This window comes from Pimelobacter simplex (assembly GCF_900114845.1).
In the GTDB taxonomy this organism is placed as follows: Bacteria; Actinomycetota; Actinomycetes; order Propionibacteriales; family Nocardioidaceae; genus Nocardioides; species Nocardioides simplex.
The window spans coordinates 504096-677770 of record NZ_FOUK01000004.1; the positions used below are offsets into that span (position 1 = coordinate 504096).

General features: G+C 72.9%; 184 protein-coding genes, 1 tRNA gene and 1 pseudogene (1 of these 186 only partly in view). 130 read left to right on the forward strand and 56 right to left on the reverse strand.

The annotated features are described in order from the left end of the window. Positions 1 to 51 carry the 5' portion of a molybdopterin-dependent oxidoreductase gene (locus BM223_RS19225; protein WP_038676021.1) on the reverse strand. 1470 nt of this gene lie to the left of the window's left edge, so the window shows 51 of its 1521 coding nt (coding positions 1-51); it begins with the start codon at positions 49 to 51; its stop codon lies off the left edge, out of view. A gap of 114 nt (positions 52 to 165) precedes the next feature. On the opposite strand from BM223_RS19225, the gene BM223_RS19230 reads away from it, so the two are divergent. Next, a complete protein-coding gene (locus BM223_RS19230) occupies positions 166 to 2229 on the forward strand; it encodes a serine/threonine-protein kinase (protein WP_052138100.1) in 2064 nt (687 codons plus the stop codon). A gap of 16 nt (positions 2230 to 2245) precedes the next feature. Here BM223_RS19230 and BM223_RS19235 read toward each other — a convergent pair whose 3' ends face one another. Together BM223_RS19235 and BM223_RS19240 are read right to left on the reverse strand one after the other, a co-directional pair. Next, the gene (locus BM223_RS19235; RefSeq protein ID WP_038683103.1) at positions 2246 to 3208 is read right to left on the reverse strand and encodes a succinylglutamate desuccinylase/aspartoacylase family protein; all 963 of its coding nucleotides are present in this window, start codon (positions 3206 to 3208) and stop codon (positions 2246 to 2248) included. Beyond that, the gene (locus BM223_RS19240; protein WP_235319097.1) at positions 3195 to 3680 is read right to left on the reverse strand and encodes an ATP-dependent zinc protease family protein; all 486 of its coding nucleotides are present in this window, start codon (positions 3678 to 3680) and stop codon (positions 3195 to 3197) included. The genes BM223_RS19235 and BM223_RS19240 overlap by 14 nt, the downstream gene beginning before the upstream one ends. Before the next feature lie 53 nt (positions 3681 to 3733). Between BM223_RS19240 and BM223_RS19245 the strand changes: the two genes are divergently transcribed. Beyond that, positions 3734 to 4924 carry a RimK family alpha-L-glutamate ligase gene (locus BM223_RS19245; RefSeq protein ID WP_038676022.1) on the forward strand — a complete coding sequence of 397 codons (1191 nt, stop codon included), beginning with the start codon at positions 3734 to 3736 and terminating at the stop codon, positions 4922 to 4924. A 7-nt stretch (positions 4925 to 4931) separates the two neighbouring features. Here the strand turns inward: BM223_RS19245 and BM223_RS19250 are convergent, their stop codons facing one another. Together BM223_RS19250 and BM223_RS19255 are read right to left on the reverse strand one after the other, a co-directional pair. After that, positions 4932 to 5852, reverse strand: coding sequence for a hypothetical protein (locus BM223_RS19250; RefSeq protein WP_038676023.1), 921 nt, complete (start codon positions 5850 to 5852; stop codon positions 4932 to 4934). A 65-nt stretch (positions 5853 to 5917) separates the two neighbouring features. Then, positions 5918 to 6478, reverse strand: coding sequence for a TetR/AcrR family transcriptional regulator (locus tag BM223_RS19255; RefSeq protein ID WP_038676024.1), 561 nt, complete (start codon positions 6476 to 6478; stop codon positions 5918 to 5920). Positions 6479 to 6565: 87 nt separating this feature from the next. Here BM223_RS19255 and kstD point away from each other — a divergent pair, with 87 nt between their 5' ends. Genes kstD through BM223_RS19275 form a run of 4 tightly spaced genes read left to right on the forward strand, consistent with a single transcriptional unit; the run spans position 6566 to position 10522 of the window. Further along, a complete protein-coding gene (gene kstD / locus BM223_RS19260) occupies positions 6566 to 8245 on the forward strand; it encodes a 3-oxosteroid 1-dehydrogenase (protein ID WP_200887050.1) in 1680 nt (559 codons plus the stop codon). Beyond that, complete coding sequence (locus BM223_RS19265; protein ID WP_141267662.1) at positions 8238 to 8999, forward strand: enoyl-CoA hydratase-related protein; 762 nt, start codon at positions 8238 to 8240, stop codon at positions 8997 to 8999. Before kstD ends, BM223_RS19265 begins: the two co-directional genes overlap by 8 nt. 49 nt (positions 9000 to 9048) lie before the next feature. Next, the gene (locus tag BM223_RS19270) at positions 9049 to 9933 is read left to right on the forward strand and encodes a TIGR03619 family F420-dependent LLM class oxidoreductase (protein WP_038676030.1); all 885 of its coding nucleotides are present in this window, start codon (positions 9049 to 9051) and stop codon (positions 9931 to 9933) included. A gap of 58 nt (positions 9934 to 9991) precedes the next feature. Continuing rightward, on the forward strand, positions 9992 to 10522 hold the full coding sequence (locus tag BM223_RS19275) for a hypothetical protein (protein WP_038676032.1): 531 nt from the start codon (positions 9992 to 9994) through the stop codon (positions 10520 to 10522). A 183-nt stretch (positions 10523 to 10705) separates the two neighbouring features. On the opposite strand, the gene BM223_RS19280 is transcribed toward BM223_RS19275, so the two are convergent. Then, complete coding sequence (locus tag BM223_RS19280) at positions 10706 to 11284, reverse strand: TetR/AcrR family transcriptional regulator (protein WP_082003492.1); 579 nt, start codon at positions 11282 to 11284, stop codon at positions 10706 to 10708. Positions 11285 to 11486: 202 nt separating this feature from the next. Between BM223_RS19280 and BM223_RS19285 the strand changes: the two genes are divergently transcribed. The 6 genes from BM223_RS19285 to BM223_RS19310 all read left to right on the forward strand — a co-directional run bounded on the left by BM223_RS19285 (position 11487) and on the right by BM223_RS19310 (position 17452). Then, the gene (locus BM223_RS19285) at positions 11487 to 13712 is read left to right on the forward strand and encodes a HelD family protein (protein WP_038676037.1); all 2226 of its coding nucleotides are present in this window, start codon (positions 11487 to 11489) and stop codon (positions 13710 to 13712) included. Between the two features lie 44 nt (positions 13713 to 13756). Beyond that, positions 13757 to 13999, forward strand: a complete 243-nt coding sequence (locus BM223_RS19290) for a hypothetical protein (RefSeq protein ID WP_052138101.1) — start codon at positions 13757 to 13759, stop codon at positions 13997 to 13999. Positions 14000 to 14344: 345 nt separating this feature from the next. Continuing rightward, complete coding sequence (locus BM223_RS19295) at positions 14345 to 15031, forward strand: response regulator (protein ID WP_158510150.1); 687 nt, start codon at positions 14345 to 14347, stop codon at positions 15029 to 15031. A 174-nt stretch (positions 15032 to 15205) separates the two neighbouring features. Continuing rightward, positions 15206 to 15640 carry a helix-turn-helix domain-containing protein gene (locus BM223_RS19300; protein WP_158510151.1) on the forward strand — a complete coding sequence of 145 codons (435 nt, stop codon included), beginning with the start codon at positions 15206 to 15208 and terminating at the stop codon, positions 15638 to 15640. A gap of 160 nt (positions 15641 to 15800) precedes the next feature. Further along, positions 15801 to 17258 carry a fatty acid desaturase gene (locus BM223_RS30105; protein WP_038676042.1) on the forward strand — a complete coding sequence of 486 codons (1458 nt, stop codon included), beginning with the start codon at positions 15801 to 15803 and terminating at the stop codon, positions 17256 to 17258. Continuing rightward, positions 17258 to 17452 carry a ferredoxin gene (locus tag BM223_RS19310; protein WP_038676044.1) on the forward strand — a complete coding sequence of 65 codons (195 nt, stop codon included), beginning with the start codon at positions 17258 to 17260 and terminating at the stop codon, positions 17450 to 17452. Before BM223_RS30105 ends, BM223_RS19310 begins: the two co-directional genes overlap by 1 nt. 168 nt (positions 17453 to 17620) lie before the next feature. On the opposite strand, the gene BM223_RS19315 is transcribed toward BM223_RS19310, so the two are convergent. After that, a complete protein-coding gene (locus tag BM223_RS19315) occupies positions 17621 to 18862 on the reverse strand; it encodes a PucR family transcriptional regulator (protein ID WP_038676045.1) in 1242 nt (413 codons plus the stop codon). Between the two features lie 164 nt (positions 18863 to 19026). Between BM223_RS19315 and BM223_RS19320 the strand changes: the two genes are divergently transcribed. The 12 genes from BM223_RS19320 to BM223_RS19375 are packed head-to-tail and all read left to right on the forward strand — an operon-like array spanning position 19027 to position 31490. Continuing rightward, a complete protein-coding gene (locus tag BM223_RS19320; protein WP_038676048.1) occupies positions 19027 to 20781 on the forward strand; it encodes a GMC family oxidoreductase in 1755 nt (584 codons plus the stop codon). After that, positions 20778 to 21605: an MlaE family ABC transporter permease gene (locus tag BM223_RS19325; RefSeq protein WP_200887051.1), complete on the forward strand. Its 828-nt coding sequence runs from the start codon at positions 20778 to 20780 to the stop codon at positions 21603 to 21605. Before BM223_RS19320 ends, BM223_RS19325 begins: the two co-directional genes overlap by 4 nt. A gap of 6 nt (positions 21606 to 21611) precedes the next feature. Next, positions 21612 to 22436, forward strand: a complete 825-nt coding sequence (locus BM223_RS19330; protein ID WP_038683112.1) for an MlaE family ABC transporter permease — start codon at positions 21612 to 21614, stop codon at positions 22434 to 22436. A gap of 5 nt (positions 22437 to 22441) precedes the next feature. Next, on the forward strand, positions 22442 to 23635 hold the full coding sequence (locus BM223_RS19335) for an MCE family protein (protein ID WP_052138103.1): 1194 nt from the start codon (positions 22442 to 22444) through the stop codon (positions 23633 to 23635). Next, entirely contained in the window at positions 23632 to 24690 is a 1059-nt protein-coding gene (locus BM223_RS19340) for an MCE family protein (RefSeq protein WP_052138104.1), read from the forward strand. Before BM223_RS19335 ends, BM223_RS19340 begins: the two co-directional genes overlap by 4 nt. Beyond that, positions 24690 to 25682: an MCE family protein gene (locus BM223_RS19345; protein ID WP_038676050.1), complete on the forward strand. Its 993-nt coding sequence runs from the start codon at positions 24690 to 24692 to the stop codon at positions 25680 to 25682. Before BM223_RS19340 ends, BM223_RS19345 begins: the two co-directional genes overlap by 1 nt. Next, a complete protein-coding gene (locus BM223_RS19350; protein WP_052138105.1) occupies positions 25679 to 26737 on the forward strand; it encodes an MCE family protein in 1059 nt (352 codons plus the stop codon). The genes BM223_RS19345 and BM223_RS19350 overlap by 4 nt, the downstream gene beginning before the upstream one ends. Beyond that, positions 26734 to 27924: an MCE family protein gene (locus BM223_RS19355; protein ID WP_052138106.1), complete on the forward strand. Its 1191-nt coding sequence runs from the start codon at positions 26734 to 26736 to the stop codon at positions 27922 to 27924. The genes BM223_RS19350 and BM223_RS19355 overlap by 4 nt, the downstream gene beginning before the upstream one ends. Beyond that, entirely contained in the window at positions 27924 to 29264 is a 1341-nt protein-coding gene (locus tag BM223_RS19360) for an MCE family protein (protein ID WP_052138107.1), read from the forward strand. Before BM223_RS19355 ends, BM223_RS19360 begins: the two co-directional genes overlap by 1 nt. Continuing rightward, positions 29261 to 29752 (forward strand): hypothetical protein, encoded by a 492-nt coding sequence (locus BM223_RS19365; RefSeq protein WP_052138108.1) that lies wholly within the window; start codon positions 29261 to 29263, stop codon positions 29750 to 29752. The genes BM223_RS19360 and BM223_RS19365 overlap by 4 nt, the downstream gene beginning before the upstream one ends. After that, positions 29749 to 30231, forward strand: coding sequence for a hypothetical protein (locus BM223_RS19370; RefSeq protein WP_052138109.1), 483 nt, complete (start codon positions 29749 to 29751; stop codon positions 30229 to 30231). The genes BM223_RS19365 and BM223_RS19370 overlap by 4 nt, the downstream gene beginning before the upstream one ends. Then, entirely contained in the window at positions 30231 to 31490 is a 1260-nt protein-coding gene (locus tag BM223_RS19375) for a PucR family transcriptional regulator (protein WP_038676052.1), read from the forward strand. Before BM223_RS19370 ends, BM223_RS19375 begins: the two co-directional genes overlap by 1 nt. Here the strand turns inward: BM223_RS19375 and BM223_RS19380 are convergent. Further along, positions 31441 to 32937 (reverse strand): aldehyde dehydrogenase family protein, encoded by a 1497-nt coding sequence (locus BM223_RS19380; protein ID WP_052138110.1) that lies wholly within the window; start codon positions 32935 to 32937, stop codon positions 31441 to 31443. The two genes, BM223_RS19375 and BM223_RS19380, sit on opposite strands and share 50 nt — an antisense overlap. A 118-nt stretch (positions 32938 to 33055) precedes the next feature. Here BM223_RS19380 and BM223_RS19385 point away from each other — a divergent pair, with 118 nt between their 5' ends. Next, a complete protein-coding gene (locus tag BM223_RS19385) occupies positions 33056 to 35053 on the forward strand; it encodes a fatty acid desaturase (RefSeq protein ID WP_038676054.1) in 1998 nt (665 codons plus the stop codon). Here BM223_RS19385 and BM223_RS19390 read toward each other — a convergent pair. The 5 genes from BM223_RS19390 to BM223_RS19410 form a co-directional block, all read right to left on the reverse strand. Continuing rightward, the gene (locus tag BM223_RS19390; protein WP_075018677.1) at positions 35019 to 35609 is read right to left on the reverse strand and encodes a GNAT family N-acetyltransferase; all 591 of its coding nucleotides are present in this window, start codon (positions 35607 to 35609) and stop codon (positions 35019 to 35021) included. The two genes, BM223_RS19385 and BM223_RS19390, sit on opposite strands and share 35 nt — an antisense overlap. Beyond that, on the reverse strand, positions 35606 to 35974 hold the full coding sequence (locus BM223_RS28560; protein WP_038676055.1) for a hypothetical protein: 369 nt from the start codon (positions 35972 to 35974) through the stop codon (positions 35606 to 35608). The genes BM223_RS19390 and BM223_RS28560 overlap by 4 nt, the downstream gene beginning before the upstream one ends. 125 nt (positions 35975 to 36099) lie before the next feature. After that, positions 36100 to 37017 (reverse strand): carbohydrate kinase family protein, encoded by a 918-nt coding sequence (locus tag BM223_RS19400; protein ID WP_038676057.1) that lies wholly within the window; start codon positions 37015 to 37017, stop codon positions 36100 to 36102. Then, positions 37018 to 37662, reverse strand: a complete 645-nt coding sequence (locus tag BM223_RS19405; protein ID WP_038676060.1) for a class II aldolase/adducin family protein — start codon at positions 37660 to 37662, stop codon at positions 37018 to 37020. Next, positions 37659 to 38345, reverse strand: coding sequence for a TetR/AcrR family transcriptional regulator (locus BM223_RS19410; protein ID WP_075018678.1), 687 nt, complete (start codon positions 38343 to 38345; stop codon positions 37659 to 37661). The genes BM223_RS19405 and BM223_RS19410 overlap by 4 nt, the downstream gene beginning before the upstream one ends. 57 nt (positions 38346 to 38402) lie before the next feature. Between BM223_RS19410 and BM223_RS19415 the strand changes: the two genes are divergently transcribed. Together BM223_RS19415 and BM223_RS19420 are read left to right on the forward strand one after the other, a co-directional pair. Further along, positions 38403 to 39899: a flavin monoamine oxidase family protein gene (locus BM223_RS19415; RefSeq protein WP_038676063.1), complete on the forward strand. Its 1497-nt coding sequence runs from the start codon at positions 38403 to 38405 to the stop codon at positions 39897 to 39899. After that, positions 39896 to 40942 (forward strand): SMP-30/gluconolactonase/LRE family protein, encoded by a 1047-nt coding sequence (locus BM223_RS19420; RefSeq protein WP_038676066.1) that lies wholly within the window; start codon positions 39896 to 39898, stop codon positions 40940 to 40942. Before BM223_RS19415 ends, BM223_RS19420 begins: the two co-directional genes overlap by 4 nt. Before the next feature lie 8 nt (positions 40943 to 40950). On the opposite strand, the gene BM223_RS19425 is transcribed toward BM223_RS19420, so the two are convergent. Beyond that, the gene (locus tag BM223_RS19425; RefSeq protein ID WP_038676068.1) at positions 40951 to 42189 is read right to left on the reverse strand and encodes an MFS transporter; all 1239 of its coding nucleotides are present in this window, start codon (positions 42187 to 42189) and stop codon (positions 40951 to 40953) included. 79 nt (positions 42190 to 42268) lie between these two features. On the opposite strand from BM223_RS19425, the gene BM223_RS19430 reads away from it, so the two are divergent. After that, complete coding sequence (locus BM223_RS19430) at positions 42269 to 42793, forward strand: MarR family winged helix-turn-helix transcriptional regulator (protein WP_038676070.1); 525 nt, start codon at positions 42269 to 42271, stop codon at positions 42791 to 42793. A 76-nt stretch (positions 42794 to 42869) separates the two neighbouring features. On the opposite strand, the gene BM223_RS19435 is transcribed toward BM223_RS19430, so the two are convergent. Together BM223_RS19435 and BM223_RS29175 are read right to left on the reverse strand one after the other, a co-directional pair. Beyond that, positions 42870 to 44003, reverse strand: coding sequence for an AraC family transcriptional regulator (locus tag BM223_RS19435; RefSeq protein ID WP_038676072.1), 1134 nt, complete (start codon positions 44001 to 44003; stop codon positions 42870 to 42872). A gap of 93 nt (positions 44004 to 44096) precedes the next feature. Further along, positions 44097 to 45137, reverse strand: coding sequence for an AraC family transcriptional regulator (locus BM223_RS29175; protein WP_038676075.1), 1041 nt, complete (start codon positions 45135 to 45137; stop codon positions 44097 to 44099). Positions 45138 to 45350: 213 nt separating this feature from the next. Between BM223_RS29175 and BM223_RS29180 the strand changes: the two genes are divergently transcribed. Next, the gene (locus BM223_RS29180; protein ID WP_158510152.1) at positions 45351 to 45515 is read left to right on the forward strand and encodes a hypothetical protein; all 165 of its coding nucleotides are present in this window, start codon (positions 45351 to 45353) and stop codon (positions 45513 to 45515) included. Between the two features lie 218 nt (positions 45516 to 45733). On the opposite strand, the gene BM223_RS29185 is transcribed toward BM223_RS29180, so the two are convergent. Continuing rightward, positions 45734 to 45994 carry a response regulator transcription factor gene (locus tag BM223_RS29185; protein WP_052138111.1) on the reverse strand — a complete coding sequence of 87 codons (261 nt, stop codon included), beginning with the start codon at positions 45992 to 45994 and terminating at the stop codon, positions 45734 to 45736. After that, positions 45991 to 46377: a hypothetical protein gene (locus tag BM223_RS19450; protein WP_038676076.1), complete on the reverse strand. Its 387-nt coding sequence runs from the start codon at positions 46375 to 46377 to the stop codon at positions 45991 to 45993. Before BM223_RS19450 ends, BM223_RS29185 begins: the two co-directional genes overlap by 4 nt. A 150-nt stretch (positions 46378 to 46527) precedes the next feature. Between BM223_RS19450 and BM223_RS19455 the strand changes: the two genes are divergently transcribed. Together BM223_RS19455 and BM223_RS19460 are read left to right on the forward strand one after the other, a co-directional pair. Continuing rightward, the gene (locus BM223_RS19455; RefSeq protein ID WP_200887052.1) at positions 46528 to 47106 is read left to right on the forward strand and encodes an RNA polymerase sigma factor; all 579 of its coding nucleotides are present in this window, start codon (positions 46528 to 46530) and stop codon (positions 47104 to 47106) included. After that, positions 47103 to 47567: a carboxypeptidase-like regulatory domain-containing protein gene (locus BM223_RS19460; protein ID WP_052138112.1), complete on the forward strand. Its 465-nt coding sequence runs from the start codon at positions 47103 to 47105 to the stop codon at positions 47565 to 47567. The genes BM223_RS19455 and BM223_RS19460 overlap by 4 nt, the downstream gene beginning before the upstream one ends. Here BM223_RS19460 and BM223_RS19465 read toward each other — a convergent pair whose 3' ends face one another. Next, complete coding sequence (locus BM223_RS19465) at positions 47568 to 48866, reverse strand: S8 family peptidase (protein ID WP_038676078.1); 1299 nt, start codon at positions 48864 to 48866, stop codon at positions 47568 to 47570. A 117-nt stretch (positions 48867 to 48983) separates the two neighbouring features. Here BM223_RS19465 and BM223_RS19470 point away from each other — a divergent pair, with 117 nt between their 5' ends. After that, a complete protein-coding gene (locus tag BM223_RS19470) occupies positions 48984 to 51491 on the forward strand; it encodes a CHAT domain-containing protein (protein ID WP_075018680.1) in 2508 nt (835 codons plus the stop codon). 10 nt (positions 51492 to 51501) lie between these two features. Here BM223_RS19470 and BM223_RS19475 read toward each other — a convergent pair whose 3' ends face one another. Beyond that, on the reverse strand, positions 51502 to 52530 hold the full coding sequence (locus BM223_RS19475; RefSeq protein ID WP_038676081.1) for an AraC family transcriptional regulator: 1029 nt from the start codon (positions 52528 to 52530) through the stop codon (positions 51502 to 51504). A gap of 62 nt (positions 52531 to 52592) precedes the next feature. Here BM223_RS19475 and BM223_RS19480 point away from each other — a divergent pair, with 62 nt between their 5' ends. The 4 genes from BM223_RS19480 to BM223_RS19495 are packed head-to-tail and all read left to right on the forward strand — an operon-like array spanning position 52593 to position 56907. Beyond that, positions 52593 to 54518 carry an anthranilate synthase family protein gene (locus BM223_RS19480; protein WP_038676083.1) on the forward strand — a complete coding sequence of 642 codons (1926 nt, stop codon included), beginning with the start codon at positions 52593 to 52595 and terminating at the stop codon, positions 54516 to 54518. Between the two features lie 15 nt (positions 54519 to 54533). Beyond that, positions 54534 to 55094 carry a transglutaminase-like domain-containing protein gene (locus tag BM223_RS19485; protein ID WP_038676085.1) on the forward strand — a complete coding sequence of 187 codons (561 nt, stop codon included), beginning with the start codon at positions 54534 to 54536 and terminating at the stop codon, positions 55092 to 55094. Beyond that, complete coding sequence (locus BM223_RS19490; protein ID WP_038676087.1) at positions 55091 to 55663, forward strand: anthranilate synthase component II; 573 nt, start codon at positions 55091 to 55093, stop codon at positions 55661 to 55663. The genes BM223_RS19485 and BM223_RS19490 overlap by 4 nt, the downstream gene beginning before the upstream one ends. Then, the gene (locus tag BM223_RS19495) at positions 55657 to 56907 is read left to right on the forward strand and encodes an anthranilate synthase component I family protein (protein ID WP_038676089.1); all 1251 of its coding nucleotides are present in this window, start codon (positions 55657 to 55659) and stop codon (positions 56905 to 56907) included. Before BM223_RS19490 ends, BM223_RS19495 begins: the two co-directional genes overlap by 7 nt. A 9-nt stretch (positions 56908 to 56916) precedes the next feature. On the opposite strand, the gene BM223_RS19500 is transcribed toward BM223_RS19495, so the two are convergent. The 6 genes from BM223_RS19500 to BM223_RS19525 form a co-directional block, all read right to left on the reverse strand. Next, on the reverse strand, positions 56917 to 57456 hold the full coding sequence (locus BM223_RS19500; protein WP_038676091.1) for a pyridoxamine 5'-phosphate oxidase family protein: 540 nt from the start codon (positions 57454 to 57456) through the stop codon (positions 56917 to 56919). Between the two features lie 49 nt (positions 57457 to 57505). Then, positions 57506 to 58093 carry a hypothetical protein gene (locus BM223_RS19505; RefSeq protein WP_141267656.1) on the reverse strand — a complete coding sequence of 196 codons (588 nt, stop codon included), beginning with the start codon at positions 58091 to 58093 and terminating at the stop codon, positions 57506 to 57508. Then, the gene (locus tag BM223_RS19510) at positions 58080 to 59507 is read right to left on the reverse strand and encodes a sensor histidine kinase (RefSeq protein WP_038676095.1); all 1428 of its coding nucleotides are present in this window, start codon (positions 59505 to 59507) and stop codon (positions 58080 to 58082) included. Before BM223_RS19510 ends, BM223_RS19505 begins: the two co-directional genes overlap by 14 nt. After that, positions 59504 to 60217, reverse strand: coding sequence for a response regulator transcription factor (locus BM223_RS19515; protein WP_269465045.1), 714 nt, complete (start codon positions 60215 to 60217; stop codon positions 59504 to 59506). The genes BM223_RS19510 and BM223_RS19515 overlap by 4 nt, the downstream gene beginning before the upstream one ends. A 146-nt stretch (positions 60218 to 60363) precedes the next feature. Then, entirely contained in the window at positions 60364 to 61230 is an 867-nt protein-coding gene (locus tag BM223_RS19520; protein ID WP_038676097.1) for a fructosamine kinase family protein, read from the reverse strand. 23 nt (positions 61231 to 61253) lie between these two features. Beyond that, positions 61254 to 61655 (reverse strand): phage holin family protein, encoded by a 402-nt coding sequence (locus BM223_RS19525; RefSeq protein ID WP_038676098.1) that lies wholly within the window; start codon positions 61653 to 61655, stop codon positions 61254 to 61256. Positions 61656 to 61755: 100 nt separating this feature from the next. Between BM223_RS19525 and nhaA the strand changes: the two genes are divergently transcribed. Then, the gene (nhaA, locus tag BM223_RS19530; protein WP_052138113.1) at positions 61756 to 63165 is read left to right on the forward strand and encodes a Na+/H+ antiporter NhaA; all 1410 of its coding nucleotides are present in this window, start codon (positions 61756 to 61758) and stop codon (positions 63163 to 63165) included. Here nhaA and BM223_RS19535 read toward each other — a convergent pair. From BM223_RS19535 to BM223_RS19560, 6 genes are all read right to left on the reverse strand, one after another. After that, complete coding sequence (locus BM223_RS19535; RefSeq protein ID WP_038676100.1) at positions 63096 to 63863, reverse strand: maleylpyruvate isomerase family mycothiol-dependent enzyme; 768 nt, start codon at positions 63861 to 63863, stop codon at positions 63096 to 63098. The two genes, nhaA and BM223_RS19535, sit on opposite strands and share 70 nt — an antisense overlap. 29 nt (positions 63864 to 63892) lie before the next feature. Beyond that, positions 63893 to 64489, reverse strand: coding sequence for a TetR/AcrR family transcriptional regulator (locus tag BM223_RS19540; protein WP_052138114.1), 597 nt, complete (start codon positions 64487 to 64489; stop codon positions 63893 to 63895). Between the two features lie 41 nt (positions 64490 to 64530). Beyond that, the gene (locus BM223_RS19545) at positions 64531 to 64947 is read right to left on the reverse strand and encodes a pyridoxamine 5'-phosphate oxidase family protein (protein ID WP_038676103.1); all 417 of its coding nucleotides are present in this window, start codon (positions 64945 to 64947) and stop codon (positions 64531 to 64533) included. A gap of 8 nt (positions 64948 to 64955) precedes the next feature. After that, entirely contained in the window at positions 64956 to 66935 is a 1980-nt protein-coding gene (acs, locus tag BM223_RS19550; protein WP_038676104.1) for an acetate--CoA ligase, read from the reverse strand. Positions 66936 to 67123: 188 nt separating this feature from the next. Then, complete coding sequence (locus BM223_RS19555) at positions 67124 to 68752, reverse strand: solute symporter family protein (RefSeq protein WP_038676106.1); 1629 nt, start codon at positions 68750 to 68752, stop codon at positions 67124 to 67126. Beyond that, positions 68752 to 69129, reverse strand: a complete 378-nt coding sequence (locus BM223_RS19560; protein ID WP_082003499.1) for a DUF485 domain-containing protein — start codon at positions 69127 to 69129, stop codon at positions 68752 to 68754. The genes BM223_RS19555 and BM223_RS19560 overlap by 1 nt, the downstream gene beginning before the upstream one ends. Positions 69130 to 69351: 222 nt before the next feature. On the opposite strand from BM223_RS19560, the gene BM223_RS19565 reads away from it, so the two are divergent. Further along, entirely contained in the window at positions 69352 to 70833 is a 1482-nt protein-coding gene (locus BM223_RS19565) for an alkaline phosphatase PhoX (protein ID WP_038676108.1), read from the forward strand. Between the two features lie 29 nt (positions 70834 to 70862). Beyond that, positions 70863 to 71222, forward strand: coding sequence for a hypothetical protein (locus BM223_RS19570; RefSeq protein ID WP_141267652.1), 360 nt, complete (start codon positions 70863 to 70865; stop codon positions 71220 to 71222). On the opposite strand, the gene BM223_RS19575 is transcribed toward BM223_RS19570, so the two are convergent. Further along, entirely contained in the window at positions 71219 to 71836 is a 618-nt protein-coding gene (locus BM223_RS19575; protein ID WP_052138115.1) for a methyltransferase, read from the reverse strand. The two genes, BM223_RS19570 and BM223_RS19575, sit on opposite strands and share 4 nt — an antisense overlap. Positions 71837 to 71944: 108 nt before the next feature. On the opposite strand from BM223_RS19575, the gene BM223_RS19580 reads away from it, so the two are divergent. The 6 genes from BM223_RS19580 to BM223_RS19605 all read left to right on the forward strand — a co-directional run bounded on the left by BM223_RS19580 (position 71945) and on the right by BM223_RS19605 (position 81122). Beyond that, on the forward strand, positions 71945 to 73426 hold the full coding sequence (locus BM223_RS19580) for a pyridoxal phosphate-dependent decarboxylase family protein (protein WP_269465046.1): 1482 nt from the start codon (positions 71945 to 71947) through the stop codon (positions 73424 to 73426). Beyond that, complete coding sequence (locus BM223_RS19585) at positions 73423 to 74727, forward strand: lysine N(6)-hydroxylase/L-ornithine N(5)-oxygenase family protein (protein WP_038676112.1); 1305 nt, start codon at positions 73423 to 73425, stop codon at positions 74725 to 74727. The genes BM223_RS19580 and BM223_RS19585 overlap by 4 nt, the downstream gene beginning before the upstream one ends. Continuing rightward, complete coding sequence (locus BM223_RS19590; RefSeq protein ID WP_038676114.1) at positions 74724 to 76991, forward strand: GNAT family N-acetyltransferase; 2268 nt, start codon at positions 74724 to 74726, stop codon at positions 76989 to 76991. Before BM223_RS19585 ends, BM223_RS19590 begins: the two co-directional genes overlap by 4 nt. Next, positions 76988 to 78961, forward strand: a complete 1974-nt coding sequence (locus BM223_RS19595; protein WP_038676116.1) for a penicillin acylase family protein — start codon at positions 76988 to 76990, stop codon at positions 78959 to 78961. The genes BM223_RS19590 and BM223_RS19595 overlap by 4 nt, the downstream gene beginning before the upstream one ends. Beyond that, on the forward strand, positions 78958 to 79509 hold the full coding sequence (locus BM223_RS19600; RefSeq protein ID WP_038676118.1) for a GNAT family N-acetyltransferase: 552 nt from the start codon (positions 78958 to 78960) through the stop codon (positions 79507 to 79509). Before BM223_RS19595 ends, BM223_RS19600 begins: the two co-directional genes overlap by 4 nt. Positions 79510 to 79625: 116 nt before the next feature. Then, positions 79626 to 81122 (forward strand): MFS transporter, encoded by a 1497-nt coding sequence (locus BM223_RS19605; RefSeq protein WP_082003500.1) that lies wholly within the window; start codon positions 79626 to 79628, stop codon positions 81120 to 81122. Between the two features lie 3 nt (positions 81123 to 81125). On the opposite strand, the gene gdhA is transcribed toward BM223_RS19605, so the two are convergent. After that, complete coding sequence (gene gdhA / locus BM223_RS19610) at positions 81126 to 82472, reverse strand: NADP-specific glutamate dehydrogenase (protein ID WP_200887125.1); 1347 nt, start codon at positions 82470 to 82472, stop codon at positions 81126 to 81128. 189 nt (positions 82473 to 82661) lie between these two features. On the opposite strand from gdhA, the gene BM223_RS19615 reads away from it, so the two are divergent. After that, positions 82662 to 84692 (forward strand): molybdopterin oxidoreductase family protein, encoded by a 2031-nt coding sequence (locus BM223_RS19615; protein ID WP_038676122.1) that lies wholly within the window; start codon positions 82662 to 82664, stop codon positions 84690 to 84692. A gap of 3 nt (positions 84693 to 84695) precedes the next feature. Here the strand turns inward: BM223_RS19615 and BM223_RS19620 are convergent, their stop codons facing one another. From BM223_RS19620 to BM223_RS19630, 3 genes are read right to left on the reverse strand one after another with little or no spacing between them, the layout of a single operon-like run. Next, positions 84696 to 85442, reverse strand: a complete 747-nt coding sequence (locus tag BM223_RS19620) for a PIG-L deacetylase family protein (protein WP_038676124.1) — start codon at positions 85440 to 85442, stop codon at positions 84696 to 84698. A 5-nt stretch (positions 85443 to 85447) separates the two neighbouring features. After that, positions 85448 to 87634, reverse strand: coding sequence for a glycosyltransferase (locus tag BM223_RS19625; RefSeq protein WP_052138117.1), 2187 nt, complete (start codon positions 87632 to 87634; stop codon positions 85448 to 85450). 50 nt (positions 87635 to 87684) lie between these two features. Continuing rightward, positions 87685 to 89223: a glycosyltransferase family 39 protein gene (locus BM223_RS19630; RefSeq protein WP_038676125.1), complete on the reverse strand. Its 1539-nt coding sequence runs from the start codon at positions 89221 to 89223 to the stop codon at positions 87685 to 87687. A 115-nt stretch (positions 89224 to 89338) separates the two neighbouring features. On the opposite strand from BM223_RS19630, the gene BM223_RS19635 reads away from it, so the two are divergent. Genes BM223_RS19635 through BM223_RS19655 form a run of 4 tightly spaced genes read left to right on the forward strand, consistent with a single transcriptional unit; the run spans position 89339 to position 95449 of the window. After that, the gene (locus tag BM223_RS19635; RefSeq protein ID WP_038676127.1) at positions 89339 to 90793 is read left to right on the forward strand and encodes an FAD-dependent oxidoreductase; all 1455 of its coding nucleotides are present in this window, start codon (positions 89339 to 89341) and stop codon (positions 90791 to 90793) included. A gap of 2 nt (positions 90794 to 90795) precedes the next feature. Beyond that, entirely contained in the window at positions 90796 to 93654 is a 2859-nt protein-coding gene (gene nirB / locus BM223_RS19640) for a nitrite reductase large subunit NirB (protein WP_082003501.1), read from the forward strand. Then, positions 93651 to 94763 (forward strand): uroporphyrinogen-III synthase, encoded by a 1113-nt coding sequence (locus BM223_RS19650; RefSeq protein WP_038676129.1) that lies wholly within the window; start codon positions 93651 to 93653, stop codon positions 94761 to 94763. The genes nirB and BM223_RS19650 overlap by 4 nt, the downstream gene beginning before the upstream one ends. Next, positions 94760 to 95449, forward strand: coding sequence for a sirohydrochlorin chelatase (locus BM223_RS19655; RefSeq protein ID WP_038676131.1), 690 nt, complete (start codon positions 94760 to 94762; stop codon positions 95447 to 95449). Before BM223_RS19650 ends, BM223_RS19655 begins: the two co-directional genes overlap by 4 nt. A gap of 164 nt (positions 95450 to 95613) precedes the next feature. Here the strand turns inward: BM223_RS19655 and BM223_RS19660 are convergent, their stop codons facing one another. Next, positions 95614 to 96063: a MarR family winged helix-turn-helix transcriptional regulator gene (locus tag BM223_RS19660; RefSeq protein WP_038676133.1), complete on the reverse strand. Its 450-nt coding sequence runs from the start codon at positions 96061 to 96063 to the stop codon at positions 95614 to 95616. Positions 96064 to 96201: 138 nt separating this feature from the next. On the opposite strand from BM223_RS19660, the gene BM223_RS19665 reads away from it, so the two are divergent. Further along, positions 96202 to 97407: an MFS transporter gene (locus BM223_RS19665; protein WP_038676135.1), complete on the forward strand. Its 1206-nt coding sequence runs from the start codon at positions 96202 to 96204 to the stop codon at positions 97405 to 97407. Between the two features lie 29 nt (positions 97408 to 97436). After that, positions 97437 to 98246: an aldo/keto reductase gene (locus tag BM223_RS19670; protein WP_038676137.1), complete on the forward strand. Its 810-nt coding sequence runs from the start codon at positions 97437 to 97439 to the stop codon at positions 98244 to 98246. Between the two features lie 10 nt (positions 98247 to 98256). On the opposite strand, the gene BM223_RS19675 is transcribed toward BM223_RS19670, so the two are convergent. From BM223_RS19675 to BM223_RS19710, 8 genes are all read right to left on the reverse strand, one after another. Beyond that, complete coding sequence (locus tag BM223_RS19675) at positions 98257 to 100008, reverse strand: hypothetical protein (protein ID WP_038676139.1); 1752 nt, start codon at positions 100006 to 100008, stop codon at positions 98257 to 98259. A gap of 40 nt (positions 100009 to 100048) precedes the next feature. Continuing rightward, a complete protein-coding gene (locus tag BM223_RS19680) occupies positions 100049 to 101560 on the reverse strand; it encodes a sodium/solute symporter (RefSeq protein ID WP_038676140.1) in 1512 nt (503 codons plus the stop codon). After that, positions 101557 to 101952 carry a hypothetical protein gene (locus tag BM223_RS19685; protein WP_038676142.1) on the reverse strand — a complete coding sequence of 132 codons (396 nt, stop codon included), beginning with the start codon at positions 101950 to 101952 and terminating at the stop codon, positions 101557 to 101559. Before BM223_RS19685 ends, BM223_RS19680 begins: the two co-directional genes overlap by 4 nt. Further along, positions 101949 to 102764: a LytR/AlgR family response regulator transcription factor gene (locus BM223_RS19690; protein ID WP_082003502.1), complete on the reverse strand. Its 816-nt coding sequence runs from the start codon at positions 102762 to 102764 to the stop codon at positions 101949 to 101951. The genes BM223_RS19685 and BM223_RS19690 overlap by 4 nt, the downstream gene beginning before the upstream one ends. Beyond that, on the reverse strand, positions 102761 to 103882 hold the full coding sequence (locus tag BM223_RS19695; protein ID WP_307723169.1) for a sensor histidine kinase: 1122 nt from the start codon (positions 103880 to 103882) through the stop codon (positions 102761 to 102763). The genes BM223_RS19690 and BM223_RS19695 overlap by 4 nt, the downstream gene beginning before the upstream one ends. Positions 103883 to 104009: 127 nt before the next feature. Next, positions 104010 to 105017 (reverse strand): class I SAM-dependent methyltransferase, encoded by a 1008-nt coding sequence (locus tag BM223_RS19700; RefSeq protein WP_075018681.1) that lies wholly within the window; start codon positions 105015 to 105017, stop codon positions 104010 to 104012. Positions 105018 to 105063: 46 nt separating this feature from the next. Next, positions 105064 to 105450, reverse strand: a complete 387-nt coding sequence (locus tag BM223_RS19705; RefSeq protein ID WP_038676143.1) for a type II toxin-antitoxin system VapC family toxin — start codon at positions 105448 to 105450, stop codon at positions 105064 to 105066. Next, positions 105447 to 105719, reverse strand: a complete 273-nt coding sequence (locus tag BM223_RS19710) for a type II toxin-antitoxin system VapB family antitoxin (RefSeq protein WP_038676145.1) — start codon at positions 105717 to 105719, stop codon at positions 105447 to 105449. The genes BM223_RS19705 and BM223_RS19710 overlap by 4 nt, the downstream gene beginning before the upstream one ends. Positions 105720 to 105790: 71 nt before the next feature. Here BM223_RS19710 and BM223_RS19715 point away from each other — a divergent pair, with 71 nt between their 5' ends. Next, positions 105791 to 106519, forward strand: a complete 729-nt coding sequence (locus tag BM223_RS19715) for a hypothetical protein (protein WP_038676146.1) — start codon at positions 105791 to 105793, stop codon at positions 106517 to 106519. A 290-nt stretch (positions 106520 to 106809) separates the two neighbouring features. Here BM223_RS19715 and BM223_RS19720 read toward each other — a convergent pair whose 3' ends face one another. Continuing rightward, positions 106810 to 107619, reverse strand: a complete 810-nt coding sequence (locus BM223_RS19720) for an HAD family hydrolase (RefSeq protein ID WP_218030689.1) — start codon at positions 107617 to 107619, stop codon at positions 106810 to 106812. A 131-nt stretch (positions 107620 to 107750) separates the two neighbouring features. Here BM223_RS19720 and ssd point away from each other — a divergent pair, with 131 nt between their 5' ends. The 7 genes and pseudogenes from ssd to BM223_RS30110 form a co-directional block, all read left to right on the forward strand. Then, positions 107751 to 108860, forward strand: a complete 1110-nt coding sequence (gene ssd, locus BM223_RS19725) for a septum site-determining protein Ssd (protein ID WP_075018682.1) — start codon at positions 107751 to 107753, stop codon at positions 108858 to 108860. Then, a complete protein-coding gene (locus BM223_RS19730; RefSeq protein WP_082003503.1) occupies positions 108860 to 110071 on the forward strand; it encodes a TadA family conjugal transfer-associated ATPase in 1212 nt (403 codons plus the stop codon). The genes ssd and BM223_RS19730 overlap by 1 nt, the downstream gene beginning before the upstream one ends. Then, the gene (locus BM223_RS19735; RefSeq protein ID WP_038676150.1) at positions 110061 to 110948 is read left to right on the forward strand and encodes a type II secretion system F family protein; all 888 of its coding nucleotides are present in this window, start codon (positions 110061 to 110063) and stop codon (positions 110946 to 110948) included. Before BM223_RS19730 ends, BM223_RS19735 begins: the two co-directional genes overlap by 11 nt. After that, positions 110945 to 111715: a type II secretion system F family protein gene (locus BM223_RS19740; protein WP_052138119.1), complete on the forward strand. Its 771-nt coding sequence runs from the start codon at positions 110945 to 110947 to the stop codon at positions 111713 to 111715. The genes BM223_RS19735 and BM223_RS19740 overlap by 4 nt, the downstream gene beginning before the upstream one ends. 163 nt (positions 111716 to 111878) lie before the next feature. Then, entirely contained in the window at positions 111879 to 112115 is a 237-nt protein-coding gene (locus BM223_RS19745; protein WP_075018683.1) for a DUF4244 domain-containing protein, read from the forward strand. 42 nt (positions 112116 to 112157) lie between these two features. Then, positions 112158 to 112490 carry a TadE family type IV pilus minor pilin gene (locus BM223_RS19750; RefSeq protein ID WP_038676151.1) on the forward strand — a complete coding sequence of 111 codons (333 nt, stop codon included), beginning with the start codon at positions 112158 to 112160 and terminating at the stop codon, positions 112488 to 112490. Further along, a pseudogene (locus BM223_RS30110) lies at positions 112487 to 112954 on the forward strand (Rv3654c family TadE-like protein); the annotation flags it as partial. The gene BM223_RS19750 and the pseudogene BM223_RS30110, both read left to right, overlap by 4 nt. 121 nt (positions 112955 to 113075) lie before the next feature. On the opposite strand, the gene BM223_RS29885 reads toward BM223_RS30110, so the two are convergent. Next, the gene (locus tag BM223_RS29885) at positions 113076 to 113390 is read right to left on the reverse strand and encodes a hypothetical protein (RefSeq protein ID WP_038676153.1); all 315 of its coding nucleotides are present in this window, start codon (positions 113388 to 113390) and stop codon (positions 113076 to 113078) included. 9 nt (positions 113391 to 113399) lie between these two features. Continuing rightward, positions 113400 to 115772: a DEAD/DEAH box helicase gene (locus tag BM223_RS19760; RefSeq protein ID WP_038676156.1), complete on the reverse strand. Its 2373-nt coding sequence runs from the start codon at positions 115770 to 115772 to the stop codon at positions 113400 to 113402. Positions 115773 to 115932: 160 nt separating this feature from the next. Between BM223_RS19760 and BM223_RS19765 the strand changes: the two genes are divergently transcribed. The 16 genes from BM223_RS19765 (at position 115933) to BM223_RS19840 (ending at position 134903) form a co-directional block, all read left to right on the forward strand. Then, a complete protein-coding gene (locus BM223_RS19765) occupies positions 115933 to 116265 on the forward strand; it encodes an STAS domain-containing protein (RefSeq protein ID WP_038676158.1) in 333 nt (110 codons plus the stop codon). A gap of 44 nt (positions 116266 to 116309) precedes the next feature. Beyond that, positions 116310 to 117665 carry an aminotransferase-like domain-containing protein gene (locus BM223_RS19770; RefSeq protein ID WP_038676160.1) on the forward strand — a complete coding sequence of 452 codons (1356 nt, stop codon included), beginning with the start codon at positions 116310 to 116312 and terminating at the stop codon, positions 117663 to 117665. 133 nt (positions 117666 to 117798) lie between these two features. Continuing rightward, positions 117799 to 120099, forward strand: coding sequence for a sodium-translocating pyrophosphatase (locus tag BM223_RS19775; RefSeq protein WP_038676161.1), 2301 nt, complete (start codon positions 117799 to 117801; stop codon positions 120097 to 120099). 2 nt (positions 120100 to 120101) lie between these two features. Further along, on the forward strand, positions 120102 to 120899 hold the full coding sequence (locus BM223_RS19780) for a M14 family zinc carboxypeptidase (RefSeq protein WP_052138121.1): 798 nt from the start codon (positions 120102 to 120104) through the stop codon (positions 120897 to 120899). 64 nt (positions 120900 to 120963) lie between these two features. Beyond that, positions 120964 to 122343, forward strand: coding sequence for an Ig-like domain-containing protein (locus tag BM223_RS19785; RefSeq protein ID WP_038676163.1), 1380 nt, complete (start codon positions 120964 to 120966; stop codon positions 122341 to 122343). A 56-nt stretch (positions 122344 to 122399) separates the two neighbouring features. Then, complete coding sequence (locus tag BM223_RS19790) at positions 122400 to 123896, forward strand: DUF7059 domain-containing protein (RefSeq protein ID WP_038676165.1); 1497 nt, start codon at positions 122400 to 122402, stop codon at positions 123894 to 123896. Between the two features lie 28 nt (positions 123897 to 123924). After that, positions 123925 to 124977 carry a DUF2510 domain-containing protein gene (locus tag BM223_RS19795; RefSeq protein ID WP_052138122.1) on the forward strand — a complete coding sequence of 351 codons (1053 nt, stop codon included), beginning with the start codon at positions 123925 to 123927 and terminating at the stop codon, positions 124975 to 124977. Between the two features lie 111 nt (positions 124978 to 125088). Next, positions 125089 to 127797 carry a type I DNA topoisomerase gene (gene topA, locus BM223_RS19800; RefSeq protein WP_038676167.1) on the forward strand — a complete coding sequence of 903 codons (2709 nt, stop codon included), beginning with the start codon at positions 125089 to 125091 and terminating at the stop codon, positions 127795 to 127797. Between the two features lie 206 nt (positions 127798 to 128003). Continuing rightward, on the forward strand, positions 128004 to 128663 hold the full coding sequence (gene tmk / locus BM223_RS19805) for a dTMP kinase (protein ID WP_038676168.1): 660 nt from the start codon (positions 128004 to 128006) through the stop codon (positions 128661 to 128663). Then, the gene (locus tag BM223_RS19810) at positions 128660 to 129811 is read left to right on the forward strand and encodes a DNA polymerase III subunit delta' (protein ID WP_038676169.1); all 1152 of its coding nucleotides are present in this window, start codon (positions 128660 to 128662) and stop codon (positions 129809 to 129811) included. The genes tmk and BM223_RS19810 overlap by 4 nt, the downstream gene beginning before the upstream one ends. A 10-nt stretch (positions 129812 to 129821) precedes the next feature. Further along, entirely contained in the window at positions 129822 to 131378 is a 1557-nt protein-coding gene (locus BM223_RS19815; protein ID WP_052138123.1) for an alpha/beta hydrolase, read from the forward strand. A 73-nt stretch (positions 131379 to 131451) separates the two neighbouring features. Further along, positions 131452 to 131527, forward strand: a tRNA-Thr gene (locus BM223_RS19820). A 160-nt stretch (positions 131528 to 131687) separates the two neighbouring features. After that, positions 131688 to 132974 (forward strand): tyrosine-type recombinase/integrase, encoded by a 1287-nt coding sequence (locus tag BM223_RS19825; protein ID WP_038676171.1) that lies wholly within the window; start codon positions 131688 to 131690, stop codon positions 132972 to 132974. A 125-nt stretch (positions 132975 to 133099) separates the two neighbouring features. Continuing rightward, a complete protein-coding gene (locus BM223_RS19830) occupies positions 133100 to 133885 on the forward strand; it encodes a TIGR04255 family protein (RefSeq protein ID WP_038676173.1) in 786 nt (261 codons plus the stop codon). Further along, positions 133882 to 134463 carry a hypothetical protein gene (locus tag BM223_RS19835; RefSeq protein ID WP_038676175.1) on the forward strand — a complete coding sequence of 194 codons (582 nt, stop codon included), beginning with the start codon at positions 133882 to 133884 and terminating at the stop codon, positions 134461 to 134463. Before BM223_RS19830 ends, BM223_RS19835 begins: the two co-directional genes overlap by 4 nt. Further along, positions 134460 to 134903, forward strand: a complete 444-nt coding sequence (locus BM223_RS19840) for a hypothetical protein (RefSeq protein WP_141267646.1) — start codon at positions 134460 to 134462, stop codon at positions 134901 to 134903. Before BM223_RS19835 ends, BM223_RS19840 begins: the two co-directional genes overlap by 4 nt. Before the next feature lie 148 nt (positions 134904 to 135051). Here BM223_RS19840 and BM223_RS19845 read toward each other — a convergent pair whose 3' ends face one another. Both BM223_RS19845 and BM223_RS19850 read right to left on the reverse strand, forming a co-directional pair. After that, positions 135052 to 135483 (reverse strand): ImmA/IrrE family metallo-endopeptidase, encoded by a 432-nt coding sequence (locus BM223_RS19845; RefSeq protein WP_038676179.1) that lies wholly within the window; start codon positions 135481 to 135483, stop codon positions 135052 to 135054. Positions 135484 to 135485: 2 nt separating this feature from the next. After that, complete coding sequence (locus BM223_RS19850; RefSeq protein ID WP_038676181.1) at positions 135486 to 135812, reverse strand: helix-turn-helix domain-containing protein; 327 nt, start codon at positions 135810 to 135812, stop codon at positions 135486 to 135488. Between the two features lie 92 nt (positions 135813 to 135904). On the opposite strand from BM223_RS19850, the gene BM223_RS19855 reads away from it, so the two are divergent. The 24 genes from BM223_RS19855 (at position 135905) to BM223_RS19950 (ending at position 148237) form a co-directional block, all read left to right on the forward strand. Next, on the forward strand, positions 135905 to 136153 hold the full coding sequence (locus BM223_RS19855) for a helix-turn-helix domain-containing protein (protein ID WP_038676184.1): 249 nt from the start codon (positions 135905 to 135907) through the stop codon (positions 136151 to 136153). Then, a complete protein-coding gene (locus tag BM223_RS28565) occupies positions 136153 to 136365 on the forward strand; it encodes a MerR family transcriptional regulator (RefSeq protein ID WP_141267644.1) in 213 nt (70 codons plus the stop codon). The genes BM223_RS19855 and BM223_RS28565 overlap by 1 nt, the downstream gene beginning before the upstream one ends. Continuing rightward, the gene (locus BM223_RS19860; RefSeq protein WP_141267642.1) at positions 136362 to 136661 is read left to right on the forward strand and encodes a hypothetical protein; all 300 of its coding nucleotides are present in this window, start codon (positions 136362 to 136364) and stop codon (positions 136659 to 136661) included. The genes BM223_RS28565 and BM223_RS19860 overlap by 4 nt, the downstream gene beginning before the upstream one ends. Next, positions 136658 to 136825, forward strand: coding sequence for a hypothetical protein (locus BM223_RS29190; RefSeq protein ID WP_158510153.1), 168 nt, complete (start codon positions 136658 to 136660; stop codon positions 136823 to 136825). The genes BM223_RS19860 and BM223_RS29190 overlap by 4 nt, the downstream gene beginning before the upstream one ends. Next, the gene (locus BM223_RS19865) at positions 136822 to 137232 is read left to right on the forward strand and encodes a hypothetical protein (RefSeq protein ID WP_038676187.1); all 411 of its coding nucleotides are present in this window, start codon (positions 136822 to 136824) and stop codon (positions 137230 to 137232) included. Before BM223_RS29190 ends, BM223_RS19865 begins: the two co-directional genes overlap by 4 nt. Continuing rightward, positions 137229 to 137612, forward strand: coding sequence for a hypothetical protein (locus tag BM223_RS19870; RefSeq protein WP_038676188.1), 384 nt, complete (start codon positions 137229 to 137231; stop codon positions 137610 to 137612). The genes BM223_RS19865 and BM223_RS19870 overlap by 4 nt, the downstream gene beginning before the upstream one ends. Positions 137613 to 137702: 90 nt before the next feature. Continuing rightward, on the forward strand, positions 137703 to 138095 hold the full coding sequence (locus BM223_RS29195) for a hypothetical protein (protein WP_052138124.1): 393 nt from the start codon (positions 137703 to 137705) through the stop codon (positions 138093 to 138095). Continuing rightward, on the forward strand, positions 138095 to 139048 hold the full coding sequence (locus BM223_RS29200) for a DUF2303 family protein (RefSeq protein ID WP_052138125.1): 954 nt from the start codon (positions 138095 to 138097) through the stop codon (positions 139046 to 139048). Before BM223_RS29195 ends, BM223_RS29200 begins: the two co-directional genes overlap by 1 nt. A gap of 21 nt (positions 139049 to 139069) precedes the next feature. Next, entirely contained in the window at positions 139070 to 140023 is a 954-nt protein-coding gene (locus BM223_RS19885; protein ID WP_052138126.1) for an SPFH domain-containing protein, read from the forward strand. 85 nt (positions 140024 to 140108) lie between these two features. Continuing rightward, the gene (locus BM223_RS19890; RefSeq protein WP_038676190.1) at positions 140109 to 140558 is read left to right on the forward strand and encodes a hypothetical protein; all 450 of its coding nucleotides are present in this window, start codon (positions 140109 to 140111) and stop codon (positions 140556 to 140558) included. Beyond that, positions 140555 to 140725, forward strand: coding sequence for a hypothetical protein (locus tag BM223_RS29205; protein ID WP_158510154.1), 171 nt, complete (start codon positions 140555 to 140557; stop codon positions 140723 to 140725). Before BM223_RS19890 ends, BM223_RS29205 begins: the two co-directional genes overlap by 4 nt. Continuing rightward, positions 140722 to 140886 (forward strand): hypothetical protein, encoded by a 165-nt coding sequence (locus tag BM223_RS29210; protein ID WP_158510155.1) that lies wholly within the window; start codon positions 140722 to 140724, stop codon positions 140884 to 140886. Before BM223_RS29205 ends, BM223_RS29210 begins: the two co-directional genes overlap by 4 nt. Before the next feature lie 98 nt (positions 140887 to 140984). Continuing rightward, the gene (locus tag BM223_RS19895; protein WP_038676192.1) at positions 140985 to 141866 is read left to right on the forward strand and encodes a PD-(D/E)XK nuclease-like domain-containing protein; all 882 of its coding nucleotides are present in this window, start codon (positions 140985 to 140987) and stop codon (positions 141864 to 141866) included. Next, positions 141863 to 142852 (forward strand): phage recombination protein Bet, encoded by a 990-nt coding sequence (bet, locus tag BM223_RS19900; protein ID WP_052138127.1) that lies wholly within the window; start codon positions 141863 to 141865, stop codon positions 142850 to 142852. Before BM223_RS19895 ends, bet begins: the two co-directional genes overlap by 4 nt. Continuing rightward, positions 142852 to 143226 carry a DUF3850 domain-containing protein gene (locus BM223_RS19905; protein WP_052138128.1) on the forward strand — a complete coding sequence of 125 codons (375 nt, stop codon included), beginning with the start codon at positions 142852 to 142854 and terminating at the stop codon, positions 143224 to 143226. The genes bet and BM223_RS19905 overlap by 1 nt, the downstream gene beginning before the upstream one ends. Continuing rightward, positions 143223 to 143501, forward strand: a complete 279-nt coding sequence (locus BM223_RS19910) for a hypothetical protein (protein WP_038676194.1) — start codon at positions 143223 to 143225, stop codon at positions 143499 to 143501. Before BM223_RS19905 ends, BM223_RS19910 begins: the two co-directional genes overlap by 4 nt. A gap of 159 nt (positions 143502 to 143660) precedes the next feature. Beyond that, the gene (locus tag BM223_RS19915) at positions 143661 to 144014 is read left to right on the forward strand and encodes a hypothetical protein (RefSeq protein ID WP_038676195.1); all 354 of its coding nucleotides are present in this window, start codon (positions 143661 to 143663) and stop codon (positions 144012 to 144014) included. Continuing rightward, complete coding sequence (locus BM223_RS29215; protein WP_158510156.1) at positions 144011 to 144181, forward strand: hypothetical protein; 171 nt, start codon at positions 144011 to 144013, stop codon at positions 144179 to 144181. Before BM223_RS19915 ends, BM223_RS29215 begins: the two co-directional genes overlap by 4 nt. Next, a complete protein-coding gene (locus tag BM223_RS19925; protein ID WP_038676198.1) occupies positions 144181 to 144546 on the forward strand; it encodes a hypothetical protein in 366 nt (121 codons plus the stop codon). Before BM223_RS29215 ends, BM223_RS19925 begins: the two co-directional genes overlap by 1 nt. Then, entirely contained in the window at positions 144543 to 144881 is a 339-nt protein-coding gene (locus BM223_RS19930; RefSeq protein WP_038676200.1) for a hypothetical protein, read from the forward strand. Before BM223_RS19925 ends, BM223_RS19930 begins: the two co-directional genes overlap by 4 nt. Next, a complete protein-coding gene (locus BM223_RS19935; RefSeq protein WP_038676202.1) occupies positions 144875 to 146668 on the forward strand; it encodes a DNA cytosine methyltransferase in 1794 nt (597 codons plus the stop codon). Before BM223_RS19930 ends, BM223_RS19935 begins: the two co-directional genes overlap by 7 nt. After that, the gene (locus tag BM223_RS19940) at positions 146665 to 147285 is read left to right on the forward strand and encodes a hypothetical protein (RefSeq protein WP_038676204.1); all 621 of its coding nucleotides are present in this window, start codon (positions 146665 to 146667) and stop codon (positions 147283 to 147285) included. The genes BM223_RS19935 and BM223_RS19940 overlap by 4 nt, the downstream gene beginning before the upstream one ends. Continuing rightward, positions 147282 to 147872 (forward strand): hypothetical protein, encoded by a 591-nt coding sequence (locus BM223_RS19945; protein ID WP_038676206.1) that lies wholly within the window; start codon positions 147282 to 147284, stop codon positions 147870 to 147872. Before BM223_RS19940 ends, BM223_RS19945 begins: the two co-directional genes overlap by 4 nt. Beyond that, positions 147869 to 148237, forward strand: coding sequence for a DUF4326 domain-containing protein (locus tag BM223_RS19950; protein ID WP_038676208.1), 369 nt, complete (start codon positions 147869 to 147871; stop codon positions 148235 to 148237). Before BM223_RS19945 ends, BM223_RS19950 begins: the two co-directional genes overlap by 4 nt. Positions 148238 to 148246: 9 nt before the next feature. On the opposite strand, the gene BM223_RS19955 is transcribed toward BM223_RS19950, so the two are convergent. Beyond that, positions 148247 to 148834: a hypothetical protein gene (locus BM223_RS19955; RefSeq protein ID WP_038676210.1), complete on the reverse strand. Its 588-nt coding sequence runs from the start codon at positions 148832 to 148834 to the stop codon at positions 148247 to 148249. A gap of 224 nt (positions 148835 to 149058) precedes the next feature. Between BM223_RS19955 and BM223_RS19965 the strand changes: the two genes are divergently transcribed. Genes BM223_RS19965 through BM223_RS19985 form a run of 6 tightly spaced genes read left to right on the forward strand, consistent with a single transcriptional unit; the run spans position 149059 to position 151804 of the window. Next, positions 149059 to 149703, forward strand: coding sequence for a hypothetical protein (locus BM223_RS19965; protein ID WP_038676213.1), 645 nt, complete (start codon positions 149059 to 149061; stop codon positions 149701 to 149703). Then, entirely contained in the window at positions 149696 to 150010 is a 315-nt protein-coding gene (locus BM223_RS19970; protein ID WP_038676216.1) for a hypothetical protein, read from the forward strand. Before BM223_RS19965 ends, BM223_RS19970 begins: the two co-directional genes overlap by 8 nt. A 49-nt stretch (positions 150011 to 150059) precedes the next feature. Then, complete coding sequence (locus tag BM223_RS19975; protein WP_038676218.1) at positions 150060 to 150578, forward strand: hypothetical protein; 519 nt, start codon at positions 150060 to 150062, stop codon at positions 150576 to 150578. Continuing rightward, the gene (locus BM223_RS29220) at positions 150575 to 150712 is read left to right on the forward strand and encodes a hypothetical protein (RefSeq protein WP_158510157.1); all 138 of its coding nucleotides are present in this window, start codon (positions 150575 to 150577) and stop codon (positions 150710 to 150712) included. Before BM223_RS19975 ends, BM223_RS29220 begins: the two co-directional genes overlap by 4 nt. Next, entirely contained in the window at positions 150705 to 150926 is a 222-nt protein-coding gene (locus tag BM223_RS19980) for a hypothetical protein (RefSeq protein ID WP_038676219.1), read from the forward strand. The genes BM223_RS29220 and BM223_RS19980 overlap by 8 nt, the downstream gene beginning before the upstream one ends. After that, entirely contained in the window at positions 150926 to 151804 is an 879-nt protein-coding gene (locus BM223_RS19985; protein WP_038676221.1) for a hypothetical protein, read from the forward strand. Before BM223_RS19980 ends, BM223_RS19985 begins: the two co-directional genes overlap by 1 nt. A gap of 4 nt (positions 151805 to 151808) precedes the next feature. On the opposite strand, the gene BM223_RS19990 is transcribed toward BM223_RS19985, so the two are convergent. The 3 genes from BM223_RS19990 to BM223_RS20000 all read right to left on the reverse strand — a co-directional run bounded on the left by BM223_RS19990 (position 151809) and on the right by BM223_RS20000 (position 153122). After that, complete coding sequence (locus tag BM223_RS19990; RefSeq protein ID WP_141267636.1) at positions 151809 to 152258, reverse strand: hypothetical protein; 450 nt, start codon at positions 152256 to 152258, stop codon at positions 151809 to 151811. 133 nt (positions 152259 to 152391) lie between these two features. After that, positions 152392 to 152934 carry a DUF2188 domain-containing protein gene (locus BM223_RS19995; RefSeq protein ID WP_052138129.1) on the reverse strand — a complete coding sequence of 181 codons (543 nt, stop codon included), beginning with the start codon at positions 152932 to 152934 and terminating at the stop codon, positions 152392 to 152394. After that, positions 152931 to 153122 (reverse strand): type II toxin-antitoxin system HicA family toxin, encoded by a 192-nt coding sequence (locus BM223_RS20000; RefSeq protein ID WP_038676224.1) that lies wholly within the window; start codon positions 153120 to 153122, stop codon positions 152931 to 152933. Before BM223_RS20000 ends, BM223_RS19995 begins: the two co-directional genes overlap by 4 nt. A 79-nt stretch (positions 153123 to 153201) precedes the next feature. Here BM223_RS20000 and BM223_RS20005 point away from each other — a divergent pair, with 79 nt between their 5' ends. The 21 genes from BM223_RS20005 to BM223_RS20110 all read left to right on the forward strand — a co-directional run bounded on the left by BM223_RS20005 (position 153202) and on the right by BM223_RS20110 (position 167033). After that, positions 153202 to 153576, forward strand: coding sequence for a hypothetical protein (locus BM223_RS20005; protein WP_052138130.1), 375 nt, complete (start codon positions 153202 to 153204; stop codon positions 153574 to 153576). Positions 153577 to 153743: 167 nt separating this feature from the next. Further along, a complete protein-coding gene (locus BM223_RS28575) occupies positions 153744 to 154133 on the forward strand; it encodes a hypothetical protein (RefSeq protein WP_141267634.1) in 390 nt (129 codons plus the stop codon). Continuing rightward, a complete protein-coding gene (locus BM223_RS28580; protein WP_141267632.1) occupies positions 154133 to 154537 on the forward strand; it encodes a hypothetical protein in 405 nt (134 codons plus the stop codon). The genes BM223_RS28575 and BM223_RS28580 overlap by 1 nt, the downstream gene beginning before the upstream one ends. Further along, entirely contained in the window at positions 154534 to 155172 is a 639-nt protein-coding gene (locus BM223_RS20020) for a DUF7341 domain-containing protein (protein ID WP_038676229.1), read from the forward strand. The genes BM223_RS28580 and BM223_RS20020 overlap by 4 nt, the downstream gene beginning before the upstream one ends. Next, positions 155169 to 155477, forward strand: a complete 309-nt coding sequence (locus BM223_RS20025) for a DUF6221 family protein (RefSeq protein ID WP_038676231.1) — start codon at positions 155169 to 155171, stop codon at positions 155475 to 155477. Before BM223_RS20020 ends, BM223_RS20025 begins: the two co-directional genes overlap by 4 nt. Positions 155478 to 156127: 650 nt before the next feature. Further along, a complete protein-coding gene (locus BM223_RS20035; RefSeq protein ID WP_200887053.1) occupies positions 156128 to 156553 on the forward strand; it encodes a hypothetical protein in 426 nt (141 codons plus the stop codon). A 6-nt stretch (positions 156554 to 156559) separates the two neighbouring features. Further along, positions 156560 to 158212, forward strand: a complete 1653-nt coding sequence (locus BM223_RS20040; protein ID WP_052138131.1) for a hypothetical protein — start codon at positions 156560 to 156562, stop codon at positions 158210 to 158212. Positions 158213 to 158237: 25 nt separating this feature from the next. Continuing rightward, a complete protein-coding gene (locus BM223_RS20045) occupies positions 158238 to 159728 on the forward strand; it encodes a hypothetical protein (protein WP_038676236.1) in 1491 nt (496 codons plus the stop codon). Next, a complete protein-coding gene (locus BM223_RS20050) occupies positions 159697 to 160587 on the forward strand; it encodes a hypothetical protein (RefSeq protein ID WP_052138132.1) in 891 nt (296 codons plus the stop codon). The genes BM223_RS20045 and BM223_RS20050 overlap by 32 nt, the downstream gene beginning before the upstream one ends. 69 nt (positions 160588 to 160656) lie before the next feature. Next, the gene (locus BM223_RS20055) at positions 160657 to 161412 is read left to right on the forward strand and encodes a hypothetical protein (protein ID WP_038676238.1); all 756 of its coding nucleotides are present in this window, start codon (positions 160657 to 160659) and stop codon (positions 161410 to 161412) included. 88 nt (positions 161413 to 161500) lie between these two features. After that, the gene (locus BM223_RS20060) at positions 161501 to 161827 is read left to right on the forward strand and encodes a hypothetical protein (protein WP_038676240.1); all 327 of its coding nucleotides are present in this window, start codon (positions 161501 to 161503) and stop codon (positions 161825 to 161827) included. 19 nt (positions 161828 to 161846) lie between these two features. After that, positions 161847 to 162878 carry a major capsid protein gene (locus tag BM223_RS20065; RefSeq protein ID WP_038676242.1) on the forward strand — a complete coding sequence of 344 codons (1032 nt, stop codon included), beginning with the start codon at positions 161847 to 161849 and terminating at the stop codon, positions 162876 to 162878. Beyond that, the gene (locus tag BM223_RS20070; RefSeq protein ID WP_038676244.1) at positions 162878 to 163333 is read left to right on the forward strand and encodes a hypothetical protein; all 456 of its coding nucleotides are present in this window, start codon (positions 162878 to 162880) and stop codon (positions 163331 to 163333) included. Before BM223_RS20065 ends, BM223_RS20070 begins: the two co-directional genes overlap by 1 nt. Beyond that, the gene (locus tag BM223_RS20075; RefSeq protein WP_038676246.1) at positions 163333 to 163701 is read left to right on the forward strand and encodes a hypothetical protein; all 369 of its coding nucleotides are present in this window, start codon (positions 163333 to 163335) and stop codon (positions 163699 to 163701) included. Before BM223_RS20070 ends, BM223_RS20075 begins: the two co-directional genes overlap by 1 nt. Beyond that, a complete protein-coding gene (locus BM223_RS20080) occupies positions 163701 to 164132 on the forward strand; it encodes a DUF6093 family protein (protein WP_038676248.1) in 432 nt (143 codons plus the stop codon). The genes BM223_RS20075 and BM223_RS20080 overlap by 1 nt, the downstream gene beginning before the upstream one ends. Further along, positions 164132 to 164521, forward strand: a complete 390-nt coding sequence (locus BM223_RS20085; protein WP_038676250.1) for a hypothetical protein — start codon at positions 164132 to 164134, stop codon at positions 164519 to 164521. Before BM223_RS20080 ends, BM223_RS20085 begins: the two co-directional genes overlap by 1 nt. Continuing rightward, positions 164518 to 164946 carry a hypothetical protein gene (locus BM223_RS20090; protein WP_141267630.1) on the forward strand — a complete coding sequence of 143 codons (429 nt, stop codon included), beginning with the start codon at positions 164518 to 164520 and terminating at the stop codon, positions 164944 to 164946. The genes BM223_RS20085 and BM223_RS20090 overlap by 4 nt, the downstream gene beginning before the upstream one ends. Before the next feature lie 109 nt (positions 164947 to 165055). Continuing rightward, a complete protein-coding gene (locus BM223_RS20095; protein ID WP_038676254.1) occupies positions 165056 to 165331 on the forward strand; it encodes a hypothetical protein in 276 nt (91 codons plus the stop codon). 1 nt (position 165332) lies between these two features. Beyond that, positions 165333 to 165857 (forward strand): phage tail tube protein, encoded by a 525-nt coding sequence (locus tag BM223_RS20100; RefSeq protein WP_038676255.1) that lies wholly within the window; start codon positions 165333 to 165335, stop codon positions 165855 to 165857. Between the two features lie 76 nt (positions 165858 to 165933). Further along, positions 165934 to 166563, forward strand: a complete 630-nt coding sequence (locus BM223_RS20105; RefSeq protein ID WP_038676258.1) for a hypothetical protein — start codon at positions 165934 to 165936, stop codon at positions 166561 to 166563. A 143-nt stretch (positions 166564 to 166706) separates the two neighbouring features. Then, the gene (locus BM223_RS20110; RefSeq protein ID WP_038676260.1) at positions 166707 to 167033 is read left to right on the forward strand and encodes a hypothetical protein; all 327 of its coding nucleotides are present in this window, start codon (positions 166707 to 166709) and stop codon (positions 167031 to 167033) included. Here the strand turns inward: BM223_RS20110 and BM223_RS20115 are convergent. After that, entirely contained in the window at positions 167019 to 167435 is a 417-nt protein-coding gene (locus BM223_RS20115; RefSeq protein WP_038676261.1) for a hypothetical protein, read from the reverse strand. The genes BM223_RS20110 and BM223_RS20115 overlap by 15 nt on opposite strands. Positions 167436 to 167508: 73 nt before the next feature. Here BM223_RS20115 and BM223_RS20120 point away from each other — a divergent pair, with 73 nt between their 5' ends. Genes BM223_RS20120 through BM223_RS20130 form a run of 3 tightly spaced genes read left to right on the forward strand, consistent with a single transcriptional unit; the run spans position 167509 to position 173655 of the window. Further along, the gene (locus BM223_RS20120) at positions 167509 to 170910 is read left to right on the forward strand and encodes a hypothetical protein (RefSeq protein WP_038676263.1); all 3402 of its coding nucleotides are present in this window, start codon (positions 167509 to 167511) and stop codon (positions 170908 to 170910) included. A 1-nt stretch (position 170911) separates the two neighbouring features. Next, positions 170912 to 171181, forward strand: a complete 270-nt coding sequence (locus BM223_RS20125) for a hypothetical protein (RefSeq protein ID WP_038676265.1) — start codon at positions 170912 to 170914, stop codon at positions 171179 to 171181. After that, positions 171178 to 173655 carry a hypothetical protein gene (locus tag BM223_RS20130; RefSeq protein ID WP_038676267.1) on the forward strand — a complete coding sequence of 826 codons (2478 nt, stop codon included), beginning with the start codon at positions 171178 to 171180 and terminating at the stop codon, positions 173653 to 173655. The genes BM223_RS20125 and BM223_RS20130 overlap by 4 nt, the downstream gene beginning before the upstream one ends. Positions 173656 to 173675: the final 20 nt, after the last annotated feature.

The window sequence follows — 173675 nt, forward strand, 5'->3', positions numbered from 1 at the left end:
GACCAGGGTCGCCAGGACGCCGTACCCGGCCCAACGCAGGTGCTTCCTCATGGGAGAGGTTCGGTGCGGACCCCCCGAGCGGATGGCTCCCCTCGGGTGCAGCCGCCCGACGCTGAGGAACAATGACCGGCGTCCGACCACACACTCGACTCGGGGGAGAGACACATGCGCGTGCCGGGCGTCGGTGAGCAGATCGGCCGCTACCACCTCGACCGGGTGCTCGGCCAGGGCGGCATGGGCGTCGTCTTCGCGGCGAGCGACCCGCGTCTGCAGCGGACGGTCGCGCTCAAGGTGATCACCGGGACGCTGGCGCAGTCGCCGGAGTTCCGGCAGCGGTTCCAGGACGAGGCGGCCGTGCTCGCCCGGCTGGACTCGCCGCACGTGATCGCGATCCACGACCACGACGAGGTCGACGGCACGCCGTTCATCGTGACCCAGTTCATCGACGGCCGCGACCTGTGGAGCTGGCTGCGCGAGAACGGCCCGATGCCCGCCCGGCAGGCGCTGCAGCTCTGTGCCCAGCTGGCCCGGAGTCTCGCCGACGCGCACCGGGTCGGGGTCGTGCACCGGGACGTGAAGCCGTCCAACGTGCTGATCCGCGACCCCGGCACGGCCGACCAGCACGCCTACCTCTGCGACTTCGGCATCGCCCGGGCCGACGGCATCGAGAGCCCGGCGCCGACCGCCGCCGGCACCGTCGCCGGCAGCTGGTCGTACCTGGCCCCGGAGCGCACCGAGGGCGAGCCGGCGACGCCGGCCAGCGACATCTACGCCCTCGGCTGCGTGCTGTGGGCGTGCCTGACCGGCCACGAGCCCTACCGCGGCACCGAGGTCCAGGTCGCGCTCGCCCACCAGCAGGCGCCCGTCCCGCGACTGGGCGGCGACTCCGCCTTCACCGCCGACCTCAACGCCGTGCTCGGCCGGGCGCTGGCCAAGGACCCGGCCCAGCGGTACGGCGACGCCACCGCGCTCCGCGAGGACCTCGAGCGCCTCGCCGCGCTCGCCCCGGCCGACACGCTCGAAGGCGCGCCGGGTGGCCCGGCCGGCCCGCCGGCCGGCACCGCGGTGCGCCCGGCCACGGTGGTCCCGTCCGCGCGCCGCCGCTGGCCGCTCGTGGTGGCCGCGGTCGTCGCTCTCGCCCTGGTCGCCGGCGGCATCACCACCTGGCTGCTCGTCCGCGACGACGACGAGCCGGCCGCGGCCGAGCCTGTGGCGGTCGCCGGCGACCTCACCGGCGACGACTACGGCGACGTGCTGGTCCACCAGACCCGCTTCGAGGCGCTCAGCCCGCTGTCGACCTGGACCGTGCCGTCGTCCGGGATGCAGTTCGGCGCGCCCCGGCGGGCCGGCGCCGAGGAGGGCCACCCGCTCCTCGCCGACGTCGACGGCGACCGCCGTCCCGACGTCGTGTGGCTCGACGAGGACGACGACCGGCTGTCCGTCGTCGTGGTGCCGGGTGACGGCGAGCGGTGGACGACCGAGCTGGCTCTCGACCCGGCCTTCGACATCAAGGACTACAACGCGGCCGCCGCCGACCTCGACGGCGACGGCAAGGACGACCTGGTCCTCTACGGCGACGCGGACGACGACTCCGACGGCCTGCACGTCGCGCTCGCCGAGGACGGCGGCTTCGCCGCACCGACCCAGTGGTACACCTCGACGCTGTCCCAGAGCCTGCCGGTGGCCGGCGACCTCGACGGCGACGGCAAGGACGAGGTCGTCTACTTCGCCCGCGACGACGCCGCCGAGGCGAACATCATGCGCGTCCTGCGGCCCGAGGACGGCGAGCTCGTCGAGGTCAGCGAGAAGGTCATCGAGGGCGCCGCCGTCAACCCGCTGTTCGTGAAGTGGCTGCCGGGCGACGTCGACGGCGACGGTGCCGACGAGCTCGTCGCCGCCAACGCGACCGGCCGGGCGATCTTCGTCTACGACTTCGTCGACGACGTCGTCGCGCCCCGGACCCGCTGGTTCACCGCCGAGGTCGGCCTCGACGAGGCGCGCAAGAACCTCTACGACAGCGGCATCGCGGGTGAGGCGCTCAGCGACGTCGACGGTGACGGCGCCGCCGACTTCGTCTCGCTCCGCTACGCCGCCAACAACGGTGCCGCGGACGACGGGCTGGTGCTGTGGGTCCAGCTGTCCGACGGGGCGTCGTTCGGCGATCCGGTGAAGTGGGGCGAGCTGGCCTGCGCGCCGGAGTGCGAGGACGGGTTCAAGCTGGTCAGCTGATCACGTGGTCAGATGATCAGGTGGCGGGCGAGGCGATGTGCACGAGCGCGTCGCCCGCGTTGACGATCGGTGCCCGGGTCAGCCCGATCACGATGCCGTCGCGGTCGGCATGGACCAGGCGCACCCGGCGCCCGAAGGTGTCGGAGAGGCCGCCGAGCCGCTGCCCCGTCTCGACCCGGTCGCCCAGCCGGACGTCGAGGTGCAGGATGCCGGTGCCGCGCGCCCGGACCCACGCGCTGGAGCGGCACTCCTCGGGCGCGGGATGCTCGGCCCAGGCGGGGTCGGGGTCGATCATGCCGAGCGAGGCCAGCACCCGTCGGACGCCGGCGACGCCCACCGCGATCGGCTCGGCCTGGAAGCGCATCGCCTCGCCGGCCTCGTAGAGCAGCACCCGTGCGCCGCGGTCGCGCCCGGCCTGCCGCAGCGACCCGTCGCGCAGCCGGGCGTGCAGCATCACCGGCGCGCCGAACGCCTCGGCCAGCTCGCGGGTGCGGGGGTCGTCGAGGTCGGCCCGGATCTGGGGGAGGTTGCTCCGCCGGTCGGCTGCCGTGTGCAGGTCGATGCCGACGTCGCACGTGCCGACCACCTCGGTCATGAACAGGTGCGCGATCCGGCTGGCCAGCGAGCCGCGGGCCGAGCCGGGGAACGACCGGTTGAGGTCACGGCGGTCGGGGAGGTAGCGCTCGCCGGTCATGAAGCCGAAGACGTTGACGACGGGGACGGCGAGCAGCGTGCCGCGCAGCGTCTTGGGCGACAGGCTCGCCACGATCTGCTGCACCACCTCGACGCCCATCACCTCGTCGCCGTGGATCGCCGCGTTGACCCAGACCGCCGGTCCGGGCTCGCGCCCGTGGAGGACGCGCACCGGCAGGCTGATGTCGCCACCGGTCACCAGGCGGGTGATCGGCAGCTCGACCTCCTTGCTCGCGCCCGCGCGGACCCGGACGTTGCCGATCGCGAACGACTCACGCAGTGCCATCGGCGCCACCCCCACCCGCGGCGCGCCCGCGGTTCTTGCGGCGCACCTTCCGCGGCGGGCGTCCGCCGAGGTAGGAGCGGCCGGAGTCGACGACGAAGCCCTGGCGCAGCGCCTCGCGGCCCACCAGCATCCGGAAGCCCATCGTGTCGCGGCGGGTGAGCGTCATCTCGGTGGTGATCGTGTGGCCGAGCAGCTCGACGTCGGTGAGGACGACGATCCGCTCCTGGGCGTGCCCGGTCGAGCTGCGGACCACCCGCCGGTCGTGGACCGGGCACTCGACGAGGACCGCGTCGTCTGAGGAGCGCTGCCACGGGTACACCGAGAACCTGACCCAGTCGACACCGTCGTGGGTGAGCTCCTCGATGTCGAAGGCGTGCAGGGCCGAGGTCCGCGCCCCGGTGTCGAGCTTGGCCTTGACGGAACCGACCCCCCACCCCGGCAGGCGCACCCACTCGCGCCATCCGGCAACCACCGGAGGACTGATTGAATGGGGCCTGACCACACGGCAATCCAATCAGGTCGGGTATGAAGCTCGCGATCCTCTCCCGCGCTCCGCGGTCCTACAGCACCCAGCGCCTCCGCACGGCGGCCCTCGACAGAGGGCACCAGGTGAAGGTGCTCAACACGCTGCGGTTCTCGATCGACCTGTCCGGCGACGAGCCCGATCTCCAGTTCCGCGGCAAGCAGCTCTCCGACTACGACGCCGTGCTGCCGCGGATCGGCAACTCGATCACCTACTTCGGCACGGCCGTCGTCCGCCAGTTCGAGCAGATGGACGTCTACACGCCCAACACCGCCAACGGCATCGCCAACTCGCGCGACAAGCTGCGCGCCACGCAGATCCTGTCCCGCCACAACATCGGGATGCCGGCCACGACCTTCGTCCGGGACCGCGCCGACGTGATCCCCGCGATCGAGCGGGTCGGCGGCGCGCCGGTCGTGATCAAGCTGCTCGAGGGCACCCAGGGCATCGGCGTCATCCTCGCGCCCAGCATCAAGGTCGCCGAGGCGATCATCGAGACCCTGCAGAGCACCAAGCAGCAGGTTCTCATCCAGCGCTTCGTCAAGGAGTCCAAGGGCCGCGACGTGCGCGCCCTGGTCGTCGGCGACCGCGTGGTCGCGGCGATGCGCCGGGTTGCCCAGGGCGACGAGTTCCGCTCCAACGTGCACCGCGGCGGCAGTGTCGAGCGGGTCGAGCTCGACCCGGAGTACGAGCAGGTCGCCGTCCGCGCCGCCCAGATCATGGGCCTCAAGGTCGCCGGTGTCGACATGCTCGAGGGCAACGACGGCCCGCTCGTCATGGAGGTCAACTCGTCGCCGGGCCTCGAGGGCATCGAGTCCGCCACCAAGCTCGACGTGGCCGGCGCGATCATCGACTACATCGACAACCAGGTCGCCTTCCCCCAGATCGACGTGCGCGAGCGGCTCAGCGTCTCGACCGGGTACGGCGTCGCCGAGCTCGTCGTCCACGGCGACGCCGACCTCGTCGGCAAGACCCTCGGCGAGTCAGGCCTGCGCGAGCGCGACATGACCGTGCTGACCCTGCACCGCGGCACCCTCGTCATCCCGAACCCCTACGACCGGCACGTCCTGCAGGCCGAGGACCGGCTGCTCTGCTTCGGCAAGCTCGAGGAGATGCGCTCGATGATCCCGGCCCGCCCGCGGCGCCGGGCCCGGGTCAAGAAGCTGCCCAAGCAGCCGATCATGGACTCCTAGACCACCACTAGACCACCGTGCGGCAGGCGTCGGCGTGGGCCCGGTCGAGCCGGGTGCCGATCGGGCCGGGGTCGAACGAGCACTCGCCGTCGACGATCGACAGCACGAGCTCGTCCCCCACCTGCACGTCGTACGACGCGGAGCCGGCACCGCCGAGGATCGCGAGGTGCCGGTCGACGACGGCGGCCGTGGCCGCGGGCGTCGTCCCGGCCGGCAGGGTGACGCTCGCCCAGCCGTCGTCCCCGAGCCAGACCGCCGCCGCGCGCGGGAGACCGGCGCGCAACCGGTGGAACAGGGTCAGCTGGTCGGCGCCGGGCAGGCCGTCCGACGAGTGCAGCGCCCAGGTGCCCTCGGTGCCGGCCTGCACGGTCCAGTCGGCCCGCGGGAGGTCGCCGTACTTCTGCTCGAGTGCGGGCAGCGCGCCCAGCAGCGCGTCGACCCCCGGCTCGGTGGTGACCGTGAGGAGCGAGTGCACGTGGGGCGCGGCGTCGACGTCCTGGGTCTCGAGGTCCAGCCGGACCCGGGCGCCCTCCAGCACCGGCAGCGCCCGCTCGGCCGCCTCCTCGACCGCGGACCGGTCGGCCTCCGGCTCGAAGCTGCGGAGGTGGACGACGTCGTCACCCCAGGTGACGTCGAGGTCGCCCTCCTCCCCGTGGTGGGTGCCCGCGAAGGCGGCGTACGTCGTCGACACCACGTCGACGACCGCCCCCGCATCGGCATCGGGCCGCATCGCGACGTTGATCCCGACCTTCCCGGAGTCGAGCGTGACCGGCTCGGTGTAGTCGAGGTCCGCCGACGCGACCCCGGGCAGCGCCGCGAGCCGGTCGCGCAGGCTGTCCGCCTCGCTCGCGTGGCTGGGGTTGGCGCAGGCCGCGGCGAGCGGCAGCAGGGCACAGGTCAGCAGGGCGAGCGCGGGGGGCGGCTTCATGGGTCCCACCGTTCCAGTGTGGCGCCGAGGGCGCCTGAGTACGGGGCCTCAGCCGGGGCCGCCACCTACCGCCAGGCCCCGTCCAGCGTCTCGTCGAGCGCGGCGTCGATGAGCGCGACGAGCGACTGCTCGTCGGCCGCCGGGTCGATCCAGCGGCCGTAGGCGTACTCGGCGGCGGCGAGCACCAGGTGCACGACCAGTCCGGAGCCGCCGCGCTCGGTGGCGAGCCGGACCAGCTCGCCCCGGTCGGCGTCGGCGATCAGGGTCACCCGGGAGCCGAGCTCGGGCGCGGTCCGCATCGCCGCGCGCCAGCGGCGCAGGTCGGTGTCGGCGGCCTCGGCGGTCCGGCCGCGGATCGCCGCCGCGAGCCCGCGGGCGACGGGCTCGTCGGCCGGGCGGGCGGCGTACGCCGCGACGATGTCGGCGCTGCTGGCGAGCATCGGCTGGAGGAGCAGGTCCTCCTTGCCGGCGACGTGGCGGAAGTAGGTGCTCGTCGAGACGCCCGCGGCGCTCGCGATCTCCTGCGTGGTGACGGCCGCGAAGCCGTGCTCGGTGAAGAGCCGCCAGGCGGCGTCCTGGATCTCGTGGCGCACCCGGGCCCGGTTGCGGGCGCGCAGGGAGGCCATGGCGGCAGGCTCGCAGGTTGCGGAGCCGCTCGCAAGTTGATAGAAACTCCCAACTTGCAATCGAATCCCAAGAATCAGGAGCAGGCCGTGGACGAGACCTTCGACGTCGTGGTGGTGGGTTCCGGCGCGGCCGGGCTGGCTGCCGCGATCACCGCCGCCGGGCACGGCCTGAGCGTGGTCGTTCTCGAGAAGTCCGAGCGCTGGGGCGGGACGACGGCCCGCTCCGGCGGCGGCGTCTGGGTGCCCGGCAACCCGGCGATCCAGGACCACGTCCCGGCCGGTGACCTCGGCGAGGCCCGGCGCTACCTCCACGCGATCGTCGACGAGGTCGACCCCGCCCGGATCGACACCTTCGTCGACCGCGGTGCCGAGGCGATGGGCTACCTGGCCGACCACTCCGCCCTCGACCTCGCGTGGGTGCGCGGCTACGCCGACTACTTCCCCGAGGCGCCCGGCGGTCGCGCCGCGGGCCGCTCGGCCGAGCCGCGGCCGTTCGACGCGCGCCGGATCGGCGACGACCTGGCCACGATGGAGCCCTTCTACACGAAGACCCCGCTCAACGTGGTCGTCCTGCAGTCCGACTACCGCTGGCTCAGCACGGGGCGGCGGCACTGGCGCGGCCCGCTGCACATGGCGCGGATCGGGCTGCGCTTCGCGTGGGCCCGGCTGCGCCGTCGCCGGCTCGTCGGTCTCGGCAGCGCGCTCGTCGCCTCGCTCATGGTGGGCGTCCGCGAGGCGGGCATCCCCCTCCGGCTCGGTACGGCGATGGCCGGCCTGGTCGAGGACGACGGCCGCGTGGTCGGCGTCCGGACCGGTGGCGGCGACCGGGTGCTGGCGCGGCGCGGGGTGGTCCTCGCGTGCGGCGGCTTCGACCACGACGCGGAGCTGCGGCGCACCCACCAGCGCCGTCCGGCCGGCCCCGAGCTCTCGCTGGGCGTCGCCACCAACACCGGCGACGGCATCCGGGCGGCCCAGGTCGCCGGCGCCGCCACCGACCTGATGGACGACGCCTGGTGGGCGCCGTCCATCCCGCTGCCCAAGGGTCCCTGGTTCGCGCTCTCGGAGCGCTCGCTGCCCGGCGGGATCATCGTCAACCGGCACGGTGAGCGGTTCATGAACGAGTCGCTGCCCTACGTCGAGGCGACGCACCGGATGTTCGGCGGCACCCACGGCCGCGGGACCGGCCCGGACGACGACGCCGAGAACCTGCCGTGCTGGCTGGTCTTCGACCAGACCTACCGCGACCGCTACCTGTTCGCCGGCGTCCAGCCGGGGCGGGCGCTGCCGAAGTCGTGGCTGGCGAGCGGCGCGATCACCAAGGCCGGCTCGCTGGACGAGCTGGCCGCCGCGATCGGCGTCCCGGCCGCGGGACTGGCCGCCACCGTCGCCCGGTTCAACGGCTTCGCGGCCGAGGGCGTCGACCACGACCACCACCGGGGGGAGTCGGCGTACGACCACTACTACGGCGACCTGACCAACAAGCCCAACCCGAGCCTCGGCCCGATCGCGAAGGGCCCGTTCTACGCGGCCCGGATGGTGCCCGCCGACCTCGGCACCAAGGGCGGCATCCGGACCGACCCGCGGGCTCGCGCGCTGCGCGCCGACGGTACCCCGATCCCCGGCCTCTACGCCGCCGGCAACACGAGCGCCGCCGTCATGGGCCACACCTACGCCGGCCCCGGCGCCACCATCGGCCCGGCCCTGGTGTTCGGCTACCTGGCCGCCCTCGACTGCGCCGCGGTGCGGCAGGATGAGGCGCATGACTGACGCACCCGCGGAGCTGGTCCACCTCGAGGTCGCCGACGGCGTCGCGACCATCACCCTCGACTCGCCCCACAACCGCAATGCGCTCTCCCGCCAGCTCGTCACCGAGCTGATCGCCCACCTCGGCACCGCCGACGCGGCGGACGACGTCCGCGTGGTCGTGCTGCGCTCGTCGGGCCGGGTGTTCTGCTCGGGCGCCGACCTCTCCGAGGCCGCCACCGTGCCGATGCACGAGGGCGCCCGCGCGATCGTCGGCCTGCAGCGCCAGATCGTCGCGCTGTCGAAGCCCGTCGTCACCGTGGTCGAGGGGGCGGCCCGCGCGGGCGGGATCGGCATCGTGGCCGCCTCCGACGTCGTGGTCGTCGCCGAGGACGCCACCTTCGCGCTGACCGAGGTCAAGCTCGGCCTCACCCCGGCCGTCATCTCGCTCACGGTCTTCCCGCGGATGACGCCGCGCGGCGCCGCGCTCACTGCCCTCGGGGGCGAGGTCTTCAGCGGTGCCGAGGCCCGCGACTACGGCCTCGCGACGTACGCCGTCCCCGCCGCCACGCTGCAGGCGCAGGTCGACGAGGTGGTCGGCCAGATCGCCACCGGCGCCGCCCAGGGCCTGCGCGAGACCAAGAAGCTGCTCGGCGCCGAGCTGCTGGAGCGGATCGACGCCAAGGGCGAGGAGCTCGTCGAGCTCAGCGCCCGGCTCTTCGGCTCCGACGAGGCGCGCGAGGCGATGACCGCCTTCCTGTCGCGCAAGAAGGGTTGACCTCGCCGCACCCCTAGAACCTGTTCTAGTTCTCGCCTAGGCTGCGCGCGTGGACTTCGCGATGGTGACCGCCTACCACCCGATCGACGAGATCGTCCCGCTCGCGCGGGCCGCCGAGGAGGCGGGCTTCGGAGCGCTCAGCCTGGCCGACCACGTGGTCGACCTCGAGACGATCGAGACGCCGTACCCCTACACCTCGGACGGCCGGCGGCGCTGGGACACCGACGTCGACTGGCCCGACCCCTGGGTCACCATCGGCGCCCTCTCGCAGGTGACCACGCGGCTGCAGTTCTTCACCTCGATCTACGTCTCCGCCATGCGCAACCCCTTCGTCGTCGCCAAGGCCGTCGGCACCGCCGCCGCCCTGTCCGGCGGCCGGGTCGCGCTCGGCGTCGGCGTCGGCTGGTGCCGCGACGAGTTCGAGCTGCTCGACGAGGACTTCGGGACCCGCGGCCGCCGTACCGACGAGGGACTCGACCTCATGCGCGAGCTGTGGCAGCCCGGCTGGACCGAGTTCGCCGGCGAGTTCTACCGCTGCGACCGCCTCGTCATGCGCCCCGAGCCGCCGGGCCCGATCCCGGTCTGGGTCGGCGGCATGTCCGACGTCGCCCTGCGCCGCGCGGCCCGCAACGACGGCTGGATCGGCGACATGGCCACCGTCGACGAGGCCATCGAGATCGGCGCCCGCCTCCGCGAGATGCGCCGCGTCGCCGGCCGTGACCCCGAGGAGCCCTTCGCCGTCGTCCCCGCGCTGACGGACGCCCTGCGGCCCGAGGACTTCGCCCGCGCCTCGCGCGGCGGCGTCACCATGTGCATGACGATGCCGTGGATGTACTACTACCCGCAGCACGCTCCGCTGGAGCAGAAGCTCGACGGGATCACCCGGTTCGGGGCGGACGTCATCGCGCCGACCCGCGCGCTGCTGGCCGGCTGAGGTCCGCCGCTCTGCGGACTGCCTCGACCTGTCGGGGCCTGGCCGTAGCGTCGCCGGCATGGACCGGCTCACCGGGCCGCACGTCTTCGTGGACGAGACGAAGCACCGTGACTACGTCATGGCGGCGGCCTCCCTTTCTCCGCGTGATGTCGCGGTGGCGCGCAGACACGTGCGGGCGCTGGCGCTGCCCGGGGCGGAGCGGGTGCACTTCACGCACGAGAGGCCCGCACGACGGCGGCAGCTCCTCGCGAGCATGCGCGAGATCGACGTCCAGGTGACGCTCTACGTGGCCCGGACGCGCGATCATGCCGCCGGGCGGAGCGCCTGCCTGAAGGCGATCCTCGACGACGTCGTCGAGGTCAAGGCCGCGATGCTCGTCCTCGAGCTGGACGACTCGGTGGCGGTCGCGGATCGGCGGCTGATCGCGCAGCGGTTCCGGTACGAACCCGACGTACCGCACTACCGTCAGCTGCGCGCGAAGGAGGAACCGCTCCTGTGGATCAGCGATGCCGTCGCGTGGTGCGCCCAGCGCGGTGGGGAGTGGGCCGAGGCGTGCGCTCCACTCGTCGTCGAGACGCGCCTGGTGTAGCCCCAAAAAGGCGCGAGCCCGGCTCGTTCACCGTCCGGAGAACTGCCGGGCCTACTTCGCAGGGCTAGTGCCCCTTGCGCCCACCAGTATGCCTCCGGGCGCCTCCGGCGTTCAACCCCCTTCAGGGCGGACCCCCACCGCCGACCCGCGCGCTGCTGGCCGGCTGAGGTCCGCCCCGCGGGCTCACCCCTCCAAGTACGTCGTCAGCGCTGTCACCAACGTCCGGTGGGCACGGTCGATGTCGACCGTCGTCCCGAACTGCTGGTCGGCCCGCAGCCCGCGCAGGGCACTCGGCAGCAGCGCCGCCACGTCCGAGGCGCGGTCGGCGTCGACCGGTGGACCGTCGAGCGTGGCGAAGAAGTGCAGGAACGCCTCGGCCCACAGCTCGTCGAGCCTCGCGAGCGAGGCGGACGTGCGCGGGTGCGACTCGGCGAGGACGTCGAGCGGCCGGGGCAGCCCGGCGCGGACGGTCTCGATCGCGACGCCGTACGGCGAGGCGAGCACCGAGCGGTAGAGCTCGGCCACCTCGGCGACCCGGCCCTGCACGGTGGCGCTCTCCGGCGCGGCCCACAGCTCGGGTCCGGCTTCGATGATCAGCTCGATCACCGACGACCAGAACCCGTCGGAGTCGCCGAAGAGGTTCTGGACCGAGCCCCAGCTCAGCCCCGCCTCCTTGGCGACCATGTTGATGGAGACCGTCTCCGGTCGTCCCGTCCCGAGCATCTCCAGTGCGGTGGAGAGCAGCTTCTCGCGAGCTGCCACTCCTCTTTTGTTCGGTTTGCGCGGCGGAGCCGCAGGCGTCGTTCTCATCGTGTTCCCCCCTAGGACGCAGCGATGCCTTGTTGATATTCAACCAACAACCTGGCAGCGCGCTACGTCTCCGTCCCGGCCTGTAGAGTTGGTGGCTTGCCGCGCCCGGGGTGCGGTGGTCAGAACACGAGTGCGGACGGCAGGGGTCACGTCGGTGGCAGATGAGCTGGTGGAGCGCGAGGTCGCAGCAGAACAGGCCTTCGTCGACCGGGTCTATCGGCAGCTGGAGCACGCCGGCCAGGCCGCCCAGTCGCTGGCCCGCGAGGGTCATTCTCGGGCCCACCTCGGGCACGAAGGTGGTCTGGTCGAGCGGGACGCGATGGTCTTCCAGGCCGCCAAGCGGATCGCCCAGCTCGACGCCGCCCACGAGGGTCTGGTGTTCGGTCGTCTCGACCTCGACGCCACCGTCGACGCCGAGCCCCGGTACGTCGGCCGGATCGGTCTGCGCGACGACCAGCACGACTCGCTGCTGATCGACTGGCGCGCGCCCGCCGCCGCGGTGTTCTACCAGGCCACCGCCGCCGAGCCCCAGCACGTGCTGCGCCGCCGGGTGCTGCGCAGCACCGGCCGCGCCGTTGTCGGCGTCGAGGACGAGCTGCTCGACGCCGAGGGCATGGCCGCCGCCGAGGAGGCCGGCCGCGCGCTGCCGATCATCGGCGAGGGCGCGCTCATGGCGCAGCTCTCCCGGGCCCGCGACCGCTCGATGCACTCGATCGTCGCCACCATCCAGGCCGAGCAGGACAAGGCGATCCGGGCGCCCTCGAAGGGCGTCGTCAGCATCTCCGGCGGTCCCGGCACCGGCAAGACGGTCGTCGCGCTGCACCGCGCGGCGTACCTCCTCTACACCGACCGGCAGCGCTACGAGCGCGGCGGCGTGCTCGTCGTCGGGCCGTCCGGCGTCTTCATGCGCTACATCGAGCGGGTGCTGCCGTCCCTCGGCGAGACCGCCGTCGCCCTGCGCAGCCTCGGCGAGGTCGTCGACGAGGTCCGCGCCACCCGCCACGACGAGCCCGCCGTCGCCGACGTCAAGGGCTCGGCGCGGATGGCCGAGGTGATGCGCCGCGTCTCCCGTCAGCAGGCGCCCGGCAGTCCGCGCGAGTACCGCGTCTTCTGGCGCGACGACCGCCTGGTGCTCGACCGTGGCCGGCTCGGCCAGGTGCGCCGGCAGCTGATGTCCCAGGGGCTGCGCAACAAGCAGCTCCCGCGCGTCTCCAACGCCCTCCTCGACGCGCTGTGGCGCCAGGTCCGTGGTGAGCGCGGCCGCGACCAGGGCCGCGAGAAGTTCAACGACGAGATGCTCTCGCGCCAGGACTTCCTCGACTTCGCCCTCGCCTGGTGGCCGCCGCTCGACGCGGCCGGCGTCCTGTGCTGGCTGCGCGAGCCCGAGCTCCTCGCCCGGGTCGCCGAGGGCGTCCTGTCCGCCGAGGAGCAGCGCCTCCTCGCCAAGTCCTGGGCCGGGCTCGACCCGAACCGCCCCATCAGCGGCCAGATCTCGATCGAGGACGTCCCGCTCCTCGACGAGCTGCGCTACGCCCTCGGCGACGTCCCGCAGAAGGCCGACGACGAGCGCGACGACCCGCTCGCCCTGATCGAGGGCGCGGTCAACATCCAGGAGCTGATGACCGCCGCCGACCGCGAGTACGCCCCCGCGGGCCGCGCCTGGCGCCCCCCGGTCAGCAGCATCGAGGACGACGGGTACGCCCACGTCCTCATCGACGAGGCCCAGGACCTCACCCCCATGCAGTGGCGGATGGTCGGGCGCCGCGGCCGCACCGCCTCCTGGACCATCGTCGGCGACCCCGCCCAGTCCTCCTGGCCCGAGCCGGCCGAGGCCGACGCCGCCCGCGCCGCGGCCCTGGAGCGCAAGCAGATCCACCGCTTCCACCTGTCGACCAACTACCGCAACTCGGCCGAGATCTACGCCCACGCCGCCGCCTACGCCGAACGCGTCGGCCTCGACGCCGACCTCCCCGACGCCGTCCGCCGCACCGGCGTCCCGCCCCGCGAGGTACGCCTCACCGACGGTGCCGACCTCGAGTCCGCCACCCGCGAGGCCGTCCTCGAGCTGGCCGGAGCCGTCTCGGGCACCGTGGGCATCGTCGTCCCGGTCGCCCGGCGCTCGGAGGTCAACGCCTGGCTGGCCTCCTGGCCCGAGCTCGCCTCCGACGCCGCCGGCGCCCGCGCCGCCGTCGACTCCTCGGTCACGCCCTCGGGCGACGACCGGGTCGTCGTCCTGACCGGGCTCGACACGAAGGGGCTGGAGTTCGACGGCATCGTCGTCGTCCGGCCGCAGGAGATCGAGGACGAGTCGCAGACCGGGCGGGCGACGCTGTACGTCGTCCTGACCCGGGCGACGCAGCTGCTCACCACGATCAGCTGAGCTGAGGACACGCCGGCGAGTCCCCGCCGACGTAGCATGAGCCCATGGAGCGCCGCGACGACGAGCCCCGCGACGACGACGAGGGTGCCGTCGCCTGGACCCAGGCCGAGCACATCCCCGCCGACGCGCGCCGGATGGGCCTGAGCCGGTCGGTGCCCGACGGCGCGCTGCTCGAGCTGGCCGGCTCGCTCGACAGCGGCAAGCGCTCGCACCGGATCGTCGCGTGGGTGCTGCTGTTCGCGTTCGCCGTGCCGGTGCTGCTGAGCCTGCTCAGCTTGCTGCGCTGACCGCGTCGCCCCCCTCCGGGCGACAGCGTGCCTGACACCCGACCCCGATGCGGGGGTCATTCTCCCTCGACGGCGCCTGGTTGGTGGCTGGGGACGCGCGCCGCGACCTAGTGTCGCCGCACAGGCGCCGACAACTCGGGCAGCTCGGCGTTTCCGCCGCGTCCGGTCAGCGCAGTCGACGGAGGGGGTCGGAAGTGAATTGCGCCGTGACCAGGCCGGGCGCACGGTCGGGTGGGACCGACACCGGGCACGGGGGCCGGAACGCTGCCGGGGTCGGGGTCGCGGCGGCGTGAGGAACGGTGGGGTGGTGCGCCGGCCGAGGCCGGCGGACCACGGGGGGATGTCGTGAGCCGTCCTGCGGTGGGCGCGCAGCGCTACGAGTGGCGGATCGCCGTCGTCGAGGACCACCTGCTCCAGCGCAAGCGGACCGAGGAGCTGCTCCACGCGCAGTCCGGCCTGAGTGTGGTGTGGTCGGGGGAGACCTTCCCCGAGTTCACCGCCTGGTTGGACGACGCGCCTGAGTCGCGACGGCCGCACCTGGTGGTCCTCGACCTCATGGTCGAGCGCGGGCCGAGTGTCGACCCGGCGCGGGTCCGCGAGCTCACCCGGTCGGGGGTCCGGGTGCTGGTCCTCTCGGCGATGGGCTCGCCCGAGCTGGTCCGCAAGATCCTGCAGGCCGGGATCGGCGGCATCGTCGGCAAGCGGGACCCCGAGGAGGACATCGTCGCCGCGATCTGGACGGTGCTGGGCCGCGGTCAGTGGCTGACGCCCGAGCTGGCGAGCGTGATCGCCGGGGACGCCGACCGTCCGCGACTCAGCGACCAGGAGGAGCGGGCGCTCGTCCTCTATGCCTCCGGCCTGACGCTCGATGCGGTCGCGACGGCGCTCGGTGTCAGGAAGGACACCGCGAAGAAGTACCTCAGCCGGGTCAAGGCGAAGTACGCCGCGGCGGGTCGTCCGGCGAGCACGAAGCTCGAGCTCAACGCGATCGCCCAGCAGGACGGATACCTCGATCCACCCGCGCGGGTCTGACCGGCAGAGCCAGGACCCCCGAACGTGGGGCATTTGCCCGTTCCTCCTGGGAAACGCCGACGCCCACCGGCGGCGCACCTCATGATGCAGGGGCTCGCCTGCACGCCCGCCGGTGAGTCCGTGGTCATCCGGGGGAACGTCCTGCGGCCACGGCACGAGGAGCTGGGAGAGACGGTGCCTGATCGGGAGGTGGAGGTGCTCACCGCGATCGAGCTCGCCGGCCTGCTGGCGGAGGGTCGCTTCCCGGCGGACGCCGACGGCGCGTCGCGGTCCGGCGCGCTCCTGCTGAAGGTGCTCGTGCACATGAGCCAGCACGCCTGCTCGCCGACGACCACCGTCGAGTCGATCGCCGCCGCCCACGGGGTCACCCGCCGCGCCCTGGAGCTGCACTTCGCCAAGGTGGGGGCGACCCCGGCGACGATGCTGCGCTCGTTCCGGATCGGCCGGGCGAGCGGCCTGATGCTGAAGGGCGACCGGCCGGAGCAGGTGGCGACGATCGCCGAGCGCGCCGGGTTCGGGAGCGTCTCGGCCCTGTCCCGCGCCTTCCAGCGGGAGACGGGCATGACCCCGGCGGCCTGGCGCCGTCAGTACCGCAGCCTCACCGGCTGAGCGGACCGGCTGAGCGGAGCAGCGGCCGGGAAGGCCGTTGTGCAACCTGCCAACGCCTCCCGGCAAGGTTGTGCAGCCGACCCGAGAGCCGCGGGGCGCGCCGCTGCGACCGTTGCCGGGTACGGCGACGAGGCGGTCGCCCGACCCGAGGAGGCTCCCGATGGCGAAGTACGCAACCCATGGCGCGGACGGCACGTCCGTCCCCTGGCGCGACAAGAAGCGGTACCTGTGGATGCTGGGCCTGGTGGTCCCGGCCACGCCGCTCGTCGGGATCGCGCTCTTCCAGGCGACCGACCGCGCGCTGTGGTTCTGGCTGACGCCGGTCGTGTTCTTCGCGCTCATCCCGCTCCTCGACCTGATCGCCGGGTACGACGACACGAACCCGCCCGACGACGTCATCGAGGCGCTCGAGAACGACCGCTACTACCGGTGGGTGACCTACCTCTACCTCCCGGTGCAGTACGTCGGCTTCGTCATCGCGATGTGGTTCCTGGCGACCGCGGACCTGAGCGTGGCGGCCAAGGTGGGCCTGGCGATCTCGGTCGGCGTCGTCGGCGGCGTCGCGATCAACACCGCGCACGAGCTGGGCCACAAGCGCGAGTCGGTGGAGCGCTGGGCGTCGAAGATCGCGCTGGCGCAGACGTTCTACGGCCACTTCTACATCGAGCACAACCGCGGCCACCACGTCCGCGTCGCCACGCCCGAGGACCCGGCGTCGAGCCGGATGGGGGAGAGCGTCTACCGGTTCTGGCCGCGCACGGTGGCCGGCTCGCTGAAGAGCTCGTGGGGACTGGAGGCCCGGCGCTACCAGCGCAAGGGGACGCACCCGTTCCACCTCGGCAACGACGTCCTCAACGCGTGGCTGATGACCGTGGCGCTGTGGGGCGGGCTGCTGCTCTGGCTCGGCCTGGCGTACGACGTCAACCCGGCCGCCCTGCTGCCGTACCTCGTGCTGCAGGCGGTCGTCGGCTTCTCGCTGCTCGAGGTCGTCAACTACATGGAGCACTACGGCATGCTGCGCCAGAAGGTCGGCGTCGGCGCGAAGCAGAGGTTCGAGCGGGTCGCGCCGTCGCACTCGTGGAACTCCAACAACATCGCGACCAACGTGCTGCTCTACCACCTGCAGCGGCACAGCGACCACCACGCGAACCCCACCCGTCGCTACCAGACGCTGCGCGACTTCAAGGACGCCCCGGTGCTGCCGACCGGCTACACGGGCATGATCGTCGTCGCCCTGTTCCCGCCCGTCTTCCGGGCGCTCATGGACAAGCGCGTCGTCGCCCACTACGACGGCGACCTCCGCCGGGCCAACCTGCTGCCGAGCAAGCGCGAGAAGCTGCTGCGCCGCTATCCCGTCCCCGCCGCCGTCACCGCGGCCGAGCGCGAGGCCGAGCTCCGGGCCGACGCCAGCGCCCACGAGTTCGACGGCGAGGTGCTCGCCGCGCAGTGCCCCGGCTGCCAGTACACCTACGAGGTCGCGGAGGGCAACGAGCTCGAGGGCTTCGCCGCCGGGACCGCCTGGAAGGACATCCCCGACGACTGGTGCTGCCCCGACTGCGGGGTGCGCGAGAAGGTCGACTTCAAGGCCGTCGAGCCGCGCTACAAGGTCGGTGCGTGATGCGGATCGTCGCCGACAAGGGCAAGTGCGAGGGCCTGGGGATGTGCGAGTCCATGGCCGACGACTACTTCGAGGTCGACGAGGACGACGAGCTGGTGCAGGTCCTCGTCGACACCCCGCCGGAGACTGACCGCGCCCACGTCTTCGCCGCCGTCCAGGCCTGCCCGGTGCTGGCCCTCACCCTCGAGGGCTGACCCCGCCGGCCCCGCGAAGTGGGTGGGCTGCGGGTCCGAAGTGGGCCGGTTGCGGGCGCGAGGTGGTTGACGCGACAACGTCCGCGGGATCTCGGACCCGCAACCCACGCACTTCGGCCCCGCAACCCACCCACTTCGGACCCGCAACCCACCCACTTCGGGGAGGGGTCAGGGTCGGTGGAACAGGTCGTGGTGGCGCAGCGCCACCGCGAGCTGGGGGCTGATCCGGGCGATGGGGTGGCCGAGCATCTCCTCGGCCTGCCCGAGCCGGTACCGGATCGTGTTGCGGTGGACGACGAGCGCGCGGGCGGCCTCCTCGGCGCTGCCGCCGCTGTCGAGGTACGCCGTCAGGGTCTCCCGGATCCGCTGGGTGCTCTCGTCCTCGCCGACGAGCGGGCCGAGCTGGCGGCCGACGAAGCGGTCGACCTCGGGGGAGCAGCCGAGGAGGACGGGGAGCTCGACGTCGGTGTAGAGCGCCAGCCAGTCGGGGGTGTCCGGGGTGGTGACGCGGAGGGCGCCCTGGGCCTCGCGGTGGGAGGCGGCGAAGCCGGCGATGCCAGTGGTGGCCGAGCCGACGCCGACGACGACGCCCTCGTGGGCCAGGGCATCAGGGTCGGCGGCCGGGCCGGCGAGAGCGGCGAGGCCGCTCAGGTCGGGGGCGTCGCGGGTGCCGAGCCACATCCAGAGCTGGCGGCCGCCGGGCTTGACCACGAGCGGGCTGGCGGCGCCGATCCGGCGGGCGAGCTCGGTGGCGAGCTGCTCGAGGGTGCCGACGCGCTCGGCGTCCCCCACGGAGAGGACGACGGCCGTGTGGTGCACCGAGATCGGGTACCCCCCGAGCGCGGACGACGCCTCGCGCGGGTCGCTCAGCTCGCCGGCCAGGATCGAGCGGGCCGCCTCGTAGCGCTGGGCCGCCGCGCCGGCCAGGACCCGCGAGCGCGCGGCCTGGTAGGTGGCGACGGACTCGGTGATCGACTCGTCGAGCCAGACCCCGGCCCGGTTCCAGAAGTACATGAGCAGGTCGGCCCGGTCGAAGTCGGCCGGGGGCAGCGCCTTGATCAGCTCGCTGACGTAGTCCCACACCTCCTGCTGGGCGACCCGGTAGAACCGGATGAGCATCTCGAGCGGCAGCTGCCGGTCGGCCAGCTCGACCGAGAGCCGGCGGGCGGCGTCGACGAGGTGGAAGTGCTGCTCGGGCTGCGCGAAGTCGCCGAGGAAGGCGATCCAGTGCTCGCGGACGGTGAGCCGGACCTGCTCGGGCAGCCCCTCGACGGCGGCGACCTCGGGGATCTCGGTGTAGATGGCGTTGGTGACCCGGTCGACCCAGACGTCGACCTCGTCGGGCTGGGCCTGCGCGGCGACGTACGCCAGGAGCCAGGGCGCCAGGTCCGACGGCATCGACTCGCTCACGGCCTCACCCTAGGGCGTGCCGACCGTCTTTGTGCACCGGGACAAAGGCCCTCGCCATCTTTGGACCGCCGCCACGAGAGCGTGACGCCCGTCACCGAGTGAGATGGGCGCTCACAGGCCGGCCCGGCACAGGGGCCCGGCCGTTCCCATGGGGGTGCTTCGCCATGCACGCAGAAGACCGCGCCGCAGACTTCGCGTACGACGTGGTGGTCGTCGGCTCCGGCTTCGGCGGCTCGGTGACGGCGCTGCGCCTCGCCGAGAAGGGCTACCGGGTCTGCGTGCTGGAGGCCGGCCGGCGCTTCGCGGACGACGAGTTCGCGACGACCTCGTGGGACGTGCGCAAGTTCCTGTTCGCCCCGCGGCTGGGCTGCTTCGGCATCCAGCGGATCCGGCTGCTGCGCGACGTCGTCGTGCTCGCCGGGGCGGGTGTCGGCGGCGGCTCGCTGGTGTACGCGAACACGCTCTACCAGCCCAAGTCGGACGCCTTCTACAACGACCCGCAGTGGGCGCACATCACCGACTGGAAGGCCGAGCTGGCGCCGTACTACGACCAGGCGAGCCGGATGCTCGGCGTGGTCCCGAACCCGACCGCCACGCCGAGCGACGAGATCATGAAGCAGGTCGCCGACGAGATGGGCGTGGGCCACACCTACCGCCCGACCCCGGTCGGCGTCTGCTTCGGGACGCCGGGCGCGGCGATCCCGGACCCGTACTTCGGCGGTGCCGGCCCCGAGCGCCGTGGGTGCCTGGAGTGCGGCGAGTGCATGACCGGGTGCCGGCACAACGCGAAGAACACGCTGCTCAAGAACTACCTCTACCTCGCCGAGAAGCTGGGCGCCGAGGTCCGCGAGCGCACGACCGTCGCCGCGATCAAGCCTCGCCCCGGCGGCGGGTACGACGTCGTCACCCACCGCTCCGGCGGCTCCGCGCGGCGGACGACGAGCATCGCCGCCGCCCAGGTCGTCGTCGCGGCCGGCACGTGGGGCACCCAGGAGCTGCTGCACGGGATGCGCCGCTCCGGCGACCTGCCGCAGCTCTCCGAGCGGCTCGGCTACCTGACCCGGACCAACTCCGAGGCGCTGTGCGCGTCGAGCACGAAGCTGCGCAGCAAGGACCAGCACGACTTCCACCACGGCGTCGCGATCACGTCGTCGATCCACCCCGACGAGGTCACCCACGTCGAGCCGGTCCGCTACGGCAAGGGCTCCGGCCTGATGGGCCTCCTGCTGACGCTGATGACGGACGGCGGCGGCCGGGTGCCGCGCTGGCTGCGCTGGCTCGGCCAGGCCGTGCGCCACCCCGGCCTGCTGCTCTCCACGTACGCCGGCCTCGGGAGCTGGCCCGAGCGCACGATCATCGCGCTGGTCATGCAGACCAGCGACAACTCGATCACCGTCTCCCCGAAGAAGCGCCGGCGCAAGGTCCGGCTGACCTCGACGCAGGGCCACGGCGAGCCCAACCCGACGTGGATCCCGGCGGGCAACGAGGTCGTCCGCCGGATCAGCGACAAGATCGACGGCGGCTCGTACAGCAGTGCCGGCGAGATCTTCAACATCCCCATGACGGCGCACTTCCTGGGCGGCTGCCCGATCGGCGACTCCGCCGAGCACGGCGTGATCGACCCGTACCACCGGGTCTACGGCCACCCCGGCCTGCACGTCGTCGACGGCGCCGCGATCTCCGCGAACCTCGGCGTGAACCCCAGCCTCACCATCACCGCGCAGGCCGAGCGCGCGATGGCGGTGTGGCCCAACCGCGGCGAGGCCGACCCCCGCCCCGCCCTCGGAGCCGGCTACGAGCGGCTCTCCCCGATCGCGCCGGTGCGGCCGGCTGTGCCCCCGACCGCACCGGCTGCGCTGCGTCTCCCCTTGTACGTCGTGAAGAGTGACCAGAGCGAGAAGACCGAGGCCACCGCGTGACGGCCGCCCCCGCGGGGCTGACCGACGAGACCCGCCAGGTCGCCCGGGACGCCGTCCGCTCGACCTTCCTGTTCAAGACCCTCGGCACGTTCGGCGACTTCTACGCCTTCGTCGGCAAGGTCTTCGCGCAGATGTTCACCCGGCGCTTCCAGTTCCGCGAGTTCATCTCCCAGGCCTGGTTCATCACGACGGTCTCGTTCGGGCCCGCACTGCTGGTGTCGATCCCGTTCTGCGTCGTCATCATCTTCCAGGTCAACCAGCTGCTCATCCAGATCGGCGCGGTCGACCTGGCCGGCGCGGGCGCGGCGGTCGCCGTCGTCCGCGAGATCGGCCCGATCGTCTCGGTTCTCGTCGTGGCCGGCGCCGGGGCGACGGCGATCTGCGCCGACCTCGGCTCCCGCAAGATCCGCGAGGAGATCGACGCCATGGTCACCCTGGGCATCGACCCGATCGAGCGGCTCGTCGTCCCGCGGGTGATCGCGTCGACGCTGGTCGGGATCGCGCTCAACGGCATGGTGACGGTGGTCGGCCTGGTCGGCGGGTACTTCTTCTCGGTCGTCCTCCAGGGCGCCACCCCGGGGCTGTACCTGTCCGACCTGACGCTGCTCGTCGGCCTGCCGGACTTCCTCGCCTCGGAGGCCAAGGCCGCTGTCTTCGGCATGCTCGCCGGCCTCACCGCCTGCTACCTCGGGCTCAACGCCAAGGGCGGGCCGAAGGGCGTCGGCGAGGCCGTCAACCAGACGGTCGTCTTCGCGTTCATGCTGCTCTTCGCCGCCAACAGCGTGATCAGCGCCCTGTTCCTGCAGATCAAGCTCGGAGCCTGAATGCCCATGTCCCAGCTCTCCCGCCACCTGGCGAAGCCCACGACGTCGCTGCGCAACCTCGGCGACCAGCTCAGCTTCCACGGCAACGCCTACGCGCACATGCCCCGTGCGCTCAAGCACTACCCCAAGGAGGTCGTCCGGTTGCTGGCCGAGGTCTCCCTCGGCTCCGGCGCGCTCGCCCTCATCGGCGGCACGGTGCTGGTGATCGGCTTCCTCACCGCCGCCTCGGGCATCGAGGTCGGCCTGCAGGCCTACACGTCGTTCGACAACATCGGCGTCTCGACGCTGTCGGGCTTCTTCTCGGCGTACTTCAACACCCGCGAGGTCGCGCCGATCATCGCGGGCATCGCGCTCACCGCGACCGTCGGCGCCGGGTTCACCGCGCAGATCGGCGCGATGCGGGTCAGCGAGGAGATCGACGCGCTCGAGGTGATGGCGGTCCCGCCGGTGCCCTACCTGGTCACCACGCGGATCATCGCCGGCCTGATCGCGGTCGTGCCGCTCTTCGCCATCGCGCTGATGATGTGCTGGCTCGCGACCTACCTCGTCGTCACGGTCGGCTACGACCAGGCGCCCGGCACCTACCAGCACTACTTCGACACCTTCCTCATCTCCAGCGACCTGTTCCTGGCGATGGTCAAGGTGGCGCTGATGGCACTCGTCATCGTCTCGATCTGCTGCTACCACGGCTTCCGCGCCTCGGGCGGTCCCGCCGGTGTGGGCAAGGCGGTCGGCAAGGCCGTGCGCTCGGCGCTCATCTGCACGATGTTCATCGACCTGATCTTCGCGATCGCCGTCTGGGGCGGTCCGTCGGTCCACATCGCGGGGTGAGCGCCATGACCACCCAGAACGCCCACCGGATCGACCGCCAGGTCGTCTACGGCTTCCTCTTCCTCGCGCTCGTCGCCGCGCTCGTCGCGGGCACGATCGCCAAGTACCGCGGGGTCTTCGACGACAACGTCCTGGTCACCGTCGAGGCCGACCGGGCCGGGCTGACCCTGGCCTCCGGCGCCCCGATCAAGCTGCGCGGCGTCGAGATCGGCCGCGTCGGCAAGGTCGAGTCGGACGGCGAGAAGGTCCGCATCGAGCTCAAGATCGACGCCGACAAGGTCGACCGGGTCTCCGCGGACGTGACCGCGCAGATCGTGCCGCCGACGGCGTTCGGAGCGAAGTACGTCCAGCTCACCCCGCCCGCCGACAGCACCAGCGGCGACGGCGCCATGATCCGCGCCGGTGCGGTGATCCCGGCCGACCGGGTCACCGTCGAGGTCGACGAGGCGTTCGAGAACCTCACCAAGGTCCTGGACGTCGCCCGCCCGGCCGAGGTCAGCTCCGCGCTCACCGCGGTCGCCGGCGCCGTCGAGCAGCGCGGCGAGCTGATCGGCGCGCTCATCACCCAGACCGACGCCTACCTGCGCTCGTTCAACCCGTCGCTGCGCACCCTCAGCGCCGACCTCCGGGTCGCCGACGACGTCGCCGACGTCTACGCGATCGCCCGGCCCGACCTGGTCGACGCGCTCAGCCAGGCCGGTGAGGTCTCGCAGACGCTGGTCCAGCAGCAGGCCTCGCTGCGTGCCCTGGAGCGCAGCCTCACCGGCTTCAGCGACAGCGCCGACGTGCTGCTGCGCGACTCGGAGCAGGGCCTGGTCACCTCGCTGCGCCTGCTCCAGCCGGTCTCGGCCGTGGTGGAGCGCTACTCGCCGGAGCTGCCCTGCCTGCTGCTCGGACTGGCCTCGGCGAACAAGCTCGCCGAGGCCGCCGTCGGCGGCACCCACCCGGGCGTCACGACGTACACGCGGGTGGTGCCGGGCCGCGACCCCTACACCTACGAGGAGAACCTCCCGCAGATCGGCGCCGACAACGGTCCCGCCTGCTACGGCCTCCCCTATGTCACGCCCGAGGAGGCCCGGGTGCCGCCGCCGTCGTTCCGGACCGGGGCCAACCCCTACGTCGGGCCGCAGCCCACGCCGAGCGAGGCCGTCGTCGACACGCTGCTCGGCCTGCTCAAGGGAGGGACGAACCTGCCGTGACGAACCGTGCCCACCGGCTCAGCCCGGAGAAGCGCCGTCAGCGCTCCGACCTCATCAAGTTCACCTCCTTCCTCGCGATCGCCGCCGTCTTCACGGTGTGGGTCGCCGCGGTCACCGGCGAGTACCGCCCCGGCGGGCGCGACGACTACCGCGCGGTCTTCGACGACGTCTCCGGCCTCGCGGTCGGCGACGAGGTTCGGGTCGCCGGCGTCGATGTCGGCAAGGTGACCGGCATCGACGTCCAGCCCGACAGCTCGGTGATCGTGAGCTTCGACGTCCGCGAGGGCCAGCGCCTGACGAAGGACACCCACGCGACCATCCAGTACCGCAACCTGATCGGCGACCGCGTCGTCCAGCTCACCCCGGGAGACGCGAAGGGCGACGGCGCGCAGCCGCTCGCGGCCGGCGGGACGCTGCCCGCGGCGCAGACCGCGTCGGCGCTCGACCTCGACACGCTGCTCAACGGCTTCAAGCCGCTGTTCGCCGGGCTCAGCCCGACCCAGGTCAACGAGCTGTCCGGCCAGCTGGTGCAGGTGCTCCAGGGCCAGCAGGCCGCGGTGGCCACGCTCGTCCAGCACGTCGCCTCGTTCACCACGACGATAGGCAGCCGCGAGGAGGTGATCGGACAGGTGATCCGCAACCTCAACAGCGTCCTCAGGACGGTCGACAGCCGCAAGGAGACCGTCGGGCTGCTGCTCGACCGGCTCGACACCCTGCTGAAGGGACTCGACGAGCAGGACACCCAGGTGCTCGACGCCGCCGCCCGGATCGACAGGTTCGCGACGGACGCCGCTTCGCTCGCCAGCCGGGCGCGCGGCGACCTGCGCACCGACCTGCAGGGACTCGCGGTCTCGGCGCGCGGGATCAACCGCAGGTCCGACGTGCTGGAGGCCGTCCTGCAGAACCTGCCGGCCCACTACCGGGCGATCCAGAACACCGCTTCGTACGGCAACTTCTTCAACTTCTTCCTCTGCGGCGTGCGGGTCGAGACCGGGCTCGGCAAGGCCCAGGTCACCACGCCGTGGATCTACTCCGACGCACCGAGGTGCAAGTGATGAGCCGCGTGATCAGCCCCGACCGCCGCGCCGTGCGCGGACTCGTGGGGACCGTCGCCCTGGTGCTGGTGGTGCTCGCCGCGCTCAACATCAACCGGCTGCCGCTCATCGGCAACAGCGACATCCTGCACGTGCAGTTCGTCGAGGCGGGCGGCCTCAAGGGCGGCGACGCGGTGATGATCTCCGGTGCCCAGGTGGGCAAGGTCCGCACGGTCCGGCTCGACGGTCAGCACGTCGTCGCCGACATCGTGCTCACCGACGGGGACGTCGTGCTGGGCGAGGACACCGAGGCCCGGATCATCACGATCACGCTGCTCGGACGTGCGGCGGTCGAGCTCGAGCCGCGGGGTTCGGGCGAGCTGGCGGCCGGGGACGCGATCCCGCTCGAGCGGACGTCGTCGCCGTACAACCTGACGAGCACGCTCAACCAGCTCACCGAGACCACCGCGGACATCGACAAGGCGCAGCTCGCGCACGCGCTCGACCAGGCCTCGACGACCCTGAACGCCTCGAGCCCCGAGCTCGGCCCGGCGCTCGACGGCATCACCGCACTGTCGCGGGCGGTGTCGTCCAACGACGACGAGCTGCGCTCGCTCGTCGCTCACGCCGACAACGTGACCGGCGTGCTGGCCAGCCGGGACCAGCAGATCGCCTCGCTGCTCGGGTCGGGCCGCTCCCTGCTGAGCGAGCTGGACGCGCGGCAGGAGGTCGTCGTCAGCCTGCTGAAGAGCGCCCGGGCCCTGGCGACCGAGCTGCGCGCGCTGCTGAAGGACACCGACGACGTGCTCGGCCCGGCGCTCGACGAGCTCGACGGCGTGGTCGACGTCCTCAACCGCAACAAGGCGGACCTGCAGGCCTCGATCCACGGGCTGCGGGGCTACGCCACCGCCTTCGGCGAGGCGATCTCGAGCGGTCCGTGGTTCGACGCCTACATCCAGAACCTGACCGCGCCCGGCACCCTCGCCCCCATCCTCTCGGGAGTCATTCCGTGACGAAGAAGATCCTCATCGCGCTCGTGGCCGCCGCTCTCGTGGCCGGTGCCTTCGTGTGGCAGCGCGACAGCGGCAGCACGACGGTCCGGGCGTACTTCGCCAGCGCTGAGGGCCTCAACGTCGGCGACGACGTCAAGGTGCTCGGCGTCAAGGTCGGCACGATCGACAAGATCGAGAACGAGCCGAAGGGCGTCCTGGTGACCCTGCAGGTCGACGCCGGCCAGCCGATCCCGGCCGACGCGCACGCCGCGATCGTCTCGCCCAGCCTGGTCAGCGGCCGGTTCGTCCAGCTCGACCCCGTGTACGACGGCGGCGAGCGGATGGCCGACGGCGCGACCATCGCCCTGGAGAGGACCGCGGTCCCGGTCACCTTCGACGACGTCAAGCAGCAGCTCACCGACCTCGCCACCACGCTCGGTCCCGACGCCGGCAAGAAGGCGGGCCCGCTCGCGGTCGCCATCACCGCGCTGGAGCGGAGCCTGCGGGACGGCAACTCCACCCAGCTGCGGACCTCGATCGACGAGCTGCGCGGTGCGGCGACCGCCCTGTCCGACGGGCGCTCGGACCTGTTCTCGACGATCAAGAACCTCGACGCCTTCACCCGCAACCTGGCGCTCAACGACGCGGCCGTGCGCGGCTTCACGACCGAGCTGGACGACGTGAGCGCCGTCCTCGCCTCGAACCGGACGAACCTCACGGGCGCACTCGAGGACCTCGCGACGGTGCTCGCCGCGACCGACGCCTACTTCACGAAGCACCGCAAGCGGCTGCGCAGCACCACCAAGGACGTCAACCTGCTGGCGGCCGCGCTGGCCGACCGGTCCAACGAGCTGGCCGGCGTCCTGCACGTCGCCCCGCACGCGCTCATCGACCTCAGCAACACGATCCAGGACCAGGCGATCACCGGCCGGGCGACGCTGTCGGCGCTCGACAACGTGCCGCAGCTCCTGTGCGGGGCCGTCCTGGGGGTCGGCGGCACGGCGGAGCAGTGCGCCCAGGTGCTGCAGCCGCTCGCCGACCTGCTCGGCCTCGACCTGACAGGAGGCCGGCGATGACCCGGGCCCGACCCTGGCTGCGCCGGGTGCTCCCGGCCCTGGCGGCGGCACTGCTGCTCGCGACCGGCTGCGACATCCAGCCCAACGACAACACGCTGCCCGGCCAGGTCGCCGTCGGCGACGACGGCTACACGGTCGAGGTGCACTTCGACCAGATCGAGAACCTCGTCCCGAACTCGACGGTCCAGAAGGACAACGTCGTGATCGGCACGGTCGGCGAGATCCGCACCGAGGGCTGGGAGGCCGTGGTCACGCTGCACCTCCTCGAGGAGGTGGCGCTGCCGGCCGACGCGGTCTTCTCGATCGGGCAGAAGACCCTCCTCGGTGCGCAGTACGTCGAGGTGGCGGCGCCGGCGAGGTCCGCGGGCGGCCGGCTGGCCGACGGCGCCGTGGTCCCGGTGGCGCAGACGGGGACCTACCCCGCCACCGAGCAGGTCCTCGGTGCGGTCGCGCTGCTGCTCAACAACGGCGGGCTCTCGCAGATCAGCAGCATCACCGGCGAGCTCTCGACCGCCCTGCGCAGCCGGGTGCCCGACACCCGTGGGCTGATCCGGCACGCGAACGACCTGCTCGCCGTCCTCGACGCGAACCGGACCGAGATCGTCACCGCGCTCGACTCGCTCAACAGCCTCAGCGCCGGCCTGCGCCAGGACCAGGACCGGATCGTGACCGCCATCGACCGGATCACGCCCGGTCTGGAGGTGCTCGAGCGCGAGCGGAACCGGCTGGTCAAGGCGGTCACCGCGACCGGCCGGGCCGGCGACCGCGCGGTGCGCGTCGTCCGGGCGAGCGAGGAGGCGCTGCTCGCGAACCTCGACGCGCTCGGCCCGATCCTCGCCCACCTCGGCAAGGCGAGCGAGTCGCTGCCCGAGGCGCTCAAGATCGGCCTCACCATCCCGTTCCCGGCGATGACCACGCGCAACGCGCTCAAGGGCGACTACGCCAACCTCTTCGCCACCCTCGACCTGCGCGGGCAGAGCCTGCTCGGCAGCTGGCTCGGGCTGATCGGCACCCCGCCGGCGCTCCAGGCCGGCGATCCCGTCGAGGACCCGCTGACGCCGCCGTCCGCCGGGACGCCGACCGCCCCCGCGACGCCCGCACCGGCCGACGCGCCCACCCCCACGCCCACCCCGACCGACGAGCCGTCGAGCTGCGGTCTGCTGGGCAAGATCCTGGGAGCCTGCTGATGCTGCTCACCCCCCTGATCAAGCGCCAGCTCCGCATCTTCGCGGTGCTCTCGGCGATCGCGCTCGGGCTCGCCTTCTTCCAGTACGCCCGGGTGCCGGCGATGCTCGGCATCGGCGTGTACGACGTCCAGGTCGACTTCGCCGACGCCAGCGGTCTCTACCCGAAGGCCGCCGTGACCTACCGCGGCGTCGAGGTCGGTGAGGTCTCGGGCCTCGAGGTCACCGCGCACGGCGCGATCGCCACGCTGCGGCTCGAGAACGACGCGAAGGTGCCCGCCGGCGCATCGGCCGAGCTGCACAGCACGTCGGCCATCGGCGAGCAGTACGTCGACCTGGTCGACCCGCGCGGCGGCGTCCCCGAGGACGGCGACGTGCTCGCCGAGGGCGCGCGGATCCCGCGCGAGCGCGCTGTCGAGATGCCCCAGATCACGCCGGTGCTCGACTCGGTCAACCGGCTGCTGGAGTCGGTCCCGAAGGAGGCCACGAAGCGCGTCCTCGACCAGGTCGACGACGGCCTCGGCGGCACCGGGCCGCAGCTCAACGAGCTCGTCGACGCCTCCGGCAAGCTGCTCACGGAGGCCCAGTCGCAGATCGACGCGACAACCTCGCTGATCTCGGCGCTGCAGCCGGTCCTGGAGACCCAGCGCGACCTCGGCCCGGCGACGAAGGACTACGCCACCCAGCTCGACCGGCTGACCGGAGCCCTCGCCGCCGACGACAGCGCCGCCCTGCGCGGCCTGCTGAAGACCGGCCCCGGCGGCCTGGACGCGGCCACCGCCACGATCGGCGACCTGCAGCCGGTGCTGCCGATGATGCTCGCCAACCTGACCACCAACGCCCAGGTGCTCAACACCTACCTGCCGCAGGTCCGGCAGACGCTCGTCGTCTACCCGTCGGTCGTCGCGCGCCTGCAGTCGGCGGTCAACCCGCGCGCGGCCGAGGGCGACGTCAAGCTCGACCTCCGGGCCGCGCTCAACAACCCGCCCACCTGCCGCAGCGGCTACCTGGACGCTCGCGACCGGCGCAACCCCCGCGCCACCGATGTCCGCGACGTCGACACGCTCGCCCACTGCGAGCTGCCGCCCGCGCACCCGACCGCCGTCCGCGGCGCGCGCAACCTGCCCTGCCCCCAGGGCGCCGACCGCGGGCCGACGCCGGCCGCGTGCGGCATCCGGTTCCGCGACGGCGTCTGGCCCGAGACCGGCGGCACCGTCGCGTACGACCTCGCGGTCGGCCGGGCGGGCGACCGGACGCCGGCGACGGGCCCGGCGCCGACCGACGACACCGAGGGAGACGACCTGTGGAAGATCCTCGTGCTGGCACCCCTGGGGCTGCGATGAGCACCCCGGCCTCCCGGCGGTACGCCCTCGGCGGCGCCGCGCTGCTCGCCGTGGCGCTGCTGGTGCTCGCCGGCCAGCGCGCGCTGGCCTGGCAGGACGAGCGGGGCCGGGTCGACGACCTCGCGGCAGCCGCCTCGGCGGCGACGGCGGAGGTCGAGGGGCTCATCGACATCAGCGGCTCGACGTCCGACGCCGACATGGAGAAGCTGCTCGCGGGCGCCACCGCCGGCTTCCGCAAGGAGCTCGAGGAGCAGGCCGAGCGGCTCACCAAGGCGCTCGCCGACAACGAGGTGAAGGCGAGCGGCGAGGCGGTCTCGACCGGTGTCGTCAAGCTCGACGGCGACCGGGCGACGGTCATCGTCGCCGCGGCCGGTACGGTCGAGAACAAGCAGACCAAGGCCGCGGAGCCGCGCAACTACCGGCTCAGCGTCGACCTGCAGAAGCACGACGGGGCCTGGCTGGTCGCGGGACTGGAGTTCGTCGCATGAGCATCCTCAAGCAGCGAGCCGGCCTCGTCGCCGGCGTCGTCCTCGTCCTCGCGCTGGCCGCGGCCGTGGTCGCCGGGATCGGCGCGCACCGGGCCGCCGCGACCGCCGACGCCCGCGCCGCCGCGCTGGCCGCCGCGAAGGAGCGGGTCCCCGAGCTGCTCAGCTACGACGCGGCGACCCTGGACGACGACCTGTCCCGGGCCCGCGCCCAGACCACCGGCTCGTTCGCCGACGACTACGGCAAGATCCTCGACGACGTCGTGAAGCCCAACGCGTCGGAGCGGACGATCAGCACCGCCGCGACGGTCAGTGCCGCCGGCGTCGTGTCGGGCGGGCGCGACCGGGTCGTCGTCCTGCTGTTCCTGACCCAGACCACGACGACCGGAGCCAAGGACTCCTCGGTCTCGGGCAGCCGGGTCGAGGTGACCATGCAGCCGGCGGGCGACGGCTGGAAGATCGCCGGCCTGAAGCCGCTCTGATGCTGGTGTCCTTCGACCGCGACCTGCGTCGCTGGGTCGCCCGGTTCGTCGGCGTCGAGTCCGAGGGCGCGGCCGTCGACGCCTGGGTCGCGCACGTGCTCGGCCGGATCGTCGACCAGGTGCCCGAGGTCCGCGAGGACGCCGCCCTGCAGGGCGTCGTCCGCGATGCCTGCGATGCGCACTGGCGCTCGTTCCTGGCCAACCTGGGCCAGCCCGAGCAGACCTTCCACCTCGTCCACGAGGCGCGGCACGTGCCGCTCGTCGTCGCCCAGCACGGCTACCCGCTGCCGGTGATCTTCCAGATCTACACGGCCGGCGAGCAGGCGGTCTGGGAGTTCATCACCGCCGCGGTCAAGGAGGCGACCGCCTCCGGCGTGGCCGAGGCCGACGCGCTCGTGCACTTCTGGACCCGGTCGAGCATGTGGTTCGACCGCTCCGTCGAGATGTCGGTGACGCTCTACCAGGAGGAGGTCGAGCGGATCCGCCAAGGCGACGCGGCCCGCCGGCTCGAGGTGGTCCGCGCGGTCCTGGCCGGGACGGCGGTCGACCCGCGCGAGATCTCCGCCGGACTGGGCGGGCACCCGGTGTCGGCGTACCAGACGGCGGTGCTGCTGCACACCGACGACGACACCCGGATCGCCGACCTGCCGCAGGCCGCGCACTCGCTGACCACCGCGCTCGGGCTGCGCCAGCCGCTCGTCGTCCACCCGGGCGGGCGGGACCTGTGGGCCTGGATCACCTCGTCCGAGGCGCCCGACCTGACGCCGCTCAACGACTGCGCCGGCTGGCTGAGCGAGCGCCGGATCCTCGCCACCATCGGCGCCCCGGCGCCCGGCGTCGACGGCTTCTGCTCCTCGCACGGCGAGGCGCTCGCCACCCAGCGGCTCGTGCTGGCTGCCGAGCGCCCGACCCCGCTGACGTTCTTCACCGATGTCGAGCTGATGACCCTCATCGGCGACGGCGAGGCGATGCGCCGCTACGTGCACCGCACGCTCGGCCGGCTCGCCGCTCCCGACGACCAGGCCGAGCGGCTGCGCGCCACCCTCCGGGCGCTGCTCTCGACCGGCAGCGTCGACGGCGCCGCGCGCCACCTGCTCGTGCACAAGAACACCGTGCGCTACCGCGTGGAGCGGGCCGAGGAGCTGATGGGCCGCCGGCTGGGGGAGTACGCCACCGCGGTCGACGTCGCGCTGCGCTGCCACGCGGCGTTCATGACCGTCCCGGCCGCCCGCGGTTCAGCAGACCCAGCAGCGACCTGATCGCCCGGGTGCGCCCGGACCGGTAGGGATAGGTGTGCACGTCGCGGCGCAGGTGGACGCGCGAGACCAGCAGCGACTGCTGGCGGCAGTACTTCGTGATGCCGTCCTTGCCGTGCCGCCGCCCGATCCCCGACGCCGGCTTGGCGCCACCCATCGGCAGCTCCAGCGCGGTGTAGTTGACCACCGCGTCGTTGACCGTGACCGCGCCCGCCTCCAGGCGCCGGGCGACGTCCTCGGCGCGGGCGAGGTCGCGGCCGAAGACCGACGCGCACAGGCCGTACTCGGAGTCGTTGGCGAGCCGGACCGCCTCGTCGGCGTCGCGCACCGCCATGATCGGCAGCGTCGGGCCGAACGTCTCCTCGCGCATGATCGCCATCGAGTGGTCGACGTCGACCAGCACGGTCGGTGGGTACCAGTGACCGGCGCGCTCCGGCCGGGCACCGCCGGTCAGCGCCCGCGCCCCGGCTGCGAGCGCCTCGCTCACGTGCCGGTCGACGACGTCGACCTGTGGGGGGAAGGTCAGCGAGCCGACGTCCACGCTGCCGGGACCGGCGGGGACACCTTGGCGCAGCGCCTTGACCTTCGCGGTGACCAGCTCGACGAAGGCCGGGTAGACGGACTCCTCGACGTAGCAGCGCTCGATCGAGATGCAGGTCTGGCCGCAGTTGAACATCGCGTAGTACGCCGCGTGCGTGGCCGCCCGCTCCAGGTCGGCGTCGGCGAGCACGATCATCGGGTCCTTGCCACCGAGCTCGAGCGACGCCGGGATCAGCCGCTCGGCGGCGCGGGCCGCGACCCGCCGTCCGGTCGCGGTGGACCCGGTGAACATCACCATGTCGACCTCGTCGACCAGCGCCGCGCCCGTCTCGCCGCGACCGGTGACGACGCCGAAGACGCCGTCCGGCAGGCCGGAGGCGGCCAGCCCCTCGGCGAGCAGCAGCGAGGTCAGCGGCGTCACCTCCGACGGCTTGAGCAGCACCGCGTTGCCCGCCGCCAGTGCGGGGATGCAGTCGCCGAACGAGTTCGTCAGCGGGTAGTTCCACGGCCCGATCACGCCGACCAGACCGAGCGGGCAGTAGCGCTGCACGAGCCGCTTGCCGGCGACCAGCGGCTGGCTGGAGCGGACCTTCGTGTCGGCCAGGTAGCGCGGCGCCTCCTTGGCCCAGAAGCCGAATGCCGCGGCGCCGTAGTTCACCTCGGCCAGCAGCGCGTCCTCGTACGCCTTGCCGGTCTCGGCGCAGATCGTCGCGACGACCTCGTCGGTGTGGTCGACGATCCAGCGCTGCATCCGGCGCAGCACGGCGGCACGGCCGTCGTACCCGAGGGCCTGCCAGGCGGGCTGCGCGGCGCGGGCGCGGCGGGCGGCGGCCGCGACGTCGTCCGCGGTGAGGTCGGGGACGGTGCCGATGACCTGTCCGGTGGCGGGGTTCTCGACCGCGATCGTCATGGCGGCAAGTCTCGGGACCTCAGATCCCCGCAGGTACGGGCCTGCGGACAAATGAAGGACCTTCTTTGGTGCGGGCGTCCAACGACCTGAGGGGGGTCGGGCTCCTACGTTCACGTCCATGCCGAGCCTTCCGACCTCCACCGAGCCGCGCGCCCAGCTCAAGCAGCCCGTCAGCGGCCTGCCGGACCCCGGCGAGCGGGTCCCGGCGCTCGCCTGGCCCACCGTCGCGCTGTACGTCGGCACGCTGGCCCTGTTCGCCGTCGAGATGGCGGGTGTGCTGGTGTGGGACCTCTCGCCGTGGCTGACCGTGCCGATGGGCGCCGCCGTCACCTTCCTGATGTTCAGCGTGCTGCACGAGTCGACGCACCACGCGATCAGCACCAACACCCACGTCAACAACGCGCTCGGGCACCTGTCGGTGCTGCTGGTGGTGCCGTGGGCGACGTACCCCCTGGTGAAGTTCATCCACATCGAGCACCACCGCAACACCAACGAGCCCAAGTCGATCGACCCCGACGCCTGGTGCGAGGAGGGGCCCGCCTGGCAGCTGCCGCTGCGCTGGGCGACCATCGACATCTGGTACGTCGTGTTCTACCTGCGCCGGCTGCCCGACCGCCCGCGCGGCGAGGTCGCGGCGACGTTCACGCTCTTCACCGCGGTGCTCGGCGGCTTCGTCGCGATCGCGGCCGCGGGCTACGGAAGTGAGCTGTTCTGGGGCTTCCTGCTGCCGCAGCGCTTCGGGATGCTCATCCTGGCCTGGTGGTTCGACTACCTGCCGCACCACGGACTGACCGTGACGCAGCGCGAGGACAAGTACCGCGCGACGCGGGTGCGGGTCGGTGGCGAGGGACTGCTGACGCCGCTGTTCGTCTACCAGAACTACCACCTGGTGCACCACCTGCACCCGAGCATCCCGTTCTACCGCTACATCCGCGCCTGGCGGCGCAACGAGGAGGCCTACCTCGACCGCAACGCCGCCATCTCCACGTGGTTCGGCCGGTCCCTGACGACCAGCGAGTACCGCACCTGGCGCCGGCTGACCGACGAGATCACCCGCCGGCCCACGTTCCACCCCCTCCGGGTGCGCGCGGTCGAGCCGGTGAGCAGCGACGCGGTCGCGGTCACCTTCGACGTGCCGGCCGACCTCGCGGCGTCGTACCGGTACGTGCAGGGGCAGCACCTCACCCTGCGCGCGGTGATCGACGGCGAGGAGGTGCGGCGCAGCTACTCACTCGTCGCGCCCGCGGCCTCCGACGGGCCGCGGACCCTGCGGGTGGCGGTGAAGCACGTGCCGGGCGGGCAGTTCTCGTCGTACGTCAACGAGAGGCTGGTCGCCGGCGACCTGCTCGACGTGATGACGCCCGCCGGTGCCTTCCACGTGCGCCTCGACCCGTCCGCCGCACGCCATCACGTGGGGGTGGTGGCCGGATCGGGCGTCACGCCGCTGATGTCGACCGTCGCGACCACGCTCGACGCCGAGCCGGGCAGCCGGTTCACCCTCGTCTACGGCAACCGCACCCCCGAGTCGACGATGTTCGCTGCCGAGCTCGCCGAGTGGCAGGAGCGGTACGGCGAGCGCCTCGTCGTCCACCACGTGCACTCGCGTACGACCTCACCCGCGGACGGCGTCCACCAGGGCCGGATCACGCCTGCCCTGGTCGACGAGCTCGTCCCTGACCCGGCCGAGGTGGCCGCGTGGTACCTGTGCGGACCGCAGGAGATGGTCGACGACCTCCGCGCCTCCCTCGCCGGCGGGGCGGGCGGGGCCGGCACGGGACAGGTGCTGACCGAGGTCTTCCACGTCGTCGCGGGCAGTGCACCTGCGCTGGCCGAGCTCACCAGTCAGGTCACCGTCGCGCTCGACGGCGCCGAGACCACCTTCCCGCTGGCCTCCACCGGCGACTCGGTGCTCGACGCGGCCCTGCGGCGCGGGATCGATCCGCCGTACTCGTGCGCGGGCGGGGCGTGCGGCACCTGCCGGGCGAAGGTCGTCCTCGGCCGCGCGGTGATGGACCAGAACCACGTCCTCGACGAGCAGGAGGTCGCCGACGGCTACGTCCTCACCTGCCAGGCGCACCCCGTCACCGAGGAGCTGCGGGTCGACTACGACGAGTGAGTACGTCCTCGACCTGCGCCAGCAGCGGGTCGCGCAGGCCGGCCGCGTCGTGCTCCCACCACACCTCGCGGTACACGATGCGGCCGGTCATCCACTCCTCGTGCCCCTCCAGCAGCACCACCTGGAAGGCCGGCCCCGGGACCCGCGGCGTCGCCGCCTCGATCCCGTGCTCCGCGCCCGGCACCCACCCGCGCCGCGAGTAGTAGCCCGGATCGCCCTCCAGCACCACCATCGGCGCCCCCAGCCGCTCCGCCTCCGCGACGGCGGCCGCCAGCAGCGCCGTCCCGATGCCCGCGGCCTGGCGGTCGGGCGCCACGCTCAACGGGCTCAGCACCAGGACGTCGACCAGCGCCCGCCGCGCGTCCAGCCACCCGTGGCTGAGGCCCACGTGACCGACCACCTGGTCGTCGTCCACCGCGACGAGCTGGGCGCGGTCGAGCCCGCGCGCCACGACGTCCGCCCACAAGGTGGCGACCGCCGTCCCCTCGGCGCCGAAGGCGGCCGTGATCACCTCCGCGATCCCGCCGTCGTCGGCGGGTCGCCGGAGCCGGATCACCCGCGCCGCCTCAGGTAGTGCTCGGTCCAGACCAACCCGACCAGCACCCCCACCCAGAGCAGCGCCCCGCCGTCCGCGGTCTCGAAGGTCACGTCCGGCACCAGTGCCAGCACGCCCGACACCGTCAGCAGCGCGACCGGGAACGTCAGCCGGTCCACCAGGTCCCGCCGATAGGCGAGCTGCCACAGCACACCACCGACCACCCCCGCCAGACCCCACACCGCGCGCGGCGATCCGGTCATCGGCGCCACCAGGCTCGCGACGAGGCCCGCCGCAAGGGGGATCAGGTACGCATTGCGCTGCTGCCACGGCAGCCGTCCGAGCGCCCGCCCCTCGACCCCCGCGATCACCCTCGTCCTGCCCATGCCGCCGATCGTGCCATGTTCCCGCCCGCCGAAGTGCGCCGGTTGCGGGTCCGAAGTGCGCTGGTTGCGGGGTCGAGATCGCGATCTCGACCCCGCAACCAGCGCACTTCGACCCCGCAACCGTGCTACTTCGTGAGGGCCTGAACGGTCGCCAGGTCGTAGGTGCCGGCGTCGGTGCCGAGGCCCTGGGCGACCTGGGCGGCGGTGGCGCAGCCGAGGGCGGCGGCGGCGATCGGGGGGTGGCCGAGGGAGAGGCCGCGCAGGAAGCCGGCGGAGAAGGCGTCGCCGCAGCCGGTGGTGTCCACCACGTCGACCGGGTACGCCGGCACCTCGGTCACGTCGTCCCCGACCGCGACGAGTGCCCCCCGCGCCCCCTGGGTGACGGCGACGCACCCGACGCCGTGCCCGAGCAGCGCCCGGGCGCCCTCGGCGAGGGTCGGGGCGCCGGTGAAGCCGAGGACCTGCTCGTCGTTGGGCAGGAGGTAGTCGGTGTGGGGGAGAGCGGCGGCGATCCAGGCGAGCATGTCCGGGTCCCCGGGCGCCAGGACGTCGACCGACGTGGTGATCCCCGCCGCGCGGGCCCGCGCGAGGAGCTCGCCCGCCGCGTCGCCGCCGAGGAACTCCGGTCCGCCGAGGTGCAGGTGCGTCACCCCGTCGAGGACGTCGGCGGGCAGGTCGGCGAGCGTGAACGCGCCGTTGGCGCCGATGCAGTGCCAGGCCGGGCGGTCGCCGTTGGGCTGCACGGGCAGGACCGAGGCGGAGGTCTGGGCGTTGGGCTTGCGCACCAGCCCACCGACGTCGACGCCCGAGCGCCGCAGCAGCGCGAGGAGGGTGTCGCCGACGGGGTCGTCGCCGACGGCACCGTAGGAGCGGACGGTCGCGCCGAGGCGGGCGAGGACGAGGGCGGTGCCGCCGGCGGTGCCGGCCGCGGACATCCGGATCGTCTCGACCAGCTGGCCGTCGGACCCGGAGGGGATCGAGGAGATCCCGAGCACGTGGGTGTCGAGGACGTGCACGCCCACGGCGGCGACGGTCATGGTCATTCAGATCTCCTGGGGGGTGCCGTAGCCGCGCGCGAGCGCCGCGTGGATGACGTCGAGCTGCTGCTCCTCGGTGAGCACACGCGGCGTCCCGAGGGCGCTCGCGCGGTGGTGGAGCTGGCACAGCCACTCGAGCAGCAGCGCGTTCTCGACGGCGGCATCGAGCGACGCGCCGACGGTGACGGAGCCGTGGTTGGCGAGCAGCGCGGCGCTGCGCCCGTGGAGCGCGGCCCGCACGTGCCCGGCGAGCGCGACCGACCCGAACGTCGCGTACGGCGCCACGCGGACCTCGCCGCCGAGCGCGAGCTGCTGGTAGTGCAGCACCGGCAGCGCGTCGAGCACGCAGGCCACGGCCGTGGCGAAGGGGGCGTGGGTGTGCACGACCGCGGCGGAGGGTCCGTCGGCGTAGACGCCGAGGTGCAGGGCCAGCTCGCTGGTCGGCGCGAGCGTCCCGGTGACGACCGCGCCGTCGAGCGACACAACAGTGACGTCGGACGGCGAGCACGTCCCGAGCGCCACCCCGGTCGCGGTGATCGCGACGAGGTCGCCCGCCCGGGCGCTGACGTTGCCCGCGGTGCCGACGAGGAGACCGGCCTCGGCGAGCCGGCGGGACGCCGCGGCGACCTCGGCCCGGAGGGCGTCGGTCACTGCTCGCTCGCGATCCGGTCGAGGTAGCCGGTGACCAGCTCGATCGCCTGGTCGACGAGGAACGCGTCGCCGCGCGGGTCGCGCTCGAAGGCGAGCTGGAAGGCCCGGTCGCCCACCTCGACGGCGAGCTCGGCGACGGCGACGAGCTGGTCGGCGCCGAACCGGGTGGTCGCGATGAGGCCGGTGTCGACGCCGAAGGCGAGCAGGTTCTCGGCGATCCGCTTGTTGTGGTGGCGGCCGTAGTCGTAGACGGCGGCGTTGGTCCGCCCGCGCATCCAGATCTGCATGAACGCCGGACGCCGGTGGTAGACGACGACGAACGCCCGCATCGCGGTCTCGACCATGGCGGCCAGCGAGAGCCGGCCGCTCTCGGCGAGCCGGGCGAGGTCGGTGGCGACCTGGTCGTCCATCTCGGCCATGTCGCGCTCGCAGAGGGCGAGGAGCACCGACTCCTTGTCGGCGAAGTACTGGTAGAGCGAGGCCACGGGCAGCGCCGCCGCCTCGGCGATGGAGCGCGTGGTGAGTCCCTCGACGCCCTCGGTGAGCACGAGCTGGGCGGCGGCGTCGAGGATCCGCTCGACCCGCTCGCGGGAGCGCGCCTGGGTGGGCAGCCGGCGCCGGGTGGGCCCGGCGGCACCGCGCGGCGGCTCGTTCGTTGGGCCGTCGACGGTGGCGGAGGACATGCGCGCAGTGTAGCCTCCGAAGCCGAACCTGACACAGATTCACTTTCGGAGGTGCCAGTGAGCACGCTGAGCTCGAGCCCGCTGGGTCGTCGTGGGGTCCTGGCCGGAGGTGCGGCCGCGGTCGGCCTGCTCGCCACGGACGCCCTCGAGCAGGAGGTCGTCGCGGCCACGCTGCAGGGCCGCCTCCCCCGCAAGGTGGACGTCGTCGTGGTCGGCGCCGGCATCGCCGGGCTGGTCGCGGCCCGCCAGGTCGCCCGCTCCGGCAAGTCGGTCCTCGTCGTCGAGGCGCGCAAGCGGGTCGGCGGCCGGGTGCTCAACCACGAGCTCCGCACCGGCGGCACGATCGAGGCCGGCGGCGCTTTCGTCGGCCCCACGCAGGACCACATCAAGCGGCTGGCCCGCCAGCTCGGGGTCGCCACCTTCGACGAGTACGTCACCGGCAAGAACGTCTACATCTCCTCGCTGCTGGGCCGCCAGGAGTTCACCGGCACCGTCCCGCCGGACCCGACGATCCTGCTCGACGCCGCCCTCGCCCTCAAGCGGCTCAACGCCTTCGCCGCGCAGGTCCCGGTCGACGCGCCGTGGGCCCACCCGCGCGCCGCCGAGTGGGACCGGACGACGCTCGGCGACTGGCTGCGCCGCAACACGCTCAACAGCCGCGGGGTCGAGCACCTCATCCGCGCCTGGACCCAGCCCGGCTTCGGCTCCGACCCCGACGAGCTCTCGCTGCTCTTCGTCCTCCACTACATCGCCTGCTCGGGCAACGAGGCCACCATCGGCACGTTCGAGCGCAACTCCGACACCGTCGACGGCGCCCAGGAGAGCCGCTTCGTCGGCGGCTCCCAGCGGGTGCCGCTCCTGCTGGCCAAGAAGCTCGGCAAGCGGGTCGCGCTCGGCGCGGCCGTCACCCGCATCGAGCACGTCGGGCACGGCGTCCGGGTGCACACCCGCCGCGGCCGGGTCCAGGCCCGCCGCGTGATCGTCGCCGCCCCGCCGAAGCAGGTCCTCGGCATCGACTTCGCCCCCGGCCTGCCCGCCGGGCGCCGCGCGCTCCTCCAGCACCTCCAGATGGGCAAGCTGATGAAGTGCGACGCCGTCTACGACAAGCCGTTCTGGCGTGACGCCGGCCTGACCGGCTTCGGCATCGCCGACTCCGGCGCCGTCCGCGCGGCCTTCGACAACGGCGTCAAGGACACCGGCCACGGCATCCTGCTGGCGTTCGTCGGCGGCTCGACCTGGCGCCAGTACGGCACCCGCTCGGTCGCCGAGCGCCGCACCGCCGTCCTCGAGGGCTTCGCCCGGATGTTCGGCGACCAGGCGCTGCACCCCCTCGAGTACACCGAGCACGACTGGACCAAGGAGCGCTGGACCGGCGGTGGCCCGACCGCGATCTACGCCCCCGGCGTGATGACGGCGCACGGGCGGCACATCCGCACGCCCTTCCGGCGCATCCACTGGGCCGGCACCGAGACGTCGACCTACTGGAACGGCTACATGGACGGCGCCGTCCGCTCCGGCGAGCGCGCCGCGATCGAGGTGCTGGACAAGCTGTGATCGCCCGCCTCCTCGCGCTCGCCGTCGTCGCCGCGCTCGCCCTCGTCGCGCCCGCGTCGGCCGCGGAAGCCCCGCCCTGGGAGACTCGCGTCTTCGCGCGCGTCGGCGCGCCGGGCTTCCCGGCCTACGTCCACGTGGCACCCAACGGCCGCGTCTACGCCGCGACCTACACGAACCCGATGGGCGACAAGATCGCCTCCCGGGTCTTCGAGTGGACGGCGAGCGGGACGCTCCTGCGCTCGTGGACCGTGCCCGGGCAGGACCTCGGCAAGCCGCACGGCGTCCAGGTCGCGGCGTCCGACGCGCGCGGGCGCCTGGTGCTGCTGGAGAAGTCCCGCTCGCGCGTGCTCACGCTCAACCTCCGCACCGGCCGGTTCAAGGTGCAGGCGACGCTCCCCGACCTGCCCGGCGGGGGCAAGCCGATCCCCAACTACGCCACCTGGGGCCCGGGCGGCGCGCTGTTCGTCAGCGACTACGGCCAGGACGTGATCTGGCGGATCCCCGCCGCCGGAGGGACGCCGCGCGCGTGGTTCCGGTCGAAGAAGCTCGCCGGTGCGGCCGGCTTCGGCACCACCGGACTGGTCTACGACCGGGCCCGGCGCTCGTTCCTGGTCTCGCAGCAGACCACGACCGACCCGCGCGACCTGCTCCGCGGTCACCTCTACCGGCTGCCGGTGCGCGCCGACGGCAGCCCCGGTCCGCTCACCACGCTGTGGACCTCGGGCCCGCTCGACCTGCCCGACGGCTTCGGGATCGCCCGCTCCGGCAACATCTACGTGGCGCTCCTCGGCACCAACCAGGTCGTCAGGCTCGGCCCGGACGGGCGCCCGCTCGGCCGCTTCCCCCAGGCGCCGCTCGGTGGCGGCAACGGGTCCGCGATCCCGTTCGACAGCCCGTCCAACGCGACCTTCCTCGGCACCCGGCTGCTCGTCGCGAACCAGTCCGCGATCCTCGGGACCACCGCGCACCACGCGATCCTGTCGGTCGAGACGGGCGAGCGGGGCGCGCCGGTCGTCGTCCCGCGGAAGGCGCGGCTGCGCTGAGATGCCGGTCAGCCTGACGTCGTGACCGGTTCGGGCTCCGGGCCGACCGTCGGGCGCCGGGTGAGCCCGCGCACCGACGACGAGCCGAGCGCGGCGAGCGAGCTGAGCCCGATCACCGACGCCACGACGACCAGCCAGAGGTCGACCCCGACGAGCGCCGCGACCGGGCCGGTGAGCGCGTAGCCGATCGGCCGGCACACGAACGAGCCGACCAGGTCGAACGAGTAGACGCGGGAGAGCATGTCGGGGGCGATGTTCTCCTGGATCGCCAGGTCCCAGCCGACGCTGAACAGCTGCAGCCCCACGCCGTGGACGAAGGCGCCGAGCAGCACGAGCCACAGCTCGCCGGACAGGGCCATCGCGAGCGGGAAGGCCGCGGTGAGGGCGAGCATGGCGACGCCCGAGCGGAGCAGGTGGCGCGGACGCCAGCGCAGGGCCACGAGGCCGCCGGTGACGAAGCCGGCCATGAGCGCCGAGAGCGCCCAGCCCCAGGCCTCCTCGCCCCAGGTGTCGCCGACCACGATCGGGCCGAGGACGCCCTGCGCGCCGCCATAGAACAGGTGGTAGAGCAGCGCCTGCCCGATGAGCAGCCACAGCCAGGTGTGGCGGAGGACCTCGCGGGCGCCGTCGGCGAGCTCGCTGAGGATCCTGGCGCCGCTGCTCGACGGCGTGTGGGCCACCCGGATCAGCGAGTAGAGGATCGCCGCGATGGTGTAGGTGCCGGCGTCGACCGCGATCGCCCAGCCCGGGCCGGCGAAGGCCACGACGATGCCGCCCACCGCGAAGCCGACCGCGGACGCCGTCTGGCTGGCGAGGCTGCGCAGGACGACGGCGCGGGGCAGCTGCGCCTCGGTGACCGTCGCCCGGGTCATCGCGCTGGACGCCGGCTGGGCGAGCGCGCCGAGGCAGCCGTTGACCATGCCGATCAGGCTGAGGAACAGGATCGAGCCGTGCCCGGTGATGAGGACGGCGGCGCAGACGGCCTGGCTGAGCGCGGTCGCCGCCGACGAGCCCTGCATCAGGAGCTGGCGGGGCAGCCGGTCGCCGAGCACGCCGCCGTACAGGATGGTGACGACCTCGGCCGCCGAGAACGCCGCGACGACGAGGCCGAGCTGCGTGGCCGTGCCGCCGAGGTGGAGCACCGCGAACGCCAGTGCCACCGGTGTCATCGCCGAGCCCAGCGCGCTGACCGTCACGCCGCCGACGAGCGCGCGGAAGTCGCGGGAGGCGAGCGGGGAGGTGGTCACCGCAGAAAGGTACTTCGCTACCTAAGTATTTGGCAAGCGAACTACTTGCTGGCGAAGGACCGTGCCGTAGGCTCCGCCCATGGCCGAGGACTGGACCGACCGGCACGTCGCCCGGTGGCGCGACCACTGGCTCGACATCGGCTTCGACGAGGACGTCGAGGGTGTCTTCACCCGGATCGGCCGGCTCGCGCGCCACCTGCGCGACGCCAAGGCCGCGGCCCTGGCCGAGGTAGGCCTCACCGACTTCGAGTACGACACCCTCCACGCGCTGATGATCCGGGACACCCCCGGCTCGGCCTCGCCGACCGAGCTGGCCGCCGAGGTCGGCGTCTCCGGCGCCGGGATGACCGGCCGCCTCGACGGTCTGGAGCGGGCCGGCTGGATCCGGCGGATCCCGTCGGTCGACGACCGGCGCCGGGTGATCGTCGAGGTGACCCGGCAGGGGCTGGCCATCTGGCGCCGGGCGATGGACATCCGCGGCGAGGCCGAGCACGCCCTCGCCGCCGCGCTCACCGAGCGCGAGCTCGCGACCGTCAACCGGCTGCTGCGGAAGATGACGCTGCGCTCCGAGGCCGAGGACGGCGGCAGCCCGGGCGCCTCGTGAGCCCGCCCGCGGGGCCGATGATCGACCATTTGCGAACGGACCTGGCGCTCCCGTGGCCCCGGGCGGGCCGCTCTGCCTAGCGTGTGCGTCGAGGCCCGGGCCCGTCTCCCTTCATCACGAGCCCGGGACTGCCGGCGTCGTCCCGTTCCAGGGATCGCGACGTGGGCGTGCTCCGTTTCTCGTGTCCGGGGGGTGCGAGAAACGGAGCGTCCGCCGGCGCCGCCAAGCGGTGCAGGTCGCTCAGCAGCTCAGTGGTCTGCGGGGGCGGAGGGGTCGCGGCCACGCCTCGCCCCGGCTGCTGGCGCCGCCAGTCGGCGGGTGTCTGGCCGTGCCGGCGCCGGAACGCCCGGATGAACGTGTCGACGCCGTTGAACCCCGCCGTCTGCGCGACGCGCTCGACGGTGGCCGAGCGGTCCGCGAGGAGCAGTCGGCGGGCGCTCTCGCCCCGCACCTGGCGCAGGTACGCCGCGGGCGTCGTCCCCCGCCGGGCGAACTGCTTCTCGAGGTGGCGGCGCGAGACCATGAACCGGGCGGCGAGCTCCTCGACGCCGAGGCCGGGGTCGCCGTGGTGGCGCTCGAGGTACCAGCGCGCGCTCGCCCACAGTGCCGCGCCGCTCAGGTAGGGCCGGGAGCGGTCGCCATACCGCATCCGGTGGGTGACGGCCCGCAGCAGGTCGACCAGGAGCTCCTGGCGGTCCGCGCCCGCGCCGCGGAGCAGCGCCGCGGCGAGCTCACGGCCGAGGACGTCGATCTCGCCGGTGCCCGGCGGCAGGGCGCGTCCGGCGATCTCGCGCAGGGTGGCCGGTCCGAGACCGGCGAGCGCGGTGGGGACGCGGAGGACGAGGATGTCGGTGGGCGACTGCAGCCGGATGCCGTACGGCTGGTCCGACGCGAGGAGGTAGCCGCCGCCGGACGCGACCGGGCCGGCGTGGCCGTGCTGGGCGATGACCGTGCTGCCGTGCAGGAAGACCGAGAGCAGCACCGACTCGCGCGGGTCCGCCGCGACCCGCCGGGCGGTACGACGGACGACCGACGGCGTCGCGCCGACCTGGCTCACGCCGAGGGGCCCGAGCTCCCGGGCGCGCAGGGCGCCCTGGAAGTCCCCGTCGGCGTCGACCTCGAGGGGCACGTAGGCGGTGCTGCACCGGTGCGACCACTCGTCGAGTCCGGTCACGGCGAGGTGCTCGCGGGGTGGGGCGTCGTCGGTCACGTGCTGCCCAACCACACGGACGCCCCGCTGTTCGCAGAATGAGGGTGATCGTGCGCAAATCGTCGATCGAGCGACCTGCCGAGGCGGTCGACCTCACCCGTCGAAGCCCGGCGCGGTCCAGTCGAAGCCGCTCAGGTCGGTGAGCAGGTCGGGCGTCCCGGACCCGAGGACGCCGGAGGGTGGGCGGCGCTGCTGGGCCCGGCGCCACTCGTCGGGGGTGGCGCCGTACTCGCGGCGGAAGGCGCGGACGAACGTGTTGACGTCGCTGAAGCCGACCTCTCCGGCGATGGCGCCGGCCTGGCCGCGGCGGCTGGTGACGAGCAGCTGGGCGGCGTGGCGCAGTCGCAGCCGGCGCAGGTACGCCGCCGGGCCGGTGCCGAGCCGGGCGAACTGCATCTCCAGGTGCCGGCGCGAGACGAGGTACTCACGGGCCACGTCCTCGATGGTCAGCCGCGCGTCGGCGTGGTGCTGCTCGATGAACCACCGGGCGCTGGCCAGGATCGCCGAGCCGCTCATCAGGGCGCGGGAGCGGTCGGAGTAGACCATCGGGTGCAGCGCGGCGTGGAGCAGCTCGAGGGCGACCTCGTGGTGCTCGTCGACCTCGTCGTCGGCGAGCGGGCGGTGCCGGCCGACCAGGCCGGAGACGTAGCGGCGCAGCACGTTGAGCCCGGCGGCGTCGTCGGGGACGGCCTGGCTGGTCAGCCGGTTCCGGGAGCGCTCGCGGATCGCCAGGTACTGCACCGGGACCCGCAGCGTGAGCAGCTCGTTGCCGTCGCCGAAGCGCAGGCTGTAGGGCTGGTCGCCGTTGAGCAGGAAGCCGCCGCCGCTGGAGAACCGGGCGATCCGGCCGTCCTGGACGGTGGTCCCGCCACCGCGCACGAACATGCACAGCAGGAAGACGTCGCGCGGGTCGGTGGTGACCGAGCGCGCGGTGCGCGAGACGGTCACCCGGGTCGAGGCGACCTGGCTGATCGCGAGGTCGCCGACGAGCCCCTCGCGCAGCGCGCCGCGGAAGCCCGGCTCGTCGGAGTCGACGCGCAGCGGCACGTAGGCGTGCGCGACCAGCTCCGCCCAGGCGTCGCGGCCCGCGACGTCGAGCCGGTTGCCGGGTCCCGATGGGTGCTCCTCCCTCACACTCGCGCCCAACGCCTCGCCCGCGGCTCCGATCGCAGAACGTCGATGACTGTTCGCAATTCGGCGATTGGGCGCGGGATCGCCCGCGGGCCGGCGCGTGGGAGACGACCTCGGATCGACGTTTTGCGCAGGCTGCTCGCGGATCGCTGGTGGAAGGCGGGCGCAGGTCCCTAGGTTCGGCGCGGCACCGAGAGCACGACGAGGAGGAACGCCATGTCGACGACGTCCACGGACGACGCGCGCCCGCGGCACCGCGCGGCCGTGCCGCCCCGGCCCGGGGTCCGCCGCCCGGCGCGCGCCCGGCTCCGGATCGTGCTCGGCAGCGCCGCCCTGCTGGTCGCGCTCGCCGCCCCGCTGCTGCACGCGCTGCTGCGCTAGCGGCACCACGAGCCACGGCCGCCCCTCGCCCTGTCCCCATCGTCGAGCCGGCCGTGAAGGGCCGGCGACCTGGCCCCACCCGGTCGCCGGCCCCGCCGGCCCCGTGCCCGCGCGCCCGTCACCCGGGGTGTGCGGCACGGGGTCTGGTCGCGTCCCGCCTCCGCGTCCTGGCCCCCCACCGGGCAGGACGCGGAGGCGTTCCGCGTCGCAGGTCCGCCCTAGGGCGTGCCCGGGGGTGCGGACTGCAGCAGGGTGAGCACCGCGAGGACCCGGCGGTCCAGGTGCGGCGTCGGCGTCAGCTCGAGGGTCGCGAAGATCCGCGTGCAGAGCTCCTCGACCGTGGGCGGGGCGAGGTAGAGCCGGGCCGCGATCTGGTTGCGGCTGTGGCCGAGCGCGACGAGCTGGAGCACCTCGCGCTCGCGCCGGTCGAGCAGCGGCAGCCGCGTCGTCGCGGCGACGTACGTCGCGTCGAGGCTCATGCCGCACCTCCGCCGTGCCGAGGGGTGCGGCGGGCCCGCTCCGGGAGGAGGGTGGAAGTGCGGCGCGGGCCCGCCAGTCTCAGGACGTCGAGGTCGGCGCCGCCGCGCGCCTCGACGCTGCGGAGGATCTCCAGCACCCCGCACTCGGTACGACGCAGCCGGCGGTGCGCGTCGTGGAGCTGGTCCTCGCCCTGGGCGGCGTCGAGCTGGGCCTCGCACATGCGCAGCCAGCGCGAGCGGAGCGCGGCGACGAGGCCGTCGGGACCGTCGAAGTGGCGCTGCCACTCCGTGCGCCAGGGCACCGCACCGGACATGTCGGCGGCGGCGATCGCCTCGACCTCGCGGATGATGCGCAGGCGTTCGTGGGTCTCGGTCCAGGTCATAGGGGGGCCGGTCCTTCCGGGACGGGCCGGGCGAGGGGGTCGCCGCGGCTCCGGTGCAGAGAGGAGCGGCCCGGGCGGCCCGGTGATACGCCGAATCTCGATGTATCACGCCTGCTGGCTCGCGGGTCCGTTGTGCGGGACGATGCCTCCGTGACCGGTCCGCTCTCGATGCTCGTCCCCGCGGCGCGGGAAGGAGACCAGCATGCGTGGGACACGATCGTCGACCGCTTCGCGCCGCTCGTGGACGCGATCATCCGCGGCCACCGGCTCTCCGAGGCCGACGGTGACGACGTCAGCCAGACGGTGTGGCTGCGCCTGGTCGAGCACCTCGGCGACCTGCGCGAGCCGGATGCCCTGCCGGGCTGGATCCGGACCACGACCCGGCACGAGTGCCTGCGCCTGCTCGCCGCCCGCGGCCGGGTGCGCCCCGTCGACCCGCAGGACGACGCCGGGCTCGACGCCGTCGCCGAGGACACCACCGACACCGGCCTGCTCGACGCCGAGCGCGCCCAGCTGCTGCGCGAGGCGCTGGCCGAGCTGCCCGAGGCGCGCCGCGCGCTGCTCCTGCTGCTGCTCGCCGACCCGCCCGTGGCCTACGACGAGATCAGCCGCCTGCTGGGCATGCCGATCGGCAGCATCGGGCCCACCCGGGCCCGCGCCCTCGACCAGCTTCGCCGGACCCGCGCCCTGCGCGGGCTCGGACCCGACCTCGTGGGGAGACGCGGATGAGCGAGCCTGACGCCCTGGGCGACGACCAGCTGCTCGAGCTGCTGGGCCGGGCGCTGGCCGAGGACGCCGCCGTCCCCGAGCGGCGCCGCGCGGCTGCGCGGGCCGCGCTCGGCTGGCGCTCGGTCGACGCCGAGCTGGCCGCGCTGCTGCACGACTCCGCGCTCGAGGCGGGCGCCGCGGTCCGCTCGTCGGGCGCCGGCGCCGGGCCGCGCACGCTGTCGTTCGAGGACGACGGGACCACCCTCGAGCTGGAGCACGACGGCGCCGGCGGCGAGCTGCTCGGCGAGGTGGTCGGCGTGCCCGGTGCGGTGGTCCGCGTCGAGCGGGCGGACGCCGAGCCGGTCGCCGTGCGCGCCGACGCGTCCGGGTTCTTCCGCATCGAGGGCGTCGGGACCGGCCCGGTGCGGGTGGTCGTCGAGCGCGACGGCCGGGCGCTCACCACGCCCTGGGTGACCCTCTAGTCAGGTCAGCGGCCCCACCGTCGTGATGTGCCCGCCGCGCGGGTCGACCGAGCTCGTCCCCGCGGCCCGCACCGCGGCCCAGGCGGTCCGCGCGGACTCGCCGGTGGCGCTCATCCGGGCCGCCACCAGGCCGGTGACGACGGGGGTCGAGAACGACGTCCCGCTCCACCGGGCGAGCCCGTCGAAGTGACGGACCTCGCCCAGGTGCGGCGGCTCGTAGCAGGTGTAGCTGCCCTGCGGGAAGGCGTTGACGAGGTCGCGCCCGCGCGCGTAGACGTCGACCCAGGACGGGCCGACGTTGGAGTAGTCCGAGACCGCGCCGTCGGGGTCGACCGAGCCGACCGCGACCACCCAGGGGAAGGCGGCCGGCCAGAACCGGTCGCTGCTGGCGTCGTTGCCGGCCGCGGCGACGACGAGCGTCTCCTCGCCGTCGTCGAGCCCGTGCGCGGCGGCGAGGATCTCGAACGCGAGCAGCGCGAAGTCGCGCCGGGTGTGGGTGCCCGCCGAGATGCTGATCAGCTGGGGGTGGTCGTCGTCGCGCAGCGCCTCGTCGAGCTGGGCCACGATCTCGGACTCGAAGACGGCGCCGCCGTGGGTGAGCACGCCCTCGACCTCGATCCGGGTGCCCGGCGCCAGGCACCGGATCACGCCGGCGACGAACGTGCCGTGGCCGGCGTAGGGGTGGATGTGGGCGGGGTCGACGACCTCCTGGTCGGCCGGGTCGGCGACCACGCCGTCGAGCCACGGGGTGACCGGGCTGGTCACCGCGGGCACCCACAGGCCGGTGTCGACGACGCCGACCCGCACGCCCTTGCCGACCGACGGGTCGCCCTCGGGCTTCGGGAAGACCGCGTCGGGGAGGTCCTTGCCGGCGACCGGCTCGGTGGCGGGGCACATGGTCCCGGTGGGCGTCACGTAGACGACGTGGTCGGGCGTCACCCGGCCCGGCCCGAGCTCGCGGTCGAGCTCGTCGAGGGTGGCCAGGACGTCGTCCTTGCCGTCGAGGCGCCGGGGCAGCTCGACGAGGGCGAGCCCGGGCAGCCGGGTCTCCTTGCGGAGCAGGCCGCCGCGGAACTCCCGGCCGCGCGCGGCGAAGAACCGCTCCAGGCGCGGAGTGTCCTTCTCGTGCACGAGGGCGTGCCCGGCCCGGAAGAGGTAGTGCACCTCGCCGTCGTCGCGGGGTGGCACCGAGCCCTTCGCGGGACCGGCGCCGATCCGGTGCCGCATCGCCTTGCGGATCACGCCCACCTGGATGCGCAGCCGCTCGGCGTCGTGGCGAGGACGGACGAAATCGCTCATGGCCGCTCCTGGTGCGTGGAGCCGGTGGCTCGGACCCCGGCGGCGCTACCGTAGTGCCGGCTCCACGGGCCCGACAAGGAGGGCGACCGGCGGCCGGTCGAGAACGCGGGGACGTCGATGGAGGAGCTGCTCGGGCTCGCGAACGAGGACGCCGACGCGGCCGTGCGCGGCGCCGAGGCGGTGCTCGCGGGCGAGACCGACCCGCGCGCCCGGTCCTTCGCCCACCACGCGCTGGGCATCGTGCACCGCGACCGGGGCCGGATGCCCGAGGCGCTCGCCGCCCTGCGCGCCGCGCTCGCTGACGCCCGCCGGAGCGGTGACGCCGACCGGGAGCGCGACGTGCGGGCGACGTACGGGGCGACGCTGGTGTTCGCCGGCCGGACGGCGTCCGGGCTCGCCGAGCTGGAGCGGGCCTCCGCCGGGGCGCAGGGCGCGCTGGGCGCCCAGGTCCTGCTCCGGTACGGCGGCACGCTCGCCGTGCTCGGCCGGTTCGCCGAGGCGCTGCCGGTGCTGCGGGCCGCGCGCGACGGTGCCGGTGCCGCCGGGCTGCCCCTGTGGGAGGCGCGGGCCCGGATCTGGCTCGGCCACGTCCACCTCGCGCTCGGCCAGGTCGACCTCGCCGAGCGGGAGGTCGTCGCCGGGGAGCGGGCGCTGGCGGCGCAGGGCGCGGCCCGGGAGCGGCTGACCGCGCTCGAGAACCTGGCCGAGATCGCGGGTGCCCGCGGCGACCTGGCAGCCTGCCTGCGGCTCTACGGCGAGGTGCTCGCGGCCCACCGTGCCGCCGGCCGGCCGTCCCGCTTCGAGGCGGTCGCGCTGCACGCCGCGGCCTACCGCCGGGCGGGGCTGCCGGCCGAGGCGGCGCGCCTGCTGCGCGACTTCGGCGCCGCCACGACGCTGGCGCCGCACGAGGACGCCCAGTTCCGGCTCGCGCTGGCCGAGGCGCTCCTGGCCGCCGGCGAGCCCGGCGAGGCGCTGGACCAGGCCCGGGCGGCGAGGGCCAGCTTCACCCGGCAGGGGCGCGCGTGGTTCGCGCTGCGGGCCCGGCTGGTCGCGCTGCAGGTCCGCGGCGGCCGGGCCGAGGCCCGCGCGGTCGCCGACGCGCTCGATGCCGAGCGGGCCGACGAGGCTCCGCTCGCGCTCACGCTCGCCGGCCGGTTGAGCCGCGACGGTGAGCGGCAGGAGGCGTGGGATCGGGCGGCGTCGTACCGCCGGCACCCGAACGCGCTCGTCCGCGCGGGCGCCTGGCAGGCCCGGGCGCTCGACCGCGAGGAGCGCGGCGACCGCGGCGGTGTGCTGCGGGCGGCCGCGGCCGGCCTCGATGCGCTCGACGAGCACCGGCGCCTGATCGGCTCGTCCGAGCTGCGCGCGCTGGCGACCACGCACGGCCGCGAGCTCACCACGCTCGCGCTGCGGCACGCGGCGCGCGACCCCCGCAGCCTGCTCCGCTGGAGCGAGCGGACCCGCGCCACCGCGCTGGCCCAGCCGCCCGCGACGTCGGACGCCGGGAGCACGTCGGAGGCCCTGGCCGCGCTGCGTGACAACGGCCGCCGGCTGGCCGAGGCGCGGCGCGAGGGCGCATCCGTCGACGACCTGGAGCGCGAGCGGCGCCGGCTGGAGCGCGCCGTCCGGGCCGCGAGCCACCTGCGGGCTGCCGCCGGAGAGCGTCACCGCAGCGTCGACGTCGACGAGGTGCTCGCCGCCGCGGACGACACCTGCCTGGTCGAGCTGGTCGACGTCGACGGGGTGCTCCACGTCCTCGTCGCCCACCGCGGGAGGGTCCGGCGCCGCGTCGCCGGCCCGGTCGCCGAGCTCCCCGCGCTCCTCGGCCCGGCCGGGATGCTGCTGCGCCGCGCGGCCCGCGGGCGTCCGGCCGACCCCGCCGCCCTGGGCCGCCGCCTGGAGGAGGCGGTGCTGGGCGACGCGGTGCGGCTGCTGCCCGACGCCCCGGTCGTGCTCGCCCCGACCGCGCGGCTGCACGGGCTCGCCTGGTCGCTGCTGCCGGCGCTGGGCGCGCGCCCGTTCGCGGTGGTGCCGTCGGCGGCCCAGTGGCTGCGCGCCCGGGCTGCCGTCCCGGGCACCGGCACGGTGCTCGTCGCCGGCCCCGACCTGGCCTCGGGAGGGGCCGAGGTCCCGGTGCTCGCCGGCCGGCACCCCGGGGCCGTGCTCCTCGACGGACCGCGGGCCACGGTCGACGCCGTGCTCGGCCACCTCGACGGCGCCGGGCTCGGGCACCTCGCCACGCACGGCCGGTTCCGGGCCGACAGCCCGCTGTTCTCCGCGCTCGACCTGGCGGACGGGCCGCTCACCGTGCACGACCTCGAGCGGGTCCGGCGGGCGCCGTACCGGGTGGTGCTGTCGGCGTGCGAGTCCGGCGTCCTCGCGCCGGTGGGCGCCGGCGAGCTGCTCGGCCTCGCCGCCGCGCTCTTCTCCCTCGGCACGGCGGGGCTGGTCTGCAGCGTGGGCGAGGTCAACGACGCCGCCACCGCCGACCTCATGGTCGGGCTGCACGCGGCGCTGGCCGCCGGGAGCGACCCCGCCGCTGCGCTGCTCGAGGTGCGCCGACGTACGGCGGGCGACGCGGTGGCCGCCGGCACGGCCGCGGCCTTCGTCGCGCTCGGGGTGTGAGCGCGCGTCGCTACGACGCGCGGGTCCAGGTGAGCCGGCTGAGGTCGGTGAGCAGCCGGTCGGCCGGCGGGCGGAGCGGGACGACGACGTCGGGCCGGCTGCGCCGCCAGTCGTCGGGCGTGGTTTCCCACTGCCGCCGGAAGGCGCGGATGAACGTGTTGACCTCGCCGAAGCCGGCCTGGCGCGCGGCCGCGGCGACCGTGAGGTCGCGGTCGGCGGCGAGGAGCTGGCTGGCCCGGCGCAGCCGCAGCGTGCGCAGGTGGGCGCCCGGACCGGCGCCGCGGCGCGTGAACACGATCTCGAGGTGGCGCCGCGAGACGCCGTACGCCCGGGCGACGTCGTCGACGCCGAAGGAGGCGTCGGCGTGGTGGCGCAGCAGGTACCACTGCGCGTGGACGACCAGCGCGTCGTTGCTGAGGCGGGCCAGCGGGCGCTCGGGGTGGCGCAGCCGGTGGGCGAGCGCACCGAGGAGCTCGGCCAGCACGGCGTGCTCGGTCGCGACCGCGTCGTCGGCGGGCGGCGCGTCGACCAGCTGCGCGAGGTGCCCGCGCAGCACGCCCAGCTCGGGCACCGCCGGCCCGATCGGACGCCCCGTGAGGTCGGCGAGGGCGCGGTGGTCGAGGCCGGTGTGCTCGGTGGGGAGCCGCAGCGCGAGCATGTCGTACGGCTGGTCGAAGCGGACGCTGTAGGGCCGGTCGCTCTCGAGCAGGTAGCCCGTGCCGGCGGTGACGCCCACCGGCCGGGTGCCCTGCAGGACGGTGCCGCCGCCGGTGAGGAAGATCGACAGGATCAGCGCCTCGCGCGGGTCGGTGCGCACCCGGGGGCGCCCCCGCTGGATCGTCGCCGCCGTCGAGCCGACCTGGCTGACGCTGGCGTCGCCGACCCTGGTCTCGTGCATCGAGCCGCGGAAGTCGGGCGCGGCCACGGTCGCCAGCGGGACGTAGGCCGTGCTGCACAGGCTCGACCAGGCGTCGATCCCCGCGACGTGCAGCGGCTCGACGCGGGACCGGTTCAGACCGGTGGGCGACGTCCGGGGCACCCCACGAGGATGCGTTCCGGACGGCGGCGCGGCCAAATCCCTGCACTCCCTAGAATCGACCCATGTCTGATCAGCCCAGCACGCCCCGCACCGCCCGGGAAGCCATCGCGGCCGTCCGGGGGCACGAGGCCTGGGCGATCATCCGGCGCTCCACCCGGGCGGGCGACCGCGACACCGTCGGCGTCCTCGGCGGCACCCGCAGCGTCGTCGAGTCGATCCTCGACATCCCGCTCGAGGACGGAGTCCCCGCGCCGGGGCGCACCTGCGACCGGCTGGTCGCCGTCCCCTTCCGGCAGGTGAGCGAGCGCGGCTTCGAGGCCCACGACGACGGGACGCCGCTCGTCGTCGTCGACGTCACCGAGGAGCACGAGTTCAGCGTCGCCGACGTCGTCGCGGCGATCGACGAGGTGCCCGTCGAGTTCGACGACCGCGGTGGCTTCGACACCGACGACGAGGCGTACGCCAAGATCGTCGGGTCGATCATCGACGAGGAGATCGGCCAGGGCGAGGGTGCCAACCTCGTGATCGGCCGCACCTACCGGGCGCTCGTCGCCGACTGGAGCGCCGAGGTCGCGCTCGCCGTCTACCGCCGGCTGCTCGAGCGCGAGCGCGGCGCGTACTGGACCTACGTCTTCTTCACCGGCGACCGCTTCCTGATCGGCGCCAGCCCCGAGCGGCACGTGTCCGTGCACGGGGGCGACGTCCGGATGAACCCGATCTCCGGCACCTTCCGGCTCCGGCCGCCCGAGGGCGACACGCGCAGCACCGAGACCCGGCTGCGCGAGTTCCTCGAGGACGAGAAGGAGATCTACGAGCTCTTCATGGTCGTCGACGAAGAGCTCAAGATGATGTGCGACATCTGCACCGAGGGCGGCCAGGTGCTCGGCCCCTTCCTCAAGCCGATGACCCACCTCATCCACACCGAGTACCTCCTCGCGGGGCGCACCACGCGCGACGTCCGCGAGGTGCTGCGCGACACGATGTACGCCGCCACCGTCACCGGCTCGCCGGTCGAGAACGCGTGCCGCCTGATCAAGAAGTACGAGCCCGAGGGCCGCGGCTACTACGCCTCCGCGCTCGCGCTCTTCGGCCGCGACGCCGACGGCGCGCCCGTCGTCGACAGCCCCATCGTGATCCGCACGGCTGACGTCGACCTCGACGGCCGGCTCAAGGTCAGCGCCGGCGCCACCCTGGTCCGCGACTCCGACCCCGCCTACGAGGTGGCCGAGACGCACGCCAAGGCCGGCGGCATCCTGAGCGCCTTCGGCCTCGTGCCGGCAGCGCCCGTCCCGACCACCGACGTCACCACGCTGGTCGCCGACGAAGAGGTGCTCATCGCCCTCAACGGCCGCAACAACCGGCTCTCCGGCTTCTGGCTCGCCGACCAGGCCGGGACGCCGTCCGACCCACGGCTGGCCGGCAAGAGCGCCGTGATCCTCGACGGCGAGGACGACTTCGTGAACATGCTGCGCCACATGCTCGCCCGGATGGGCATGACGAGCGCCGTCGTCCGGCACGAGGACTACGCCGACGGCGTCCTCGACGGCTACGACCTCGTCATCGTCGGACCCGGACCCGGCGACCCCCGCGACGACAGCGACCCCAAGATGGCCCAGCTGCGCGCCGCCGTCGCCTGGCTGCTGGACCACGAGAAGCCGTTCGTCGCGGTCTGCCTCGGCCACCAGGCGCTGTGCCACCAGCTCGGCATCCCGCTCGCCTACAAGGACATCGTCTTCCAGGGCACCCAGGCCTCGGTGCTGCTCGGCGGGCGGCCCGAGAAGGTCGGCTTCTACAACACCTTCGTGGGCCGGGTCGCGCCCGGCGACGCGCTGCCGGCAGGGGTGTCGGTCGACGCCGACGCCGCGACCGGCGACGTCAACGCGCTCGCCGGCCCGCACTACCGGGGCGTGCAGTTCCACGCCGAGTCGATCCTGACCGAGCGGGGCTTCGACATCGTGCACGACCTGGTGTCGGGCGTCCTGCTCTAGGCCCGGACGGCTGACGTGGAGCTGATCGCCGGTCCGCCGGCGGCGTACCTGGGAGCCGACGAGGTCGTCGAGACGTCCGCTCCGGCCGTCGTCGCGCTCGCGGCGCGGCTGGGTGCGAACCAGGCCGGCGACCCGGTCGCCTTCGCCCGCGCGGCGTTCGACTGGGTGCGCGACGAGATCGCCCACGCCGGCGACGCGGGCGACCCGCGGTTCGCCGTCTCCGCGACCGAGGTGCTCGCCGACGGCGCAGGCTGGTGCTACGCGAAGGCGCACCTGCTCGCGGCGGTGCTCCGCGCGGGCGGCGTGCCGACCGGCCTCTGCTACCAGCGGCTGGGCGACGGTGACGGTCACGTGCTGCACGGACTGGTCGCCGTCCACCTCGACGGGGCGTGGCACCGCCAGGACCCGCGCGGCAACAAGCCGGGCGTCGCGGCCGAGTTCTCGCTCGACGGCGAGCGGCTGGCGTGGCCGGTCGACCCCGCCGCCGGCGAGGCCGACCTGCCCGAGGTGCACGTCGCGCCGGCGCCCGGCGTGGTGGCCGCCCTGCGGCGGCACGAGCTCGCGGTCGCGCTGTGACCGCGCCGGACGTCGTGGTCGTCGACCACCACGACTCCTACACGTGGAACCTGGTGCACCTGGTCGCGGGCGTCACCGGCGTGCTGCCGACGGTGGTCCAGCACGACGAGGTGGCCGCCGCCGACGTCCTGAGCCATGCGTACGTGGTCCTGTCGCCCGGCCCCGGGCACCCCGACGTCGAGCGCGACTTCGCGGTCGGCCGGGCGGTGCTGCAGGCGGCGACCCGGCCGGTGCTGGGGGTCTGCCTGGGGATGCAGGGCATCGTCACGGCGTACGGCGGCCGGGTGGCGCGCGTCGCGCCCGGGCACGGCGTCAGCGCGCGCGTGCGGCACGACGGCACCGGGCTCTTCGCGGGCGTGCCGGCGCCGTTCGAGGCGATCCGGTACCACTCGCTCGCGGCCGTCGAGCTGCCCGACAGCCTGCGGGTCACCGCTGTCGACGAGCGCAGTGGGTTGACCATGGGCGTCGAACACGTGACGCTGCCGATCATGGGCGTCCAGTTCCACCCCGAGTCGGTGCTCACCGAGCACGGCGCTCGCCTGGTCGCGAACTTCCTCCGCCGATGGTGACCCAGGGCGACCCGGCCGAGGCGTTCGCCCGGATCCAGGCCCGCCACGCGCGCTGCGTCTGGCTCGACGGCGGGGGCGCCCGGGACTGGTCGCGGCGCCGCTCCATCCTCGGCTGGCTCGAGGACGACGACGTCTCGCTCACCTACGACGCCGCGCGCCGCGAGGTCACCCGGCACGCCGGCGGCCGCTCCGAGGTCGTCGGCGACGACCCGTTCGCCGTCCTCGAGGGCGAGCTCGCGGCGGGCAGCCCGGCCGACCAGTGGTTCGGCTACTTCGGGTACGCCGCGCGTGCCGACCTCCCCGCCGCGCCCGACCCGGACCTGCCGGACGCCGTCTGGCTGCGCCCCTCGCACCTGCGCGAGTACGAGCACCCGGTCGCCGCCCCCGCGACCAGCCTGGGCGTGACCGGCGCCGACCCGGTGCCGACGCCGCCCGCCTACGCCGCGGCGTTCGCGACCGTCCAGGAGCACCTCCACGCCGGCAACTCCTACGAGGTCAACCTGACCTACCGCACCCGCGCGAGCAGCCCGCTCAGCCCCGCGGCGGCGTACCTTCGGCTCCGCGCGCTCAACCCGGCGCCGTACGCCGGCTTCCTGCAGCACGACGTCGACGGCGCCCGGGGCTGGCTGCTCAGCTCGTCGCCCGAGCGCTACGCCCTCGTCACCGAGGACCGCACGCTCGAGACGAAGCCGATCAAGGGGACGACCCAGCGCGGCGCCACCCCCGCCGACGACGCCGAGGCCCGCGAGCGGCTCGCCAGCGACCCGAAGTTCCGCGCCGAGAACCTGATGATCGTCGACCTGCTCCGCAACGACCTCGCGACCGTCTGCGACGTCGGGACGGTCGAGGTGCCGGCGCTGATGGAGGTGGAGTCCTACGCCTCGGTGCACCAGCTCGTCTCGACGGTCCGTGGGCGTCTGCGCGGCGACGTCACGACGGTGGGCGCGCTGCGCGCGCTCTTCCCGGCCGGCTCCATGACCGGTGCGCCCAAGCTGCGCACGATGGAGATCATCGAGGAGGTCGAGTCGTCGCCGCGCGGGGCCTACGCCGGCGCCTTCGGCTGGATCTCCGGCGACGGCCGGGCCGACCTCGGCGTGATCATCCGGTCGCTGGTGACCACCGGCGGCTGCGACGAGTACGTGCTCGGCACCGGCGGCGGGATCACCGTCGCCAGCGACGTCGACGAGGAGCACGCCGAGACGGAGTGGAAGGCTGCCCGCCTGCTGCAGGCGATCAACCCCTAGCCCTTCCCCCTAGAAGCGCCATCGGGTCGCGCCGTGCGGCTCGACCGTCTGGACGGCGTGGGCCGACGCCGCGACGAGCCGGAACACGTGCCACGGCGGGCCGCCGGCCGACTGCGCGCTGAACGGCGCGGTGAGCGCGGGACCGGGCTCGGCCGCGGCATCGAGCTCGCACGGCCACCCCTCGGCGTTCCACAGCGGGATGAGCGCGGCGAGCTGCTCGGGGTCGGTGACCAGGTCGGCCCGGCCCTCGATGACCAGGTCGAGCTCGCGCAGGCTCAGGGCGAGGTTGCAGCGGGGGTCACGGCGCAGGTTGCGGCCGCGCCGCGTGGTCAGCCCGGTGACGAACCAGAACGAGCCGTCGCGCCACAGCCCGCCGACCGCGTTGGTGTGCGGGCTGCCGTCGGCGTTGAGGCTGGTCAGCCAGCAGGTGTGCCGGCCGGGGCCGGCGTCCTCGGTGGCCTGGGCGTAGCCGGCGTCCACCAGGCCGGTGACCTCGGCCCAGTCGATCGGCGGCGCGGAGTAGCGCTCCGCGAGGTTGAGGGTGTCCATGCCGGTACCGACCCCGCGGCGCCGGCGGACTCATCGGGGGCGGCGCCAGCTAGCTCGCGGACGGGCTCGGCCCCGGGGACCTGCCGGCGTCCATCTGGTCGGCCGCGCGCGAGAGCACCGTGAGGGTCTGCTCGACGGCCCGCACGATGCGCGCCTCGTCGTACGGCTTCGGGTCGACGACGTCGACCTGCTGGATGAGGACGCCGTTCTGCACGAAGCCCGTGACGTAGAGCTGCTTCTTCGTGGCGTTGACGACGATCCGGGCGTCGTCGGCGTCGGCGATCCTCGGACGGCGGACGTCGGCGTCGTCGCGCTGGCCCATCGTCTGCCAGGCGTCGTCGAGCGTGCCGGGGAAGAGGATGTAGTTGGCGGTCACGACGGGATCGCCGGACTTCTCGTCCTCCGGCGTGAACCGGCACTCCGGCTTCTCCGGGCTGCCCGCGTGCTTGGTGCTCGCGACGCCGTACTGCTGCTTCACGAAGGCCACGTCGAGCCCGTCGCACGGGTTCCACAGGGCGGTCTTGGTGGTCGGCAGGTCCGGCTTGGGACCGACCTTCTCGCCGCCGCAGGCGGCGAGGAGGACGCCGAGCACGGCGATCCCGGCGACCTGGAGGGGGACGGCGCTACGTCGTGACATGGGGGTTCTTCTCCCGTCCGGGGATGCGGAGCACGAGGCGTGCTCCGCCACTGGCGTTGGCGGTGGCGTGGACCGATCCGGAGTGGCGCTCGGCGACCTGGCGCACGATCGCCAGGCCCAGGCCCGAGCCGGGCATCGTCCGGGCATCGGGGGATCGCCAGAAGCGGTCGAAGATGCTCGACCTGTCGTTCTCGGCGATGCCGGGGCCCTGGTCGTCGACGGTGAGCACGCCGTCGCTGAGACGGACGTCGACCTGGCCGCCGTCGGGACTCCACTTGGCGGCGTTGTCGAGCAGGTTGGTGACCGCCCGCTCGAGCTCGGCGTCCTCGCCGATCACCCACCAGGGGCGGGTGAAGACCTCGAAGGTGATCCCGGGCGCGCGCCGGCGCACGCGCTGCACGGCGTGGTCGACGACGTCGGCGAGGTCGACCGCCTCGACCTGGACCGGGATCGGCTCGTCGCGGGCGAGCTCGGTGAGGTCGCCGATGAGCGTGGTGAGCTCCTCGATCTGGGCGCGCACGTCGTCGAGCAGCTCGTCGCGCGCCTCGGGGGGCAGGCCCTCGAAGCCGCCGTCCTGGCGCGCGGTCATGGCGAGCAGGTCGATGTTGGTGCGCAGCGCGGTCAGCGGCGTGCGGAGCTCGTGGCTCGCGTCGGCGACCAGCTGGCGCTGCCGGGTCCGGCTGGCGTCGAGCGCGATGAGCAGGTGGTTGAACGCGGTCGACAGGCGGGCCACCTCGTCGTCCCCCTCGACCCGGAGGGGGGTGAAGTCCTCGGTGCGGGCGATCTCCTCGACCGAGGCGCTGAGCCGGCGGACCGGGCGCAGGCCGTTGCTCGCGACCGCCCAGCCGCCCAGGCCGGCGGCGAGCACGCCGAGGATGCCGAACGCGAGCGTCACCCAGCCGAGCCGGGCGAGCGTGCGGTCCTGGTCGGCCAGCGGCTGGGCGATGACCAGCGCGAGGCCGGACTTGCTCTGGACCGGCACCGCGACCATCCGGTAGCGCGCACCGCCGATGATGATGGTGCGCAGGCTCTCGGACCGCTTGCCCTGCGCGACCGCCAGCTCCGCCTCGCCGAACTGGATGTCCGGGCCGCGGTCGAGGATCACCCGCGTGCCCTCGAAATAGAGGAACGCGATCCGGACGTCGCCGGCGCCCAGCGCCCAGGGCGGGACCCCGGCCGCGCCCGCGTTGAGCAGGGTGTCGGACTTCGCCGCGTTCTGGGCCCGCGAGACCAGCGCGTCGTCCAGCGCCTGCTGCATCTGCACCCGCGCGGTGATGTAGGCGCCGACCGCGACCAGCGCCACCGACATCGCGACGGCAATGGTGGTCAGCCAGATCACCCGGCTCGCGAGCGAGCGGCGGTAGTGCCAGCGGCCGTCGACGCCGGGGCCGACCGCGAGACCCCAGCCGGTCATGACTCGGTCGCGCGCAGGACGTACCCGATGCCGCGGACGGTGTGGATCAGCCGGGGCTCGCCCTCGGCCTCGGTCTTGCGCCGCAGGTAGCCGACGTAGACCTCGAGGGAGTTGGCGGTGGTGGGGAAGTCGTAGCCCCACACCTCCTCGAGGATGAAGCTGCGGTCGAGCACCCGCCGGGGCCGGCGCAGGAACATCTCGAGCAGCGTGAACTCGGTCCGGGTCAGCTCGATCAGCCGGCTGCCGCGGCGAACCTCGCGGGTGGTCACGTTCATGGTGAGGTCGGCGAAGGAGAGGACCTCCTCCTCGGCGCCGTCCTCGATCGGCGCCACCCGCCGCAGCAGCGCCCGCAGCCGGGCCAGCAGCTCCTCGAGCGCGAACGGCTTGGTCAGGTAGTCGTCGGCCCCCGCGTCGAGCCCCTCGACCCGGTCGCCCACGGCATCGCGCGCGGTCAGCACCAGGATCGGGATGTCGTTGCCCGCCGCCCGCAGCGCCCGCGTCGTCTCGAGCCCGTCGAGCTTGGGCATCATCACGTCCATCACGACCACGTCGGGCGCCACCGCCCCGATCCCGGCCAGCGCCTCCGCCCCGTCGCCGGCCAGGTGCACGTCGTACCCGTTGAAGGCGAGGGAGCGCCGCAGCGACTCGCGCACGGCGCGGTCGTCGTCGACGACGAGGACGCGGTGGGGCACGGCGGAGCGGGTGGACACGCCCCCATCATGGCCCAACCCCCTGAGTGCGGGCTGAGAGGTGCGCGAAGTGCGCCGGTTGCGGGTCCGAAGTGCGTGGGTTGCGGGTCCGAGATGCCCGCAACCCGCGCACCTCGGACCCGCAACCCGCGCACTTCGCGGAGGGGTCAGAGGTAGCGCTGGGCGACCTGGGCGGCGCGGGCGCCGTACTGGCCCCCGAACAGGCAGGCGTGCACGAGGAGGGGGAAGAGCTGGTGGAAGCCGAGCCGGTCCTCCCAGCCGTCGGCGAGTGGGGCCGCCTCGTCGTACGCCGCCATCACCTGGGGGAGCTGGGGGAGACCGAAGAGGGCGAGCATGGCGAGGTCGACCTCGCGGTGGCCGCCGTACGCCGCCGGGTCGACGACGACGGCGCGGTCGTCGTTGGTCCAGATGACGTTGCCGTTCCAGAGGTCGCCGTGCAGGCGGGCCGGCGCCTCGTCCGGGACGACGGACGCACCGCGCGCGACCGCCGCCTCGATGGTCCCGGCGTGGTCGGCCGACACGATCCCCTTGTCGCGCAGCACCTTGAGGTAGGGCGCGATCCGGCGCTCGGCGTAGAACTCGGCCCAGGTGGGCAGCGCGCGGTTGGGGAGGGGGAGCCGGCCGATGTAGCCGTCGTCGGGGGCGCCGAAGCCGTCGGCACCGCGGGCGTGGGTGGCGGCGAGGGCGCGGCCGAAGCGGCTCGCGGACTCGGTGTGGGGGCGGCCGGCCTCGACCCACTCGAGGATCAGGCAGTCGTCGTCGACGGCGAGGACCTCGGGCGTGGCGACGCCGCCGTCAGCGGCGCCGTCGGCGAGCCAGCGCAGGCCGGCGGCCTCGGCCGCGAAGAAGCGCGGCGGGGCGTGGGTCAGCGTCTTGAGGAAGGCGGTCCGGCCGTTGGAGAGCCGGAGCTTGACGGCGGTCGAGATGTCGCCGCCGGCCACGGGCGCCGTCGCCACCACGGCCGAGCCGAGCAGCTGTTCGGCTCTGCCGGCGACGACCGGCTGCCGTGCCATCGGCCCTCCTCACACTCCTCGCGTCAGGCCTGGCCCTTGAGGGCGCGCGGGATCTCGCGGCCCTGCTCGATGGCGCGCTCGGGTGCCTTGACCTTCTTGAAGCTGCGCACCGCGAGGAACACCAGCAGCGCCGCGAGCAGCACGTAGAAGCCGAAGACGATGAGGAAGGCCCAGTGCAGGCTCAGCCCGTGGCCGTTCCAGTGGATGAAGTAGGCGATCGCCACCGAGAGCATGATCACCGCGAGCACCAGCAGGAAGCCCGCGGCCGCGACCAGGCCCAGGCCGACGCCGCCGGCCGTCACGCTGACCTTCAGCTCCGCCTTGGCGAGCTGGATCTCCTTGCGCATGATCGTGGAGAAGTCGGTCTGCGCGTCCTTGATGAGGCGCCCGATGGTCGGCTCTTCGCGGAGCGGTTCGATGGCCATGCGGCCGACCTTACCGATAGCGGTAGGGTCGAGCACAGGTGAGCCGGGAAGTCTGGTCGGCATGTGTACGCCCCTACCCACCTGACGCCAGGAGCCACTCGTGCCCGCATCTCCGCCCCCCTCCGACGACCTCTGGCGCCAAGGGCCGGTCTGGACGGCGAGCGACAAGCCGCTGGCCAAGTACGTCGGCCGCCCCGTGCGCGAGTTCCTGCGCATCGAGTCCGCGGGCTCGGTGCTGCTGCTCCTGGCCACCATCGCCGCGCTGCTGTGGGTGAACCTGCCGTTCCACGGCTGGGCCGAGGGCTACGACCACTTCTGGCACACCCCCATCGCGCTCGAGATCGGCAGCTGGCGGATCGAGGAGTCGCTCCAGCACTGGGTCAACGACGGCCTGATGACCATCTTCTTCTTCGTCGTCGGCCTCGAGATCAAGCACGAGATGGTCCACGGCGACCTCCGCGACCCGCGCACGGCCGCGCTGCCGATCGTCGCGGCCGTGGGGGGCATGGCCGTGCCCGCGCTGATCTACGTCGCGATCGCCGGCGGTCCCGAGACGGGCGCCGGGTGGGGCATCCCGATGGCCACCGACATCGCCTTCGCGGTCGGCGTCCTGGGCCTGCTCGGACGCCGCATCCCGTCGGCCGCGCGCCTGTTCCTGCTCACCCTCGCGATCGTCGACGACATCGGCGCCATCGTGGTGATCGCCGTGTTCTACACGGCCGACCTCTCCTTCACCTGGCTCGCCGTCGCCGTCGCCCTGATCGCGCTGATGGCGGTGCTGCGCGCGCTGCGCGTGTGGGCCGTCCCCGTGTACGTCGTGATCGGCATCGCCGCGTGGTTCGCGCTGCTCGAGTCCGGCGTCCACGCGACGTTGGCCGGCGTCGCCATCGGCCTGCTCACCCCCGCCGGCGCCCTGCTGCGACCCGAGGTCGCGACCGACTACGCCGTCGAGGGCCTGCGCGACAACGAGCTGGACGCCGACGAGCTGCGCCGGCTGCGCTTCCTCATCGGTGAGTCCGTGCCGATGGTCGAGCGCCTCCAGACGCGCCTGCACCCGCTCTCGTCGTACGTCGTCCTGCCGGTGTTCGCGCTCGCCAACGCCGGCGTCGCGCTCGGCGGCGGCGTCCTGGGTGACGCCCTCACCTCGACCGTCGGCCTCGGCATCGGTGCCGGCCTGGTCCTCGGCAAGCCCATCGGCATCGCGCTCGCCTGCTTCGTCGCCGTCAAGGTCGGCATCGCCCGGATGCCCGAGGGCACCAGCTGGGCGCAGGTCGTCGGCGTCGGCGCGGTCGCCGGCATCGGCTTCACCGTGTCGCTCTTCATCGCCGGTCTGTCGTTCCCCGACTCGCCGGTGCTGACCGACGACGCCAAGGTCGGCATCCTGGTCGCGTCGGTGGTCGCGGCCGCCGTCGGTGTCGGGTTGCTGCTGCTCGCCTCGCGTCAGAAGGGCACCGCGGTCGCGAGCAGCCCCGCACCGGAGCCCCGGCCCGAGAGCACCCGGCAGAACTGAACGGCGTCGAGCTCGACCTCGGGTCCGTCGGTGCCGGCGTGCCAGGTGCCGCCGGCCGGCCCGGTCAGCGTCAGCCGGTACGGCGTCCGGTGCCGCCCGGCCCACTCGGCGACGACGTCGGCGACGATCCGGCCGTCGTGGCCGGCGGTCGGATCGAGCGGCGTACCGGTCGCGGTGGCGATGTCGACCCGGTGCATCCACGTGTCCCGGGTCAGGATCACGTCGACCAGGTAGCCGAGCGTCCAGACCTCGGCGACCCCGCCGACCACCTGGGGCACGGGCATCCGCATCCTGCGGACGACGAAGGGGGTCAGCCGCCGCCCGCGCGCGGCCCGCGGGGCGAGGGCGCGCGCCTCGGCGGCCAGCCGGGCCGGGTCGTGGCCGGCGCGCTCGCGGACCTGGAGGTCGGTGAGCGCGTCGATGAAGGCGACGCCGCTCGCCGCGGCGTCCGCGGTGGCGACCCGCCGCTGGCGGGCCCCCTCGCGGATCCCGGCGGCCATCGCCTCCATGCCGACGACATGGGCGGCGACCTGGCGCACGTCCCAGGCCGGGCAGTCGGTGGGCCGCTCCCAGTCGGCCGCGTCGAGCCGCTCGAGCGCGGCCGCGAAGCGGCGGTACTCCTCCGCGGCGAGGGTCATCGCGGTGCGCCGGTCCAGCGCGGACCGGCGCACCGCGCCGGTGGTGGTCGAGGTGGTCATGGTGGTGCTCGTTCCGGACAGGTGCTGCCTCAGGCCGGTACGCCGACGGCGTCCGCCCACATGTCGATGGCCCGTTCGAGCAGCCGCGCGTAGCGGTCACCACCCGGGTCGTTGGCGTGCTGCTGGTCGACGAGCCCGCCGACGAGCGCCAGCCAGATGTCGATGTCGGCCCGCTCGGTGACGCCGAGCGTGGCCAGCACCTCGATCGCCCGGTCGAGCACCCGGACCGCGATCGCGTAGGTCTCCGGCGAGGGCTCGAACCCGGGGATCGTGCGCTGGTTCATCAGCTGGTGGCGGGCCAGGTCGGCCGCCGCGAAGTCGAAGAACACCCGGCCGATCCGCTGCACCGCCGCGCGCGGACGGTCCGGCAGGGGCGCCAGCGCGGTGGCGGCGTGGGCCTCGTAGCCGGCCCACGCCTCGCCGTACATGGCGTCGTAGACGGCGTTCTTGGAGTCGAAGTGCGAGTAGAGCGAGGGTGGCTGCATGCCCACGCTGCGGGCGATGTCGCGCAGCGTGATGCTGGCGATGCCGACCTCGCGCGCCTGTGCCCACGCCGCGTCGAGGATCTCCCGGCGGGTCGCCGCACGTCGTTCGACAATCCTATTGCGCGTCGGATTGCCTACCATGGTTAGGAGAATGCGCCCGCCGAGGCGCTCCTGTCAACGGCTCACTCCGAGGCCAGCACCTGGGCCGAGCCGCGGATCCGGGCCACCGCGACCCGGACGGCGACCCGCTCCGGGTTGGGCGTCGGCGGGCGGTACCGGGCGGCGTACATCGCGCAGGCCCGGGCGACCGACTCGTCGTCCTCGAGCACCTCGCCGGTGCCGACGATCGAGGCCCACCGGCCGCGGTCGACCTGGGTGATGCTCAGCCGGGGGTCGCGCAGGAGGTTGCGCACCTTCTGCGAGCCGCGCCGGGTGATCACCCAGGCGCACTGCTGCTCGACGTCGAGCGTGGCCCCGACCGGGACGGCGTGCGGGGCGCCGTCCCGGTCGAGGGTGCTCAGCGTGCAGAGGTGGTACTCGGTCCAGAAGTCGGCCAGCGGTGCGGGGACCGCCGACCAATCGGGCTGCCAGCTCGGCATGGGGTGGGTCAGTCCTCCGTCGACGTGGCCTGACCGGCCGAGATGAGGTCCATGATCGAGGCGTCCGCAAGCGTCTGCGTGTCCCCGACGGCGCGGCCCTCGGCGACGTCGCGCAGCAGCCGGCGCATGATCTTGCCCGAGCGGGTCTTGGGCAGCTCGGGGACGATCATGATCTGGCGCGGCTTGGCGATCGGCCCGATCTGGCTGCGGACGTGGTCGGAGAGCTCCTTGATGATGTCGGGGCCGCCGTCGCCGGCCTCGTCGCGCAGGATGACGTAGGCGACCACGGCCTGCCCGGTGTCGGGGTCGGAGGCGCCGACCACGGCGGACTCGGCGACCTTGGGGTGCGAGACCAGGGCGGACTCGATCTCGGTGGTCGAGAGGCGGTGGCCCGAGACGTTCATGACGTCGTCGACGCGGCCCAGGACCCAGATGTCGCCGTCCTCGTCCTTCTTGGCGCCGTCGCCGGCGAAGTAGTAGCCCTGCTGCTTGAACCGCGACCAGTAGGTGTCGACGTAGCGGTCGTCGTCGCCCCACAGGGTGCGCAGCATCGAGGGCCACGGCGAGGTGACGACGAGGTAGCCGCCCGAGCCGTTGGGCACCGGGTTGCCGTCGTCGTCGACGACGTCGGCCCCGATGCCGGGGATGGGGGTCATCGCGGAGCCGGGCTTGCCGGAGGTGACGCCGGGCAGGGGGGAGATCATCACCGCGCCGGTCTCGGTCTGCCACCAGGTGTCGACGACCGGCGTGCGGTCGCCGCCGATGACGTGGCGGTACCAGACGTAGGCCTCGGGGTTGATCGGCTCACCGACGGAGCCGAGGATCCGCAGCGAGGACATGTCGTGGCGGTCGGGGACCTCGCGGCCCTGCTTCATGAAGGAGCGGATCGCCGTGGGGGCGGTGTAGAACAGCGAGACCTTGTAGTCGGCGATGATCTTCCACCAGCGGCCGGGCTCGGGGGAGTCGGGCGTGCCCTCGTAGAGCACCTGCGTGACGCCGTTGGCGAGCGGCCCGTAGACGATGTAGGAGTGCCCGGTGACCCAGCCGATGTCGGCGGTGCACCAGTAGACGTCGGTCTCGGGCTTGAGGTCGAAGACGGCGTGGTGGGTGTAGGACGCGCCGGTCAGGTAGCCGCCGGTGGTGTGCAGGATGCCCTTGGGCTTGCCCGTCGTCCCCGAGGTGTACATGACGTAGAGCGGGTGCTCGGAGTCGAACGCCTCGGGGGTGTGCTCGGTCGACGCGCCACCGACGGCGTCGTGCCACCAGACGTCGACGTCGTCGTCCCAGCCGTTCTCGCCGAGGTCCTGACCGGTGCGGCGGACGACGAGGACCTTCTCGATCTTGTCGGTCTTGGTGCGGGCCTCGTCGACGGCGGGCTTGAGGGCCGAGGGGGCGCCGCGCCGGTAGCCGCCGTCGGAGGTGATGACGACCTTGGCCTGGCAGTCGTCGATCCTGCTCGCGAGGGCATCGGCGGAGAACCCGCCGAACACGACCGTGTGGGGCGCGCCGATCCGGGCGCAGGCGAGCATCGCGACGATCGCCTCGGGGATCATCGGCATGTAGATCGCGACCCGGTCACCGGTGCCGACGCCGAGGGCGGTCAGCGCGTTGGCGGCCTGGGAGACCTCGTCCTTGAGCTGGGCGTAGGTGATGTCCCGCGTGTCACCCTCGGGCTCGCCCACCCAGTGGATCGCGACCTTGTCGCCGCGACCGGCCTCGACGTGGCGGTCGACGCAGTTGTAGGAGGCGTTGAGGGTGCCGCCGACGAACCACTTCGCGAACGGTGCGTTCGACCAGTCGAGGACCTGGTCCCACTTGGTGGCCCAGGTCAGCCGCTCGGCCTGCTCGGCCCAGAAGGCGTCGCGGTCGGTGCGCGCGGCGTCGTACGCGTCGGCCTTGACGTTGGCGGCGGCGGCGAGGTCGGCCGGCGGCTCGAACCGACGGTCCTCCCGCAGCAGGTTCGCCAGGGTCTCCTCGGTGTCACTCACGGTCGTGCCTTTCGACGTTCGGGAAGCGGGGTGGCTCTGATCACATTAGGGGTCGGCGTCAGTGTGCCGACAAGGGGTTGCATGTGGGTTGCTCGTGCGGGCTTGTAACTCAGTGTTCAGAGCACTACCCGGGTGCTGTGACCAGCCACAGCACCCGGGTAGATGACTGAACACTGAGTTACAAGCGCTCAGTGCGTCACGGCCCGCTCCGCGCCCGCACCGGTGAGCGCGCGGACCTCGAGCTCGGTGAAGCGCTCCTCGGCGGCGGGCTCCTTGGACGTCACGGTCCCGAGCCAGCCGAAGAAGAAGCCGAGCGGGATCGAGACCAGGCCGGGGTTCTCGAGCGGGAACCAGTGGAAGTCCACGCCGGCCGGGAAGAGCGCGGCGTTGGAGCCGTCGGCGTTCAGCTTGCCGGAGACGACGGGCGAGAAGAACACCAGCGTCACGCAGGAGATGAGGCCGCCGTAGATGCTCCAGGTGGCGCCGCGGGTGTTGAAGCGCCGCCAGAACATGTTGTAGACGATCGCCGGCAGGTTCGCCGACGCCGCGACCGCGAAGGCCAGGGCCACCAGGAACGCGATGTTGAGGTTGCGCGCCGGGATGGCGAGGAGGATCGAGACGATGCCGAGGCCGGCCGCGGCGTACCGCGTCACCCGGATCTCCTCCTTCTCGGTGGCCTTCCCCTTGCGGATCACCGAGTTGTAGATGTCGTGCGCGACCGAGGTGGACGACGTCAGGGTGAGCCCGGCGACGACCGCGAGGATCGTCGCGAAGGCGACCGCCGAGATCACCGCGAGCAGGATCGCGCCTCCGGTCGAGCCCGCGCCACCGCCGACCGCCTCGGCGAGCAGGGGTGAGGCCAGGTTGCCGCTGCTGGTCGCGACCGCGCTCTCCTTGCCGGTGTCGAGCAGCGCCGCGGCACCGAAGCCGAGGACCAGCGTGAACAGGTAGAAGACCCCGATCAGGCCGATCGCCCAGAGCACCGACTTCCGGGCGTCGCGCGAGGTCGGCACCGTGTAGAAGCGGACCAGGATGTGCGGCAGGCCGGCGGTACCGAGCACGAGCGCGATGCCGAGGCTGAGGAAGTCGAGCTTGTGGGTGGCGTCGATGCCGTACTTCAGGCCGGGCTCGAGGAAGCCCTCCTTGCCCGAGTTGGACGCCGCGGCGCCGAGCAGCTCGGAGAGGTTGAAGTCGAACTTCGCGAGCACCAGGACGACGATCACGGCCGAGCCGACCATCAGCAGGACGGCCTTGACGATCTGCACCCAGGTGGTGCCCTTCATGCCGCCGACCGTGACGTAGACGATCATCAGCGCGCCGACGCCGGCGATGACCGCGCTGACGGCGAGGGTGTTCTCCTTGTCGATGCCGAGCAGCAGGACGACGAGGCTGCCCGCACCGACCATCTGGGCCAGCAGGTAGAAGATCGACACGGTGACCGTGGACGCCGCGGCCGCCGTCCGGACGGGGCGCTGGCGCATCCGGTAGGCCAGCTGGTCGGCCATCGTGAACTTGCCGGAGTTGCGCAGCATCTCGGCCACGAGCAGCAGCGCGACGAGCCAGGCGACGAGGAAGCCGATCGAGTAGAGGAAGCCGTCGTACCCGGAGAGCGCGATGGCGCCCGAGATGCCGAGGAAGGAGGCGGCCGACATGTAGTCGCCGCCGATCGCGAGGCCGTTCTGGAAGCCCGAGAACGAGCGTCCGCCGGCGTAGAAGTCCGCGGTGCCGCTGGTCTGCCGGCTCGCCCGGATCGTGATGAAGAGGGTGAGCGCGACGACCGAGAGGAAGAGGATCGCGGTGAGTGCCTGGTGGTCCATCAGTGGTCACTCCGCCCGTCGGAGGCCTTGCCGGCGAGCTCGACGAACCGCTCGTCGAGGGTGCGGGCCAGCGGGTCGAGCCGGCTGGTGGAGTAGCGGCTGTAGAGCCACGCGATGGCGAACGTCGTCACGAACTGCAGCAGCCCGAAGACGAGCGCCACGTTGATGTTGCCGACGACCTGCTTGCTCATGAAGTCGCCGCCCCAGTTGGAGAGAGCGACGTAGAGCAGGTACCAGGCCAGGAAGGCGATCGTGGCCGGGAAGACGAAGCTGCGGTAGCGCCGCTTGAGCTCGGCGAACTCCGGTGCGGCGTGGAGCTCGTCGTACACGGGATCGTGGCGTGCGGCCACGTCGTGCGGCGAGATGTCGGACGTCACGGCGTACCTCCTCGGGTGGGTGCATGTGACCGCGGTCACGGACGTCTCCGACGCTAGGAGTGACCCCGGTCACCCCGGCAGGGGTCCGGTCCGGCTGCGCGCCGAGCGGGGTCGAGCAGTCGGCGAGCGGTCGGTCCGGCGCGACGAACGGTCGGCCGTCGTTCACCTGGACGACGACGGGCGCTCGCGGTGCCGCCACCGCGGGCGGCTTGCCTGTTCGCCATGTCTGCAACCCGTCGCACGATGATCGCCGGCGGTGCCGCTGCCGGAGTCGGCCTGGCCGTCACCGGCGCCGTGCCGTCCCTCGCCTCCGCCACGCCCGGCCACCGCGGCCCCGGCAACGGGCACGGCCACGGCCACGGCCGTCCCGACCGTGCCGTCACGCCCTTCCCGCCGCTCGTCGACGACCCCGCGGGCCTGCTCGCGCTGCCCGCCGGCTTCACCTACACCGTCGTCACCCGGGCCGGCGTGACCCGCCTCGAGGACGGCGGCCTCACCCCCAACGCCCACGACGGCACCGCCGCGTTCACCGTCGGCCGGGGCCGCTACCGCCTCATCCAGAACCACGAGCTCAAGGCCGGCTCGTCGCTCGGCGTGCCCCACCTGCGCGGCACCGTGTACGACGAGGGCGCGGTCGACGCGGGCGGCTGCACCGTCATCGAGACCGACAGCCGCGGCCGCAACCTCGGCGAGCACGTCGCCATCTCCGGCACCTCGACCAACTGCGCCGGTGGCCCGACCCCGTGGGGCACCTGGCTGACCTGCGAGGAGACCGAGGACCGTGCCGGCAAGGCCTGGAGCGGCAACGGCAAGAGCGGCACCTACGCCAAGGACCACGGCTACGTCTTCGAGGTCTTCCACGACGGCCGGGTCCTCCCGAAGCCGATCAAGGCGCTCGGCCGCTACGCCCACGAGGCGCTCGCCGTCGACCAGGAGAACAAGCACATCTTCCTGTCCGAGGACGCCTCCGGCCCCAACGGCCTCTTCTACCGTTGGACCGCCCCGCGCGGCACCAAGCTCGGCCCCGGTCTCGCCGACCGCCTCGCCGACGACGCCGGTGTCCTCGAGGCCATGCAGATCCTCATGCCCGACGGCTCCGTCCTCCCCGATGTCGCCCACCTGACCTCCGCCCAGCTCGGCCTCCCCTTCCCGGTCCGCTGGAAGGCCGTCCCCGACCGCGACGCGCGGACCACCTCCTGCCGCAAGCAGTTCGCGGCCACGGGCGAGGTGACCCGCGGCAAGAAGTTCGAGGGCGTGTGGGGCAACGAGCGCGGCTGCTACGTCGTGAACTCCTACGCCTTCTCCGACGGCGACCTGCCCGCGGACGCCGTCCCGCACGACGGCATGGTCTGGTTCTACGACTACGAGGCCGAGACCATCCAGCTCGTCGCCTACTTCCCCCACCAGAAGACGGCCTCCTCCGGCGCCGCCGCCCGCTACGACGACCTCACGTTCGACGGCCCCGACAACGTCACGCTCACCCCCTGGGGCACGCTCGTCCTCGCCGAGGACGGCAACGGCGCCTCGCACGTGCTGTCCTCGTCGCCGTACGGGCCGACGCAGGCGATCGCGCGCAACGCGCTCAACGACTCGGAGTTCACCGGGCCCACGTTCTCGGACGACGGCAAGGTGCTGTTCGTGAACATGCAGACGCCGGGGCTGACGTTCGCGATCACGGGGCCGTGGGAGAAGTACCTGGGCTGAGCCGTCCGGCCGGGCCGTAGGCTCGGGCGATGGACCCGGAACAGGTGGCCGCTCGCTGGTTCGTGCTCCGGTTCGACCAGGTGCCCCTCACCAGGTGGCAGCTGACCCGGATCGGCTTCGTGGACTTCGTGACGGGCCTCGTGCCGTTCGGCTTCTCCTTCTACGAGGCCAACCCGCGCGCGCTCATCGAGGTCGTCCGCCGGGACGACGACACGGTCCTCGCGAGCTTCACCGAGGCCGGCGAGCGCCGGACCTCCGAGCGGATGCTCGAGCTGCGCACCGCCCTTCTCGGCCTGGACCCTGCGGCGTTCTGCGACCGCTACGACATCCCGCGGGACGCCGTGACCGGCCCCGGTGAGGACGTCGTCGAGGACGAGCTCGTCCGCTAGGCGGGCCGCGCCGCCCGCAGGTGCACGACGACCCCGCGCCCGGGCACGACATACCGGCTGTGCTCGGTGAGGCCGACGCGTCCCCAGGCCTGCCCGAGCCGGTCGGCCTGCTCGTTCGTGCCGAGCTGGAGGAGCACGGAGCCGCCGGGGGCGAGGTGGGCGGCGGCGAGGTCGACGCACTGACGGGCGACGTCGAGGCCGTCGGGGCCGCCGTCGATGGCGGTGACCGGGTCGTCGGGGTGGCGGCCGATGTCGTCGTGGGGGACCCAGGGCGGGTCGGCGATGACGAGGGGGAAGCTCTCGTCGGGCTGGAGGGCGTCGCTCAGGGACGTCTCGCGCACGTCGGCCCGCAGGCCGTTGCTGGCGGCGTTGTGGCGGGCCCAGGCGCAGGCGGTGGGGCTGGCGTCGACGGCGACGAGGGTGCGGCGGGTGCCGTGGACGGCGAGGAGGCCGATCTGGCCGGCGCCGGCGCAGAGCTCGAGGACGGGTCCTGGGGGGAGGGCGGGCAGGAGGGTGGCGGCCCAACGGCCCTGGGCGACGGTCCAGCGGCGCGGGCGCAGCACGGTCTCGTCGTACTCGATGGCAAGAGGGCCGAACGCCATGATCCGCGACATGGGGTGGTGCTACCCGTTGTGACGCTCCGCACCCGCCCTGGGGATGACAGCCGAGGGTCAAGCCTGCTTAGGTAAGGCTTACCTGATCTCGGACTAGGAGAGCCTGTCGTGCCTCAGCTCCCGCTGCACCACGTCTTCCACCCCGGCCACGCCGACCACTATGCCGCCACCCTCGGCGAGGGCCTCGACCACCTGCTGCGCCACCTCAAGGGGGTGGCCGGGCCGGCGACCGGGGCGAGCCCCGACCAGGCCGCCGCGCGGGTGGCGGAGGTCGACCTCGACCGGCCGCTCGCCGACACCGGAGCGGTCCTCGACGAGATGTCGCGGCTCTGGCTGGACGACGCGGTGTGGTTCCACGAGCCGTCGTACGCCGCGCACCTCAATTGCCCGGTCGTCGTGCCGGCGCTGCTGGCCGAGCTGTTCGTGGCCTCGGTCAACAGCTCGATGGACACGTTCGACCAGAGCGTCGGCGGCACCTTCATCGAGCGCCGGCTGATCGAGTGGACCGCCGAGCGCATCGGGTACGGCGAGGGCGCCGACCCCGACGGCGTGTTCACCAGCGGCGGCAGCCAGTCGAACCTCCAGGGCCTGCTGCTCGCCCGTGGCCGCCTCGAGCGGGTGCCGGCCGAGCGGCTGCGGATCCTGGCGTCCGCCGAGAGCCACTTCTCGGTGCAGAAGTCCGCGCGGCTGCTGGGCCTCGGAGACGAGTCGGTGGTGAGCGTCCCGACCGACGAGCGGCACCGGCTCGACCCGGTCGCGCTGGAGCGCTCGCTCGCGGCGTGCACCGCGCTGGGCCTGCGACCGATGGCGATCGTCGCCACCGCCGGGACGACGGACTTCGGCGCGATCGACCCGCTCGAGGCCGTCGCCGACCTGGCCCTCGCGTACGACGCGTGGTTCCACGTCGACGCCGCGTACGGCGGTGGCCTGCTCGTCTCGCCGACCCGGCGCGGGCGGCTGCAGGGGATCGAGCGGGCCGACTCGGTGACCGTCGACTTCCACAAGACCTTCTTCCAGCCGGTGTCCTCGAGCGCGATCATCGTGCGCGACCGGGCGACGCTGCGCCCGGCGACCTGGCACGCCGACTACCTCAACCCGCGGGAGGCGACCAACCCCAACCAGGTCGACAAGAGCCTGCAGACCACCCGCCGCTTCGACGCGCTCAAGCTCTGGGTGACGCTGCGGACGATGGGTCCACGGCTCATCGGCGAGTACGTCGACGCGGTGGTCGACCTGGCGACCGCCGTCCACGAGGCGCACCGCGACGCCGCGGACCTGGAGTTCGCCGCCGCGCCCGAGCTGAGCACGCTCGTGTTCCGCTACGTCCCGCCCGGTCCCGCGCTCGACGAGCAGCGGAGCGCCGCGCTCAACAACGCGATCCGCGAGTCGCTCTACGCCTCGGGCCGGGCGATGGTGGCCGCGACGAAGGTCGACGGCGTGCAGCACCTCAAGCTGACGCTGCTCAACCCGATGGCGACGCTCGCCGACATCACCGCGGTCCTCGACCTGGTCCGCGCCACCGGCGCCCGCCTCGCACCGGAGGCCCGGCTCGCGCCCGAGGCCCGCCCGGCGCTGGAGGTGGCGCGATGATCACCCACGACTTCGTCGGCATCGGCCTGGGCCCCTTCAACCTCGGCCTGGCCTGCCTCGCCGACCCGCTGCGCGGCAGCGACGACCTCGACGGCGTCTTCCTCGAGGCCCGCGACCGCTTCGACTGGCACCCCGGCATGCTCCTCGACGACGCGACCCTGCAGGTCCCGTTCCTCGCGGACCTCGTCACCATGGCCGATCCCACCTCGCGCTGGTCGTTCCTCAGCTTCCTCAAGGAGACCGGCAACCTCTACCCGTTCTACATCCGCGAGAGCTTCTACCCCCTCCGCCGCGAGTACGACGACTACTGCCGCTGGGCCGCCGACCGCCTCGACGGCGTCCGGTACGGCGAGCAGGTGACCGGCGTCGAGCACGACGGCGCGGCGTACGTCGTGAGCACCGGCACGGGGGCCGCGTTCCGCACCCGCCGGCTCGTGCTCGGCATCGGCACGGCGCCGCGGGTGCCCGAGCCGCTGCGCCCGCTGCTGCACCACGGCGGCGGCACGGTCACCCACTCGGCCGACTACCTCGCGCACAAGGCGGCGCTGCAGCAGCAGGACACGATCACGATCGTCGGCAGCGGACAGAGCGCGGCCGAGATCTACCAGGACCTGCTGGCCGAGGCGCCCGACCACGGCTACGAGCTGGTCTGGCTGACGCGCAGCCCGCGGTTCTTCCCGATGGAGTACACCAAGCTCACCCTCGAGATGACCTCGCCCGAGTACGGCGAGTACCACCGCGCGCTGCCGCTCGACACCCGCGACCGGCTGGCCCGCGAGCAGCGCCACCTGTTCAAGGGGATCAGCGGTGACCTGGTCGACGCGATCTTCGACCTGCACTACCAGCAGCGGGTCACCGGGGCCGGCCCGCGCACGACCCTGCTCACCAACACCGAGGTGCGCGGCGCGCGCCCGCTCGGGGGTGGCGCGAGCGAGCTCGACCTGCTCCACGTCGAGACCGGCGAGGCCTTCGGCCTGCGCACCGGCGGGCTGGTGCTGGCGACCGGCTACGCGCCCTCCCAGCCGGCCTTCCTCGACGGCGTCCGCGACCGGATCAGGTACGACGAGCGCGGCCGCTACGACGTCGCCGGCGACTACTCGGTCGACGTCCACGGGGGCGAGATCTTCGTCCAGAACGCCGAGGAGCACACGCACTCGCTGCTCGCGCCCGACCTCGGCATGGGGGCCTACCGCAACTCGGTGATCCTCGCCGCGATGCTCGGCCGCGAGGTCTACCCGGTCGAGAAGCGGATCGCCGTCCAGACGTTCGGCGTCCCCGACCACCTGAGGAGCGTGTCGTGATCACGATCGAGCCGCTCGACGTCGAGCGCGACCTCGACGTGCTGCACGCCTGGGTCACCCACCCGCGCTCGGTCTACTGGATGATGCAGGGCGCGAGCCGTGCCGACGTCCGCGACGAGTACGACGGCATCGTGGCGAACCCCCATCACCACGCCTGGCTGGGCCGGGTCGACGGACGTCCCACGTTCCTCGCCGAGACCTACGACCCGGCCCACTCGCCCCTGGCCGGGCTGCCCGAGATCGCCGACGGGGACCTGGGCATGCACGTCCTCGTCGCACCCCCCGTCGGGCAGCCCGAGCCAGGCCTCACCACGCGCGTCTTCACCGCAGTGATGGCGCACTGCTTCGCCGACCCGTCGGTGCGCCGGGTCGTCGTCGAGCCCGACGTCCGCAACGCGGCGATCCGCGCCAAGAACGCCGCCGCCGGCTTCGTCGAGCTGCGCGAGGTCCCGCTGGAGGCCAAGACCGCGATGCTCTCGGCCTGCACCCGGGCGGCGTTCGCTGCCGCGACCGGCGCCGACCACCTCACCCCGGACCTGATGGACCGGGCCCAGCGGCACCTCGTCGCCAAGGCCCTGGGCGAGCTCACCCACGAGCGTCTCGTCGCGCCCTCGCCGGTGCCGGGCGAGGAGCGCTGGCGGGTGGTGGCCGGCCCGTCGTCGTACGCGTTCACGGCACGGCGGCACCTGCTCGACCACTGGGTCGTCGACCCAGGGTCGATCGAGCGCGTCCGCGACGGCGTCCCGGCGGCGCCCGACGCGCAGGAGCTGATCGCCGAGCTGGCGCCCACGCTGGGGATCCCCGACCAGCTGCTGCCGACCTACCTCGAGGAGATCGCGGCGACGCTGGCCGCGGGCGCCTGGAAGCTGCGCCACCGGCGGGTGCCGGTCGCCCGGCTGGTCGACGCGGGCTACCAGGAGATCGAGTCGGCGATGACCGAGGGACACCCCGCGTTCGTCGCCAACAACGGGCGGATCGGGTTCGGTCTCGACGACTACCGCGCGTACGCGCCCGAGACCGGCGCCCCGGTCCGGCTGCACTGGGTCGCCGCTCGCCGCGACCTCAGCCGGCTCTCCCTCGCCGCCGACGGCACCGAGCAGGCGCTCTACGACGGAGAGCTGGCGCCCGAGGTCCGCGGCCGCTTCGCGCGGCGGCTGCAGGTGCTCGGGCTCGACCCGTCCGACTACCTCTACCTGCCGGTGCACCCGTGGCAGTGGCAGCACAAGCTGGCGATCACCTTCGCGCCCGACGTCGCCCGGCGCGACCTCGTCCACCTCGGCGAGGGGGACGACGACCACCACCCGCAGCAGTCGATCCGGACGTTCTTCAACGGCAGCCGGCCCGAGCGGCACTACGTGAAGACCGCGCTCGCGATCCAGAACATGGGCTTCGTGCGCGGGCTCTCCCCGGCCTACATGGCGGCGACGCCGGCGATCAACGACTGGGTCGCCTCCGTCGTGCACGCCGACGACGAGCTGCGCGGCTGCGGGTTCGAGGTGCTGCGCGAGGTCGCGGCCGTCGGCTACACCGGCGACGCCTTCCACCGCACGGCCGAGCCGTCGCCGTACCGGAAGATGATCGCCGCGCTGTGGCGCGAGAGCCCGGTGCCGCGCACGCCTCCGGGCGAGCAGCTCACGACGATGGCCGCGCTGCTGCACCGCGATGCCGACGGCGACGCGCTCGTCACCGCGTGGATCAAGGCGTCCCCGGTGGATGCGGCGACGTGGGTGCGGGCCTACCTCCGCGCCTACCTGCGCCCGCTCGTGCACTGCCTGCACGCCTACGACCTGGCGTTCATGCCGCACGGCGAGAACCTGCTGCTGCGGCTGCGCGACCACGTCCCGGTCGGCGCGTTCATGAAGGACATCGGCGAGGAGGTCGCCGTGATGGGCGACCTGCCGCTACCGGCCGAGGTCGAGCGGATCCGCGGCACCTTCCCCGACGACGTCAAGGCGCTCGCCGTCCACACCGACGTGCTCGACGGCGTGCTGCGCTTCGTCGCCGCCATCCTGGACGACGACGGGGTGCTCCCCGAGGCCGAGTTCTGGGCGATCGCGCGCGCGACGATCGAGGAGCACGCCGCCGACCACCCCGAGCTGGCCGAGGCGGCGGCGCGCTACGACCTGCTCCGGCCGGAGTTCCGGCACAGCTGCCTCAACCGGCTCCAGCTGCGCAACACTCTTCAGATGGTCGACCTCACGGATCAGGCGGAGTCGCTGATCTTCGCCGGCACCCTGGCCAACCCGGTCGCGGTGACGCCATGACGATCACCCGCGACGAGCACGGAATCCCCCACGTGGTGGGCGACTCCGTGCTCGCCGTCGCGCGTGCGCAGGGCCGGGCGACCGCTCAGGACCGGGCCTGGCAGCTCGACGTCGAGCGCCGCCGCGGCGAGGGGACCTGCGCCGAGGTCTTCGGCGCCGCCGCGCTCGAGTGGGACGTCCTGGCCCGCCGGGCGCTGCTCCCCGACATCGCCCGGCGTGCGTACGCCGCGCTGTCGGCCGAGAGCCGGGCGTTCGTCGACGCCTACGTCGAGGGAGTCAACGAGGTCGTCGAGCGCCGGTGGCAGCCGTGGACGCCGCTCGTCGTGTTCGCCGCCCAGCACCTGCTGTTCTCGGGCTTCCCGAGCAAGCTCTGGCGTCGTCACCTCGCCTCGACTGCCGGTCCCGAGTGGGTCGAGCTGTTCCGCGTCGAGGGTCTCCCCGGCGGCAGCAACGCCTTCGTCGTCGACGGCGCGCTCACCGCGAGCGGGCTGCCGATCGTGGCCGGCGACCCGCACCGGGTGATCGAGGCGCCGGGCTGCTACGCCCAGGTGCGCCTCGTCTGCACCGACCCCGACGACTCCTTCGACGTCAGCGGGCTCACCTTCGTCGGCGTCCCCGGTGTGCAGCACTTCGCCCACGCGGGCGACGTCGCCTGGGGCATCACCAACGCCGTCGCCGACGACGAGGACATCGCTGCCGAGGAGCTCGAGCGCCGCCATGGCGGGGTGATCGCGCGCGGACCGTCCGGCTGGGAGCCGGTCGGCCGGCGCGTCGAGCAGGTCCGGGTCCGCACCGACGCCGACCGGTACGACGTGCACGAGGTCGAGGTCCTCGTCACCGAGCGCGGACCGGTCGTGATCGGCGGGCCCGACGAGCGGGAGGCGTTCAGCCTGCGCACGCCGCCGTACGTGCTCGGCGACCTCGGCTTCGACACGATCCTGCCGCTGGTGCGGGCGCGGACCACGGACGACGTCACGGCCGCCTTCGCCGGCCACTGGGTGGGTCCGGTCGACAACCTGGTCGTCGCCGACGTGCACGGCGCCGTCGAGCACCGCGTCGTCGGGCGGATCCCCGAGCGCGACGCCGGCGGCCGCTGGACCGGCTGGGTCGGCGACCTGCCGCGCCGCGTCGGCCCGCTGCTCGTCACCGCCAACGACCGCGCCACCCCCGAGTTCGCGCGGGTGGGTGCCGACTTCGCCCCGCCGCACCGGGCGACCCGGATCCGGGCGCTGCTCCAGGAGCGGGTCGCCACCGGGCCGCTGAGCGTCGAGGACGCCGGGGCCGTCCTGGCCGACGTCCGGCAGAACGCCGGCGCGGCGCTCCTCGACACGATCGCCACGCTCGGCGACCTGACCTGGCCCGCGGCCGCGCTGCGCGAGCGACTGCTCGCCTGGGACCGCACGATGGCGACCGACAGCGTCGAGGCCGCGCTCTTCGCCGCGGTGCGGGCTGCGGTCGTCGAGGGCCTGCACGCCGCCCCGGCGCTGCGCGGCGCCGACGGCTCCCCCTATGGCGAGCTGTTCGCGCCGTGGTTCGACCTGCGCGGACGCCTCCGCCTGTGCCTGCCGGCGATCCTGGCCACCGACAAGCCGTTCGGCGTCGATGCCCTCCAGGTCGTCGCGGCCGCGCTCCACGACGTCGCCACCCGCGCGGAAGCGCCCGTGCCATGGGGGAGCGGGCACGTCGTCGTCCCGCTGACCCCGCACCAGCAGTTCGGCCTCGCCGCGCCCGACCCGGTCCCGTCGGTCGCCGTACCGGGGGACGGCGACTGCGTCTTCGCGGCCCGCGCGCTCGGCGGCACCGGCGCCTGCGTGCACGGACCGGTCGCCCGCTACGTCTGGGACCTCGCCGGTGCGAGCCGCTGGGTGGTGCCGCTCGGCGCGTCGGGCGACGCCGCGTCACCCCACCACCACGACCAGCAGGGGGTCTGGGCCGCCGGCGGCACCGTCCCCGTCAAGGAGCCCCGATGAGCGTCACGATCCGACCCGTCGTCCCGGCCGAGGACGCCGCGCTGCTGCACGCCTGGGTGAGCGCCCCACGGGCGGCGTTCTGGGGCATGGCCGACCACTCGGTCGAGGACGTCGCGCACGTCTACACCTACATCGCGGAGCAGGAGCACCTCGCGGCCTACCTGTTCGAGCTCGACGGCCACCCCGTGGGACTGCTCCAGACCTACGACCCGGCGGTCGACGAGATCGGTGAGTGGTACGAGCGCCGGACCGGCGACGTCGGCGTCCACCTCCTGCTCGCCGACGACCACCGCCGGGCCGGCCGCACCCCCGAGGTCATCGCCGCGGGCATGGACTTCGTCGCGCACCTGCCGGGCTGCCTCCGGATCGTGTTCGAGCCCGACGCCCGCAACGCCGCCTCCGTCGGCCTGATGGAGCGGCTCGGCGCCGCGCGCGGCCCGCTCGTCGACCTGCGCACGAGCATCGCCGAGAAGCCCGCGCAGTTCTTCTTCCTCGACCGGGAGCGGGCGCTGGAGGTGGCACGCGGGCTGCGGCCGGTGAGCCCGTGAGCCCCGTGAGCCCGTGAGCAGGAGTTGACCTGACGACATCCGCGCACGCCGCGCGCCGAAACGGCGCCGCCCCAGGCTGAGGGACGACCACCCGACCCGAGCCCGGAGGAATCCCGATGACGCTCACCAGCCCGCAACCCGATCAGCTGGTCGCGCCCGCCCGGCGCCGCCGGGGCCGCTGGATCGAGGACTGGCGCCCCGAGGACCCTGCCTTCTGGGAGTCCACCGGTGCGCCGATCGCCCGCCGCAACCTGATCTGGTCCATCTTCGCCGAGCACCTCGGCTTCTCGGTGTGGCTGATCTGGAGCGTCAGCTCGGCGTTCCTGCTCGCCCAGGGCTTCACGTTCTCGCCGCAGCAGCTCTTCTTCCTGGTCGCGATCCCCAACCTGGTGGGCGCGCTGATCCGGGTCCCCTACACGTTGGCGGTCGGCCGCTTCGGCGGCCGGAGCTGGACGATGGCCAGCGCCGCGCTGCTGCTCGTCCCCACGCTGACCTTCGCGTACTTCGTGACCCAGCCGGGCACGCCGTACTGGGTGTTCTGCGTGATCGCGGCGACCGCGGGCTTCGGCGGCGGCAACTTCGCGAGCTCGATGGCGAACATCAACTTCTTCTACCCGGCCCACCTCAAGGGGGCGGCGCTCGGCCTCAACGCGGCCGGCGGCAACCTCGGCGTGGCGATCATCCAGCTGTTCCTGCCCGTCCTCGTCGGCGGCGCCGGCCTCTTCGGCCTCGTCACGGCGAGCGCCGGCGGCGTCCATCTCGAGCGTGCCGCCTGGGTGTATGCCGGGCTGGCCGTCGTCGCCGTGCTCGCGGCGTGCTTCCGGATGGACAACCTGGCCACCGCCCGCACCGACGTCCGCCAGCAGCTCGGCGTCGTCCGGCACCGCCACACCTGGGTGCTGGCCCTGCTCTACATCGGCACGTTCGGCTCGTTCATCGGCTACTCCGCGGCGATGCCGCTGCTGATCAAGCTGAACTTCTGGCACCAGGCCGGCCCGGGCGCCCCCGGCACCGGCATCAACTTCGCCTACTACGCCTTCCTCGGCGCCCTCGTCGGCTCGGTCACCCGGCCGCTCGGCGGCCACCTCGCCGACCGCTTCGGCGGCGCCCGGGTCACGCTCGTCGCCTTCGCCGGACTGGTGCTCGGCACCCTCGGGATCCTCGGCACCCTCAGCCTGCTCACGCCCATCCCGGCCGCGGCCGGCCCGGCGCAGGCCGCGGCGGTCGACGCCAACGCCGACGTCTTCCCGCTGTTCCTCGGGGTCTTCCTCGTCGTCTTCGCGTGCACCGGGATCGGCAACGGCTCGACGTACAAGATGATCCCGGCGATCCACCGCTCCGACGCGGTGCGCGCCACCGCCGCGGGCAGCCCCGAGCGCGAGCTCGCCCTGCTCGACGGCACCCGGACGTCGTCCGCCGCGGTCGGGATCATCGGCGCCGTCGGCGCGATCGGCGGCTTCCTCATCCCGATCACGTTCAACAGCCCGTGGGTGAGCGAGCCGCTCGCGGCGACGAAGAGCGCCTTCGCGGTGTTCACGGCGTTCTACGCGCTGTGCGGGGTGGTCACCTGGGCGGTGTACGTGCGCCGGGGGCGCAGGTACACCGGGGTGTGAGCCTCAGATGACCCCGAGCGCCAGCATCGCGTCGGCGACCTGGATGAACCCCGCGATGTTGGCCCCGGCGACGTAGTTGCCGGGGACGCCGTAGGCGTCGGCCGTCTCGAGGCAGCGGGCGTGGATGCCGACCATGATCTGCTCGAGCCGCTCCTCGGTGTGGGCGAAGCTCCACGAGTCGCGCGAGGCGTTCTGCTGCATCTCCAGGGCGCTGGTCGCGACGCCGCCGGCGTTCGCGGCCTTGCCGGGGGCGAAGGCGACGCCGGCCTCGGTGAGCACCTTCACGGCGTCCGGGGTGCAGGGCATGTTGGCGCCCTCGGCGACGACGGTGCAGCCGTTGCGGACGAGGGCGAGGGCGTGGTCGCCGTCGAGCTCGTTCTGGGTGGCGCAGGGGAGGGCGATGTCGCAGGGAACGTCCCAGACCGAGGTGGTGGGGCTGCCGGCGACGAAGCGGGCGGACTCGCGCTCGTCGGCGTACGCCGAGAGGCGCTCGCGGCGGACCTCCTTGACGTCCTTGAGGAGCGCCAGGTCGAGGCCCTTCTCGTCGACGACGTAGCCGCTCGAGTCGGAGCAGGCGACGACGGTGGCGCCGAGCTCGATCGCCTTCTCGGCGGCGTAGATGGCGACATTGCCGGAGCCCGAGATCACGACCGTCTTGCCCTCGAACGAGCTCTTGCGGGCCTTGAGGATCTCGTTGGCGAAGTAGACCGTGCCGTAACCGGTCGCCTCGGTGCGGACGAGCGAGCCGCCCCAGCCGATGCCCTTGCCGGTGAGGACGCCGGACTCGTAGCGGTTGGTGATCCGCTTGTACTGGCCGAACAGGTAGCCGATCTCGCGGCCGCCGACGCCGATGTCGCCGGCGGGGACGTCGGTGTACTCGCCGATGTGGCGGTAGAGCTCGGTCATGAACGACTGGCAGAAGCGCATGACCTCGGCGTCGCTGCGACCCTTGGGGTCGAAGTCCGAGCCGCCCTTGCCGCCGCCGATGGGCATGCCGGTGAGCGCGTTCTTGAAGATCTGCTCGAAGCCGAGGAACTTCACGATGCCGAGGTAGACCGACGGGTGGAAGCGCAGGCCGCCCTTGTAGGGGCCGAGCGCCGAGTTGAACTCCACGCGGAAGCCGCGGTTGAGCTGGACCTGGCCGGCGTCGTCGACCCACGGGACCCGGAAGATGATCTGCCGCTCCGGCTCGCAGATGCGGCGGATGATCGCGGCGTCGGTGTACTCCGGGTGCCGGCGGACGACGGGACCCATGCTGTCGAGCAGCTCCCGGGTGGCCTGGTGGAACTCGGTCTCGCCGGGGTTGCGGGCCAGGATCTCGTCGAAGATCGGCTGCAGGGTGGGGTTCAGATCGGTCACGGGGGGCTCCTTCTTCCTCGGCCCCACACTGCCGAGGGGTCTCAACAAGAAGGGGACACGGTCTCATCCCGGCGCGAGGCCGCCGGACACGGGGGTCGTCCGTGAGACCGTGAGCAGACGTTGACCCGGGGGTGTGCCCACGCGCGCCGCAGTGAAATGGGCGCACCGTGGAATGGCGCCATGAGCGTCACCGAGACCCACTGCCCCTACTGCAGCCTCCAGTGCGGGATGCGGGTCGCGCGCTCGGGCCGGGTGGGCATCGAGATCCGCCCCTGGGAGGAGTTCCCGGTCAACCAGGGCGCGCTCTGCCGCAAGGGCTGGACGGCGGGCGAGCTGCGCGGCAGTCGCGAGCGGCTCACCTCACCCCTCGTCCGCGACCGGACGACGGGTGAGCTGCGGCGGGCCGAGTGGGACGAGGCACTCGACCTGGTCGCCACGCGGCTGCGCGCCGTCCAGGACGCGCACGGCGCCGACGCGGTCGCCGTCTTCGGCGGGGGCGGGCTGACCAACGAGAAGGCCTACCAGCTCGGCAAGCTCGCCCGGGTCGCGCTCGGCACCAGCCAGATCGACTACAACGGCCGCTGGTGCATGAGCTCGGCAGCCAGCGCCGCCAACCAGGCGTTCGGGATCGACCGCGGGCTGCCGTTCCCCCTCGCCGACGTCGAGCAGGCGGACGTCGTCGTGCTCGTCGGCTCCAACCTCGCCGAGACCATGCCGCCGGCCGCGCGCCACCTCGACCGGCTCCGCGAGCGCGGCGGCCGGGTGGTCGTCGTCGACCCCCGGCTCACGCCGACAGCCGAGCGGGCCGACCTCTTCGTGCAGCCGGTCCCCGGGACCGACCTGGCGCTGGCGCTCGGGCTGCTCCACCTGCTCGACGCGGCGGGCGCGGTCGACGAGGAGTACGTCGCGACGCGCACCACCGGCTTCGACGCCGTACGGCGTGCGGTGGCGGCGTGGTGGCCCGAGCGGGTCGAGCGGGTCACCGGCGTCGCGAGCGACGAGCTGCGCGCCCTGGCCGACCTGCTCGCGGGTGCGGAGAGGGTGGTGGTGCTGACCGCGCGTGGCGCCGAGCAGCACGCCCAGGGGACCGCGACGGTGCTGGCCTGGATCAACGTGGCGCTCGCACTCGGGATGCCCGGCCGCCCCTCCGCCGGCTACGGCTGCCTCACCGGCCAGGGCAACGGCCAGGGTGGGCGCGAGCACGGCCAGAAGGCCGACCAGCTGCCGGGCTACCGGATGATCGACGACCCGGCCGCCCGCGAGCACGTGGCGCGGGTGTGGGGGGTCGACCCGGCGTCGCTGCCGGGCAAGGGACGCTCGGCGTACGAGCTGCTCGATGCCCTCGGCACGCCCGGCGGTCCGCGCGCCCTGCTCGTGCACGGCTCCAACATCGTGGTGTCCGCGCCCAACGCCACCCACGTCACCCGGCGGCTGGAGGCGCTCGACCTGCTCGTCGTCTGCGACCTCGTGATGTCGGAGACGGCCGCGCTCGCTGACGTCGTCCTGCCGGTGACCCAGTGGGCGGAGGAGACCGGCACGATGACCAACCTGGAGGGCCGTGTGGTCCTGCGGCAGCGGGCGGTCACCCCGCCCGAGGGGGTGCGCAGCGACCTCGACGTGATCGCCGGGCTCGCCGAGCGGCTCGGTGCCCCGGTGCCGTTCGCGACCGATCCGGAGGAGGTCTTCGCCGAGCTCGGCCGCGCGTCGGCGGGTGGGCGCGCCGACTACTCGGGCATCACCTACGACCGGATCCGCGCCGAGGGCGGCGTCTTCTGGGGCACGCCGCGGATGTTCGCCGACGGCTTCGCGACGCCCGACGGCCGCGCCCGGTTCGTCGTGACGGAGCTCGTGGGCGCCGCGGAGCAGCCCGACGCGGCCTACCCGGTGCACCTGACGACGGGCCGGGTGCTCGCGCAGTACCAGTCCGGCGCGCAGACCCGGCGCATCCGCTCGCTCCCCGACGACGGCCCCTACGTCGAGATGCACCCGCTCCTCGCCGAGCGCGTGGGCGCCCACGACGGCCAGCCGGTGGTGGTCCGCACCCGGCGGGGCGAGCTCAGCGCGCCGGCACGCGTGGTCTCCACGATCCGCCCGGACACCGTGTTCGTGCCCTTCCACTGGGTCGGCGCCAACCGGCTCACCAACGACGCGCTCGACCCGTCGAGCCGGATGCCGGAGTTCAAGGTGTGCGCGGCGGAGGTGTGCGGCTGAGGCTCAGGGGACGCGCAGGAACCACTCGACCCCGAGCAGCCGCCGGGCGAGCGGCCGCGGCAGCGCGAGCAGGAGCCGCAACGTCCGGACGCCGCCCCCGGCCTGGGTGGCGTGCGCGGCGAGCGCGGCACGCTTGGCGGCGAGCCGGTCGCGGACGTCGACGCGCAGCAGCGCCGGTCCCCGTGGGGAGTAGATGTCGTCGCCGGGCAGCGTGAGCCCGGGCAGCCGCCGGGCGAGCGGCCGGACGACGCGCAGCAGCCGGACCAGCCAGGTCCGGTCGAGCGTCGCCTCCAGCAGCAGCGGGCGCCGGGTGGCGAGCTCCTGCGCCCGGCGGGCGATCCGGTGCACCTGGAGGTGGTCGGGGTGCCCGTAGCCGCCGCGGTCGTCGTACCCGGTGAGCAGGTCGGCGTCCTCGTCGTCGAGCACGTCGGCGACGACCCGGGCTGCCGTCTCGACATCGGCGTCGGCGAGCCGGCCGGGTCCGGTGCTCGGTGCGCCGGCCATCCCGGAGTCGGCGTACCCGAGCCACACCACGCGCGCCACGCCCAGCGCGGCGGCGGAGACGTCCGCCTCGGCACGGCGGGTCCGTCCGAGGTCCCGGAGGTCACCGGCGCCGACGAGCCCGGCGGCGCCGTCGGTCGCGAACGCGAGGACGACGCGGTCGCCTGCCGCGGCGCGCTGGGCGAGCCAGCCGGCGGTGAGCAGCGCCTCGTCGTCCGGGTGCGCGTGGAGGGAGACGATGGTGGCCATCGCGCTCAGACCCCCAGCACCACGGGGGTCCGGGCGGCCGGCGCCGCGGCAGGTGCGGCGCCGGCCTGGTCGGCCGCGGCGCGGTAGAGCGCCGAGGTGCGCTCGAGCACGTCGGACCAGTCCAGCCGCGGGGCGACCCGGCGGTTGTGCGCCGCGATCCGCGCCCGCAGCGCGTCGTCCTGGACCAGGTCGGCGAGCGCGACGGCCATCTCGGTGTCGTCGCGCACCAGCAGCCCGTCGATCCGGTCCCGGACGAACTCGGTGACCCCGCTGCTGCGGCGGGCCACCACCGGCAGGCCCGCGCACCGGGCCTCCAGCGCGGCGATCCCGAACGACTCCTTGGGCGCCGGCGCGACGTACAGCGACGCGGCCCCCAGGACGTCGCGCACCTCGCGCCGGCTGACCCGGCCGGTGATCGTCACGCACTCGCTCAGCCCGTGCCGGCGCACGTAGCGATCGGTCCGCCCCCAGAGCGGCCCGTCCCCCACGAGCACCAGCCGGACGTCGCGTCCCGGGGTCAGCCGGCGGACCTCCCGGAACATCTTCAGCAGCGCCACCGGGCGCTTGCGCGGCATCAGCCGCATCACGCTCACGATCACGACCGAGCGGTCGTCGTCGCCGGGGGCGGCCGAGGGGCGCCACTGGTCGACGTCGATCGCGTCCGGCAGGACGGCGACGTCGGTGCCCCGCAGCGCGCGGCGGCAGACCTGTGCGGCCGCCTCGCTCACCGCCGACCAGGCCACGGGCCAGCGGCGCAGCCAGGCGGCCGCGGCCAGCCGGACGATCCCCCCGGCGCCGGTCCACAGGGAGTGCACCGTGATCAGTGTCGGCACGCCGGCCGCGCCGGCCGCCCGCGCGACCCCGAGTCCGTAGGGGGAGAACAGGGAGACGTGCACGTGCACCGCGTCGTACTCGCCGAGCCGGACGGCTCGCCGGGCCGCGCGGAGGGGGACTCGGCGAACCCAGGCGGGGTCGTCGGCGGCGCCCGCGGACGGTGGCGTCAGCACCACCGCGTCGATGCCGGCGGCGCGCTGGTGGCGGACCAGGTCGTCGACGTGGGTCTCGATCCCGCCCAGCCGGGGCAGGAAGACGTCCGTCACGTGGGCCACGCGGCGCACGGCTCCCCGCGGCACGGCCAGCGCGGGCGCCCGCCGCGCGGTGCGCCGCTGGCCGAGCAGCCAGAGGCCGAGGGTCCCGCCGCCCACCGGGATCTCGACGGCGAACACGAACAGCCGGTAGAGCACCACCGCCGCGGCCACGCCGGCCGGGTCGCCGCCCAGGGCGAGCAGGACCCCCGCCAGGCCGACGTCGGCGAGGCCGACACCGCCGGGCGTCACCGGGACGATCGTGACCAGCCGCTCGACCGCGAAGCCGGCGACCACCTCGGCGGCCGTCGTCCCGGCGCCGGTGAGGTGGAGGCAGAGGCCGAGGAGGACGCACTGCAGGGTGAGGTAGCCGGCGATCCCCAGGGACATCCGGACCCAGCCGCGGGCGACGAGGTCCGCGCACTCACGGCGGACGTCGTGCAGGGCCGCGGTGATCCGCACCGGACGATCGCGCCGGACGAGCCGGAGCACCGCGTGGGCGGACCCTTCGAGCACGCGCCCGACCAGGCCGGGTCCGCGCGGGGTGGCGAGCAGGGCACCGGCGCCGCCCACCAGCACCACGAAGCCGGCCGAGGCCAGCAGCGCCGCGTCGCGCAGCGGGGGGAGGACCGTCTCGCCGGCCCGGGTCAGGGCGAGCACGCCGACGAGGGGGAGGAGCAGCTTGGCGCCGACGTCCCAGAGGTTGGTGAGCACCGTGTAGCCGGTGAAGGAGCGGGTGCCGATGCCCCACGACCGCATCATCCGCCGGTTGAGCTCGACGCCTGCGGCGCCGCCGAGCGGGACCACGTTGGCGACCGCGCTGCCGGTCACGTTCAAGGTGAGCGCGCGGCGGTGGGTCAGGCTGGGCGCGGCCGCGGTGAGCACGAACGAGTGGACGTAGAGCCCGAGCAGCCACACGCCGGCCAGGGCCAGCGCCGCGGTCCAGGGGACGGCCAGCACGACCGGCAGCACGCCCGTCCACGACACGTCCACGACGCGCGGGACGACGACCGCGACGAGGCCCAGTGCCACGAGCCACGACACGGCGAACCGCAACCAGGCCCGGCGGCTCGCACCGGGCCGCCCGTCCGGGTTCACGCTGCGCATGCCCGGAACGTAGGAGGACCTCGATGAAGGGACGATGAAGCCGCCGGCCGTCAGGGGGTACGCCGCTCCCACACGTGCAGGACGCCGTAGCTGACGCGCGCGGTGTAGGTCCGGGCGAGCTGCGCCTGGACCCGCCGGGCCGCGACCGGGTCGAGGCCCCAGGTCGCCACGCCGTCACCCGAGACGACGACCCAGCGCGGCGCATCGGGACCGTCGAGGACGTGGCGCAGCGTGGTCAGCTCGGGGTCGCGGACCCGGACCGGCAGGCTCCACAGGTGGAGGTAGGGGCTGTGCAGGCCGCTGCCCGCGACGACCTGCGGGTGACCGAAGGTGACGACGACGCCGTCCGTGGGCTCCGCATGGGCGCGCAGCCAGGTCTCGACGCGGGCATCCGAGTCGATGCGGTGCGGGGTGCGGACCTGGTGGCCCCAGCCGATGCCGGCCGAGACGACGCACAGCGCGACGCAGGCACCCAGCAGCGCCCGGTGGGCCGGTCGGGGCGCGGTGCCGGGCGTGCCGGGCGTGCTGGGCGTGCCGGTGCGGGCGACGCTGACGAGCAGGACCAGCCCCGGCACGAGCCCGGTGAGGTAGTGCAGCCAGTAGCTCCCGCCGCCCACCACGCCGACCACCTCCCAGGCGACCAGGACGAGGGCGGCGACCGCGAGCGCCCGCGGGCCGGGGCGGAGCGCCCGGCGGACCACCAGCACGGCCGCCGCCACGAGCACCACGGCCGCGCCGCTGACGACGAACGCCACGACGACCTCGCCCAGGCGCGCCGGGGTCGCCGCCGAGGCCGAGGACCCGATCACGGCGGACGCCTCGACCCGGAAGGTGACGACGGCGTCCGCCAGCTCGGCCGGGGAGGTGCCGCGGGCGGCGGCGCCCGCGAGCGCGGCACCGAGGACGGCGAGCGCGCCCGCGGCCAGCGCGGCGAGGCGCCGGCCGACCCGGTCGAGGTGCCGGTGCGACAGCACGAGCACGACGACGCCGAAGACCAGCACGTCGACGAGGTTCTGCTTGACGAGCGCGGCGGCCGTGCCCGCGCCGCCCGCGGCCGCCGTCAGCGCGAGGGTACGACGACCGGCGGGCGCGTCGAGCGCCCCGACGAGGAGCGCCAGCCCGAGCACCACGAACGGCACCCCCAGCACCTCGCCGTTGGCCTCGGGCAGGCCGAGCAGGGGGGAGCAGAGGAGCGCCGCGGCCAGCAGGGGCGCGAGCAGCGACGGCCGCCGTCCCTCGACCCGCGCCGCGAGGAGCCCGGTCAGCAGCACCGTCAGCCCGGCCGCGACGAGCCCGACCCAGCGCACGCCCGGCACGCTCAGGCCGTCGGCCGGCAGGCGCGGCCCGCCGAGGGCGTCGCCGAGGCGGAACAGCCACAGCAGCAGGGGCGGGCGGTCGACCCAGTAGTCGCCGTACAGCGACGAGCCGGGAGACCAGTCGCGGGCGAGCAGCCAGTAGCCCGCCTCGTCGGAGCTGAGCGGCCGGCCCAGGAAGGGCAGCCGGGCCAGCACGGTGACGCCGGCGGCGATCAGCACGCCGACGACGTAGGGGCTCCGGGGCGCGGGGACGCGCCGGTCCGGTGCGGGCATGAGCCCATCGTGCCCCGGACCCGGCTGCCCTCCGGTGAGGCCGTGAGGACTAGTTGACCTAGGGGTGCAGCGCGACGATCCCGGTGCGAAACCTCGACCCCGTTGCATGAGCGCCATGGACCCGAGCCCCCGCCGCATCGTCGTGGTGGGCTCCGGCATGGCCGCGACCCGGCTGGTCGAGGAGCTCGTCGCCCGCGGCGCGCACCGCTCACTCAGCATCACGGTGCTCGGCGACGAGGAGGCGGCGCCGTACAACCGGATCCTGCTGTCCGCCGTGCTCGAGGGCACCCACCGGCCGGAGGCGCTGACGCTCCGCTCCCCCCAGTGGTACGGCGAGCACGCCATCACGCTGCGCCGCGGCGTGCGGGTGACCGAGCTCGACCGGGGCCTCCGGGAGGTCGTGCTCGCCGACGGCACCCGGGTCCCGTACGACGCCCTGGTGCTCGCCACCGGCGCCCTCCCCACGCTGCCGCCGATCCGCGGCCTCGTCCGCGAGGACGGCGCACTGCACGACGCGGTGCACGCCTTCCGCTCGCTCGCCGACTGCGAGCGGCTGCTGGCCGCGCTGCCGTCCGGTCGCCGCGCCGTCGTCGTGGGGGGCGGCCTGCTGGGCCTCCAGGTGGCCCGGGCGCTGGGCGCGCGGGGGATCGTGACCGAGATCGTCGAGGGCGCCGGCCACGTCCTCCACCAGCAGCTCACGTCGGCCGCGGGGCGGGTCCTGGCCCGGGACCTGCGCCGGCTCGGCGTCGCGGTCTACACGAGCGCCCGCGCCGTCCGGCTCCTCGACCAGGCCGGCGACCCGGCGGCCGGCAGCGTGGCGCTGCAGCTCGACAACGGCTGCACGCTCGACACCGACCTGGTCGTGCTGACCGCGGGCGGCCGCCCGTCCACCGGTCTCGCGCGCGCCGCGGGACTCGCGGTCGGGCGCGGCGTCGTCGTCGACGACCGGCTGACGAGCGTCACCGACCCGGCGATCCACGCGCTCGGCGACTGCGCCGAGCACGACGGGCGCACGACCGGCTTCGTCTCGCCCGCCTGGGAGCAGGCCGGCGTCCTGGCGGGGGTCCTGACCGGCGACGCGACCCGGTACGACGGCAGCCGGGTCGTCGCCCGGCTGCGCGCGACCGGCCTCGAGGTCGCGGTGCTCGGCGATGCCGCGGCCGAGGTGGCCGCCGGCGGCGAGGTGGTCGAGGTCGCCAACCCGATCGCCGGCTCGCACCGGCGTCTCGTCGTCCGGGCGGGTCGGATCGTCGCGGCGACCCTGGTCGGCGACCTGTCCCGGGTCGGCCTCATCACCCAGCACTTCGACCGGCGCACCGCGCTCGGTCCCGGCGAGCCCGGCCGGCTGCTCCTCCCGGAGCCGGCGGCCGGGGTGCGCCCCCTGCCCGACGACGCCGAGGTGTGCGCCTGCGCCGGCGTCACCGCGGGCCGGATCCGGGCCTGCTCCTCGCTGGAGCAGGTCCGCGACACCACCCGGGCGACCACCGGCTGCGGTGGCTGCGCCGGCACCGTCCGCCACCTGCTCGCCCACCGCGCCGCCCACCCGGCACTCGCCACGAAAGGCCCGTAGTCATGCCCTCTCATCTCCGCAAGCAGCTGGTGGTCGTCGGCCACGGCATGGTCGGCCACCGCTTCGTGCAAGCCGCCGTCGAGCGCGGGCTCACCGAGACCCACGACATCACGGTGCTCGGCGCGGAGCCGCGCCCGGCGTACGACCGGGTGGCGCTGACGTCGTACTTCGAGGTGGGCGCCGAGGCGTTGTCGTTCCTCCCCGGCGGCACGTACGACGACCCGCGGGTGACGCTGCGGCTCGCCACCGAGGTCGTGGCGATCTCGCCGCGCCAGCGGGTGATCACGCTCGCCGGCGGCGAGGACCTGCACTACGACGAGCTGGTGCTCGCGACCGGTGCCTTCCCGTTCGTGCCGCCGGTGCCGGGCAAGGACCTCGAGAACGTCTTCGTCTACCGCACCATCGAGGACCTCGAGGCGATCCGCGCGGCGTCCAGGAAGGCCAAGGTCGGTGCGGTCATCGGCGGCGGCCTGCTCGGGCTGGAGGCCGCCAACGCGCTGCACCAGCTCGGCCTGGAGACCCACGTGGTCGAGCTCGCCCCGCGGCTGATGGCGGTGCAGATCGACGACGCCGCGGGCTCGACGCTCAGCCGGCACATCGAGACCCTCGGCCTCACCGTCCACACCGGCGCGATGACCGAGGCGGTGCTCGGCAGGCGCAAGGTCACCGGCCTGGCGCTCAAGGACCGCAACCCGCTCGACGTCGACCTCGTGGTCTTCTCCGCCGGCATCCGTCCCCGGGACGCGCTCGGCCGGGCCGCCGACCTCGAGATCGCCGAGCGTGGCGGCATCCTGGTCGACGAGCGCTGCCGCACCAGCGACGAGCACATCTGGGCGATCGGCGAGTGCGCCGCGCCCGGCGGACGGATGTACGGCCTGGTCGCGCCCGGCTACACGATGGCCGAGGTCGTCGTCGACGCGCTGCTCGGCGGTGGCGCCGGCGCCTTCACCGGTGCCGACCTCTCGACCAAGCTCAAGCTGCTCGGCGTCGACGTCGCCTCGTTCGGCGACGCCTTCGCAGCCGACGAGGACGCCCTCGAGGTGGTCTACGCCGATGCCGTGGCCGGCATCTACAAGAAGCTCGTGGTCAAGGAGCTCGCGAGCGGCGGCTACGAGCTGCTGGGCGGCATCCTGGTCGGCGACGCCTCGGCGTACGGGGTGCTGCGTCCGCTCGTCGGCTCCGGGATGGAGCTGCCCGACAACCCCGAGGAGCTCATCCTCCCGGCCGGCCGGGGCTCGACCGGCTCGGCCAGCGACCTGCTGCCCGACGACGCGCAGGTCTGCTCGTGCAACGACGTCACCAAGGCCGAGATCGTCGCCGCCGTCTCCGAGGGTGGCGCCTGCGACAGCGCGGCCTGCGTCACCGCGTGCACCAGGGCCGGGTCCACCTGCGGCTCGTGCAAGAACGTGGTCAAGAAGATCGTCGAGGACCACTTCGCCGCGACCGGCCGCACCGTCGACAAGTCGCTCTGCGAGCACTTCGCGATGACCCGCCAGGAGCTCTTCGAGGTCGTCGCCGTGCACGGCTACCAGCGCTTCGACGACATCGTCGCCGGGCACGGCCGGGGCCGTGGCTGCGACATCTGCAAGCCCGCCGTCGCGTCGATCCTCGCCAGCCTGCTCCACCACCACGTCCTCGACGGCGCCAACGCGACCCTGCAGGACACCAACGACGCCTACCTCGCGAACCTCCAGAAGAACGGCACGTACTCCGTCGTCCCCCGGCTGCCCGGCGGCGAGGTGACGCCCGACAAGCTGATCGTGATCGGGGAGGTGGCGCGCGACTTCGGCCTCTACACGAAGGTCACCGGCGGTCAGCGGATCGACCTCTTCGGCGCCCGGCTGGAGGACCTCCCGGCGATCTGGAGGCGGCTCGTCGACGCCGGCATGGAGTCCGGCCACGCCTACGGGAAGTCGCTGCGGACCGTGAAGTCGTGCGTCGGCTCCGCCTGGTGCCGCTACGGCGTGCAGGACTCCGTCGGCCTCGCCGTCGAGCTGGAGCTGCGCTACCGCGGGCTGCGCTCGCCGCACAAGCTCAAGGGCGGCGTCTCCGGCTGCGCCCGCGAGTGCGCCGAGGCGCGCGGCAAGGACTTCGGCATCATCGCGACCGAGAAGGGCTGGAACCTCTACGTCGGCGGCAACGGCGGCGCCGTCCCGGCCCATGCCCAGCTGCTCGCCGGCGATCTCTCGCACGACGAGCTCGTCCGCTACCTCGACCGCTTCCTCATGTACTACGTGCGCACCGCCGACCGGCTGCAGCGCACGTCCACGTGGCTGGCCGAGATCGGCGGCGTGGCGCGGGTCCGCGCGGTCGTCGTGGACGACGCGCTCGGCCTCGGCGACGAGCTGGAGGCGGCGATGGCCCAGCACGTCGACTCCTACTTCGACGAGTGGCGCGCGACCATCGAGGACCCGGAGAAGCTCGCCCGGTTCGTCTCCTTCGTCAACGCGCCCGGCGCGCCCGAGCCCGCCGTCGCCTTCCAGGAGGAGGCCCGCGCGACCACCCTCACCCTGGGCACGGCCGTGTGCCGCCTCGACCAGGTCCAGCGCGAGTCCGGTGTCGTCGCGCTGGTGGGCGGTGCCGACGTCGCCGTCTTCCGGACGTACGACGACGAGGTGTTCGCGCTCGCCAACGTCGACCCGTTCGGGCAGGCCTCGGTGCTCTCCCGCGGCATCGTCGGCACCACTGCCCGCGACGGGGCCGACGTCCCGTTCGTCGCGAGCCCCCTGCTCAAGCAGCGCTTCGACCTGCGCACCGGCGTCTGCCTGGACGACCCGGAGGTCGCCGTCGCGACCTACGACGTCCGCGTGGTCGACGGCGTTGTGGTCGTGGGCGCGCGGCGCGAGACAATCGCCTCGTGAGCGACCTGCCCCTGTCCGGCTTCACCATCGGCGTGACCGCGGCGCGGCGTGCCGAGGAGCAGATCGCGCTGCTGGAGCGGCGCGGTGCCTCGGTCGTCCACGCGCCCGCGCTGTCGGTCGACCCCAACCGGATCGACGAGGCGGGGCTGCGCGCCGCGACCGAGGACGTGCTCGCCCAGCCGGTCGACATCTTCGTCGCCACCACCGGGATCGGCCTGAAGTCGTGGTTCACCGCGGCCGAGCGGTGGGGCCTGCTCGACGACCTCACCACGCACCTCGGTGGCGCGGAGATCCTGGCCCGCGGGCCCAAGAGCGTCGGCGCCCTGCGCCGGTTCGGCCTGCGCGAGCTGTGGGCGCCGGAGTCCGAGGCGTTCGACGACGTCCTCCTCCACCTGCGCGGGCGCGACCTGCGGGGCCGCCGGATCGTCGTCCAGGAGCACGGTCAGTCGCTGTCGCTCGCCGCCCACGCGCTGCGCCGGCTCGGTGCCGACGTCACCACCGTCGCCGTCTACCGGGTCGAGGGCGCGGCCGACCCGGAGCCGATGTTCGGCCTGATCGAGGCCGTCGCCGAGCGCCGGGTGCACGCCGTCACCTTCACCGCGGCCCCGGCGATCGCCGCGATGATGGAGGCCGCCGGCACCACCGGCCACCGCGACGAGGTGGTCGGCGCCTTCCAGGCCGACGTCATCGCCTCGTGCGTCGGGCCGGTCACCGCCGCCGCCTTCGAGATGTGGGGGGTGCCGTCGATCTACCCCGACCGCTCCCGCCTCGCCGCGATGGTCAAGCAGCTCGAGGCCGAGCTCCCCTCGCGCGCCGCCGGGACGTCGATCGACGTGGCCGGCCACACCCTCCTGCTGCACGGCGACGACGTGCTGCTCGACGGCGTCGAGGTCCGGCTCTCGCCCGCCCCCTACGCCGTCCTGCAGGCGCTGCTCGTCAACCCCGGCACCGTCGTGTCCCGCCGCGACCTGCTCGCCGCGCTCCCGTCCGGCACCGCCGGCTCGGAGCACGCCGTCGAGATGGCCGTCGCCCGCCTCCGCGCCGCGCTCGGCACCCGCGTCGTGCAGACCGTGGTCAAGCGCGGCTACCGGCTGGCGGTCGCCTCGTGACCGGCACGCCCCGGCTCGTCACCGTCGCCCACGGCACCCGGACCGCTGCCGGCAACGAGGTCGCCCGGGTCCTCACCCGGGCCGCGGGGGAGCGGCTCGGGTGGGCCGCCACGACGTCGTACGTCGAGCTGTGCGCGCCGCTGTTCTCCGACGTCGTCGCCGCGGCGTCCGAGGCGGTCGTCGCCGTGCCGCTGCTGCTCTCGACCGGCTACCACCTGCGCCACGACCTGCCCGCCGCCGTCGCGGCCGCCGCCCGTCCCCACCTGGTCCGGCTCGGCCCCGCGCTCGGCCCGGACCCGCACCTCGCGGCCGCCCAGGCCGACCGGCTCCGCGCCGCCGGTGCCCTGCCCGGCCAGCCCGTCGTCATGGTCGCCGCCGGATCGACCGACCCCGCCGCGCTCGACGACCTCGACCACGCCGTCCACCTCCTCACCGAGGCCTGGGGCGCCCCCGTGCGTCTCGCGACCCTGGCCGGGCGCGGGCCTCGCCCGGCGGCGGTCGTCCGGCGCGGGGACGCCGTGTCGCCGTACCTGCTGGCGACGGGGCACTTCCACCGCCGGGCCCGCCACGACGCGCTCGCTGCCGGCGCCCACGCCGTCGCCGACGTGATCGGCCCGCACCCGCGCGTCGCCGAGCTGGTCGCCGCGCGCGCCCGGGCGCTCGTCCCGGCGCTCGCGGTCGCCTAGCCCGCCACCCCCCGCCCCGGGTGGGTCGGGCCGTCCTCATGTAACTACGTGTTACTGCATTCGGCCGTGGACGTCGCTACCCGGGTGTTCTTGCCACTACCCGGGCGCTGTGACGCCCGAATTGGCGACGTAACACGTAGTTACATGGGGCGATGCGCCTACGGCTAGCCGGTCGCCGCGACCGACCCCACGAATCCCGCGAGCCCGGCCAGCTCGGGGATCTCGCGCGCCTCGTCGAGCGTGGTGCGCAGCACCTCGTCGTGCAGCGGACGCGCCTGCTCGAGCAGCGCGCGCCCGGCCGGCGTGAGCTCGGTGTAGATCCCGCGCCGATCGTCGGCGCACAGGATCCGGGTGAGCAGCCCGCGGTTCTCGAGCCGGGTGACCAGCCGGGTCGTGGCGGACGCCGACAGCGCCGCCGCGCGGGCGAGCTGCTGCATGCGCATGTGCCAGCCGTCCTGGCGGCTGAGCGCGTCGAGGACGGTGAACTCGACGACGGAGAGCCCGTGCTCGCGCTGCAGCGCCTTCTCGAGCGCCGTCTCGATGATGCCGTGCACGGCGGCCAGCGTGCGCCAGCCCTGGGCGCGGATCTCCACCGCGTCGTCGGCGATGCCCATGGGGGGCTCCTCTCGTCGGTCCTGCGGCGTCCAGCATACCCGAGTTGCGCTGGTAGTGCGCGTGTGCAACTATCAATAAGACGCGTGTGCAACTAATGCAGACGCTGACTATCTCACCACGCTAGGAGCCTCCACCCCATGCCTGTCGCACTCCTCGCCCTCGCGATCGGCGGCTTCGGGATCGGTCTGACGGAGTTCGTGATCATGGGCCTGCTGCCCGAGGTCGCGGACGACTTCGCCGTGACCGAGACGACCGCCGGCTACCTGATCTCCGGTTACGCGCTCAGCGTCGCGGTCGGCGCGATCGTGCTGACCCTCGCGCTCACCCGGGTGCCGCGCAAGACCGCGCTGCTCGGCCTGATGGTGCTCTTCGTCCTCGGCAACCTGATCTCCGCGCTCGCCCCCGACTACGCCACCATGATGACCGGCCGGGTCGTCGCGGCCCTGTGCCACGGCGCCTTCTTCGGCATCGGCGCGGTCGTCGCCGCCCAGCTCGTGGCCCCCGAGCGCAAGGCGAGCGCCATCGCCTTCATGTTCGGCGGACTCACCCTCGCCAACGTGCTCGGCGTCCCGCTCGGCACCCTGCTCGGCCAGGCCGCCGGCTGGCGCTCGACCTTCTGGGCCATCACCGTGATCGGCGTCGCCGCCCTCGTCGGCATCGCGGCCCTCGTCCCCGCCGCGCGTGGCGCCGAGCCCGCCTCCAGCCCCCGTGCCGAGCTCGCGGCCTTCCGCAGCCCCCAGGTGTGGCTCTCGATCGTCATCACCGTCCTCGGGTACGGCGGCATGTTCGGCGGGTTCACCTACATCGCGTTCACCCTCACCGAGGTGAGCGGCTTCGCCTCCGGCGCCGTCCCGGCCCTGCTGGTGCTCTTCGGTGCCGGCATGGTCGCCGGCAACGTCCTCGGCGGCCGGGCCGCCGACCGCAACCTGGTCCGCACACTCCTCGTCGTCCTCGCGGCGCTGATCGTGGTCCTGGCCGGCTTCGCGCTCACCGCGAGCAGCCCGGTCCTGACGGTCGTCGCGCTCGTCCTCATGGGCGGCGTCGGCTTCGCCACCGTGCCCGGCCTCCAGATGCGCGTGATGGCGTACGCCGACCGCGCCCCCACCCTCGCCTCCGGCGCCAACATCGCCGCCTTCAACCTCGGCAACGCCCTCGGCGCCTGGATCGGCGGCCTGACTCTCGCCGCCGGCCTCGGCTACACCTCGCCCCTGTGGGCGGGCGCCGCGATCACCGCCGCGGGCCTCGTCGTCCTCGTCGTCGCCGCGACGGCGCCCGGCGGCGAGCTGCGTCGTCCCTCCGTCCCTGCCGAGAACGCGGCCGCGGCTCCCGCTGCCGCCGTCTGAACCCCACCAACCGAACCAGGAGAATCCCCATGCAGGTCACGCTCAACAACGGTGTCGTCATGCCGCAGGTCGGCTTCGGCGTCTTCCAGGTCCCGAACGACGAGACCGAGGCGGCGGTCAGCGCCGCGCTGGAGGCCGGCTACCGCAGCATCGACACCGCCGCGATCTACGGCAACGAGGAAGGCGTCGGCCGGGCGATCGCCGCCTCCGGCATCGCCCGCGACGAGCTGTTCGTCACCACCAAGCTCTGGAACAGCGACCACGCCTCCGCCCGCGACGCCTACGACGCCAGCCTCGAGCGGCTCGGCCTCGACCGGCTCGACCTCTACCTCATCCACTGGCCGGCGCCCGCGAACGACCGCTACCTCGACGCCTGGGCCGCCCTCGAGGAGCTGTACGCCGCCGGCCGGGTCCGCGCCATCGGCGTCTCCAACTTCCTGCCCGAGCACCTGCGCCGCGTCGCCGACCTCGGCGGCACCGTCCCCGCCGTCAACCAGGTCGAGCTGCACCCCGCCCTCCAGCAGCGCGACGTCGTCGCCGCGAACGACGCCCTCGGCACCACCACCGAGGCGTGGAGCCCCCTCGCCCAGGGCGCCCTCCTCACCGACCCCACCATCACGACGATCGCGGAGCGCCTCGGCCGCACCCCCGCCCAGGTGATCCTGCGCTGGCACCTCCAGCAGGGCCGCGTGATCATCCCCAAGTCGGTCACGCCGTCCCGGATCGCCGCCAACCTCGACCTCGCCGGGTTCGAGCTGAGCGACGCCGACCTGGTCGCGATCGACGGGTTGGAGCGGGACGGACGGGTGGGTCCGCACCCGGCGGAGTTCAACGGCTGAGCACTACTGCCTACTCGTCGAAGCTGACCCGCAGCACCATCCGCTGCCGGTCGCCGTCGTCCGTGACGACCAGGCCGGCGGCGTCGAGCGGCGCGATGTCCGCCTCGGACAGGTCAGTCAAGGTGGAGTCGACCAGCCAGTCGCCCGCGTCAAAGTCGGCATAGGCGATGGTGACGGCGTCCTCGGCGTCGCGCACGACCCGGCCGAAGGTCTCGTCGTCCGCGAGCGTCGCGGCCGGCTTCGCGAGCTCGTCGAGGAAGGCCGTGCTCGGCCCGATCAGCACGCCACCGTCGATCCGCTGCGAGGAGAGGTACGACGCCACCTCCGGCCCCAGGGTCGTCCGCAGCGTCGTGAGGGCCTGCTCGATCGCGTCGGCGTCGCCGGTGACCCGGGCGGCGACGGGCACGTCGCCCGGCTTGCCGGACTCGGCCCGGGCGGTGAAGTCGGCGCGGGCCGCGAACGCCAACCGCTCGCCGCCCAGTGCCGCCAGGTCGGCCGCGGACAGTCCGGTCGCCTTCTCGAAGGCGGCGGCCGGGTCCTTCTCGCCGTCGCCGAACCACGAGCCCAGGGGGGAGTAGTCCGCCACGGTGTCCTCGGCCCAGCCGTCGGCGAACCCGCCGCCGAACGCGATCGCGACGTCGGCCGGCAGCTCGGCGACGGCGGCCAGCGCGTCCGTGCCGTCGTACCGGTGGGTGGCGCCGGGCAGCGCCGGCTCGGCGACGAGCTCGACCTCGAGCGCGCCGTCCTCGAAGCGGGCGACGCCGCCGAGCCCGCCGAAGTCCGCCAGCTCCTTGCGCAGCTCCGGCGGGATCAGGTCGGCCAGGGTCTCGTCGAACGCCTCGTCGAAGGACTCGTCGTCGGGGAGGTCGTCGCCTTCGTCGTCGAACGAGACGTCGCCGGGCGGGATGGGCATCTCGCCCACCGGGTCGTCCCCCGACGCCTCGAGGCCGGCGACCCACGCGTCCAGCTCGGTCGCCGCGACGGCCGAGAGCAGCGGGCCGACGGGGTCGATCTCGGTCAGCGTCCCGAACGCGAACAGAGCGAAGAACGGGTCCTCCTCGATCGTGTCGAGCAGCACCTGCCCGGCCTCCGGGGAGGCGTAGATCGTGACCACGCCGGGATCGCCCGCCGCTCCGGTCAGCTCGCGGAACGAGCGGTCGTCGGCGAGCCGCGCCTTCCGGCTGTCGGCCAGCACCTGCCGCGCCACCGCCTCGTTGCGCGCCACCACGGCCCACCCGTCGCCGGTCGCGAAGCCGGCGTCGTCCCCGCAGCCCGCGATCGCCTTCTCCAGCCCGGCCCGCGCCGCGTCCGCATCGCCGGCCTGCACGACCAGCACCGGCTCCGGCTGCTCCTGAGGGACGACGGCCAGCGCGGCCCGGTCGCCTGCCCAGTCGTCGAGGTCGTCGTACGACAGGTCGCAGCCGCTGTCGGACCTCACCCCCTCGACGAGCGAGCGGCGCAGGTCGTCCTGGCTCGACAGCCCCAGGTGCTTCTTGAGGCTCGGGAACCGCCGCAGCGTGTCGTACGCCGCCAGCTTCTGCCCACCCGGCGGGTCGAGGTCCACCCCGACGTACGCGAGCGTGTCTGCGGGCAGCGCCTCCGCAGCCTGCGGCCCCTGGGCGAACCAGCCCTGCCACGCCCACACCCCGGCGCCGGCGACGGCCACGACGCCCACGGCGCCGGCCGCGACCACCGCCGTGCGGCGGCGCCGGCGCGACGGGGCGGGCGGGGCGGACGGCGCGATGTCGTCGAGTGAGCTCATCGCGACACCCTAGGGGACAAGACGGGGCAAGGGAGGGTGATCAGCCCGGTCCGGCGCCCAGGACCTCCGGCGTGTGCAGCCGGACGAGGAACCGCCGCGCGTGCGCCGGCTCCCGTCCGGCCGTCGCGAGCGACACCCCGACCATGACGAGGACGGCGAGCGGCACGCTCCACGCCGCCGGCTGCCCCAGCAGGGCCCCGGCCCAGCCGCCGGGGGAGTAGCCCGCGAGCGTGGCGATCGCCGCCCCGCCCGCGCCCAGCCCGCCCGCGGCGAGGCCGGCGAGCGCCCCGGCGTCGGTCAGCCGGCGCCACCAGATGCCGAGCACCAGGAGGGGGCAGAACGTCGACGCAGCCACCGCGAACGCCAACCCGACCGACTGGGCGACTCCGACGTTGCGCACCAGCAGCGCGCCCACCAGCGGGATCACCACCGCGACGACAGCCGCGAGCCGGAAGGCGGCCACGCCGCCGCGCTGCTCGCCGACGAGCCGGGTGGTCACGTCCTGGGTGAGGACGCCGGAGACCGCGATCGCGAGCCCGGACGACGTCGAGAGGAAGGCCGCGAAGGCGCCGGCCGTGACCAGGCCGGTCAGCAGGTCCCCGCCGAGCCCGTCGAGCATCAGCCGCGGCAGCTCCAGCACCAGGACGTCGGAGCGTCCCTCGGCGACCAGGCGGCCGGCGTACACGCGGCCGAGGGCGGCGTACACCGGCGGCCAGAGGTAGAAGAGGCCCAGCAGCGCGAGCACGACGACCGTGGTCCGGCGCGCGGCGCGGCCGTCCGGGTTCGTGTAGAAGCGGACCACCACGTGCGGCAGCCCCATCGTGCCGAGGAACAGCGCGGCGATCAGCGAGTACGTCGTGTAGAGGCCGATCCCGCCGTCGCCCGCGACCGGCACCGACCAGCCGTCCGCACCCGCCCGCGCGTGCGGCCGGCCGTCACCCCACCACACGACGAGCAGGACGGCGACCGGGACGAGCAGCGCCGTCAGCTTGAGCCAGTACTGGAACGCCTGGACGAACGTCACCGACCGCATCCCGCCGGACGTCACGTTGGCGAGCACCACCCCGCCGACGACGACCGGCCCGGCCCACTCCGGCGCCCCGATCGCGGTCCGCAGGGTCAGTCCCGCCCCCTCGAACTGCGGGATCAGGTAGAGCCAGCCGATGCCGACCACCAGCAGCGAGCACGCCGCGCGGACCGCCCGCGAGCCCAGCCGGGCCTCGGCGAAGTCCGGCAGCGTGTAGGCACCCGATCGGCGCAGCGGTGCCGCCACCAGCACCAGCAGGACCAGGTAGCCGGCGGTCCACCCGACCGGGTACCAGAGCATGTCGGCGCCGCCCACGAGCAGCAGCCCGGCGATGCCGAGGAAGGACGCCGCCGACAGGTACTCCCCGCCGATCGCCGACGCGTTCAGCGCCGGGCGCACCGTGCGCGAGGCGACGAAGAAGTCGCTCGTCGTCCGGGAGAAGCGCAGCCCCCAGGTGCCGATCGCCAGCGTCACCAGGGTGACCAGGACGACCGCGACCAGGCCGGGGACGGCGGCGGTGTTCATGAGGTCTCGGGGCTGTCGGCGTTGTCGGCGTTGTCGCCGTGGACCAGGTCGGCGAACGCGCGCTCGTTGCGCTCGGCCCGTCGTACGTAGCGCCAGGCGAGCAGCAGCAGGAACGGGTGCGCCAGGACGCCGAGCAGCAGCCACGGCAGCGGGATCCCCAGCGGCTGCGCGTCCGCCAGCCCGGGCGCGAGGTGGAAGACCAGCGGCACGATCCCGAGCGTCGCCGCCAGCAGCCCCAGCACCCGGACCGCGAGCCCGAGCTGCTCGCGCAGCAGCGAGCGGAGGTAGACGTCGCCCAGCGCCGTCTGCTCGTGGACGTCGCCGAGCCGGCTCGCCGGACGCCCCGCGGCCGGGTGCCGCGGAGGACCGGTGACCCGCACCCGCTCGGTCATGACCCCGCGCGTGCCCGCCGGACCAGGACGTCGCGCAGCCCCCGGGTGTGCCGCCGGCTGACCGGCAGCTCGTCCCCGGTCGCGCCGATCCGCACCGACGTGCGCCCCGCCTCGGTCCGCACCTCGGTCACGTGGGCCAGCGCGACCAGCAGCGAGCGGTGGATCCGGTGGAAGCCCGCCTCCGCCCACTCCTCCTCCAGCGTCGTCAGCGGGATCCGGACCAGGTACGCCTCCCCGCCCGTCGTGTGCAGCCGGGCGTAGTCGCCCTGCGCCTCGACGTACGTGATGTCGCCGCGGTCGACGAACCGGGTCACGCCCCCGCGCTCGACGGCGACCTGGGTGTCGGTCGCGGCCCGCTGCGGCGCCGCGCCGCCGAGGACCCGCCGGACGGCCTCGGCGAGCCGCTCGGGCCGGACCGGCTTGAGCACGTAGTCGACCGCCCGCAGGTCGAAGGCGTCGACCGCGTGCTGCTCGTGCGCGGTCACGAACACCACCGGCGGCGGCTGCTTGAACCGGCCCAGCACCTCGGCCAGCTCGAGCCCGCTCAGCCCGGGCATCTGGACGTCGAGGAAGACGCAGTCGACCTCGCGCTCGCGCAGGATCCGCAGCCCGTCGGTCGCCGACTGGCAGGCGATCACCTCCGCCACCCGCTCGTCGGCCTCGAGGAGGTAGGTGAGCTCGTCGAGGGCGGGGCGCTCGTCGTCGACCGCCAGCACCCGGAGGCCCCCGCGCTGCTCGCGCTGCTCGCGCTGCTCGCGCTGGTCGCGCTGGTCGCGCTGGTCGCGCTGGTCGAGCTTGTCGAGACCCGTCACACCGTCACCCCCGGGGCGAACTTCGGCACGCGCACGATCACCTTGGTCCCGGCCCCCGGTGCGGTCTCCACGACCAGACCGTAGTCGTCGCCGAAGGTCGCGCGCAGCCGCGCGTCCACGTTGCCCAGGCCGACCGAGTCGAGCGAGGCATCGCCGGCGAGCGCACGTCGTACCTTGTCGGGGTCCTCGCCGACCCCGTTGTCCTCCACCTCGAGGACCGCCTCGTGCCCGCGATCATGGGCGACGATCGTCAGCTGGCCGACCTGCTCGACGCTCTCGAGCCCGTGCCGGACCGCGTTCTCGACCAGCGGCTGGATGCACAGGAACGGCACCACGACCGGCAGCACCTCCGGCGCCACGTTGAGCGTCACCTGCAGCCGGTCGCCGAACCGCGCCTGCTCGAGCAGCAGGTAGCGCTCGATCGAGCGCAGCTCCTCGGCGAGCGTCGTGAACTCGCCGTGGCGCCGGAACGAGTACCGCGTGAAGTCGGCGAACTCCAGCAGCAGCTCGCGCGCCCGGTCCGGGTCGGTGCGGACGAAGCTGGCGATCGCGTTGAGCGAGTTGTAGACGAAGTGCGGGCTGATCTGCGCCCGCAGCGCCCGGACCTCGGCCTCGATCATCCGGTTGCGGTGCGCGTCGAGCTCGGCCAGCGCGAGCTGCCCGGAGACCCACTCGGCGACCTCCTCGGTCGCCCGGACCAGCCCCGCTGTCGGCGTCGGCGCGAACGCCTGGACGGTCCCCAGCACCCGGCCCTCGACGACCAGCGGGCTCACCACCCCGGTCCGGATCGGGCACCCGTTCGTCGTGCACCCGAGCTGGCCGCGGTCCACCGTGCGGGTCGTGCCCTTCTCGATCGCGAGCAGCCCCACCGCCGCCGCCTGCTCGACGTGGTGCTGCCCCAGCCCGTCCCACGCGAGGACCGCCTCGGTGTCGGTGATCGCCACCGCCGGCGTCCCCAGCAGGTTCCGCAGGTGCCGGACCGCGCGCTCCGCGCTCTGCGTCGTCAGCCCCTCCCGCAGCGCCGGCGCCGCCAGGGACGCCTGGTGCAGCGCCCGGAACGCCGCCCGGTCGGCCTCGCTCCCGAGCCGCCCCCGCCGCCACCGCCGGTCCGTCCGCATGGGACTCATCATGCCCGCCGAAGTGCGCGGGTTGCGGGTGCGAGGTGCGGGGGTTGCGGGTGCGAGGTGCGGGCGTTGCGGGTTCGAGGTGGGCGCGCGCGGGAGCGGGCCGGCGCCCGGCCGCGGGTCAGCGGAAGTCGATGAGCAGCATGCCCGAGTCGTCGTCGGCCGGCGGCTCGACGGCGGGCGCCAGCGCGACCGGGACGGTCGGCTCGCCGATGTACTCGCCCTCGGCCAGGCGCGCGTCAGCCCCGACCGGGTCCCTGCCGGTGTCGCTGCTTGCCTCTGCGCTCGCGGCACGGGCGTCGGCGTGGGCGGCGGGGCCGTCGGCTCCGTCGGTCTCGGCAGCAGCCACCCGCTCCGGCGCCGGGTTCTTCGCGACGGTCTTGGGCTGGATGGCCACGACCGCCCGGTAGCACTCGGTCACGTAGGGCAGCTGCATCCCGTCCATGCCGCGGCCGAAGTCGTCGTAGAACGCCAGCACCTCGCGCACGCGCGACTCCTGCGCGCTGCGCTCCAGCCCGGCCACGTCCGGCAGCGAGCGGACCAGGTCCTGCACCGACGAGCGGTCGATCACCTGCCACTGCTTGAACGAGATCTCCTCGACCGGTCCGAAGTACACCGACGACTCGAGCTCGTCGCCCGCGCCCGTACCGGCGCTCTGGCGCCCGATCAGCCCGCCGAGGCGCTTGACCCACGGGATCCGCTCGTCGCGCACGTTGCGCACGAGCGCGAGCGAACCGCCGCGCTTGAGCACCCGCGCGATCTCGGGCAGCGCCTTCTCGTGGTCGAACCACTCGTACGCCTCGCCCACCACCACGATGTCGAAGGTCGCGTCGGCGGCCGGGATCTCCTCGGCGCTCGTCTGGGAGACCCGCAGCTCGGGCAGCCGCAGGGCCAGCCGGTCGAGCATCCGCGGGTCGGGGTCGGTGGCATGCACGTCGTGCCCGAGCGCGACCAGGTGCTCGGTGAGCTTGCCGGTGCCGGCACCCAGCTCCAGCACGGTCAGCGGCTCGTCGCCGACCAACCACTCCGCCGCCTCCCGCGGGTAGCCGGGCCGGCCGCGGTCGTACGCCTCCGCCACGGCCCCGAAGGACAGGCCGGGCGCTGCGCTGGGAGTGGAGTCGGTAGCCATCCCGCCGAGGGTACGGCGAGCGCGGCCCCGGATCGTGGAGGCACGCTCAGCGGGCGCGCAGGACGTCAGTGTGCGTGAAGTCCACCCCCTTGAAGAGCAGCGGCTCACCCGAGGTGGCGCTCAGCGCGTACGCGAAGCAGTCACCGAAGTTGAGCCGGGCCGGTGAGCCGGACCCGCGACCGTAGCGACGGAAGGCGATCCGGGCCGCCCGTGCGTGGGTCTCGGTGACCGGCTCGATGGTGACGCCGAGCTCGCCCATCAACCGGTCGAGCCGGTCGCCCGCGGCGACCCGCTTCCCGTCGGCCACCATCGTCGCCTCGACCCAGTTCGCCGCCGAGACCCGCGCCGGCTGCGCTGCCATCAGGTCGGCGAAGTCGGAGGCCTCCTTCTCCGCGAAGAGGACCGCGATCAGGGCCGAGGTGTCGACGATCATGCGGGCAGGCCCGTCTCCGGGTCGTACAGGTCGTTCTCCTCGCGGATCCGGTCGTCCCCGGCTGTGGCGGGTAGGTCGGCCACCTCCACCTGGATGCGGTGGATCGCGTCGAGCCGCCGCTCCCGGTCGGCAGCCACCGGGTCGCTCCCGTAGTTCTTCAGCAGCAACTCCAACGCCTCCTCGATCGCACTCGTCTGGGTCTTGCCGGTCACCCGCGCCGCCTCGCGGGCGAGCGCGTGCACCCGCTCGTTCTTGATGTTCAGGCTCATCTCGACCTCCGCAGGCAGTCTACCCTCTACCTTCTGTCAAATCTACCTTTCTACCCTTCTAGGCTGCAGCCGTGACCACCGACCCGCATGCCTGGCTCGTCTCGCTCGAGGGCGTCCCGTCCGGCTTCGCCGGCGCCCGCGACGGCATCGACGTCCTCCTGCGTGACCGCGGCCTGCGCCGGACCGGACCGGACCTGACCGCCGAGTCGCTCCTGCGCGGCGCCCACGCGAGCGCCGTCCTCGAGGGCTCCGGCTCGACGCTCGCACAGGTGCGCACGGGTGCGGGCGACGAGATCTCCGCCGATGCGGTGCGGCTGGCGACCGAGCTGCTGTCCCTGGTCCCGGTGCTGCGCCGGCAGCCGCTCCAGGCGCTGGCGCGGATGCACACCCTCGCGGCGCGGGGCACGCTGCCCGACGAGCTCCTCGGCCGGCCGCGCGACGGCGAGTCCGCGGCCAAGCTGCGCGGCATCGCCGAGCTGGTCACCGCGCCCACCGAGGCGCCGGCGCTCGCGGTCGCGGCCGTCGTCCACGCCGAGCTGGTGACCGCGGCGCCCTTCGGCTCCCACAACGGCATCGTGGCGCGCGCGGCGGAGCGGCTGGTGCTGGCCGCGAAGGGCGTCGACGAGAAGTCGCTGGTTGTTCCCGAGGCGGCCCACCTGGCGCTGCGCCCGCAGTACGAGTCGAACCTGCGCGGCTGGTCCATCGGCGGTCCGGCGGGCATGCACGCGTGGCTGCTCTACGCGACGGAGGCCTACGCGGCCGCGGCCGAGGCCAGCCCGCTCGTGCGCGACGCCGAGTAGCGGGGGGGGCGAAAGAGCCCGGACATGCAGGTGGCACCCGAGCCGTAGTCGTCTCGGGTGCCACCGCTGACACGTGAACCATGGCTACCAGGCGTGCACCGGTAATTGCTGCCCCGGACATCTTCCGGGTTTCAGCGCCCTGTTAGGAAGGGTGGATCGCCGCGTGGGTACCGGGATCACGTGTTGCTCTTCTGTTCTTGGTGTCCTTTGTACGCCGCTCCCCGAGCACCTTCAAGGGTTGTCTTTTACTCTCGACCGGGGGAGTGTGGCCGGTTGGGGAGCCGGCTCCCTCAGGCGCTGAAGGTGCGGCGCCGGGCGCCGATCCAGACCGCGGCACCGACGGCGACGACACCGCCGACCGCGAGTGCCGCGAGCGTCGGCTTCGGCGGCGGGAGGTGCAGCCGGGACTGCAGCGCCACCGGCCGGGTGAACACCAGCACCGGCCACCCGCGCGAGGCCGCGACCTTGCGCAGCTCCTTGTCCGGGTTGACGGCGTGGGGGTGGCCGACCGCCTCCAGCATCGGGACGTCGGTCACCGAGTCGGAGTAGCCGTAGCTGTTGTCGAGGTCGTAGCCGACGCTCGCGGCGAGCTCCCGGATCGCGGTCGCCTTCTCGTCGGCGTACGCGTAGTACTCGATCTCGCCGGTGTAGCGGCCGTCCTCGACCTTGAGCCGGGTCGCGACGACGCGGTCGGCGCCGAGGAGGGCGCCGATCGGCTCGACCACCTCGCTGCCGGACGTCGACACGATGACGACGTCACGCCCGGCGGCGTGGTGCTCTTCGATGAGGCGGACCGCCTCGTCGTACACCAGGGGGTCGACGACGTTGTGCAGCGTGTCCGCGACGATCTCGCGGACCGTCGCGACGTCCCAGCCGGCGCAGAGCTGCGACATGAACTGCCGCATCTTCTCGACCTGGTCGTGGTCGGCGCCGCCGACCATGAAGACGAACTGGGCGTAGGCCGAGCGCAGGACCGCTCGCCGTGAGATCAGACCGCCGGCCTGGAACGGCTTGCTGAAGGCCAGCACGCTCGACTTGGCGATGATCGTCTTGTCGAGGTCGAAGAACGCAGCGGTCGGCGGCGTACCCGCGGGGGCCATGGGTCCCATCGTAGGTCTCACCCGTCACCCGCCCGGCCACCAGTCGTCCACAACGTCCCGTGCGGCGGTGCTCCTCCACAGCCGGGACCCGCGCCGGCGTGGGGTTGTCGGCCCCGGGCGAGAAGGTCGTCATGACCCGCAACCGACCCTCGAACCTCTCCCGGACCGCCCGTCGTCGTACGGACGGACCGCCCTTGGTGGTGACCGCTGATGACACCCTCCTGGCCGAGCTCCTGCCGCTCGCCGCCGCGGCTGACGTGACCCCGGCGATCGCTCGCGACCCGCAGACCGCGCTCGTGACGTGGACTCGCGCGCCGCTGGTGCTCGTGGGTGCCGACCTCGCCGACGCTCTCGCCCGCGTGGTCCCCGAGACGCGCCCGCACGTCTTCGTCCTCGCCCGCGATGAGGCTCCGGACGAGCTCTTCCGCACGACGCTGCAGCTGGGCGCCGAGCAGGTCGTCGAGCTGCCCGCCTCCGCGGGGTGGCTGGTCGAGCTGCTCGCCGACCTCACCGAGCAGCAGCCGGACCGCGGCCGGGTGATCGGTGTCGTCGGCGCCACCGGCGGGGCCGGCGCGACCACGCTCGCGTGCGCCCTCGGGCAGTGGGCGGCGCGCTCCGGCCCGGCGGCTCTCGTCGACTGCGACCCGCAGGGGCCGGGCCTGGACCGGATGCTCGGCCTCGAAGGGCGCGAGGGCTTCCGCTGGGACGCACTGGGCCGCACCACCGGACGGCTCTCCGCGCGCGCCCTCCGGGAGGCACTGCCGCGCCGCGGGAGGCTCGGGGTCCTCTCCTGGTACGTCGACGAGCGGGTGCAGACGCTCCAGGCGTTCGCCGTGCGCGAGGTCCTCTCGGCCGCGCGGCGCGGGCACCAGGTGGTCGTCGTCGACCTCCCGCGCTCGCCGGACCCGCTCGTCGACGAGGTGGCCGCGCGCTGCGACCAGCTGCTCGTCGTCACCGTCGCGAGCGTCACGGGAGTCGCCGGCGCGACCCGCATGCGGGCGCGCTTCGCCGACCACGCCGATCCGGGCGTGGTGCTGCGCGGCGAGGCGTTCGCGCCCGACGAGGTGGCGCGCGCGGTGGGACTGCCGGTGCTCGCCCAGATGCGTGACCAGCGCGGGCTGGCCGAGGCGGTCGACCTGGGGCTGGGACCGCTGCGCTCCCTGCGCGGCCCGCTCGCTCGCGCCGCCGCGCAGCTCCTCGGCGAGCCGGCGCGCGCCCGGACCGACGAGGCGGTGGCCTGATGGACGCCGACGCTCCCGCGCTCGCCGCCCTGGTCGAGGAGGCGCGTGTGCGGCTCACCGCCGGTCCGGGCTCGCTCAGCCCGCACCGGGTCGCCGAGGCCCTGCGGGCCGCGGGGCGTCCGGTCGGGGACGCGGCGGTGCTCGCGGTCTACGAGATGCTGCGTCGCGACGTCGTCGGTGCCGGGCCGCTCGAACCGCTCCTGCGCCTGCCGGGCGTCACCGACGTCCTCGTCAACGGTCCGGGACCGGTGCGGATCGACCGCGGTCGCGGCCTCGAGCCGACCGAGGTCCGGATCGACTCCGAGGAGAGCTGCCGGCGCCTCGCCCAGCGCCTCGTCGCGAGCGGTGGACGGCGGCTGGACGACGCGTCGCCGTACGCCGACGTCCGGCTTCCCGACGGCACCCGCTGCCACGCCGTCCTCGCGCCGCTGGCGCAGCCCGGCACCGCGATCTCGCTCCGCATCCCACGCCGGGGTGGCTTCTCGCTGGACGAGCTCCGGGCGGCCGGTGCGCTCACCGCCGAGGGCCACGACCTGGTCGGCGCCGTCGTCCGGGCCCGCGCGGCCTTCCTGGTCTCCGGCGGCACCGGGACCGGGAAGACGACGCTGCTCGCTGCCCTCCTGGCCGCCGTCGACCCGGCCGAGCGCATCCTCGTCGTCGAGGACGCCGCCGAGCTGCGTCCCGCTCACCCGCAGGTCGTCGCCCTCGAGGCGCGGCCCGCGAACGTCGAAGGAGCCGGCGCGGTCCTGCTGCGCGACCTGGTCCGCCAGGCCCTGCGGATGCGTCCGGACCGGCTCGTCGTCGGCGAGGTGCGCGACGCCGCCGTCGTCGACCTCCTCGCGGCGCTCAACACCGGCCACGAGGGAGGGTGCGGGACGCTCCACGCCAACTCCGCGGCCGACGTACCGGCCCGGGTCGAAGCGCTCGCCCTCAGCGCCGGCCTCGGCCGGGAGGCCACCCACAGCCAGCTCGCGTCCGCGCTCGACGTCGTCCTGCACGTTGTCCGCGACCGGGGTTCGGGACGCCGTCGGCTCGGCGAGATCGCCGTCCTCGACCGGGACGAGCGGACCGGCCTCGTCCGGACGGTCCCCGCCGTCACCTTCACCGACTCGGGGCAGTCGGTGCCCGGGCCGGACCCGGCGGTCGCCGACCTCCGCGCGGTGCTCCACGGTGAAGGGCGAGCCGGGAGGGGTGAGGCAGGTGCACGCTGACCCGGTCCTGCTCACCGCGCTCCTCCTCGCCGCGGCGACCGTGCTGCTGGGGCCGCTGAGGCCTCTGCCCGCGCGGCTGCCGCCGGCGCCCGACCGCCTCGCTGGTCCCGGCCCCCGCTCCCGCTCCCGTCGCCGGTGGCGGCGGTGGCTGCCCGGGTTCCCGCTCCCATTCCTGGTCCCGGCTCCCGTTGTGGTCGCCGGTGCCCTGGTACTGCCGTTCGGCGTCGTCCAGCTGCCCGCACGCCACGTGGTCCTGGCCGGACTTGCCGTCGCGCTTGCCGTCGGCGCCGGCCGACTCCTCGCGGCCCGCCGCCGGGACCGGTCCGCCACTGACCTCCGCCGCGGCGTCGTCGACCTCTGCGACGTCCTCCAGGCGGAGCTGTCCGCCGGCCAGACACCTGCCGCCGCCCTCGGCCACGCCGCGGCCGAGTGGCCGTACGTCGCTCCCGCCTCCCGCGCGGCGGCCTCCGGCGGCGACGTGCCCGCCGCCCTCCGCGCCCTCGCCGAGCCGCCCGGAGCCGAGGCACTCCGCGTCGTCGCGGCCGCCTGGTACGTCTCCCACCGCGCGGGCCACGGTCTGGCCGACGTCCTCGCCCGCGTCGCCGCCGACCTCCGCGCCGCCGAGCACACCCGCCGGATCGTCGCCGGTGAGCTCGCCTCCGCCCGGGCTACCGCCCGCCTCCTGGCCGCCCTGCCGGTCCTCGCGCTCCTCATCGGCGCGGGAGCCGGCGCGGGAGCCGGCGCCGCTTCGGGGCCCTGGACGTTCCTCCTCACCCAGCCGGCCGGTCTCGCCTGCCTCTGCGCGGGCCTCGGCTTCGGGTACGCCGGACTCGCCTGGATCGAGGCCCTCGCCCGCGACGTGGACCGGGTCGCATGAGCGCCCTCGCCGCAGCCTCAGCCGCGATCGCGTGCAGCCTCGCCGGCGCGGTCCTCCTGCTCACCCCGCATCGCCCGCGCCTCTCGCGTCCGGGTCAGCCGGCGCCCGACGCTGCCCGCTCCGGCACCGGCTCCGACATTGGCTCCGACATCGCCGTCTCCGCGCCCGGACTGCTCCGCCGCGGCCGCCCGGTCTGGGCCGCGCTCGCCGGAGCCGGTGCCGCCGTTTTCCTCGGCGGCGTCCTGGCCCTCCCCGCCGGTCTCGTCGCGGCCGCTGCCACCTGGATCGCCGCCACCCGCGTCGAGCCGCCCTCCGTCCGGCGCCGGCGCGAACTGGTCCGCCGGGACCTCCCCCACGTCGTGACCCTCCTCGCCGCGGCCCTCCGCTCCGGCCTCGACCCGGCCGCCGCGATCGACCTCGTCTGCCGGGCGCTGCCCGGTCCGGCCTCGGCCCGGCTCGGACCCACGGCCGCCCGCCTCCACCTCGGCGGCGACGTCGCCGCCGTCTGGGCCGGACTCGCCCACGACCCCGAGCTCGCACCCCTCGGCCGGACCCTCGCCCGCACCCACCGCACCGGCGCCCCCGTCGTCGCCGCGGTCGAGCGGCTCGCCGCGGACCTCGCCGCCCACGCTCGGTCCGAGGTCGAGGACCGGGCTCGGGCTGTCGGCGTACGGGCCGCCGTACCGCTGGGGCTGTGCCTGCTCCCGGCCTTCCTCCTGCTCGGCATCGTACCGCTCGCCGTCTCCCTGGCCGCCACCATCGTCTGAACATCCGTCACTCCTGCCCCATCCCCGACCCCCTTTCCTCCCCAGCCCCACCCCGGCGCCCACCCCCTCCACAGCCCCGCCTCACCCCCACCGCTCCCGTCGCCACCCCCGCGCACTATCGGCACTCCCACGCCGCACCCGCGGCCCCGACGAATGGAGCGACATGAACCACCACCCCTCCCGCCACCTGTCCCGCCACCCCACCCGCGCCCACCCCCGCCCCCGTCTCCGTCCCCGATGCCGGGACGAGCGCGGCGTCACGACCGCCGAGTACGCCGTCGCCACCGCCGCCGGAGCCGGTTTCGCCGGGCTCCTCTTCAAGCTGCTCACCGGAGGCTTCGGCAACCGGCTCATCAAGAGCCTCTTCGACCATGTCCTCGCGGTCCTCGGGCTCGGGTGAGGGGGAGTGCTCGCCCGACGTACCGGCCGGCAGCGGGGTGCCGTGACCGCGGAGCTGGCGCTGGCCCTCCCGACCCTGCTGCTCGTCACCGCCGGCCTCGTCTGGCTGCTCGCGGTCGCCGTCGGCCAGATCCGGACCGTCGACGCTGCCCGCGAGACCGCCCGCGCCCTCGCCCGCGGTGACGACTCCGCAGCCGCCCTCGCCCTCGGTCGCCAGGTCGCCCCTGACGGGGTACGGCTGTCCGTCTCTCAGGACGGCGACCGGATCGTCGTCACCGCCCGCGGCCGGATCGCCGGTCCCGGGGGACTGTTCCGGTCCCTCCCCGGCGCCGAGCTCCGGGCCGAGGCGATCGCCGCCGCCGAGGAGCGACCGTGATCGCCCGCCGAGCCCCCACCCGGGCTCGCGCCCGCTCCCGTTGGCGTTGGCGTTGGCGGCGGGTCGCCCAAGCCGTCACGGTCCTCCGCGCCCGCCTGGCCTGGCGCCGCCACCGCTGCAACCGCCGCCGCGGGACACCGCCACCCACCCCGACCGACGAGCGCGGGGCAGCGACCGTCCTGGCGGTGGCGATGGCAGGGGTGCTGCTGCTCGTCGGCGCCGCGACGGGCGTGGTCGGCGCGATCGTCGTCGACCACCGGAGGGCCCAGGCGGCAGCGGATCTCGCCGCGCTCGCCGCCGCGGCTCATCCCGGCCGCGACCCCTGTACGACGGCCGCCCGGGTCGCGACCGCCAACGACGCCACCCTCCGGTCCTGCCGCCGCGACGGACCAGACGTCGTCGTCACGGTGGTCGTCCAGGGACCGCGCTGGCTCGGCCAGGAGGGCGACCTCACCGCCTCAGCTCGCGCTGGCCCCGACCCAGCCCCGGCGCCAGCTCGGGCGCCAGCTCGGGCGCCAGCTCGGGCGCCGACTCAGGTGCCCGCCGTGACACCCGTCGCGAGCAGACCAGCCGTCAGACTCGGGCTCAGACGTCCCCGTCGTCGCGCCGGTCCCGGTCGCGCCGCTCGAGGTCCGCCTCGTCCAGCTTCTCCGACAGCTCGGCGAGCCGCTTGTGCTCCTTGCGCCGCTTCCAGGACTGCTTCATGCCGCCCTTCATCATCCAGAGCCCGAGGACGGTGAGCAGCATGGAGACCGCGCCCCAGAGCACCAGGGTGCGGGGGGCGACGTCCATGTTGAGGATCTCCGCCGAACGATGGTTGTAGTCGATGCTGGCGCCGAAGAAGCTGAGAACGAGCCCGAGCACTCCGAGCACCAGTACGACCAGTCCGAGCAGGAGCATGGCGGCAGGCTACGCCACGTCGGGGGGTGCGTCGGTGAGCAACGCGTCGAGCAGGGCCACGGCGCCGGCCTTGTCGAGCGGGTCGTTGCCGTTGCCGCACTTGGGTGACTGGATGCACGAGGGGCAGCCGCTGGCGCACTCGCAGGAGGCGATGGTGGCGCGGGTGGCGCGGAGCCAGGTGGCGGCGGTCCGGTAGCCGCGCTCGGCGAAGCCGGCACCGCCGGGGTGGCCGTCGTGCACGAAGACGGTGAGGACGCCGGTGTCGGGGTGGCGGGCGGTGGAGACGCCGCCGATGTCCCAGCGGTCGCAGGTCGCGAAGAGAGGAAGGAGGCCGATCGAGCAGTGCTCGGCGGCGTGGGCGGCGCCAGGGAGGTCGGCGAGGTCGAGGCCGGTGGTGGCGAGCATCCGGGTGACGACCTCGTCGGGGACGGTCCACCAGACGGCCGCGGTGGAGAGGGTGCGCGCGGGCAGGTCGAGGGGAGTCTCGTCGATGACCTCGCCGGTGCGGAGCCGGCGGCGGAGGTACGACGTGACCTGGTTGGTCACCTCGACGGTGCCGAAGGAGACCTGGCACGGGCCCCAGGCGACGTGCTCGCGCTCGTCGACGATCCGGATGTCGGTGATGTCGCGGGCGGTGGTGGTGTGGTCGACGGCGACCCGGGTCAGGGTGGCGACCCGGTCGTCGAGGTCGAGCTCGTCGACACGCCAGGTCTGGCCGCGGTGGAGGTAGATGGCGCCGGTGTGGGCGGTGCTGTGGGCGCGGCCGCCGTCGACGGTGCCGACGACGCGGCCGGTCGCGCCCTCGACGAGCTGGACCTGGGCGCCGCCGGCGGAGCGGATGTCGGCGAGGTCGGCGGCCCGGGAGCGGTCGGTCCAGTACCAGCCGGCGGCGCGGCGGCGGAGCAGGCCGCGCTCGACGAGGGAGCCGAGCACCTCGCGCATGCGGGGGCCGAAGAGGGCGGCGTCGGCGACGGTCACCGGCAGCTCCTGGGCGGCGGCGCAGAGGTGGGGGCCGAGGATGTAGGGGTTGTCGGTGTCGAAGACGGTGCCCTCGACGGGGCGGCCGAGCAGGGCGTCCGGGTGGTGGACGAGGTAGGTGTCGAGCGGGTCGTCGCGGGCGACGAAGAGGCCCAAGGCGCCGCCGGCGTCGCGTCCGGCGCGGCCGACCTGCTGCCAGAAGGCCGCCCGGGTGCCGGGGTAGCCGGTGACGAGGACGGCGTCGAGGCCGCTGACGTCGATGCCGAGCTCGAGGGCGTTGGTCGCGGCCATGCCGAGGAGGCGGCCGCTGCGGAGGTCGTCCTCGAGCGCCCGGCGCTCCTCGGGGAGATAGCCGCCGCGGTAGGAGTCGACCCGTCCTGCCAGCGAGGGGTCGACCTCGGCGACGAGCTCGCCGGCGCGCTGGGCGACGGTCTCGACGCCGTGGCGGGAGCGGACGAAGGCGAGGGTCCGGACGTCGTCGACGACGAGGTCGGCGAGGAGGTCGGCGGTCTCGGCGGTGGCGGGACGGCGGACCGGCGCCCCGTTCTCGCCCTGGTACGACGTGAGGGGCGGCTCCCACAGCCCCACCTGGAGCGCGCCTCGGGGCGACCCGTCGGCAGTGACGGCGGTGACGTCGAGGCCGGTCATCCGGCGCGCGGTCAGGTCGGGGTCGGCGACCGTGGCGGAGGCGAGCATGAAGGTGGGGGAGGCGCCGTAGGCCGCGCAGACCCGCCGCAGCCGGCGCACGATCTGGGCGACGTGGGCGCCGAACACGCCGCGGTAGTGGTGGCACTCGTCGATGACGACGTAGCGCAGCGAGCGGAAGAACTGGGTCCAGCGCTCGTGCCCGGGCAGCAGGGAGCGGTGGAGCATGTCGGGGTTGGAGAGGACGTACTCGGCGTGGTCGCGGGTCCACTCCCGCTCCTCGGGAGTGGAGTCGCCGTCGTGGGTGGCGACCCGGACGTCGAGCCCGAGGTCGTGGAGCGAGGACCACTGGTCGTGCGCGAGAGCCTTGGTCGGGGCGAGGTAGAGCACGGCGGCGCCGCGCTGGCCGCGGGGGCCGCGGGCGGCGCGGACCGCGGACAGGGCGGGGAGCAGGTAGGCGAGGGACTTGCCGGACGCCGTCCCGGTGGCGACGACGACGTGCTCGCCGCGGTGGGCGGCCTCGGCGACGGCGACCTGGTGGGCCCAGGGCCGGGCGATGCCGCGCGCCTCGTAGGCCGCGACGACGGCCGGGTCGGCCCAGGCCGGCCAGTCGGCGTGGACCGCGGCGCGGGCGGGCACCTCGCGGCGGTGGGTGAGCCGCTCGGCCCGTCCGGGGAGCGCGGTGAGCCGGTCGAGGAGCGCGCCCGGGTCGCGCCGGCCGGCGGTGGCCGGGAGGCGGAGATCGGGCTGCGCGGTCATGCTTCCGATTGTCGCAACTGCCCCCGACACAACTGAACACGCCGCGGCGGAACGAGGTGATCAGGTTCCGCGGATTCCGCGCTCACTGTGCGCCCGGGCGGTCGACATGGTTTGATGAGTGCCACTGCATACGTAAGTGAGTGCTCCCGGGGTGAGGGTCGTGAATCTGACACTGTCGACGCGCGAGGTCGGTGGGCGCACCGTCGTTGCCGTGGGTGGCGAGATCGACGTCTACACGGCTCCGAAGCTGCGCGACACGATCACCGAGCTGGTCGCCGCGGGCACGTACCACCTGGTGGTGGACATGGTGGACGTCGAGTTCCTCGACTCCACCGGTCTCGGCGTGCTGGTCGGCGGCCTCAAGAAGGTCCGCGCCCACGACGGCTCGCTCGAGCTGGTCTGCAATGCCGACCGGCTGCTGAAGATCTTCAAGATCACCGGGCTGGCGAAGGTCTTCGTCATCCACGACTCCGCCGACGCCGCCCTGGCCTGAGCGGCCCGTGCGGTCCGCGGTACGACGTCCGAGCGCTCGCCGCTGTGCGTGAGCTGCTCTCGGCCATCGAGGCCCGCCTGGACGAGCCGACCGCGCGGGGTCTCGCCGCGGCGGTCGGGCGGGCGCTGCGCGACGGCGAGCTGACCGGCGGGGAGCGGCTGCCGCCGATCCGCACCGTCGCCCGCGAGCTGGCGCTGTCGCCGACCACGGTGAGCGCGGCGTGGTCGATCCTGGCGCGGGCCGGCGCGATCCGCACGGCGGGGCGCAACGGCACGATCGTGGCCGAGCAGGCGCAGCCGGCGGAGGGCCGGATCCGGCGGGTGGTCGACCCGCGGGCGCAGTTCGCGCTCGACCTGTCCACGGGCGTCCCCGACATGGCGCTGCTGCCGTCGTTGACGACCGCGCTGCAGGCGCTGAGCAAGGCGGGCGCGGCGGAGAGCTACCTGGAGGACCCGGTGCTGCCGGCGCTGCAGGAGCGGATCCTCGCGGACTGGCCGACTCCGGCGTCCTCGCTGGCGATCGTCGACGGCGCGATGGACGCGGTCGAGCTGGTGGTCCGCTCCCAGCTCCAGTACGGCGACACGGTGGTCGTGGAGCACCCCGAGTTCCCGCCGGCGCTCGACATCTTCGAGGCCGCCGGCGTCGGGGTGATCGGCGTCCGTCTCGACGACGAAGGCGTGGTCCCCGCCGAGCTGGAGGCCGCCCTGGCGAAGGGACCGCGGGCGTTCTTCCTCCAGCCGCGGGCGCACAACCCGACGGGGATCTCGACGACGCCCGGCCGCGCCGAGGAGCTGGCCCGGGTGCTGGCGGCGGCGCCGTCCCCGGTGCTCGTGGTCGAGGACGACTCGGCGGGCGCGATCAGCACGTCCCCCGACGTCAGCCTGGGGGCCTTCCTGCCCGAGCGGACGGTGCACGTCCGCAGCTTCGGCAAGTCCCACGGCCCGGACCTGCGGCTGGCGGCGGTGTCCGGTCCCGACGAGGTCCTCGCGGGGATCGCCCGCCTGCGCCAGCTCGGCCAGGGCTGGAGCAGCCGGCTGCTGCAGCGGGTCCTGCTGGAGCTGCTCTCCGACGAGGTGGCGCTCGCCCAGGTCGCCACCGCCCGCACGACGTACGCCGAGCGGCGGGCGGCGTTCTGCGCGGTCCTGCGGCGCCACGACATCGAGGTGACCGGCCGCGACGGGCTCAACGTGTGGGTGCCGGTCCGCGACGAGTCCGCCGCGCTCGTGCGGCTCGCGTCGCTCGGGATCGGCGTGATGCCGGGCGCGCCGTTCCAGGTGTTCCCGGGGGAGGGCGCCTACGTGCGGGTCACCGTCGGCCTGCTGGGCGACGACCTCGAGGAGGTCGCGGAGAGCGTCGCGGAGGCCGCACAGATGGGTTCCTGGCACAGCCGGGTGCGCTGAGACACGCCCGAACGGTGTGACTCGCGTCACAACGTCCATGTGTTCTGCGCCACACCCTGCGTAGACTCCGGCCCACGATCTCAGACCTGGGTCCCCGCGGCCCGTCGCTGAACTCCCTCAGGAGGCAAGTCGTATGCCCCGTCCGTTCGTCGTCGATGTCGAAGTCACCGGGGGCGACCTCGCCCTGGTAGCGATCGTGGCCGTGATCGCTCTCGGTTCCCTGGGAATGGCCGTGCTGTTCAGATCGGAGGTCCTGCGCGCCGGCGAGGGCACACCGAACATGCAGCGGATCGCCCAGGCCGTGCAGGAGGGGGCGAACGCCTACCTGACGCGGCAGTTCCGGACCCTGACGATCTTCGCGGGCATCGCGTTCGTCGTCCTCCTCGCGCTGCCGGCCCACACCGCCGACGGCGCGTCGGGGCTGCAGTCCGAGTGGGGGGTGCGGATCTCGCGGTCGATCTTCTTCCTCGTGGGCGCCGGGTTCTCCGGAGCGGTCGGCTACCTCGGTATGTCCCTCGCCGTCCGCGCGAACCTCCGCGTCGCCGCCGCTGCCAACGAGCAGGGCCGCGACCCGGCGATGAACATCGGCTTCCGGACGGGCGCCTTCGTCGGCATGTTCACCGTCGGCCTGGGCCTGCTGGGCGCGAGCGTCGTCGTCATGGTCTTCCAGGAGACGGCGCCCAACGTGCTCGAGGGCTTCGGCTTCGGTGCCGCGCTGCTGGCGATGTTCATGCGGGTCGGCGGCGGCATCTTCACCAAGGCCGCCGACGTCGGTGCCGACCTGGTGGGCAAGGTCGAGCAGAACATCCCCGAGGACGACCCGCGCAACGCCGCGACGATCGCCGACAACGTGGGCGACAACGTCGGTGACTGCGCCGGCATGGCGGCCGACCTCTTCGAGTCGTACGCCGTCACGCTGGTCGCCGCGCTGATCCTCGGCTCGCAGGCGTTCGGCGACAAGGGCCTGGTGTTCCCGCTCATCGTCCCGGCGATCGGCGCGCTGTCCGCGATCGCGGGCGTCTACCTGACCAAGCCGCGGGCCGGCGAGAACGGCCTGCAGACGATCAACCGGGCGTTCTACCTCTCGGCCGCCGTCGGACTCGTGGCGAGCGCGATCGCCGCCTTCGTCTACCTGCCGAGCGAGTGGAGCGAGCTCGGTACCGGCGCGGACGCCGACCTCACGCCCCAGCTGTTCGCCGCGGGCGCCGTCGCCATCGGCATCGTGCTGGCGGCCGCGATCCTCGCCCTGACCGGCTACTTCACCGGCACCGAGCACCGGCCGGTCAACGACGTCGCCCGGACGTCGCTCACCGGGCACGCGACCGTCATCCTGTCCGGCCTCTCGGTCGGCCTCGAGTCGGCCGTCTACACCGCGATCGTGATCGGTGCCGCGGTCTTCGGCGCGGCACTCCTCGCCGGCGGTACGACGGGCCTCGCGCTGTTCGCCGTCGCCCTGGCCGGCTGCGGCCTGCTCACCACCGTCGGCGTCATCGTCGCGATGGACACCTTCGGCCCGGTCTCCGACAACGCCCAGGGCATCGCGGAGATGTCCGGCGACGTGAGCGAGGAGGGGGCCCAGATCCTCACCGAGCTCGACGCGGTCGGCAACACGACGAAGGCGATCACCAAGGGCATCGCGATCGCGACCGCCGTGCTCGCCGCGAGCGCGCTGTTCGCGTCGTACACGCAGAGCGCGTTCGCCGAGGCGGGCGACGTCCTCTACGACGACTTCCTCGTCTACGACGCCAAGCTGATCGTCGGCGCCCTGCTGGGCGCGGGCGTGGTGTTCCTCTTCTCCGGCCTGGCGATCAACGCCGTCGGCCGGGCGGCCGGCGCGGTCGTCTACGAGGTCCGCCGCCAGTTCCGCGAGATCCCCGGGATCATGGAGGGCACCGGTCGCCCGGAGTACGGCCGCGTGGTCGACATCGTCACCCGCGACTCGCTGCGCGAGCTGGCCACGCCGGGCATCCTCGCCATCCTCAGCCCGATCGCGGTCGGCTTCGGTCTCGGGGTCGGTCCGCTGGCCGGCTTCCTGGTCGGCGCGATCGCGTCCGGCACGCTGATGGCGGTCTTCCTGGCCAACGCCGGTGGTGCCTGGGACAACGCGAAGAAGCTCGTCGAGGACGGCCATTTCGGCGGCAAGGGCTCCGAGGCCCATGCCGCGACCGTCACCGGCGACACGGTCGGCGACCCGTTCAAGGACACCGCCGGACCGGCGATCAACCCGCTGCTCAAGGTGATGAACCTGGTCTCGCTGCTCATCGTCGGCGCGATCGTCAGCCTGTCGTACGGCGACGACAAGAACGACGTCGTGCGCATCCTGATCGCGCTCGCCGCGGCCGCGGGCATCTTCGCCGCGGTCTACATCTCGAAGCAGCGCTCGTCCGCGATCGACGACGGCGCGGCCGAGCCCGCCGCGACGGAGACCGTCTGATCGTGCGCCGTCTCCTGGCCGCGCTGGCGGCGACCTGCACGGTCGTCGCCGGCGCGGCTGCCGTCGTCCCGGAGCCGGCCGGCGCCACCGCCCCTGCCGCTGCCACGTCCACTGCTCCTGCCGCCGCGCCCGGCACCGTCACCCGCACCGTGATCGGCCACTCAGTGCGCGGCCGCCCGATCCGGGCGTTCTACCGCGGCGATCCCGGCGCCACGCACGTCCTGGTCGTCCTCGGCCAGATGCACGGCGACGAGAAGGCGGGCCCCGCGACGGCCCGCTGGCTCAAGAAGCACCTGACGCCCAAGCCCGGCACCGGCATCTGGGTGGTGCCGACGATGAACCCCGACGGCGACGCGCGGCGCACCCGCACCAACGCGCGCGGCGTCGACCTCAATCGCAACTGGCCCACCAGCGGTTGGTCGGACGCCCGGCGGGGCACCCGCTACTGGGGCGGTCCGCGACCGGCCAGCGAGCCCGAGACCCGGGCGATGATCGCCTTCCTGCGGAAGGTCACGCCGGACTACATCGCCTCGATCCACCAGCCCCTGCGCGGGATCGGCCGCAGCGGGCGCGACGTCCCCTGGGAGAAGCGGCTCGCCCGCAACCTGCACCTGCCGCGCCGCCACTTCGGCGTGGGCAACCCGTCCGGGACGATCTCGCCGACGCTGACCGGCTGGTACGACAGCACGCTCGGCCGGCACGGTGTCGCCACCACGATCGAGTACGGCGCCCGCACGTCGCTCCGGTTCCGCACCAAGGTCGCCGGGCGCGGCATCGCGAGAGCGGCCCGGGTCCGCTAGAAGCCCGAGATCTAGGGGTCTTCCCCTGACGCGGAGCGGCCGTCCCGCCTGGCCGAATGGTGCGGTGACCAGAGCCCTGCGCATCACCGCCGTCCTCGTCGCCCTCCTCCTCGGGACCGGCCTCCTCCACCCCACGCCCGCGAGCGCGGCCGATCGCCCGGGCGGCTGGTACGACGGCTCCATCGGCTACACGCGGGTCGTCAACTGCTTCGGCCTGATCCAGGGGACGCCGTACACCGAGGCGGGGATCGGCGCGTACGCCGGCTACTGGTCCGACCCGGACAGCGGGGTGCCCGCCGTCGGCCAGACGTTCTGGATCCACTACTCCGTGCACGGGTTGGGGAATCCCTGCCTCGGCGGCACCTACTTCCGGCCCCGGATCGCGCTGCCGCCGGGCGTCGTCTTCGACACCTCCCAGCAGATCCGCTGCGGCTACAACGGCTCCGGCGGACCCGCGCCGATGCAGGGCTGCCCGGGCTGGGGCAACCTCGCGAACGGCACCTACTCCAACAACCGCGACCAGGGGCTGTGGGGCGTCGCGCAGGGTGGGCGCTGGGAGTTCCAGTTCCCGGTGCGCGCCACCCAGCCCGTGTCGGGGGCGAACCTCAGCATCGCCCTCGACACCGTCGACGGGAACTCCGACAGCACGGTCGCCCTGCGCGCGCCGGTCTACGTCTTCGCGGTCGCGGGCAGCGGCGGGACGCCGGCCACGCCGTCGTACCAGGTCCTCTACGACACCCCCTCGACCGTCGCCGCCGCGCAGAACCCCGACGGCGGCGCGACGCCGTACGGGATCGTGTCGGAGTTCCAGGCCATCACGAACAACCGCGCGGGCGTGCTCCGCATCGAGTTCGCGACCGGACTCGACCAGCCGATCTACCAGGTCGAGGTGCCGGTCCCCGCGAACTTCGGCGCCTCCGTCTACGGCTGGACCGACTGGGCGCCCTTCGCCGGCCTGATCGTGCCCGGCCGCAAGAACTACTGGCGCGGCGCGTTCACCCCCACGGGCGGCACCACCGTCTATGGCCCGATGCAGACGTTCACCGTCGCCAGCTCCGGCACCGGGACGGCGGGCACCGGACCCATCGGCGGCACCACCGGCGGGACGCCCGGCGGCCTCTCCGGCAGCAGCGGCGCGATCGGCGGCTCGGTCACCTCGCTCAAGGTCGCGGCACGGGTCAGCGCCAAGGTGGTCGGCAAGCCCACCGCCCGGCGCAAGGCGAAGGTCCAGGTCGTCGTCCGGCCGGCACGCGGCGTCGCGACGGGCGCGGTCACCGTGACCGAGAAGGGCCGCAAGGTCGGCAGCGGCGTGCTGCGCGGCGGCAAGGTCGTGGTGACCCTCAAGAAGCTCAAGGCCGGCAAGCACCGCCTCGTCGTGCGGTACGCCGGCAGCCAGGCGACGTCGCCGGCGAGCGCGACGGTGGTGCTGCGGGTGCGTCGCTAGGACGGGCGGCCGGATCCGGACGGCGACCTGAGCAGCGCACGTTCTACCGTTGCTCCGTGCTGCCCGTCGCCCTCGCCGCGCCCCTGCGCGAAGCCCTCCTCGCCGCCGACTTCACCTACGACGCCGTCAGCGACCTGCTCGGCCCCGAGGCCCACCAGGCGCTGTCGCGCAACGAGACCCGGCCCGGCCTGCGTCGTACGACGGACGGGAGCCCGCTCGCGACGCTGGTGCGGCTCTTCCTGCTGCAGGCGGCGGTCCCGGTCGCCGACGCGGAGCGGGCGCTGCCGGGCGGGCTGGTCGACCGGCTCGCCAATGCCGGCGCGCTCGCGCAGAGCGTGGGGGAGGTCGCGGCGCGGCTCGACGTCCGCCCCTATGGCTCGGAGGAGGGGGACCTGTGGGTGGTCAGCGACCTGACGCCGGGTCTCGACGGCGTCCCGACGGCGGTGACGGGCGACTACGTGCTCGGGATCAGTCCCGCCTCGTCGAGCCTGGCCCAGCTGACGCTGCGCCATGACGTGGGGACGGCGCTCGACCTGGGCACGGGGTGCGGGGTCCAGGCGCTGCACCTGGCGACGCACAGCGACCGGGTCGTCGCGACGGACGTCAACCAGCGGGCGCTGGCGATCGCCCGGTTCAACGCGGCGCTCAACGACGTCGACGACAAGGTCGAGGTGCGGGACGGGTCGTTCTTCGCGCCGGTGGCGGGGGAGCGGTTCGACCTGATCGCGACCAACCCGCCGTTCGTGATCTCGCCGGCGACGGGGGAGCGCCTCGTCTACCGCGACTCCGGCCTGCCCGGCGACCAGGTCGTCGAGCACATCGTCCGGACCGCGCCCGACCACCTGACCGACGGCGGCTGGTGCCAGGTCCTCGCCAACTGGGTGATCGAGAAGGACCGCCCCTGGGACGAGCGCCTGGCCGGCTGGCTGCCCGACGAGTGCGACGCGCTGGTGGTCCAGCGCGAGGTGCTCGACCCGGCGTCGTACGTCGAGCTGTGGCTCAAGGACTCCGGCCACCACCCGGCGACCGGCGGTGACCCCGCGACGTACGGGCAGCGCTACGACACCTGGCTCTCGTGGCTCGAGCAGCAGGGTGTGGCAGGCGTCGGCTTCGGCTGGCTCAACCTGCGCCGGCGCGCGGACGTCGCGCCCGGCGCGCTGGTCCGCGACCTCCTCGAGTGGCCGTACGACGTCGAGCAGCCCATCGCGCCGGCGATCTCCGCCTGGGCCGACGCGGCGCTGGCCGCGCGGTCGCTCGACGCCGGGACCCGTCTGGTGCTGCGCGAGGACGTCGTCCAGGAGACCTCCGGCCCCGTCGGCGGCGAGGACCCGGCCACGATCGTGCTCCGCCAGCAGCGCGGGTTCCGCCGCGCGCGCCAGGTCGACACGGTCGTCGCGGCCGTGGCCGGCGCGTGCGACGGCGAGCTCGCCGTGGGCCCGCTGGTGGACGCCGTCGGGCAGCTCCTGGACCGTGCGCCGGCCGGTCTGCACGACGTCTACCTGCCCGAGCTGGCCGAATTGGTGGCCGAGGGGTTCCTCGCTCCGGAGGAGTGAGCGGGCCTCGTGCGGCAGACTGGGCGCCGTGACGAACGCAGGCTGGTACCCCGACCCCGCGGGCGCGCCCGACACCTTCCGCTACTGGGACGGTCAGGCGTGGAGCCAGATGACCACCTCCCAGCCCTCGGGTGGCGCGGCCGCGGCCACCCCCGCTCCCGCGACGCCGCCGCCGGCGACGCCTCCCCCGGCGACCCCGCCGACCCCGGCGACCGCGCTGCCCCCGTCCCAGCAGCCGTACCAGCCGCAGTACCAGCAGCAACCCCAGCCCACCTGGAACCCGACCCCGCCCCCGGGCGGCGGCACCGGCGGCATCGGCGGCGGGAGCACCGGCAAGACGGTCGGCATCGTCGTCGCGGCGGTGCTCGTGCTCGCCCTGCTGGGCGTCGGCGGCTTCTTCGGCATCCGCGCGCTCAGCGGTGACGACGACGGCGACGGCGGCGACAAGAAGGCCGACGACCCGACCTCGCAGGCCACCGACGGCCCCACCGACGGCCCGACCGACGAGACGTCGTCCACCGTGCGCCCGTCCGGCATCCAGTGCACCGGCGGCAAGCCGGAGCCGACGACCGCGCCGGACCCCAAGGCGACCACGCTGACCGGCGGCGGGCTCACCATCCCGAAGCTCGACGGCTACACCACCGACGTCCGCCAGTCGCCGGCGCACACCTACGCCGACGGGTTCATCTCCCAGTACGTCGAGGTGGTGCCCCAGAAGTGGATCGGGCTGTACGGCGTGGGCGCCATCCCGCGCGCCAACGGTTTCGAGGGCATCGACACCACGGCCGAGATCATCATGCAGTGCCTGACCACCAACGACCAGATCTACAAGGGCTTCAAGGACCGCAAGGACCTGAAGAACGAGGAGATCACCGTCGACGGCAAGCCGGCCCACCGGATCACCTCGGAGCTCCGGGTCGACGACAGCACCCTCCCGATCGAGGGTGACGTCACCACCGTCGTCATCGTCGACACCGGCGACCCGGCGTCGTACGGCGTGTTCGTCGGGGTCGCGCCGATCGGCGACACCGCCCGGATCGCGCAGGAGGAACAGGTCATCGGGGAGATCTCCGTCGGCTGAGGCCCACCTCACTTCCGGGCGTCCGGTGGACGCCCGGAAGTGCGTGCTGGACACCACGCGCTACCGTGAACCGCCGGATCAGGCAGCGCACGAGAAGTAGAGAAGGTCCCCGTGTCCCACAAGTTGGTGATCGTCGAGTCGCCGGCCAAGGCCCGCACCATTGGCGGATACCTCGGCGACGGCTTCGTCGTCGAGTCCTCCATCGGCCACATCCGGGACCTCCCGAACAACGCCGCCGACACCCCGGCCAAGATCAAGGACAAGCCGTGGGGGCGGCTGGCGATCGACGTCGACCACGACTTCACGCCGTACTACATCGTCCCGCGCGACAAGAAGTCCCACATCGCCAAGCTCAAGCAGCTCCTCAAGGACGCCGACGAGCTCTACCTCGCCACCGATGAGGACCGCGAGGGCGAGGCGATCGCCTGGCACCTCCTCGACGAGCTGAAGCCGAAGGGCATCCCGGTCAAGCGGATGACCTTCAACGAGATCACCCGCGCGGCGATCCAGGCCGCGGCCGCCAACACCCGCGACCTCGACATGGACCTCGTCGAGGCCCAGGAGACGCGGCGCATCCTCGACCGGCTCTACGGCTACGAGGTCTCGCCGGTGCTGTGGCGCAAGGTGATGTCGGGCCTGTCGGCCGGCCGCGTGCAGTCGGTCGCGACCCGGCTCGTGGTCGACCGCGAGAAGGAGCGGATGGCCTTCAAGGTCGCCTCCTACTGGGACCTCGAGGGCACCTTCGACGCCGGCAGCAAGCACGACCAGCGGATGTTCCCGGCCAAGCTCCACAGCATCGACGGGACCCGCGTCGCCAGCGGCTCGAACTTCGGCCCCGACGGTCAGCTCAAGGGCAAGGCCGACGTCGTCCACCTCGACCAGCGGCGGGCCCAGGCGCTCGTCAGCGCCCTCGCCGACACGACGTACGACGTCCGGTCGGTCGAGGCCAAGCCCTACCGCCGTTCCCCCTACGCCCCCTTCCGCACGACCACGCTGCAGCAGGAGGCCAGCCGCAAGCTCGGCATGAGCTCCAGCGTGACGATGTCGGTCGCGCAGCGGCTGTACGAGAACGGCTTCATCACCTACATGCGTACCGACTCCACGACGCTGTCCGGCAGCGCCATCGGGGCGGCGCGGGCGCAGGTGCAGGAGCTCTACGGCGCCGAGTACCTCCCCGACGCCCCGCGCACCTACGCCAACAAGGTCAAGAACGCGCAGGAGGCGCACGAGGCGATCCGTCCCGCGGGCGACTCGTTCCGGACGCCGGCGCAGACCGGTCTCAAGGGCGACCAGTTCCGGCTCTACGAGCTGATCTGGATGCGCACCGTCGCCTCGCAGATGAAGGACGCCGTCGGCCAGTCGGTCACGATCCGCCTCGGCGGCGCGGCCAGCAGCGGCGAGGACGTCGTCTTCTCCGCGTCCGGCCGGGTGATCACCTTCCACGGCTTCCTCAAGGCCTACGTCGAGGGCACCGACGACAACGCGGCCAAGGACGACCAGGAGACCCGGCTCCCCAACCTGCACGAGGGGGACGCCGTCTCGGCGGCGTCGCTGAGTGCCAACGGTCACGAGACGAAGCCGCCGGCGCGCTACACCGAGGCCACGCTGATCAAGGAGCTCGAGGAGCGCGAGATCGGCCGGCCCTCGACGTACGCCTCGATCATCGGGACGATCCTCAACCGCGGCTACGTCTACAAGAAGGGCACCGCGCTGGTGCCCGCCTGGATCGCGTTCTCGGTGGTGCGCCTGCTCCAGGAGCACTTCTCGCGGCTGGTCGACTACGACTTCACCGCGAGCATGGAGACCGTCCTCGACGACATCGCCCAGGGCCGCAAGGACCGGGTCAGCGAGCTCAGCGAGTTCTACTACGGCTCCGACCGGCTCGAGGGCCTCAAGCGGCTGGTCGAGGACCTCGGCGACATCGACGCCAAGGAGCTCGCGACCTTCCCGGTCGGCACCGAGGCCGACGGCATCCACCTACGGGTCGGCAAGTACGGCCCCTACCTCGAGGGCCCGGGCGACGACGGCACCGCCTTCGCCAAGCGCGCCAACGTGCCCGACGACCTGCCCCCCGACGAGCTGACCGTGGCCAAGGCCACCGAGCTGCTGGCCAACCCGGCCGGTGAGGAGATCGAACTCGGCGTCGACCCCGAGACCGACCTGCGCGTGGTGGCCAAGAACGGCCGCTACGGCCCGTACGTCACCGAGGTGCTGCCCGACGACGCGCCCAAGAGCGCGAAGCCGCGCACCGGCTCGCTCTTCAAGTCGATGTCGCTCGACACCGTCACGCTCGCCGACGCGGTCAAGCTGCTCGCCCTGCCCCGCGTCGTCGGCGTCGGCGAGGACGGCGAGGAGATCACCGCCCAGAACGGCCGCTACGGGCCGTACCTCAAGAAGGGCACCGACTCCCGCTCGCTCACCAGCGAGGACCAGATCTTCGGCATCACGCTCGACGAGGCCCTCAAGATCTACAGCCAGCCCAAGCAGCGCGGCCGCGCCGCCGCGGCGCCGCCGCTCAAGGAGCTGGGCAACGACCCCGTCTCCGGGCAGCCGGTGGTCGTGAAGGCCGGCCGGTTCGGCGAGTACGTCACCGACGGCGAGTACAACGCGACCCTGCGCAAGGACGACTCGGTCGAGGAGATCACCCTCGAGCGGGCCGCCGAGCTGCTGGCCGAGCGCCGGGCGAAGGGCCCGGCCAAGAAGGCCGCCAAGAAGGGCGCGAAGAAGACCGCCGCCAAGAAGACGACGGCCAAGAAGACCACCACCAAGAAGGCCGCGGCGAAGAAGACGGCGGCCAAGAAGGCCGCCAAGAAGTCCTAGCCGCGGGGTGGGAGCGGTCCTGCGGGAGTTTCGCCGGTCGACCGGCGAAACTCACACTGGACCGATGAAGTTCCGTCGGTCAGGCGTGAGTTTTGTACGTCAAGTCCGACAGTTTCGCCGGTCGACCGGCGAAACTGTCGCCGCTCCAGCGCCCCGGGCGGCCCCGGCCGTGGCACGTGTCGGACCCGTCTCGTAGGTTCACTCCCGTGACCCGCTATCCCGGCCGCTACACCTCGACCGGCGTCTTCGTCTGCTTCGAGGGCGGCGAGGGCGGTGGCAAGTCGACGCAGTCCCGGCTGCTGCGCGACCGGCTGGCCGAGGAGGGGTACGCCGTCCGGCTCACCCACGAGCCGGGCGACACGCCCGTCGGCAAGGACCTGCGCCGGATCGTGCTCAGTCCCGAGACGGGCGCGCTCGCGCACAAGACCGAGTTCCTGCTCTATGCCGCCGACAAGGCCGAGCACGTCGAGACGCTCGTGCTGCCCGCGCTCGACCGCGGCGAGGTCGTCCTCACCGACCGCTACGTCGACTCGACCCTCGCCTACCAGGGGGCCGGCCGCGCGCTCGACCGTGACGAGCTCGAGGAGGTCTCCCGGTGGGCCACGGGCGATCTGCGGCCGCACCTGACCGTCGTCCTCGACCTCGAGCCCGAGGCGGGCCTGGGCCGGTTCGAGGAGCGGGACCGGATCGAGGGCGAGGGGCTGGCGTTCCACCAGCGGGTGCGGCAGTCGTTCCTCGACCTGGCCGCGCACGACCCCGAGCACTACCTGGTCGTCGACGCGCGGCGCTCGATCGACGAGATCGCGGCGCTGATCGCCGAGCGGGTCGCCCCACTGCTGGTGCAGGCGAGGAGGCTGGCACCGTGACGATCTGGGACACGCTCGTCGGCCAGCGGCCGACCATCGACGCGCTCGAGAAGGCCGTCGCCGGGCACGGGATGACCCACGCCTGGCTGTTCACCGGACCGCCGGGCTCCGGCCGGTCCAACGCCGCCATCGCGTTCGCGGCCGCGCTCCAGTGCGACCAGGGCGGCCGCGGCCCCGACTGTCCCGACACCTGCCACGCCTGCCACACCGTCCTGGCCGGCTCCCACGCCGACGTGTCGGTGATCCGCACCCAGAAGCTCTCCATCGGCGTCGACGAGGTCCGCGACCTGGTTCGCCGTGCCTCGCTGAGCCCGATGGGCGACCGCTGGCAGATCCTCATCGTCGAGGACGCCGACCGGCTCACCGACCAGGCCTGCAACGCGCTGCTCAAGGCGATCGAGGAGCCGAACGGCCGCACGGTCTGGATGCTCTGCGCGCCCACCGTCGAGGACGTCCTGCCCACGATCCGCTCGCGCTGCCGCCTGGTCACCCTCGCGACGCCGACGACCGTCGAGGTGGCCGGCTTCCTGCAGGCGCGGGGCATCGAGGCCCGCCTGGCGTCGTACGCGGCGCGGGCGAGCCAGGGGCACATCGGCCGCGCCCGGGCGCTCGCGTTCGACGAGGACGTCCGCAACCGCCGCCAGGAGGTCGTCGGCATGCCCGCCCGGCTGACCACCCTCGGCCGCTGCATGGACGCCGCCACCCGCCTCGCGAGCGCCGCCAAGGACGAGGCCGACGCGATCACCGCCGAGCTCGACGCGCGTGAGAAGACCGACCTCGACGCCGCCTACGGCGTGGTCGAGCGGGGCCGCCGTCCGCGCGAGTACGGCCCGGCGCTCGCCGCCCTCGAGAAGAGCCAGCGCACGCGCGCCAAGCGCCGTCACCTCGACGTCGTCGACCGCGGGCTCACCGACCTGATGTCGGTCTACCGCGACGCCATCGCGCTCGCCACCGGCGCGCCCGGCGAGCTGGTCAACGAGGACATCCGCGAACAGGTCCAGACCATCGTCGACAGCTCCACTCCCGAGCTGAACCTCCGCAGGATCGGTTGGATCTTCGCTGCGCGGGAACAGATGCTGGAGTTCAACGTGCCGGTGGCCTTGGCCCTGGAGTCGATGATGGTGGCGTTGAAGGCGCCACAACGATGAGGAGCTGCTGGTGAGCAAGAAGCTGATCGTCGCGGTCGTCGTGGTGTGGGCCCTGGTGCTCGCCGGCGGCGTCGGCATCGGAGTGGTGCTGCTGACCCGCGGTGACGACGACTCGGGCAAGCCCGGCGCCGACGGCTCCACGCCGCCGTCCACGAAGACCCAGGGCCCCGACGGCCGCACGATCGAGGACTTCTACCAGCAGAAGCTCAGCTGGTCGGCCTGCGGCTCCAACGAGTGCACCACCCTCGAGGTGCCCATCGACTACCAGAAGCCCGGCGACGGCTCCATCGAGCTCGCCCTCGAGCGGACCAAGGCGACCGGCACCCGGATCGGCTCCCTCGTGATCAACCCCGGCGGCCCGGGCGCCCCCGGCACCTCGACCGTCCGCGACGCGCAGTACTACTTCGCGCCCGAGCTGATGGCGGCGTACGACATCGTCGGCTTCGACCCGCGCGGCACCGGCAAGTCCGCGCCTGTCGACTGCCTCAGCGACTCCGCCCTCGACGCCTACATCGCCGCCGACCCCGACCCGGACACCCCCGAGGAGGTGAAGCAGGCCGAGGAGAACTCCGCCGACTTCTGGGCCGGCTGCAAGGCCCGCTCCGGCACCCTCGGCGGCCACGTCAGCACCGTCGAGGCCGCCCGCGACATGGACGTCCTGCGCGCCGCCCTCGGCGAGGACAAGCTCGACTACCTCGGCTTCTCCTACGGCACCCGCCTCGGCGCGACGTACGCCGAGCTCTACCCGGAGAACACCGGCCGCCTCGTCCTCGACGGCGCCATCGACCCCTCCCTGTCCTCGCGCGACGGCGCCCTCAGCCAGGCCGCCGGCTTCGAGACCGCCCTGCGCTCGTACGTCCAGAGCTGCGTCGACGCCGGCAGCTGCTTCCTCGGCGACAGCGTCGACGCCGGCCTGAGCACCATCAAGGGCCTGCTCGACACCATCGACAAGGAGCCGCTCACCACCAAGGACCCCGAGGGCCGCAAGCTCACCGTCGGCCTCGCGTTCTACGGCCTGATCACCCCGCTCTACGCCAAGGACAACTGGTCCTACCTCGACGACGGCCTCAAGGCCGCCCTCGACGGCGACGGCTCGACCCTCCTCACGCTCGCCGACTTCTACGGTTCGCGCGAGGGCGGTCGCTACACCGACAACAGCCTCGAGGCCATCTCGGTCATCAACTGCCTCGACGACCCCTGGTCCATCACCCCCGACGAGGTCCCCGGCCAGTTCTCCGACTTCGAGAAGGCCTCGCCCACCTTCGGCAAGGTCTTCGCCTGGGGCCTCACCGCCTGCGACGGCGAGCCCTTCACCTCCACCGACGAGCCCGACCTGAAGATCGACGGCTCCGGCGCCGCGCCCATCGTCGTCCTCGGTACGACGCGCGACCCGGCGACGCCGTACAAGGAGGCGGTGGCGATGGCCCAGCAGCTCGAGTCCGCCGTCCTGGTCACCCGCGAGGGCGACGGGCACACGGCGTACAACAAGGGGAACAGCTGCATCGACGACGCCGTCCACGCCTACCTGATCGAGGGCACCGTCCCCCGGGACGGACTCAAGTGCTGAGGTAGCCCCCGGATTCCTGCTCTCGGGTCCGGTCCCGGTATGCTGCCGCGGTCGCCGGTGCAGACCGGTGTCGGCCGCCTTAGCTCAGTCGGTAGAGCGAATCACTCGTAATGATTAGGTCGTCGGTTCGATTCCGACAGGCGGCTCCAGCAGATCCGGCCCTGACCAGCGCGAACGCGCAGGTCAGGGCCGGTTTCGTTTCATCAGATCGCGTTCTTTCTCCGGGAACCAGACCAGAAGTTCAGGGCGGTGACAGCAATCTAATTGCTGCCTAGATTGCTGCCCCGCCTGATCCGGAGGAGGCACCCGATGGCCCGCACGAGGACCCCGAAGAAGCGCACCTATGCCGAGGGCTCCGTGTACCAGCGCTGCGACGAACGACGTGGCTGCCCGCCGACCACCGGCGCCGGCCGACCCGCGCACCGCTGCAGCGGCCCCTGGGTCGGAGCCTTCGTGCACGGGTTCACCGAGCGCGGCACCCGCCGGCGCTACACGGTCAAGGGCGACACCGAGGCCCAGGCCCGGACGCGGATGCGGAAGCGCATGGGCGAGGTGCTCGACGGCGGGGGAGCGGCCGCCAGCTCGAAGACCACGGTGAAGCAGTGGGCCGAGGAGTGGCTTGACATCGTCGAGCGCGAGCTCCGGCCGCAGCCCTTCACGAGCGCCCGCTCCGCCGTGCGCCGTTGGATCGTGCCGACCATCGGCCACAAGCGGCTCTCCGACCTCGCGCCCGCCGACGTCCGGAAGGTCGCCAACGCCCAGCGCTCGGCCGGCCTCAAACCGTCCAGCCAGCGGCGCACCCACTCCGTGCTGATCACCATGCTCAAGGCCGCTCGCGCGGACGGCTACGCTGTGCCTAGCATCGTGGTCGAGGTCAAGGCTCCCGCGGCGGGCCCATCCGACCGCTCTGACCTCCCTCTCGACCTCGCCGTCGAGATCCTCGGCGTCGCCGCGGAGATCCCCCAGGGCTCGCGATGGGTGGCCGCGCTGCTCCAGGGACTCCGCCAGGCCGAGGCGCTCGGGCTCACGTGGGACGAGGTCGACCTCGAGCGCGGCCTGCTCACGATCTCGTGGCAGCTCCAGCCGCTGCCGTACCGCTTCCCGCGTGACCGCTCCTCCGGCTTCCGGGTGCCCGACGGCTACGAGGCGCGGCAGGTCAAGGGCCGCTGGCACCTCGTCCGGCCGAAGACTCGCGCCGGCTGGCGCGTGATCCCCCTCGTGCCATGGATGGTGACCTCGCTCAAGGCGTGGCGCGAGATCGCCCCGGAGTCCGAGCACGGCCTCGTGTGGCCGACGCTCGACGGCGGTCCCTGCGACCCGAAGCTCGACGATGTCGAGTGGTATGCCCTCCAGGAGACCGTGGCGGCCCAGCGGGGCGCCGACGTGCAGCACCCTGCTGGCCGGCCGTTCACGATCCACGAGGCACGCCACACCACCGCGACCCTCCTCCTCGAGGCTGGCGTCGACCCCGCGGTCATCATCGCGATCCTGGGCCACTCGTCGATGCTGTCGACCAAGGGCTACTTGCACGTAAAGACTGCGCCGCTGGCGGCTGCCATGGCGGCCGTCGCCGAGCGGCTGCAGCTCGCTGCGTAGGCGCGACCTGTGGATTGCCTTGGGGAGAACCTGGGGACAAAGTCCCCTATGGCTGTGAATTTTCTCGTCCGCGCGCCATTTGGGAAGCAGCCCCGCCGTAGCCAAGGGTCGGCTAAGGTGCGAGCGTGACCACGGGGCAGGAGTCGTTGAAGTTCAAGACACCGCCGGTGAAGACGGTCGTGCTGACTGTCTACTTCGAGGCCTTGGAGACGCTGCAGCCCATTCATCTGTCGATGCTGCGGGAACGTTGGCGCGACTACTACCCGTCTGTCGGCAGCCTCCCGCCGCTCCGCGCACATCCGCACGCAGGGTCGGGCACCACAGGCGGTGACGACAACGTCCCGTCGTGGCCCTTCCCCTACATGATCTTCGCCACGGTGGACGAGACCGAGGCCATCGCCATCCAGAACGACCGCCTGATCCGCACATGGGGGTTCAGCGACGGGGCTTCCTACCCCGGCTACCAGACGCTCTCCCGCGACCTGAGGCAGCGCCTGGGCGAGTTCGCCGAGGTCGTCAAGGTGGAGCTCGACAGGGAGCTCACGCTGACATCAAGCGACTGCCGATACTCGAACCACCTCGGCGAGGCAGACATCGCCGACCTACTCGTTGGCGTCGCTTCGTCGTGGAGCGGAACCTCCAACGGAGCGGCCTTGGACAACGTCCACTACGCAGGGCTTCGTCTTCACATCGACAATCCTGACGACCCCGCGTCGCATGTCTACATCGACGTCGACACCTACGAGGACGGCGCCGAACTGGAGATCACCTCCCGCTACGAGATTGTCGTGCCCGAGGGGGACAGCAGCGCTGAACTCGGTGGTCTCGACAAGGCGCACGACGCTCTTCTGGGCGCGTTCGAGCGCTTCACGAGTGCGTCCATGAAGTCGGATTGGGGGCAGGAGCAGTGACAGCGCAGATCGTTGAGGATGTCTACCGACGCGAACAGGTAGAGGGAATCTGGAGCCGGAAGCACCCACCTTCGAAGGCCCCGTGTCGACTCATTGCGACGAAGCCGCAGGACGGTGTCGACTACACGCTGCCCGCCGCCAGGATCTCAACGAGGTGGAAGCTCTACACCGCCGGCGTCTGGAGCGGACGTTCAGTGGGCTTCGAGTACGCCAAGTGGCAGCTCGTTCAGATCACTGAGCATCACATCGAGCAGGGTCTCGAGATGCCCGACCGCGCGGCCGAGGCGTTGATGCTGCACCACCTTCGATCACTCGTGCAGCCGGGGACTCTCTACCCCACGATGTCAGTGGAGGACGGCGACGTCATCGCCGAGTGGCGAGTTGGTGAGTACGGCCTCGAGTTGCTCACGACTGCTAGCAGTGCCCGCTGGACTCTTCGCCGTCGAGGGGTCCGGATCAGCAGGTCAACCAGCATGCTCGGACTGAAGACCCTGCTCACCTCGTTCACGGCCGCCGCTGACGAGCTCAATCCGGACTGGCCAGCCCTCTTCCCGCAGGCTGCTCAGCACGCGCGGTGAGCGAGGCGGTGGTGTGGGATGACCCGGGCATCCCACCAGACGAGATGTTGCTGCGGCGGATCCCGCGCCACCCAGATTTTCGCGTGCCTGACGTTCTCAGTGGCCGCTTGCTGATTAAGAAGTCGGCTCTCCGCTACAACCCCGACGGGATGTCGGTCCAGGCTGACAGCCTTCTTCCGGTCGCAGGCGTCGCGCGGCACGAGATCTACAACTGGGAGACGCACAACGGGATCGAGTTCCCCGTCGACGCGGCGCGTCGAACGGAACAGGCCGGCGTTGTCGCCGAGCCAGACCCGGACGACGAGCGGCTGGGGGAGGCCCACGCATCCGTGCGTCTTCGCCCCGACTGCGCGGACAAGAAGGGCGACTGGGATGACGTGCGGGCCGTGATCGCCGAGGAGGCCCGATTGATGCCGGAGGACCCGAACCCTCCGGAGTGAGCGCGACATAGTTCTCCTGAGCAACGCCAGAAGCTCCGCCCTCCACGCCGGAGGGCGGAGCTTCTGGCGTTTCTGGAAACGGCAGTCAGGCGCCCCAGGCGTCCTCGGGCTCACCGTCGAGGCGGGGCAAGGGCCGCGAGGTGGCCTCCTACGCGCCGATGGCCCCCTGCCGACCGCGGAGGTAGTGCAGCTCTGAGGGGTGGAGGTTCGCCAGGCGCGTTCGGACGATGTGCAGCGAGACGCCCAGATCGCGCGCGAGCGTCGGGTGATGCTCGCCGTGCGCCGCGACGACCTCGCCGAGGTCGTGCACGTCGACAAGCAGCCGGGCGGCGTCGCGGTCGGCTCGGCGCTCCTGGAGCAGATTGGTCCGACCGCAGTGGGTGACGACGTCGCACGCCGCGACGTGCCGGAGCTCATGGCAGAGCACGCTGCGCGCCTGGTGCCGGCGCATCCGCGGGTCGAGCGCGATCCGCTGCTCCCAGTGCCGGTACTCGCCCTTGCGATCGCTGAGGCGCTCCCACACGAGGTCGATGTGTGGCAGCGACGCCAACTCGTCCCACGGGCTGTACGTGTTCTTCATCCTCAGTCCTCGAGGTCTCCCGGCTCGAAGTCACCGGCCTCGGTGCTGGCGACAGCGCCGAGGTTCTCACGGGGGCCCGACAGATTGATGGCCTCTTCGGCTCGGCGAACGAGGTCGGAGAACGTCAAGCCGAGGGCGGCAGAGATCCGCCACACGTCGGCCGTGGCGGCCGCGGCGGCCACGTTGCCCCGCTCGATGCGGCCGATCGTTGTCTCCGAGAGGTCGACCAGAGCGCCCAGATCGCCGCGGGAGAGCTTGCGGCGCTTGCGCCACGACGCGATCTCTGCGCCGAGCGCTGCGGCGAAGTCGCGCGAGTCCTGTTCGGTCATGACACGAAACGGTACTAGTTAGAAACGAAACGCGCCAGATCTGGCATGAGAACGACTTGACCGTGCCAAATTTGGCACGTAGCGTTCCAGTCATGACAAGCCACATCGACCCCGAGGCCGTGGCGATCGGCCGCGCCGTGCATGGGGCGATCATCACCGCCGGGTTCACGTTGGTGGAAGCCGCGGAGCGGACCGGGATCGGGTACCGGACGCTGTCTCGTCGGGTCAACGGCACGCTCCCCTTCACCTTCCCGGAGCTCGCGCGCATCGCGACGCTCTGTGGCGTCAAGGTCAGCGACCTCGCCGCCGCCGCCGAGCGCATCTCAGCGAGCGCAGCCTGATGCCGGCTGCAGCTCGTCCAGTCCCTGCGCGCAAGTGGCTGACCCTCAAGGAGGCCGCGGAGTGGTGCGGGATGCACCCCGACACGCTCGCCGAGAAGGCGCGGGTTCCCGGTTCACCGATCGTCCGCAAGCGACAGCACGACCGCGGCAGCAAGCACCTCTACAGCGTCGCCAGCCTCGACGCGTGGATCGAGTCCTGGGCGGACGCATGACCGCACCACCGGGCCGCGTGCCCACCACTGCCCACCGCGGGGCCTCGAACCGCGTGATCCAGCGAGTAGTCGCTGACCGAGCCTTCGCTCTCGCTCGCCGGGCCGGCGTCATCCTCACCGGCCGCGACGTCCGGGAGCTCGCCAAGTCGTTCATCGAGGCGGCCGACCTGCCCGACGACGAGCAGGAGCGGGATCGGGTCATCCTCGAGCGGCTGATGCAGCAGGCGCCGGGCGGGCGGAAGCCGGTCGTGCGCCGGCACGGGCTCGGCGGCCCGGGATGGAGGACGGCGTCATGACGAGCCACATCCAGAGCGGCGACCCGGACTCGATCGTCTGCCGCTGGTGCAAGGGCGTGCGCAGCGTCCGGCGACGCGGGGAGACCACCTTCCGCCTGTGCCCAACGTGCGATGCCCGGGCGGACGAGGTTGATGCGACCTGGGAGACGGAGTCCACGCCGTGAGCGCCGGGCCGCGCCACTCCCGCAAGGAGATCCGCGTCTTCGCCGCCTGGCTCCGCAAGCAGGGCTGGACCTACGAGTCGACGGATGCGAAGGGTCACACGCTCTGGTCGCACCCCAGGGCCGCCGGGCTCTACAAGCTCGCCGAGACGCCGAAGCACTTCAACGTCCAGCTCGCCCGCCGCGACGTGCTGCGGATGGTGGGGGGGAAGATCGAAGGGAAGAGGCGACCGAAGCCGTCGCCGTCGGCCGTGCCCCGACCCAGTGCCCCGCGCGCGCCGCGGCCGGCCGAGACCCTGCCCAAGGTGAGTAGCCAGCGCCCGCTCCTCACTGCCGGCCAGGCTCGCGCGATCGAGTCGGCCGAGGCGAACCGTCGGTTCTACGAGGGCCTCATGCGGAGGTCGGCGTGACCGTCGTCGGCAGCGGCCGGCTCGACGAGCCCGACCTCCTCGACCTGCTCGCCGACCAGGCCACCCCGCTCGGACGGCTGCGGATGGACGACTTCCGCGCCGCGTGCCGGGCCGACGCCGACGCGCACGACGGCGTCGTGCACCCCTCCCGCGTTTCGGCTCTGCTGCGGAACCGGTTCGGGGAGATCGACCCGCGGTCGTTCTCCGCTCGGTGGGCGCCGGCCTGTGGCCCGGACGGGTTCCTCGACAAGACCGACGACCTCGCGCCGATCGACCCCGCGCACTCGCGCGGCAACGGCAACAAGCTCGTCCCGCTCCGCCGCTGGCGCGGATGGACGCCCACGCTCCACCACACAGAGACGGGCAGCCCACCGGCGTAGGACCCACGACACGGCACACGGCCGGCCACCACCCGCAACCCGGGAGGTGGCCGGCCGTCTGCATTTCCACCCACCACAGAAGGAAGGCAGATGACCGACACCACCACCGAGGGCGACGGCGACGCGCACGTCCGGCCCTTCGCCGACTGGCTGCGCGAGCAGGCCGGCGGCAAGTCCCACGACGAGCTGAGCGACGCGGTCTACGACCTCGTCCAGCGGGTCAAGGACACGGGCAAGAAGGGCTCGCTCGTCTACACGATCAACATCGGGCCGATGAAGGGCGACAAGGACGTCCTCATGATCGACGACCAGATCAAGCTCAAGCTCCCCGAGCACGACCGCAAGGCGTCGCTCTTCTACACCGACAAGGTCGGAAACCTCACCCGGACCGACCCGAACCAGCTCGTGTTCGAGTCGCTGAGGGAGGTCGAGGGCGGCCAGCTCGTCGACGTCCAGACCGGCGAGCTCCGCGAGGTCACCTGATGGGCTGGGCAGTCGGCTGGGACCCCGTCCACCGCCGTCACCGCGGGTACGGCGTCCCGGCCTACTGCGACGCCTACGCCAAGGGCTGCCGCCAGGAGATCGACCGCGGACTCGGGCACGTCGCGCCGCCCGCGCCGCCGGACGGCCTCACCGACGACGAGCACGACGAGTTCCACGAGCAGTTCGTCGACACCGACGGCGGCGTCACCATCGTCGACCTCGACACGCTCCGCGACAAGGCCAAGTACGCCCACCAGCCGCGCCGCAAGGAGGGCACCTACAAGGTCCACGACGCCCAGTCGTTCGTCGCCTACCTCGCCAAGCACCACGACCTCGACACCGAGGTCTGGGCCGACGCCGTCGCCGCGAAGATCACCGGCATCCTCGACGCCCACGAGTCCACCGACGGCAGCGTGCCGGGCGCCCGGCACGAGCAGCACCGCGTCGAGTACGCCGTCCTGCTCACCGAGGCGTGGAAGGCCTGGCAGGCCCACGACGGCAAGCTGCTCGACCAGTCGACCCTCGCCGAGCACTTCGAGGCCCGGTCGATCGACATCCTCCAGCCGACGGCCGCCGACATGCTCGAGCTCGCCCAGTCGTTCCGGGCCACGACGTCGTCGGCGTTCGAGTCCTCGAAGCGGCTCTCCGACGGGCAGCGGCAGTTCGAGCACCGGGAGACGATCGACGCGCACGCCGGGAAGAAGGGCCAGCTCACGATCCCGGAGACGTTCGTGATCGCGCTCAAGCCGTTCGAGGGCGCCGAGGCGTTCAAGGTGACCGCGCGGTTCCGGTACCGCATCACCGACGGCGTGCTGCGGATCGGCTACAAGCTCGACCGGCCCGAGGACGTGCTCCGACAGGCGTTCCTCAGCGTCGTCGAGAACGTCGAGGAGGGGATCTCGCAGAACGACGAGATCGACCTCAACTCGCCCATCTTCCGCGGCTCCCGCTGACCCGTCCCGAGAGGACCCTGCATGTTCATCACCATCCTGTCCGCCCTCCTGATCCTCGTCGGGATCGCCCTGCTCGCGTCCGGCCCGCGGGTCGGCACCGGTCAGTACGAGCGGCGCGAGACCGGCGAGACCACGCGGTACGGCGAGGCGATCACCGAGCGCGTGGAGATCACGGTCAGCACCCGCCCGGGCGCGCTGATCCCGCTGGTCCTCGCCGCGGTCCTGCTGTTCCTCGGCAGCATCACCACGGTCGAGGCCAAGCAGGTCGGCGTCGTGACCACCTTCGGCCGCCCCTCTGACCAGACCCTCTCCTCCGGCTTCCACTTCAAGGCGCCCTGGCAGAAGGTCACCGAGATCGACGCCACCATCCAGACCGACGAGTACCACGGCAAGTCCGGCATCGACGTCCGGCTCAGCGACGGCAACACCGCCACCATCTCGGCCACGATCCGGTGGAGCGTCAGCGACGACAACGCCAACAAGGTCTACGAGGACTTCCGCTCCGACGACCCGACCAAGAGCCTCCGCGACGCCGTCGTCTCCACCCAGTTCAAGGCCGCCATGAACGCCGTGTTCGCCGGCTTCGACCCGCTCACCCTCGCCGGCGCCACCGGCGACCAGCCCGACTACAACGCCCTCGCCGACAAGGTCCGCGACGTCATGCTCGCCAAGACCAACAGCCTGGTCGAGGTCGACTCCGTCACGATCAGCCTCGTCAGCCTGGACAAGGACTCGCAGAAGAAGATCGACAACTACATCGGCGAGGTCAGCAAGACCCGCATCGCCGAGCAGGCCCAGAAGACCGCCAAGGCCCAGGCCGAGGCGAACCGGATCCTGTCCGACTCGATCAGCCGCGACCCCAACGTCTTGGTCTCGAAGTGCCTCGACCTCCTCGCCGACGGCTACAACGCCCCGGCCGGCTTCACCTGCTGGCCCGGCGCCGGCGGCGGGGTCGTCATCCCCGGCACCCGCTGACCCAGCCACCACCCGGCACGAAGGCCGGCCCCCGCACTCCGCGGGTGGCCGGCCTTCGTGCGTTCCCACCTCCGAAAGGACCCCGATGAGCACCACCACCGACCTCACCATCGCCGCCGGCACCGTCTTCGCCGACGCCCGCCGCGGCGAGCTCCCCGACCCGGTCGGCGTCGCCGCAGCGGCCCACTCGCCCGGCGGCGCCGTCCAGATCCACCTCAGCACCCTCGCCGACCTCGCCCAGTGGGCGCAGTGGGCCGAGACCACGATCGAGACCAGCGACCCCAAGCACTGGGACGGCGAGAAGTGGACCCGCCACCACACCGCCGAAGGCCACATCCACGAGCTCCCCGTGATGCTCGTCGCTGTCGAGATCGGCGTCATGGTCCCCGCCGAGCACTACGACTGCCCCCGCTGCGGCGGCAGCATCGGCACCAGCGCCGGATTCGTCGTGATGGGCGAGTACGACGACGCCTTCGAGCTCGAGGTCGCCCGCCACCAGACCGGCGAGTGCACGCCCCTGGCGGTGGCCCCGTGATCGCCGGGCTCTGCATCGGGTTCGCGATCGCCGGCACGCTGTTCGGCATCCGCGAGATCCTCCAGGGTCTCGCCAAGCGCCGGGCCGCCCGCGCGCAGGCGCAGTGGGAGGCGGACATCGCCGAGGCCGTTGCCCTCGGCGAGGCAGCGACGGAGGCCGACCGGTGACCTTCTACGTGTTGCGGTACCTGCCCGAGGTCCCGATGGACCGGCGGAAGCACGCGTCCACCGCCGGTCGATTCCCGACCTGGCTGGACGCCGAGGAGCAGCGTCTCACCCAGCCCAACAAGGACGACCTGCAGATCGAGGTCCGCGAGGACGAGCGATGACCACGCGTCCCTATCGGTCCGGGTTCTGCAGCCCGTCCAATCCGCCCGACTCCCACGCGCGCTGCGCCGGCGTCTACTCCGGCAGGGAGTGCTCTTGCATGTGCCACTGGGAGCCCGAGCCCGCCAACGCTGAGGAGACCCCGCCCGGCCGCGAGCCCGGGTTCTACCCCGACATCCCCGAGGCCGACTACCACGCCGACCAGACCAGCCTGTCCCACTCCGGCGCCAAGACCCTCCTCAAGGCCCCCGCGCTGTTCCGCCACGAGCAGGACAACCCGGCGCCGTTCAAGAAGGCCTGGGACTACGGCACCGCCGCCCACGCCAAGGTGCTCGGCGTCGGCGCCGAGATCCGCACCATCCCTCCGAGCTCGCTCGCGAAGAACGGCGCCGCCAGCACCGCCGAGGCCAAGGCGTTCATCGAGCAGGCCCGCAAAGAGGGCGCGGTCCCGCTCAAGGCCGCCGAGGTCCAGCAGATCGACGACATGGCCGACCAGCTCGCCGGCCACCACCTCGCCATGGAGCTCCTCGCCGACGGGCAGCCCGAGGTCTCCGCCTACGCCCCCGACCCCGAGACCGGGATCCTGCGCCGCTGCCGGTTCGACTGGCTCGGCCCCACCGTGCTCACCGACTACAAGAGCGCGACCTCGTCCGAGCCGGCCGCGTTCGCCAAGGCCGCCAAGGACTTCGGCTACTACCAGCAGCACCCCTGGTACCTCGACCTCGCCCGCGACCTCGGCCACCCCGCCGAGGCCTTCGCGTTCATCGTCCAGATGAAGACGGCGCCCTACCTCGTCACCGTCATCGAGCTCAAGGAACCCGCCGTCCGGCTCGGCCGCGAGCGCAACCAGCAGGCCCTCCAGATCTACCGCGACTGCACCGAGGCCGGCGCCTGGCCCGGCTACGTCCCCGACACCGAGTTCGCCCGCATCGACCTCCCGACCTACGCCTACTACGACCACGAAGTGGAGACCGCAGCATGAGCACCACCGACCTCGCCACCACCCAGACCGGGTCCGGCCTCGTCCTCCAGGCCGACCAGGACCGCTGGACCCCCCAGCAGCTTGCCGCGCTGCGCCAGATCGGCATCGAGAACGCCCCCGAGGGCGACCTCGCCGTCTTCATGCACGTCGCGCAGCGCACCGGCCTCGACCCGTTCGCCCGGCAGATCCACATGATCGGCCGCAAGGCCTCGGTCTGGGACCCCGAGACCCGGCAGACCCGCTACGAGACCCGCTACACCATCCAGACCGGCATCGACGGCTACCGCGTCACCGCCACCCGCGCCGCCAACGCCGCCGGCGACGTCCTCGAGTACGAGGACACCCAGTGGTGCGGCCCGGACGGCCAGTGGGTCGACGCGTGGGTCGACCCCATCAACCCGCCCGCCGCCGCCCGGGTCGTGGTCGTCAAGAACGGCCGTCGCTACGCCGGCACGGCGATGTACGCCGAGTACGTCCAGACCTACGTCGACCGGCAGACCAAGGAGATGAAGCCGAACTCGATGTGGGCCAAGATGCCCGCCGGGCAGCTCGCGAAGTGCGCCGAAGCCCTCGCCCTGCGCCGCGCCTACCCCCACGACCTCGCCGCGCTCTACACCGACGACGAGATGGGCCAGGCCGACAACCAGCCCACCGCCCCGCAGCCGAGCAGCAGCGGTCTCGCCGGCGCCCGGGCGCGGCAGCGCGCCGAGCAGGACGCCGCCGCGCCGCTCGAGCCGTCCAGCGCGCTCGCGGCCGAGATGTTCCGGCTCTTCGACGAGCTCGGCATCGACACCGAGGCGCGGCTGGAGTACGTCGGCGACGCCGTCGGGCGCGAGATCTCCAACCCCGCGACCGTGACCGTCGGCGACGCGACCAAGGTCGTCGCGGTCCTGCGGTCCCGGCTCGAGGAGCCGTTCCCCGACACGGTCGACGCCGAGACGGTGCCCGAGGGCGTCAACGCCGAGACCGGCGAGGTGCAGGGCTGATGGTCAAGCACGAGCTCAAGACCTGGCCGGCCATGTTCGAGGCGGTCTGGCGCGGCGACAAGACGTTCGAGGTCCGCCTCGACGACCGCGGCTACCAGCGCGGCGACCACGTCGTCCTCCGCGAGTGGGACCGGAACCTGCTGTGCGACTGCGCGTCCGGCGACCACGCCGCGGACTGCCCGAAGTACTCCGGCCGCCGCATCGAGGCCCGCGTGGGCCACGTTCTCGCGTCGACCGCGCCGCGGGGCAACCAGCGCGGCTTCAACGGCAACGGTTACGTCGTGTTCTCGCTGTGCGAGCCGACCAAGTTCGACGGCCGCCGGTCCGCCGCGACGGCCGCGGCCGCCGCCCAGGTCGCGGGAGCCCCGCGATGAGCCGCGAGGTCGACGCGACCTTCTACGCGCAGGTCGAGCCCGAGTGGGGCAACTACATCGACAGCGACGGCAACCGCTCCATCCACGGCGCCAAGGTCACCACCATCACCCAGAAGCGCCCTCAGCGTCCCCGCGGCGGCACCGTCCTGGTCAAGCTCACCATCCGCGTCCCCCAGGCCGCGTTCCAGCCGCTCCGGCCTGAGGCGATCGTCGTGATCCCCGAGGACATGACCGCCGTGACGCCGGTCGAGGTTGTCGCTGAGGACCCGACGTGAGGGTCCGGCGCCGCGGCCGCGGGTATGGCGGAGCTGGTCTCGCCAGGTCCAGCGGCGAGAACGAGTGCCCCCGATGCGGCGACGACATCGAGGACTGGGGCGACGCCTGCAAGGTCAACGGCCGCTGGATCCACAAGACCTGCCACGGAGGTGCAGACGATGGGTGACTCGATCCCCGAGAACCTGGTCGACGCGATAGAGACCGCGCTCGTCGACTACGACAAGGACGGCCGGATCTTCGGCAGCTCCGGTGCAGGCGCCTTCTTCCTCGCCGACCACCTCGCGAAGTCCGGCGCGTTCACGATGCCGGCAGTCCTCTGCGCCCACGATCATCCGGCGGCGTTCGCGGATGCCTGGGACGGACTGATGGACGAGCTCGGCGACCTGCGAGCCGCCCGCGACCGGGTCCGCGACCTCGTCGAGACCGCTCGGAAGCACGCCGGCGGGCCGTACACCGCGGCGGTCGACGCGCTCACCATCGAGCGGGCCTACGAAGGTCGGTGGGCGCGATGAGCCTTCACGCCGTCGTGCAGTTCACCCACGGCACCGAGAACGGGTTCGTCGACTTCTTCCCGAACGAGGCCGAGGCCCGTGCGTTCGTCGAGGACCCGCCCGAGGTCTGGGCGCCCAGACCGCAGGACTCGCTGCGGATCTTCGAGCTCGTCGAGGTCGAAGACTAATGGGCCGCTCACGCGCGTCGGCCAAGAGCGCCGGGACCCGCTTCGAGCGGTCCATCGCCGACTGCCTCGCCCGGCACGTCGATGACCGGATCGACCGTCGCGGCGACATCGGCGGCCTCCGCATCAGCAGCGCGATCTACGACCAGGACCAGCTCCTCCACCCCCGTGTCGTCGTCGAGTGCAAGGACGTCGCCCGCCTCAACCTCGCCGGCTGGGTCGACGAGGCCGACATCGAGCGCGGCAACGACGACGCCCTGATCGGCCTCGTCGTCCACAAGCGCCGTGGTACCGCCGACCCCCTCGACCAGTACGTCACCACCACCTTGCGCGACCTGATCGCGCTCCTCACTGGAGAACGCCCATGAGCACCACGCCCCAGCCCGCCACCACGGCGCCCGAGACCACCGGTCCGGGCGCCGTTTCCGTTCCGGCAGACGAGCGCCTGGCGCCGTTCCCTGGCACCGACGCCGAGACCTTCATCCAGTGGAAGGGCACCACGGTGTGCCTGGACTTCTACTGCGCCTGCGGAGCACACGGTCACTACGACGGCGACTTCGCCTACGCCGTCCGCTGCCCGACGTGCGACGCCATCTACGAGCTCGGCACCCAGGTGCTGGCCCGCCGCGTCGAGGCCACCACCAGCACAGCGCGGCTGCTCACCGCCGACACCGAGCTGTTCGGATCGGAGGAGCCGTGCTGACGGTCACCGACATCTTCTGCGGCGGTGGTGGCTCGTCGACCGGCATGGTCGCGGTCCCCGGTGTCGAGGTCGTGATGGCCGCGAACCACTGGGACCTCGCGATCGCGGTGCACAACGAGAACCACCCGGACGCCGACCACGCCGCCGTCGACCTCCACGAGGAAGACCCCCGGTTCTTCCCGACCACCGACATCCTCTGGGCCTCCCCGGAGTGCACGAAGTGGTCGCAGGCCTCCGGCGGGAAGTACTCCGGGATCTCGACCTCGATCGACGGCGACCTCCTCGACCTCCTCAACCCCGACCTCGTCGAGGACGAGGACCCCGAGAAGGCCATCGTGCAGCGCTCCCGCCTCCTGATGTTCGACGTCCTCCGGTTCGTCGAGCACCACCGCTACGCCGCGATGGTCATCGAGAACGTCGTCGACATCGCCACCAACGCCAAGTTCGCGCCCGAGTGGGCGCTGTGGCGCAAGGGCCTGCGGAACCTCGGCTACGACTTCCGCGTCGTCTCGCTCAACAGCATGCACGCCCAGGCGCTCGGCGACCCCGCGCCCCAGTCCCGCGACCGGCTCTACATCGTCGCCTGGCAGCGCGGGAACCGCGTCCCGAACATCGACGCCGTCCTCCGCCCCCTCGCCTGGTGCCCCGACTGCTCCGAGGTCGTCGAGGCCCAGCAGGCATGGAAGAACGGCAAGACCGTCGGGAAGTACCGCTCCCAGTACGTCTACGTCCACGGCGGCTGCGGCACCACCGTCGAGCCGGGCTACCTCCCGGCCGCCGCCGCGATCGACTGGTCGCTGCGCGGCACCCGCATCGGGGACCGGACCAAGCCCCTCGCGGACAAGACCCGCCGCCGGATCGCCGCCGGGATCGCGAAGTACTGGCAGCCGTTCACCGCAGAGGTCGCGGGCAACACCTTCGAGCGCCGTCCCGGCGTCCGCACCTGGTCGATCTACGAGTACCTCCGCACCCTGCACACCACGCAGTCCAAGGCCCTGGTCGTGCCGCTCGAGGGCCGTGCCGGCGACCGGGTGAATGCGGCCGAGCAGCCGCTGCGCACCCAGACCTCGCGCCACCTCGACGCCCTGTGCGTGCCCGCCGGCGGGACGTGGAACGACGACGCCCGCGCTGCCATCGAGCCGCACCGCACGATGACGACCCGCGAGACGACCGCAGTCGTCGAGGCCCCGTTCATCGCCGAGCTGCGCGGCGGCGGGTCCGATGCGCGCCCAGCCGCCCACCCGCTGTCCACCGTCACCGCGTCCGGCAACCACCACGCGCTCGTCACCCGCCACTACGGCATCGAGGGCGGTGCCGCCGAGCGGCACACCACCCCGACCGATGAGTACCTGCGGACCCTGACCGCGAATGGCGGGAACATGTCGCTCCTGACGCCGTACTACGGCGCCAGCAAGACCGCGAAGCCCACCGACCAGCCGATGGGCGCCCTGACCACGGTCGACCGACACGCCCTCATCCAGCGGATGAACTCCGGCGGCGCCGAGATGACCACCCCGGCTACCGAGTACCTCCGCACCCTCACCACCGCGGGACACCAGTCCGTCCTCACCCCGGGCGACATCGACGCCGCCGCCGCGCAGGTCGACGACTGCCTCTTCCGGATGCTCGAGCCCCACGAGGTCGCCGCCGGCATGGCCTTCCCCCGCGACTACAAGTGGTCCGGCACCCGCCGTGAGCGCGTCAAGCTCGCCGGGAACGCCGTCACCCCGCCCGCCGCACGCGACCTCATCGCCGCTGTCGCCGAGTCCCTGGTCGGTGCCGCATGAGCCCCGACGACCCCCGCCACGGCACGATCGCCGGCTGCTCGGCCCACCTCCGGACCAAGACCCCCGCCTGCGACGCCTGCAAGCGCGCCAAGATGCGCTACGAGAAGCAGCGGCTCCTCGCCGGCGGCGCGACCAAGGTCGCCGCCCACGGCACCCGGCGCCGCATCCAGGCACTCCGAGCCCTCGGCTACAGCCTCCGCGAACTCGCCGAAGTCGGCGGCTGGGGAAGCGCCCACGCGGCGTTCAAGTACCCCCTCATCGCCAACACCATCACCGCCGAGACCGCCCGACGCGTCCTCAAGGTCTACAACCGCCTGTCGATGACACCCGCCTCCGGTCCCCGCGTCGGCCGGAACCTCCGCCTCGCGCGCCGCAACGGCTGGGCGCCCCCGCTCGCGTGGGAGGGCATCGACATGGACGACCCGACCGCGGAGCCGTGGCGGCCCGACTCCCGGCGCCGCGTGGGCCGGCCCGACGTCGTGCACGCCCGGGTCGAGGACTTCGACTGGCTGGTGTCGCAGGGGGAGTCCGAGGAGCAGGCCGCCGTGCGCCTGGGCGTCCGGCTCGACACTCTCCGCGACCAGCGCCGCCGGCTCGACGGGCAGGCTGTCGCATGAGGCTCGCGATCGCCGACCCTCCCTACCCGCCCCGCCTCGCTGAACGGCGCGACCGGCCCGGCGGCCCAGTCCGCGTCACCTCGTACAGCCGGGCGCGCCGCTACTACGGCGACGGCACGCGCCCCCGCAAGGAGACGCCCGCCGACTTCCACCCCGACGCCGGCGAGTGGGACCAGCCCGAACGCCACCGCCAGCTCCTCGAGGACCTCCGCGCGCGCTATGACGGCTGGGCGATCGCGACCACCCCGGACGGCCTGGCCTACTACCACCCCTGGCCCATCTCGGCCCGGATCATGGTCTGGCACCGGCCGAACACCCAGCACGGCAGCAACCGGATCGCGTCGAAGTGGGAAGCGGTCCTGGTCTACACCCCGGAGGACCGCCGCGCCGGCCGAGGCGCGATCCAGGTGCACGACGTCCTGACCGCACCGGTGGAGTACGTCGGATTCGCCGGCGCGAAGCCACCCGCCTGGACCCGCTGGGTGCTCGACGCCCTCGGGTACGACGCCGAGCACGACACGGTCGACGACCTCTTCCCCGGGTCGGGCGCCGTGGCCAGCGCGGTCGCGCAGGGGGTGCTGCTGTGACCGGCCCGGTGCGGATCCAGCGGCAGCGGACCGCGGGGTGGCGGGCACCGCTCGGCACGATCTACGTCGGCCGCCCGACCCCCTGGGGCAACCCGTTCCCCGTCGCCCGCACCGCCGGCGGCATGTTCCCCCGCGCCGACGCCGTCCGCATGTACCGCGAGCTCGTGGTCGACGGCGCCACCACGTTCGACGGCCACCAGTTCGCCCGCACCGACCGCCGCGGCCCACTCCACGTCCCCACCGTCGCCGACATCCGCCGCGTCCTCGCCGGCCACGACCTCGCCTGCTGGTGCCCCCTCAAGGACGCCGACGGGAAGCCGGTGCCCTGCCACGCGGATGTGCTGCTGGAGCTCGCCAATGAGTAGGGCGGTGGACTACGCCGGGGTGTCCGGCGATGCTGACGCGTCGCGGGGATCCGCTGAGCGACGCGGGGCGAGCTCGGACTTCAGCCTCTCCCAGGTCTGGGCATCGAGGTTGGAAGACCACACCGGCTTCTTCTTCCTGCTGCGGTGGTGGACGAGCAAGATCAGCAAGCAGTACACCATCGCTCCGATGGACAGCACCATGACGCTGTTCCGGGCGCTCTCCAGCGAGTCGACCGTCTCCGCGTGCAAGGCACGCCTTGCGAACGCGAGCACCAGCGACATGACCCAGCTCGCCACCGCGGTCAGCATTGCCAACCCGAGCATGAGCCGCCCAAAGCCGATCATGTACGCCTGGTCTCGGGTCTGCCAGAACGAATCGGCGAGGTACCTAGAGACGCCGACCCGCAGATGGTCGTCGAGCATCTGCCGCTCAACTGAGCCTTCCGGGAACTGCGAGACGAACTCGAGCTCAGCCGACAGCGTGCGGCGCTGGATCTCGCCCCCGCTCCGGATCAACGGCCGGCGGCCGCCCCAGGAGCCGAGAGCCAGCAGCAACGAGCCTGCGACCGGGAGAGCGGCGAGCAGTACTTCCTTCACGGGCCCGAACCGTACCCGCGCGCGTGCCGGCGCGGTGCGGATCACGCGAAGTCGCGCGGCGTGACGGCCGACAAGGAGGCCCGGTACATCCCGCCCGGCTCCTGCCTCTGGTGCGGCCACCCACCCCACACCGCCACCTGCCCCAAGACCATCCGCACCGCCACCGCGGCCGCCGCCCCCTGCCCCTGCGCCCGCGCGCGCTGGACCACCGGAAGGACCACACCATGACCGACCACGACATCACCGCGCAGCACGGCGTCCGCGACCACCTCGACCGCGGCCAGCCCGCCACAGACCGCGCCGCCTCCTGCCCGGAGTGCCCCGACGCCGAGCCCGCGATGGGCTGCGCAGCGTGCGGGACACCGCTGCCCGAGACCGCTGGGCTGGCCGAGCTGCGCGGAGAGATCAGCCTCCTGTTCCCCGACGCCCGGACCGGGTCCCCCAACTACCGGCACCGACGCCGCCTGCTCGACCTACTCGCGGCGGCCGAGCAGGAGCAGGCGCGGCTCACCGACTGGGTCCTGACGCTGGGCGGCGACGCCGAACGCGCCGAAGCCCAGGCGCCGCGACCGCGATCGAGAGCGACGATGCCTGAACGCGACGAGGCCGCCGAGCTCGCGGCGTTCTTCCATCGCCAGTGGTGCGCGTCCAGCCACCACCTCACCGAATTCTGCCAGCGCCAGATGGCGCCCGGCGGCCTCGACCACGACAAGGCACGCACCCTCATGGCCTCCTCCTGGCTCGCCGACCACGACCGCCAGATCGCCGAACGCGCCTGGGAGGAAGGCGCGCAGGCCGAGTACGACCTCGACCGCGGCCATATCGACGAATCCAGCAACCCCTACTCCGAGGAGGCCCACCGTGGCTGAACTCACCGACACCCAGCGCGACGCACTCGCCTCGAAGATCAAGGACGCCTTCTACGAGGCTCGGGACCACGGCCGCACCATGCACCAGGCCGCCGAGCACGAGCGCATCTTCGACGCGGCCGCGGCCGTCGTCCGTGAGCACGTCACCGCCGCACTCGACGACGTCGAGACGGTCGTCGCTGCCCAGCGTGATGCGTTCCTGCCCTCGCCGAACCTCGACCCAGCCTGGATCGCTGGTTGGCACTCGGCTGTCGACCACGTCTCCCACGCCGTCCGCGGATACCGGCAGGAGCAGGACCGTGGCTGAGGAGTGCAAGTGCCCACCGTGCCCCGGCCGCGGAACCGACGGCCATGGGATGAACCACTGCGCCGAGTGCTGCTTCGGGACCGGCGTCGAAGCGGACATGGACTGCCCGCAGCACGGCATCCCGGTGACCGCCTCGACCGACCTGGACGACACGCTCGCCAACATCCGCGCGAGAGCCGAAGCCGCGACCCCGGGGCCGTGGGACATCTGGCTCGGCGCCGACTGGGTCATCCTCGCCCCAGACGGAAACCGAGAGATCGCGCGCGTTCCCGAACCGTGCGGCGAGAATGCCGTGTTCATCGCGCACGCCCGTGCCGACATCGAACTGCTCCTCACCCTGCTCGACCAGGTCACGACCCAGCGCGACGAGATCCAGGCCAACCGGGACGCCCTCGCGCGCAAGGTCGCCGAACAGCGGGCCGTCATCGCGCGGGTCCGGGACTGGCTGGCGGCTCACCCGACCACTCACGACGTGCGTCAGACCGAGGGCTACTGGCGCGCGCAGCAGGATCTCCGCGCCGCGCTCGACGGCGCCGACACCACCACGGCCGACGGGAGCGAGGCATGAGCCCGTGTCCGTACTGCTCAACCCTCAGCAACGGCTTCCGGCTCTACGGACCGAATCACCCCTGCTTCACCGTCTACGACCCCAAGACCACGACCGACGGCGACGCCGTCCACGAAGGAGACACCCGTGCCTGAGTACCGCATCGAGTTCCAGATCCAGCGCCGCGACGAGGCGGCCGACGAGGACGACTTCACCGAGATCGGCTTTGGCTCGTCCGGTGGGTGCGGATCGCTCGACGGCGCGGTGTACGCGCTCGAGTCCTACGTCTGCAACGGGCAGTGGGAGACCGAGCCCGGCCAGCCCGACCCCGACGAGATCCTGGCCGAGATCCGAAAGGCGCGTGCGTGATGACCGGCCTGCATGCCGCGCTCGCCGCGCTGGCCGACGAGCTGCACGACGACAACATGGAGCACCGACTCCGCGCGCTGCTGGACGAGCACCCGGCCGACCTGCCCGTGGCGACCGACAGCACGACGGCGGACGCGCACGTCATCCACGTCACCGCTACCCCCGTGGCCGAGGACGTCGTGTGGTGCGACGAGTGCGAGGAGTGGGTGGCGTCGGGAGCGCCGGAGCGCGCCCCCGCTCCCGAGCCGTCCGACCGGGCCGGGCTGAGCGAGGTCGAGCGGACCGACCTGTGCGCCACCGTCTACAAGGCGCTGAACCGCAAGCTCGGCGAGCCGGACCAAGGGAGCGGGACGAACGGCCGGCGCTGGGACCTTGCCTGGGAGATCACCAGTGCGGTCGAGTCGGACGTCGCCGACCGGCTCGCGGAGGCCGAGCGGGAGCGGAACCGCCAGCGCGAGGCGCGTGATCGATGGATCGGGATCGCTCAGCAGTTCCAGGCCAAGGCCGAGGCCGCCGAGCAGGAGGCCGCCACGCTGCGCACCCAGGTCGCGGCGGTGTGGTCGCTGCACGGGAAGACGCACTGGTGCTTCGGGGGCGACGACGTCAACGACCTGCGCGACGACAAGGTCTTCGAGCCCGGGACGGAGCACTGGCCGTGCCCGACCGTCGCTGCTCTCGGTGACTCGGCGCAGGTCGTCCAGCGGATCAAGGACGAAGCCACCGAGGCCGCCGCGGCGCTGGTCGACGCAGAGGTCGAGAGCGAGGTCAAGCGGCTGACCGACGCCTTCGGCGGCGACCCGCTGAAGAGCCCGATGCTGAACAACTGGCTGGGCGGGATGTGGACGGCGGCCAAGGTCATCCGCGGGGAGCGGTCATGACGACCTACATGCCCCCGGTGATCACTGTCGCCGCGATGCTGGCACCGACGTTGGTGGCCGTCGAGCCAATCCACTTGGCCACACTCTTCAGGGAGGACTTCACCTCGGGGTCGTCGGCCTGCTCAGCCGCCTCGGTGAGCGCGGCGACCAGGCGCTCGAGCGCTACCTCCGTGGTCGGCCACGTGCCCACGGCCCGCAGCGCGCGCTCGGAGTACCCGACGACCGACTCACCGGGCGTCCACGACGCCAACCGATTGCGCAGACTCGGCTCTTCGAGGTACCCGCCGATCACGAGGCGCTTCAACGAAGCTCGCGCCTGGTCCTCGGTGATGCCGTCAAGGTGTGCGTCGGCGAGGTGCTCAGCGGTCACCTCGAACGCGTCAGGGTCCTCGTCGAGCGCCTCCACCGCTGCTCGAAGCACCGGAAGGTCTTGGTCGTTCCACACATCGCTCATGCCTTGGACCGTATCCACGCTTCACGCTTCCTCGCAGACAATCACGCCACGCCGCCGAGCCCCGGATCCGGCCCCGACCTCGCTCCTCGAGCCCCTCGACGAGCGCCGGTGGCATCCTCGATCGGCGTCTACGTCAGCCCTTCGCTGCGCCCCGCCCGGTCGGGCGACGCGCTGCAGCCGAGTACGTCGTCCACTGGCCGTTCGCGGACTTGTGCACGACCCGCTTCCCCGCGCGGGTGGAGACGTTCTCGACCTGACCGTTCCGTGCAAGCTCGCGGGCCGCCGCGACCGCCTCATCGCGGGTCTCGAAGAGCTGCCCGACCCGCTGGTGCGAGATCCCCAGCAGCACGGCGGTGTCCCGGTTGGTGAGGTTCTCCTGTTCCCGGAAGTACGCCACGGCGTCCCGCATCAGGGTTGACGCGATGGCCTGTGCCTTCGACGCCGCGGCAGCCGCGTCGAGGGCCTCGTTGAGACGCTGAACAGCCTCGTCGGCCAGCGCCGGCGCTAGTTCGACCTCGACGTCGTCGACCGGGATGTCAAGCAGGTCCGCGACCGCTTCCGCAGCGGCTTCGCCGACCTGGTCGAGGCGCTTCACCTGGGTGAAGGCGCCCGGGACCTCCGGGACCTCCACGGCCCACCATCCGCCGGAGCGGGTGGCCTGCGCGGTGACCTTCATTCGCTCGCCTCCATGTGCTTGATGATCGCCTTCGCGGTGATCTCGTTGACCTCGTTGTGCCGGGGGACCGTGGTCTGGCGGCTCCCGATCTTCACGACCGTGTGGCTCCCGCCCTCGCGGATCTCCACCGTCTCGCCCTGGCTCTTGGCGATCTTGCGGAGCCGCTTCATCAGGTCCGTCCTCTTCATGAGCGTAAGTCTAGGCCTCTAGCCAGATCAAGGCAAGGGGTATTGCCAACCATTTCCGACCAAGGAGTCTGACGCCCCGATGGCGCGCATCCGCACGATCAAGCCCGAACTGCTCACCAGCCGCAACGTCTCGACCTACTCCGACGCCCTCTTCCGCACCTTCGTCGGCCTCTTCTGCTACGTCGACGACCAGGGCCGCGGAGAGAACGACCCCGAGCTCATCAAGGCCGAGATCGCCCCCCGGATCAAGGCCAAGACCCCCAGGGTCATCGCCGGCCACATCGCTCAACTCGCCGCGGGAGACGACCCTCCGCTCTGCCGCTACGAGGTCGCAGACGTCCCCTACTTCCACCTCGTGAACTTCGTGCAAGGCGCGAAGCACCAGCGGATCAACCGGCCCACGAAGAGCAAGATCCCTCCGTGCCCGATCCACGAGCCGGACGGGCTGTGGTGATGGGCGACTCCCGCATTCCTCACGGAGCCCTCACTGAGTCCGACGTGAGCGGCTCACCCACACCTCACCCCCGGAAGGGAAGGGAAGGGAACAGGGAAGGGAAAAGGGAAGGGAAAACGTGGTCACCCATCCATGAACCTCACGGTCCCGCGCGCGACGCCGAGCCTGTGGATAACCCCACCGCCGACACCGGCCAGGGCATGGATGCGGAGCACCACGACCAGCCGCTCTTCGGCGGCTACGAGCCGCCTCGAGCAGAGCGCCTCTCCCCGGACCAGCGCCGCACCCGCCGCCAGGCCGCCGACATCGCCGCCGGCCGCCACCCCCTCACCGGCCGCCGCCTTCACCCCGACGCCGACGCCACCCGCACCGCCACCAGCCCCCAAGACGGCACACCCACCTGCGGCACCTGCCAGTTCCGCGGCCTGATCGGCCACCACAACAAGGCCTTCCCGAAGTGCCAGCGCCCCGGCGCCGTCATCACCCACGGCGCCGCCAGTGACGTCCGTGCCTGGTGGCCCGCCTGCGGCTCCTGGGTTCCGAAGGCGGGCGCCTGATGCCCGTCACCGACCAGTGGGCAGACCGGCTCGTCACCCTCGCCCAAGACCTCCGCCCCCACGGCGCACGCCGCTGGGACGCACCCGGGATCCTCGCCCACATCCGCAAGGTCCAACACCTCGCCCTCGGCGACGTCGTCCTCGCCGTCACCCGCGCCGCCTGCGACACCACCCTCGACACCCCCGCCGCGATCAGCAACACCCGCTCCTCGGCCTGGCGCGAGCGCGTCGCCGAGACCACCGGCAGCCCGGCGCCCTACGACCGGCACACCTTCTGCGGCACCTGCGGCCAACCCGAGACCCGCTGCCGCAACAACCCCCACGCCGACCACGACTACGAGAGCAGCGCCGCCCGCGACGCACGCGTCGCCCAAGCCCGCACCGCCCGACAGGAGACCCCGTGACCCCCGAGCCCACCGACATGGTCCGCGAGCTCACCACCACCCACCGCCACTCCGAGCCCTACACCCACCAGGCCAACGGCACCACCTACACCCAGCACCACCACGTCACCGTCCCCGCCCTCCTAGACCAGCTCCAGCACGCCACCCCACTCACCGGCGGCGACGACCGCACCGGCAGCGGCTACGGCTCCCGCCCCGTCGCCTCCCTCGAAGCCCTCGACACCCTCATCCGCATCGACCTCGAAGCCGCACGCTGGGTCCGCGACCTCGGCCTCGACGACCCCGGCGACACCAAGGCGTGCGTCCGCCTCGCCGGCTCACTCCTCCCGCAGACCACCACCTGCACCACCGACGCCCGGGCCACAGGATGCTGCCTCCACCACGACATCACCCGCTGGTGGCACCAGGCCCGCATCGTCTCCGGCTGGGACGTCGCCGCCTGGAAGCCCAACAACACCTGCCCCCTCTGCGGGAAGCGCGGCACCCTCCGCATCCGCCCAGCCGACCACGCCGCCCTCTGCATCGACTGCCGCTCCACCTGGGAGCCGGGCACCATAAGCCTGCTCGCCGAGCACATCCGCGCCGAGAACCACGACCAGGACGAACCCGACGCCGAGGAGATGATCACCGCGTGACGATCACCGAGTTCCTGCTGGCCCAGATCGCCGAAGACGAGGCGATCGGGCGCGACTGGCAACACCACCGGGGCAAGGTCGAGATCCGCGGAGGTGGGACGGGATACATCCGATTGGCGAGCCCCGACCGCGTGCTGGCCGAGTGCAAGGCCAAGCGCCGGATCGTGGAGCTGCACGAGCCCGGTCCGGGCGCGTGGTGCTCAGAGACCTGCGACAGCGAAAGCCCGATCGGCTGCGACACCCTCCTCGCCCTCGCCTCGGTGTACGCCGACTGCCCCGACTTCAACCCCGCCTGGCGCACCTGACCACGACGGCCGCTTGCGCGCACCCCCGCCGCCATGCACAATTGGCCGCACGGGAGAAGTGTCTCCCCATCCCAACGCCCCGAGAGCCACACGGCCCGGGGCGTTCTCCATCCCCACCGGAGACGACCCATGAAGGTCTGCCTCGAGCCCGGCTGCCCCACACTCACCAAGGCCACACGGTGCGCCAAGCACACCCGAGCCAAGGACCGAGCGCGCGGCACCCGACAGGAACGCGGCTATGACGCCGCACACGACCGCCTCCGCGCCGAGCACCAACGACGCATGGACGCAGGCGAACGGTTCACCTGCTGGCGCTGCCGAAAGCCCATCGACCCGAACAACTGGACGCTCGGCCACTGCGACGACGACCGCAGCCGCTACCACGGCCCCGAATGCCCACCCTGCGACTACGCCACCAGCGGCCGCGCCCGATGCCCACACCGCACCCACCGCGATATCTCATGAGACGCATACAGGGTGGGGCATCCCCATCCCACCCCACCCCGGCAGAGGACCGTGGGAGAGGTGTCTCGCAGTTTCCAGACCTGAGTTCTCCTTCTCGTACATCACCAGACGGGTACGGCGCGATGCCGGCTCGGCGTTGGGCGCGATGCCCCGGAGAGGTGACCCCCCAGATGACGAACCCTCGCATGCCCTCGGGCCTTGGCCCGGGTGGGCGGATGCTGTGGAAGTCGATCACCGATGACCACGAGCTCGACGGCCCGCAGGTCGTGCAGTTGACCGAGGCGTGTCGGATGAAGGACCGCTGCGACAAGCTCGACGAGCTGCTGCGGGGCGACGTCGATGCGTGGGCCACCCTGGTCCCGGCCGACATGGTCGGGGTCGAGTTCAAGCTGCAGATCGTAGGGGCGCTGTCGAAGGCGAACGAGACGGCGAACTCGATGAAGCAGCTCATCGCCGCCCTGCGGCTCCCCGACCCGGCGACCGGCAAGCGCCCTCAGCACCGCGGGCCCCGCGGGGCGCAGAAGCCGACCGTGCCTGGTGGTGCGGACGGCGCGGGCAAGGTCTCCTCGATCGACCGGGCCAGGGAGCGCGCCGCGCGCAAGTCGGGCTGATCCCCGATGCCGTTCGTCCCGGCGTTCGAGGGGCAGGTCTGCTCCCTGGGCTACACGATCGTCGACTGGCTCAACGAGTACGCCTGCCATGGCCCGGGCGACGTCATGGGCCAACCGCTTGACCTCGGTTCCGACCCGGAGATCGAGGACTTCATCATCGCGGCCTACGAGCTCGACCCCGAGACCGGCCGGCGCAAGAAGCGCCGCGGCGTCCTCTCGATGCCGAAGGGCCGGTCGAAGTCGGAGAAGGCGGGGATCATCGGCGTCGCCGAGGCTCTCGGTCCGGTCCGCTTCGATGGGTTCGATGCCAACGGTCAGCCCGTCGGCCGCCCTGTCACCTCGCCGTTCATCCGCTGCCTGGCCACCGAGGAGAAGCAGGCCGGCAACACGTTCCAGAACATCGCCTACATCATGGGCGAGTGGGGCCCGGATGCCCACCCCGACATCTACGGCGGCGTCCGCGGTGTCCGGGACTACATGAGGGCCACCGCGATTTCCCTGCCCGACGGTGGCGAGTGCGTGCTGTCGACTGCCGGCGCTGCGTCGAAGGACGGGGGCAAGGAGACCTTCCTCGTCCCCGACGAGGTTCACCTCTACGTCACCGCTGAGCTGCGCGACATGTACGCCACGGCTCTGCGGAACACCGGCAAGCGCAAGCACGCCGAGCCGTGGGCGCTCCTGACCACCACGGCCTGCCGCCTCGGAGAGGAGTCGGTGTGGGAAGTCCTTGAGCGGATGTACCGCAAGGGCCAGCTCGGCGACGACTGGATCGTGCTGCACCGCGAGGCCAAGGGCCGGATCGACATCACCGACCGTGACCGAACCCTCCGGCAGCTCCGAGACGTGTACGGCGTCGCGATGGACCCCGAGCGCGGCTGGATGGTTGCCGAGGACGTCTACAGCGACATGCTCGACCCGACCGTCTGCCGAGACGAGGCCGAGGCGGCCCGCTACTTCCTCAACAGGTCGATGGCCGGCTCGGATGCATGGATCGCGAAGAACATCCACGACAGGCAGGCGCGACCGGGCGAGAAGGTCGAGCTCGGAACCGCCATCTCGATCGGGTTCGACGGGTCGCTGAACGACGACACCACCGTGCTGCGTGGATGCCGGATGTCCGACGGCTTCCTGTTCAAGCTCGGCTCGTGGGCCAAGCCGCAGGGCGCGGCGGGCGCGGGCTGGTCGGTGCCTCGCAACGAGGTGCTCGCCCGCATCCGCGAGGTCCACCGCGACTACCGCGTGGTCCGGGGCTACTACGACCCGCACGAGTGGCGATCGGACATCGAGACCCTAGCCGCCGAGCTCGGTCACGAGCGCTACGTCGTCGACGGCAAGACGACGGAGATGCCCCGCGTCATCTCGTGGCCGACGAGCCGCGACGTGGCGATGGCGGGCGCGCTCAACCGGCTGCACACCGACCTGACCAACCGCGTCACCTGGCACGACGGCGACAAGGAAGCCTCCGACCACTACGGCAACGCCTACGTGTGGTGGAAGGGCCGGCTGCGTCTGGTCCGCAAGGAGAACCCGAACTCGGCCCGCAAGATCGACACCGTCGTGGGCGACGCGCTCGCGCTCGAAGCTCGGGCCGACGCCATCACCGCCGGCTGGACCGATGCCCCGGTCGAGGAACTCCCTCCACTCGTCTTCGGACTCTGACCACACGACCCCCAGGAGGTTGCCGATGCCCACGATCATGCAGTGGACCAAGCACCTGCTGGAGAAGATCGACAAGCAGAAGGCGTACTCGGCGGGCTTCCAGCGTCGCTACGCCAACGAGCACATCCTGCCGTTCCTCGCGCGCGAGTACGCCGAGGTCTATCCCGGCCTCATCGTCGCCTCGGCCGGCGGCACGGAGACCGCGCTCGTCACCGGCAACATGTTCTCCGCCCTCGACGTCCCGAAGACGGGCACGGCGGCCGTGGTGGTCGACGCGCTGACTGAGCGGCTGCTGGTCGGCGGCCTGGACGCGGTCGACGACAAGGAGACCAGCAAGATCCTCCAGAACGCCTGGGAGGGCAGCGACCTCGACGTGATGCACCAGGAGGGCCACCGCGAGGCGCTGATCGACTCTCGCGCGTTCGCGTCCGCGTCCCGAGAGAAGAACGGCGACCGGGCAGTGGTCGGCATCGAGTCGGCCACCCAGGCGGCCGTGCACCGGTCGCAGGCGCCGCCCTACGACGTCGACGCGTACCTCAAGATCTGGACCGACGAGTGGACCGGTGACCGACGCGGGATGCTGCGCCTCGACGGCATCGACCAGCCGCTGCGCGAAGACTCTGTGGTCCACGATGACCCGCAGGGTTCCGGCGTGGCCTCGCGCTGGATCCCGGACGGCGACCCGATCTCGACCGGCATCAAGGGCGTGCCCGTGGTCGAGTTCGCGCCCCGCGCGCGCCTGTTGCTCGAGCCGACCTCCGAGATCGACCGGATCGCGACGGCAGTCGACGTGATCGACCTCATCGAGGGCCTGATGGTCTTCGCCGGCCATTTCGGCGCGGTCCCGATCCGGTACGGCAAGGGCCTCGACATCCCACGCGATCCCAAGGACCCGTCCAAGCCCCTCGTGGGCCCCGACGGCAAGCCGGTGCTGGGCTTCAAGCCGCGCGCCGACCACTTCTGGGGCACGACCAGCAAGGACGCCGAGTTCGGTCAGCTCGAGCCCGCTGGCCTTGCGTCCTTCGTGACCTGGGCAGACCACGCGGCCGGGGTGATCCGTCGGCAGACCAAGCTCCCGTCCGGCTACTTCTCGCTCGACCTCAAGTCCCACATGACCGGAGAGCTCCTCAAGGTCGACGAAGCGCCGATGGTGCGGCGCATCAACGGCATGGGCCGGATGGGGTCGCTGAACCAGTCCTGGCGTCGTCTCGGCCAGATCATCCTCGCGATCGAGGTCCCGTCCGCACGCGTGCGCGTGGCTCCTCGGTGGGTGGATCCGGAGACCCGGATCGAGTCGCAGCAGGTCGACCAGGCGACGAAGCTGATCGCGTCGGGCTACGACATGCGGGTGGTGGCCGAGCGGGTGCTCCGGTGGGACCCGGACGTGATCGACGCCGCCGTCGGCGCTGCCGAGTCCGGCGCGAATGCGGACGTCTTCGCGCTGCTCGACCCGGCCACGCGCGCCCGTCTCAAGGCGATCCCGAGTGCCGACAGCGACCCCGCAGCAAGCGCGTGAGGCGCACGCCCAGCAGGCGGCTCTTGCTGCTGCCGCAGGCCTGGGCATCCAGCGCCTCCTGGCCGCTGGCGCCGGCTGGGCGGAGATCCTGACCGAGGTCGCTGGATTCCAGCTCCGCGCTGCAGCGCTGGCGATCGCGACGGTCTCGACTCGTCTTGACCGACCGCCCCTGATCTCCCCGGCCCCGTTCGCCGGCGTCTCGGCGCTCGGGTATCCGATCTCCGAGCCGCTGGTCGCCACGATCGACGCGCGAGTCCCTGCCCCCGTCGAAGCGCTCCCACCCCCGTGGTGGGACGACCCGACACGGTTCCAAGCCGCACTCGCGCAGCTCATGGCCTCCGAGGTGCAGGACGCGGCCCGCTCGGCCGGTCAGGCCGAGATGTACGCGCAGGGGCAGGCGTTCTACGTCCGCATCCTGGTCCCGCCGTCGTGCAAGCGCTGCACGGTGCTGGCGGGGAGGATCTACCGCACCGACGCTGCCTTCGACCGCCACCCCGGCTGCGACTGCACGAGCGAGTCGTGCGCGTCCCTTCAAGATGCCCTCGACCGCGGGCTGGTCGTCACCCCGGAGGACGCCTTTGAGCGCGGTTGGATCCGGGACTTGACTGAGGCCGAGATGCAGGCGATCCGCGATGGTTCCGACGTCACGACCGTCATCAACTCGGCGTCCGGAATCTCGACCGCGGAGGTGTTCGGTCACCGGGTCAAGGTCACCCGCTACGGCACCACGCGACGTGCGGCCTGGCGCAAGAGGAACCCGTCTCGCCCGGTCCGCCTACGCCCCGAGTCGATCTACGAGATCGCCGCCGACCGCGAAGACGCGCTGCGGCTGCTCCGCCTCTACGGCTACCTCACCTGATCTCGCCCGCGATGGACGAGGAGCGCCCGGCGCCGCGTACCAAGCGCGCCAGATCCACAGGAGGACGCGATGTCCAACCCCACCCCTGCCCGACTTCTGCCGCTGCTCGGCAAGAACCACCCGCTGACCGGCGAGCCGATCCGCGCGATCGGGTTCCGCCGCGACGGCCGCCCGATCTTCCCGATCATGGGCGGCGACCCGTCCAACGACCCGCCCGAGCGCCCCGAGGACGTGCCGCAGGAGACGTGGGACGCGCTCGGCGACCCCGGCAAGACGGCGCTGGTCCGCGAGCGGTCCGCCCGCGTCCAGGCCGAGCGGGATCGCGACACGGCCGTCCGTGAGCGTGACGCCGCCCGGGCCAAGCCCGCCCCGCCGAAGCCCGCGGATCCCCCGAAGCCGGCCGACCCTCCGAAGCCCGGCGAGGCGCCCGACATCGCAGCGATCGTCCAGCAGGCCGTCTCCGCGGCGATCAAGCCGTTCCAGGACGCCGAGCAGCAGCGCACCGCCGAGGCCGCCGCCAACAAGGTCCGCGACGCGGTCCTCGAGGCCGCCAAGCCGCTGCTGCACGACCCGACCGACGCGCTCGCCAACGTCGACCTCACGACGATCGTGGACGCCGACGGTCGTGCCGACGTCGAGAAGGTCAAGGCCGCGCTCGACAAGGTCGTCGAGGCCAAGCCCCACCTCGCGAAGTCCACCACTCGCATCGCCCCCGTCGGCATCGGTGGAGGAGGCCCCATCGCCACTCCGGACGCCGACAAGGTCAAGGAGATCCTCGCGCAGATGCAGCTCACGGCCGGCGTCCGTACCGCCCCGACTGCCTGAGCGACACCGAACCACCCGAAGGCGCAGGCGCGAGGCCGCAGCCCACGGGCATCACCCATCCGGACACACCAACCGAAGGAGAAGCACCGTGTCCAACTTCGCGCCCAAGCGCACCACCTACAGCAACGGCGACACCCGCTGGCTGCGCAACATGCTCAAGGCCAGCACCCGCGGCGTCAGCGTCACGTTCGCCGACGTCGTCAAGGACGCCAACGGGCTCGTCAAGTCCGGGTCCCTGGTCGCCGGCAAGGGGCTCGTGCTCAACGAGTACACCCACAAGGCCGGGGAGACGCACCTGATCTCCGTCGTCGACGGCGGTGACGTGGACCGGCGCTTCCTGCCGGCCGCTCTCACCCTCGCGCAGGAGAACGCGCTCAAGAACGTCAACTTCATCAACGGCGTCACGCCGGCCTGACCCGAGAGGACCACCGATCATGCAGCTCATCGATCTCGTCCCGGACCTGCGGCCCACGATCCTCGCGGCTCGCCAGCTCCAGGACGCACGCAACTCGCTGGCGCGGTTCTTCCCCGTGGTCAACGTGCCCAGCGTCACCTACCGTCTCGGTCGGCGCACTCGCAACGACCAGACCGTCCCGATCCGGGCGTTCGACGCGCCGGCGATCCCCATCCAGAAGCAGGGCATCATCGACGTGCGCGGTGACCTGCCCGCCGTCACCCCGCTGGTGAACCTGACGGAGGTCGACCTCAACCAGGAGTTCATCCTCGCGCAGCAGCTCGCCGGCCAGGCGGTCGACTGGCAGCCCGCCGTGACGTCGGCGGCCGGCCAGTGCGCGGCGACCGTGGACAACACCATGGAGGCGATGCGCGGCCAGCTCCTCTCGACCGGGATCATCTCCCTGGTCACCGAGGACGGCACCACGCACAGCGTCGACTTCGGCATCCCGGGCGCCCAGATCATCACCGCTGGCGCCCCGCTCAACCCGGCCGACGGTGCGGCCGTGTGGAACGCCTACGCCGCGGCCCACGACGTCTACGCGGCGGTCGCCGGCGATGCCGCCGGCGTCGCAGTGACGACGCGCAAGGTCTACAGCCTGCTGGTCGCTGCGCTGCAGGTGGCGTTCCCGCAGGGCCCGGTCGGCGCCGACCAGGTCGCCGCCTACGCCGCCAACCGGAATCTCCCGGTGCCGGTGACCTACGACCGGCAGATGAAGGACGCTGCCGGCGCCCGGACGCGGTTCTTCGCCGAGGGCACCCTGGTGTTCCTGCCCAGCAACGACGACCCGGTCGGTCGCACCGAGCTCGGCATCACCCAGGAGGCCGTCCAGCAGGTCCAGCGGGTCCAGCCGAACGGCGGAACCGCGCTGTCCGCGGCCGAGGTCCCCGGCCTCACCATCGTGACGCTCGGCAACGACAACCCGGTCCAGCGTGCCGTCAAGGGCGCCGCGGTCGGGATGCCCGTCCTCCAGGACAACGACGCGATCGTGATCTGGAAGGGCCTCGTCTGATGGGCCGCAAGCTGAGCACCACAGTGCAGGTCGGCCCGTACATCTACGAGGCCGGGACCGACGAGGCCGACATCAAGGGCGCCGACACGATCGCCGCCGACGTGTGGGGCAGCGAGGTCGCCTCCACCGAGCCGGAGACTGGCGAGTTCGCGGTGGCGGAGGTCGCCGCGCTGCGCCAGCAGTACGACGCCCAGCTCGCCGAGCGCGACGACCGGATCGTCGACCTCGAGGTGGAGATCAAGGCCCTGACGGCGGAGATCGAGCAGCTCAAGGCGGAGGCACCCGACCCCGCCCCCGCGGCGCCCGCGGACTACTCGAGCCTCGACCTCGATGCGCTCAAGGCCGAGATCGACGGCCGCAACGAGGGACGCCCCGACGGCGACCGGATCAGCAAGCGAGGCAGCGTGGAGACCCTCGTCGCCGCGCTGATCGCTGACGACGAGGCTCAGGGCTGATGAACAACCCGGCGAGCGCCCCGATCCCCGGCTACACCGGCTCAGCCGACGACGAGCTCCAGCAGTACTGGCTCGATGTCGCCTGGCGCCAGCTGCAGCGCGAGGATCGGGGCCTCGTCGGTCGCATCGAAGCAGGGCAGATCGACGCCACGACCGTGGCTGACGTCGTCACCGCGGCAGCGCGCCGGGTCCTGCGCAACCCCGAGGGCCGCGAGTCCGAGTCCGGCTCGATCGACGACTACCAGGAAGCCTGGAAGAAGGCCGACGCCACCGAGGACATCTACTTCACCGCGGCCGAGCTCCGACGCCTCCAGTCCGCAGACGCGGCCGTGCTCAACGGCTGGTCCGGCTCGATCAAGTACTGCTGATGGACGCCGCGGGGCTCCCGGCGCGGCTGGCCGCACGGCTTGCTCGCGGCCGGGCGATGGCCGAGGCTCGGATGACGTCCCGCTGCGCCGTCATGCGCAAGACGGGCTACACCGAGCAGGACGAGGAGACCGGGCTCGAGGTCCCCGTCTGGGCGGCCATCCACGTCGATCTCCCATTGCGTCTCGCCGGAGTGCCCCGCGGCGCCGCGACCCACCGCACCGTCAACGTCGGCGGCGTCGACATCGAGGTCCCCGTCCGCACCGCCAACCACCCCCACGACACCGCCGACCTGCACGACGGCGACCTGCTCGACATCTACGCCGGCGAGACCCCGGTCGTCTGCCAGATCCTCGAGTCGACCGGCCAGGACCAGGCCACGGCCCGTCGGATGCTCGTGTTCGTCGTCGATCGCCCCGAGGAGTGGACCTGATGCGAGTACGTGTTGAGCACGACATCCACGACCTCGTCAACGACATGGCGGGCACGGCACGCACGCTGGGTCGCGAGGCGAGCAAGCTGGTCCGCAAGACCATCCGCGAGGGCAATCGCCGCACCATCCCGATCGCGCGCGAGTCTGCCGGCGCTCACGGCAAGCACTACCCCAGCGCGTTCACCGCGGAGATGCTCAGCCCCCTGGAAGGCGAGTACGGCCCTGAGTCGGACCGTGCGCAGGGCGACATGTCGTTCAACTTCGGCTCGCGCAACCAGCCGCCGCACCTCGACATCGAGAAGGGCTGGGACCTGCAGGAGCCGGAGTTCGTCAGGGACATCGGGAAGATGATGGACCAGCTCTCGTTCACCTCTGGTGGTGAGCGATGACGAGCGCTCCCGTGGTCGACGAGCGCGTCCACCGAGACGTCATCGTCGGGCTCCTGACCGCAGCCGGTCTGGTCGACAGCGCCGCGAAGCCGATCGTCTTCGACTACGGCAACGTCCCCGGCGCCGACGGCAACGCCGGCACGCTGCCCCCGATCCACCTCCTGCTGACCGTCGAGCGCCGCGCCGCCGGGGTCTTCCGAGCTGGTCGCGCGGGCGTCTCCGGCTGGCGCATCACCCTGCGCGGCGTCGGCCGCACCGTGGACGAGGCCCGCTGGGCGCTGAACAAGGCAACCGGGGCCCTCGACGAGCAGAACCTTCTGATCGGCGGGAAGACCTCGACGCCGGTCACCTTCAACATCAGCCAGGCCATCAGCAAGGACGACGGCCGGTTCTCCGGGCTCGTCGCCTGGACCTACGCCCTCTGACCTCCCGGGAGCCTCGCCGGGTGCACATCGGCCGCGGCCGGCATTCCCGCCGTCGCGGTGCGGACGGCAGACCAAGTGGGGCGTCCACCCGACCACGAAGGAGCCACCCATGTCCGATCTCGTCCGCGTCCGTGTCGGCGACCGCGAGTACAACGCCGGTCGCGCTGACGCCGAGCGCCGAGGCCTGACCATCCTCGACGAGCCCACGCACACCCGCTCCGGCAACCCCCGCCCCGAGACCCGGGCCGGCGGGCGGCCGGTCAAGCCCAAGACGTCCGTCGCCAAGAAGGTGGCGGCGAAGAAGGCGGCGTCGGCTGCGTCGTCCGCCCCGGCTGCGTCGACCGGCGACAGCTCGACCACCAACCCGCCTTCCCAGGAGGACTGACATGACCGTCACCATGCCCGAGACCCAGAAGTCCCAGGGGTACTCCCGGCTCGTGGTGCTCGACACCGCGACCAACCTCGCCGCCATCCCGCTCACCGGCGTCACCGCGGGCGAGATCCTCACCTGCCACCTCTACGGCGACTTCGTCTCCGAGGGCGGCGAGAACGTCGGCGAGGGCCCGCGCAAGATGTGCAGCCGCAAGGTGCCCCAGGAGTTCGGCAACACGACCGACACCATCACCGACCTGCAGTACTCCCACCTCCCGCAGGAGGACGACGCCGCCCCCGGCAACGAGGCGCGCACGCTCATGACACCGGGCACGACCAAGATCCTGCTCGAGTTCCAGGGCATGGACGGCACGGGCTCCACCTTCGCGGCCGGCGACTCCTACATCGCCCACAAGGTCAAGCTCGGCCGCCAGCGCCGCGGCCGCACCGGCGAGGGGGAGTTCGACCAGTTCGCGATCACGCAGTCCGTGATCTACGCCGACGGCGGCGAGCCCATCAACGGCGTCGTCGCGGCCTGACCCACCCAAGACGGCCCCGTCCGCGCTGCCGAGTCGCGGACGGGGCCACTCGGCAACCACCCGGCAGGAGAACCCCATGCCCAAGACCCTCGCGGAGCTGCGTGCCGAGAAGGCCGCCAAGCTTCCCACCCGCTCTGTTCGCCTGTGCCTCAACCTGGAGCTCGTCGAGAAGGTCCAGCGCCTCAGCTCGGAGAAGGCCGACCTCATCATCAACGCCACCGCCACCGCCGGCCAGGGCGACGAGGACCGCGAGGCCAAGGCCCGCGTCCGCAAGTCCGCCGAGCGCGCCGAGCCCGAGATGCCGCCGCGGGTGGCCGAGATCGACGCCGAGCTGACCGCGCTGTGGGACCAGATGCGCGACTACGAGGGCGACCTGCAGCTCAACGGTGTCGACGGCGCCGCCTGGCAGGCGTACAAGGACGACCATCCCCCGCGTGAGGGCAACATCTCCGACACCCGCAACGGCAACGGCGTGGTCAACACCACCGACCTCATGGCCGACCTCGGCGACTGGGCAGTCTCGTGGAACGACGAGAAGCTCACCGAGGGCGACTGGTCCGGCTGGCTCTCCAAGCGGATCGCGCCGGCAGACATGACCGACCTCGTGCGCCGCGTCGTGGAGATGCAGGAGTTCAAGGTCACCGTTCCCCCAAAAGCCCTGAGCGGCTCGCCCTCGACCCTCTCGGCCGAGAGCGCAGACGCCTAGCCTTCGATCTCGGCGTCTCCGAACGGCGCCTCAACGGCTGGGAACCGGCCGAGCACCACGAGCACTACGACGCCGAGGGCAACCTCACCGGCTACACAGTCATCCACCGCGAGGCGGAGTGGACCGAGGCCGAGGTCACGAAGATGGTCGAGCTGCGGATCTACGAGGCCGGCGTCTGCTCAGGCTGCGGCTACCACAAGTCCCTGACCGGGGACCTGGACAACCACTTCGCGATCGAGGTCGAGCACTGCAATGTGTGCGCCGGCGTAGCCAAGAACGACCGCATCCAGCAGGCCGCCGACCGGAAGGCCCTCAAGGCGATGGGCGACGAGGACAAGATCCCGCCCACCCGCAAGCGCCCCGGCGACGGGCGCCACGTGATGGTCCAGTTCCGCGGCCGCAAGACCGCCACGGCCGAGCACGCTGAACCGCCGGAGCCGGGCTCGGCGAGCCAGTCACTGCAGGGCTGAGGACCCGACGGCCTTGCACTCGGCAGCCATGTTGTCGAGCGCGTCGAGGTACTCGCCCTGCCTGTCGAGGACATCGTCGACACCCTCGCCTCCGTACTCGTTGGCTGCTGCCGACGCGATCCTGAGGAGGGCGGCGCGCGTCTCGGGGTCAGACGATCCCGCCAGGGTGGTCAGGTAGGCGGCGAACTGCTCCTGGTCGGCTTCGCTGTCGCCGTACTTCGATACCTGCTGCTCCAGCAGCCTGCACGCGTCCAGCATGTCGAGGACGACCGTCGGCGTCTCGCTGGGAGCCCCGGTGTTCGCCGGCTCGCTCGACACCTCGGGCTCCTCGTCGCCTCCGCACGAGGCGAGCGACACGGCAAGCAGCAGTCCCGTCAGCGCCCCGAGAGCCTTCCTGATCATGCCCGGAGCGTAATCGACCAGCGCGTCTTCTGGTGCCCCTTCTCCGACAACCCCGAGCCGAAGGAGGGACCAGATGGCCGTTCGCCGTGAGTCGGTCCGCGTCTCCGCCGAAGACGCCGGCTTCACCACCACGATGGCGAAGATGACCACCGCTGCCGCGGTGTTCGGCAGCACGCTCGACCACGTTGACGGCTCCGGGATGCGGGTCAAGCAGACCCTCCCGCAAGTCTCCGACGGGGTCGAGGGCGTCGGCCGCTCTGCCCGGAAGTCGGGCCCGGAGATCGACCGGCTCTCGGGTCGGGTGCGGATTCTCGCTGACGTCATGGCGATCCTCGGTCCCTCAGCGGTCCCGATCGCCGGCATCGCGGTGCCGGCCGTGACCGGGCTCGCCTCCCAGCTCGGCTTCGCTGCCATCGCAGGCGTCTCGTTCGTCGGCGCGATGCAGGGTGTGGGCGACGCCCTCAAGGCCGTCGAGACGGCCCGCCTGGAGCCGACCGCCGCGAACCTCGAGAAGGCCGAAGCGGCGATGTCCAACATCGGCCCGGACGCCCGCAAGTTCGTCACCGAGTTCCAGAAACTCCGACCTGTGCTGCGCGAGATGCGCGACTCCGCCGCCGCGGGCTGGTTCCCCGGCCTGACCGAGGCCCTCGACGACCTCGAGCGGCTGGCCCCCAAGCTCGGCGACATCTCCCAGGCCATCGGAGAGCGAGGCGGGTCCCTCATCGCCGAGGGCGCCGACCAGCTCGCCGGCCCGGAGTGGGAGGAGTTCTGGGACTTCGTCGAGCACAACGCCCCCGACGCCATCGACGACCTCTTCCGCACCCTCGGCAACCTCACCAAGGGCCTCGCCGAGCTGTGGATGGCCTTCGACCCCACCAACGACAAGTTCGGCGAGTGGCTGCTGGAGCAGTCCCGCGACTTCGCGAAGTGGTCCGAGGAGCTGTCCGGCACCAACGGCTACCGCGAGTTCATCGACTACATCGACACCAACGGCCCCCGGGTCGCGGACGCCGCAGGGGCGCTCGCGGACGCGATCTTGCAGATCATCGAGGCCGTCGCCCCGCTCGGCGGCCCGTCGCTGAAGATCATCGAGCTATTCGGCGATGCCGTGTCGGCGATCGCCGACAGCGACCTCGGGACCCCGATCCTTGCCGGCGTCGCCGCGCTCGCGCTCTACTCCCGCGGCCTGCAGGCGGCCGCCGCGCTGCAGACCAAGCTCTACGGCGGGACGGCCTCCCAGCGCCTGGCCCAGCAGGGCGTACTTGGGTTCACCAAGACCGCCGCGCGCGATGCCAAGGCCGCCATCCCCTCGATGTCGAAGTTTGGCACCGTGGCCTACCGCATGGGCCAGTCCTCCAAGCACGCCTCCGAGCAGACCCTCGCGGCCCGCAAGGAGGTTCGGGCCTTCTCCGCCGAGGCCGCCAAGGGCGCCGCCCCCGTCGCCGGCCTCGCCCTCGCGGGCACCGGGCTCGCTGACAACCTCGGCGTCGCCAACACCGTCTCCCTCGGCCTCCTGGGCACCCTCGGCGGCCCCTGGGGCGTCGCCGTCGGCGCAGCAGCCGGCGGGATCATGGACCTCGACAACGCCACGGTCGGCTTCTCCGACACCGTCGACAAGGTCCAGAAGCAGATCTCCGAGGGCCAGTTCAGCAAGGCCGCCGACGAGCTCGCCCAGCTCAAGGAGCAGGCCAAGGACAGCAACGAGATCTCCAGCATCGGCGACGCCCTGGACGACGTCGGCAAGGGCCTCGAGCGCGTCTTCACCGGCGACTTCGGCTTCCTGTTCGGCAAGGACGAGGAGAAGATCCGCCAGCTCGCCGACAGCCTGCGCGACGCCGAAGACGCCGCCTCCGACCAGATCGCCTTCGACGCACTCGCCGAGCGGTACGGCACCGCAGGCGAGAAGGCCGCCGCCGCAGCCCACCAAACAGAGCGGCTCCAGCAGGCCATCACCAACCTCAACGCAGTCGTCGACAAGCAGGCCGCCTGGATCGCCTACCAGGCTGCGATCGACAACGTCACGGAGTCGATCAAGCAGAACGGAGAGGGCCTCAACCCGGACCTGGCTGGCGGCCGCGAGAACCTGACCAATCTCCATGACCTGATCGCGGCAACAGAGCAGTACTCCGAGCAGCTCTCCGGCCTCCAGCGGGTGAAGTTCCTCAAGGGTGCTCTTGCTGACTTCGACGCGGCCGTCGAGAAGGCCGGCGGAGCCACGAAGGCCACGCGGGACCTGCGCGACGTTCTCCGCGACCTGCTCAAGGCCACGAAGATCGACATCGACACCGGCGACGTCAAGAAGGCCCGCGAGCAGGTGATCGGTCTCGAGGATCTTCTCGGCAACCTCGACGGCTCCAACACCAAGCCGAACGTGGACGCCAACATCAACCCCTTCATCGGGAAGATCTCCACGGTCGACGGCCGCCTGGTCAGCACCACGAACAAGGGCGCCCGCCCGCACGTGACGCTCACCGGCATCGCCGAAGCGAAGGCCCAGCTCGATGCGATCACCGCCGCGCGCACCGCCTGGGTCCGCATCCAGACCATCTTCGGCGGCAAGGGGTCGGCCGACGGTTCCACGGTGCCCAAGGACGGCGGGCCCTACGCCGACCGCTACCCGTACATGCTGGCGCCTGGCGAAGAGGTCACCTCCAACCGCGACGGCCAGGCCGACACCTTCCGGTCCGAGCTGAAGGACATCAACCGCGGCATGTCGCGCCGCGAGGTCGCCGAGCGGATGATGGCCCGCGGCCTCGCCGGTGGCGGCACGGCCGGGCGCAACCCGTCGTGGTCCTCGGCCCTCGCGCCACTCGGACAGAGTGGCGGCGGGAGGAACCCGACGTGGCTGCCGGACGGCATGAAGGCCATCGAGGTCATCCAGTACGAGCTGCCCAACTCGCTCAAGGGCCTGAACCGGGCACTCAAGCGGTCCGAGAAGGCGGTCGACGATGAGACTGAGGCCCGCGACCGCGTCATCGACAAGATGGACTCGATCCGCGACGCAGCGAGCGACCGCGTCCGCTCAGATCTGTTCCCCAACAACGACGTGTGGTCGGCCGGCGGATCGTTTGACGACGTCATGGCCGTCCTCAATGGCGACAACCTGAACGGCGCCCAGCTCGCCAAGGACATCGAGGCGCTGCGCTCCAAGGGCGTCAACCAGGGCGCTCTCGAGGCGCTGCTGCGAGAGGCCCCGGACGCCCGGGCGCTGACCGACTTCGCGAACCGCTCGGCCGCCGACCTCGCCAAGTACGTCTCCGCATTCAACCTGCGCGAGCAGTACGCCACCAAGGCCGGCGACGCCGCCGCGGCGACCTACGCCAAGGAGCTCGCCGCATCGAACCGCGAGCTGCGCCAGGCCAACGCGCGTCTCGACGCGATCGAGAAGGCCATCAAGGCCGAGCACAAGGAAGACCGCCAGAGCCGCGGCCGCGGCAACTCCAAGGGCCACCGCGGCCGGAACGGGAAGAAGTGACGTGACCGAGCAGATCGAACCCGGCAACCCGGCCGACGCGACGGCGAGCCCGACGGTGGCGCTGATCGACCAGCGCCTGGCCGAACTCGACGGCGGCCCGGAGAGCATCGGAATCCAGGAAGGCCACATCGCCCAGGCCAAGGCGGACCTCGCGGACCTCGAGCTGCGCCTCGCCGGCTGCCTGGCCGAGAAGGCACAGCTCGAGGCCGACCGCGCGCGGCTGGTCCCTGCCGTGCCTGAGCCCCCGACCGAGCCGGAGGAGACCGCATGAGCCAGCCGCACTCCCTGACGTGGGGCGACATCCGTCTCGCCGGCGATGTTGTCGACCCGGACGCGGAGTTCGTGATCGAGGCGATGGCCGACGGCACCAAGCTCGGCACGGCCAAGGCGCTGACCGAGTTCGTGAAGTCGCTGCAGGTCGACGGTTCGCTCGCGGTGATGAACGGCCACGACAACGCCGAGACGGTGCTGCAGCTTCGCGTGTCTGCACCGGACGGGAAGGCGGCCGGGCCCGCGACTGCGAAGGCCGCTGCCGCCCTCGCGGCGAACGCGTCCGCGGACCCGATCCCGCCACTGGTGTGGGTCTCCCCGCTCGAGGAGGCCGCCACCTGTGTCTACGACGTCTACGCCGCCGCCCCGGAGCGCGACGAGGGCAACGACTGGGACCTCGACGAGGAGGTCCAGGAGTGCCGCTACTTCACCGTCACGATGTCGCGGCACCCGTTCTCCCGCCCGCCGGACCCGGTCACCGTGCCGGCGCTGCCGGTCCCGCCCGCGAGCGAGACCAAGACGGTCGTCGACACCTGCGACTCCGCCTCCGGGTGGACCGTCCCCACCGCCTACGGGTTCGGCACGGTCCAGCGGACGAACGAGATCCTCAACCCCTCCCCGGTCCAGGGCATCAGCCGGTGGACCGCCGACCCCGGCACCGCCATCGGGGCGGTCTCGGCCGCCTCCGTGACGCCGCCGATGGACCACACGTGGGTCGACATCCTGGTCACGGCGTTCGAGCTGGAGCCGATCGTCGGGCTCGCGAACCGGCGCATGCTCGCCGAATCTGTCGAGGGCTCCTCCGCGCACGTCGTCGCCCCCGGTGACCGGATCTACCTGCGCAACGAGGTCGCGGTCCGCGTCACCGCGGCCGGCGGGGGCGGGGCGGTCAAGGACGGCAGCACCATCAAGCTCGTCGTCGACCAGTGGAACGGGGCGACCAGTAGCGGGCAGACCGAGATCGGCAGCCTGGTGGCGATTGCCGGCGGCGCGGACGCGAACGGCTGGGTCTACAAGACCATCCAGGGGTACTACACCGTTCCCGCCGGAACGACCCGCATCCGCCTCGCGCTGGTCCACGCCTACGCCCCGGTCGCCAGGGAGAAGATCTACGCCTCCAACTTCATGATGGAGCGCGTCCCGGCCGGCGCCGTCGGCGCTCGGTCCTTCCTCATGGGGACGAACACCAACAGCGCGACCAGCTACAGCGGATGGACCGGCACGCCCTACAGCTCGACCACGGTCGAGGTCGCCAAGCCGAGCCCGACCTCGGCCGGGGGAAGCGTGATCGCCTCCGGCGCCCCGGTGGGCGTCTACGGCGCCCGGTCGCTCGAGCTGCGACGCACCGGGGTCACCGCCGCCCCGGGGGCGCTGCCCTATCTGCGGATCTCGGCGGCCGCCTCCGTGGCCGGCGTGGCTACCGACCCGACGTTCAAGCGCGGCCTGGGCACCCTGAGCCCGATCACCCCGATCGCGGTGATGCCGAGCCTGGTCAGCGGATACCTGGACTACTACTTCACCGCCGCGGACTTCGACCGGCTGTCGATCTCGCTCGCAGCACCAGCGCAGCCTGCGGCGCCGTCGGCATCGATCGCGGTCGCCGAGGTCGCCCACACCAACCTGATCGTGTCGAGCAGCACGAACCGTCAGCGCTCACGCACCGCGATCATCCTCGGGTCTGCCGCCACCCAGGCCGCGATCCGCCTCTACGACTCCACCACCCCCACGCCTGGGCCGCTGGGCACCGACATCCTCGTCTACAGCACGAAGAACGCCGCTCTCGCGCCACCGATGCGGCCGTTCCTGACCTCCGGTGGCGCGACCGTCGACACGGCGATGATCTCCGGGGCCCGCAACACCCTCGCGACCCCGGCAGTCTTCCGGATCCAGGCGACCAAGCTCCGCGACGGGATGCACGGCCTCGTCGGCCGGCTCAACGTCACCACAGCCGGCACCCTGACCTGGACGACGCGCATCGTCGACTCCGCCGGCGCGGCCACCATCGGCTCCGGCGTCACCGACTCCGGCTCGATCGAGGTCCCGGTCACCAGCGGCTACCGGGCCATCAACCTCGCCGCCATGCTCCTCCCGCCGGTCGAGGTCGAGGGCAACCAGCTCGTCGAGATCACCATCACCGGCACCGCGAACATGTCCTGGGACGAGTTCTGGCTCTTCAACCTCACCGAGGGCTCCCTGACCTGGGTCCGTGACGCCGACTCGATGACCTGGATCGAGATCCGACCCGCCGAGCTGGGCAAACTCCCCAGCATCTACGGCGGCACCGGCGCGTTCGGGACCAACCCCGTGTGCATCGACTACAAGACCATCGGCGCCGACTTCGGCGCCGCCGACCAGCACTACACCGACCCCGGGCCACTCCAGATCTTCGCCGTCACCTCGACCTCCCTCAAGGCCCAGTCCGATCTCTGGTTCTACCCCCGCTACCTCGACGCCGTCATCGACGAGGCCGCCTGACATGGCCCGTAACCGCTTCC

Coding starts and splice junctions, on each gene's coding strand:
- BM223_RS19230 (WP_052138100.1), top strand. CDS start 166: ATGCGCGTGCCGGGCGTCGGTGAGCAGATCGGCCGCTACCACCTCGAC.
- BM223_RS19235 (WP_038683103.1), bottom strand. CDS start 3,208: ATGGCACTGCGTGAGTCGTTCGCGATCGGCAACGTCCGGGTCCGCGCG.
- BM223_RS19245 (WP_038676022.1), top strand. CDS start 3,734: ATGAAGCTCGCGATCCTCTCCCGCGCTCCGCGGTCCTACAGCACCCAG.
- BM223_RS19250 (WP_038676023.1), bottom strand. CDS start 5,852: ATGAAGCCGCCCCCCGCGCTCGCCCTGCTGACCTGTGCCCTGCTGCCG.
- BM223_RS19255 (WP_038676024.1), bottom strand. CDS start 6,478: ATGGCCTCCCTGCGCGCCCGCAACCGGGCCCGGGTGCGCCACGAGATC.
- BM223_RS19265 (WP_141267662.1), top strand. CDS start 8,238: ATGACTGACGCACCCGCGGAGCTGGTCCACCTCGAGGTCGCCGACGGC.
- BM223_RS19275 (WP_038676032.1), top strand. CDS start 9,992: ATGGACCGGCTCACCGGGCCGCACGTCTTCGTGGACGAGACGAAGCAC.
- BM223_RS19290 (WP_052138101.1), top strand. CDS start 13,757: ATGGAGCGCCGCGACGACGAGCCCCGCGACGACGACGAGGGTGCCGTC.
- BM223_RS30105 (WP_038676042.1), top strand. CDS start 15,801: ATGGCGAAGTACGCAACCCATGGCGCGGACGGCACGTCCGTCCCCTGG.
- BM223_RS19310 (WP_038676044.1), top strand. CDS start 17,258: ATGCGGATCGTCGCCGACAAGGGCAAGTGCGAGGGCCTGGGGATGTGC.
- BM223_RS19320 (WP_038676048.1), top strand. CDS start 19,027: ATGCACGCAGAAGACCGCGCCGCAGACTTCGCGTACGACGTGGTGGTC.
- BM223_RS19330 (WP_038683112.1), top strand. CDS start 21,612: ATGTCCCAGCTCTCCCGCCACCTGGCGAAGCCCACGACGTCGCTGCGC.
- BM223_RS19335 (WP_052138103.1), top strand. CDS start 22,442: ATGACCACCCAGAACGCCCACCGGATCGACCGCCAGGTCGTCTACGGC.
- BM223_RS19345 (WP_038676050.1), top strand. CDS start 24,690: ATGAGCCGCGTGATCAGCCCCGACCGCCGCGCCGTGCGCGGACTCGTG.
- BM223_RS19355 (WP_052138106.1), top strand. CDS start 26,734: ATGACCCGGGCCCGACCCTGGCTGCGCCGGGTGCTCCCGGCCCTGGCG.
- BM223_RS19360 (WP_052138107.1), top strand. CDS start 27,924: ATGCTGCTCACCCCCCTGATCAAGCGCCAGCTCCGCATCTTCGCGGTG.
- BM223_RS19365 (WP_052138108.1), top strand. CDS start 29,261: ATGAGCACCCCGGCCTCCCGGCGGTACGCCCTCGGCGGCGCCGCGCTG.
- BM223_RS19370 (WP_052138109.1), top strand. CDS start 29,749: ATGAGCATCCTCAAGCAGCGAGCCGGCCTCGTCGCCGGCGTCGTCCTC.
- BM223_RS19375 (WP_038676052.1), top strand. CDS start 30,231: ATGCTGGTGTCCTTCGACCGCGACCTGCGTCGCTGGGTCGCCCGGTTC.
- BM223_RS19380 (WP_052138110.1), bottom strand. CDS start 32,937: ATGACGATCGCGGTCGAGAACCCCGCCACCGGACAGGTCATCGGCACC.
- BM223_RS19385 (WP_038676054.1), top strand. CDS start 33,056: ATGCCGAGCCTTCCGACCTCCACCGAGCCGCGCGCCCAGCTCAAGCAG.
- BM223_RS28560 (WP_038676055.1), bottom strand. CDS start 35,974: ATGGGCAGGACGAGGGTGATCGCGGGGGTCGAGGGGCGGGCGCTCGGA.
- BM223_RS19400 (WP_038676057.1), bottom strand. CDS start 37,017: ATGACCATGACCGTCGCCGCCGTGGGCGTGCACGTCCTCGACACCCAC.
- BM223_RS19410 (WP_075018678.1), bottom strand. CDS start 38,345: ATGTCCTCCGCCACCGTCGACGGCCCAACGAACGAGCCGCCGCGCGGT.
- BM223_RS19430 (WP_038676070.1), top strand. CDS start 42,269: ATGGCCGAGGACTGGACCGACCGGCACGTCGCCCGGTGGCGCGACCAC.
- BM223_RS29180 (WP_158510152.1), top strand. CDS start 45,351: ATGTCGACGACGTCCACGGACGACGCGCGCCCGCGGCACCGCGCGGCC.
- BM223_RS29185 (WP_052138111.1), bottom strand. CDS start 45,994: ATGAGCCTCGACGCGACGTACGTCGCCGCGACGACGCGGCTGCCGCTG.
- BM223_RS19450 (WP_038676076.1), bottom strand. CDS start 46,377: ATGACCTGGACCGAGACCCACGAACGCCTGCGCATCATCCGCGAGGTC.
- BM223_RS19460 (WP_052138112.1), top strand. CDS start 47,103: ATGAGCGAGCCTGACGCCCTGGGCGACGACCAGCTGCTCGAGCTGCTG.
- BM223_RS19465 (WP_038676078.1), bottom strand. CDS start 48,866: ATGAGCGATTTCGTCCGTCCTCGCCACGACGCCGAGCGGCTGCGCATC.
- BM223_RS19470 (WP_075018680.1), top strand. CDS start 48,984: ATGGAGGAGCTGCTCGGGCTCGCGAACGAGGACGCCGACGCGGCCGTG.
- BM223_RS19480 (WP_038676083.1), top strand. CDS start 52,593: ATGTCTGATCAGCCCAGCACGCCCCGCACCGCCCGGGAAGCCATCGCG.
- BM223_RS19495 (WP_038676089.1), top strand. CDS start 55,657: ATGGTGACCCAGGGCGACCCGGCCGAGGCGTTCGCCCGGATCCAGGCC.
- BM223_RS19500 (WP_038676091.1), bottom strand. CDS start 57,456: ATGGACACCCTCAACCTCGCGGAGCGCTACTCCGCGCCGCCGATCGAC.
- BM223_RS19505 (WP_141267656.1), bottom strand. CDS start 58,093: ATGTCACGACGTAGCGCCGTCCCCCTCCAGGTCGCCGGGATCGCCGTG.
- BM223_RS19510 (WP_038676095.1), bottom strand. CDS start 59,507: ATGACCGGCTGGGGTCTCGCGGTCGGCCCCGGCGTCGACGGCCGCTGG.
- BM223_RS19520 (WP_038676097.1), bottom strand. CDS start 61,230: ATGGCACGGCAGCCGGTCGTCGCCGGCAGAGCCGAACAGCTGCTCGGC.
- BM223_RS19525 (WP_038676098.1), bottom strand. CDS start 61,655: ATGGCCATCGAACCGCTCCGCGAAGAGCCGACCATCGGGCGCCTCATC.
- BM223_RS19535 (WP_038676100.1), bottom strand. CDS start 63,863: ATGACCACCTCGACCACCACCGGCGCGGTGCGCCGGTCCGCGCTGGAC.
- BM223_RS19540 (WP_052138114.1), bottom strand. CDS start 64,489: ATGGTAGGCAATCCGACGCGCAATAGGATTGTCGAACGACGTGCGGCG.
- BM223_RS19545 (WP_038676103.1), bottom strand. CDS start 64,947: ATGCCGAGCTGGCAGCCCGATTGGTCGGCGGTCCCCGCACCGCTGGCC.
- BM223_RS19555 (WP_038676106.1), bottom strand. CDS start 68,752: ATGGACCACCAGGCACTCACCGCGATCCTCTTCCTCTCGGTCGTCGCG.
- BM223_RS19565 (WP_038676108.1), top strand. CDS start 69,352: ATGTCTGCAACCCGTCGCACGATGATCGCCGGCGGTGCCGCTGCCGGA.
- BM223_RS19570 (WP_141267652.1), top strand. CDS start 70,863: ATGGACCCGGAACAGGTGGCCGCTCGCTGGTTCGTGCTCCGGTTCGAC.
- BM223_RS19575 (WP_052138115.1), bottom strand. CDS start 71,836: ATGTCGCGGATCATGGCGTTCGGCCCTCTTGCCATCGAGTACGACGAG.
- BM223_RS19585 (WP_038676112.1), top strand. CDS start 73,423: ATGATCACCCACGACTTCGTCGGCATCGGCCTGGGCCCCTTCAACCTC.
- BM223_RS19595 (WP_038676116.1), top strand. CDS start 76,988: ATGACGATCACCCGCGACGAGCACGGAATCCCCCACGTGGTGGGCGAC.
- BM223_RS19600 (WP_038676118.1), top strand. CDS start 78,958: ATGAGCGTCACGATCCGACCCGTCGTCCCGGCCGAGGACGCCGCGCTG.
- BM223_RS19605 (WP_082003500.1), top strand. CDS start 79,626: ATGACGCTCACCAGCCCGCAACCCGATCAGCTGGTCGCGCCCGCCCGG.
- BM223_RS19615 (WP_038676122.1), top strand. CDS start 82,662: ATGAGCGTCACCGAGACCCACTGCCCCTACTGCAGCCTCCAGTGCGGG.
- BM223_RS19620 (WP_038676124.1), bottom strand. CDS start 85,442: ATGGCCACCATCGTCTCCCTCCACGCGCACCCGGACGACGAGGCGCTG.
- BM223_RS19625 (WP_052138117.1), bottom strand. CDS start 87,634: ATGCGCAGCGTGAACCCGGACGGGCGGCCCGGTGCGAGCCGCCGGGCC.
- BM223_RS19630 (WP_038676125.1), bottom strand. CDS start 89,223: ATGCCCGCACCGGACCGGCGCGTCCCCGCGCCCCGGAGCCCCTACGTC.
- BM223_RS19635 (WP_038676127.1), top strand. CDS start 89,339: ATGGACCCGAGCCCCCGCCGCATCGTCGTGGTGGGCTCCGGCATGGCC.
- nirB (WP_082003501.1), top strand. CDS start 90,796: ATGCCCTCTCATCTCCGCAAGCAGCTGGTGGTCGTCGGCCACGGCATG.
- BM223_RS19660 (WP_038676133.1), bottom strand. CDS start 96,063: ATGGGCATCGCCGACGACGCGGTGGAGATCCGCGCCCAGGGCTGGCGC.
- BM223_RS19665 (WP_038676135.1), top strand. CDS start 96,202: ATGCCTGTCGCACTCCTCGCCCTCGCGATCGGCGGCTTCGGGATCGGT.
- BM223_RS19670 (WP_038676137.1), top strand. CDS start 97,437: ATGCAGGTCACGCTCAACAACGGTGTCGTCATGCCGCAGGTCGGCTTC.
- BM223_RS19675 (WP_038676139.1), bottom strand. CDS start 100,008: ATGAGCTCACTCGACGACATCGCGCCGTCCGCCCCGCCCGCCCCGTCG.
- BM223_RS19680 (WP_038676140.1), bottom strand. CDS start 101,560: ATGAACACCGCCGCCGTCCCCGGCCTGGTCGCGGTCGTCCTGGTCACC.
- BM223_RS19685 (WP_038676142.1), bottom strand. CDS start 101,952: ATGACCGAGCGGGTGCGGGTCACCGGTCCTCCGCGGCACCCGGCCGCG.
- BM223_RS19695 (WP_307723169.1), bottom strand. CDS start 103,882: ATGCGGACGGACCGGCGGTGGCGGCGGGGGCGGCTCGGGAGCGAGGCC.
- BM223_RS19700 (WP_075018681.1), bottom strand. CDS start 105,017: ATGGCTACCGACTCCACTCCCAGCGCAGCGCCCGGCCTGTCCTTCGGG.
- BM223_RS19705 (WP_038676143.1), bottom strand. CDS start 105,450: ATGATCGTCGACACCTCGGCCCTGATCGCGGTCCTCTTCGCGGAGAAG.
- BM223_RS19710 (WP_038676145.1), bottom strand. CDS start 105,719: ATGAGCCTGAACATCAAGAACGAGCGGGTGCACGCGCTCGCCCGCGAG.
- BM223_RS19720 (WP_218030689.1), bottom strand. CDS start 107,619: ATGGCCCCCGCGGGTACGCCGCCGACCGCTGCGTTCTTCGACCTCGAC.
- ssd (WP_075018682.1), top strand. CDS start 107,751: ATGACCCGCAACCGACCCTCGAACCTCTCCCGGACCGCCCGTCGTCGT.
- BM223_RS19730 (WP_082003503.1), top strand. CDS start 108,860: ATGGACGCCGACGCTCCCGCGCTCGCCGCCCTGGTCGAGGAGGCGCGT.
- BM223_RS19740 (WP_052138119.1), top strand. CDS start 110,945: ATGAGCGCCCTCGCCGCAGCCTCAGCCGCGATCGCGTGCAGCCTCGCC.
- BM223_RS19745 (WP_075018683.1), top strand. CDS start 111,879: ATGAACCACCACCCCTCCCGCCACCTGTCCCGCCACCCCACCCGCGCC.
- BM223_RS29885 (WP_038676153.1), bottom strand. CDS start 113,390: ATGCTCCTGCTCGGACTGGTCGTACTGGTGCTCGGAGTGCTCGGGCTC.
- BM223_RS19760 (WP_038676156.1), bottom strand. CDS start 115,772: ATGACCGCGCAGCCCGATCTCCGCCTCCCGGCCACCGCCGGCCGGCGC.
- BM223_RS19775 (WP_038676161.1), top strand. CDS start 117,799: ATGCCCCGTCCGTTCGTCGTCGATGTCGAAGTCACCGGGGGCGACCTC.
- BM223_RS19825 (WP_038676171.1), top strand. CDS start 131,688: ATGGCCCGCACGAGGACCCCGAAGAAGCGCACCTATGCCGAGGGCTCC.
- BM223_RS19845 (WP_038676179.1), bottom strand. CDS start 135,483: ATGAAGAACACGTACAGCCCGTGGGACGAGTTGGCGTCGCTGCCACAC.
- BM223_RS19850 (WP_038676181.1), bottom strand. CDS start 135,812: ATGACCGAACAGGACTCGCGCGACTTCGCCGCAGCGCTCGGCGCAGAG.
- BM223_RS19855 (WP_038676184.1), top strand. CDS start 135,905: ATGACAAGCCACATCGACCCCGAGGCCGTGGCGATCGGCCGCGCCGTG.
- BM223_RS28565 (WP_141267644.1), top strand. CDS start 136,153: ATGCCGGCTGCAGCTCGTCCAGTCCCTGCGCGCAAGTGGCTGACCCTC.
- BM223_RS19860 (WP_141267642.1), top strand. CDS start 136,362: ATGACCGCACCACCGGGCCGCGTGCCCACCACTGCCCACCGCGGGGCC.
- BM223_RS29190 (WP_158510153.1), top strand. CDS start 136,658: ATGACGAGCCACATCCAGAGCGGCGACCCGGACTCGATCGTCTGCCGC.
- BM223_RS29195 (WP_052138124.1), top strand. CDS start 137,703: ATGACCGACACCACCACCGAGGGCGACGGCGACGCGCACGTCCGGCCC.
- BM223_RS29200 (WP_052138125.1), top strand. CDS start 138,095: ATGGGCTGGGCAGTCGGCTGGGACCCCGTCCACCGCCGTCACCGCGGG.
- BM223_RS19885 (WP_052138126.1), top strand. CDS start 139,070: ATGTTCATCACCATCCTGTCCGCCCTCCTGATCCTCGTCGGGATCGCC.
- BM223_RS19890 (WP_038676190.1), top strand. CDS start 140,109: ATGAGCACCACCACCGACCTCACCATCGCCGCCGGCACCGTCTTCGCC.
- BM223_RS19895 (WP_038676192.1), top strand. CDS start 140,985: ATGTGCCACTGGGAGCCCGAGCCCGCCAACGCTGAGGAGACCCCGCCC.
- bet (WP_052138127.1), top strand. CDS start 141,863: ATGAGCACCACCGACCTCGCCACCACCCAGACCGGGTCCGGCCTCGTC.
- BM223_RS19905 (WP_052138128.1), top strand. CDS start 142,852: ATGGTCAAGCACGAGCTCAAGACCTGGCCGGCCATGTTCGAGGCGGTC.
- BM223_RS19910 (WP_038676194.1), top strand. CDS start 143,223: ATGAGCCGCGAGGTCGACGCGACCTTCTACGCGCAGGTCGAGCCCGAG.
- BM223_RS19915 (WP_038676195.1), top strand. CDS start 143,661: ATGGGTGACTCGATCCCCGAGAACCTGGTCGACGCGATAGAGACCGCG.
- BM223_RS29215 (WP_158510156.1), top strand. CDS start 144,011: ATGAGCCTTCACGCCGTCGTGCAGTTCACCCACGGCACCGAGAACGGG.
- BM223_RS19925 (WP_038676198.1), top strand. CDS start 144,181: ATGGGCCGCTCACGCGCGTCGGCCAAGAGCGCCGGGACCCGCTTCGAG.
- BM223_RS19930 (WP_038676200.1), top strand. CDS start 144,543: ATGAGCACCACGCCCCAGCCCGCCACCACGGCGCCCGAGACCACCGGT.
- BM223_RS19940 (WP_038676204.1), top strand. CDS start 146,665: ATGAGCCCCGACGACCCCCGCCACGGCACGATCGCCGGCTGCTCGGCC.
- BM223_RS19945 (WP_038676206.1), top strand. CDS start 147,282: ATGAGGCTCGCGATCGCCGACCCTCCCTACCCGCCCCGCCTCGCTGAA.
- BM223_RS19965 (WP_038676213.1), top strand. CDS start 149,059: ATGACCGACCACGACATCACCGCGCAGCACGGCGTCCGCGACCACCTC.
- BM223_RS19975 (WP_038676218.1), top strand. CDS start 150,060: ATGAACCACTGCGCCGAGTGCTGCTTCGGGACCGGCGTCGAAGCGGAC.
- BM223_RS29220 (WP_158510157.1), top strand. CDS start 150,575: ATGAGCCCGTGTCCGTACTGCTCAACCCTCAGCAACGGCTTCCGGCTC.
- BM223_RS19985 (WP_038676221.1), top strand. CDS start 150,926: ATGACCGGCCTGCATGCCGCGCTCGCCGCGCTGGCCGACGAGCTGCAC.
- BM223_RS19990 (WP_141267636.1), bottom strand. CDS start 152,258: ATGAGCGATGTGTGGAACGACCAAGACCTTCCGGTGCTTCGAGCAGCG.
- BM223_RS19995 (WP_052138129.1), bottom strand. CDS start 152,934: ATGAAGGTCACCGCGCAGGCCACCCGCTCCGGCGGATGGTGGGCCGTG.
- BM223_RS20000 (WP_038676224.1), bottom strand. CDS start 153,122: ATGAAGAGGACGGACCTGATGAAGCGGCTCCGCAAGATCGCCAAGAGC.
- BM223_RS20005 (WP_052138130.1), top strand. CDS start 153,202: ATGGCGCGCATCCGCACGATCAAGCCCGAACTGCTCACCAGCCGCAAC.
- BM223_RS28580 (WP_141267632.1), top strand. CDS start 154,133: ATGCCCGTCACCGACCAGTGGGCAGACCGGCTCGTCACCCTCGCCCAA.
- BM223_RS20035 (WP_200887053.1), top strand. CDS start 156,128: ATGCCCTCGGGCCTTGGCCCGGGTGGGCGGATGCTGTGGAAGTCGATC.
- BM223_RS20040 (WP_052138131.1), top strand. CDS start 156,560: ATGCCGTTCGTCCCGGCGTTCGAGGGGCAGGTCTGCTCCCTGGGCTAC.
- BM223_RS20045 (WP_038676236.1), top strand. CDS start 158,238: ATGCCCACGATCATGCAGTGGACCAAGCACCTGCTGGAGAAGATCGAC.
- BM223_RS20055 (WP_038676238.1), top strand. CDS start 160,657: ATGTCCAACCCCACCCCTGCCCGACTTCTGCCGCTGCTCGGCAAGAAC.
- BM223_RS20065 (WP_038676242.1), top strand. CDS start 161,847: ATGCAGCTCATCGATCTCGTCCCGGACCTGCGGCCCACGATCCTCGCG.
- BM223_RS20070 (WP_038676244.1), top strand. CDS start 162,878: ATGGGCCGCAAGCTGAGCACCACAGTGCAGGTCGGCCCGTACATCTAC.
- BM223_RS20075 (WP_038676246.1), top strand. CDS start 163,333: ATGAACAACCCGGCGAGCGCCCCGATCCCCGGCTACACCGGCTCAGCC.
- BM223_RS20080 (WP_038676248.1), top strand. CDS start 163,701: ATGGACGCCGCGGGGCTCCCGGCGCGGCTGGCCGCACGGCTTGCTCGC.
- BM223_RS20085 (WP_038676250.1), top strand. CDS start 164,132: ATGCGAGTACGTGTTGAGCACGACATCCACGACCTCGTCAACGACATG.
- BM223_RS20090 (WP_141267630.1), top strand. CDS start 164,518: ATGACGAGCGCTCCCGTGGTCGACGAGCGCGTCCACCGAGACGTCATC.
- BM223_RS20095 (WP_038676254.1), top strand. CDS start 165,056: ATGTCCGATCTCGTCCGCGTCCGTGTCGGCGACCGCGAGTACAACGCC.
- BM223_RS20100 (WP_038676255.1), top strand. CDS start 165,333: ATGACCGTCACCATGCCCGAGACCCAGAAGTCCCAGGGGTACTCCCGG.
- BM223_RS20105 (WP_038676258.1), top strand. CDS start 165,934: ATGCCCAAGACCCTCGCGGAGCTGCGTGCCGAGAAGGCCGCCAAGCTT.
- BM223_RS20110 (WP_038676260.1), top strand. CDS start 166,707: ATGGTCGAGCTGCGGATCTACGAGGCCGGCGTCTGCTCAGGCTGCGGC.
- BM223_RS20115 (WP_038676261.1), bottom strand. CDS start 167,435: ATGATCAGGAAGGCTCTCGGGGCGCTGACGGGACTGCTGCTTGCCGTG.
- BM223_RS20120 (WP_038676263.1), top strand. CDS start 167,509: ATGGCCGTTCGCCGTGAGTCGGTCCGCGTCTCCGCCGAAGACGCCGGC.
- BM223_RS20130 (WP_038676267.1), top strand. CDS start 171,178: ATGAGCCAGCCGCACTCCCTGACGTGGGGCGACATCCGTCTCGCCGGC.